Below are 227,897 nucleotides of genomic sequence, written 5' to 3'. Positions count from 1 at the left end.
GACCGCAAGCACCATGGCGGGCTGGACAAGGCGCTCTACGCCTACGCCGAGGAAGACGCCGCCTTCTGGGCGGACGAGCTGGGCAGGGACCTGCCGCCCGGCTTCTTCGGAGAGAACCTGCGCACCGAAGGCATCGACGTGAACGACGCCCGCATCGGCGAGGTGTGGCGTATCGGGGACACCGTCACGGCCGAGGTGACCATGCCGCGCACGCCGTGCCAGACCTTCGCGCGCTGGGTCGGTGGCGCCGACCAGCGCGGGTGGGTCAAGCGGTTCTCTGCCGAGCGTCGCCTCGGCCCGTACCTTCGTGTGCTCCGCAACGGCTTCGTCCAAGCCGGAGATCCCATCGAGGTGATCTCGCGGCCGAACGGCGCGCCGGGACTGCTCGACCAGTACCGCGACCCCGCGTAGGGGCCACGGGGCGGCCGCAGGTCAGGACTGGGACTTGCCGGCGGAGCCGAGCTGCTGCGTGGCCTGCACGACGCGTACCGCCATCGCCGACTCTGCGACCTTGCCCCACGCGCGCGGGTCGTAGGCCTTCTTGTTGCCCACCGAGCCGTCGACCTTGAGCACGCCGTCGTAGTTGCTGAACATGTAGCCGGCGACCGCGCGGGTGAACGCGTACTGCGTGTCCGTGTCGATGTTCATCTTGATCACGCCGTTGGCGACCGCTAGCGCGATCTCCTCGTCGGTCGATCCGCTGCCGCCGTGGAATACGAGATCCAGCGGCTTGGGGCCGGTGCCGAATTTCGCCGCGATCCCCTCCTGGATCTCGCCGAGCAGCTCCGGGCGGAGCTTGACGTTGCCGGGGGCGTAGACGCCGTGCACGTTGCCGAAGGTGAGCGCGGCGATCCACCGGCCCTGGTCGCCCAGACCGAGGGCTTCCACCGCCTTCGTGACGTCCGCGACCGTCGTGTACAGCGCCTCGTTGGAGCCTTCGTGCTGAACGCCGTCCTCCTCGCCGCCGACAACGCCGATCTCGACCTCGAGGATCGCGCGAATCGCCTTCATGCGGGGGAGGAGCTCCTTGGCGATCTCGACGTTCTCGGCCAGTGGCACCGCGGATCCGTCCCACATGTGCGACTGGAAGATCGGGTTGCCGCCGTCGGCGACGACCTTCTCGGACTCGGCGATCAGGGGCAGGACGAAGTCCTCCAGCGCCGGCTTGGGGCAGTGATCGGTGTGCAGTGCCACCGTGATCGGGTAGCTCTTGGCCGCCTCGTGAACGAATCGGGCGAATGCCAGTGCGCCGGTGGCGCGGGCCTTGACGGTGTGGCCGGCGAAGTAGTCCGCGCCACCCGTGGTCACCTGGATGATGCCGTCGGAGCCGGCTTCGGTCAGTCCCTGCAGGACCGCGTTCACGGTCTGCGAGCTCGAGACGTTGAACGCCGGGTAGGCGAATCCGCCGGCCTTCGCGCGGTCCAGCATCTGGGCGTACTGTTCTGGGGTGGCGACGGGCATGACAGCTCCTTGCTCGTGTGCGGGGGTACCCCGTCACTCTACCGAGCGGGTGTGCGCTGCTGGGGGGATGCGGCTCCGGCCGGAACCGCGGTCGCATGCCACCAGCGCAAGAAACGCGATTCCTTCACGCCGTCGGCGCCGACTCGCCCGGTCACGGGGCGGCCTGCTGGTTAGGCTGAGGACATGGTGAGCCTTACCGCCGACATGAGTCCGCTGCATCCCGACCGCAACCTCGCGCTGGAGCTGGTGCGCGCCACCGAGGCGGCCGCGATCCGCGCCGTGCCCTTCATCGGGCGGGGTGACAAACTGGCGGCCGACGGCGCCGCGGTCGACGCGATGCGCGCGTTCCTCACGACGGTGAACTTCGACGGCACGATCGTCATCGGCGAAGGCGAGAAGGACGAAGCGCCGATGCTCTTCAACGGCGAGAAAGTCGGCAACGGCCGCGGTCCGCAGTGCGACGTGGCGGTGGATCCCATCGACGGCACGTCCCTGACCGCCGCCGGCCGGCAGAACGCACTCTCGGTGATCGCCGTGTCCGACCGGGGCACGATGCTCGATGCCTCCACGGTGTTCTACATGGACAAGCTGGTCACCGGACCCGCCGGCGTGGGCGTGGTCGACATCCGCCTTCCGATCGGCGAGAACATCCGGCTGCTGTCCAAGGCGCTCGGCAAGCCCGTGGACGAGATGGTCGTGTCCGTGCTGAACCGACCACGCCACGAGCAGCTGATCGCCGACATCCGCGCGGCCGGCGCCGGCACCCGCCTGATGTCCGACGGCGACGTCGCAGGCGGCATCAACGCCGCCCGGCACAACGCCCGCACCGACATGTGCGTCGGCGTCGGCGGCAGCCCCGAGGGCATCGTCACGGCCTGCGCCATCAAGGCGCTCGGCGGGCACATCCAGGGGATCCTCTGGCCGCGCCACGACGACGAGAAGCAGAAGGGCGCCGACCACGGACTGAAGACCGACGGCTACGTGTACGAAGCGGACGAGCTCGTCACCGGCAGGAACACGATCTTCGTCGCCACCGGGGTCACCGACGGTCAGCTCGTCGCGGGCGTTCGCCGCGAGGGGGATTACGTCTACAGCGAAAGCGTGGTGCTGCGCGGCACCTCCGGCACTCTGCGCCGCATCGTCTCGGAGCACCTCACCTCGAAGTGGCTGTAACGCCGGCATCCCGGCGGCTGCCGGGAGTCCCCGCTCGCTGACCACCGCTGGCACGCCGCGGTGGCGTCCGCGGCGCATCGTGTGACGGATGGGTCTGCTGTGACCGTTGTGACGGATGTGACGTACTCGTGATCCTGGGACCGCGGAACTCTGGCAGAATCGAACAGGTGTGTCGATGAGGACGCGGTTGTGTACTCAGACACTAGGGAGTTGACGATGTCAGCACAGGTTGGCGGTCCCAAGCCCCAGACGGGCGCCATCGCCGTCGTAGCGAACGCCACCGATCCGGCCCGGCGGCCCGACGTACTCTTCCGCGTGCGTCGCGACGAGGACCATCAGGTCTCGGCGTGGTGGATGGTGGGCGCCTTCGTCGCCGTGTCCGCCGCGGCGATCGCGCTCCTGAGCTTCGTGCCCGGCGGCGCCTGAGCCGACTCAGTCCGCGAAGGGCGTGATGCGTTCGCGCACGTCGCCGAGGTCGGCACTGAGCTCAGCCGCAAGAAGCGACGCGTCGGATGCCGGCTCTCGAACGTCGTCGGGGGCCAGCGTGCCGTCCAGCAGCTCCGGCGCCCGCAGGCGCCGTGGTGACTTCTCGACCAGCGCCGGCACTGCCAGCCCGTCGAGTTTCGTCTGATCGATGCCGGGGAAGCGCCGCGCGGTGACCAGTACCCGCGATTCGAGCGAGCCCGCGAACCGGTTGTAACTGTCGACGGTCCGTTCGATGGCCCTGCGCAGGTCGTCGGCGTGCCCGGCGAGCTTGCCCAGCCGCTCGTACAGCTCGTTGCCGAGCACGAACAGCGCACGCGCCTCCTGCGACACGTCCTGCTGCGTCCAGGTGAAGGCGACCGTCTTCAGCACCGCCCACAGGTTCACCGGCGAAGCCAGCGCCACGCGTTTGCCGAACGCGTAGTCCAGCAGGGAGGGGTCCTCTTCCAGGGCGGCGGCCAGGAGGGACTCGCTCGGAACGAAGCACACCACGAACTCCGGGCTCGAGGCCAGGCCTGCCCAGTACGCCTTCTTCGCCAGCGCGTCCACGTGTCCGCGCAGCGCCTTGACGTGCTTGTCGAGCAGCGACTTGCGCCGCGCGGCTTCTGCGCCGACCGCGGTGAACGGGATCGCACTGGCCTCGAGATAGGCATCGAGCGGGACTTTGGCATCGACGGCGATCGCCTTGTCGCCCGGAAGCCGGATCACCATGTCGGGGCGGCCGGCACCGGCATCCGAGGTGATGGAGGTCTGGGTGTCGAAATCCACATAGCGGGTCAGGCCGGCAGCTTCGACCACGCGCCGCAGCTGCGTCTCGCCCCACACGCCGCGCGTGGTGCCGGAGCGCAGGGCGCTGGCCAGCGACTCGGTGGTGGCGCGCAGCGCTTCGTCGGACTGCTGCGCGCGCCGCAACTGCTCGGCCAGCGAACCGAACTGCGCGGAACGGTCGCGCTCGAGGTCATCGACCTTCGTCTGCATGGACTGCAGCGTCTCGTGCACCGGCGCCAGCGCCCGCAGCACCGCCTGCTCGCGACGTTCCCGCTCCTCCCGCGATGCCTGATCCGCGCGGGCCTGTGCGGCCAGCTCGCGATACAGGAGATGCTGGTGCTCCAGCTGCGCCTGCACGCCCTGCCGGGTGGCGTCGCTGGCGGCGAGCCGGGCGCGCAGGTCCGCGCTCGCGATCGCGGCACGTGCCGCGCCGCGCGCCCCGCCCGCGAACCAGCCGGCGAGCACACCTGCGGCGAGGCATCCGATCACGAGGACGGAGACGGTGAATGCATCCATCTGTCCAGAATGCCCTGGACATCCGACATCCCCCCGGTGCTAGCGTGACAAGCATGACTCCGCAGGAGCTTGAGAATCTGGCTCACCTGCGCCGTGCACGAGACCTGATCGACCGCGAGTACGCGCGACCGCTGGATGTGCCCACCATGGCGGCGAAGGCGCTGATGTCGCCCGCGCACTTCTCCCGACAGTTCCGCGCGGCATACGGAGAGACGCCGTACAGCTATCTGATGACCCGGCGCATCGAACGCGCCATGGCGCTGCTGCGGGGCGGCGCCAGCGTCACCGACGCGTGCATGGCCGTCGGCTGCACCTCGCTCGGCTCATTCAGCTCGCGCTTCGCCGAGATCGTCGGGATGAGCCCGTCGCAGTACCGCAGACGCGGGCACGACGCGGTGCGGGCCATGCCCTCGTGCGTGGCCAAGACCCGCACGCGACCGGATCGGCACGCATCGAGCAGAAACCAAGAAGTCCGTCGGCGCCGCGCGGCGTAGCGTCGCGGCATGACCATCGCACTCCAATTCACCAACGTCACCGTCAACGACGTCGATGAGGCCATCGGCTTCTATCGCGACGCCCTCGGACTCGACGTGCAGAACGACGTGTCCTCCGGAAACCATCGCTGGGTCACTCTCGGCACTCCGGCGCAGCCCGGACTGGGCATCGTCCTGTCCGATCCGCACGCCGGCCGATCCCAGGCCGACGGGGACGCGATGCAGGAGCTGCTCACCAAGGGTGTGCTGCCGATGCTCGTGTTCAGCACGGACGACCTCGACGCCACGTTCGAAAAGGTCCGCGCGTCCGGCGCCGAGGTGATGCAGGAGCCCATGGACATGGGCTGGGGGCAGCGGGACTGCGCGTTCCGCGATCCCTCCGGCAACATGGTCCGCATCGCCCAGGCCAGCAGCACCTGACGCTGGCGCCGTGCAGATCAGGCGACGGCGCCGACCAACGGGACCGTGGCTGCGGTCGGCTCGACCAGCGGCAGCTCCGGCTGAGGCGCAGCCGCTGCCGGCTCCGGCATGAAGATCCGCGACGTGCGCACTCCGGCCGCATCGGCCAGTGCGGTGATGTCCACCGCGCCGACGCGCCGGGCAGCGTCGATCATGATGTGCGCGCAGGCGAGCGCGTCCGCGGTCGCATCGTGATGCGCGAAGTCCAGGAACCCGGCCGCCGCGGCGACCGAGGGCAGGCGGTAGGAATCCAGCTCGTAGAGCTTGCGCGCCACCTGCAGGCTGCACACGTAGCGGTACGGCGGGTACGCGTCGCCGGTCGCCTCGCACGCACGGCGGAGCACCATCATGTCGAAGCCGGCATTGTGGGCGACCAGGACGTCCGCGCCGGCGAATGCGGCGAGATCGTCCAGTTGCTCGCTCCAGGTCTTCGCGCCCACGACATCCTCCGCGCGGAGGCCGTGGATGCGCGTGTTGAGCTCGAAGAACCGGTCGTGGCCCGGTGGCGGCTGGATCAGCCACCCGGCCGTGGCGACCACGACGCCGTCACGCACGCGGGCCAGACCCACAGCGCACGCGGAGGCATTGCTGGAGTTCGCCGTTTCGAAGTCGATTGCGGTGAAGTCCAGGGGCACGCATCCAGCGTCGCGGCGGGCGGGCGCCGGAGGCCGGAGGCGCGCCGCGGACCCCACGGATGCAGACCGCCGGTCGGTGCGCACGAGTTTCCGGTGGACCGGATTAGGGTTCTGGCATGGCCAGCAACGAAGAGATGTCGACCTGCTTCGGGTCCGCAGCCGGGACGTACGAAACCGGTCGCCCCGACTACCCGATCCAGGCAGTGGATTGGATGCTTCAGCCCGTCGTGGGCGGCGAGCGCAGCATCCGCGTCGCCGATGTCGGTGCCGGGACAGGCAAGCTGACGCGCTCGGTCGTCGAGCTGGGCGCAGAGGTCGTCGCCATCGACCCGGACCCGAAGATGCTCACGGTGCTCCGCGAGCACGTGCACGGCGTCCCGACCTTCGTCGGCACCGCCGAGAACCTGCCGGTGCCGGACGCGAGTCTGGACGCCGTGCTGCTCGGTCAGGCGTGGCACTGGGTCGACCCCGATGCCGGCGCAGCCGAAGCGGCGCGGGTGCTGCGCTCGGGAGGCGTGCTCGGACTGATCTGGAACATCCGCGACGACTCCGTGGACTGGGTGCGCCGCATGACCGCGATCATGCACGGAAGCCGCGCGGAGCAGATGCTCGGGCAGGGTGTTCCACCCGTGGCGGAGCCGTTCGGTGAGGTGGAGGACGCTCAGTGGCGGTGGTCGCGAGCGATGACCCGGGAGTCGCTGCTGGCGATGGCGCGCTCGCGGAGCTACCTCATCACCGCAGCGCCCGACGAGCGCGCCCGCGTCGAAGCCGGCCTGCACGAGCTGTTCGACGAGCTCGGTGCGGTCGGCGATGCGGTCGTGCAGCTGCCCTACGTCACGCGCGCGTACCGCGCGCTGCGGCCCTGAGACGGCGTTACGCTGACCGCCGCGTCGACCGGATTCGGACATCGGCGCGGGATTCGGACGGAGCCGGCGCGTAGATCCGAATCCGGGGCGCACATCCGAGCCCCGGCCGGGGCCGGCCCGGTCGGGGGCGGCCGGGGCGGCCCCCGACCGCCTCAACGTAGACTGGACTCCCGTGGCTCTCACTATCGGCATCGTCGGCCTGCCCAACGTCGGCAAGTCCACCCTGTTCAACGCGCTGACCAAGAACGACGTGCTCGCGGCGAACTATCCGTTCGCGACGATCGAGCCGAACATCGGAGTCGTGAGCCTTCCGGACCCGCGTCTGGACAAGCTGGCCGAAGTGTTCCACTCCGAGCGGATCCTGCCGGCGACGGTCTCGTTCGTCGACATCGCGGGCATCGTCCGCGGCGCCAGCGAGGGGGAGGGGCTGGGCAACCAGTTCCTCGCGAACATCCGCGAGGCCGACGCCATCGCGCAGGTCGTGCGCGGCTTCACCGACGACGACGTGGTGCACGTCGAGGGCGGCGTGAACCCCAAGAACGACCTGGAGACGATCAACGCCGAGCTGATGCTGGCCGACCTGCAGACGCTCGAGAAGGCGATTCCGCGGATCGAGAAAGAGGTCAAGGGAAAGAAGGCCGACCCCTCCGCGTTGGAGGCGGCCACGGCGGCCAAGGACGCGCTGGAACGCGGCATCCTGCTCTCCCACTCCGGGCTGGACCTGACGCCGATCAAAGAGCTGGGCCTGCTGACCGCCAAACCGTACATCTACGTCTTCAACGTGGATGAGGCAGTGCTGACGGATGCCGCGGCCAAAGCCGCGCTGGAGGCGCTGGTGGCTCCCGCCCACGCCGTGTTCCTGGACGCGAAGATCGAGTCCGAGCTGATCGACCTCGACCCCGAGGACGCGGCCGAACTGCTCGCCTCGACGGGCCAGGAGGAGTCCGGCCTGAACCAGCTGGCTCGCATCGGGTTCGACACCCTCGGGCTGCAGACCTACCTCACCGCCGGCCCGAAGGAGGCGCGGGCGTGGACCATCCCGAAGGGATCGAAGGCGCCGCAGGCGGCCGGGGTCATCCACACCGACTTCGAGAAGGGCTTCATCAAGGCCGAGGTCATCTCGTTCGACGATCTGATCGAATCCGGGTCCGTCCTCGAGGCCCGCGCTCGCGGCAAGGCCCGGCTGGAAGGCAAGGACTACGTGATGCAGGACGGCGACGTGGTCGAGTTCCGCTTCAACGTCTAGCGATCGCCCGCAGGTCCGCCGGCGTGGCATCGGTGGCGCCGCTGCCGGTCGGCCATCCCACGACCGGGTCCCCGGTCGTCCTCTCTGCAGAAGGAGCCCTCGCATGCCTGAGCACACCGGACCGTTCCGTGCGGATGCCCTGGCGCCCACCACGTACGCGCACGGGATCACTCTGCCCGCGGACGGTCGGATGATCCTGCTGGCGGGGATGTCCCCCCTGGATGCGAGCGGGGCCGTCGTGGCTCCGGGCGATGTGACCGAGCAGATGCGGGTCACTGTCCAGAACGCCAGGACCGTCCTGCGTCACGCCGGCGCTGATCTCGACGCGATCGTCCGCGCCCGCATCTACATCGCATCCGCCGAGCGAGCAGAGCTGTACGCCGCGTGGCAGGCGTTCACCGGCATCTTCGACGGCAGCGAGTTCCCGAGCACCCTGGTCGGGGTGACGGTGCTGGCCTACCCCGATCAGCTCGTCGAGGTCGAGTTCGACGCCATCGTCCCCCGGTAGCCCGCCGCCGATGTCCGGTGCAGGTTGGAGCGCTCACCCGAGCGGAACCGCGCCGCACGGGCGTCGGCCGCGCGCGGGCGACCGCACGGCGGGAGGCCCCGATGCGGCGTCGGGGCCCGGTGCGCGATAAGTTCGACGATGGTGTGCGCGAGTACCGAGCGCCACCGGAATGGAGATCCGCTGTGGCTGTGCTCGATGACCGTCTTGTTTCCGTATTCGATGAAGTCGTCGGCAGGAACCAGGGAGAGACGGAATTCCACCAGGCGGTACGCGAAGTGCTGGAGAGTCTCGGCCCCGTGGTGGCCAAGCATCCGGCCTACGCCGACTCCGAAGTGATCCGCCGGCTCTGCGAGCCCGAGCGCCAGATCATCTTCCGCGTGCCGTGGGTGGATGACAGCGGCCGCGCGCAGCTGAACCGCGGCTTCCGCGTCGAGTTCAATTCGGCTCTGGGCCCGTTCAAGGGCGGGCTGCGGTTCCACCCGACGGTGTACCTCGGGATCGTGAAGTTCCTCGGCTTCGAGCAGATCTTCAAGAACGCGCTCACCGCGCTGCCGATCGGCGGCGCGAAAGGGGGATCCGACTTCGATCCCAAGGGCCGTTCGGACGCCGAGGTCATGCGCTTCTGCCAGTCGTTCATGATGGAGCTGTACCGGCACCTCGGCGAGTACACCGACGTGCCCGCGGGCGACATCGGCGTGGGCGGCCGGGAGATCGGCTACCTGTTCGGGCAGTACAAGCGGATCACGAACCGCTACGAGTCCGGCGTCTTCACCGGCAAGGGCCTGACGTGGGGCGGCTCGCAGGTGCGCACCGAGGCCACCGGCTACGGTGTGGTGTTCTTCGTCGACGAGATGCTCCGGGCCCAGGGCGGTTCCTTCGAGGGCAAGAAGGTCGTCGTCTCCGGCTCCGGCAACGTCGCCATCTACGCGATCGAGAAGGTGCGCCAGCTCGGCGGAGTCGTGATCGCGTGCTCGGACTCGTCCGGATACGTCGTCGACGAGGACGGCATCGACCTGGAGCTGCTGAAGGAGATCAAGACCGAGCAGCGCGGACGCATCAGCGAGTACGCGGACCGGCGGAACCGCGCCGTGTTCAGCGCGACCGGATCGATCTGGGACGTGCCGTGCGACATCGCGCTGCCGTGCGCGACGCAGAACGAGCTGGACGAGTCCGGGGCGCTGACGCTGGCACGCAACGGCTGTCTCATCGTCGCCGAGGGCGCCAACATGCCCTCGACGCCCGCGGCGATCCGCGTGTTCGCGGAGTCGGGCATGCGCTTCGCTCCGGGCAAGGCCGCCAACGCGGGCGGCGTGGCCACCAGCGCGCTGGAGATGCAGCAGAACGCCTCCCGGGATTCCTGGACCTTCGAGTACACCGAGCGGCGCCTGGCCGAGATCATGCGGTCAATCCATGACCGGTGCCTGCACACCGCCGACGAGTACGGCAAGCCTGGCAACTACGTCGCCGGCGCGAACATCACCGGGTTCACCCGCGTGGCCGACGCGATGCTGGCCCTGGGCATCGTATAGCCGGTGCGCCTCACGTAACGTCGCTGGCATGGTGACGCGGCTGCTTCTCGTTTCGGACACCCACATCCCGGGGCGCGCCCGCGCGCTTCCGGCACCGGTGCGTGCTGCGGCGGACGCCGCCGACCTCGTCATCCATGCCGGGGACTGGGTCGCGGCATCCGTGCTGGACGATCTCTCGCAGCACGCCGAGGTGCTCGGCGTGTACGGGAACAACGACGGACCGGACGTGCGCGCGCGGCTGCCCGAGGTGGCGCGCCGAGACATCGAGGGCGTCCGCTTCGCCGTGATCCACGAGACCGGCGACGCGGTGCGGCGCCACGCGCGAACGGACGCCGCTTTCCCGGACGCCGACGTGCTGGTCTTCGGCCACAGCCACATCCCGTGGGATACGCAGACCCCGGGAGGACTCCGGCTGCTGAACCCCGGATCACCGACGGACCGCCGGCGGCAGCCCCGGTGCACGATGATGACCGCGCTGGTCGAGGACGCGAGGATCCGCGAGGTCCGGCTCGTCGAACTGTGATCCCCGCGCGGACCGGCTGATCGCCATCGAACCGGTCCGGCAGCGTGCGCCCTGGGCGAACGTCGCCGCGCGGCGGCCGGGCGGTGCTGGAATGGTCGCATGAACGAGGACGACGCGCTGGATGCCTACTCCGCCGCGGTGGTGCGCATCGCCGAGACGCTGCTGCCCTCCGTCGCGGCCGTCACGGTGCGCACCGCACGCGGGGAGGGCGCCGGCAGCGCCTCGGTGATCTCGACGGACTCGCATCTGCTGACCAGCGCGCACGTGGTCGCCGGCGCGGACCGCGCCGAGGTCGCGTTCGCGGACGGAACGGTGCTGTCCGCACGCGTCGTGGGCAGCGACCCGCTGTCCGACCTCGCCGTACTCCGCGCGGACGGCGATGTCCCGCCTCCGGTCCCGTGGGGTGACGCGTCGACACTTCGAGTGGGACAGCTCGTCGTGGCGCTCGGCAACCCGCTCGGCCTTGCCGGCAGTGTCACCGCGGGGATCGTCTCGGCACTCGGACGCTCGCTGCCGACCCGATCAGGGCGGGTGGTGGACGAGGTGATCCAGACCGATGCCTCGCTCAATCCCGGCAACAGCGGGGGCGTCCTGGCCGACAGCCGCGGGCGCATGGTCGGCGTCAGCACGGCGGTCGCCGGGATCGGCCTGGGGCTGGCCGTGCCCATCAACACCACCACGCGGGAGATCATCGACGCGCTCATCGCGCGCGGACGGGTCCGGCGCGCGTGGCTGGGTGTTGCCGGAGCGGAGATCACACTCAGTCCCGAGCTTGCCGCCCGCGTCGGCTCCCGCACCGGCATGCAGGTCGCCTCCGTCGTGGCGGGCAGTCCCGCTGCGGCGGCCGGGGCGCGACGCGGAGACATCGTCATCTCCGTCGGCGGCATTCCCGTCACGAGCGCGACCGGCATCCAGCGGCTCATGGTGGAGCACGCGATCGGTCGCCGCATCGAGATGACCGTCTGGCGCAACGGCGCCCTGGTCGACATCGTGGTGGAGCCGGAGGAGCTCCGCGTCTCCTGAGCGGTCCGGCCGCTAGGAGGCGTCGTGGTCGAAGGGCGCCTCGGCGGCGCCCGGTTCGCTGGAGAAGGTCATGGTGGTCTGCAGGTTGCGCGTGCGCCGTTGCAACTCCCGCACGACCTCGCGGTCGGCCTCTTCGGCGTGCGCGACCTCCTCTGCCTGGGTGAGGTAGAGCTGGCTGGCCGGGCCCAACAGGAATTCCGCGTTCTGCACCTGCCCGTCCGCGGCGACCACCGGAACGACGATCACGGCCGCGGTCTTCGCTTCCGCCAGGGCGCGCGCGTAGGCCACGAGTGCCTCGCCCACTTCGTCGGCGATCAGCACCCAGTCTCCCGTGTAGTGCAGACGCAGCATCCTCCCATCGTGAATGTCGGCGCACGCCCGGCCAAGGGGTTGTCATGTCGGGTGCGCAGGCATAACCTGCCGCCCGGGGCGGGCAGGCGTTGGCAACCGGGGCCGACCGCAGGTCCGAGCCCCGTGGAATCATGGGGCCATGCCCGAGTCGCCGGAGGTTCAGGAACTCGCGTCCTTCCTGCGCGCGCACACGGTCGGCCGCGTGATCCGCAGCGCCGACGTGCTGCTGCCCAAAGCACTGAAGACGCAGCGTCCCGCCCCGGCCGATCTCATCGGGCGCCGGGTCAGCGACGTGACCCGGCTCGGCAAGATGATCGATATCGCCACGGCGGACCCGGCCGGCGGCGAGCTGCACCTGGTCGTCCATTTCGGCCACGACGGATGGGTGCTCTGGCACGAGGTCGCCCCCGAGGGACTGAAACGCGCGGGGGATGCCACGCTGATGGCGCGTTTCCGGCTCGATGACGGGTCGGGATTCGACCTGACGGATGCCGGACAGTGGAAGTCGCTGACCCTGCACATCGTGCCGCGGGCGGCCGACGTGCCCGCGGTGGCCAAGCTCGGCATCGACCCGCTCTCGGGGTCCTTCGACCCCGCCGCGTTCGCGGCCGTCCTCTCCGGTCGCCGGAAGCAGATCAAGGCCCTCCTCCAGGATCAGACCGCCTTCGCCGGCATCGGCAACGCGTACTCGGACGAGATCCTGCACGCCGCCAAGATCTCACCGCTGACGCACGCGGCGACCCTGAGCGAAGACGAGGTGGCGCGGCTGGCCGCGCAGACCCGAAGCGTCCTGACCGGCGCGGTCGACGCGCGGCGGGGGACACCGCCATCGCAGCTGCGCGCCGCCAAGCATGCGGCGCTGCAGGTCCACCGCAAGACGGGTGCGATCTGCCCGGTCTGCGGGGACCGGATCCGGGAGTTCGCGTTCTCCGGGGCGGCCGCGCAGTACTGCCCCACGTGCCAGACGGGCGGCGTGGTGCTGTCGTGATGCGCCGCCGCAGCGGGGACGCGACTACGATGATGCCATGACGACTTCGCAGCAGCCCGCCCCCGTGACCCTCCAGCCCATCGCCGAGGAGAAGAACCTCCTCACGGTGGTCGAATCCAGCGGTTCCTGCTGCGGTGGTTCGGCCTGCGGTTCAGCCAACTGATCCGCGTCGAGCGGATTTGACCGCTCATCGCGTCGCCGGATCCACCCGCGGGAGCAACCCCTTCTGACACTCTGTAAGGGGAGGCGGCGATGAGCGACGAACTGGTGCTGGGAATGACCCCTCGGGTCTCCCGCATCCTCATGTCCGAAGAGGCCGTGTACGGGCTGATCCTCGTGTCCGGCATGATCGTGGTCAGCTACAACCTGACGGGCACCTCGCTCAGTGCGCTCGTGACGGTCGTGGTGACGGTGCTGGTGTTCTTCGCCGCGCACGTCTACGCCGGAACCCTCGCCCGCCTCGCCCTGACCGAGGGAAAAGCTGGCCTGCCGCAGAGCCTGCGCGCTGCGGCCCGTCACTCGCGGGGGATGCTGTTGATCTCGCTGGCGCCGATCGCGGTGCTGCTGCTGGGCGTGACCCGGGTCGTGGACGACGACCTGGCGGTCTGGACGGCTCTGGTGGTGGATACGGTCGCGCTCGGGGTGCTGGGTTGGCTGGCCGTGCTGAAGTGGACCTCGCGCTTCTGGGTCCGGGTCGTCAGCGCGCTCACCACCGCCGCGTTCGGGCTCGTCATCGTCGCGATGAAGGCCTTCATCCACCACTAGCGGTCGGGCGTGGCCGCGGCGCTCACCCGGGAACGGGGGACAGCAGCGCGCGCACCAACCGCGGGCTCAGGCCGGGTATCTCCTGCACCGGCACCGCGAGGGCGCGCAACGCGCGGCTGAGGTAGTTCCGAGCTGCCGCGGCGAGGGCGATGTCGACGATCTGGCGGTCGGTGAACCCGTACTCGCGGAGCACCCGCGAATCGTCGTCCGTCATGGACGCCGGATCCGTGGAGATCTTCTCGGCGAACCGCATCACCGCGACGTCGGACTCATCCAATCCGGCCGACTCGTAATCGAGGGCGACCCGTTCGAGCTGATCCTCATCGAGCGCGTCGGCGCGAAGTGCTTTGCGGCCGTGCGCGAGCAGGCAATGCGGCGAGGGGATGCCGCGGGCGGCCGCGAGGGTGACCAGCTCGTACGTGCGCACACCGATCGAAGGCACGATCGCCGCGATCAGCGCTTCGAACGCGGAATGGGCCTCGGGGTTCAGTGCCATCGCCTGGGTGACGCTGGAGACGAAGCCGTCCTCCCTGAGGTCTGCTTCGTACATCTCGGCGACGGTGCCGACAGCGCTGTCGGCGGGGGGCGGGTGAACGATCACGGCCGGGTTCCTTCCTCGCGCGCCGGCCGGTCGTGCCGGGGCAACGCTCAGCATGCCATGCGCGACACGCCGCTGACGAGATCCGTCCGCGACGTGCGCCCGGAAGAATCGGCGTGTCAGTGCATGGCGATCGGCGCGGAGATGCCGTCGACCGGCTTGCGGATGAGGAAGGCGCCCACGATCAGCGGCAGAGCCGCGATCGCGGCGATCGTGAACGCGGCCTGCGCTCCGGCCGCGCCGGCCGCCGCTTCGGACAGCCCGCGACCGATCGCGGTGTCGCGCACCCCGCTGAGGATCGTGATCATCAGCGCGATGCCGGCCGCGCCGCCCACCTGCTGCATCGTGCCGAGCACGGCGGACCCGTACGAGTAGAACCGCGGCTGCAGCGACGCCAGCGACGCGGTGAACAGCGGAGTCAGCGAAAGAGCCAGCCCGATGGACAGCACCGTCTGGGACACCGCGATCACCCAGATCGGAGTGAACTGATCGAAGCTCGTGAACGTCCACAGCATCGCGACGGCGATGAACGACCCCGGGATCAGCAGCACACGCGTACCCCACCGGTCGTAGACGCGGCCGATCAGCGGCCCCGCCAGCCCCATCGCCAGCGCCCCGGGCAGCAGGATCAGACCGGTCTCGAGCGCACTCACGCGCAGCACGGTCTGCAGGTACAGCGGTACGACGGTCAGCGTCCCGAAGAAGGACAGCGACAGCAGCAGCATCTGGGCGATGGACAGCGAGAAGTTCAGCGAGCGGAACACGCGCAGATCAAGCAGCGCGCGATCGGTGCGCTGCATCCGCAGCTGACGCCAGACGAACAGCGCGAGAGCCACCGCGCCCACGCTGAAGGAGACCACCAGCGTCGTCGTGGACAGGGCGTCGGCGGCGGCTGCGGCCGCGGCGCCACCGCCGTGGGCGGCCGGCCCGCCGATCTGGCTGAGACCGAACACCAGCCCGCCGAAGCCGAGCGCGGACAGGATGATCGACGGTACGTCGATCGCCACCCGCGTCGGCTCACCCAGGTTGTGGATCCAGCGCGCGCCGACGGCGAGTGCGATCAGCGCGATCGGCAACACGATGCCGAAGATCCAGCGCCAGCCGACCGTGTCCAGGAGCAGGCCGGACAGCGTCGGACCGATCGCGGGGGCCAGGGACATGACGACGCTGACGCGGCCCATCATCCTGCCCCGCGAGTGGGCGGGCACGAGCGTCATCAGGGTCGTCATCAGCAACGGCATCATGATGGCGGTGCCGGATGCCTGGACCACGCGCGCCACCAGCAGCAGCGGGAATCCGGGGGACACGAATGCAATCAGAGTGCCCAGGGAGAACAGGCCCATCGCGGTGACGAACACGGCGCGGGTGGTGAATCTCTGCAGGAGGAAGCCCGAGATCGGGATGACGACGGCCATCGTCAGCATGAACGCCGTGGTCAGCCACTGGGCCGCGACGGCGGTGATCCCCAGATCGGTGATCAGATGCGGGATGGCCACCCCCATCGTCATCTCGTTCAGGATCGCCACGAAGGCGGCCCCGAGCAGGAGCCAGATGATGCGGCTGTCAGCGCGGCTGAGGATCGCGCCCGGGGGCACCACGACGCTGTCGGTGCGGGGAGAGATGTCGGTGGCGGCCATAGGGCGTCTCCTCAGGGGATGGGCGTGCACGACAACATCCCGCAGGCGGTCACACGAAAAAGGACGAGCCCACACAGTAACGGCCACGTCGGGCGCGGCATTCCCGAATCGCGTGGAAATATTCGCGTATGGCCATGAGTCCAGTTCGCCGAGCGGTCCTGTTCCGGACGGGTGTCGCGATCGCGGTCGGCGCGATCGTCGTCGTCGCTGTGGGCCCCGTGCTCGGGTGGGCGGCGGGGCTGCTGGCCGGCTGGGCGGGCGCGGCCGCCACGAACGTCGCCTGGGTGTCGCTGCTGGTCTGGCCGATGGACGGTCCGCAGACCCGTGAGCATGCCACCGGCGAGGATCCGGGCAGATCGTTCGCACGGCTGGTCGCCCTGATCGGCAGCATCGCCAGCCTGGGCGCGGTGGTGGTCGTGCTGATCCAGACGCAGGACACATCGGAGCTGGAGTCGTACCTGCTCGCCGCCATCGCGGTGGTCAGCGTCGCGGCGTCCTGGGCCCTCATCCAATCCGATTACATGCTGCGGTATGCGCACCTGTACTACTCCGCTCCGGTCGGCGGAATCGACTTCAACCAGGAAGAGGACCCGTCGTACACCGATTTCGTCTACTTCTCCGTGGGCATCGGCATGGGCTACCAGGTCGGCGACAGCGCTGTGCGCACCAACGCGATCCGTCGGCTCGTGATCGCCCAGTCCCTGGTGGCGTACCTGTTCGGCGCGGTGATCATCGGCACGGTCGTCAACCTCGTCATCGACCTCGGGTGACCGCTCCGGTCGAGTCCCGGTGGCAGTGCCGTGGCGGACCGGCCGACTCCGCCCCCGCGTCGGCGTGCGTCATTAGGCTTGCAGGCGTGAGCATGGGCGGGCGGGGTGGTGGACCGGCGGTGGGATTCCGCCCGGTCGACATCGCGGCGCAGAAGAAGCTCAACGCCGAAGCGCCCCGCATCCCACATCTCGGCCGCCGCGTGATCGGCCTGTTCCGCCCGTATCGGATGCAGATCCTGCTGACCGGCGTGCTCGTGATCGCAGGCGCCGCGATCGCCGTGGTTCCGGCGCTGATCGTGCAGCGGATCTTCGACGACGCGCTCTTTCCGACGGACGGCAGCGGACCGAACCTGTCCCTGCTGCTGCGGCTGGTTCTGCTCATGGTCGGGCTGTTCGTGCTCTCTTCCGGACTCGGCGTGCTGCAGACCTGGTTCACCTCGACGGTCGGCAACCGCGTCACCGGGGATCTGCGCGTGAAGCTGTTCGAGCATCTGCAGGCCATGGAGCTGGGCTTTTTCACCCGCACCAAGACCGGGGTCATCCAATCCCGGCTGCAGAACGACGTGGGCGGCGTCTCGGGAGTGCTGACCAACACCGTCACCAGCATCCTCGGCAACGTCGTCACCGTGGCCGCGTCGCTGGTGGCGATGATCATCATCGATTGGCGGCTGACCATCATCGCGGTGGTGATGATGCCGGTCCTGGTGGTGGTCCAGCGGCGCGTCGGGCAGGTGCGCGCTCGCATCGCGGGCGAGACGCAGGAATCCCTCTCCGAGCTGACCGCGATCACCCAGGAGACGCTGAGCGTCTCGGGCATCCTGCTGTCGAAGTCCTTCAACCGCCAGCGGACCGAGTCCGCCCGCTATGGCGCCGAGAACGTCAATCAGGTGCGCCTGCAGGTGCGGCGGGCGATGAGCGGCCAGGGCTTCTTCGCCGTCGTCCAGGTGCTGATGGCCAGTGTCCCCGCGGTGATCTACCTCGTCTCCGGCTACCTGATCACCGGCGGAAGCGATGTCATCACGGCCGGGACGGTGGTCGCGTTCACGACCGTGCAGGCCCGCCTGCTCATGCCGCTGATGGGCCTCATGCGGGTGGCGCTGGATGTGCAGACATCCGGCGCGCTCTTCGCGCGCATCTTCGAGTACCTCGACCTGGTGCCGGCCATCAGCGACGCCCCGGATGCGATTCCGGTCGCGGCCGCCCCGGGTCCGATCGGCCGGATCGAGTTCCGTGACGTGGTCTTCCGCTACCCGGATGCCGGCCCGGACGCCCCACCCACCCTGCGCGGCATCTCGTTCACCGCAGAGCCCGGGCAGCACGTCGCGTTCGTCGGCCCGTCGGGGGCGGGCAAGACCACCGTCCTGTACCTGACGCCGCGGATGTACGAGGCATCCGGCGGCGCAGTCCTGTTCGCGGGTGAGGATGTGCGGCGGCTGACGCAGGAATCGATCATCGACCACGTCGGAATCGTCTCGCAGGAGACCTACCTCTTCCACGCCACGATCCGCGAGAACCTCCGCTACGCCAAGCCGGAGGCGACCCAGGCGGAACTGGAAGAGGCGTGCCGCGCTGCGAACATCCACCACATCATCTCCGGCTTCGAGGAGGGGTACGACACGATCGTGGGAGAGCGCGGCTATCGCCTGTCCGGCGGTGAGAAGCAGCGCATCGCGATCGCGCGCGTCCTGTTGAAGGATCCGCCCGTTCTTCTGCTCGACGAGGCCACATCGGCCTTGGACACGGTCTCGGAGCGCGTCGTTCAGGAGGCACTGGATGCCGCAGCCCGAGGCAGGACCACGCTGACGATCGCGCACCGCCTTTCCACGGTGATCGGCGCCGACGTGATCCACGTCGTCGACGCGGGTCGCATCGTGGAGTCCGGAACCCACTCCGGCCTGATCGCCGAGGGCGGGCTGTACGCAGATCTGGCCGCCCAGCAGCTCGCGGCGTCCCGGATCCTCGAGGAGGAAGCGACCGAGCCGCTCGGAACCTTGCCCACGCGGCGCGCGGACCGCGCCCCGGACGAGCCCGCTCGGGTCCCTCCGGATGATCCGCTGGCCGTGCTGGCCGGCTCGCTGTCGCTGACCGGACCGCTGCCGGTTCTGGCCGACGACCTGGCCGAAGACGAGCCCTGGCCGCGGCTCGGCGACCGCTAGCCGGGGCGGGCTACCACAGTCGCGCGGCGTCGACCACGGTGGCGGATGCCGCATCCAGGTCTGCGCGTGCGCTGCCGGCGCGGGCCCAGATCTCGCGGGTGAACGCGCCGAGCGCGCGGCGGTACGCGGCATCCGGGTGCGTGCGTGCGATCTGCGCCAACCGGGGGACATCCATGCGCAGAAGCTGTCCGAGCCGCGCCTGCGCGGCCAGCGGGTGGCCGGTGGACTCCAGGACGCGCAGTCCCGCATCCATCGCCGCGAGGCAGTCCCGCAGCACGTCCAGCTGAGCCTCGCGCTGGGTGATCGAGGACCCATCGGCCCGGACCCGCCAGTGCGCCACGACATCCGGGACGGTGTCGAAGCGGCGCGCCCGGGCGTACATCTGCTGCGCCACGATCTGATCCTCGTACAGGCGACCCTCGGGGAAGCGCAGGCCGGTCCGCTGCCAGAAGTCGGTGCGGCTCACCTTCGACCAGGCCACGATGTTGGCCGACGCCTCGGGGTGCTCGTCGATCGTCGTGCCGCGCCGCTCCGGGGCGCTGGAGGCGCGGACCCACGGCTGCACCTCACCCAGGCGGTACCCGCCGGTGTCGTCGGGTCGCAGCCGCACATAGGCGCCGAGAGCGAAGTCGCTGCCGCTCTGATCGAGCACGCCGAGCAGTCGCTGCAGTGCGTTCGGCGTGAACGTGTCATCTGCGTCGAGGAAGCCGAGGAAGGGCGTCTCGACCAGGTCCAGGCCGGTGTTGCGGGCGGCGCCCAGTCCGGCCCGCTGCTCGTGCCGCACGAACCGGAACCGCGGGTCGGCCGCCGCAGCGGCGGCGAACACCTCGGCGGTGGCATCCGTGGACGCATCGTCCACCAGGATCGCCGTCCAATCCGGCATGCTCTGCGCGCGCAGCGACGCCAGAGCATCGGCGGCGTACCGGGCGACGTCGTGGCCGGGCACGATGACGGTGACTGCGGCGGGGGTGCTCACCCGCCCGATTGTACGGCGAGGACGGATGCCGCAACCGCGTCCGCTACGGCATCCAGGGGCCGATCGAGGTGGTGGGGGAAGGTGAACCGCACCGCGGTCTGGGCCAGGTCCGGCGGCACGCCCATCGCCAGCAGGACGTGCGAGGGCTCGTCGCTGCCCGCCGCGCACGCCGAGCCGCTGGAGGAGACCACGCCGCGGCGCTCCAGCTCGAGCAGGACCGCCTCGCCGCTGGTGCCCGCGAACGTGAAGCTGGCCGTCCCGGGGAGACGGTGGACCGCGTCGCCGGTGAGACGTGCTGTCGGGACCCGGTCCAGCACGCGGGCGATGAACCGGTCCCGCAGGTCGCCGACGCGGGCGGATGCCGCCGCACGCTCCGCCTCGGCCAGCTCGAGGGCGGTGGCGAACCCCACGGCGCCGGCGACATCCTCGGTGCCGCTTCGGCGGCCGCGCTCCTGCCCGCCGCCGTGCATCAGCGGTTCCAGCGGCACGCGGGCGCGAATGGCCAGGACGCCGGTCCCCTTCGGCGCGCCGAGCTTGTGGCCGGCCAGCGAGACCGCGTCCACCCCCAGCTCGCCCGCATCCAGCGGCAGCCAACCGGCGGCCTGGACCGCGTCGATGTGGATCGGCGCGCGCACCCCGGTGGCGCGTACGGCCGCCGTCACGGCGACGATGTCCTGCACAGTGCCGGTTTCGTTGTTCGCATAGCCGAGGCTGACCAGGGCGGTGTCTTCGCGCACGGCGCCGGCGACGTCGGCGGGGGAGACCCGGCCGGACCGGTCAACCGGGACGTGCGTCACCTCGAACCCGTGGACGCGCGCCAGGTAGGCGGCCGACTCCAGGATCGATTCGTGCTCGACGGGAGTGGTGACCAGGTGTCTCGCGCCGCGGCCGCTCGCCGCGGCGATGGCGGCGCCCTTCACCACCAGGTTGTTGGACTCGGTGCCGCCGGAGGTGAAGATCACGTCGCCGGGGCGCATCCCCAGCACGCGGGCGACACGGGAGCGGGCATCCGCCAAGGCGTCGGCGGCGGCTTCGCCCACGGTGTGACGGCTCGACGGGTTTCCGAACCAGCGGGTCAGGAACGGCATCATCGCCTCGAGCACCTCGCGCCGGACGGGTGTCGTGGCCGCGTTGTCGAGATAGAGCATGCTCATGGTCGCCTCAGAAGATGCGGATGTCCAGGCCGAGGTCCAGAGCACGGGCGGAGTGGGTGAGCGCACCGACCGAGATGACATCCACGCCGGTCTCGGCGATCGCGCGCACCGTGTCCAGCGACACGCCCCCGGACGCTTCCACCGTCGCCCTGCCGGCGATCTGCTCGACGCCGCGGCGCAGGTCATCCAACGAGAAGTTGTCCAGCATGATCGTGCCGATGCCGGCGGCCAGGACGGGCTCGATCTGCTCGAGCCGGTCCACCTCCACCTCGACGTGGGTCGTGTGCGGAAGACGGGCGATCGCACCCTGCAGCGCGGCCGTCACCGACACGCCCTTGTTCGCCAGCACCGCGAGGTGGTTGTCCTTGGCCATGACGGCATCCGAGAGCGAGAAGCGGTGGTTGTGGCCGCCGCCGGCCGTGACCGCGTGCCGTTCGAAGGCGCGCAGTCCCGGTGTGGTCTTGCGGGTGTCGACGATGCGGGCACCCGTGTGGGCGACCTCGGCGACGTAGCGCGCCGTGAGCGTGGCGATCCCGGACATCCGCTGCACGAAGTTCAAGCCGATCCGCTCCGCGGTGAGCATGCCGCGGGCCGGTCCGGACACCACCGCCAGCACAGCGCCCGGGACGAAGGACGTCCCGTCCGCGACGTGCAGCTGCACGTCGATCGCAGGGTCGGTGAGGCGGAAAGCGGCGCGGAAGACGTCGGCGCCGCTGAAGACGCCGGCTTCGCGCGCGACCAGCTCGGCCCGGCCCGTCGCCGTGTCGGGAATGAGCATCTCGCTGGTCAGATCGCCCCACGGAGCGTCCTCTTCGAGCGCGCTGCCCACGACCCGGTCGATGGTGGTCCTGGTGAGCATCAGGCGCCCCTGCCGGCCAGCACGCCTGAGACCGACGACACCGCGGCGCGGTCCGGCCGCGGGAGGTCGTCACGGCGGAAGTGCGCGCCGAGCGAGTCGCGGCGGCGCAGCGCCGCGCGGACGAGTTCCTCGGCGACGAGCAGGAGGTTCTCGTCCTCGAACTCGGCCTCGGTGCGCCGGACGCGTGGGAGTGCGCGCCACGACGCGAGGACGGATCCGGCGTGCTCCAGCCCCGCGGCGTCACGGACGAGTCCGGCGTGCTCCCACATCAGCTCCTGCAGCGCGGCCCGGCTGAACCGGGGCACCGAGTCCGGCTCGAGGCCGGCGGAATCCGGACGTACCGGGTCCAGGTCGCGTGCGATGGCGGGTTGCGCGGGGCCGGTCCAGCGGCCGGAGACCGCGTCCGCCGCGATGGCGTCGCCGGCGCGTGCGCCGAAGACGGCGCCCTCCAGGAGGGAGTTGGAGGCGAGGCGGTTGGCGCCGTGCACTCCGGTCCGGGCCACCTCACCGACGGCGTAGAGACCGGGGATGCTGGTCCGTCCGGCCAGGTCGGTCCTCACGCCGCCCATCAGGTAGTGCGCGGCCGGGGTCACCGGGATCGGTTCGCGGGACCAGTCCAGGCCGCGGTCGCGAACGGCGCGGTCGATGGTCGGGAACCGGCGGGCGAGGAATTCGGCCAGCGCCTCCGGTGTCGGGCGCAGATGGGTGGCGTCCAGGAACACCGGGCGTCCGCCCTGGGCCTCCATCTGCCGTGCGATCGCCCGTGCGACGACATCGCGCGGTGCCAGTTCGCCGTCCGGGTGCGCATCGAACGCGAAGCGCCGCCCGGTCTCGTCGATCAGCGTCGCGCCCTCGCCGCGGACCGCCTCCGAGACGAGGAACGAGCCACCCGCGCCCGGTTCGGCATCGCCCGCTCGTGGTCCGGCCGCGGTGTTCGCGCCTTCCAGGACGGTCGGGTGGAACTGGAAGAACTCGAGGTCGGTGACATCCGCACCGGCGCGCAGCGCGGCCGCGATGCCGTCCGCGGTGGCGACGGCGGGGTTGGTGGTGTGCGCGTAAAGCTCACCGGCGCCGCCGGTGGCCAGCACGACCGCATCGGCGTGGATCCGCTCGCGGCGGCCGGCAGCTGTCGGTGCGGCATCCGAGCCTGCCGGCTCCCCGATCAGCAGGTCGACGCCGGTGATGCGCTCACCCTGCCGGACGAGGTCCACCAGGAACGCGTGCTCGAGGACCCGCACGCTGCTCGCACGCAGCCGTGCGACGAGCGCCTTCTCGATCGCGGTGCCGGTCGCGTCACCGCCGGAGTGCAGGATGCGCGGATAGGAGTGCGCGGCCTCGAGCCCCTTCACGAACGCGCCGTCCGCACCGCGGTCGAACGCGACGCCGAGGGCGATCAGTTCGCGGATGCGGGCCGGGCCCTCCTCGACGAGGACGCGCACCGCAGCCGGGTCGCCCAGGCCCGCTCCGGCGGTCAGCGTGTCCCGGAGGTGATCCTCGGCGCGGTCATCGTCGAACATCACGCCGGCGATGCCGCCCTGCGCGTACCGGGTGTTGGCGTGCTCGAGCACGTCCTTGGTCACCAGCGTGACGCGGCAGCCGTGCCCGAGCGCGTGCAGCGCGACGGTGAGGCCGGCGATGCCGCTGCCGACGACGATCGCGTGCACCGGCGCCGTCATGAGGCGTTCTCCCAGCCGGATGCCGCGGCGGCGGGCGGCTTGGCCGCCAGCATCCGCTCCAGCGCGATCCGGGCCGGACCGGCGACGTCCTGCGGCACGCTGATGCGGTTCAGGATCCGGCCGGCGACCAGGCCCTCGAGCACCCACGCCAGGTAGCCGGGGTGGATGCGGTACATGGTCGAGCAGGGGCACACCACCGGGTCCAGGCAGAAGATCGTGTGCTGCGGGTGGTCCGCCGCCAGACGCTGCACCAGGTTCACCTCGGTGCCGATCGCGAACGTCGTGGGCTCGCTCGCGCCCTCGATCGCCCGGCGGATGTAGTCGGTGGACCCGGATTCGTCTGCGGCGTCCACGACGGCCATCGGGCACTCCGGGTGCACGATCACACGCACGCCTGGGTGCTCCGCCCGCGCCTTGTCGATCTGGTCGACGGTGAACCGGCGATGCACCGAGCAGAAGCCGTGCCACAGGATCACGCGGGCCGCCGCCAGTTCGCCCGGCGTCGCACCGCCCAGCGGCTTGCGCGGGTTCCACATCGGCATGTGCTCGAGCGGCACGCCCATCGCCTTCGCGGTGTTGCGGCCCAGGTGCTGGTCCGGGAAGAACAGGACGCGGCGTCCACGCTCGAATGCCCACTCCAGCACGGTCTGCGCGTTCGAGGACGTGCAGACGATGCCGCCGTGGCGTCCCACGAATCCCTTGATCGCCGCGGAGGAATTCATGTACGTGACCGGGATCACCGGGACCCGGCCCGCGGCATCCGGGGCGTCCATGTCGCCGTAGATCTCCGCGAGCTGCTCCCAGCAGTCTTCGACCTGGTCGATGTCGGCCATGTCGGCCATCGAACAGCCCGCGGCGAGGTTCGGCAGGATGACGGCCTGCTCGGGCCTGGAGAGCAGGTCGGCGGTCTCGGCCATGAAATGCACGCCGCAGAAGACGATCGCCTCGGCCTCGGGGTGGGCCTTGGCGGCGTTGGCCAGCTGGAACGAGTCGCCGATGTAGTCGGCGTGCCGCACCACCTCTTCGCGCTGGTAGAAGTGGCCGAGGATCTTGACCCGGTCGCCGAGCGTGGCCTTCGCCGCCCGCACGCGCAGGTCCAGCTGCTCCGCCGACGCCTCGCGGTACTCCATCGGCAACTCGCCCTGACGGGGCGAGCCGGTCGGGATGACATCGCCCATCGAGGACCCGGGGCCGTATCCCGGCCGGGAGTCGAAGTTCCACGGCCCGGCGGCGAGCTCCGTCGTGCAGGTCTCGGTGGTCGATGCGCCCGTCACGATCGCCTGGATCGTGTGATCCACGGACGGGTCGGCCGAGCGAGGCTGGGGGATGAGGACTGGTGCGGACATCGCGGGCTCGTTTCGATCTGGACGGATTCAGTGGCGGACGACGAGAGGCCCGCGGTCTGCGAGTTCGACGTCCTGGTTGTAGCGGTACAGCCGCGCGGGGCGGTGGCTGCCGGTGCGGAAGCGGTCGGTGGGGATCAGCGTCCCGGAGTTCTCCACCTGGCGGCGGAAGTTCGCGGGGTCCAGGCGCCGACCCAGAATCGACTCGTAGACCTCGCGCAGTTCGGCGAGCGTGAACGCGTCGGCCAGCAGCCCATGCGCGATCCGGCTGTACCCCACCTTGTTGCGCAGCCGCCACAGGGCGTACTCGACGATCTCGTTGTGGTCGAAGGCCAGTCGCGGCAGCTCTGCCGCGTCGAACCAGGCGACGTTCTCGACGACATCGCTCGGGATCTCGTCCGGACGCACCAGCGCCCAGTAGACGATCGAGACGACCCGGGTGGGGGAGCGGTCGACCGCTCCGAAGGCGTACAGCTGCTCGAGGTAGCTGGGCGCGATCCGGGTCGTCTCGGCCAGGGTGCGGGATGCCGCGGCATCCAGACTCTCGGTCGGGTTCAGCCAGCCGCCGGGAAGAGCCCACAGACCCGCGTGCGGATCACGCGTGCGACGCACCAGCGGCAGGGCCACGGTGGAGCGGTCGTCGTGCGGGTCGCGGCGCAGCGTGAAGATCACCGTCGAGACCGCAACGCGGGTCACGTCCTCGGGCGCGGGGACGCCCTCCGGCGTGCCGGCACTCGCGGTTGTTTGTGTCATCATGACCATTACCTCGATTCGATCTTAGTGTCGTTCTGACCCGAAGGGCAAGAATCCGCGAGGTCGTGTCGCGCCCCGCCCGCACGGCGCCGAACGCCGCACGCGCGTTCGGACCCGGCCGGGCGTACCGGCGGCACCCAGACTCTGGAAATCTGCAGGAGCTACGCTGAACGCCCGGGTTGGCATGGCAGAGATGGGGAGAGCGTGCTCGTCATCGACATCGTGCTGATCGGGCTGCTCGTTCTCGCGCTGGTCGTCGGTCTGCAGCGCGGCTTGCTCGCCAGCCTGGGCGTCCTGATCGGCATCGTGCTGGGCGGCTTGGCGGCGTTCTGGCTCGTGCCGATCGTCAATGAGCTCTGGCCGTGGCCGACCACGCGGGTGGTGGCGGTGATCGCGCTGGTGCTGGTTCTGCTGGTAGCCGGGGCGACCGCGATCGGCGCGATCGGCGCCGCACTGCGACGCGGGGTCGACCGGACGCCGCTGCGGGCCGTCGACCGCCTGCTCGGCGGCGCGCTCGCGGTCCTCGCCGGAGCGTTGTCACTGAGCCTGATCGGCTCCAGCGTCGCGGCGACCGGGACGCCGGTGGTCTCGACCGCCCTGAAGTCTTCACAGGTGCTCCGGACGATCTCCTCAGTGACGCCCGCACCGGTGGCGGAGGCGCTGGCCCGAGTGCGCTCGGCGGTGATGGAGGACGCGCTCCCGCGGCTGGGAGAGCTGCTGGAACTGGACATCGAGCCCAGCGCTCCGCCGGTGGCGCTGGATGACCCGCTGCTGGCCGACGCCGCGGCATCCGTCGCGCGCGTGTCGGGCGTGGCGTTCGCCTGCGGCACCAGCGCTGCCGGGTCCGGCTTCGTCATCGCGCCGGACCGTGTGGTGACCAACGCCCACGTGGTCGCAGGCGTCCAGACCCCGATCGTCGAACTCCCGGGCGTCCCGGCGCGCGAGGGTCGGATCGTGTACTTCGACCCGATCGATGACCTCGCCGTGATCGCCGTCGATGGACTCGGCGCCTCCGCGCTGCCGGTGGTGCCACCGCTGAGCCCCGGAACGGCGGGCGTCATCCAGGGCTACCCGTTCGGCGGACCCTTCTCGATGGTGAACGCCGAAGTGATCTCCGCCGGGGCGGCGGAGGTGCCGGACATCTACGGCGAGTCGACCGCTCTGCGGGACATCTATGCCCTGGCGGCGCAGGTCAATCCCGGCAACTCGGGCGGCCCCCTGCTGACCGCCGACGGCGCGGTGGGCGGGGTGGTCTTCGCGCGGGCGGAGGCGGACTCGGACCGCGGCTACGCGATGACCACGGCTGAGCTCGAGCCCATCCTCGCCGGCGCCACCGGCTGGACGGATGCCGCTTCGTCGGGGCGCTGCATCGGCTGACCGCACGCACGCTGCGGACGCTATGCTGGCACGGCAAGTCAATACCGGCCAACAACCCGGACGGGAGAGCCTCGGCTGCACGTGCGCCGAGCACCGAAGGAGCAAGCCTCCCCGCCAATCTCTCAGGTATGCGTACCGCCCGGGCTCGGCCACTCTGGAAAGCGATCCTTCGGGGATCCGCCGACGGTGAAAGTCCCGGCATCCGCTCGACGCGGAGGGATGCCGAGGCGAAGCTCTCAGGCCCATGACAGAGGGGGAGTTCACAGGCGCCGATCGGCGTCTGCCCGCACGTGACCGGGAGAACTCATGACATCGCCCCGCTACACACCGCTTCGCGACCGGCACGAGTCGCTCGGAGCTTCGTTCACGGACTTCGGCGGCTGGGCGATGCCGGTGCGCTACTCGTCGGAGCTCGCCGAGCACCGTGCCGTGCGCACCGCCGCCGGATTGTTCGACATCTCGCACATGGCGGAGTTCTTCGTCTCCGGCCCCGGGGCGGGCGAGTACCTGGACTACGTCCTGGCCGGTCGCCTGTCCACCCTGCCGGTGGGCCGGGCGAAGTATTCGCTGCTGTTGTCCGAGCGCGGTGGGATCGTCGATGACCTGATCGTCTACCGCCTCGAGGAGGAGTCGTTCCTCGTCATCGCCAACGCCGGCAACCGCGACGCCGTCGCGGCGGCGCTCGCCGCGGCGGCGGTGGGGAGAGGGGTGACCGTGGTGGACGCGACTGATGACCACTGCCTGATCGCGGTGCAGGGCCCCGCTGCCCGGGCAGTGCTGGACGCGACGGTCGGACTGGCGCAATCGGCCTCCCCGCTCGATGACCTCACGTACTACGCCGCCACCTGGGCGAGTTTCGAGGGGCAGACCGTGCTGATCGCGCGCACCGGCTACACCGGCGAGGACGGGTACGAACTGCTCATCCCGAACGGGTCCGCCGCCGCACTCTGGGACGCTGTGCTGTCCGCCGGCGCGCCGTTCGGGCTGGTGCCGGCGGGGCTGGCCGCCCGCGACACGCTGCGCCTCGAAGCGGGCATGCCGCTGTACGGACATGAGCTGTCCCCAGACATCGTCCCGGCCCAGGTCGGGCTGGCCCGCGTCGTGGCCATCGACAAGGACGACTTCGTCGGCCGCACCGGACTGGCCGCCGTCGTCGCGGCGGATGCGCCCGTGCTGGTGGGGCTCGCCGCCGAGGGCAAGCGCGCCGGACGCGCCGGCTACGCGGTGCTGGATGCGGCCGGCACCGCGGTCGGCGAGGTCACCAGTGGCGCATTGAGCCCGACCCTCGGTCATCCCATCGCGATGGCTCTGGTCTCACCCGCGCATAGCAGCGCAGGCACCGAACTGTTCATCGACGTGCGCGGTACGCGCGTTCCCGCGACCGTGACCCCCCTGCCGTTCTACCGGCGCACTGCGTGACCCGCGCAGCGCGCTCCGTGATCCACCAGAGCACACCGGAGGAAGAAGTGACCGACCTCAACAGCCTCAAATACACCGCCGAGCACGAGTGGGTCGCCTTGGACGGCGATGTGGCCACCATCGGCATCACCGACTACGCCGCCGACAAACTCGGCGATGTCGTCTTCATCGACCTGCCCGGGGTCGACTCCGGCGTCTCGGCCGGCCAGGTCGTCGGCGAGATCGAGTCGACCAAGTCGGTCGGCGAGCTGTACGCACCCCTCACCGGCGCCGTCGTGGGTGTCAACCAGGCCGTCGTGGATGACCCGTCCATGGTCAACGCCGACCCGTACGGTGACGGATGGCTGATGAAGCTGAAAGTCGACAGCTCGGATGCGTCCGAGCTGCTCGATCGCGAAGCCTACGTCGCGCTGACCGGCGGCGACGCGTGAGTGCGACCTCTTCGGCGGGGCAGAGCACACGGCTCGACGGATTCTCCGCCCGTCACATCGGAACGGATGCCGCGGCCCAGGCGCGCATGCTGAGCGCACTGGGCTACGACACCGTCGACGCCCTCGTCCGGGATGCGGTGCCGGCATCCATCCAGGCGAGCTCGCGCACGACATCCGACATCCCGTCCGCCGCGACGGAGGCCGAGGCGCTGGAGGAGCTGCGCGAGATCGCGTCGATGAACCGGGTCGCCCGCCCCATGATCGGACTCGGCTACTACGACACCTTCACCCCGTCGGTGATCGCCCGGAACGTGCTGGAGAACCCCTCCTGGTACACCGCGTACACCCCGTATCAGCCCGAGATCTCGCAGGGCCGGCTGGAAGCGCTGATCAACTTCCAGACGATGGTCACAGACCTGACCGGCCTCGCGACGGCCAACGCCTCCATGCTCGACGAGCCGACCGCCGTCGTCGAGGGGATGCTGGTGGCCAGGCGCGCCTCCAAGTCGGCGTCGAACGTGTTCCTCGTCGACGCCGACGCGATGCCGCAGACCAAGGCGGTGCTCGAGCAACGCGCTGCGGCGCTCGGGATCCGAGTGCAGTACACCGCCTACGGTCCCGCTTCGTTGGACCGCGTGGAGGCGTTCGGCGCCTTCGTGCAGTACCCCGGCGCCTCGGGGCGGGTCTGGGATCCGGCCCAGGCCGCCGCCGCCGTGCACGCGCAGGGTGGGCTCGTGGTCATCGCGGCGGACCTGCTGGCGCTGACCCTGCTGCGCTCGCCGGGTTCGCTGGGTGCGGATGTCGCGGTGGGCACGACGCAGCGGTTCGGCGTGCCGTTGGGCTTCGGCGGTCCGCATGCCGGGTACATGGCGGTGCGCACCGGACTGGAGCGCCAGCTGCCCGGTCGACTCGTCGGCGTGTCCCAGGATGCCGCGGGCCATCCCGCCTATCGGCTGTCGCTGCAGACCCGTGAGCAGCACATCCGCCGCGAGAAGGCGACCTCGAACATCTGCACCGCACAGGTGCTGCTGGCCGTGATGGCCGCGATGTACGCCGTCTACCACGGTCCCGACGGACTTCGCGCGATCGCCACGGAGGTCGCCCAGAAGGCGCAGGCCCTCGCCGACCGGCTCCGCTCCTACGACCTGTCGCTGGTGTCCGACGCCTTCTTCGACACCATCCGGGTCGTGACGCCCGGACCCTCGCGGCATGTGATCGAGCGCGCCCGCTCCCGCGGCTACCAGCTGTTCTGGGTGAACGACGCGACCGTGGGCGTCTCGGTGGACGAGACCACCACCGCCGATGACCTCGCCGCCGTCGCCTGGGCCTTCGGGCTTCCCTCGGCGGAGGCGGACGGCGAGCGGAACGTGCCGTTCCACCACGCCACGCCGCTGTCCGGTGTCGCTGACGCGCTGCACCGCCGTGACGACTACCTGACGCACCCGGTGTTCACCACGCACCGCAGCGAGACGGCGATGATGCGCTACCTCAAGCAGCTCGCCGACCGGGACTACGCGCTGGATCGCGGCATGATCCCACTCGGCTCCTGCACGATGAAGCTGAATGCGGCCGCGGAGATGGCGGCGATCTCGTGGCCGGAGTTCTCCCGCGTGCACCCGTTCGCCCCGGAGGCGGACGTGCGCGGGTACCTCGCGATGATCGAGCAGCTCGAGCGATGGCTGGCGGAGGTCACCGGGTACGATGCCGTCTCGCTGCAGCCCAACGCCGGCTCGCAGGGAGAACTGGCCGGGCTGCTGGCGATCCGCGGCTACCACCGGGCGAACGACGAGCTCGGCCGCACGGTGTGCCTGATCCCCTCATCCGCGCACGGCACGAACGCGGCATCCGCGGTGCTGGCGGGGATGAAGGTCGTCGTGGTGGCATGCGACGACGACGGCAACGTCGACCTGGGCGATCTGCGTGCCAAGATCGCCCAGCACGAGGCCGAACTGGCGGCGCTGATGATCACCTACCCATCGACCCACGGCGTCTACGAGCAGGACGTGCTGCAGATCACCCAGGCCGTGCACGACGCGGGCGGCCAGGTGTACGTGGACGGCGCGAACCTGAACGCGCTGCTGGGGTACGCGCGCTTCGGCGACCTCGGCGGGGACGTGTCGCACCTGAATCTGCACAAGACGTTCGCGATCCCGCACGGCGGCGGCGGTCCGGGAGTGGGTCCGGTCGCCGCCAAGGCGCATCTGGCGCCGTTCCTGCCGGGGCACCCCTTCTCGCAGCGCGCGGACCACGCGGGCGGGGTGTTCCAGGGCGGCGCCGTGTCGGGCGCCCCCCACGGCTCTGCCGGCATCCTGCCGATCTCGTGGGCATACGTGCGGATGATGGGGATGGATGGTCTGCGAGACGCCACCGCCGCCGCTGTTCTGGCGGCGAACTACATCGCGACGCGGCTGAAGGGCCACTACCCGGTCCTCTACGCCGGAGAGAACGGTCTGGTCGCACACGAGTGCATCCTGGATCTGCGACCGCTGCGCGACGAGACCGGCGTCACCGTGGACGATGTCGCCAAGCGGCTGATCGACTACGGGTTCCACGCGCCGACGATGTCGTTCCCGGTTGCCGGGACGCTCATGGTGGAGCCGACCGAGTCCGAGGACCTCACCGAGATCGAACGGTTCATCGAGGCGATGATCGCCATCCGTGCCGAAGCCAGCGCCGTGGCGGCGGGGGAGTGGCCCACCGACGACAATCCCCTGGGCAACGCGCCGCACACCGCGGAGTCGGTGGTCGCGGCGGAGTGGACGCACCCGTACTCGCGCGAACTCGCCGTGTACCCGGTGCGTTCCCTGGTGCGCACCAAGTACTGGCCCCCCGTGCGGCGGATCGACCAGGCGTACGGTGACCGGAACCTGGTGTGCGCATGCCCGCCGGTGGAGGCGTTCGCCTAGCCGTCGGTCCCCGGCCTTTTGACCGCGAGACTGCAACCGCGCCTCGAGAGTGGGGGGAAACCCCTCAGTCTCGAGGCGGCGTTGCAGTCTCGCGGCCCTGCCGTCCGCGGCCGCCCAGGAGCGCGCTCAGTGCGAAGAGCTCGCGGGATGCCTCGGGATTGACCGGACGCAGCCCCGCATGTCGCAGCGCTCCGCGCAGCGGGGTCAGCCGCGCCACATCGGCCCAGCCCCAGTGGGCGATGCCCGACGCGTGATGGCCGAGTCGCCGATCGCGATCCTTCTCTTTGCGGATCGCCGTCACCGGCGCCTGGAGCGTTCCGTCGTATTTCACGTCGCCGTCCGCCTCGCCGATGACTCGGGCGGTCTCCCACCACATGTCGCAGCGATCGACCATGCCGGCGGTGACGAATTCGACCTGCAGCCGGGGTTCCTCGAATCCCAACCACTCGATCGCTGCCCGACTGACCGACTCGAGGGGAGTCTCTGCAAGCGCGCTCGCCCGATGCAGCACCCATCGCGCGACCCTCCGACCGCGGCTACTGATCCTGCACTCGTTGTGGGCGACGAGCGCCTCCACCGACAGCAGCGGGTCTCCGCGCAGGGCGGCATCGGACACGGCCAGGCCGACCGCACCGTTTCTCGAGCGGGCGATGTCGACGGCGGTGTCCAGCGGCGACGTAACCAGCAGCCCGCCCACGTCGACGACCGCGCGATCGCCCCGTGTCGTATGCAGCCGGATGCCGCCGCTCAAGCGCGACGTGGTGCCGGGCGTATCCAGTGCGTGGACCTCGAGCGGCTCGCCGAAGGTCGGCAGTCCCAGGATCGCGGCCGCTGACTCGTGGCTGAAGACGATGCCCGGATGGGTCATCGCCGCGGCATGGACGCGCGCCGCATAACGCTGCCACGGCGCGAGCGCGGCCCACAGCGATGCCGGCGCGACGATGCCCCGCCGAACCCGCACGAGACGGCCGCCTGCGATGTCGCGGTCCGCGTGCGCCACCTGCGATGAGCGGGTGAGCGGGATGGGCGAGGAGACCGCGACGAATGAAGAGGGGCTCGGATCGATGCTCAGCGTCATTCCGGCACTCTGACCGGCGCAGCGCGGGCGGCCGGGTCGTCAGGCGGATCCGGTGGACGCATCCTCTCCGGAGCCGTCTGTGGAGGAGCCGTGCTCGCTCCTTCGCCCCCCGCTGCCGCATTCCCCGAGACTGCAACAGCACCTCCAACGGGCGGGCGAACCTCGCTGTCTGGAGGCGCGGTTGCAGTCTCGCGGAAGAGAGAGCGCGGCTACCCGGACGGCGTGGGCGTCGGGGCGGGCGCGAAGACGCCGGGCCACAGCGCGGCGGCCAGGGGGTATCCCACGAACGCCACGACGTCCAGCAGCGTGTGGGCGATCACCAGGGGCATCACCCTGCCCCAGCGGCGGTAGCACCAGCCGAACACGACGCCGAGCACGAAGTTGCCGACGATCGCCCCGATGCCCTGGTACGCGTGATACGCGCCCCGCAGCGCGGCCGTGGTCAGGATGATCGTCCACCACGACCAGCCCACCCGCCTCAGCCGGTCGAACAGATACCCGATGAAGATGACCTCCTCGGTCAGCCCGGCCCGGAGCGCAGCCAGCACCAGCAGCGGGACCGTCCACCACGCCGCATCCAGGGGCGAGGCGACGACGGCGACGTTCAGCCCGAGGATGCGGGAGAGGACGTACAGTCCCAGTCCCGGCACTCCGATCACCGCGGCGAGCAGGATGCCGCGGCCCAGGTCCCCGCCGAACCGCGTGAAGTCCAGGCCGATGCGACGCAGCGCGTTGGTGCCCGGTTCCCAGAGCAGATAGACCACGAGGGCCACCAGCGCCAGCCCGAACACGATGGCCAGAAACTGGTACAGGACGTTCCAGAGGACCTCGGCATCCCGGTCGGGGTTGAGCTGGGTCTGCTGCTGCCCGATCGGGGTGGTGCGCAGCGATGCGCGCACCAGCGACAGCACCGAATACAGCGCCGATTGCCCCACCGTGACGGCCAGGACGATGCCGATCTCCCACCACAATCGGGCTCGGGATGCCGCGGCAGGAGCTTTCCTCTCATCTGGAGGGGTCTTCGGCGAGGTCACCTTGTCAGATTGTCACATCGGGCCCGCGTTGAGTTAAGGCTCTGTAACGTTTTCGCGTGAAGTTTTGACCATCCGATACCAGGTGCTTAGGGTTTCCCTATCCGCGCCCCGTCGTGCTTTGCCTCGACGTGGGCGCACAACCCTGCACAGGAGGAACAGTGAGAATGAAGCGCATCTCGGCAGCGGTGGCTCTCACCGCTGTCGGCGCATTGGTGATCTCGGGTTGCGCCGCCGATGGCGGCGGCGACAGCGGCGACGACTCCGGTCTCGTCGAAGGCTCGTCCATCACCGCCGCGTGGAACCAGGCTTTCTACTCGATGAACGGCAACACGTCGTTCGGCAACGCCACAGCCAACAACAACATCAACTACTTGGTGCTGGACGGCTTCAACTACTACAACAACACCCCGGAGCTCGTCCAGAACACCTCCTTCGGATCGTACGAGCTCGTCAGCGAAGACCCGCTGACCGTCACGTACACGGTCAACGAGGGTGTCAACTGGTCGGACGGGACGCCCATCGACGCGGCGGACCTGATGCTGTACTGGGCTGCCGAGTCGCGCGCGCTGGACACGCCGGACTTCGACCCCGCCGAGTTCACCGACCCCGACACGGGTGAGTTCACCGAGGCATTCCCGACCGACACCGTGTACTTCGACTCCGGTGCAACCCCGACATCCGGCCTCGGCCTGGTCTCGGAGACTCCCGAGGTCGGTGAGGACGGCCGCTCGGTCACCATCACCTACGACGAGCCGTTCGTCGACTGGGAGCTCACGTTCGCGACCATGGGCGAGATGCTGCCCGCGCACATCGTGGCGAAGAAGGCCCTCGGACTGGACGACAACGAGGAGGCCAAGACGGCCATCCTCGACGCCATCGAGAACGCCGACGACGCCGCCCTCGCGCCGATCTCGGCGTTCTGGAACTCCGGCTTCAACTTCACCGAGATGCCGGATGACCCCGAGCTGGTCACCGCCAGCGGCCCGTACATGATCAGCGACTACGTCGCCGACCAGTTCGTCACGCTGACGGCCAACCCGGAGTACAGCGGCGACAACACGGCCAACATCGAAGAGATCACGATCCGCTTCATCCCTGACCCGCTCGCCGCGGTCCAGGCGCTGGAGAACGGCGAGGTCGACGTCATCCAGCCGCAGGCGACCGCCGACATCACGACGGCGCTCGAAGGCATCGACGGCATCACCGTCGACACCAGCCTCGGCGGCACCTACGAGCACGTCGACCTGCAGTTCGACCAGGGCAAGAACCCGGAGAACATCTTCTCGAACCCCGCCGTGCGCGAGGCCTTCATGAAGACCATTCCCCGTCAGGAGATCGTCGACACCCTGATCGAGCCGATCATCGGCGACGCCGCCATCGTGCGGAACTCGCAGATCTTCGTCCCCGGCGCTGAAGGCTACGACGAGTCCGTCGCGGCCAACGGTTCCGAGGCATACGCCGACGTCGACATCGCGGGCGCTCAGGCGCTGCTCGCGCAGTCGGGCATCACCGACACGTCGGTGTGCATCCTCTACGCGTCGAACAACCCGCGTCGTGTCAACGAGTTCGCCCTGATCCAGGCTTCGGCCAACCAGGCGGGCTTCAACGTCACCGACTGTGGTTCGGAAGAGTGGGGCGGCCTGCTCGGCACGCCCGGCGCTTACGACGCCTCGCTGTTCGGATGGCAGTCCACGAGCCTCGGTGTCACCAACTCGCTCCCGACGTTCGAGACCGGCGGCATCAACAACCTCAACTTCTACTCCAGCCCGGCGGTCGACGAGCTCGTCGCACAGCTGAACGTCGAGTTCGACGAGCAGAAGAAGATCGACCTGCAGGTCGATCTGGACACCCAGCTCTGGTCGGACTTCTACGGAGTCACCATCTTCCAGTTCCCGGAGGTCACCGCGATCAGCGACCGCATCACCAACGTGACGTCGTCGATCCTGGCGCCGACGGTGTTCTGGAACGCATGGGACTGGGAAGTCACTGACGCCGGCGCTGAGGAGTAGGCCGCAGGCGACGCTCTCGGCGAGCTAGCTCGCCGCAGATCGGGTGGGGTGCAGGTCCCATGGGACCTGCACCCCGCCGCGTTAGACTCCTCTCAGTGGTAGAGCACGCGGACCAGCAGTACACGCTCTCCAACTGCTCGCGCTGATTCACCGATTGGCAGGCGGCCACACCATGGCTTCATTCATCATCCGGCGGTTGATCGCATCGATCTTCGTGCTCCTCGCCGCCACATTCCTGATGTACGTCCTCACGGCCTTCTCGGGAGATCCCCTAGAAGACCTGCGGCAGGGCAATGCGCCCAACAAAGCCGAGCTCATCGAGTCTCGCACCAAGCTTCTGAACCTCGACGTCCCGCCCCCGCTGCGCTACTTCCTGTGGCTCGGCGGCCTGTTCCGCGGCGACTTCGGGGTCAGCATCCAGAACCAGCCCGTCAACGCGATGCTGGGCAACGCGATCACGGCCACGCTGACGCTGGTCACCACGGCGACGATCGTCGCGATCGTGCTGGGCATCATCGTCGGTATCGTCTCAGCGCTGAGACAGTACAGCGGCTTCGATTACAGCGTCACCCTCATCTCCTTCCTGTTCTTCTCCCTGCCGATCTTCTGGGTCGCGGTGCTGCTCAAGCAGTACGGTGCGATCCAGGTGAACAACTGGCTCAGCGATCCGCGGATATCCGTTCCGGTGATCATCATCGGCTCGCTCGTGACCGGATTGCTCTGGATGTCGCTGATCGGCGGCAGATGGAAACGCCGCCTGATCGTCCTGGCGATCTCCGCGGTGGCGACCGGTATCGTGCTGACCTACCTGTCGGTCACCGAGTGGTTCGCGGACCCGAGCATCGGGATCATCGTCTACAGCGCGCTGGCGCTGGGCATCGCATTCGGGGTCACGGCGATCTCCACCGGGCTGCGCAACCGCAAGGCCGTGTACGCGTCACTGACCGTGGCGGTTCTGGGCATCGCGCTGTACTTCCCGATGATGAACTACATCCTCAACGGGATGACGCTGTGGTTCTTCCTGCTGCTGGTGGTGCTCACCATCGTCGTCTCGGCCGCGATCGGATGGTTCTTCGGCGCCCCCGACCGCGGTCCCGTGATGCGCACAGCCGCGATCGTCGGCTTCCTGGTCGCCGCCCTCGTCGCCCTGGACAAGTACATGTCGTACTGGCAGGCGTACTCGAACTCCAGCCGCATCCGGGGTCGGCCGATCGCCACGGTGGGCGCATCGACCCCCGGTCTGGGCGGCAACTTCTGGGTCCAGGGCATCGACCTGTACACGCACCTGCTGCTGCCGACCATCGCGATCGTCCTGATCTCGTTCGCCAGCTACACGCGGTATTCCCGCGCGAGCCTGCTCGAGGTGATGAACCAGGACTACATCCGCACGGCGCGGGCCAAGGGCCTCACCCAGCGCACCGTCATCGTGCGCCACGCGTTCCGCAACGCACTCATCCCCATCACGACGATCATCGCCTTCGACGTGGGTGCGATCGTCGGTGGTGCGGTCATCACCGAGACGGTCTTCGGCTGGACCGGCATGGGCCGGCTGTTCGTGGACGGACTGGCAGCTCACGACCCGAATCCGGTCATGGCGTTCTTCGTCGTGACCGGCACGCTGGCCGTCCTGTTCAACCTCATCGCGGACCTCGTCTACGCGGCCCTCGACCCGAGAATCAAGGTGGGCTAGATGAACACCACAGTCGCAAACGACCCCGGCTCGCAAGAGACCGAAGCCGTCGCGCAGATCTCCATCGAGCAGAAGGAGACCGAGGGCCTCAGTCAGGGTCAGATCGTCCGCCGCCGGTTCTTCCGCCACCGTGGTGCGCTGGTCTCGATGATCGTCCTCGCACTGATCATCGTCATGGCGTTCACCTCGGTCGGCGTGAACCTCTGGGGGCTGCGCATCACCGGCTGGTGGCAGTACTCGTGGGAGCAGATCCCGCCGAAGATCAACAACGGTGTCCCGACACTCAGCCTGTGGCCGCTGCAGCTGGGCGACCACCCCTTCGGCCAGGACGAGGTCGGTCGCGACATCTTCGCCGTCGTCATGCGCGGTGCGCAGCAGTCCATCATGGTGATGGTCATCGCCGGCGTGGTGGCCACGACGATCGGCGTGGTGATCGGTGCGCTGGCCGGGTACTACCGCAAGTGGACAGACTCGGTGCTGATGCGCTTCACCGACATCATCATCACGATCCCGCTCATCGTCATCGGATCGGTACTCGGAAACACGTTCGGAAGCCTCGGCGCGGCCGTGCTCGGCGTGGTCATCGGCATCTTCGCGTGGACGACCATGGCACGACTGGTCCGCGGCGAGTTCCTCTCACTGCGCGAACGCGAATTCGTCGACGCGGCGCGCGTTTCGGGTGCCCGCGACCGGCGGATCATCTTCCGCCACATCCTGCCCAACGCGGTCGGGGTCATCGTCGTCAACGCCACACTGCTGATGGCCGGCGCGATCCTGCTGGAGTCGGCGCTGAGCTACCTCGGCTTCGGAGTGCAGTCACCGGACACGTCGCTCGGAAAGATCGTCTCGGACAACCAGGCGGCCTTCTCCACCCGTCCATGGCTGTTCTGGTGGCCGGGCATCTTCATCATCGCGATCGCGCTGTGCGTCAACTTCATCGGCGACGGCCTGCGCGACGCGTTCGACCCGCGTCAGAAGAAGATGCCCAGCGAGCGAGCGATGGCGCGGGCCGGACGAGCGTCCGGTCCGATCGCACCGAACGGCAACGCCACTGCAGGCACGGATGCGGCGTCCGTGACCGTGGGCATGCAGACCGCCTTCACCGGAGACGTGGTCAACTTCAACGATCCGCGGCCGGAGGAACCCGGCGACGTCCAGCACAAGCCCCTCGATCCGGAGCGGTGACGGTGCCCCGGCTAGAGCAGCAGACCGATCAGCGTCGCAGCGGCCAGCGCCGCAGTGGTGATGATCGTCGCCCAGTGCCACGTCGCGGTCATCGCGTCCCGGTCGACGCCGTGCGCGAACGCTCCGGCGTCGCGCAGACCCTCCCAGCGCCCGCGGATCACCTGTGCCAGGTTGCCGGTGGGCGTCGTGATGGCGTCGGCGGGGCGCAGCGAGCCGTGCGCGCCGCGGGCGGACGCACCCACCCCGTCGAAGTCCTTGTGCGCCAGCCCCAGCGTGCGGTGGCGGCCGGGAGCCGGCGCCGCCCACACGCCGACGCGTCCGGCGACGGTGTGCAGCGTCAGGGCGTAGCGGGTGTCGATCGCGGTGATCGCCGGCCACGGCACGAAATGCGTGCGCAGCACGTTCACCACGGTGATGCCGTGCTCCTGGACGGTCAGGCTCGGACGCCAGAACAGCGCCCACGCCACGAACGCCACCAGGACGATCGGCCAGACGTAGCGGATTCCGTCCGCGGCATCCGTCCAGAACAGCACCACCGCCCCCAGGGCGCACACCAGCACGGTCACGGCGGCGAGGATTCGCCCGAACACCGGTCGGTAGACAACCTCTTGGAACGCCATGAGCTCAAGTTTCGCAGATGGGAAACCACCACATGACTGACATCACAGGCATCGGTGCCGAGATCGCGGCGTCGCACCGGGCCCTGCCCGAGAAGATCCTCCAGGTCGAGAACCTGGGCGTCGAATTCTGGGTCGAGGGCGAGTTCTATCCCGCCGCCATCGACATGAACTACACCGTGCGCCGCGGCGAGGTGCTGGCCATTGTCGGCGAGTCCGGCTCGGGCAAGAGCACCAGCTCGATGGCGCTGCTGGGCCTGCTGCCGGAGAACGCGCGCGTGACCGGTTCGATCAAGCTGCTCGATCGCGAGCTGCGCGGCGTCGACGACTCGACGCTGCGCGCGCTGCGGGGCAACGAGATCGCCGTGATCTTCCAGGAGCCGATGACCGCGCTGAACCCGGTGTACACGATCGGCTTCCAGATCGTGGAGGCGCTGCGCTCCCACAACGCGTCGCTGGCGCCCTACGAGGCGAAGGCGCGCGCAATCGAACTGCTCGGCCTGGTCGAGATGCCCAACCCGGTGCAGTCATTCGACAAATACCCGCATCAGCTCTCCGGGGGTCAGCGTCAGCGCGCGATGATCGCGCAGTCGATCTCGTGCGACCCTCTGCTGCTGATCGCCGACGAGCCCACCACGGCGCTGGATGTGACGGTGCAGGCGGAGATCCTGGACCTGCTGCGCAACCTCCACAAGCGCCTGGATTCCGCGATCATCCTGATCACCCACGACATGGGCGTGGTCGCAGACCTCGCCGATCGCATCCTGGTCATGAAGAGCGGCGAAGTGGTCGAATCCGGCACTGTCGATGAGATCTTCCACGCGCCGCAGCATCCGTACACGCAGCAGCTGCTGGCTGCCGTCCCGCACCTCGGTCTGGGCGTGCTGGAGGAAGCCGACGTCAGCGTCGCCGAACTGATCGTCGAGGACCCGGCCGTTCCGGTCATCGCGCAGATCCGCGAACGCGCGTCCGAGGCCGCCGAGGACGTGGACGCCCGGCCGCCGGTGCTCCTGTTCGAAGATGTCGCCATCGACTACCCGAAGCGTGGGCGCATCCCCGCCTTCCGCGCCGCCGAGCACATCAACCTCGAGATCCATGCGGGGGAGATCCTCGGTCTGGTGGGGGAGTCCGGATCGGGCAAGACCACCCTGGGACGCGCGGCGATCGGGCTGCTGCCGATCGCCGAAGGCAAGCTCACCGCCGTCGGCACGGACATCTCGAACGCGTCGCAGAAGGACCTCCGCGCGATCCGGCGCCGCACCGGCATCGTCTTCCAGGACCCGGCCTCCTCCCTGAACCCGCGGATGCCGATCGGACAGTCCATCGGCGAACCGCTGCTTCTGGCCGGGGAGGCCAAGGGCAAGGAGTTGGACAGGCGCGTGGAGACGCTCCTGGACCAGGTGGAACTGCCCCGGTCGTACCGCAACCGCTTCCCGCACGAGCTCTCCGGCGGTCAGCGTCAGCGCGTCGGCATCGCCCGCGCCCTCGCCCTCGCGCCGGAGCTGCTCGTCGCGGACGAGCCGACCTCCGCGCTGGACGTGTCGGTGCAGGCGCGGTTCCTGGAGCTCCTGCAGGAGATCCAGGGTCGTCTGCAGTTCGCGTGTCTGTTCATCAGCCACGACCTGGCCGTCGTCGACATCCTGGCTCACCGCATCGCCGTGATGCACCTGGGCAAACTCGTCGAGACGGGCACGCGCGATCAGATCCTGCGCGGCGCATCGGACCCGTACACGCAGCGCCTCATCGCCGCCGTGCCCGTGCCCGATCCGGAGGAGCAGCGGATCCGCCGGGAGGCGCGCGCCCTGCTTCTGGACGCGGAGAGCCGGGCCGGCTGAGCCGTTCGCGGAGCTGCACGGAGGGCGTCGCCGCACGGACGCGGCAGACGTTCAGGCGCCGACCGGTAGAATGTATCAGCCCGGTTCCGGGCGATTCCCCGTTCTGCAAGGATTCTTCATGGCGCGCGCCCTCCGTTCAGACCTCCGCAACGTAGCGATCGTCGCCCACGTCGACCACGGCAAGACGACGCTCGTGGACGCCATGCTGCGCCAGACCGGGTCGTTCGGATCGCACGAGCACATGGAAGAACGCGCCATGGACTCGAATGACCTCGAGCGCGAAAAGGGGATCACGATCCTCGCCAAGAACACCGCGATCACCTACAAGGGCGTGCACGCGACCGACGGTCCCGTCACCATCAACGTGATCGACACGCCCGGCCACGCGGACTTCGGCGGCGAAGTCGAACGCGGCCTTTCCATGGTCGACGGCGTCGTGCTGCTCGTGGACGCGAGTGAGGGCCCACTGCCGCAGACCCGGTTCGTGCTGCGCAAGGCCCTCGAGGCGAAGCTGCCCGTGATCCTGCTGGTGAACAAGACGGACCGCCCGGACGCGCGGATCGCCGAAGTCGAGGAGGAGAGCCACGACCTGCTGCTGGGGCTGGCCTCCGACCTGGTCGATGATGTGCCCGACCTGGACGTGGACGCCCTGCTGGACGTGCCGGTCGTGTACGCGAGCGGTCGCGCCGGTGCGGCATCCCGCAACCGTCCGGAGAACGGATCGCTGCCGGACAATGACGACCTGGAGCCGCTGTTCGAGGCGATCCTCGAGCACGTGCCCGCGCCGTCCTACGACGACGAGGCCCCCCTGCAGGCATGGGTGACCAACCTCGACTCCAGCCCGTTCCTCGGACGCCTCGCGCTGCTGCGCGTGTTCAACGGCACCCTCAAGAAGGGGCAGACCGTCGCCTGGGTCCGTGCCGACGGAACCACCAGCAGCGCCCGGATCACGGAACTGCTCAAGACGCGCGCTCTGGAGCGCTACCCGGCCGAAAGCGCCGGTCCCGGTGACATCGTGGCCATCGCCGGGTTCCCGGACATCACCATCGGCGAGACGATCGCCGACCCCGACGACGTGCGGCCGCTGCCGCAGATCCACGTCGACGAGCCGGCGATCTCGATGACGATCGGGACCAACACCTCGCCGCTGGCCGGAAAGGTCAAGGGTCACAAGCTGACTGCGCGCCTGGTCAAAGACCGTCTGGACCGCGAGCTGATCGGAAACGTCTCGCTCAAGGTCGTCGACATCGGCCGTCCCGACGCGTGGGAGGTCCAGGGCCGCGGTGAGCTGGCGCTGGCGATCCTGGTGGAGAACATGCGCCGCGAAGGCTTCGAACTGACCGTCGGCAAGCCGCAGGTGGTCACCAAGAAGATCGACGGCAAGGTGTACGAGCCCTTCGAGCACCTCACGATCGATGCTCCCGAGGAGTACCTCGGCGCGATCACCCAGCTGCTGGCCGCGCGCAAGGGCCGCATGGACAACATGACCAACCACGGCACCGGCTGGGTGCGCATGGAGTTCGTCGTCCCCTCGCGGGGCCTGATCGGCTTCCGCACCGAGTTCCTCACCACCACCCGCGGCACCGGCATCGCCAACGCGATCTCGCACGGCTACGAGCCGTGGGCCGGCCAGATCGTGACCCGGCAGAACGGCTCGATCGTCGCGGACCGCTCGGGTGTGGTGACGCCGTTCGCGATCATCGCGCTGCAGGAGCGCATGTCCTTCTTCGTGCAGCCCACCCAGGAGGTGTACGAGGGCATGGTGATCGGCGAGAACTCGCGCAACGACGACATGGACGTGAACATCACCAAGGAGAAGAAGCTGACGAACATGCGTCAGTCCACCTCCGACACGTTCGAGTCGATGACCCCCTCGCGCCAGCTCTCGCTCGAGGAGAGCCTCGAGTTCGCCCGCGAGGACGAGTGCGTCGAGGTCACTCCCGAGATCGTGCGCATCCGCAAGGTGAACCTCGACCAGACCGAACGCGCCCGCGCCACGTCGCGAATGAAGCGCCAGGACGCCAACGCCTGATCCGTCGCTGCCGTCGGGCCGCGGACTTCGCTGCGGCCCGACGGCGCCGGACGCACCGGTCGGTAGGCTCGACCGGGTGAGTTCCGAGCCCGCCACTGGGGATGCCGAGAGCCGGCGCGCGTGGCGTCAGGGCCTGAGCGTGGCTCTGGCCACCAGTGCATACGGGGTCTCGTTCGGGGCGCTGGCCGTCGCCGCCGGGCTCGATGTCTGGCAGACGTGCGTGCTCAGCCTGGTGATGTTCACGGGTGGTTCGCAGTTCGCCTTCGTCGGGGTCATCGCCGCCGGGGGACTGGCCGCCGCCCCCGCGGCGATCGCCTCGGCATCCCTCCTCGGCGTGCGCAACATCGCGTACGGCATGCGGATGTCGCCCGTGCTGGGCACCGGCTTCTGGCGCCGCGCGGCCGCCGCCCACTTCACGATCGACGAATCGACCGCCGTGTCGCTGGCACAGACCACGCGTCGCGCCCGCACCCTGGGCTTCTGGGTCACCGGGATCGGCATCTACGTCGGGTGGAACCTGTCCACGCTCGCCGGCGCCCTGCTCGGCGACGTGCTGGGGGATCCGCGCGCGTATGGCCTGGATGCCGCGGCCGCCGCCGCATTCCTGGCCCTGCTGTGGCCGCGGCTGCGGCACCGTCAGCCGATCGCGGTCGGCATCGCCGCGGCGGTCGTGGCGACCGTCCTCACGCCCGCCCTGATGCCCGGGGTGCCGGTGCTGGTGGCGGCCGCCGTCGCCGTCCTGGTGGGCTGGTTCAACTGGCTGGGTCTGGGCGTCGAACCGCCCGACGAGCCGGGGGATGTCGCGGAGCGGGAGGGTCTGCCGTGACGCTCTGGAACGCGGTGCTGCTGGCCTCGATCATCTGCGTCGCGCTGAAGACACTCGGCTACCTCATGCCGCAGCGGCTGCTGGAGGCGCCGCGGCCCGCGCGGATCGCGGACCTGCTGACCGTGGCGCTGCTGTCCGCCCTGGTCGCGGTGCAGACGCTCGGCGCCGGGCAGGCCGTCGTCGTGGACGCGCGGATCCCCGCCGTCCTGGTGGCCGCCGGCCTGCTGCTGGTCCGGGCCCCGTTCCTGGTGGTGGTCGTCGCGGCGGCGCTGGTCGCGGCCCTGCTGCGGCTCTGGGGGCTGGCCGCTTGACGGCGGCGAGCGACGAATGCCGTGTATCGGAACGTAAGCTTGCCCGCGTGAAGTCCGCCATCCCCCGCATCGCGACATGGGTCGTCGCCGTCGTCGTCGGCGCCGTGTACGGCCTGGCCGGGACGATCGCGCACGCGTACCGTCTGGGCTGGTTCCCGCTGGGCCTCGTGCTGGCGATCATCGGCAGCGCCGCCCTCCTGGCCGCGGTGCGGCTGCTGACCTCCGATCGTTGGGCGGGTCTGGCCGCAGGGGCCGGCATGATCGCGGCGACGCTGGTGTTCTCGGGTCGGGGTCCCGGCGGTTCGGTCATCGTGCCGCAGACGGACCTCGCGGTCATCTGGAGCATCGCGGTGCCGATCCTGGTGGCCGTCGCGGTGGCGTGGCCGAGCCGTCTGGCTGCGCCGGCGACCGACATGGCTGCCCGGTCGAATTAGACTGAACACGTGACGTATGTGATCGCTCTTCCGTGCGTGGATGTGAAAGACCGCGCCTGCATCGACGAATGCCCGGTCGACTGCATCTACGAGGGTGATCGGATGCTGTACATCCACCCCGACGAATGCGTGGACTGCGGCGCGTGCGAGCCGGTCTGCCCGGTCGAGGCGATCTACTACGAGGACGACCTGCCCGACGAGTGGCAGGACTACTACAAGGCGAACGTCGAATGGTTCGAGGACGTCGGCTCGCCCGGCGGTGCCGCCAAGGTCGGGGTCATCCACAAGGATCACCCGATCATCGACGCCCTTCCGCCGCAGGCTCCGTAGCGCCGTGGGCGTCGCGGACCTCGCCGATTACCCCTGGGATGCCGTCGCACCGTATGCGACGCGGGCACGCGCCCATCCCGACGGTCTGGTCGACCTCTCGATCGGGTCGCCGGTGGACCCCACTCCGCGCGTCATCGGCGCCGCGCTGTCCGCCGCGACGGACGCGCACGCCTATCCGCAGACCGTCGGTACGCCCGCCCTGCGGGAAGCCATCGTGGAGTGGTACGCGCGTCGCCGTGGCGTGCCGGGCCTGAGCCCGCAGAACGTGCTGCCCACGATCGGCTCCAAGGAGCTGGTGGCGCTCCTGCCGCTGCTGTTGGATCTCGGCCCCGGTGACGTCGTCGTGCACCCGCGTGCGGCCTACCCGACGTACGAGGTCGGCGCGCGCCTGGTGGGCGCCACGCCGATCGCGGCGGACGACCCGCAGTCCTGGCCGGACGGGACGCGGCTGGTCTGGCTCAACTCGCCCGGCAATCCGGACGGACGGGTGCTGGATGCCGACTCCCTGCGTGCTGCGGTGACGCGGGCGCGCGAGCTGGGCGCCGTCCTGGCCTCGGACGAGTGCTATGCCGAGTTGGGCTGGGAGGCGCCGTGGGACGCCGAGCCGATCCCGTCCGTGCTGGACCCCCGCGTGAGCGATGGTGACGTCCGCGGCATCCTGTCGGTGTACTCCCTGAGCAAGCAGTCGAATCTCGCCGGATACCGTGCGGCGTTCCTCGCCGGCGATCCGGAGATCGTCGCGCGGCTGACCACCGGACGCAAGCATCTCGGCCTGCTGCTGCCGGCGCCCGTGCAGACCGCCATGGTCGCGGCGCTCGGGGACGACCAGCACGTCGCGGAGCAGAAGGACCGCTACCGCGCCCGGCGGGCCACGCTCAAGCCCGCGCTCGAATCCGCCGGCTTCCGGATCGATTCCAGCGAGGCCGGACTCTATCTGTGGGCCACCGAGGGCCGGGACGCGTGGGACAGCCTCGGGCGCCTGGCCGAGCTGGGCATCCTCGCCGGGCCCGGCCACTTCTACGGCGAGCACTTCCCCCGCCACGTCCGCCTCTCGCTGACGGCCACCGACGAGCGGATCGCCGCGGCGGCCGCGCGTCTGGGTGCGCGGTGAACGGCGCTGAGGTTTCCTCCAGCCGAATCCGCCCGGCTTTGGCCGTGTCCGCAGTATGCCGACGGGGCCATTAGGCTGTAACGGCGCGGTGACGGTGCATCCCCTGTCATCGCGTCGGCCCTCGGACTCGCCCCACGGTGCGACCCGCAGGGCCCTCGAAACCCCCGGACCGACCAGGAATCGCGAGGAGGCGCCGTGAGCGACGCGGGCACCCAGCAGGACAAAGCCATCCTCACCATCGGTGATCGGACCGCCGAGTTCCCACTGCTTCACGGCACGAACGGGACGATGCCGAGCGTGGACGTGTCCACGTTCACACGGCAGACCGGCCACACGGCGCTGGATTACGGCTTCGTCAACACCGCCGCGACGAAATCCGCGATCACGTTCATCGACGGCGACCAGGGGATCCTCCGGTACCGGGGATATCCGATCGAGCAGCTGGCGCAGAACAGCACCTACCTCGAAGTCGCGTGGCTGCTCATCTACGGCGAGCTGCCCAGCGCCGACCAGCTCGGCGAGTTCGATGACCGGATCCGGCACCACACGCTTCTGCACGAGGACCTCAAGCGGTTCTTCTCGGCCCTTCCGCCGACCGCCCACCCCATGTCGATGCTGTCCTCGGCGACCTCGGCGCTGTCGACCTACTACGAGAACCAGTCCGACCCGAACAACCCCGAGCACATCGAGCTGAACACGATCCGGATGCTGGCGAAGATGCCCGTCATCGCGGCGTACGCGCACAAGAAGAGCATCGGCCAGGCATTCCTGTATCCGGACAACAACCTGAGCTTCGTCGACAACTTCCTGAAGCTGAACTTCGGGGTGCTCTCGGAGATCTACGACGTCGACCCGGTGATGTCCCGCGCGCTGGAGCGGCTGCTGATCCTGCACGAGGACCACGAGCAGAACGCCTCGACCTCGACCGTCCGGCTGGTCGGGTCGACCGGTGCCAACCAGTTCTCGTCGATCTCCGCCGGGATCAACGCGCTCTACGGCCCGCTGCACGGCGGCGCCAACGAAGCGGTGCTGGACATGCTCGCGCGCATCCGCGATTCCGGTGAGAGCGTGCAGCGCTTCGTCGAGCGGGTGAAGAACAAAGAAGAAGGCGTGAAGCTCATGGGCTTCGGGCATCGGGTGTACAAGAACTACGATCCCCGCGCGAAGCTCGTCAAGGAATCCGCGGACGAGGTCCTCCAGGCGCTCGGGGTCAGCGACCCGCTGCTGGATCTGGCCAAGGAGCTCGAAGAGCTCGCGCTCAGCGACGACTACTTCCGGGAGCGTCGGCTCTACCCGAACGTGGACTTCTACACCGGCGTGATCTACAAGGCCATGGGCTTCCCCACTCGGATGTTCACGGTGCTGTTCGCGATCGGCCGGCTTCCCGGCTGGCTCGCCCACTGGCGCGAGATGCAGACCGACCCGCAGACCAAGATCGGCCGTCCCCAGCAGCTGTACACCGGGGCGCCCGAGCGCGACTATCCCGGCGTGGGCTGATCGAATGCCGCGGCGGCTGGTGCGCCAGCCGTCGCCGCGCCTCCCGGAGGGCCGGCTGACGCTTCTGCAGGGCGCACCGGCCGGTGCCGCCCGGCAGCGGGGCGTCCGCGACTGATCAGTCGCCGCTGCCGCCGTTCTGTCCGTCCTCGGCTTCTTCGCGATCGGCGATCCTGGCGGCATCCTTCTCGCGCGCGCGCTTGCCCTTGGACGCGTCGATGCGTTCAGCGCGGTGGCGCTTCTCGACCTCTTTGGCGTAGTCCGGAACGTGCGAGGTGAAATCGCGCGGCGGACGTTCGTATCCGCCGGACGGCGGCCGCGGGGGGACGATCACATCCGCTCGCTCGACGACCTCGTAGGGCACCTGGGAGAGCAGGTGGGCGATCGTGTTGATCCGTCCTCGCCGCTTGTCCTCATTGTCGACCTCCCACCACTTCGCCTCCGGGATGTCGGTGTGCACGAACATGGTGTCCTTGGCGCGCGAGTAGTCCTCCCACTTGGTGATCGACAGGACGTCGTTGGGGCTGAGTTTCCAGCGCCGCATCGGGTCGCTCGCGCGGTCGCGGAAGCGGCGCTCCTGCTCGACATCGGAGACGCTGAACCAGTACTTGATGAGGATGATCCCGTCCTCAACCAGCATCCGTTCGAAGATCGGCGTCTGGTGCAGGAAGCGGTGGTACTCGGTGCTGGTGCAATAGCCCATGACGTGCTCGACGCCGGCCCGGTTGTACCAGGACCGGTCCATCAAGACGATCTCGCCCGCTGCGGGCAGGTGCGGCACGTAGCGCTGGAAGTACCAGCGGGTCTTGTCCCGCTCGCTGGGGGTCGGCAGCGCCACGATGCGGGTGACGCGCGGGTTGAGGTACTCCGAGACGCGTTTGATGGTGGAGCCCTTGCCCGCGGCATCCCTGCCCTCGAAGATGACCACGACGCGGGCGCCGTTCGCCTGCACCCACGCCTGCATGTCCACCAGCTTGGCCTGCAGCACCATCAGTTCGGCTTCGTACAGCTTCTTGCCCATGCGTGCGCTCACGAGAGTCCCTCGTCCCCTGCCGCGATCGATGCGCGGACGTTTTCGACCTTACGCGTGCAGCACGTCGTTGAGCGTGACGCCGGCACCCGCGCGGCGCACCGCCTCGATCGCGCCGGTGAGGGAGTTGCGTCGGAACAGAATGCCGCTGCGGCCGGACAGGTCGGCTCCCTTGGCGGTCGCCGGGCCGCCGTCGGCACGCGGCGGTTCATCGGCGAGCACGATCTTCGAGCCCGCCGTGACGTACAGTCCGGCCTCCACCACGCAGTCATCGCCCAGCGAGATCCCGACGCCCGCATTGGCACCGAGGAGGGTCCGCGCGCCGATCGAGACGCGGTGCGCGCCACCCCCGGAGAGGGTGCCCATGATGGACGCACCGCCGCCGATGTCGCTCCCGTCACCGACGACCACGCCCTGCGAGATCCGCCCCTCCACCATCGAGGAGCCCAGCGTGCCGGCGTTGAAATTGACGAAACCCTCGTGCATGACGGTGGTGCCCGGGGACAGGTAGGCGCCGAGGCGCACCCGCGCGGCATCCGCGATCCGGACTCCCGGAGGGCTGACGTAATCCAGCAGTCGCGGGAACTTGTCCAGCCCCTGCAGTTGGATGCCGTCGCGGGTGAGGAACGGTCGCAGACGCGCGGCGTCGTCGGGATGCATCGGGCCCGCGTTCGTCCACGCGACGATGGGCAGATGCGAGAAGATGCCGTCGAGGTTGACGGCGTTCGGCGTCACGAGACGGTGCGACAGAGCATGCAGACGCAGGTACGCGTCGGGGGTCGAGGCCGGGGGCTGGTCCAGGTCGACCTCGATCACGACGACGTCGACGTCGACGTCCCGGCGCGGGTCCGGCACCGCGTGGCGGTCCAGTTCGTCCGGCGGAATCGCCGGATCCATCCCGAGCGGAATCCGCCCGGCGGCCGGGGCCGGATACCACGTGTCCAGAACTGTGCCGTCCGCGGATGTCGTGGCCAGCCCGACACCCCATACCCACCGCTGATCGTCCATCCCTCCACGCTACCGGCCCGGCGCCGGGCCATCAGTAGACTCGAGGGATGCCGCCGCTCGATCTGTCCGCGACCTCTGTCGATATCACCAGGATGATCTGCGACATCCCGAGCGTCTCCGGTGACGAGGCGGCTCTGGCCGACCTGATCGACGCGGCGATGCGCGAGCTTGGGCACCTCGAGGTGTACCGCGATGGCGACACCATCGTCGCCCGCACGCAGCTGGGCCGTGCGCAGCGCGTGGTGATCGCCGGCCACATCGATACCGTGCCGATCAACCGGAACCTGCCCACACGGGACGTGGCGATCGACGGCGCACCCTTCGTGTGGGGGCGCGGAACGGTCGACATGAAGGCCGGTGTCGCGGTGCAGCTGAAGCTCGCCGCCGAGCTGACCGATCCCCGGGTCGACATCACCTGGATGTGGTACGACCACGAGGAGGTCGACGCGGATTTGAACGGCCTGACCCGCCTCGCCCGGACCCGACCGGATCTGTTCGCGGGCGACTTCGCGATCCTGGGCGAGCCGTCCGACGGGGCTGTGGAGGGCGGGTGCAACGGCAACATGCGGGTGATCGTGCGTACGCACGGCGTCCGCGCGCACAGCGCGCGCGCGTGGGTCGGTGAGAACGCGATCCACAGGGCCGCACCCGTGCTCGCCCGGCTGGCCGAGTACACGCCGCGGGATGTCCCCGTGGACGGCCTCGTGTACCGCGAGGGGCTCAACGCCGTCCGGATCAGCGGCGGTGTCGCCGGCAACGTCATCCCGGACCTGTGCGAGATCGAGGTGAACTACCGGTTCGCACCGAGCCGATCCGCCGCAGAGGCCGAAAGCCACGTGCGCGACGTCTTCGCCGGCTTCGAACTGGACGTGGTGGACGTCGCCGTGGGCGCCCGCCCCGGACTGGACGCGCCCCTCGCCCAGGAGTTCGTGGCTGCGGTGGGCGCCGAGGCGCGTCCCAAGTACGGGTGGACCGATGTCGCGCGGTTCTCCGCACTGGGCGTTCCGGCGGTCAACTACGGCCCGGGCGACCCGCTGCTGGCTCATCACGACGAGGAGAGAGTCTCCCACGCGCAGATCGAGGACGTGGAACGCGGACTGCGGGCGTGGTTGAGCGCCTCCTGACGCGCGCGGGTGCGCGCGGCTGGCCCACCCTGTCGGCGCCGCTGCGGATCGGCATCCTGTACCTGGCCGCGCGCGCGGTCACGACGGGCTTCCTGATCCTGGCCGCGTCCCTGGCCGGGCCCGGTTCACGGTTCGGACCGAATGCCACGATCGGCAGCTTTCTGCTCGGCTGGGATGCGCAGTGGTACTGGCTCATCGCGGTGAGTGGTTACCCGACCGAGCTCCCGCTGACCGAGTCCGGGGTGGTGTCCGAGAACCAGTGGGCATTCATGCCGGTGTACCCGTACCTCGCGCGCATCGTCGGTCTGCCGTTCGAGGCGCTGACGTGGACCGGTGCGCCGGGGTGGGGCGTGGGCGCGGTTTTCGTCTCGCTCGTCGCGGGCTATCTGGCCTGCCTGGTGCTGTACCGGATGCTGCGCATGCGCATCGATGCGACGGCCGCGACCTGGGCGGCGCTGTTCTTCGCGGCCGGGCCGCTGGCGGCGCTGTTTCATGTGGGGTATGCCGAGTCGCTGTTCCTGCTGTGGCTGTTCCTGTCCCTGTGGCTCGTGCAGCAGCGGCGTTTCGGCTGGCTGTACCTGCTCATTCCGTTGATGGGATTCACCCGGCCTGGTGTGCTCGCGTTCGCGCTGTTCCTCGGCCTGTACGGGATCTGGCGGTGGCTCCGGCGCCGGCACGACGCGCTGCCGAGGCGGCAGGTGGTGCATATCGTGGCGCTCGGGCTGCTGGCAGTCGTCGTCGGCTTCTCGTGGCAGGTCTTCGCCGCCATCGCGACCGGGCGGGCGGACGCGTACCTCGCCACCGAATTGGCGTGGCGACGCACCGCCGTCTCCGCGGAGGGCTTCATCCCCTTCGGCGGGTTCCTCGAGGGCACCGCCATGTGGTTCGGGCGGATCTGGAACCTGGGGGAGGCGACCGGCTACGTGGTGCTCGCGGCATCCGTTCTCGCCATCGCCGCGCTGCTGCTGTTCGAACCGCACGTCCGGCGGCTCGGCGTCGAGACCCGGCTGTGGACGGCCAGCTATCTGGTGTACCTGCTCGCGGTGTTCTTCCCGCAGTCCAGCATCTTCCGCCTTCTGGTCCCGGTCTCCCCGCTGTGGGGCGCGATCGCGCTGCCGCGTTCGACCGCGTACCGGGTGGCGGTGCTGGGCGCGTGCCTGGTGGGGCAGTGGTGGTGGATCTACAACATGTACGCGCTGGCGAATACGGCGTACTGGACCATTCCCTGAGTGGATTTCGCGGTCGGCCGAGAGGGTGGATTATCTCCTGCCGGGCGCGTCGGGATAAACTTGACACGCAGACCACGACGAAAGGGAGCCACGATGGCAGCCATGAAGCCGAGAACCGGAGACGGGCCGATGGAGGCCGTGAAGGAGGGTCGCCTGATCATCGTGCGCGTGCCGCTCGAGGGCGGGGGACGCCTCGTTGTCTCGGTGAACGACGCTGAGGCCAAGGAGCTCTACGACGTGCTCGGTGGCGTCGTCAACGTCGCCTGATCACACGTCAGACGCCGACGGCCGGTCCTGCGGACCGGCCGTTTCGCGTGCCCGCCGCGACGACGCGTCCGGTACGCGTCAGCCGGCCGGTCGGGTGGTCAGCTGCAGCAGTCCTTCGCCGACGATCGAGAGCGCCCCGATCACAGCCGGCGAGGCCTGCGTCTCGTGGATCAGGGAGCGGTAGGCGGCCGTCACCGCGTCGCGGCGCACCGGATCGCTGACCGCGCCGTTGCGCAGCACCCGCGGGACCAGCACGGTGCCGCCCGCTCGCACCAGGCGCAGGCCGTGCTCGACGTATTCGATGACGCCCTCGGGGTCGGCGTCGACCAGGACGATGTCGTATGAGGCTTCGTTCATGCGGGGCAGCACCTCGGCCGCACGTCCGGTGATGAAGCGTGCGCGGGCGGGCGGGATCTTCGCTTCTGCGAAGGCCTGCCGCGCAGCGCCCAGGTGCTCGGGCTCGCTGTCGATCGTCGTCAGCGTCGCCCTAGGCGAGCCGTAGAGCAGCCACAGCCCGGACACGCCGGCGCCGGTGCCGATCTCGACGATGTTCAGCGCCTGCGACGCTGCCGCCAGGACGGCGCACTGGGCGCCCACGGCGGCGCTGACCGGCGCGGCGCCGAGTTCCAGAGCATGTGCGCGGGCGCGCGTGATGTGCTCGGGTTCGATCGTCGCCTCATCGGCGAAGCGGTAGTTCGCGTCCTGCTCGCCCATCGGTGCTCCTTCCCGGTCAGCCTACGCGGCCACGTCGCGCCGGGCGCTCAGGCGCGGCGGTAACCTGAATGCATGTTCTTCGGGCTGACCATCGAGAAGCTCCTGCTGATCGGTGTGGTCGCGGGGCTGCTCATCGGCCCCGAACGGCTGCCGCGATATGCGGAGAACCTGACGCGGTTCGCCAAGCGCGCCAAGGAGTACGTCACGACGGCGAAGACACGCGTGAAGGACGAGATGGGCGCCGACTTCGACGACGTCGACTGGCGCACGCTCGATCCCCGCCAGTACGACCCGCGCCGGATCATCCGCGAGGCGCTGCTGGATGATGCGCCCGTCCCGACGGTGCGCGCCGCAAGCGCGGCGGCGGCCGTGACGTCGTCGAACCCGTTCACGAAATCCGGGCGGGCGACCGCACCGTTCAGCCACGACGACCCGCCGCCGTTCGACAACGAAGCGACCTGACCCGGTTCAGCCCGCACGCAGCGGCAGCGCGCGTCCGGACAGGCCGCGGGGAGCCGCGGCCAGGGTCTGCGCGAGCGCCTCGATCGCGGCAGCGGCGGGATCGGCGGGGTGGGCGAGGACCACAGGGGTCCCGGCATCGCCGTCCGCGCGCAGCAGCGTGCTGAGCGGAATCGAGGCGAGCAGCCGGACCGGCTCGGTGCCCTCGGACAGCGCGGCGGCCACTGCCGCGCCACCCCCGGATCCGAACAGCTCGAACGTCGTGCCGTCGGGCAGCACCATCCCGGACATGTTCTCCACCACACCGGTCACGCGCTGCCCGGTCTGACGTGCCACGATGCCGCTGCGGACAGCCACATCGGATGCCGCCGCCTGCGGCGTGGTCACCACGACCACCTCGGCGTTGGGCAGCAGCTGACCGACGGTGATCGCGATGTCGCCCGTGCCGGGCGGCATGTCCAGAAGGAGGACATCGAGATCGCCGAAGTAGACGTCGGTGAGGAACTGCTGCACGGTCCGGTGGAGCATCGGACCGCGCCATGCGACCGCCTCGACCGGAGCGTCGCCGTGGGTGCGGCGCAGGAACATGCCGATCGAGATCACCTTCACCCCGTACGCGACCGGCGGGAGCATCAGATCGTCGATGCGGGTGGGCTGGGCCACGTCCCCGTGCGCATCGACCAGTCCGAGCAGCGCCGGGATCGAGAAGCCGTGGACGTCGGCATCCACCAGTCCGACCGCCAGGCCGCGTCGGGCCAGGGCGACGGCGAGGTTCGCCGTGACGGTCGACTTTCCCACTCCGCCCTTGCCGCTGGTCACGGCGACCACGCGCGTGAGCGAGCCAGGACCGAACGGCATCTCGCGGGCGGGACGCCCGCCCCTGAGCCGCTCGGTCAGATCACGCCGCTCCGAAGGCGACATCACGCCGACCTCGAGCGAGACGCTCGTGACACCCGGCACGGAGGCCGCGGCGGCGCGCACGTCCGCCGAGATCCGATCGGCGGCAGGGCAGCCGACGATGGTCAGCACGATGCCGACGGATGCGACACCATCGGCCACGGCGATGTCGCGGACCATGTCCAGTTCGGCGATCGGGCGCCGCAGTTCGGGATCGATCACCGCGCCGACCGCACGCCGCACGGCATCGTCGGGGCTCACCGCTCGGCGCCACCCCTGGGCGCCGTCGCTCCACGGTCCTGCAGCTGCTCCAGCAGCGCCTTCAGCTCGGCACGCAGCACGTCTCGGGTGACCACGTCCTCGGAGACATCGGTGACCACCATGCGCAACGCGACCACCTCGCGCGCGAGGTACTCCGTGTCGGCGAGGTTGCGTTCGGCACGCTGACGGTCCTGCTCGATCTGAACACGGTCACGGTCATCCTGCCGGTTCTGCGCGAGCAGGATGAGCGGGGCCGCGTACGACGCCTGCAGGGAGAGGATCAGCGTCAGCAGCGTGAAGTTCGTCGCCCTCGGGTCGAACTGCAGTTCGACAGGCGCCAGGGAGTTCCACAGCAGCCACACGGTCACGAAGACGGTTATCCCGATGAGGAACCCGGAGGTTCCCATTCCCCGGGCGAACGCCTCGGAGAACCGGCCGAACCGGTCGCTGGAGGGCTGCGGGTTGCGACTCAGCATGCCGGAACGGCCGCGGGGCGCGTCGAGCGAGGGCTGCCGGAAACGTGCCATCAGCGTCGTCTCCCGGCCCGGGTGCTCCCGGCGGACGCCGCGGCCGGGGTCGTTCCGGCCGGCGCCGACGGGTGCTGCTCGTCGTCACCGCCCGCGGAGCGCCAGTCGTCCGGCAGCAGATAGTCCAGAACGTCGTCGACGCTGACCGCCCCCACCAGGCGCCGGGCCTTGTCGACCACGGGCAGCGACACCAGGTCGTAGCTGGCCAGCATGCGAGCCACCTCCGCGGCGGACGCCGTGGCCGGCACCGGGTCCAGGGTGTCGTCGATGATCGCACCCAGGCGCTCATGCGGGGGATAGCGGAGCATGCGCTGGAAGTGCACGGTGCCCAGCAGCCGGCCCGTGGGCGTCTCGTACGGCGGGAGGGTCACGAAGACGGCGGCGGCCAGGGCCGGGTGCAGCTCGTGCCGGCGGATCAGCGCCAGGGCCTCGGCCACGGTGGCGTCCGCGGACAGCACGATCGGCTCGCTCGTCATGAGCCCGCCGGCGGTGTCCGGCCCGTACTGCAGCAGTGCGCGCACGTCCTCGGCCTCTTCGGGCTCCATCAGGTCCAGAAGCTGCTCGGAACGGGCGTCCGGAAGCTGCCCGAGCAGGTCGGCCGCGTCATCGGGTTCCATCGCGTCGAGGATGTCCGCCGCGCGCTCGTCGCCCAGCCGCTCGAGAATATGCACCTGCTCGTCTTCGGGCATCTCCTCCAGGGCGTCGGCGAGCCGCTCGTCGGAGAGCTCCTCGGCGACCTCCAGCATGCGCTCGTCCGGAAGGTCCAGCAGCGTGTTGGCCAGGTCCGCGGGTTTCAGATCGGCGAACGAGGCGACCAGCTGCTCGGCCGACTGCGCTTCGCCCGGGTGGCCCTCGCGCACCTCGTTCCAGGTCGCGAACGTCGTCGGCCCCTTGGCGAAGGGGGAGGCGCTGGTGCGCGGGCGCCGCAGGAACAACTGACCCACGTCCCACTCGCCGAGCCGGTTGCGTTCGATCGCGACGTCCTCGATGACCGCCGTCCCGCTGCCGTCGGTGAGCGTCACGCGCCGGCCGAGCAGCTCGGCCATGACGCGCACCTCGCCGCCGCGCTGCTGGAAGCGTCGCACGTTGATCAGGCCGGTCGTGATGACCTGGCCGGTCGCGATGGAGGTCACCCGCCCGATCGAGACGAAGACGTGGCGGCGGCCGGGGATCTCCACGACCAGGCCCACCACCCGCGGCGGGTCGTCCTTGCGGTAGATGACGACCACGTCGCGCACCTTGCCGAGCCGGTCGCCGGCGGGGTCGAAGACGGAGCACCCCGACAGGCGTGCCACGAAGACCCTCTGCATGCTCACGCGCTCCAGCGTAGCCCGGTGTGCTGGAGAGGGCGGCAGGTGAAGCCGTGGGATGATGGGAGGGTGAGCATCAACGGGAGGTTCCCGCAGAGCCCTGACGACATCGGGCAGAGCATCGCGAGCTTCCCGACGTACGAGGCCGCCCAGAAGGCGGTCTCGACGCTGATCGCAGCGGAGGTGCCCGCGCGCGACATCGCGATCGTCGGACAGGACCTCCGTTCCGTCGAGCGGGTGACGGGTCGCCTGGGCTACGCCACCGCAGCGCGCTCCGGCGCCATGAACGGCGTGCTGCTGGGTCTGCTCTTCTCCGCCATCCTCGTGATCGGCACGCCCTCGGTGCCGATCCAGGCGTTCGTGGGAGTGCTCTTCGTCGGCATCGCGATCGGGATGCTGATGAGCCTCATCACGTACTCCTTCGTGCGGCGCCGCCGCGACTTCGCCTCCGTCATGCAGGTCATCGCGGAACACTACGAGGTCACCGTCGCCGCCGGCAGCGTGCAGCGGGCGCGCCAGGTGCTGGGCGGACAGGCGCCTCCCCGAGAACGGCCGCCGGTCGCCCCCGCTGCCGCGACACCACCCCCGATCCCGCCTCCCGCGCCGCCGCAGGGGGACGCCGCGGCCGAGCCGCCGCGGTACGGCGAGCGGGTCGCACCGGCCGCCGACGATCCGGCGGAACCGCGCGCTTCGGGCCGGCCCGGGCCGGACGAGCCGACACGGCCCGAAGACGGAGCCGCTGCCGACGAGGGCGGAGCGGATCCGCAGCCTTCGCGATGACGGCGGATGAGGCCGAGACGAGCTTCGCCGTTGCGCTTGCGTCCGGCCCGGTGCAGGTCGACGCGGCGTACGGCCGCCCCGACCGCGCGTGGGGGACCATCGTGATCGCCCACGGCGCGGGCGCCGGCTACGCGCATCCCTTCTTGGTCGGTTTCGCCCGCGCGATGCGGGCGGAAGGCCTTGCGACGCTCCGCTTCAACTTCCCCTACGTCCAGCTGGGGCGAAGGATGCCGGGGCCTGCCGCGCATTCGGTCCTCGCCTGGACGGCCGCGATGTCGGTGGCCACGGAGCGGGCGGACGGCGGCCCGGTCTGGGCATCGGGCAAGTCGTATGGGGGACGGATGGCCTCGATGGCTGCGGCAGAGGGCGTCATCCAGCCGGCGGGGCTGATCTATCTCGGCTATCCGCTGCATCCCCCGGGCGATCCGGCCAAGGCGCGCGTCGCGCACCTGCCGGCGGTGCCGCAGCCGCAGCTGTTCGTCGAGGGGACCAACGACCCGTTCGTCGACCCGCACGCGCAGCTGGAGGACGCGGTGGCCTCGTGCCGGAGCGCATCGATCGCGTGGATCGACGGCGGCGGCCACTCCTTCGAGGTCAAGGGACGCAAGCGCCCCGCCGATGAAATCGGCGCGGACCTGGCCGCACTGACAGCGAGCTGGATGCGCGGTTCGGTCGCGGGCTGAGCGAGCCGGGGCGGCTCAGCGCCCGGCGGCGTAGCCCTGCATGCCCCGGGGGTTCGCCGCCGCCCACACCACGCCGGTCGCGGCATCCCGCCCCACTGCGGACACCCGCCCGAGAGACCAGTCTCCGGCGCGCGTGACCGTGTGTCCGCGGCGTTCCAGGCCCGCGATGACCGGCTCGCCGATGCGGTCCTCCACCACGGCGCCCGCGGGATCCCACCCGCGAGGCCAGAAGGAGTCCACCAGTGCGGTGGTGTGCAGCGACGGCGCGTCGATCGCCTCCTGCGCGGAGTATCCGCCCGCGAGCATGCGCAGCAGCACCGGCACCTGCCATTGCTCCTGCTGGTCGCCGCCGGGCGTTCCGAGCGCCATGATCGGCTGACCCGCCCGCAGCACCAGCGTCGGGGTCAGCGTGGTCCGTGGCCGCGCGCCCGGCCGCAGGGCCGCCGGCGAAGACTCGTCCAGCCAGGTCATCTGCAGACGGGTGCCGAGGCAGAAGCCCAGCTCGGGGATGGTCGGGGATGACTGCAGCCACCCGCCGGAGGGTGTGACGGCGATCATGTTGCCCCAGCGGTCCACGACGTCGATGTGGCACGTGTCCCCACGGGTCTGGCCGGAGCGGTCGATCGTCGGCTCGCCCCCGCCGCTGGCTCCCTCCGCGGCGGCCGTCCGCAGCGGCGGACGGAAGGGCTCCCGACCCGGTATGCGCCCTGGGCGCCATTCGTGGGACGCGCTCTGCCCGATCTGCGCGCGGCGGACGCTCGCGTACTCCTCGGAAAGCAGCACGTCCAGCGGCACATCGCCGTCGCCGTAGTACGCGTCCCGGTCCGCCAGGGCGAGCTTGAGCGCCTCCAGCACGGCGTGCGCGCCCGCCTCTGTGGACGGGTCGGCCTCGGCATGCCCCTCGAGGATCCGCAGCGTCTGCAGCAGCGCCGGTCCCTGCGTCCACGCGCCCGCTTTGGCGATCGTGTGACCGCGGAACGGGATGCTGACCGGTGCTTCGTACCCCGCGTCGAACCGGGCGAAGTCGCTCGCCGTGATCACCCCGCGATGATCACGCCCGTCCGAGTGGCGGTGCGGGACCGCGAGGAACGCCGACGCCGCCTGGGCGACGCGCCCGCTCTTCCATTCCCCGCGGGCCGCGTCGATCCGCGCCGCGCGGCCGACCGGGCCCTCATCCCGGATCCCGCGACCGGCCGCCACGAGCGACTCCAGGACGTCGGCGTACGCGGGGTTGCGCACCATGGTCCCCGCCGGGGGAACGCGTCCCTCGGGCAGCCACAGCGCTGCCGATGACGGCCAATGCTCGCGGAACAGCGGTGCGACCCGGCCGATGGTCGCGCTGGCCTGCGCCAGCAGCGGATGACCGTCGCGGGCGTAGCCGATCGCGGCGGAGAGGACATCACCGAGCTCGCACGTCCCGTGGTCCCGCAGCAGCGTGAGCCAGGCGTCCACCGCTGCGGGCACCGCGGCCGCGAGGCCCCCTGCCCCCGGAACCAGGTCCAGTCCCTGCTCGCGGTAGTGCTCGATGCTCGCACCGGCCGGAGCCGGCCCCTGACCCATCAGCACGACGGGCGCGGCCGGGTCGGCGGCGGTCGCGAAGATGCCGACCAGGTCGCCACCCGGCCCGTTCAGGTGCGGCTCGACGACATGCAGGACGAAACCCCCGGCGACGACGGCATCGAACGCGTTGCCTCCGCGCTCGAGGACCGCCTGCGCGCTGGCGGTGGCCAGCCAATGGGTGGATGCCGTCATCCCGAACGTGCCCGTCAGCGTCGGGCGCGTGGTGAAGGCCGGCGGCGGGGTGAAGGTCACGGATTCAGGCGATCCACCCAGGCCTCGACCTCGTCGGCGGTGCGGGGGATCGCCGCGGAGAGGCTGACCGGTCCGTCCGGGGTCATGAAGATGTCGTCCTCGATGCGCACGCCGATGCCCCGGTACTCCTCGGGTACGGTCAGGTCGTCGATCTGGAAGTACAGTCCCGGCTCGATCGTGAAGACCATCCCCGGCTCGAGCGTGCCGCCCGCGTAGAGTTCCCGGCGCGCCTGTGCGCAGTCGTGCACGTCGATGCCGAGATGATGGCTGGTGCCGTGCACCATGTACCGCCGATGGTGGTGCCCGGTCTCGGGATCCAGCGACTGCGCGGCCGTCACCGGAAGCACCCCCCACTCCTCGAGGCGGTGGGCGATGACGTTCCAGGCCGCGGCGTTCAGGTCGCTGAACTTCGCGCCGGGTCGCGCCGCGGCGAAGGCCGCGTCCGCGGCGTCGAGGACCGCCTCGTACACTCGACGCTGGACCTGGCTGAACCGCCCGCTGACCGGGATCGTGCGCGTGATGTCGGCCGTGTACAGGCTGTCAACCTCGACGCCGGCGTCGACCAGGATCAGGTCGCCGGGTGCCACCTGACCGTCGTTGCGGGTCCAGTGCAGGTAGCACGCGTGCGGGCCGGCGGCGGCGATGGTGTCGTACCCCTCCCAGTTGCCGTCGCTGCGCGCACGCTGATGGAAAACGCCCTCCACGACGCGTTCGCCGCGGGGATGGTCGATGATCCGAGGCAGGTTCGCGACGATGTCGTCGAAGCCGTCCGCGGTGACGTCCACCGCCAGCTGCAGCTGGGCGAGCTCGTAGTCGTCCTTGTGCAGTCGCAGCTCGGAGACGAAGCGAGTGAGGTCGGCATCCTCGTCCAGGACGAGGTCCGTCTCCGTCGGCTGGAACGAGTCGATGTGCGCGGTCGCCACGCCCAGGTCCGAGGCGACTCCCGCCAGCGCGGGCCGCGGCCCGATCCAGAACTCGCCGATCGACGGGTTGGCGTAGAACTCCGGCGTCGCGCGGTCGGCCCGCTCGCGGAAGTACAGCGTGACGTCGTGGCCACGCTCGCCGGTCGGCTCGAAGACGAGCACCGAGTCCGGCACCGAGTCCGCGGCCCAGCCGGTCAGGTGCGAGAAGGCCGAGTGGGCGCGGAACGGGTAGTCCGTGTCGTTGCTGCGGACCTGGTACGGACCGGCCGGGATGACCAGCCGTCGGCCCGGGAAGGCCGCAGAGACCGCATCCCGCCGACGGGCGGCGTACGGCGCCTGCTCACGCGCGGGCGGCAGCAGCTCGGGGCGGTCGGCCCACCCGGTCGAGATCGTGTCGAGGAATCCCTGGCCGAATCCCTGCCGCCGGTTCACCGAGCTGTTCGCCGGGATCTCGGTCGGTGCGGCTTCGGGGGCCAGCTCGGTGCTGCCGATCGTGTCGCTGTCGCCTGAGGTGCTCATGGGACAAGTCTCGCACTGCGCACCGCAAAGCCATATGTGTGCAGAGGGGACCGGAGGGTCGGCGGTGCACGCACCGCTCCGAAGCGGGGTTTTCAGTCGACGGGCTCGAACTGCACGATCAAGGGTCGGTGATCGCTTCCGGAGCCGTCCATCGAGGTGAGCACGAGGGACCCGGTCGGCTTCCAATGGCTGGAGGCCATCACGTGGTCGATCGGGGCGCCGAGCATGGCGTTCATCTCGGCCGACCAGGTGCCGATCCCGCCGGTTCCGGTCTCGACGGCGCCGTCGTGGCAGCGTCCCAGCGTCCCGCCGTCGACCCCCAGGTTCGCCATGTGATCGATGGTGGCGTTGAAATCGCCCGCCATGATGACGTTCGCATCCGCGCACTGGTCCGCCAGCCACGTCAGGTCGTCGCGCCAGTGCTGCATGTAGCTCTGACGCGGGGCGACGGCGTGGGCGGCCACCACGATGGGTCCGTCGCCGGTGATCGGCATCGCCACGGCGCTGGGCACCGTCGAGGTGTTGCTCGTGCCGTCCTGCGAGGACTCGATCACCGAATAATCGCCCAGGTCCGGCGAGATCAGCAGCGTGGTGGATCGTGCATCCCATCCGTCCGTGCCGTACTCGGCGTGGTGCGCCCACATGCGATGGCCGAGATCGCGCATCGCCACCGCGACCTTCTCGCCGGTCTCGATGGTGGTCTCGGGCAGCGTGACGATGTCCGCGTCCATCGCCACGGCGATCTGCGCGACGGTCTCGGGCGCGGTCGCGGCCCCGGCGGTGTTCCACGTCATCACCCGGATGCTGCTTTCCGTCTTGGCGGGGAGCGTCTCGGTCCCGATGCCACGAGTCGCCACGACGGCCGCGTTCGCGAGCATCGCCACGGCGGCGATCACGGCGATCGCGGACGCGAACGCGCGCAGGGGACGCGCGATCGCGAAGAGAAGCGCAACCACCATCAGGACGGCGAAGGCCACCGCGAGCGGACCGCGGAACGAGATGATCTGCGCGATCGGAAAGACCTGCTCCAGCCGGAAGAACGCCGGCCACGTGAGTACGGCGGCCGCGATCGCGCAGATCACGGTCCCGAAAACCCCCAGCAGGCGAAGCACGCCGCGACTCTATGTCAGCAGTCTGGGAGATCGGTCCGGGGCTTCGGCGACAGCGTGCGTGGACCGGGCGCCGAAGGCTGCGCGATACGCTCGACGGATGCCGGACACACGTCGTTTCAGGGGGCCGAGCGACCTGCACCTGCATTCGGTGCACTCCGACGGCACCGAATCCGCCGCGCAGGTGATGGCAGCCGCGCACCGGCACGGCCTGCGCACGGCCGCGCTCACGGATCACGACACCACCTCGGGCTGGGCCGAGGCGGCCGAGGCCACGGCATCCCTGGGAATGACGTTCATCCCGGGGATGGAGCTGTCCGCGAGATATCAGTGGCGCAGTGTGCACGTGCTGGCATACCTGGTCGATCCCGACGACCCGAGCCTGCGGGAGATGACCGACCGGATCCGGCGATCGCGGCTGGAGCGGGCGCGGACGATGGCCGACCGGATCGGACGCGACTTCGATCTGCACTGGGGCGACATCCTCGCGCAGACCTCGGACGGTGCCACCGTCGGGCGACCGCACATCGCCGACGCCCTGGTCGCGAAGGGTCACGTGCGCGACCGCACCGAGGCGTTCTCCCGGATCCTGAGCCCTTCCGGCGACTACTACGTCGCGCTGTACGCGCCGGATCCGGTGCTGGCCGTGGAACTGGTCGTCGGCGCGGGCGGGGTGCCGATCATCGCGCACCCCGCCGGCCGGGCGGGGCTGCTGCCCATGCCCCTGCTGGAGCGGATGCTGGATGCCGGGCTGGCGGGATTCGAGCTGGGGCACCGCGAGAACCTCGAGGCCGGCATCCGCACCCTGCGTCGCATCTGCCAGAAGCTCGACCTGATCGTGACCGGCTCGAGCGACTACCACGGACTCGGCAAGCCGAACCAGCCCGGCGAGAACACGACCAGCGACGACATGGTGGCACGCATCATCGAGCGGGGCACGGGAACCGACCCGGTCTACCCCTGAGCAGGCGCGAACCCGTGGCGCGGGAGGGGGTCAGCTCAGCGCACGGGATTTGATGTGGTCGAATTCGTCCTGGGTGATCACGCCGGAATCCAGCAGCGTCTTGGCCTTGGCGATCTCCTCCGACGGGCTGGCACCCGCCACCGACCGGATGTACTCGTCCTGCGCGGAGCGCAGCTCCTTCGCCTCGGCGGCGCTGCGCTGGGCCATGCCTCTGCCGCGGACGATCAGGTAGATCAGCACGGAGAGGATGGGGAAGACGATCAGGAAGATGAACCACAGGGCCTTGGCCCACCCACTGAGCTTGTGGTCGCGGAACAGGTCCGCGATCACGGCGAACAGCGCGAAGAGGTAGGACACGAAGACAAAGGCCATCAGGAACCACCAGATGAGGTCCCAGAACGACCCCCAGAATCCCTGATACTCCACCGCGTCGAGGTATCTCATGGCTGCCCTTTCGTGAGCGACGGTTCCGGCGAGACTCGCCGTGCCGCTCACACTAGCGCGCACCGCTCAGCGCGTCACGGTCCCGGCGGGTGGACCGGGCGCGGCCACGATCGAAGCGGCAGATGCGCCGGCGATAGTGTGGATTCGCCTGAATCCTCCTGCTGCCGGCGCATCTGAACGATCAGCTGCGGCTGCCGCGGGTCACGCGCCGGCGACGGGTGCGCCGCCCCGGGATCCGCGACGACGGCGCCGACGGCGCGGCGCCGCGTTGCCGTCGTGGTGCTCCTTGCCGCCGCCGTCATGGGTCCCGGCGCCTTCCGCGGCATCCTGCGAGCCGTGGTCGGCGGGAACCTCGGGAGCGGCCGTCCGCTGCGCCGCGGCCTCGGTGCCGTTTCCGCCGGGCTCGTCGGCGCGGCGACGGCGGCGGCGCGGGGAGCCGTCGCGCTCCGCGGACCGGGCCGGCGCGGCATCCTGCGTCTTGATCGTCTGCGTCCTCGGGGCCGTGGTCAGGCGTCCCTTCGTGCCGGCCGGGATGTTGAGGTCGGCGTACAGGTGCGGGCTGGAGGAGTACGTCTCGATGGGTTCGGGCTGACCGAACTCGAGCGCCCGGTTGATCAGCGCCCACTTGTGCAGGTCGTCCCAGTCCACGAACGTGACCGCGATGCCGGTCTTCCCGGCGCGGCCGGTGCGACCGGCGCGGTGCAGGTAGGTCTTCTCGTCATCCGGAATGGTGTGGTTGATGACGTGGGTGACGTCATCGACGTCGATGCCGCGCGCGGCGACGTCGGTGGCGATCAGCACGTCCTTCTTGCCGGCCTTGAACGCGGCCATGGACCGCTCGCGCGCTTCCTGGCTCATGTCGCCGTGAACCGACGCCGTGTTGAAGCCGCGATCGCCGAGCTCGTCGGAGAGCCGCTGAGCGGCGCGCTTGGTGCGCGTGAACACGACGGTCTTGCCACGGCCTTCGGCCTGGAGGATGCGGGCGATGACCTCGTCCTTGTCCATCGAGTGTGCGCGGTAGACGAGGTGGTTGATGTTGGCCTGGGTGAGCCCCTCATCGGGGTCGGTGGCGCGGATGTGGATCGGGTTCGTCATGAACCGGCGGGCCAGAGCGACGATCGGTCCGGGCATCGTCGCCGAGAACAGCTGCGTGTGCCGGATGGCGGGCACCTTCTGGAAGATCTTCTCGATGTCGGGCAGGAAGCCCAGGTCGAGCATCTTGTCGGCCTCGTCCAGGACGACCTCGGTGGCATGCGACAGATCCAGCAGGCGCTGATTGTTCAGGTCGATCAGGCGTCCGGGGGTACCGACCACGATCTGCGCGCCGGCACGCAGCTGCTCGATCTGCCCCTCGTAGGCCTTGCCGCCGTAGATGGCCACGACGCTGGTCGAGCGGCCGGTGGTGAGCATGTCGATGTCTTCGTAGACCTGCACGCACAGTTCGCGCGTGGGGACCACGATCAGCGCCTTGACGCCGTGCTCGGGGTTCAGCCCCAGTCGCTGGACCACGGGGATGCCGAAGCCGAAGGTCTTGCCGGTGCCGGTCTTGGCCTGGCCGATGATGTCCTGGCCGGGCAGGCCGAGGGGGATGGTCTGCTCCTGAATGGGGAAGGCATCGACGATGCCGCGGGCGGCGAGCGTGTCTACGATGTCCTGGTCGACGCCGAGTTCGGCGAAGGTCGTCACGATGTGTGCCTGTCCGGCAGTGAGATGCTGCCTCGTGGGTGCCCTGGCGCTGTGCGATATCGCCGCGCGGGCGGGGTGGGATCCACGCCCTTTCTCTGCCACAGGCGCGGGGAGCCCCGATCCGAAACCGGGGACCCCTCCAGGATAACGGTTCGGGCTGGGAGTGGAGACATCCTCCTCCAGGATGTGGCGGCACCGCCGCCCTCCGCGTCACGACACGCCCCGCCTATGCTGAGGTCGTGGTGAAGTGGTTCTGGCAGCAGCGCCCGCAGGGACGAAAGCTCCAGCTGCGTTCGCGCGGTGACGCGAGCGATGCTCAACGCGTCGACTTCGAGGCGCTCGCGCCCGACATCGACACGTTCCTCGGCCAGGCCGCGTATCTGCAGCTGGGCTTCTTCGAAACCCTGTCGGAGCTGATCGCCTCCACCCCCGAGCTGGCGCAGAAGGAGTCGCTCTCCCGCGCCGCCGGTGCCGCGCTGCGCAAGCACGAGGAGCTGGTCGCGCTGATCCGCGAGCGCGGGGACGACCCCACCAGCCTGATGCTGCCGTTCCGCGAGCCGCTGGACGCCTTCCGCCGCGCGACGCACGGCGTGAGGTCGCAGGAGACCATGCTCTCGGTGCACATCACCGCGGGGATGCTGGACGACTTCTACCTCGCGCTCGCCTCCAGCTACGGCGATACCGGACGTCGCGTGGAGCGGATCCTCCGGGCCGATGACGACCGGGAGGCGATCGTGGACATCATCGGCGCGACGATCGCGAGCGACCCCGAGTGGAGGTCGCTGCTGGCGATGTGGGGGCGTCGACTGGTCGGCGACACCTTGCTCATCGCGCGCGCGGCCCTGCGGCCGAGCACGCTGCAGGTCGCAGACGAGCGCAAGGTCGAGCCGGTGTTCACCGAGCTGATGGGCGCGCACTCCAAGCGCATGGACGCCATGGGGCTGGCGGCCTAGACCGGCCACCTCCCGCTCCCCTCCGATGGTGCGCGGCAGACCGGGCCGCACTCAGCCGATCTTGAGACGGGCCCGCTCCTGGGCATCGTGCGCGGTGCGGGTACGCGCCAGGATCACGAGCGCCGGGTAGACCACGGCGATCGGAGCGAGGAACGCCGACAGCCACAGCCACGGGCTGTCCAGCCCCTGACCGGCCCACGTGAGGATCATCCAGAGCAACCCGGACATCAACGCGCCGAGTACCGGGGCCAGGACCACGCCGCGCGTGCCGCGCGCGGGCGCGAGGAAGTGCAGGGCGGCGCCGATCACGGCGCCGATGAGCAGGGCGAGGAGGATCTGCACGGACGGGCTGATGTCAGGCGACGAAGCCCACGCGACGGGACTCTTCGGTACCGAACTCGATGTACGCCAGGCTCGCCGTCGGGACGATGTAGCTGGTGCCCTTCGCATCCGTGAAGCTCACGTGGGTCGCGCCCGCGTCCAGTGCGCTGGTGACGGACTGCTTCACGTCCGCCACGGGCTCGTTGGTCTCGAAGTTGAGCTCACGGCCGGTGTTCGTGATGCCGATGCGGATCTCCACGGAAATACCTCCTGCGGCGGGATCGAGTCCCGGGGCCTCTGCGCCGGTACGCCCGGCGCGCATGGCAACTCTACGACACCGGTGGAAGGGCCCCGCCCGTCGGCTGCACGCTCTCGGCGAACGCCGGACCGGCGGCCCGGCAGCGGCCGCATGTCCGCACGTGGAGGTACCGTCGAAGCCATGGACTCCGCGGACGGCTCGGGCGTGGCACCCGTGCTCGACGGGCACCAGAGCGCCGTCATCGCGCTGCCGGCCGCGGCATCCGGCGTCGTCGTCGGCGCGCCGGGAAGCGGCAAGACCACCGCGCTGGTGGCACGTGTCGCGGCACTGGTCGCAGCCGGCGCGGACCCGGACGCGCTGGTCGTGCTCACCCCCTCCCGGCAGACGGCCACCGCCCTGCGTGATCGGCTCGCCCTCGCAGTGGGTCGTGCGACATCGGGTCCGATCGCGCGCTCCGTCGCCTCCTTCGCCTACCAGCTCGTGCGTGCGAGCGCAGTCGCGGCGGGTGAGGAGCCCCCGCAGCTGCTCACCGGCGGGGACGAGGACCAGCTGATCCAGGACCTGCTGGAGGGCGATGCGGAGGACGAGCGGGCCGGCGTCGGCCGCTGGCCGGACTGGCTGGGGCGCGAGGTCCGGTCCACCAAGGGTTTCCGCACCGAGGTGCGCACTTTCCTCGCCGAATGCACGACGCTCGGCATCGAGCCCGACCGGCTGCACGCGCTGGGGCAGACCCACTCGATCCCGGCGTGGCAGGCGATGGCATCCTTTTTCGCCGAGTACCTGCAGGTGCGCGCAGACATGCGCGGCGCGCACCGGGATGCAGCCGGGCTCGTGCGTGAGGCGGTGGGAGTGCTGCGCACCGGCGCGCCCGGCGCGGAGGTCATCGAACGCCTCGCAATGATCCTCGTCGACGACGCGCAGGAGCTGACGCTGGGCGGTGTCGAGCTGCTCGAGGCATGCCGGCAGCGCGGGATCGCGGTGCTGGCGTTCGGCGACCCGGATGTCGGCTCCGGAGCGTTCCGCGGCGCCACCCCGGAGAACTTCGCGCGCCTGGCGCGCAGTCTCGGCAGCGTCTCGGTGCTGGCTGCCGCGCACCGGGGGACCGGCTGGCAGAACGAGATCGTCCGCCAGGTGACGCAGCGCATCGGGGCGGTCGGTCTGGTCGCGCACCGCGTACGACCCTCCGCCGAGGGGGACGCCGTCGTCTCGGACGGCTCGGTGCGGGCTCTGACGCTGCGCTCGCCCGCCGAGGAGTTCGATGCGATCGCGCGGCTGCTGCGCGAGCGGCACGTCCATGACGGCATCCGGTGGTCCTCCTGCGCCGTGATCGCGCACGACACGAGGCAGGTCGCCGCCCTCGAGGCAGAGCTTGCGGCGCGGGAGGTGCCGACCCGCTCGAGCGGTCCAGGGCGCCCGCTCGGAACCCTGCCACCGGTGCGTGACCTGCTCCGGCTGATCGAACTCGCCGCCCGGGACGAGTGGACGTTCGAGGATGCCGCGGAGGCGCTGCTGAGCACGGGCGGCCGGCTGGACGCCATCGAACTGCGGCGGCTGCGATCGGCGCTGCGCCACGGCGAGCTCGCAGCCGGCGGCGAACGGTCCGGCCGCGAGCTGATCGTGTCGGCGATGCTGCAGCCGCTGGAGTTGGACCTGATCGACACCCGAGAGGCGCGACGGGCAGCCGTCGTGGCGCGGACGCTGGGAGTGCTTCGAGACGAACTGGCTCGCGGCGCCACCGCCCATGAGCTGCTGTGGACCGCGTGGGAGCGCAGCGGCCTGCAGCGCGCGTGGTCCGAGTCGGCCCGCGGGCACGGTCCGCTGGCGGATCAGGCCAACCGGGATCTGGATGCCGTGGTGGCACTGTTCCAGGCGGCGAAGCGCTTCGTCGAACGATCCCTGGACGCCGACCCGCGGGTGTTCGTCCGCGGCATCCTGGACAGCGACGTCGCCGAAGACCGTCTGGATGCTCCGGCCGGCGGCGAGGCGGTGCGCATCCTCACCCCTGCCGGGGCGCTGGGCACCGAGTTCGACACCGTCGTGGTGGCAGGCGTACAGGACGGCGTCTGGCCGAACACGCGGCTGCGCGGATCGTTGCTGGACACCTGGCGGTTGGCGGATGCCGCGACCAGGGCCGACGCGGGGGCCGCCTCCACCCTCGACCGACGACGCGCTGCGATGCACGACGAGCTGCGGCTGCTGGCCCGCGCTCTCTCGCGGGCCACCGATCGGGTGATCGTGACCGCGGTCGATGACGATGACACCGGTCCCAGTGTGTTCTTCGAGTTCCTGCCCGACCCGGAACGGCACGCCGTCGAGCATCCGCTGTCGCTGCGCGGCCTGGTCGCGCAGCACCGGCGTGCCCTGACCGACCCGTCCTCGCGGGCGAGGGGCGGCGAGCGCGCCGCGCGCGCAGCACAGCAGCTCGCTCTGCTGGCCGACGCGCTGGTCCCCGGCTCCGTACCGGGCGAGTGGTTCGGCGTCGCACCGCCCACCTCGACCGGCCCGCTGCGGGATCTGTCCCGCGAGGACGTGCGGGTCTCGCCGTCGCGGCTGCACACGCTCGAGGAATGCGAGCTGAACTGGGTGATCGGAGACCTGGGCGGCGACCCGGGCGGCGCGACCGCCGGGCTGGGCACCATCATCCACGCGGCGCTGGAGCACTCGGCGGGCTCGGACGAGGCCAGTCTGTGGGCCGAGGTCGAATCGCGCTGGGGCGAGCTGAGCTTCGAGGCGGAATGGCGCGACCGCGCGGAGCGAACCCGCGCGCGCGATCTGGTGCGACGGCTGCACCTGTATCTGCGACGGTTCGAGGACGCCGGCGGTGCGCTGATCGGCGCCGAACCGCACTTCGAGGTCGCGATCCCGCTGGATGACGCCGACGCGTTCGAGCACGGTGCGATCCTCTCCGGCTACATCGACCGGGTCGAGCTCACCCCGGAGGGAACGGTCGTGATCATGGATCTGAAGACCGGCAAGCGAGAACCGCAGACCGATCCCAAGGTCGTGGACAACCCGCAGCTGGGCGCGTACCAGCTTGCTTTCGAGTCCGGGGCCATCCCTGCCGCCGCCGGTCTGCCGGCCGGGGGAGCCAAGCTGCTTGTGCTGCGGCCGACGGCGTCGCGAGCGGACTACGCCACCCCGTGGCAGCCGCCGTTCGACGACGAACGCCGCGAGCTGTTCCTGGACCGGGTCCGGTCGGCGGTGGCGGTGATGCGGGGCACCACGTTCGCGGCACCGTACGAAGACCACTGCCGCGACGAGTTCTCGTACGGACTGTGCCGGATCCACACGATCGGCGCGGTGAGCGCATCGTGACGGCATCGCTTTCGGTGGCCACGCTCTCGGCGGAGGTCATCGCCGCAGCGCTGGGTCAGTTCCCCCCGACCGGCGAGCAGACCGAGGTGATCGAGGCGCCGCTGGAGCCCGCGCTCGTGGTCGCCGGGGCCGGAAGCGGCAAGACCGAGACCATGGCCGCCCGGGTGGTCTGGCTCGTGGCGAACCGGATCGTGCGCCGTGACGAGGTGTTGGGGCTGACCTTCACCCGCAAGGCCGCCGGCGAACTCGCGGAGCGGATCCAGCGCCGTCTGCAGCGGCTGGCCGAGTTCGAGCGCCGCGGACTTCTCGCTGCGCTTCCCGTCCTGCACGCCGAAGGCCGCCTGGACGTGTTCGGCGAGCTGGAACGCGGCGGCGGCGACGGCGTGAAGGCATCCTCGGCCCGCGCGGCGGCGATGGACGCGCTGGCTGCCGAGGTCGGCGCGGTCGGCGAGGCTCCCGACGACGACGCGCTCCTGCACCGTCCGACGGTCGCGACCTACAACAGCTTCGCCGATCAGATCGTCCGCGAGCACGCCGTCCGGATCGGCCGCGACCCGGAGGCGGTCATCCTCTCGGAGTCCGCGGCCTGGCTGCTCATGCGCCGGGTGGTCTTCGGCTCCGACGACCCGCGACTGGAGACCCGCGGCGAGGCGGTACGCAGCATCGTCGATGCGGCGTTGCGGATCGCACGGGACGGTGTCGACAACCTCGTCTCGTTCGAAGAGCTCGCCGCGTTCCCGGAGCGATTCGATGACGTGCTCGAGCGGCCCTCGGTCCGCAAAGGCACGGTCGTCTACAGCGATGTCGCCGACGCCGCGGAGAAGGTCGGCGCCCTCGGCCTGCTCGCGGACCTGGCCCGCGCCTACGCCGCCGAGAAGCGCCGGATCGGCGTGCTGGATTTCTCCGACCAGGTCGCCGGAGCACTGGAAGTGGTCCGCACGCACCCGGTCGTGGCCGAAGAGCTCCAGGAGCGCTTCCGCGTGGTCCTGCTGGACGAGTACCAGGACACCTCCGTCGTGCAGACCGACCTGCTGGCCGAGCTGTTCGCAGGTACCGCCGTGATGGCGGTCGGTGACCCGAACCAGGCCATCTACGGATGGCGCGGTGCCAGCGCCGGGAACCTGGGCGGCTTCGCCGGGTCGTTCTCGCCGGGGCGGGAGTGCGCACAGTTCTCGCTGCTGACGAGCTGGCGCAACAGCGCCGGCGTGCTGAGCGCCGCGAACGCGGTGCTCGCGCCGCTGGCCACTCGCGCCGCCGTCGTCGTGGAGGAGCTGCGCGCGCGTCCCGGCGCCCCGGCCGGTGCCGTCGACCTGGTCTTCGAAGCCGACCTGGACACCGAGGCGGACCGCGTCGCGGCGTGGTTTGCGCGGGTGCGGGACGAGCGCGCCGCGGCCGGCAGATCGAGCACCGGCGCGGTCCTTTTCCGCAGCAAGAAGCACATGGTGCGTTTCGGCGACGCCCTCGGCCGCCGCGGCATCCCGCATCGCATCCTGGGACTGGGCGGACTGCTGTCCACACCGGAAGTCGTCGACGTGGTGTGCGCCCTGCGCGTGCTGAGCGATCCTGCCGCCGGCTCCGCGTTGATCCGCCTGCTGGCCGGGCCGCGCTGGGCGATCGGGCTTCCCGACCTTCGTGAGCTCGCCGCGCTGGCCCGGCGCATCGCGCGGCACGACGCGGCGCTGCAGCCGCTGGCACCCGAGGTCGTGGAACGCATCCGCGGCAGCGCCGGGGACGACGAGGGCTCGCTGGTGGACGCGCTCGATTTCGTGCTGCGTCACAGGGCCGATCACGGCTGGCTGAGCGCATTCACTCCCGAGGCCAGGGAGCGGCTGCGCGAGGCGGGCGCGGTCTTCGCGGGCCTGCGCAGGGCGGTGGGGATGCCGATGCCCGACCTCGTGCGCCTGATCGAGCTGGAGCTGCGCCTGGATGTGGAACTGGCGGCGAACGAGTCGCGCGGACCGGCTCGGATCGCCTCGGCGCAGCTGCGCGCGTTCGTCGACGAGCTGCACGCGTTCCTGGCCGCCGACGAGTCGGGGTCGATCTCGAGTCTGCTGGCCTGGCTGGACCACGCGGAGCAGCTGGACGAGTTCGCGCCGCGGACCGAGCCGCCCGAGGACGATGTCGTGCAGCTGCTCACGATCCACGGCTCGAAGGGGCTGGAGTGGGATGCGGTGGCGGTGGTGCGTCTGGTCAAGGACGAGTTGCCGAGTGCGCCGCGGGACACGAAGGGGTGGCTCGGCTTCGGGGTCCTGCCGTACTCCTTCCGCGGCGATGCGCGGTGGCTGCCGGCGCTGCAGTGGGAACGGGACGCGGCACCGACGCAGCAGGACCTGAAGGCCGCGTTCGAGTCGTTCGTGGCGGCCAACCGCGCCCGACAGCTCGAGGAGGATCGCCGGCTGGCGTATGTCGCGGTCACCCGCGCCCGCGATCACCTGCTGCTGACCGGCGCGAGCTGGTCAGGGACCAAGCGGCCGCGCGAGCGCAGCGTGTTCCTGAACGAGATCGCGGCGGCGCTGCGCGTCGAACTGCCCGACGACGTCCCCGGCGAGAACCCGTACCTGGGGGAGCGACGCATGCTGCAGTGGCCGATCGACCCGCTGGGTGCACGGCGCGAGGTCGTCGAACGAGCGGCGGCGGCGGTCGAGGCGGCGATCGCCCGCCCTCGGGTCGCACCCGATCGCGACGTCGCGCTGCTGCTCGCGGAACGCGACGAGCGACAGCGTCCCCCCACCGAGAGTGCGCCGACACGCATCGCCGCGTCGCGCTACAAGGAGTTCGTGTCCGACTACGCCGGCACCGTCGGACGCATCGCGCGACCGCTGCCGGAGCGACCGTTCCGTCAGACCCGGCTGGGGACCCTCTTCCACGCCTGGGTGGAGCAGCGCTCGGGTCGCGTCGGCACGGCCGGGTCCCTCGACGACGCTCTGTGGGAACTGGACGAGGACGCACCGGATACGACCGCCTCCGCCGAGGATGCCGCCGTGCTCGCCACGCTGCAGGCGAACTTCGCCTCCTCCGAATGGGGAGCGCTGAGCCCGATCGAAGTCGAGACGGAGATCGATTTCACCGTCACGGACGAGCCGGGGATCGGCCTGGACGCACGACCGCACGTCATCATCTGCAAGCTGGATGCCGTCTACCGGCGCAGCGACCGGGGCGGGCGGATCGAGATCGTGGACTGGAAGACCGGCGCGCCGCCGCGGACCGACGCGGAGCGCGACGAGCGGATGCTGCAGCTGCAGCTGTATCGGCACGCCTACCACGCGATGCACGGTGTGCCTCTGGAGGAGATCGACGTGGCGCTGTACTACGTCGCCGCGGACCTGGTGCTGCGCGGCTGAGGCGCGCGCCCCGGTCAGTCCGAGAGCCACCGCCGCAGCGCCGCGTCGGAGGAGCGCTCCGCGTCCGCCTGCGCGTCGCCGGTCTCGGCGCCGGTCGTGCCGTTCGCCTGCGCGGCGGGCTGAGGCCGTTGCGCCCACATCGAGATGTCGACCGGCGCCGTGGAGACATCGTCGTGCTGTCTGCGCGGCGCGTTCGCGGGTGCAGCGTCAGCGTCCTCGCCTGGGCCGTCTCCGGCGATGTCGTCCTCGTCGGCGGAGAGCCACAGGGCCAACTCCTCCGGGTCGTATGCGTCCGTGTGCATCGAGGTGTCCACGGGAGTGGACTGGGCGTCGGGCACCCGGTCCAGAAGTGCGATCGCGTCATCGACGCCGAGCGCGGCATCCGGGACGATGTCATCGTCGCGCACTCCGGCAGCCAGCGACTCCAGGAGTGCGACCGCATCCTCCCGGATGTCCTCGCGCCCGGCTTCGGCTCCGTGCACCAGCCACTTGGCGAACTCGAGTTCGGCGTACAGCCGCGCCCGCTCACGCACCAGGGCGTCCGGCGCGCGCCCACTGTGGGAGACGTAGGCCAGGTAGACGTCCTCTGCGGCGGCGGGGGCGGAGGCCAGCCACTGCAGGTCCGTGGCGGGGTCACCGACCGACAGGCCGTGCCACTCGAGCACGCCGGTCACGACGGGCACGGCATCCTCATCCTCGAAGAGGAAGGATGCGGCACCGGCCCCGCCGAGCACGACCGCGGACTCGAAGCGCCACAATTCGTCGGTCTGGACGGCGCGGCGCCAGCGTTCGAGCAGCCGGTGGGGTGCCGATCGCGTCGACTCGACACGATCCAGCAGACGTGACACGTCCTCGCGCACCTGGGCGGGGGTGCGGAACGGGAGGCCCTCGGTGCGGACGATCGACAGCGGCAGGGCATGCAGTGCGGCCAGCGCCTCGCCGATCGAGCTGGCGGCGCCGCGGCCGGGTGGCAGGTGAGCGGCATCGACGCGGTAGCCGGGCAGGAAGTCCACGACCACCGCGCGGGCATCGCCCAGCGCGGTCTCGCCCAGCAGCTCCGGTGCGCGGAACGGGAGGAGCCCGCGCACGCCGGGGGTCAGGGCACGCAGGGCGCGTGCTTCGGCGGCGAGCTCGGGCGCCGCCTCGGCATCCACCGGAGCGCGCACCACGACGCGTCGCCCGTCGTCCAGTTCGGCGAGCGCGGAGTCGTAGCGTCCGGCTGCGCCCTCGGTGAGGATGCCGACCCCTACGACGCCGACCCGGGGCAGAGCCGAGGTGACCGACGCGGCTAGAGTGAGGGGTGAGCGTGCCATGTGCCCAGGGTAGGTCCGGGTGCGCTCTTGCGCCCCCGCGCCACGCCCGGCTTGTCGACCAGCGGCAGAGAGGTCTCGATGACTGCCCCCGACAGCACACGCTCCGCCCCGCTGGCACGCCCCGGATTCGATCGCGCGGCGCACGAGCGGGCGGACCCCGATCTGCTGGAATCGGCGCGCCTGGACGATGCGACTCGTGTGCTGGTGCTGAACGGCGACACCGCGCCGCTGGCCGCGCCGGACTCGCTGCACTGGGTCGCCCCCGCAGCGGTCCCCTCCGGTGCGGAGTGGGCGTTCCTGGGTCGGACCGCCACCGGGGCGGCGGCGCTGGTGGCCGTCTTCGCCCGCGGCGAAGAGGATCTTCTTGCGGCGCCGGCCGGCTGGGCGCCGCTGCGCGTGGTCGGCGGCTCGTTGACGGCCTCGGATGCCGGTGCCTTCGTCGAAGCGCTGAGCCTGGGTCGCTGGCTGTTGGAGGCTCCGTTCTGCCCGGCGTGCGGTGCGCGGACGCAGACGCGCAGCAGCGGCTGGTCGAGGCACTGCCCCTCATGCGGACGCGAGCACTTCCCTCGGACGGACCCGGCGGTGATCGTGGCGGTGACCAGCGCGACCCACCCGGATCGCCTCCTGCTCGGCTCGAACGCGCTGTGGGCGCAGAACCGGTTCTCGTGCTTCGCCGGTTTCGTCGAGGCGGGGGAGTCGCTCGAGTCGGCCGTGGTACGGGAGGTGCGGGAAGAGGCGGGAGTGGACCTGGTCGACGTGCAGTACCGCAGCTCGCAGGCCTGGCCCTACCCGCGTTCACTCATGCTGGGGTTCCTCGCGGTCGCCGCCGACGACGCCGCCGCCGAAGCGGACGGCGAGGAGATCCTCGCGGTGCGCTGGTTCGAGCGCGCAGAGATCGGCGCAAGCCTGCGGGGCGAGGGCGACCTGATCCTGCCCGGGTCCGCCTCGATCGCCCATCAGCTGATCAGCGAGTGGTACGCGAGCGCGCCGTGACCGATCCCGCACTCTCCGGTCTGGATGACCACCAGCTCGAGGCGGTCACCACCCTCCGCGGGCCAGTGGTCGTGCTCGCCGGCGCCGGCACCGGCAAGACGCGGGTGATCACGCATCGGATCGCGCACGGAGTGGACACCGGGGCGTATTCGCCTGGCCGGGTGATGGCGGTGACCTTCACGGCGAAGGCGGCGGGGGAGATGCGCGGACGGCTGCGTGCGCTGGGCGTGGAGGGCGTGTCGGCGCGGACCTTCCACGCCGCCGCACTGGCGCAGCTGAACTTCTTCTGGCCCACCGTCGCGCGGGACACGGCCCCCGGCATCGTGGACAACAAAGTGCGCCTGCTGGCACACGCCGCCGACGGCATGGGGATCTCGCCGGATGTCGCGACACTGCGCGACGTGGCGAGCGAGATCGAGTGGCGCAAGGTGACGATGCGCAGCATTGACCAGTACGCCGCCGCGCGCCCGAACGGGGTGGGCAGGCTGGAGGTCGGCCGGGTGGTCGAGCTGCAGCGTGCCTACGAGAAGGTGAAGGACCAGCGCCGCCAGCTCGACTTCGAGGACGTGCTGCTGGCCTGCGCGGGGATGCTGGAGGCCGAGCCGCACGTCGCGGCATCCGTGCACGAGCAGTATCGCCATTTCACGGTCGACGAGTTCCAGGACGTCTCGCCCCTGCAGTACCGCCTGCTCGAGCTGTGGCGGGGCGATCGTCGCGACATCTGCGTGGTCGGCGACGCCAGCCAGACGATCTACTCGTTCGCCGGCGCCGACGCGCGATACCTGCTCGATTTCGCGGATGCGCACGAGGACGCGCGAGTGGTGCGCCTGGAGCGGAACTACCGATCGGATTCGGCCATCCTCGCGGTCGCGAACGAACTCATGCGTGGCCGGCCGGGAGCGCTGGAGCTCACGGCGGCCGAAACCGGCACCGCGGACGTCGAGCCGCGGGAGACCCCGGTGGTCACGGCGTACGAGGACGACGTCGCGGAGGCCGCAGGGGTGGCGGCGCAGGTCGCCGCGCGGATCGCGGCGGGCGTCGATCCCCGCCGCATCGCGATCCTCTACCGGGCGCACTCCCAGTCGGCCGAGCTGGTGCGCGCCCTCGCGCGCCACGAGATCGCCACGAGCGTCCTGGGCGGTCGGAGATTCTTCGACATGCCGGAAGTGCGCCAGGCCGTCATGGCGCTGCGGGGGGCCTCGGTCGCGCCGTTGGAGACCGACTTCGTGGACGCCGTGCGTGACGTGCTGCGCTCGCTGGGTCTGACCAACGAACCGCCGCAGGCGGGAGGCGCGCTGCGCGATGCGTGGGAGGCGCGCGCGGCGCTGCTGCGCCTGGCGGAGGAGTCGCCTCCGGGGACGACCCTGCGCGGATTCACCGATGAACTGCAGGCACGGGCCAAGGCCCAGCACGAACCCGGGATGCGCACGGTCACGCTGGCGACTCTGCACGCGGCCAAGGGGCTGGAATGGGACCACGTCCATCTGCTCGGCTTCGCGGAAGGGCTGCTTCCGATCAGCTACGCCACCACCTTCGAGCAGGTCGACGAGGAGCGCCGGCTGGCGTACGTGGGCATCACGCGGGCCGGGCGAACGCTGTCGCTGTCCTGGTCGAGGGGAACGCGGGAACGGCAGCCGTCGCGGTTCCTCCGAGAGATCGGCAGCGGCACGCTGCGTGCGGGCGGTGCACGCGCATCGACCGGTGCAGCGAGTTCTCGCGCAAGGTCAGCGAGCGGCAGCGGATCCGCTGCGGGCTCCGCTCGGCCGCGCTGATCAGCCGTGCGGTGAGCAGGGCCGCCTCCACGGCCAGCGCCTCCGCCACCTCCGGTGGGCGCCGTCCGAGCAGCTGGGCGGCCAGGTGCGGCCACGCCGGATCCGCGTCCCGGCGGTGCGCTGCGATGCACGCCAGGCACGCGGTGCGTCCCGGGACGATGAACGGCCCGATCTCGGCACCGGAGCCGGAGAACACGAGCGGCACGTGCGGGACGTCCGCGCCCATGAGCGCGGCCGTCCGGCGCGGCTCGACCAGGTGATGCGCGAGCACGACCACGACGGCATCGGCCGGCACGGCTTCGTCGGGGGCGCCGAACCAGGTCATCCGCGTCACGTCGACCCCGGCGGATTCGAGCGCGCCCACCACGGCGTCCGCCATGCCGCCCCCGCCGTCCTGCGGTGCCTGCACGACGACCCGACGACCCGGCGACGGGGGCGCGAGCAGCGCCCGTCCGATGCTCCGCACGAACCCGGCAGCAGCGCCCTCGGGGGCGCCGAATGCGACCGCGACGGGATCCAGCACGGCCTCGGGGATGCCCCGCTCCAGCTCTCGGACCAGCCGCTGCTGCCAAGGTTCGGGGTCTTCGATCACCGCCACCGCGTCCAGGCCGAACTGCAGCGTGGTCGGCGTGCGCCACAGCGGAGGAAGGCCCGGATCCAGTCGCAGCATGCCCCGATTCTGGACCGCGCTCCACGAGCGGCCGCGTTGTCCACAGGTCCGCTCGGCGAAACCCGGTCACGCCGGCGCTGGGGAGGAGTCGGTGGCGCCCGGTGCCCGGTCAGACCGGGCGCGGGTCGTCCGGTCCGGCCGGGCCGTCCTCGTCGGAGGCCGCGGAACCCGCGTCCGAAGCATCCGCCCCGGAATCATCGGCTGCCCCGCCCTCGGCGGGCGCTTGGCCGATGTCCTCGCCGGCCAGCAGCTTCGCCAGCGCGTCATCCATCTCGTCCGGAGCCGGCTCCTCGCCCCGCGCCCGCGCCTCCAGCCGTGCCACCAGACCGGCGGGATCGTCGATGTCCTCCGCCGTCGGCATGAGGTCCGGGTAGTCCCACAGCGAATCCCGGCCCGCGACGCCGACAGCATCCGTCACCGCCCGCCACATCGCCGCAGCCTCGCGCATGCGCCGTGGGCGCAGCTCCAGGCCGACCAGCGAACTGAGCGCCTGCTCGGCCGGCCCGCCGACCGCCCGGCGGCGCCGGACCGCCTCGGCGATCCGGTCGGCGGAGGGAAGACGCGCGGTCGCCGCGTCGGTGACCACATCCACCCAGCCCTCGATCGTGGCGAGGAGGTTCTCCAGGCGCGTCAGCGCCGCGTTCTGCGCCTCGGAGCGCGTGGGCAGCAGCGCGCCGCTCTCCAGCGCGCGCCGCAGCTCCTCCGGCTCGGACGGGTTGAACCGCGAGGCGAGCTCCTCCAGCGCGTCGGTGTCGACGTGGATGCCGCGGGCGAAGTCGGTGATCTGCGCGATGACATGCAGCCGCAGCCAGCGGGCGTGGCGGAACAGGCGGGCGTGAGCCAGTTCGCGCGTGGCGATGTACAGCGCCAGCTGGTCGTCCGGGATCTCCAGATCGCGGCCGAAGTCGGCGAAGTTCTGAGGCAGGATCACCGCATCGCCGTCGGGCATGAGCGGGATGCCGACGTCGCCGCCGCTGACGACCTCCTTGGACAGGTTGCCCACGACCTGACCCAGCTGCGAGGCGAACAGCGATCCGCCGACGGTGCGCATGAGGCGGCCCGCGCCTTGGATGAGGCCCTGCATCTCCTCGGGAGCCTGATCGCGCAGCGCCTCGGTGAGAGCGTCGGCGATGCTCGTGGCGACCGGCTCAGCCAGCTCCTGCCACACCGGAAGCGTCGCCTCCACCCACCCGCCGCGCGTCAACGACCGGGGCGGGGTGGCCAGCTCCGAGATGGTGGTGGCCTCGCTCAACCACAGCGCGGCCAGTGCGAAGGCCTGGTCCAGGTCGGTTCGCTGACCGTCCGTGACGACCAGGCCGTCCTGGTTGGCGATGTGCAGCGCCTGTCGCTTGGCGAGATCCCACGAGATCCCCTCGTCGCCGCCGCCGGAGAAGGCACCCTGAAGGTGCCGCATCACCGTCTGCATCATCGCGGGGTCGATTCCCATGCCCGACAGCCGCGCAAGCTGCTCAGGATCGACCTGTCCGCCCGCGCCGCCGAACAGCTGCCGGATCAGCTCTTGGAACTGCTCCTCCGGGGTCTGGTCGTCCTCGGGATTGGAGTCTGGCACTTCAGCCGCCTTTCAGCCGGGTCATGAACTCGCGCTCTACGCTAGTCGCACGGATCATCGCACCACCCGGCACGGACCTTTCCGCCCTTACGCCGGTCGCGAACGACCAGGCAGAGAAAGGTCCACCCGCCGTGGCGCTGTTCGACGAGAACGTCACCATCACGCCCGCCCCCGTACGCCGCATGTCGCGGAACATGCTCGCGGGTGTCTGGGCGCTCGCCATCGCGCTCGCGGTGCTGCTGATTATCACGTTCCTGCCCACCTCGTACGTCATCCAGCGTCCCGGGCCGGTCTACAACACCCTCGGCACGGCATCGGCCGCAGACGGCACTCAGGTCCCGCTGATCTCGGTCGAGGGCGCGGAGACCTTCCCCACCGACGGTGCCCTGGACCTGCTGACCGTCCAGGTGGTCGGCAACCGTGATCGGACCCCCTCCTGGTTCGAATTGGCCACCGCCTGGTTCGATCCGAGCCGTGCCGTGCTGCCGATCGACGCGGTCTTCCCGCAGGACCAGACCACGCAGGAGCGCGAGGAGGAGAGCGCGGCGATGATGGTCGACTCGCAGCAGGACGCCACCGCCGCCGCCCTGACCGAACTGGGCTACGACGTCGATCCGCAGCTGAGCGTGTACTCGTTCACCCCGGACTCGGCATCCCAGGATGCCCTCGAGGAGGGCGATGTGATCCTCGAGGCCGACGGGATGCCGGTGACCGACGTCGACGAGTTGCGCGGGCTCGTCAACGAGGGCGAAGGAGCGCCGATCGAGCTCCGCATCGAACGGGACGGCCAGCAGCAGTCGGTGTCGATCACGCCGCGCCCGTCCGAGGTCGACGGTGAGACGGTCTGGCTGATCGGCGTCACGCTGACCACCGCCTACGACTTCCCGATCGACGTGACGATCCAGCTGAACAACGTCGGCGGCCCCAGCGCGGGCATGATGTTCGCGCTCGGCATCATCGACACTCTCACACCGGGCGAGCTCAACGGCGGAAAGACCGTCGCGGGCACCGGCACGATCACCGCGGACGGCGTCGTCGGCCCGATCGGGGGTATCCGCCAGAAGATGTGGGCGGCGGTCGATGCCGGTGCGCAGTGGTTCCTGGCGCCCGAAGCCAATTGCGAAGAGGTCGTCGGGCACGTTCCGGACGGCCTGCAGGTGTTCTCCGTCGCGGAGCTCGACGATGCGCTCGCCGTGCTGGACGCCGTGAGCGAGGACGGCGATGTCGCCGACCTGCCGACCTGCGGCGTCGGCTGAGCATGCTCATGCCGCCGGCCGGATTCTCCGGGAGTTCGCCCAGGGCGGACTCGACGGCCCCCCAGACCCGCGCACCTAGGATGGACCTGTGACCACGACCTCAGCGCCGGCCCCGGCCACGCCCTCTCGCTCCCGCCGGATCATCGCGATCTCCCTCGCCATCATCGCCGCCCTCGTCGTGGCCTTCTTCGTGTTCGCCAATCTGTACGCGGACTGGCAGTGGTACGCGCAGCTCGGCTTCGACTCCGTCCTGGTGACGCAGTGGACCGCCCGCGTGGTGATGTTCGTCATCGGGTTCATCGGCATGGCCGTCCCGGTATGGCTCGCCATCCAGCTCGCCTACCGCCTGCGCCCGGTGTACGCGCGGCTCAGCTCGCAGCTGGACCGCTACCAGGAGGTCGTCGAACCGCTGCGCCGCCTGGCGATGTGGGGCATCCCGATCTTCTTCGGGTTCTTCTCCGGCTTCGCGGCATCCGCGCAGTGGGAGACCACGTGGCTGTGGTTCAACGGCGTCGCCACGGACATGACCGACCCTCAGTTCAACCTGGACACGGGCTTCTACCTGTTCGCGATGCCGTTCTACAGCGCGCTGCTCGGGTTCGTCTCGGCGGTGCTCCTGGTGTGCCTGCTCGTGACCGCCCTCGTGTCCTACCTGTACGGGTCGGTGCGGATCGGCCAGCGTGAGCTTCGGATCTCCAAGGCGGCGCGCATCCAGCTCGCCGTGATCGCCGGGCTGTATCTCCTGGCTCAGGGAGCCAGTCTGTGGCTGGACCGTTACAAGACCCTCGTCGAGCCGGGCGATCGCATCACCGGTCCCGGGTACACCGGTGTGCATGCCGTCATCCCCGGGCAGACGATCCTCGCGGTCGTCGCCGTGATCGTCGCGATCCTGTTCTTCGTCACCGCGATCATCGGCCGCTGGCGGTACCCGCTGATCGCCACCGCGCTTTTGGTGGTCTCGGCGATCGTCGTCGGTGTCGGCTACCCGTGGGTGGTCAACACCTTCCAGGTGCGCCCGAACCAGCTGGCGCTGGAGCGGGAGTACTACCAGCGCGGCATCGACATGACGCAAGCCGCGTACGGCATCGATGGGCTCGAGAAGACCAACTTCGAAGCCGTCACCGACGTCGGACCCAATCAGCTGCGTGAAGACGCGGCCACCACCGCGCAGATCCGCATCATGGACCCCACCGTCATCAGCCCGACGGTGCGACAGCTCGAGCAGTTCCGCGGCTACTACCAGTTCGCCGACCCGCTCGATGTCGACCGCTACGAGATCGACGGCGTCTCCCAGGACACGGTCGTGTCCGTCCGCGAGCTGAACATGGACCAGCTCGGCGCCGCCGCGTCGTGGCAGAACACGTCGCTGGTCTACACGCACGGCTACGGTGTCGTCGCGGCCAAGGGCAACGACCGCACCACGGACGGCGACCCGGTCTTCCTCGAGCGCGGCATCCCGGCCGCCGGCTTCCTCTCCGATCAGGAGGACTTCGAGCCGCGGGTGTACTTCGGCGAGTACTCGCCGCCGTACTCGATCGTGGGCGCGCCCGAGGGCACCGACCCGGTCGAGCTGGACTACCCGTCCGGCGCGGACGGCGCGTCCGAGACGAAGACGACGTTCACCGGAGACGGCGGTCCGAGCATCGGCAGCGTCTTCAACCGGCTGATCTTCGCGCTGAAGTTCCAGTCGGAGCAGATCCTCTTCTCGGACTACGTCAACGAGGACTCGCAGATCCTCTACGATCGCGATCCGCGGGTGCGCGTCCAGAAAGCTGCACCGTACCTGACCCTCGACAGCGACCCGTACCCCAGCGTGGTCGACGGGCGCATCGTGTGGATCGTGGACGGCTACACCCTCAGCGCGAACTACCCGTACTCGACGACCGTGAGCCTCCAGCAGGCGATCTCGGACTCCAACACGACCGCGCAGCGGTTCGCGCTGGATGACATCAACTACATCCGCAACTCGGTCAAGGCCACCGTCGACGCATACGACGGCTCGGTCACGCTCTATGCCTGGGATGACGAAGACCCCCTGCTCCAGGCGTGGCAGAACGTGTACCCCTCCACGGTCAAGCCGATCAGCGAGATGTCGGGCGATCTGATGGCCCACGTGCGGTACCCGACGGACCTGTTCAAGGTGCAGCGTTACGCACTGGGCGTGTACCACGTCGATGACGCGCAGTCCTTCTACCAGCGCGACAACGCCTGGCAGACGCCGAACGACCCGCAGCTGGACACCGTTCTGCAGCCTCCGTACTACCTGACGATGCAGATGCCCGGCCAGGACGCTCCGACCTACTCGATGTTCACCAGCTTCATCCCGGCCTCGGAGGGGACCGCGTCACGCAACGTCCTGATGGGGTATCTCGCCGTCGATTCCAACGCGGGCAGCGAGACCGGCGTGAAGAACGCCGACTACGGCAAGCTCCGAATGCTGGTGGTCGACGCGGACACCACTGTGCCCGGTCCCGGCCAGGTGCAGAACACGTTCAACTCGGATCCGCTGATTTCCTCTCAGATCAACCTGCTCAAACAGGGACAGTCCGAGGTCATCAACGGCAACCTGCTGACCCTCCCCGTCGGCGGCGGGCTGCTGTACGTGCAGCCCGTGTTCGTCCAGGCCTCCAGCGGCACCCAGCTGCCGCAGCTGCAGAAGGTGCTGGTCGCCTTCGGCAACGAGGTGGCGTTCGAGGACACGCTCAACGAGGCGCTCGACGCACTGTTCGGCGGAGACTCCGGGGTCGACACCGGCGACGCGGATGTCACTCCGACACCCGGCCCGACGCCGACGCCGACGCCGACGCCCGGGGAGCCGACACCGGATCCGAGCGCACCCGCCACGCCGCCTGCGGACACCTACCAGGCTGCTCTGCAGGAGGCCCAGCAGGCCCTGCTGGACCGTCAGGCGGCGCTTCAGGCCGGTGACTGGGCGGCGTACGGGGCGGCCGATGAGCGGCTCACCACCGCCATCGAGCAGCTCATCGAGCTCGGCGACTAGCAGCGGCCGGCGCAGGTCACGCGGAAACGCACTCCTTCGGGGGTGCGTTTCCGCTTTTCGGGCGGGCACCATGCCGCCGGCCGAGCGGCTCAGTCGGTGAGCAGCCACACCCAGATCAGCAGCACCGTCACGGCGAAGCCTGCGATCTGGTTGAGCCACAGGAACCGCCGCCAGCCGGCCGTCGCCCGCTCGGCGGTCGCGTCGGTGATGCGCCGGAAGGGCCACACCGTGGCCAGGTACGGAACGGCCACCAGCGCCGCGAGCGGACCGGGCCACGGTGTGACGAGCATCACCACACCCGCGGCGAGATAGCAGGCCAGCGAGAACCAGACCGTCCATCGGGCGCCGCGGGCCGTTGCGATGGACGATATGCCTGCCTCGCGGTCGGCCACCACGTCCTGGACGGCGCCGAACGCGTGCGAAGCCACGCCCCACAGCGCGAATGCGACGATCACCGCAGTCAGCTGCCAGCTCGAGGTCGCCCCGGCGAGCACCAGCGCGTACACGGCGGGGGAGAAGAAGTGGATGCTGGAGGTCACCGAGTCCGCGAACGGCACCTCCTTCAGCCGGAGCGGCGGCGCACTGTAGAACACCACGAAGAACAGGCTCACGCCCAGGACCAGCCAGGACCAGGGATCGCCGACGAGCACCAGGAAGATCACGAACGGCAGGCAGGCCAGCACCGCCGCCCAGAGGGTGACGGCGTGCATGCGCCGGTCCAGGACCGCCCCGTGCGTGCCTCCTTTGCGCGGGTTGCGCAGGTCGGACTCGTAGTCGAACACGTCGTTGATCCCGTACATCGCGAGGTTGTAGGGCACGAGGAAGAACAGCGTGCCGACGACCAGCGTCACGTCGATCTCGCGCGTGGTCATCAGGTACGCCGCGGCGAACGGGTAGGCCGTGTTGATCCAGCTGACCGGACGTGAGGCGATGAACAGCTGCCGGATCACGGCGCCGGGCCGCAGCGCCTGCCGGTCGCTCATGCGGTCGCCTCGACCGGCGCCGGCCGGGTCAGGAGGGTGAGTACGGCGGGCACCAGGAACGCCGCGCAGAGGGGATAGGCGAAGTCCTCCACGGGCGCCAGTCCGATCCGCACGCCACTCAGGTGCTCCGGCGGGTAGGTGAAGAGCCCGACGGCGATCATCAGGTTGTCGAACACCGCAGTGAGGCACACCAGGACGAGGGCGGCGATGCCCGACGCACCCATCCGACGGGCGAACCACGGACGCCGGACAGTGGCGAGGGTCACGACCGCGGTGGCCAGGACGAACGGCACCACGATGAGCAGGTAGGTCACTCGCGCGTCCCCTCGAGGCTGCGCCGGTCTGCACTGAGCCGAGGCAGCCGTCGGGCCGCGGACCAGACCACGAGCGCCAGGTAGCACAGGAACGCCAGGAAGAACGGTTCCTCGACCGGCAGCTCGGGGGCCAGGTCGACTCCGAGCAGAAGCGGACTGTCACCTTTCACGAACACGCCGGTCGCGATCCCCACCGCGTCCCAGGCGAGGAAGAATGCCGTGCCGAGCAGCACCGCCACGGCGGTGCGCGCCGGCGAGTCCCAGGCGGCCAGACGCCACCGCGCGTCGAGCGCGGCGATGCCGGCGGCCGAGACGAGAATCGCGATCAGATAGACCCCGGGCACGTCACACCCTGGCCGGCTCGGGCAGGGGGCCGGGGGTGCGATCGCCGCGGAGGCGCTTGAGCACCAGCTCGGCTGAGATGAGGCACATCGGCAGTCCGATGCCGGGAAGCGCCGACCCGCCGGCGTACGACAGGCCGCGGACCTTGCGGGACGCGTTGCGGGGGCGGAACATCGCGCTCTGTCCCAGCGTGTGGGCCAGACCGAGCGCGTTCCCGCGCCAGGAGTGCAGATCGGCGGCGAAATCACCGGGGGCGATCGTGCGCCGCACCACGATCCGATCGGAGAGATCCGGGATGCCGCACCAGTCCGAGATCTGCTGGATCACGCGGTCCGCAGCCGTCTCGACTGCCGCGTCGCCGTCGCCGTCGATCCCGCCGCGACCGATGCCGGGGTCGGCGGGGATCGGCACCAGCACGAACAGGTTCTCGTGACCCGATGGGGCCACGTGCGGGTCGGTGGCGCTGGGGCGGCACACGTACAGCGAGGCGGGCGCCGGGATCCGGCTGGGCTCCTGGAAGATGTCGTCGAAGTTCGCCCGCCAGTCCTCCGCGAACAGGAGGGTGTGATGAGCCAGTTGCGGCAGCTCTCCGTCCACCCCCAACAGCACCAGGAGCGCGCCGGGGCTGGGGGTGCGTTTCGCCCACCACTTCTCGGGATAGCTCTGCAGGTGCGGGGGGAGAAGCGCCGTCTCGGTGTGATGCAGGTCGGCGGTCGAGACGACCAGCGACGCCGGGATGCCGCGACCGTCGGAGAGGCGGACGCCCGTGACCGCGGCATCCGTCGTGGTGATCTCGACAACCTCGCAGCCGGTGCGGATCGTCGCGCCGTTGGCGATCGCGAGCCGGCGCACGGCCGCGATCACCTCGGTGAATCCGCCGCGGGGGTACAGGACGCCGTCGTCGAGGTCGAGGTGGCTCATCAGGTGATACAGGCTCGGCACGCTGTAGGGCGAGCCGCCCAGGAAGACCGCCGGATAGCCGAGGATCTGGCGCAGCCGGGGGTCGGTGAACCGGCGCTCGACATGGCTGGCCAGCGAACGGGTGAGCAGGGGAGCGAGCCGGCCGGCCCGCCGCAGCAGCACGGGGTCGCGCAGACCCGCGGTGGTCTCATACGTGTCGTAGAGGAACCGCGATACGGACAGCTCGTAGGCGTCCGCGGCCGAGTCCAGGTAGGCATCGAGCTTGGCGCCGGCACCGGGCTCGATCCGCTCGAACAGGCCGGTCGCGGCATCCCGCCCGGACCGCACGTCCGTGGGCGGCAGCCGGTGCTGCGGCGACGGCTGGCTGTACACCCGGTAGGCCGGGTCGAGAGGCACCAGGTCCAGCTCCCGTTCGGCGGAGGTGCCCAGCAGGCGGAAGAAGTGGTCGAAGACCTCGGGCATGAGGTACCAGCTGGGTCCGGTGTCGAAACGGAAGCCCTCGTGCTCCCACGAGCCGGCGCGGCCGCCGGCCTCGTCCCGAGCTTCCAGGACGGTCACCTGCCATCCCTCTGCGCCGAGCAGCGCGGCCGTGGCGAGCCCCGCGATCCCGGCGCCGATCACGATGGCGGCGCCGCTGTCATCCTCGGGCATGTGCTGATCCTCCGTCGTCGATTCGCTCGTGGTCATGCTGGTGCTCGCGGGGTGCTCCGGCGCGGTGCGAAGCCGAGCCAGGCGCGGGCGGCGAGGGCCGCCTTCACGGGGTTGGGAACGCGCACACGCGCGCTGGATGCCGATTCCCGGCGCAGCCGGGCGGACAGCGACGCGAACAGGTCGTGGGCGGCGGTGACCGCGCGCCGGCAGTCGACGGGCAGGCGCGGGATCACCGCTGCCGCGGCGGCGAGGTCCGCGTCGATGCGATCCAGAATCTCGGCGCGGGTCGATGCGCCGGTTGACAGACCGAGGTAGTCGCGGCCGAGCGCGTCTTCGTCGTGATGCTGATCGCGCAGGAAGTTCACGTCCTGGAAGGCCGCACCGAGGCGCTGGGCGCCGTCGGTGAGGTCATCATCGGGGGCGGTGGGATGCCGCGCGCCGGCATTGACGAAGACCTGAAGGCACATCAGGCCGACCACCTCCGCCGACCCGTACACGTACTCGTGGTGAGAGGTCTCGTCGTGCCGGGTGGTGAGCAGATCGGTGCGCATCGAGCGGAAGAACGGCGCGATGAGGTCTTCGCCGATTCCGCACTCCCGCGCCGTGCGGGCGAACGCGTGTACGACCAGATTAGAGCTGAAGCCGCGTCCGATCGCCGCGACCGTCTCGGCCTCGAGTTCATCCAGCACTGCGCGCGCCGCGGTCGAATCCAATCCCGCCGCGGTGGCGGGTCCGTCTACGATCTCATCGGCGATCCGCACCAGCGCATAGACGTTGCGCACGTGCGGCCTGGGTCGCGGACCGAGCAGGCGCGCGGCCAGGCCGAACGATGTGGAGTAGGAGGAGATCACTGCGGCCGCGGCATCCTCGGCCGTTTTGTCGTACAGGGCCAGCCCGGTCGGCTTGTGACTCACGGAATGCGCTCCTGGACGCGGTCCGCGATGTCGCGCAGCAGTGTTCGGGCCGCGGGCGGAAACGCCGGAGCCTCCACGGCTGCGCGGACCTCGCCGAGCGTGTCCACGATCAGCGTGCGCACACTCCACCGGGCGCCGCTCTCCTCGAGCGCCAGCTGAGCCTCCCGGACGGCGATCGGTCCCGTGTAGGCCAGCGCCAGCGCGTCGTTCACCCGCGACCAGGATGGGCTCTGGCGCGCCAGCTCGATCAGCGGAGTGCGCTTTGACTCACGCAGATCACCGCCCTCGTCGCGCCCCGCCTGCTCGGCCGAGCCGAACGCGCCGATGAGGTCGTCCACGAGCTGGAAGGCGAGTCCGAGCCGACCGCCCTGGGTCTCCAGTGCGGCCAGCGCATCCGCCGGCGCCCCGGCCAGCAGGGCGCCGGCGCAGAGGGGGGCGCTGAACGAGTACACGGCGGTCTTGTTGAAGGTCGCGTCGAAGATGGCTTCCGCTTCGGCGTAGTCCGGCATCACGGCGTTCTCGACATCGGCGAGTTCGCCGGCGGCGGAGACGTACATCGCTTCGTCCAGCAGTGCGTACAAGCGGGCGCGGACGTCGGCGGACACGTCCGCGAGAGCCACCAGGCGGGACGCTTCGTGAAGCAGCAGGTCGCCGGCCAGGATCGCCGCGGCGTCCCCGACGAGCGCGGCATCGTCGGCATCGGCCCCTCGCGCCCGGGCGCGCGCGCGGAACTCGCCGGCGACGTTGGGGATGCCGCGACGCACCGTGTCGTGGTCGATGACGTCGTCGTGCACGACGAACGCCGTGTGCAGGAGTTCGAACGCCGCCGCGATGGAGCACAGCGCGGGGGACGCGGACGAGTCGCCGCCGAAGGCCGTGTACGAGGCAGCCACCAGCGCCGGCCGCGTGCGCTTGCCACCGGCCGTGGCGCGGCCGATCGCCTCTGCGAGCTGTTCGAATCCGTCGCCGAGGTCGGCCGCGCGCCGTCGCAGCCTGCTCAGCGAGCCATCGATCGCGTCGTCGATGGCCGCACGTGTGGCGGAGGAGATCATGACGCGCGTCGTCGGGGGAGCGCAGGTTCGGAGTCGAACAGGTGCAGCTGCTCCGCCTGAAGGACCAGCCACGGACTGAACGCCCACGGGGTCGCGGTCAGAGATGTGCCCAGATCGTGCGGGTCGACCCACTTGGCCTCACTGACCTCCAACGGGTTCAGGACCGGCTCGGTGCTCGTCCGGGCGATGTACACCGGACACACCTCGTGCTCGACGATGCCGCTCGCGTCGACGGCGCGGTAGCGGAACAGGGGCAGTGCCAGTTCGATGTCGGCGAGCGCGAGGCCCAGCTCGTACTCTGCGCGGCGATGCACGGCGGCGAGCACCGGCTCGGCGGGACGGGGATGCCCGCAGAACGAGTTGCTCCACACGCCCGGCCAGGTGGTCTTGTCGAGGGCTCGACGTGTCACCAGCACGTGCCCGGCGTCGTTCATCACGTGGCAGGAGAATGCGAGGTGCAAGGCGGTGTCGGTCCCGTGCACACTGCTCTTCGGAGCGGTGCCGATCGCTCGACCCTCCTCATCGAGAAGGACCACGTGGTCAGCATCGATCATGGACCCTCCTCATTTTCGCTAGTTTAGCTAGCGATAAGCTTTCCGCTGATGATACAAGGGGAGGGAGGGAGTGTCCACATGTCGCAGCCCCGGCCGGCTGAAGGATCGAACGACCGCGTCGTCACCGACGTCTTGCAGGGCGTCCGGGCGCTCAGTGACGCCATGGATCGCATGCACGGCGGGATGAAGGGCGACATGGAGATGAACTCCAGCGACCTCGCCGCCCTGCGCATGCTCATCGTCCGAGAAGGCCGCGGAGAGACGGTCAGTCCCCACGAGGTGGCGCGTCACCTGCGCATCTCCACCGCTTCCACCACCAAGCTCCTGGACCGCCTCGCCCGATCGGGTCACATCGAACGGCGACCCCACCCCAGCGACGGGCGTGCCCGGATCGTCGTTCTCACGGACGAATCGCGCAGCGCCTTCTTCCGCCATTTCGGCGAGCGACTCCGCGTGATGCGCGGGGTCGCCGAGAAGTACGACGCTGCCGAGCTGACGGTGATCGCCAGGTTCCTCGCCGAGCTCAGCGACGCCCTGGACCCGCGTTAGGCGCCGACACGGCATGCGCCGCTCGGCGGCGTCCGCCGGTTATCGGCCCTGACGCTTCTTGAACGGCTTCGGCTGGCCCTTGACGGCGGGGGTGCGCCCCTTGCCCTTCGACGCCTTGGCCTTGCCCCCGGCCGGGACGGCGGGCCTTTCCGCTGCCGGCGGTGCTGCAGCGATCCGGCTCTTGGCATCGGCCAGAAGACGAGCACCGGCCGGGGTCAGTCGAATCCGGCCCTGATCGCGGGTGAACAGGGCATGACCGACCTCGTGCTCCAGCTTCTCGATCGAGGAGTACAGCGAGGCGAGCGGAATATCGAGGGCCTGTGCTGCCCGAGGGAAGTGCAGTTCTTCGGCCGCCGCCACGAATCGTGAGAGCAGGGTGATGTTCACAGAAGCCTTTCGTCGTGCGGCGCCGCCGGCGCTGTGCGGCGCAGTCTCCTGCCCACAGTAGGCGCAGGGGATGCGAGGCCGCCCGATGCCCGCGCTCGCCGACCCCGGTGTGCTCAGGACGCGGTCCTTCTATGATGTCGGCGTGGAGACGCGCAAGGCCGATGTCGTCCAGGACATCCGGTTCGCCCGGTCGGCCGATGGGGTCGGCATCGCGTACGCCGTGCACGGATCCGGGCCGCCGCTGCTGATCGATGCCTGCTGGCTCAGCCACCTGCAGTTCGACTGGGAGAGCCCGGTGTGGCGCCATTACCTGGTCGAACTGGGCAGGATCGCGACCGTCATCCGCTACGACGAGCGTGGGCACGGGCTCTCGGACCGGGGAGTCACCGACCACAGCCTGGACGCCCGCGTCGCCGATCTGGAGGCCGTCGTCGCGGACGCGGGGCTCGACCGGTTCGCGCTCATGGCCATGGCGCAGGGTGGTCCGGTCGCGATCGAGTACGCCGCGCGGCATCCCGACCGCCTCACCCGCCTGGTGTTCTACGGCAGCTATTCGGGGGCGCAGGCAGCGGCGACTGCGGAGGAGCTGGAGCTGTTGGCGGCCTTCGAGGCGCTGATCCGGGTGGGATGGGCTCGGCCGACGTCCGAGTTCCGTCGGGTCTTCAGCAGCATGATGATCCCCGGTGGGACCGAGGATCAGATGCGGTGGCTCGACGACCTGCAGCGGCGGGCATGCGACACCGAGACAGCGGTCACCTCCCGCGCCCAGCGCCAGGTCACCGACTCGTCGTGGCGCCTGCCCGAACTGGATCTTCCCACCCTGGTCATCCACAGTCGAGGCGATCAGATGAACGAGTTCCATCATGCCCGGCACCTCGCGGCCGGCATTCGCGGTGCCCGTCTCGTCGGTCTGGACAGTCACAATCACATCGTGCTGGCCGACGAGCCCGCCTGGCCGGCTTTCCTGCACGAGATCACGGAATTCCTCGAGCCGGACCGGCGTGCGGCCACCGACGTCCGCCCCGACGACGTCGCGGCGCTGATCTCTCCGCGGGAGCTCGAGATACTGCGTCGTGCCGCAGCCGGGTACGACAACGATGCCATCGCCGCCGAGCTGTTCCTGTCCGTGCGCACCGTCGAGCGGCATCTGCAGAACGTGTACGCGAAGCTCGGGCTGAGCGGGCGCACAGCCCGCACTGCCGCGGTCGCACGACTTCTGTCCGCCACGTAGCGCGTACGCGCCGGCCGCCAGCCCGCCTGCGCCGGGGGGCGGATCCTGCGCGTCGGCGCCGATGCGCGCAACGACCCGGCATTCCTACCGTGGTGGCACCAACCACAACAGGAGGAATCAGATGTCGACCTCTACCAGCACCACCGGCACCGTGACGGGTACCCCCGAGGACAGGGCGCTCAAGGCCAAGCACGCCGCGATGTGGGCCAGTGGAAACTACCCCGTCGTCGTGGACGAGGTGGTCCGCCCCCTCGGCGGCATCCTTGTGGAAGCGGTCGATGTGCAGCCCGGCCAGCGCGTCCTGGACGTCGCTGCCGGCACCGGCACGTCCGCGATCCCGTCCGCTCGGCGCGGTGCCGCCGTCATCGCCACGGACCTGACTCCGGAGCTCCTCGCCGTCGGACGCGCCGCCGCCGAGACCGAAGGGATCGACCTGACCTGGCAGACCGCGGATGCCGAATCCCTCCCGTTCGGCGACGCCGAATTCGACGTCGTGCTCTCGAGCATCGGCGTGATGTTCGCACCGCACCACGAGCTCGCCACGGATGAACTGGTCCGGGTAACCCGCCCCGGCGGGCGGATCGGCATCCTGAGCTGGACGCCGAACGGCTTCGTGGGGCAGCTCTTCGCGACGATGAAGCCGTACGCGCCGCCGCCGCCGCCCGGCTCTTCGCCCGCTCCGCTGTGGGGGAGCGTCGAGCATGTCCGGATGCTTCTGGGCGACCGCGTCGAGGGCGTGGTTGCCCACCAGCAGGCGCTCCTGGTCGACCGGTTCGCCACGGGCGAGGAACTGCGTGACTTCTTCAAGGCCAATTACGGTCCGACGATCGCGGTGTACCGGTTCATCGCCGACGACCCCGAGAAGGTCGCCGCTCTCGACGCCGACATGGCGGCGCTCGGGGATCGGTTCTTCCGGGACGGTGTCATGCCGTGGGAGTACCTCATCGTCACCGCCACCCGTCGTTAGGACCACGGCAGCGATCGACCCCGCGCTCCCGGGCGCGGGGTCGATCGCTGTTGCGCCGTGGGCCCGGCCGGACCATCAGGGTTCGAGCGGATGACGCACCGGCTCCGTGATCGTGGCGGGGTCGGTCGCACGCGGTGCCACGGCGGGCATCGCCGGCTCCGGCCGCCGCACGCCGTGGACGACTCCGTAGACAGCGGCCTGGGTGCGCCGTTCCAGGCCGAGTTTCACGAGGAGTCCCGAGACGTAGTTCTTCACGGTCTTCTCTGCCAGGTCCAGAACGTGCGCGATCTGCTTGTTCGTCATCCCCTCGGTGATCAGCCGCAACACCTGGAGTTCACGGAGGGAGAGATCAGGATCCGCGCGGGCGGTCGCCGGCACCGCGGCGCGGGATGTCCCGGTCGCGCCGTCCGGCGCCAGGAGCAGCTGCTCACCGTCCGAGACCCGCACCAGTGCCTCCACGAAGCTGGACGGCGGCGCGCCCTTCAGGACGTACGCGGATGCTCCGGCCAGCGTGGCGGCGATGAGTGTGGCCCGCGCCGAGTCTGCGGTGAAGACGAGGCAGCGCGGCATCGGGCGCATCAAGCGCACCACCTGGCACAGTTCGATCCCGCTGCCATCCTGCAGATGGGCATCCAGAACCACCACATCGACCGCGGCGGCCGCGATGCGTGCCGGCGCCTGCAGCACCGACTTGCACTCGCCGACCACTCGGAACCCCGGTTGCGACTGGATCAGCGTCGTGATGCCCAGCCGCAGGATCTCACTCTCGTCGACGAGGAATACCCGGATCATCGCACTTCTCCAGCGCGGCCGGGCAGGTGGTTCTGTCATTCCGCCGCCGATTTCATCATGCGCCGCAGCGCTAGACCGCAATAGTGTCCAAAGTCCCGCCCGCCGAGGGCGGGCGCGACGCGCGCCGGCGCCCGAGGGCGACGCCGCGCATACGAAGCCGGGTCCCCTCCCCGCAAGCACCAACAGACGAGGAGGGAACCCGGCAGCGTTCTCAGTCCGAGTTCACCCCGCGAATGGGGAGGCGATACGTGCTGAGAGCTAGCCCGCGCGTGCCGGGTCGCGCCCGCTGACGCACGTGGGAAGTGGTGGCTCGACGCATCACTGCGAGGGTCCCGATCCTTCCGAAGCTGCGCCGCTTGCCGGCGCGGCCTTTCCCGCGCCGCCGATCTCGCCCTGCGCGGAGCCGATGCTGATCTTGCGCGGAGACGTCCCGCCGCTGAGCGGGACGGTGACCTTCAGCACGCCCTTCTCGAACGACGCGGAGATCTTGCCGTCTTCTGCCTGCTCCGGTAGCGCGATGCTGCGGTAGAAGCTGCTGCTGCTCTCGCGCAGCACGTAGTTCTTGCCCTTGTCCTCCTGCTTCTCGTGCCGCTCGGCCTGGATCACCAGAGCGCCGCGGTCCACGGTCACCGAGACGTCCTTCTCGTCGAAATTGGGCAGATGTGCCTCGACGACGAGCGCGTCGTCGCCTTCGGTGTACACGTCGGTGGTCGGAAGCTTGCCGCGGCTTCCCCTGAGGAAGGTGTCGTTCAACAGGTCGTGGCGCAGCACTTCCAGTCCCATGAACGGGTCGAATCGCACGAGATTGCGAGCCATGATCTTTCCTCTCATACAGCAGAACAGTGACGCATCCGAGCAGACGCCGGATGCGTATGGCCACCCTCTGCTACCGGCCGCACATAGGGGCAGTGCCATTGGTCCCGTGGACGCCGCACCCCGGACGCGCCGGCGCGCGTGCCGGTCCCCGTGCTCTCCGCGCGGGGACCTCTGGCCCTGGCGTCTGTCGTCGGATCGGTGTTCGGTGACAGAGTGCGGCGCAACCGGCCGTTCGCCGCCACGATCGGAATGCGCCGTGGAGACAGAGCGGGACAGCGTAGGTGAAGGCCCGCGGGATGACCGCACCGGCGCCGATGGGAGCGCACGGGGCGTTCTGACCGGAGCGCTGGCGAAGCTGCGGGAGCGCCGGAACCGGCCGTCGCTGCACGTGGCGTTGGATGAGGGGACCGGACCGGTCGTCGTCCTGGTGCACGGCATCGCGTCCTCCTCGGTGACATTCGAGAATGTCGTGCCGCTGATCCGCTCCACCCACCGTGTGGTGGCCATCGATCTGCTCGGGTTCGGGGGCTCGCCCGCTCCGGAGGGCTCGACGTTCACACTGGAAGAACACGTCGATTACCTGGAGCGGACGCTCCGGCGGCTTGAGCTGCGACGACCATTCGTGCTCGTGGGGCATTCGATGGGCGCATTGATCGCGGCACGGTACGGCGCGCGGCGCTCCACGCACCTATCCGGACTGGTGCTGGTGAGCCCGCCGATCTACCTGCCGCCGGATGTCGTCGGGGATCCGATCGACCGCGCCGCGATGAAGATCTACCGGCAGGTCTACGACTTCCTGCGGGGAAACCCGGCATTCACCATCCGCAATGCCGCCTTCGTGGCGCGTCTGTCGCCGATCAAGAACGCGCTCGTCGTGGATGAGACCAACTGGACGGCCTTCGTCCTCTCGCTGGAGAACTCGATCGAGTCCCAGACCGCGATCACGGACATCGCAGCCGTGGACACCGGCATCCAGGTCGTGTACGGGACGCTCGACCCGTTCCTCGTGCCGGGTGCACTGCGGATCGTGGAACGGATGCGCCACGTCGCGGTGCAGAAGATCGACGGCGGAGACCACCTCATCCGCAAGCGGATGGCGCGCGTCGTGGCCGCCGCGGTCGATTCACTCTCCCGCTGATCGCGGTCTAACCCGGCGGGCCCTTCACAGCGCGCTGTAGCAGCTCTGCAGCGATGAGTGCGGACACGTCGATGGGCTGAGTCGGGGGCAGGTGGATGTCACTGGGCGTGATCGGGCGTGCGCCGGCCGATGGCTGACGGTTCCAGGTGTAGTCGTTCATGTCGCTCCTTGTGGGTGCCGAAGGGGTGGGCGAAGTCGGCTGTGTGGCTGAGTGGTCGCACAGAGCCGACTCCACACGTCATCTGCGCCGCGTGCGCGCAGATGACGTCGCAGGCGGCCGGGCAACGGTCGTTGGGCGGGGTCAGCCGCGCAGTTGCGCTCCAACGAGCGGCGATCCGGCGGAGTCCGCGCCATGGACCCGACCGGGCGGCTCGCTGCGATGAGAGGGATGGATGCCGTGGAAGGTGTGCCCGTGAAGCGAGGACAAGGCCGCGGAGCAGAACCGGTAGCGATCCATCGGCTCTCCTTCCTGTTGAGCGGACGTCGACGCGTTTCGGCGTCGCCGCCGCGAAGTGCCGGCACCACCACATTCCGTCAGAACCCCGCGTCGGTGGAAGTGCCATTGGTCCTCCGGCGGGCCAGCCGGGCCGGGCCGGGCCGGGCCGACTCACGCTCAGCCGGCTGCGGCGGAGCGGGGCACGGCTGGGTGCGCGGCGACTAGTTTCGGCTGCGAGGAGCGGGGTTCTCGGCGTGGGTCATGCTGTAGATCGCCGCCTGCGTGCGGCGTTGCACATGCAGCTTCGCCAGGACCGCAGAGGTGTAGTTCTTGACGGTCTTCTCCGCCAGACCCAGCCGCTCGCCGATCTGGCGGTTGGTCATGCCGGCGGCGATCAGGCTCAGCACCTGTCTCTCGCGGAGGGTCAGATCGGGAACGATCTCGTTCTGATCGGCAACTGCCCCGCCGGCCCCGGCCGGCGTGCCCGGCATCCGGTCTCCGCGTGCCGCGTGACGGACCGCGTCGTGCACATCGCCGGCCACCGCGTCATCGAGCAGATAGCCGTCCGCGCCCGCGTCTATCGCGGTCCGTCGGGTGCGTTCGACGTCGGCATGGCCGAGGATCACTAACTGGACATCGTCACGTTCATCTCGCAGGGTCCGCACGGCTTCTACGGCTTCGGTGGGCGCGCCGGTCCCGTCGATGATGGCGACGTCGGGCTCGGCCCTCTCCACCTCGGGCACGCACGATTCGACGCCGGCTGATTCCCCGACGACGACGAGATCATCGGCGTCTTCCAGCACGGCCCGCAAGCCCCGTCGGACGATGTCCCGGTGATTGATGACGAACACTCTTACATCCGAGTCAGGGACGTCATTGTCGTCCGCTGAGCCGGCACGCGTCACCGCGTCATCACTCATTCCCGCCGCTCCAATCCGGGTGCGAATAGCTAAGCACGGACGACGCGGCAATCAAGAGTGATTTCGTCTCGCCCGCCATAACGGCGGGACTTTAGTCCCATGGGGTGCGCGGCTGCGCGCCCCGGCCGCCGGGCGCCGGCAGGGCGTACCGGACTCAGACCGAGCGTCGGGTCCGGAGCATGCCGACAGCCCACGACGCAAGAGCGAGCGGCTCAGCCTCTCAGCTGGGCGAGCAGTTCGAAATCGCCGGTCGTGCCGGAGAATTCCACGACGCGTCGGTTCGCGACGCGGTAGATCGCGAACTCCGCCACATTGGCGTGACGTCGTGTCGGCGGAATGCCTCGGAATGCGCCGAGATGCGTGCCGCTTGCGCGCAGATGCGCGGCGAGACGATCGTCCTCCACGATGAGCTGGATGCGGCGCCACCGCCAGTCGGGGAATGCGTGGAAGAGCTCGGCCATGTCCGAGATCCACGCTTCCGCCCCACCGGGCAGGTGCGCACGCCGAACCGAAGGATCGACCAACTCTCGGACGGCGTCCAGGTCATGCCGGTTGCATGCGTCGAGGTACTCGGCGTACCACTCGCGCATCTCCCAGGGCTCCACCCCTTCATTATCGGCGCCCCGCCGAGGCCGTCCGGGACCGTACGCCTCGGTGCAGCGGCTCACGGGCGCGGGACTGGCCGCGCCCGTGAGCCGGGCTCAGCCGAGGTCGACCGCGTGCACCTCACCCGCGCCGGGCAGGATGGCACCGACGCTGACGTACGCGGTCTTGCCGTGAACGGCCACACCATAGGGAGCGAGCAGCCCGGCAAGGACGGCGGGGTGCTCCTCGGCTCCCGGCACGACTTCGCGCAGCGAGCCGATCGGCGGCTCCTCGCTCAGCAGGCTGCCGTCGCTGAATTGCACGGCGTACAGCGTCTGGTGCTGCCAGACGAGGCTCGTCACGTTGCTCAGACCGGTTGCGTAGACCGTCGGCTGCTGACCGGGAACGACCCGCCAGATCCGGGACTCCCCGGCAGGGAAGGGGAATCCGAGCAGCTCTGAGACGTAGTACGCGCCGTCGGGGCCGGTGACCACCTGCGTCGGCACCGACTGGGCGGGAATCGGGTCCCCTCCCCACGGCGGAACGGCGAGCACCGGCGGGAGCACGGCGAGCGTCGTGTCGGGCAGGTTGCCACCCACGCTGATGACCGCGTTCGCTCCGGCATCCGCCACCGCCCAGCGCTTGCTGTTGACATCGACGAATCCGCTGGGGTTGGAATCGACCTCCCCGCCGTCGGGGTTGGCTGCCGCCTCGTAGGCGGTCACATCCGCTGCGACGCTCAGCGCCCCGCCGATACGGCCGGTCAGCACGGTGCCCAGCGCAGCACCGCCCGCTCCGAGGACGGCGCGCTTGTCGAGGTCGCCCCCCAAGCCCATCAGCACGGCGATGGTGTTGCCCCGCACGCTCACGGCGGAGGGGCCGGTGGCGCCAGAGCCATCCGGGCCGGCCAGAGAGGCCAGACCGGTGACGATCCGGGTCTGGGTGCCGCGCCGTATCTCGGTCACAGCGCCGGTGTCGCCCAGGCACTCGCTGGCGGTGGGGTCTTCGGGGTCGGGCACGCAGACCCCGTCGCCGCCCGTGCCCGCCTCGGCGACGTAGATCGCTCCACCGGCGCCGATGGAGAGCTGACGCGGATTGTCCAAGCCGGTTGCGACCACCCAGGACTGCGGCGTGTCGGCCGACGCCGCCGTCGCGCCGGCGGACGCGACCGAGATCGCGGCGGCGAACGCGGTCAGAAGCGCGACCGCGGCTCTGCGGTTCCTGCGCGCGGACGGATGACTCATGATGGACCCCCAGCACATTGCTCGACGAAAAGAAACGGGTGATTCTTGGCGAATAGCATCGTGGACTGGGGTATTGTCCGCAAGGGGGTCGCCGCGTGGGCGGGACGCGATCGCGCACCCGCCTTCGAGGAGGCGCTCATCCACGCGCGGTCAGAGGGTCGCATTACACTCCTGGCATGAGCAGGATCTTCCGGACCAGCTTCGCGGCGGTCTACCCCCTCTACGTGGCCAAAGCCGAGCGGAAGGGCCGTACCAAGGAGGAAGTCGACGAAGTCATCCGGTGGCTGACCGGCTTCGACGAAGCCGAGCTCAGCCGGCATCTGGCCGACGGCGCCACCGTCACGGAGTTCTTCGCCGACGCCCGGCTGAACCCCGATGCCTCGCTCATCACCGGCGTGGTCTGCGGTGTCCGGGTGCAGGACATCGAAGATCCGCTGATGCGGCAGATCCGGTATCTCGACAAGCTGGTCGACGAACTCGCGCGCGGCAAGGCGATGTACAAGGTTCTCCGCGCGCCCTGACGCGGACCGCTCAATCCTCGCTCGAGTGCAGACCCCGACGCACCGCGATCACCGTGTGTCAGGCGCCGGGCGTGGCAGGCTCAGACGGATCAGGGGCGGTAGCGGTAGTGGTCGGACACGGTGTTGATCCACGTCGCGAACTGTTCGGCTTCGCGGTCCTGGCCGGTCGCAACGGGCGCGAGCCAGACCTGCCCGGCCACCTGGACGAACAGGTACGTCGTGTCCGCCCGCACGGCACGGGGCAGCAGCCGGGGGGTGATCGGCCCGCCGGGGCCGAACAGGGTGCGCGTGGTCGCCGGCTTTCCGAGGAGCCCGCGTTTGAGCAGCAGCGCCCCTGTCTCGGCGGAGGCTCGCGCACCGGCCGCCGGCTCGCTCAGCGCCCCGAAGTGGAGCCAGCGGCCGTCGACCACGACTCCGGCGAACGATCGCTCCTGGCCGGTGAACCTGGCGGCATCCGTCCATCGCGTCCCGTTCCACCACCGCTGACGGCCGCGCCCGTCGTCGTACCAGCCCTCTTCTGCCGAACCGCTGATCGCGGGTCCTGCGTCGGCCCGCAGTTCGATGGCGGGTTCACTCAGGTCGACGTAGTGCGCGCTCCAGCGTGTGCCGTCCCACCAGCGCTGCTTTCCGCTGCCGTCGTCGTACCAGCCCGCTTCGGCTCCGCTCGCCATGCATCGAGGGTAGATGCCTGCCGCAGCCGTGGCCACCGCAGGTTCGGGCAGCCCGTGTTCCTCCGCCCTTGGCGCACGTCGGCACCACGTCCTACCGTGTGGGCATGGACGTGACTTCCTGGCTGCTTGACTCCGATCCTGTGCTGCGGTGGCAGGTCGAGCGCGACCTGCTCGACGCCCCGGCCGAGACCTGGCAGGCCACCCGTGCGCGCATCGCGACCGAGGGGCACGGTGCGGCCCTGCTGGCACATCAGGACCCGGACGGGCAATGGGCGGGCGGGGCGTTCTTCCCCGCGGACCGAAGCGACGACGAAGCCGGTCAGCCCTGGACGGCGACGACATGGACGCTGACGACGCTGCGCGAGTGGGGACTGGATGCCGCCGCCCTGGCCGGCACGGCCGAAAAGCTGGCCCGCAACTCCCGGTGGGAGTACGACGACTCGCCGTACTGGGACGGTGAGGTGGACGTGTGCATCAACGCCATGACGCTGGCCAACGGCGCCTGGCTCGGCGCGGATGTCGCCGGGCTGGCTCAATGGTTCCCCGATCATCAGCTCGCCGACGGCGGATGGAACTGCGATTGGGTGGACGGCTCCACCAGGTCCTCGTTCCACTCCACCATCAACGCCCTCGTCGCGCTGCTCGAGTATGAGCAGCGGACCGGCGGGACCGCGCAGCTGCGGGCGGCACGCAAGCGGGGAGAGGAGTACCTGCTGGAGCGGCGCCTGCGCTACCGGCTGACCACCGGCGAGGAGGTCGGCTCGTGGGCGAGCACGATCCTCTATCCCTTCCGCGCGCCGTTCACGGCGTTGAAGGCGGTCGACTACGTCACCCGTGCGGCGCGTCACGACCGCGAGCCGCTCGATCCGCGTGCGGCGGAGAGCCTCGAGCTCGTCCGATCACGGCGTCGGCGTGATGGCACGTGGCTGCAGGAGGACGACATCCCCGGCCGCATGTGGTTCCCGCTCGATGTGCCGCCGGGGCATCCGTCGAAAGTGGATCACGTTCCTCGCGCTGCGCGCTCTGGACGAGACGGCGACCGACCGTCTGCGCGCCGAGCCTTCCGGCGTAGCCTGAACGGATGCCATCCGACTCCGCCCCCCAGCGTGCCCGTGCGCAGCTCATCAGCGTCGCGAAGGCCGCCGCAGCCGGCCTGGGCGGAGCGGAGTTCGACGTGCTCTCCCGCGTACCGCTGGGGGAGAACCCGCGTCGTGCGGCGGTGCTGGTGCTGTTCGGCATCCTCGACTCGCTCTCCAGCGAGCACCAGGCGCAGTCCGACGCGCTCTCCCGCGATCTCGACCTGCTTCTGCTCTCGCGTGCGACGACGCTGCGATCGCACCCGGGGCAGGTGGCACTTCCCGGCGGCCGCGTGGATCCGGAGGATGACTCACCCATCGCCGCTGCCGTGCGCGAGGCTCGCGAGGAGACCGGGCTCGACCCGGCCGGGGTCGAGGTGCTCGGCACACTGGAGGATCTGCCGCTGGCGTACTCCCGGCATCTGGTGACTCCCGTGTTGGCGTGGTGGCGGCATCCGTCACCCGTGCACGCGGTGGACCACGCCGAGTCGGCCGATGTCTTCCGGGCACCCGTCGCCGACCTGGTCGACCCCGCGAACCGCGGCGTGACGGTCATCCGGCGCGACGGCCAGGAGTGGCGCGGACCCGGCTTCCTGGTGGGTCAGGGTGAGGACGCTCACCTCGTCTGGGGGTTCACCGGCATGCTGCTGGACGGGCTGTTCACTCGCCTGGGCTGGACCGAACCGTGGGATGACACGCGCGAGCTTGCGCTGGTCCTGCCCGACGAACCTGCCGCGGCCGGTGCAGCGCGGTCCTGATCCTCTTCTGGCCGGCGCGCAGCAGGAGCCTACGATGGGACACACGCGCCCATGAGGCAGGAGGGCCGATGATCCAGGTTCGCGTCGCCGGAGTCGCGCTCGACCCCACAGGCCAGCACGTCATCCTGCTCAAACCGCTGGACGAGATCGCCGGTGAGGGTCGCATCCTCCCGATCTGGATCGGTCAGATGGAAGCGACCTCCATCCTGGTCGCGGTCGAGGGGGCTGCGGTGCCGCGTCCCCTCGCCCATGACCTGATGCGATCGCTGCTGGACTCGCTGGACGCGTCGGTGACCGGGGTCGCGGTGACCCGCATCGAGGAGGGCACCTTCTACGCGGAGGTCACGCTCTCCAGCAGTCTGGGGCAGCGTGTCGTGGACGCTCGGCCATCGGATGCCGTTGCCCTGGCTTCGCGGGTCGGCGCGCCGATCTGGGTGGCCGACGCGGTCATGGATGATGCCGGCGTGCCGGACACGGTCACCGAGAGCGACATCGAAACCGAGCTCGAGGCGGAGCTGGAGAGCCAGCTGGAGAGCGGTGCCGAGACGGCGATCGAGGCCGAGCAGCGGCTCGACGAGTTCAAGCGATTTCTGGACGACGTCGATCCGGACGATTTCAAGGGCTGATGCCCTCGCGCACGGCAGCCGCCACATCCGCAGGCCGCCCCTGCCATGGGGCGCCGTGACCGGGCAGCACCCAGCCGGCCGCCACCGTCGCCAGGCGTCCGAGCGATTCCAGCGCGCGCGACGGTTCGTCGGTGAACGGCGCGGGCTGCATGCCCGTCCGTCCGGTCAGGACGTGCCGTGTCGTCAACGCGTCGCCGACGAAGAGCGCATCTGCGAACGGCACGTGCACGGCGATGCTGCCGGGGGAGTGACCAGGCAGCCCGATCACGACCGGCGCGCCGGGCAGCGGTAGGACCTCTCCGTCGTTCACCTCCACCACCTCGGTCAGGTAATGCGTCCGCATTCCGCCCTTGCGCAGCGCATAGGCGAAGAACCGCACCGTGGCGCCGAGGCGCATCGGCCCCATCGTCAGCTTCGGCTTGTCACCGCCCCGGGCGCGATCGGCGTCCGCGGCGTGCACGTAGACCGGAACGCCGTGCGCCTCGCGGAGCCGCTCGGCGAAACCGATGTGGTCGCTGTCTCCGTGCGTGAGCACGACGCCGCGGACCTCCTCGATGGACCTCCCCATCGCCGTCAACTCGGCCCGTAGGTTACGCCAGTGTCCCGGCAGGCCGGCGTCGATCAGCGTGATGCCCTCCGGTGCGTCGACCAGGTAGGCCGCGACGACGTCGTTGCCGATCCGGTGCAGGTGCGGTGCGAGTTGCATGCGTTCTCCTCGGTGGGTGCGGGTATTGATGGCTATGGTACATAGCTATGATAGCTTTGGTCAATAGCCATCGTCACCATCGTCTGGAGCCCGCTCATGCCTACGCCGGAACGCACATCGCTCGCCGAGATCGTGGCCGCGGGACGCAGCATCCTGGAATCGGCCGGTCCCGCCAAGCTCACGATGCATGCGGTCGCCGAGCAGGTGGGGGTCCGCGCGCCGTCGCTCTACAAGCGGGTGCGCGACCGCGACGCGCTGCTGACACTGGTGGCAGAGGAGACGGCGAACGACCTGGCGCGTCAGCTGGAGGCATCGGACGGCTCGATCGGGGGGCTGGCGCGCACGTACCGCTCGTTCGCGCACCGGTATCCGCAGGGATTCCGTCTGCTCTTCACCGCGGACGGCGCCGAGGCGGCGATGGCCCGTGCCGCCGTGCCGGTGCTTCGGGCCACCGGCGAACTCGTGGGGGCGGATGCCGCGCTCGATGCCGCGCGCCTGCTCACGGCGTGGGCGACCGGCTTCGTGAACATGGAGCTGTCGGGATCATTCCGGCTCGGGGGAGACGTGGAGCAGGCCTTCGCGTACGGACTCGAGCGGCTGACGGCAGCACTGGGGGCGCGCTGAACCGATGGCCGCAGCGCGAAATAATGCGGGCCACAGCAGCGTTCTGGTACTGTGAAACGTCACCCTCGTGGCTTCATTGCCATGCGTGCGTGACATTCGCAATCCAATCCACCCCGCTGAGGCCGCAGGCAGCTGTCTGCCCGTGCGTCCCAGCCCGATACCCAACCCAACAAGGACAACCCACTACATGACTATCGCAACGACCGCCCCGGCCACCAAGCAGGTCGCCATCAACGACATCGGATCTGCTGAGGACTTTCTGGCCGCGGTCGAACTGACTCTGAAGTTCTTCAACGACGGCGACCTCATCGAAGGAACCGTTGTGAAGATCGACCGCGACGAGGTCCTCCTCGACGTCGGGTACAAGACCGAGGGCGTCATCCCCTCGCGTGAGCTTTCCATCAAGCACGACGTCGACCCCAACGAGGTCGTCAAGGTCGGCGACACCGTCGAGGCGCTGGTTCTCCAGAAGGAGGACAAGGAAGGTCGCCTCATCCTGTCCAAGAAGCGCGCGCAGTACGAGCGTGCGTGGGGCGACGTCGAGAAGATCAAGGAGACTGACGGTGTCGTCACCGGCTCCGTGATCGAGGTCGTCAAGGGCGGGCTCATCGTCGACATCGGCCTGCGCGGCTTCCTGCCCGCCTCGCTGATCGAACTGCGCCGGGTCCGCGACCTGACGCCGTACCTCGGCCAGGAGATCGAGGCGAAGATCCTCGAGCTGGACAAGAACCGCAACAACGTGGTGCTGTCGCGTCGTGCACTGCTCGAGCAGACGCAGTCCGAGTCGCGCACGTCGTTCCTGAACAACCTGCACAAGGGCCAGGTCCGCAAGGGCACGGTCTCGTCCATCGTCAACTTCGGTGCGTTCGTCGACCTGGGTGGCGTGGACGGCCTGGTGCACGTCTCCGAGCTCTCCTGGAAGCACATCGAGCACGCCTCCGAGGTCGTCGAGGTGGGCCAGGAAGTCACCGTCGAGATCCTCGAGGTCGATCTGGACCGCGAGCGCGTCTCGCTGTCGCTGAAGGCGACGCAGGAGGACCCGTGGCAGGTCTTCGCCCGCACCCACGCGATCGGTCAGGTCACGCCGGGTAAGGTCACCAAGCTGGTCCCGTTCGGCGCGTTCGTTCGCGTCGCGGACGGCATCGAGGGCCTGGTGCACATCTCGGAGCTCTCCGGCAAGCACGTCGAGCTCGCGGAGCAGGTCGTCTCGGTCGGCGAAGAGGTCTTCGTCAAGGTCATCGACATCGACCTGGAGCGTCGTCGTATCTCGCTGTCGCTGAAGCAGGCGAACGAGTCGGTCGACCCCAACGGCACCGAGTTCGACCCGGCCCTGTACGGCATGGTCACCGAGTACGACGAGAACGGGGAGTACAAGTACCCCGAGGGATTCGACGTCGAGACTCAGGCGTGGAAGGAAGGCTCCGACGCCGAGCGCGAGAAGTGGGAGCTCGAGTACGCAGCCGCCCAGGCGCGCTGGGAGCAGCACAAGGCTGCCGTCGCCAAGGCCATCGAGGCCGAGGCCGCGGCTCCGACCGAGACCAGCTCCGCGTCGAGCTCGTTCGCGTCGGACAACGGCAACAGCGGCACCCTGGCCGACGACGAGGCGCTCGCCGCGCTCCGTGAGAAGCTCTCGGGTCGCTGATCCTCAGCAGTTGCACACAGCGAAGGCCGTCACCCCCGGGTGGCGGCCTTCGCCGTTGCCGCCGTGGTCGGCAAGCGGTGTCCGGCCTCCCGCGTAGCATGCGGACGTGCCCACCTGCTGCGTGATCGACGGCTGCCGCAGCCCCGCGCCGCCGGATGCCCCGCTCGATCTGTGCGAGCCTCACCTCGTCGTGGCGGCGGAATGGGCGAGCCGCGAACTCGGCGCCCCTGACCTCCTGCCGGCTCCGTGCCGTCTGTGCGGCTCGCGCCTCGGAGTCCGCTTCCCCTCCGGCTGGCTCTGCGCCGTGTGCGAGTGGACGCACGGCGAGCTGGTCGACGCCGAGCTGCCGCCGCCGCGCGTGGACGTGGTGTACTACCTCCGGTTCGAGGATCGGGTGAAGATCGGCACCAGCGGCAACCCGCGGCAACGGCTGGCCGCCATCCGCCATGACGACCTGCTCGGATTCGAGCGTGGCGACCGTCGCCTCGAGCATCGCCGACACGCGCAGTTCCTGGACGAACGATTCGATCGCACGGAGTGGTTCCGCCTGTCGGACCGGCTGCGCGCGCACATCGAGACGGTGCGATGTGGGGCGCAGGATCCCTGGGATCTCTACGCGCGATGGCTCAGCGAGGCTGCGGCGCTCCGGGGCTGACGCCGTTTCCGGGGCGCAGGGGCGGCGGCATCCGTTACCGTCGCGGTATGGCCGTTGCAACCCAGACCGTCCCGGAGGAGCCGGTGCCCCATCCGCGCGCCCGCCGCTTGACGTGGCTGCAGGAGGACTTCGTCGACCGCACCCGTGCCCGGGCTGCGACGCTGAACCAGCTCCTGCTGGGGTCGGTCGTCTTCGCGCTCGCCTTCATGATCGCGTTCGGGCCGTTCGCGGGCGATGTGGTGCTGTTCTTCACCGGGGTGGTCGTCATCGCCGTCGTCACCGGTGCGACGCTGGTGATCCCGTGGAACCGAGTGGCCCCCGGCTGGGTGGCACTGGTGCCGGCCGTGGACATCGTCGCCATCACGCTGATCCAGGTGTCGGCTCCGGGATCCGCGCTCGGACTGCTCTGGATCTTTCCGACCACGTGGCTGGCAGCCGGGTTCGGACTGTTCGGGCTGATCGCGGTGGTCGTGGCAGGGGTCGGCATCGCCGCGCTGCTGACGGCCCTGAACCAGCACTTCACGTATGCGACGCTGCTGCTGCCGCTGGTGCTGATCGCGGTGGCCACCACCAGCCACCTGTCCGCACGCCGCTCGGATGCCCAGCGGATGCTGCTGGCCAAGCAGTCGCACCTGCTGCGGCGGCTGCTGGAGCGCACCCGCCGACAAGAGCAGGAGCTGACGGAGGTGCTGGATGCCGTCGACTTCGGCGTGATCCGCATCGCGCCGGACGGCCAGGTCGCCGTGACGAACGAGGCACACGGCCGACTGCAGCAGATCGTCCTTCCGGTGGAGGACGCCGCCGGCGATGTCCCCGCGTTCCGCGACGACGGGCGCACCGCTCTGCCGCGGGAGGAGCTGCCGCTCGAGCGCGCGCTGCGCGGCGAGGCGTTCGACGGCCAGATCGTGTGGTTCGGCGGGGAGCCGGGGCCGCGGCAGGCGCTCAGCATCACCGCACGCCGCCTGACCGATTCGTCCGGGCAGGATGCCGGAGCCGTCCTGGTCTCGCGCGACGTGACCGCGGAGCTGAACGCACTGCGGGCCAGGGAGGACCTGGTCGCCTCGGTCTCGCACGAGCTGCGCACCCCGCTGACCTCGATACTGGGCTACCTGGACCTCGCCATCGAGGATCCGGAGCTTCCCGACCACGTGCGGTCGAACCTGGACATCGCCGAGCGCAACGCGGAACGCCTGCTGCGGATCATCGCCGACATCCTGGCGGCCTCGAGCACGTCCACGTCGGTCGCGGCGTCCCTCTCGCCCGTGCCCACGGACGCGCGCGACATCGTCCGGGCGTCGGCGGAGGCGCTGGCCCCGCGCGCGGCAGGCAGATCGATCACCATCGACACGAGCGGCCTGGAGGAGGCCATCCTCTGGGCCGATCCGCTGCGCATCCGCCAGGTCGTGGACAATCTCCTCTCCAACGCGATCACCTACAACCGCGAGGGCGGGACGGTCTTCCTCGGCACCACCGGCGACGGGGTCTCCAGCTGGATCCTGGTCCGCGACACGGGCACCGGCCTGACCGAGTCCGAGCGCGCCCGCCTGTTCCAGCGCTTCTACAAGGCTGGACCGTCGCGGCGTGCGGGCACCGGGCTGGGTCTTGCGATCAGCAGGGACATCGTGCGCGCGCACGGCGGCGAGCTCGGCCTGCACAGCGCGCCCGGCGTCGGTACGACCTTCATCGTCAAACTCCCCGCAACAGCCCCGGAAGGGACCCCCGCATGAACCTCGCCCTCGACCTCGCCAGCGTGCTGGTGATGAGCGCGCTGGTGGTCAACGTCAGTGGCCTCCTCTTCATCGTCGGCACGCTGCTGCGTCGCGATGAAGGCGCCGGGCGCCTCTGGGCCCTCGGCTTCCTCGCCGCGATGCTCACGACGCTGGCGTACCTCATCTGGGCTCGGTCTCCGGAGGCCTGGTGGGCCGTGGCCGTCGGGAACGGCGCCTTCGTGGCCGGCACCGGCTGCATGTGGCTCGGATGCCGTCGCTTCAACGATCACCGCACCGACTGGCCCGCGGTCGTGGTGGCCGCCACCAGCGTGGCCGCGGCCGGCTCGGTCTACGTGGCAGGCCCGGACGGAGGCGATTGGGCCGGGGCGCTGTGGATGTTCATCCCGCTGATGGTGCTCGCCGGCGCCGCGTCGTGGGAGTGCGTGCGCGGGGAACTGGGCTCCTCGCGCACCGCCTGGGCGCTGTCGGCGGTGTTCGGCGTCCAGTCGCTGTTCTTCCTCGGCAGGACGATCGTCTACTTCACATCCGGAGTGGACAGCGACCTGTTCCAGAATGCGTTCGGCACGGTGGCGGCCAGCTTCGTCACGGTGACCCTTTCCATCGTCGCGGTCGTCGCCACCTCCGTCCTGCGCGCCCCCCGCGCGCCGATGCGCGCTCACCTCCGCCCCCCCGGGTTCGGCACCCGTGACGGCATTCTGGCGCAGGACGTGTTCCTCGGCGCGCTGGAGGACCTCGCCGAGCGGGCTGGCCACCGGTCGGAACTGATCGGGGTCATCGCGGTGCGCATCGACGACCTCGAGCAGATCTCCACGGCCTTCGGCAGCGATGTGGCCCGCACCGTGACCGAGACCTGGCGCGCCGGTGTGCGCCGCCACGCGCCCTCGAACGCCTTCGTCGCCGAGGACGGGCCGGGTGGACTTCTGGTCGGAGGCCTGATGGAATCCCCCCGGGAAGCGCGCCGTCAAGCCGGGGCCATCTACCGCGGGCTGTTCGATGATCTGGGCGCCGTCGGCGCCGACGGCGCCCTGGGCGCGGTGATACCGGTCGTCGGGGTGGGCGTCGCGCTGAGCGACACGACCGGCTACGACCCGCAGGCGCTGTCCGCCGTCGCGCGCGGCGCGGCGCGGCGCGCCGCGACCAGCGTGGACACCTCGATCCTCGTCGGCGAGGCCGAGTAGGGCTCAGGCCGTCAGGCGGTAGCCGACTCCGCGGACCGTCTCGATCCAGCGGGGACTCGCGGGCGACTCGCCGAGCTTGCGACGCAGGTTCGCCACGTGCACCTCGATCGCGCGCGCATCGCTGTCGCTGAAGAACTCGGTGCCGGTGACCTGCTCGCCGCGCAGCATCGTGGCCAGGTCGGACTTGGCGCGCACGCGACGGCCGGAGCGCAGAAGCTCCGCGAGAATGTCGAACTCGCTGCGGGTGAGGTCCAGGCCTGTCCCCTCGAGCGTCACGACGCGGGTCTGCGGGTTCAGCCGCACGCCCTGGTGCTCCAGCCAGCCCACCGGGGAGGCGTCCACGTTGTCGGGGGCGGGGGAGGATCCGGTCGCGAGGTGGTGTCGCGGCCGCCGCAGCATCGCGTCGATCCGCGCGCGCAACTCACGGGGGCGGAACGGTTTGGCCACGTAGTCGTCCGCACCGGCTTCCAAGCCCTGCAGCGCATCGATCTCCTCGGTGCGCGCGCTGAGCATGACGATGTAGGTGGTGCTGATCGCGCGGATCCGCTTCGCCGTCTCGAAGCCGTCCATGCCGGGCATGTTGACGTCCAGGGTCGTCACCAGCGGCGAGTGCGTGCGGACCAGCGTCAGACCCTCCTCGCCGGTGGCACCCGCGTGCACGGCGAATCCTGCCTGCGACAGGACGGCAGACAGCAGCGACCGGATGTCTTCTTCATCCTCGATCACCACCGCGACGCGTGCTTCGTCCACTTTCGCACCCTCCGGCGCGGACGACTCGATGGCCGGCGCCTGAACGTCGGTAATGATATCCCAGAAGGCGGCCTGAAACTTCCTGTCCGGGTCGCTCATCACGGCGCCAGAGGAACGGTGTGGGATGGCGATCGCCCCCACGATCGCCATCCCGCCGTACCGAAACCAGATCCTGCACGTCGCAGCTGCGCTGCGTGACGCGGACGGACGGCGCGAGATCCAGGCGTCGCACGATCGCGTCCGCCTGTCATCGCATATCCTCCCCCAGAGGCCGTCCCAGGATCTGCTTCCTTCGGGTGCAACCGACGATACGCGGCCGGACTCAATTCCGGCTCAGGAGCTCCTCAGGACTCCCCAAAGTTCTGAGCATGGCATCCTCGATGCATGCCACTCGTCGCCCTCACCGGAGGCATCGCGTCCGGAAAGTCCACCATCGCACGGCACCTCGCCCAGCACGGAGCCGTGGTCGTGGACGCCGACCTGGTCGTGCGCAGCGTCCAAGAGCCCGGTTCCCCGGTGCTCGCGGCCATCTCCGGCGAGTTCGGCGAGGTGATGCTGCGCCCCGACGGCTCGCTCGACCGCGCTGCGCTGGGCGCGCGCGTCTTCGGCGACCCCGCCGCCGTCTCGCGGCTGAACGCGATCGTGCACCCCGCCGTGCGGGTCGAGTCGCAGCGGCAGTTCGCGGCCGCGTTCGCGGCCGACCCCGACGCAGTCGTCGTCTATGACGTGCCGCTGCTGGCCGAAGCGCGCCTGGGCGACCCGTGGGACCTGATCGTCGTGGCGCATGCGCCGGCCGACGTGCGCCGACGTCGCCTGGTGGAGCTGCGAGGGCTGTCCGAGCAGGAGGCCGCGGCCCGCATCGCATCGCAGGTCTCCGACAGGGAGCGGTTGGCGATCGCCGACGTCGTGATCGACACCGCCGGATCGCTCGAAGACACCGTGCGCCAGACCGACGAGCTCTGGATGAGGCTGTCTCAGCAGACCTCTCGCGAGTAGCCTGGAACCCGCAGCAACGGAGGTGCGCCATGGGCATTCTGTCGAGGTTCCGCAGACGCAGGAGCCCCTACACGGCGGTCAGCGAGGAAGAGCAGATCTCGCGCTACGTGTACCTGCTGAACACCCTTCCCGCGAGCGTCATCGAAAGCGCCCATGCCTCCGCGTTCGCCGACGTGCCGGTGGCACGTCGGCGCGAGATGTTCGAGCAGCTGCGCCCCTTCATGTCGGCGGCCGAGCAGAACGCTTCGCCGGAGGACCCCTCGATCCTGGCGAAGCTGGTCAGACGAGCCGAGGAACGGCGCATGGGCCACGCGGCAGCCGGCGGCGCACCGGATGCCGCGGCCGAGGACGCGGTCAGGGCCAGGACCGCGGTCGCCGATCGCAGGGAGTACGTCGACCCGCGTGAAGTGATGATGCAGACCGGTGTCATGGCCCTGGTCGCGTACCAGTTCGTCGGGGCGACGTCGGTGATGACGTACTTCACGGTCGGCGCCGGTTCGCTGATCCTCGGCGACCAGCCCGGCTGGCTGGGTGAGATGGTCAGTCCCGGCGCGGGGGGAATCGACGCAGCCGGGCACGGCGGATTCGACGGCGGCGGATACGGCGGCGGCTACGACGGCGGCGGCTACTCCGGCGGCTTCGACGCCGGAGGGTTCGGCGGCGGCTTCGACGGGGGCGGCGGCTTCGGCTGACGGCGAACGTCCGCCGTGATGTCCGAGGACGCGTTTAGCCTGGACTGATGCAGACGACACGATCCGTGCGGCCATTCGAGGTCGTCAGCGAATACGTCCCCTCGGGGGATCAGCCGCAGGCGATCGCCGAACTGACAGCCCGTATCAACGCGGGTGAGACGGACGTGGTGCTGCTCGGTGCCACCGGAACGGGCAAGTCGGCGACCACGGCCTGGCTCATCGAACAGGTGCAGCGACCCACCCTGGTGCTGGCGCACAACAAGACCCTCGCGGCCCAGCTGGCCAATGAGTTCCGCGACCTCATGCCCAACAACGCGGTGGAGTACTTCGTTTCGTACTACGACTACTACCAGCCCGAGGCGTACGTGCCGCAGACGGACACCTTCATCGAGAAGGACTCCTCGGTCAACGCCGAAGTCGAACGCCTGCGTCACTCGACCACGAACTCCCTGCTGAGCCGCCGGGACGTCGTGGTGGTCTCCACCGTCTCGTGCATCTACGGCCTCGGCGCGCCCGAGGAGTATCTGCGTGCGATGGTCGCGCTGCAGGTGGGGGAGCAGTACGACCGCGACGCCCTGATCCGCAAGTTCATCGCGATGCAGTACAACCGCAACGACGTCGACTTCTCCCGCGGCAACTTCCGTGTCCGCGGCGACACGATCGAGATCATCCCGGTGTACGAGGAGTATGCGATCCGAATCGAGCTCTTCGGCGACGAGATCGAAGCGCTGTACATGCTGCACCCGCTGACCGGCGACGTCGTGCAGAAGCTGGACTCCGTGCCGATCTTCCCGGCCTCGCACTATGTCGCCGGCACCGACACCGTGCAACGGGCGATCGGCACCATCGAAGCGGAGCTGGCCATCCGTCTGAAGGAGCTGGAGTCGCAGGGCAAGCTCCTCGAGGCGCAGCGCCTGCGCATGCGCACCACATTCGACCTCGAGATGCTCCAGCAGCTCGGATTCTGCTCCGGCATCGAGAACTACTCGCGCCATCTCGACGGACGCGCACCCGGCGAGGCGCCGCATTGCCTGCTGGACTTCTTCCCCGAGGACTTCCTCGTCGTGATCGACGAATCGCACGCCACCGTCCCGCAGATCGGGGCCATGTACGAAGGCGACGCCTCGCGCAAGCGCACGCTCGTCGAACACGGTTTCCGCCTGCCCAGTGCGATGGACAACCGGCCGCTGCGCTGGGACGAGTTCAAAAATCGCGTCGGTCAGACCGTGTACCTGTCGGCGACACCGGGCCGGTACGAGATGGGCATCGCCGACGGCGTGGTCGAGCAGATCATCCGCCCGACCGGGCTGGTCGATCCGCAGATCGTGGTCAAGCCGTCCAAGGGCCAGATCGACGATCTGCTCGAGGAGATCCGCGTGCGGGCCGAACGCGATGAGCGGGTGCTGGTCACGACGCTGACCAAGAAGATGGCCGAGGAGCTGACCGACTTCCTCAGCGAGCACGGAGTCCGGGTCCGCTATCTGCACTCCGACGTCGACACGCTGCGCCGCGTTGAGCTGCTGACCGAGCTGCGCGCCGGGGTGTACGACGTGCTGGTCGGGATCAATCTGCTCCGCGAGGGGCTGGACCTGCCGGAGGTCTCCCTCGTGGCGATCCTGGATGCCGACAAAGAGGGATTCCTCCGTTCCGGGACCTCGCTGATCCAGACCATCGGCCGGGCAGCTCGAAACGTCTCCGGCGAGGTGCACATGTACGCCGACACCATCACCGACTCGATGAAGGCCGCGATCGGAGAGACCGATCGGCGCCGCGAGAAGCAGGTCGCGTACAACCTCGAGCACGGCATCGATCCGACACCGCTGCGAAAGCGGATCGCCGACATCACCGAGGTGCTGGCCCGGGAGGGCGCCGACACCGCCGACATGCTCTCTCGGCGGCACGCCGCGATGTCCAAGTCCGGCAAGGGCAAGTCCCCGACGCCGCGCCTGCGCCGAGAGGGGATCGCCGCGGAGGGCGCCGATCAGCTCGAGGCCACGATCGCGGATCTGTCCAACCAGATGCTGGTCGCCGCCGGCGAACTGAAGTTCGAACTGGCGGCGCGTCTGCGCGACGAGGTGCAGGACATGAAGAAGGAGCTGCGCGCCATGGAGCGCGCCGGGCATGCGTGAGCGCGCCCGGCGGTCACGGGCAGTGCATCAGCGGCTTGGGACCGGATCGGTCGAACGTGTGGGCCGTCATCGGGTGACCGCACAGGGGGCACGCCCGGTCGGCCCGCTCGGCCACTGAGGGCGGCGGCGTCGTCTCGTACGGACCGACGGCTGCCGGGCCGGCCAGGCGGATGAGGTTCGTGTTGAACCACGCGTACCAGCCGCCGGCTTGGCGGACCCGCTGCCGGAGGGGCATCCTGTCGTCACTCATGTGATTAGTGTACTAACTATTCGTGTCGATATGATTCCCTCATGACCGAGAACATCCTGGCGCTGGAGAACCAGCTCTGCTTCGCCATCGTCACGGCCGCCCGCAACGTGGTGGCCCTGTATCGGCCGGTTCTCGAGCCGCTCGGGCTGACACACCCGCAGTATCTCGTCCTGCTGGCGCTGTGGGAGAAATCCCCGCGCTCGCTCGGCGAGCTGGCGGGGGAGCTGGCGATGGAACCGGCGACGCTGTCCCCGCTCATCAAGCGGCTGGAATCCCAAGGGCGGGTCACCCGCACCCGGCGCAGCGACGACGAGCGGGTCCTCGACATCGCCCTCACCCGGCAGGGCGAGGCGCTGCGCGAGGACGCGCTGCGGGTGCCACACCAGATCATGGCACGCGTGGGGATGGACGCCGCCGAGATCTCCGGCATCCGCGAGGCGCTGGTGCGTTTCGCCGGCCGTGCGCCCGTCGCAGCGGAACGCTGAGCGACCGCGAGCGGCCGGTTGCGGACGCAACGGTGAACTGTCGCCGAGCCCATTGGCAAGTCGCGGATCGGCTTCTAGGCTTTTTCGAGGTGCAGCGTGGCACCGACAACGCGCGCAGCCCCGGCGGTAATCGTCCCCCCATCGATCCGACCTCAGAGGATGTCCATGCGATCCCGGTCACAGTCCCTCTCCCGCACCGGCCGACGGCTCTCCGTCGCAGCTGCAGCCACGATCCTCGCGCTCGGCGCCGGTGCCCTCACCACCCCGGCAGCCCATGCCGCACCCATTGTCGTTCAGATCCTCGCCACCAACGACTTCCACGGTCGGATCCTCAACAACACGACCAACGGCGAAGCCGGAGCAGCGGTGCTGGCCGGTGCCGTCACGCAGCTGCGTGCGGAGAACCCGAATACCGTCTTCGCCGCGGCGGGTGACCTGATCGGCGCCTCCACGTTCGAATCCTTCATCCAGAGCGACAAACCGACGATCGACGCCCTCAACGGAGCGGGCCTGGACGTGTCGGCGGTGGGCAATCATGAACTGGATCAGGGCTACGCCGATCTGGTCGAGCGCGTGATGGCGCCGTACGACCCGACCACGAACCCCTACGGCGGCGCCGAGTGGGAGTACATCGCGGCGAACCTGAGGGTGAGATCCACCGGCGAACCGGCGGTCCCCCCCACGTGGATCCAGGAATTCGGCGACGTGTCGGTGGGCTTCGTCGGTGCCGTCACCGAGGAGCTGCGGGCTCTGGTCAGCCCCGGGGGAATCGCCGACATCGACGTCCTGCCGATCATCGAGTCCGTCAACACCGAAGCCGCGGCACTCGTCGCCGGCGGCGCGGACCTCGTCGTCATGCTGGTGCACGAGGGCGCCCCGACGACGGACTGCGCGACCATGGACGACACCGGCCCATGGGCCGACATCGTCAACAACGTCTCGGCCGACGTGGACGCGATCGTATCCGGCCACACCCACCTCGCGTACGACTGCTCGTTCCCGGTCGCGCAGTGGGCGAGCGAAGGACGTGCCGTCACGGACCGCCCGGTCGTCTCCGCCGGGCAGTATGGCACCAACCTCAACCAGCTCCAGTTCACCGTCGACGGCGCGACCGGTGCGGTCTCGGCGGTGTCCCAGGCGCTGCTGAAGCTGGAGGATCCGGTCGAGTCGCCGCGCTACCCGGCCGACACGGCCGTCGCGGGAATCGTGTCGCGGGCCGCGACGGAAGCCGACGCCCTGGGCGCGGTGGAGCTGGGCACGATCGGCGGACCCTTCAACCGTGCACAGGTGCTCAACGCGGAGGGCGCGCGCATCGAGAACCGCGGCGGCGAATCCACGCTGGGAAATCTGGTCGCGGAGGTGCAGCAGTGGGCGACCGAGGCGCCGGAGTCCGGTGCCTCCCAGATCGCGTTCATGAACCCGGGCGGCCTGCGCGCCGACATGACCGGAGTGGACCCCGGCGACGGATCGTATCCGCGGGTCGTCACGGTCCGTCAGGCGGCGGCGGTGCAATCCTTCGCGAACACCCTGGTCAACCTGCAGCTGACCGGGGCGCAGATCAAATCCGTGCTCGAGCAGCAGTGGCAGCGGGACGCCTTCAACAAGCTGCCCACGCGGCCCTTCCTGCGCTTGGGGGTCTCGGAGGGCTTCGAGTACACCTACACGCAGCAGACCGTGTCCGAGCAGGAGCTGGACAACCCGACCACTCCGGAGGACGAATCGCTGCGCGCCCCCTATTCGGCTCCGCAGGGCACCGTGACCGGAATGTGGCTGCACGGCGAGCCGATCGACCTGACCGCGAGCTACTCCGTGACGGTCAATTCCTTCCTCTCCACCGGCGGCGACAACTTCCGCGAGTTCGCGAACGGCACCGGCAAGAGGGATACGGGCAAGGTCGACCTGGCGGCGATGGTGGACTACATGGGCGCCTTCGCCGCATCGACGCCGCTTCCCGTCGACTACGCGCAGCACGCCGTGGAGGTCGCGTTCCCGCAGGACGCGCCGACTGCCTACGAGCTCGGATCCACGGTGGCCTTCGACGTCCGGTCGTGGTCGATGACCCATGCGACCGACGTGCGCGACTCCGAGCTGATCGTCTCGCTCGCCGACCGGGTGCTGGGCACGTTCCCCGTGGACTCGACGCCCGGCACGGCACCGTACGACGACTACGGGACGGCCTCGGTCGCTGTCGAGCTGCCGGCGGACGCCCCGGTTGGCGCGATCGCGCTGACCCTGACCGGCGCGGCGACCGGCACGTCGATCGAGGTTGCGCTCACCACGGTCGACCGTGCCGGCAGCATCACCATCGGCATCCCGAACAAGCTGTACGCGAAGCAGAACGCGGCCATCCAGTATCGGGTGCTGGTGCTCGCGGAGGGCGCGACACCGGTGACCGGGGAGGTCACGATCCGCGACGGCAGCGAGGTGATCGCCACGGCCACCCTCACCGCCCAGGACCACGGGACCGTCAAGGTGACGCTCCCGGCCCTCGGCCGGGGCGTGCACGCGCTGTCTGCGTCGTATGCCGGCAGCGACACGGTCAAGCCGTCCACCAGCGGAACCGTTCCGGTGATCATCCGGTAGCGGCGCATCTGGCAACAGCCCGTGAAGGCGGGGTCTCCGGCGCTGGTGTCGGAGGCCCCGCCTAGACTTGTGTGGTGCCCATCGTCCCTGTCGCCGCGCCCGGAAACTCCAGTGGAAAGCTGAGTGTTCGCGGTGCCCGCGTTCACAATCTCAAGAACGTGGACCTCGACATTCCACGCGATTCCCTCGTGGTGTTCACCGGGCTCAGCGGGTCGGGCAAGTCCAGCCTCGCGTTCGACACGATCTTCGCCGAAGGCCAGCGCCGCTACGTCGAATCGCTCAGCGCGTACGCACGTCAGTTCCTCGGGCAGGTGGACCGGCCCGATGTCGACTTCATCGAGGGACTGAGTCCCGCTGTCTCGATCGATCAGAAGTCGACCAACCGCAACCCGCGTTCGACGGTCGGCACGATCACCGAGATCCATGACTACATGCGCCTGCTGTGGGCGCGCATCGGGGTACCGCACTGTCCGGTGTGCGGTGAGGTCATCCAGCGTCAGACGGTGCAGCAGATCGCCGATCAGCTCGTGGAGCTGCCCGAGAAGACCCGCTACCAGATCGTCGCGCCGGTCGTGTCGCAGAAGAAGGGCGAGTTCGTCGACCTGTTCAAGGAGCTCTCGGCCAAGGGCTACGCGCGTGCGGTCGTCGACGGCGAGCTCATCCAGCTGGCCGAGCCGCCGGTGCTGAAGAAGAGCTACAAGCACGACATCGCCGTCGTCGTGGACCGGCTGGTCGCCGGCCCCGACATCCTCAGCCGGGTCACCGACTCGGTGGAGACGGCGCTGGGTCTGGCCGGCGGCATCATGCAGGTCAACTTCGTGGACGAGGAGGGCGATGCCGCGTGGCAGTCGTTCTCGGAGAAGCTCGCGTGCCCCAACGGGCACCCGCTGCAGCTGACCGAGATCGAGCCGCGCACCTTCTCGTTCAACGCGCCCTTCGGCGCCTGCCCGACGTGCTCCGGGCTCGGCACGCGCATGTCGGTCGACGTGGACCTCATGCTCGGCGACGACGAGCTGTCGATCCGCGAAGGCGTGATCATCCCGTGGACCACCCAGGGCAAGGGTCTGTTCCAGTACTACGAACGGCTGCTGGAGGGTCTGGCCGCGGATCTGAACTTCTCGCTGGACACCCCCTGGCGCGACCTGCGGCTTGACGTGCAGGAGGCGGTCCTGCGGGGCGAGAACTACAAGGTCACCGTCAAGTGGAAGAACCGGTACGGGCGTGAGATGCGCTACTCGTCCGGGTTCGAGGGCGTGGTGCCGTACATCGAGCGTCAGTACGTGCAGGCCGATTCGGACTCGCAGCGCCAGCGCTGGTCCGAGTACCTGCGCGAAGTGCCGTGCCTGTCCTGCAACGGCGACCGGCTCAAGCCCGAGGTCCTGGCCGTTCTCGTGCACGGGCACTCCATCGCGGATGCCTCGCGCCTGAGCCTCGGCGATGCGCAGGAGTACTTCGAGCAGCTGAAGCTCACCGACCGCGAGGCCAAGATCGCCGCGCAGGTGCTGCGGGAGATCCGCGCGCGCCTGAACTTCCTGCTGCAGGTCGGCTTGAACTATCTCAGCCTGAGCCGGTCGGCCGGCTCGCTCTCCGGCGGCGAGGCTCAGCGGATCCGCCTGGCGACGCAGATCGGCTCCGGACTGACCGGTGTGCTGTACGTCCTGGACGAGCCCTCCATCGGTCTGCACCAGCGCGATAACCGGCGGCTGATCGAGACGCTGCTGACTCTGCGCGACCTGGGCAACACGCTGATCGTCGTCGAGCACGACGAGGAGACCATCCACGCCGCCGACTGGGTGGTGGACATCGGCCCGCGGGCCGGCGTCGACGGCGGTCACGTCGTGCACTCGGGGCCGCTCGCCGACATGCTGAACGATCCTCGGTCCATCACCGGCGACTACCTGGCCGGCCGGCGATCCATCCCCACGCCGACCAAGCGCCGTCGCATCGACAAGAAGCGCATGGTGACGGTCGTCGGGGCGCGTGAGAACAACCTCCGCAACGTGACGGTCGACTTCCCGCTCGGCGTGATGACCGCCGTGACCGGCGTCAGCGGCTCGGGCAAGTCGTCGCTGGTGAACGGCATCCTGTACGAAGTGCTGGCCAGTCGCCTGAACGGTGCACGTCGCATCGCGGGCAAGCACACCCGGGTCACCGGCCTGGACAATCTCGACAAGGTCGTGCACGTCGACCAGGCGCCGATCGGCCGGACGCCCCGCTCGAACCCGGCGACCTATACGGGTGTGTTCGACCGGATCCGGACGCTGTTCAGCGAGACCCCGGAGGCGAAGGTGCGCGGCTACCAGCCGGGCCGCTTCAGCTTCAACGTCAAGGGCGGGCGCTGCGAGGCGTGCTCGGGCGACGGCACGATCAAGATCGAGATGAACTTCCTCCCCGACGTGTACGTGGACTGCGAGGTCTGCCATGGCAAGCGGTACAACCGCGACACCCTCTCGGTCCACTACAAGGGCAAGAACATCGCCGAGGTGCTCGAGATGCCGATCGAGGAGGCCGCCGGCTTCTTCGAGCCGATTCAGGCCATCCACCGGTACCTGAAGACCCTGGTCGACGTGGGGCTGGGCTATGTCCGCCTGGGGCAGTCGGCGACGACGCTCAGCGGTGGCGAGGCGCAGCGCGTCAAGCTCGCCACCGAGCTCCAGCGTCGCAGCAACGGGCGCAGCGTGTATGTGCTGGACGAGCCGACCACGGGCCTGCACTTCGAGGACGTGCAGCGTCTGCTCGAGGTGCTCAACGGTCTGGTCGACAAGGGCAACACGGTGATCGTGATCGAGCACAACCTGGACGTCATCAAATCTTCGGACTGGGTCATCGACCTGGGGCCGGAGGGTGGATCCGGCGGCGGCCAGGTCGTCGCAACCGGCACGCCCGAGCAGGTGGCGCAGGCGGAAGGCAGCTTCACGGGCGCCTTCCTGGCGGAGGTGCTCGGCATCACCGCGGTGCGCAAGGCCGGGTGAGCATGCCCGCATCCCGGCCCACCGTCGCGTACAAGCCGCGACCGGGCGAGATCCCCACGAACCCGGGTGTCTACCGATTCCGGGATGCCGCGGGCAGGGTCCTCTACGTCGGCAAGGCGAAGAACCTGCGTGCGCGCCTGTCGAACTACTTCGCGCCGCTGCGCACGCTGCATGAGCGCACGCGCCGGATGGTCACCAGCGCGGCGTCGGTCGAGTGGACCGTCGTGGACAGCGACGTGGACGCGCTGCAACTCGAGTACATGTGGATCAAGGAGTTCGATCCGCCGTTCAACGTCCGCTACCGCGACGACAAGTCCTACCCGTTCATGGCGATCACGCTGGCCGACGAGGCGCCGCGCGTGATCGTCACGCGCAATCGCCGCATCAAGGGCGCCAAGTACTTCGGCCCGTACCCGAAGGTGTGGGCGGTGCACGACACCATCGATCTGATGATCAAGGTCTTCCCGATCCGCACCTGCAGCGACGCGTCCTACAAGAAGGCGATGTCCAGCGGCCGCCCGTGCTTCCCGGGGCAGATCGGGCGATGCGGCGGCCCGTGTTCGATGAAGGTCACGATCGAGGAGCACCGGGCGATCGTCGAGGACTTCATCGCGTTCATGGGCGGCGGCGACCAGCGGTTCGCCAAGGAGCTGAACGCGCGCATGCGCGAGGCGTCCGCGGCGATGGACTACGAGGCCGCCGCGGTCTACCGCGACCGTCTCGCCGCGATCGACGCCGTGCTGTCCAAGAGCGCGCTGGTCCTGTCCGCGGACACCGACGCGGACCTGTTCGGCATCGCGGAGGACGAGCTGCACGCTGCCGTGCAGCAGTTCGTGATCCGCGGCGGTCGCGTGCGCGGGGTGCGGGCCACGACGGTCGAGAAGGAACTGGACATCTCCGGTGGAGAGCTGGTCGACCAGGTGCTGCAGCGGGCCTACGGCGATGCCGCACCCGCAGACATCCCGCGTCAGGTGCTCGTCCCCTCGCTCCCGGATGGCGCCGGCGAACTCGAGGCGTGGCTGCGCGAACGCCGCGGCAAGCGGGTCTCCATCCTCGTAGCCCAGCGTGGGCGCAAGGCCGACCTGCTCAAGACCGCGACTCTGAACGCCCAGCAGGCGCTGATGATCCACAAGACCAGGCGCACGAGCGACTACGTCGCCCGCACCCAGGCGCTCAGCGACCTGCAGGAGGCACTCGGCCTGGCCGAGGCACCCCTGCGCATCGAATGCTTCGATGTCTCGCACCTGAGCGGAACCAACGTGGTCGCGTCGATGGTCGTCTTCGAGGATGGGCTGCCGCGCAAGGACCAGTACCGCTCGTTCGGCGTCCCGGAGACCACCGACGACACCGATTCGCTCTACCAGGTGCTCACGCGCCGACTGGCCTACCTGGACCGGCCCGAGGAGCAGGCAGACGCGGACGAGGGCGGGCGGCGGCGACCGCGCTTCGCCTATCCGCCGCAGCTTCTCGTCGTGGACGGAGGAAAGCCTCAGGTCGAGGCCGCCGCCCGCGCACTGGCCGACGCCGGCCACGAGGAGATCGCCCTGTGCGGCATCGCGAAGAGGCTCGAAGAGGTCTGGATGCCGGGGGAGGACTACCCCGTGATCCTGCCGCGCACGAGCGAGGCGCTGTACCTGCTGCAGCGCCTTCGCGATGAGGCGCACCGCTTCGCGATCACGCACCAGCGCAGACGTCGCCGTCGCGACATCCAGAGCGTGCTGGCCGAGGTCCCCGGACTGGGCGAGGCGCGGATCAGGGCGCTGCTGCGGCACTTCGGCTCGGTGGCCGCGTTGAAGCGCGCGACACCGGAGGAGATCATGGAGCTGCCCGGCGTAGGGCCGAAGCTGGCGGCGGCGATCCATGCCCATCTCACAAGTGAGTAGGCTGAAGACGACGACGGGGGTGGGATGACCAACGCTGAGACCGGTGCTCTGGATGCCCCCGCCGAGGAGCACCGCCCGCCCGGTGAGGTGCTCATCGTCACCGGGATGTCCGGCGCAGGCCGTTCCACCGCCGCTGATGCCCTCGAGGACCTCGGCTGGTACGTGGTCGACAATCTGCCCCCGCAGATGCTGCGCCCGCTGCTGGAGCTGACCGAGCTCGCCGCCGGCGCGCTGCCGCGCGTCGCGGTGGTCGTCGACGTGCGCGGCCGCGATCTGTTCGTCGCGTTGCCGGAGATCACCCGGGCGCTGCGGGACGGGCGCCCGGTGCGGGTGATGTTCCTGGACGCCTCCGACGACGTGCTGGTCCGCCGATTCGAGGCGGTCCGCCGGCCGCACCCGCTGCAGGGTGACGGCACGGTCCTGGACGGCATCCGGCTGGAGCGCGATCGCCTCGCTGCCGTTCGCGAGAGCGCCGACGTGATCATCGACACCTCCGGGTTCAACATCCACCAGCTGGCCACACAGGTCATCGATCTGTTCTCCGCGGAGGGCGCCGCGCGCCACTCCGTGACGATCATGAGCTTCGGATTCAAATACGGGATGCCGCCGGACGCCGATCTGGTCGCCGACATGCGCTTCCTGCCGAACCCGTTCTGGAACGACGACCTGCGCGCGCTGACCGGAGAGAGCGATGAAGTCCGGGACTTCGTGCTCACCCAGGAGGGTGCAGCCGAGTTCATCGACGCGTACACCGCGGCCCTGCAGCCGGTCCTGGCGGGATACCAGCGGGAGAACAAGGGCCATTCCGTGATCGCCGTCGGCTGCACCGGCGGAAAGCACCGATCCGTCGCGGTGGCCAAGGAACTGGCCGCGCGGCTGTCCAGCGTGCCCGGCGTCGCGGTGCGGGTGAAGCACCGCGACCTGGGTCGTGAGTGAGCGGGGTCGCGAGTAGGCTTGACCCTCGTTCCAAACCCCCATCCGCATCATTGCCTGCGAGGAGATCCGTGTCGCTGACCGCTGACGTGAAGGCCGAACTGACGGCTGTGCGCGATCCGAGTCCCACGGCTCGAGTGGCCGAGCTGACCTCTCTCCTTCGCTTCTCCGGCGGGCTGCACTCGATCGCGAACCGGGTGGCCGTCGAGGCGGAGCTGGACTCGGACGTGCTCGCGCGGCGCGTCGCCCGCGACCTCGTCGAGCTGTACGGAGTACGACCCGAGCTGGTGCACGTGCAGGGGTCGGGCGCCCGCAACGGCAGCCACTACGCGGTGCGCGTGATCGACGGCGGCGAGACGCTTGCCCGTCAGACCGGCCTGCTGGACCAGCGCCGCCGTCCCGTGCGCGGACTGCCCAACAAGCTGACCACCGGATCGCGGTCGGACCTGGCCGCGATCTGGCGCGGCGCCTTTCTGGCAGCGGGGACACTGAGCGAACCGGGTCGTTCGGCCGCTCTGGAGATCACGTGCCCCGCGCCCGAGGCTGCGATGGCGCTCGTCGGCGCGGCACACCGTCTCGGCATCCCCGCGAAGGCTCGCGAAGTGCGCGGCGTGCCGCGCGTCGTGGTCCGTGAGGGTGAGGCGATCCGCGTCGCCCTGGCGCAGATGGGCGCCAGCCGCGCGTCCAGCGACTGGGACCAGATGCGTCAGCGCCGGGAGGTGCGGGCAGGCGTGAACCGGCTGGTCAACTTCGACGACGCGAACCTGCGCCGGTCCGCCCAGGCAGCGGTGGCCGCGTGCGCACGGGTCGAGCGCGCGCTGGAGATCCTCGGCGACGAAGTCCCCGAGCACCTGCGCGAGGCGGGGGAGCTGCGCCTGGCCCATCGCGACGCCAGCCTGGACGAACTGGGCCACCACGCCGACCCCCCGCTGACCAAGGACGCGGTAGCCGGACGGATCCGCCGCCTGCTGGCCATGGCGGACAAGAAGGCCGAGACCGACGGGATCCCCGACACCGAGGCGGCCGTTCCGGTAGGTGCCGAGGACTGAGCGCGCGGCGGTGCCGCGTTAGTAGGCTAGGGACGTCATTCCCGTTGCACCGAGAAGTATCGGGGCAGCGCCGATAGGAAGAAGAGAACATGGCGAACTACACGTTGCCCGACCTCCCCTACGACTACGCCGCTCTTGAGCCGCACATCAGTGCGACGATCATGCAGCTGCACCACGACAAGCATCATCAGGCGTACGTCACCGGCGCCAACACCGCACTCGAGCAGCTCGCCGAGGCCCGCCAGAGCGGCAACCTCGCGAACGTGAACAAGCTGCAGAAGGACCTCGCCTTCAACCTCGGCGGGCACACCAACCACTCCATCTTCTGGACCAACCTCTCCCCGGACGGCGGCGACAAGCCCACGGGTGAGCTCGAGGCGGCCATCGGCGACTTCTTCGGATCCTTCGACGCCTTCCAGGCGCAGTTCACGGCGGCCGCCCTCGGGGTCCAGGGATCAGGGTGGGCGGGCCTGTTCTGGGACTCGATCGGTCAGAACCTGATCATCCAGCAGTTCTTCGACCAGCAGGGTCAGATCGTGGCCGGCACCGTCCCGCTGCTGCTGCTGGATGTCTGGGAGCACGCCTACTACCTGGACTACAAGAACGTCCGTGCCGACTACGTGAAGGCGTTCTGGAACATCGCGAACTGGGCTGATGTCCAGTCCCGCTTCGCCGCAGCCCGCGAGAAGACCTCGGGCCTGCTGGTACTGTCATAGCGAATGGGCGTCCCGGCGGGGAACCCCCGCCGGGACGTCGCCGTCCCCCCACAACCGCATCAACGCGCTGTCGCGCACCACACATCTCAGGAGAATCTCCGTGGCTGTCAAGATCGGAATCAACGGCTTCGGCCGCATCGGACGCAACTACCTCCGCGCCGCACTCGCGCAGGGTGCCGACCTCGAAATCGTGGCGGTGAACGACCTCACCGACAACAAGACCCTCGCACACCTGCTGAAGTACGACTCCGTCAGTGGCCCCCTCGCCGAAGAGGTCTCCTACGACGAGGACTCGATCACGGTCGGCGGCAGGAAGATCAAGGTCTTCGAAGAGCGCGACCCGGCCAACCTCCCGTGGGGTGAGCTCGGCGTGGACATCGTCGTGGAGTCCACCGGCCGCTTCACCAAGGCCGAAGACGCGAAGAAGCACATCGCCGGCGGTGCCAAGAAGGTGCTGATCTCGGCACCGGCCACCGGCGACGACGTCACCATCGTGATGGGCGTGAACGAGGGCGAGTACGACCCCGCCGCGCACGCCATCATCTCCAATGCCTCGTGCACCACGAACTGCCTGGCGCCGCTCGCGCAGGTCTTCAACGACGCCTTCGGAATCGAGCGCGGGTTCATGATGACCGCGCATGCCTACACGGCCGACCAGAACCTGCAGGACGGCCCGCACAGCGACCTCCGCCGCGCGCGCGGTGCGGCGATCAACATCGTGCCCGCGTCGACCGGTGCGGCCAAGGCGATCGGACGGGTGCTGCCCGAGCTGAGCGGCAAGCTCAGCGGTTCGTCCTACCGCGTTCCGGTGCCCACCGGCTCGATCGTCGACCTGACGGTGGTCACGCCGACCGAGGGTCTCACCGTGGACCAGGTCAACGCCGCCTACCAGGCTGCCGCCGCCGAGGGACGTCTCGCCGGGTACCTCGAGTACACCGCGGACCCCATCGTCTCCAGCGACATCCAGGGCAACCCGCACTCGTCGATCTTCGACTCGGAGCTGACGAACGTCAGCGGCAACCTGGTCAAGGTCTCGGCGTGGTACGACAACGAGTGGGGCTACTCCAACCGTCTCGTCGACCTCACCGAGTACGTCGCCGAACGCCTCTAAGCGATCATGCCTCTGCGCACCCTCGACTCGCTGGGTTCGCTCGCCGGCAAGCGGGTCATCGTCCGCTGCGATCTCAACGTCCCCTTGAAGGACGGCGTGATCACGGACGATGGCCGCGTGCGGGCGTCGCTCCCCACTCTCAACGCGCTCATCCAGCAGGGTGCCCGCGTGGTGGTCTGCTCTCACCTCGGTCGTCCCGCCGGTGCCCCGGACGAGAAGTACAGTCTGGCCCCGGTCGCTCAGCGGCTGTCCGAGCTGCTCGGCTCGCCGGTCGCGTTCGCGCGGGACACGGTGGGGGAGTCGGCCTCCGACGCGGTCGCCGCGCTCGAAGACGGCGGCGTCGCGGTGATCGAGAACCTTCGATTCCACTCCGGTGAGACCTCCAAGGACGAGGCCGAGCGTCGCGCCTTCGCCGAGCAGCTCGCCCAGCTCGGCGACGTGCTCGTCTCCGACGGTTTCGGGGTCGTTCACCGCAAGCAGGCGAGCGTGTACGAGCTGGCGCAGATCCTGCCGTCCGCCGCCGGTCTGCTGATCGCCGCGGAGCTGGATGTCCTGGACCGCCTGACCGAGAACCCCGAGCGTCCGTACACCGTCGTGCTCGGCGGCTCCAAGGTCAGCGACAAGCTGGGCGTGATCTCGCACCTGCTTCCGCGGGTGGATCGGCTGCTGATCGGCGGGGGGATGCTGTTCACCTTCCTCGCCGCCCAGGGTCACCGTGTCGGCGCGAGCCTGCTCGAAGCCGACCAGCTGGACACCGTGCGTCAGTACGTCAAGACCGCGGAGGAGACCGGGGTCGAGATCGTCCTGCCCACCGACGTGGTCGTGGCGTCCAGTTTCAGCGCGGACGCCGAGCATGTGGTGACGGCGGCGGACCGGATCGAGGACACCCCGTTCGGCGCGTCCGGCCTCGGCCTGGACATCGGACCGGACACCGCGGCGCGCTTCGCCGAGGTCATCCGGGACAGCCGCACGGTGTTCTGGAACGGGCCGATGGGCGTCTTCGAGCTCGCACCGTTCGCGGCCGGCACGAAGGCGGTCGCTCAGGCCCTGACCGAAGTCCGCGGACTCAGCGTCGTGGGCGGCGGCGACTCGGCCGCAGCCGTGCGTCAGCTGGGCTTCCAGGACGATCAGTTCGGGCACATCTCGACGGGCGGCGGAGCAAGCCTGGAATTCCTCGAGGGCAAGAAGCTCCCCGGACTGGAGGTCCTCGGATGGCAGTAGACGATCCTGGTGCAACGGCTGCGACGCAGATCAGGCGCACCCCGTTCATCGCGGGCAACTGGAAGATGAATCTGGACCACCAGCAGGCGATCGCCTTCGTGCAGAAGCTGCACTGGTCTCTGAAAGAGGCAAAGCACGTCGAGGGCAGTGTCGAAGTGGGGATCTTCCCGCCGTTCACCGACCTGCGCACCGTTCAGACCCTGCTGGACGCGGACAAGATCCCATTCGCGCTGGGCGCGCAGGATCTGTCGACGAAGGACTCCGGTGCCTACACCGGCGAGGTGTCCGGAGCGTTCCTGGCCAAGCTGAACTGCGGATATGTCATCGTCGGGCACTCGGAGCGCCGCGAATACCACGATGAGTCCGATGAGGTCGTCGCGGCGAAGGTGCAGGCCGCGCTGCGCCACCGGCTGGTCCCGGTCATCTGCGTGGGCGAGACCTCTGAGGACCTGGAGAAGTTCGGCGCGAGCGCCGTTCCGGTCGGCCAGCTGGAGGTCGCGCTGGAAGGCGTGCCCGCGGATGCCGAGATCGTCGTGGCGTACGAGCCGGTCTGGGCCATCGGCTCCGGCCAGGCCGCCACCCCGGATCAGGCCCAGGAGGTCTGCGCGAAGCTGCGCGGCGTGATCTCCGCGAAGCTGGGGCCGGATGCCGCGCAGCGGACCCGCGTCCTGTACGGCGGATCGGTGAAGTCGACGAACATCGCGAGTTTCATGCGCGAGCCGGACGTCGACGGCGCGCTGGTGGGCGGGGCTAGTCTGGTCGTGGACGAGTTCGCGGCCATCGTCCGCTATCAGAAACACGTCGGCGTCTGACCGCGCTTATACTGGGGAATCGTGCGCCCGTCTCGGGCGCGGTGAAAGGCTTAGATCTGTGCAGATCCTAGAGTTCGTCCTGCAGGTGCTCCTGGGCATCACCAGCCTGCTGCTGACACTTCTCATCCTGCTCCACAAAGGACGCGGTGGAGGGCTGTCGGACATGTTCGGCGGCGGCATGACATCGGCGCTGGGCTCCTCGGGTCTGGCCGAACGGAACCTGAACCGGTTCACGGTCGTCCTGGCGCTGGCCTGGTTCGTCGCGATCGTGGCCCTCGGTCTCCTGACGAAGTTCCAGAGCGTCTGATGGCCAGCGGAGGAAATGCGATCCGCGGCACCCGCGTCGGTGCGGGTCCCATGGGTGAGCAGGATCACGGATTCCACGCCGAGCGCATCGCCATCTCCTATTGGGACGCCCTCGGCAACGAGACCGTCCGCTACTTCGCGGCCGGGATTCCCGAAGAGGAGATCCCGGACACGATCGACTCCCCGCACTCCGGCCTCCCGGCCGGGCGCGACAAGGAGAACCCGCCGGCGCTGGCCAAATCCGAGCCGTACAAGACGCACCTCGCGTACGTGAAGGAACGTCGTACCGAGGAAGAGGCCGAAGCGCTCCTGGATGACGCCCTCAAGCAGCTGCGGGAGCGCCGCGGCCTGGAATAGATCCCCGCGGACGGGATCTCGATACGGCGCTGGCGCGCCTACTCGATCTTGACCCGTCGCGCATCAACGCGGGCTTCGCTCGCATTGATCCGCGACGCGTCAATACTCCCGGTCGATCAGTTCGGGCGGAACCTGTGATGCCGCCGCCTGGTCGACGAAGAAGACCGTGCGCTTGCGGCCCTTGGCCCCGGCAACCGGGACGCTCGAGTAGCTGGCGCCGGCCAGCGCCAGACCGAGCGCGGAAGCCTTGTCGGCGCCCGAGAGCACCAGCCACACCCGCTTCGATCCGTTGATGACCGGTCGGGTCAGCGAAACGCGGTCCGGCGGGGGCTTCGGCGAATCGCGCACCGCCACGGTGACGCGATCGGTGATCAGGATCTCCGGTCGATCGGGGAAGAGCGAGGCGATGTGCCCGTCCGGCCCGACGCCCAGGAAGCAGATGTCGAACGACGGCCACGGAGTGCCGTCCTTCTGCGGATAGCGGGCGAGCTCCGCCGCATAGCGGTCGGCGGCTTCGTCCAGCTCCACCCCGTCATCGCTCGCCGCGACGGCGTGGATGTTCCCCGCCGGGATCTCCAATGAGTCCAGCAACGCCGCACGCGCCTGCCGCTCGTTCCGCTCCGCATCATCGCGCGCCAGGAACCGCTCGTCGCTCCACCAGAAGTGGACACCGGACCAATCGACCCTGCTCCGACGCGGGTGACGCATCGCGGCCATCAGCACCGCCGATCCCATCGACCCACCGGTGAGGCACACGTGGACGGGACGACTGTGGGCTGCGCGCTTGGCGAGACGGTGGATCAACCGTTCGGCGACGGACTCAGCGAGAGTGGCTGGATCGGGGCTGATCACAACCCGCTTCTCGGTGCCGAATTCAGCCATGGGTCTCCGTCGCCGGTTCCAGGAGTTCCAGTCCCTCGGTGATGACTTGACCATACAGGACGTCCGGATCCAGGCCGCGCAGCTCCTCGGCCAGGCATTCGCGCAGGCTCCGACGTGGGAAGGCCAGGTCATGGGTGGGCTGCCCCGGCTGCGTGAGGACCGCGAGCGCCGGGCTCGGACGCTCCAGGAGCGTGACACCGCTGGGGCGCTCCAGGCGCACGGACTTGATGCCACCGGGCCACTCGTCGTGCGAAAGGTACTCGTAGGTGACGTCCACATCCAGCTTGAGCCGCAGCCACGCGGCCAAGAGGGCGGTGGACGGGGAATCCCACGCGCCGCGGACCTCGACGGCCGTGACCGGTTCGTAGGGCGGCTGATCCAGCACCGCGGCGAGCTGTTCACGCCACCGCGTGATGCGGGTCCAGGCGAAATCGGTGCTTCCCGGCGCGTAGTTGGCACCCAGGGCGCCCAGCCATGCGGCCGGATCCTTCTGCGCCGAGGCATCCGTGATGCGACGCTGGGCGATGCGTCCGATCGGAGAGGTGGAGAGCACCTCCGGCGTCTCGGCGGGCCACCACGCCACCACGGGCGCGTCCGGCAGGAGCAGGCCGGTCAGGAGGCTGTCATGGTTGGATGCCACCGGTCCCTGCGCATTCAGGACGATGACCTCGCTGGCACCGGCGTCACCGCCGACGCGGATCTGGGCATCCAGGCGGGGCGCGTTGTTCTGATCGCCGAGCATGATGACGATGACGCGCATGGGATGCTCGCGTGACGCGTCGTTGGCCGCTTCGATGGCCTCTTCCTCGACGCCCTGGCGCGTGGCGATGATCAGCGTCAGCACGCGGCCCAGCGCCACGGCCCCGCCTTCTTCGCGCACGTTCACCAGCGCCTTGGAGATCTTGCTGACGGTCGTGTCGGGCAGGTCGATGATCATGGTCGCCTCCACGTGCGTCCGTCGCGGGCGAGCATGGCGTCGGCGGATGCCGGCCCCCAGGAGCCGGGTGGGTACTGCTCCAGCGGACCGCCCTCCTTCTCCCAGAAGTCCTCGATCGGGTCGAGGATCTTCCAGGACAGCTCGACTTCTTCATGACGTGGAAAGAGCGGGGGATCGCCGAGCAGGACGTCCAGGATGAGTCGTTCGTAGGCCTCGGGACTGGCCTCGGTGAATGCGTGACCGTAGCCGAAGTCCATCGTCACGTCGCGGACCTGGGCGCCCGCGCCGGGCACCTTGGAGCCGAAGCGGATCGTCACGCCCTCATCGGGCTGCACTCGGATCACCAGCGCGTTCTGGCCCAGCCCGGAGGTCTGCCCGCGCGAGAACAGCAGCTCCGGCGCACGCTTGAAGACCACCGCGATCTCGGTGACGCGCCGTCCGAGGCGCTTACCGGTGCGCAGGTAGAAGGGCACCCCCGCCCACCGGCGCGTGTTGATCTCCAGAGTGATGGCCGCGTAGGTCTCCGTGGTGGAGTCCGGCTGCATGCCGTCCTCTTCGAGGAAGCCGAGCACCTCCTCGCCGCCCTGCCAGCCGCCGGCGTACTGTCCGCGGGCGGTGGACGCGCCCAGATCCGGCGGCAGTGTCACCGCAGCGAGCACCTTCTCCTTCTCGGCGCGCAGATCCCGGGCGTCGAAGGAGATCGGCTCTTCCATCGCGGTCAGTGCGAGCAGCTGGAGGAGGTGGTTCTGGATGACGTCGCGGGCGGCCCCGATGCCGTCGTAGTACCCGGCGCGACCGCCCACCCCGATGTCCTCGGCCATGGTGATCTGAACGTGATCGACGTAGTTGCGGTTCCAGAGCGGTTCGTACAGCTCGTTCGCGAAGCGCAGCGCGAGGATGTTCTGAACCGTCTCCTTGCCGAGGTAGTGATCGATGCGGAAGATCGAATCCGCGGGGAAGGCCGACCGGAGCGCGTCGTTGAGCGAACGCGCGGAGGCGAGGTCATGGCCGAACGGCTTCTCGATGACGACCCGCCGCCACCGTTCGGGCTGATCGGCCGTGTCATCGACCAGACCGGAGTCCTTCAGCTGCTTGGCGACCTGCGGGAAGTCCTTCGGGGGGATCGAGAGATAGAACGCATGGTTGCCCATGGTGCCGCGTTCCAGATCGAGGTTCTCGACGGTCTCGCGCAGCCGGGCGAACGCGTTCGGGTCATCGAACTCGCCGGGGACGAATCGGATTCCCTGTGACAGCTGCTCCCAGGTCTCCTCCCGGAACTCCGTCCGGGAGTGATCCTTGACGGCTTCCTTCACGACCTGCGCGAAGTCCTGATCCTCCCAGTCCCGCCTCGCGAAGCCGACCAGGGCGAAGCCCGGCGGCAGCAGTCCGCGGTTGGCGAGGTCGTACACGGCCGGCATCAGCTTCTTGCGGGAGAGGTCGCCGGTCACGCCGAAGATCACCAGCGCGCTGGGGCCGGCGATGCGATTGAGGCGATGATCCTCCGCGTCGCGCAGCGGATTGTGATCGCGCGAGATCTCGACCGTCACTGCGCGGCCTCGAACAGCGTGAGCACCTCGGCCTGCGGGTCGGTGAGTGTCAGGGTGACGACCGGGCGGCCGTGCGCGGCGAGCACGTCCGCGTCGCCCGCCGCCTGCGCCTGGATCAGCTGTCCGAAGGTGAAGGGACGCCCCGGGATCTCCAGATCCACGTCGGTCTGCTCCAGGATCTGCAGGAAGACCCCGACTGCGGGGCCGCCCTTGTGGAACTGGCCGGTGGAGTGCAGGAACCGTGGTCCCCAGCCGAACGTGGTGGGACGACCGGAGTCGGCCGCGACCAATTCGCGCAGTCCGTGCAGCTGGGGCAGGCGCAGCCTGTCCACGTACGCCTGGACGGACACATACCCGTTCGCGGGCAGCCGTGCCCACAGGGCGTCCAGCACATCCGCGACCGTGCCGGAGGCGGCCAGTGCCGGATCGGACACCCGCACCTCGACGCCGTCGACCGCGAATGCGGGATCGGTGGCCTCCGGTCGCGCCTCCAGGAGCCCCCGGGTGGCGGTCTTGGCGGATTCGACATCGGGCTGATCGAACGGGTTGATGCCCAGCATCCGCCCGGCGATCGCGGTCGCGTACTCCCACACCACGAACTGTGCTCCGAGGGAGCCGCTGACCAGCACCTCGCCCTCGTGCCGCTCACGGAAGTGGAACTCGTTGGCCTCGTCCACGAAGCGGACGATCTGCATGTCCGGGGGCGTCTGCTCGGCCTCGGGCGATACCGGCAGCAGCACGACCGGCAGGATGCCCGTGCCCTCCTTGCCGGTGGACTCGGCGACGAGCTGCTCGATCCAGTCCGGCAGGCCGACGATGTGGGTGCCGTCGGTGATCAGGCCCAGCTTGTCGCGTCGCGGTTCGCCGCCGGCGATGGCCGCGGCCAGGACGAGCGCGGGATTGTCGGCGCTGTCGATCGCGACCTCGAGCAGCGAAGCCTCCGCCTCGTCGAGCAGTTCGGAGATGTCCGCACCGGCCAGTCCCGCGGGCACCAGTCCGAAGGCGGTCAGCGCCGAGTAGCGTCCGCCGACCGTCGGGTCCGCGTTGAACACGCGGTAGCCGTCGGCGCGGGCGGCCCGGTCCAGCGGCGAGTCGGGGTCCGTGACGACGACGATGCGCTCGAGCGGATCGATGCCGATGTCCCCGAACGCGGCTTCGAAGGCGCGCTTGGCGGAGTCGGTCTCAACGGTGGAGCCGGACTTGGAGGAGACCACCAGGGCGGTCTGCTGCAGACCGCCGGCCGCCGCGTCGCCATCGATCGCAGCCAGCACCTGGCTCGGCGCGGTCGAGTCCAGGATCACGAGCGGAACCCCGGAGGTCTGTGCGATCACTTCCGGCGCGAGCGAGGAGCCGCCCATGCCGGCGAGCACGATCCGGGTCACGCCCCGCGCGCGCAGCTCGGCGCGCAGCGCCTCGATCTCGGGGACGAGTGGCCGCGAGACGGAGACCGCCTGCACCCACCCCAGACGCCCGGATGCCTCGGCTTCGGCATCCGGACCCCACAGCGACGCGTCGCCGGCGGTGATGCCGGACGCGACGAGATCGGCGATCAGGCCTGGCAGCGTCTCGCGGACGACGGATTTGACATGCCCGGTGAGATGGATCTCAAAGCTCATGCGCCGGACTGCGCTGCCTCGAGAGCGGCCTTCACCGTGTCCTGGAGCTCGTGCCAGGAGGTGATGAACTTCTGCACGCCCTCGTCCTCGAGCACCTCGGTGACCTCGGCGAAGTCCACGCCGACGCCGGCGAGACGGTCGAAGACCTCGTGCGCGCCGGCATAGGCGCCGGTGACCGTGTCCCCGGCGATGACGCCGTGATCGAAGGTCGCCTCGAGGGTCTTCTCGGGCATCGTGTTCACCGTGCCGGGGGCCACCAGCTCGGTCACGTACAGCGTGTCCGGCAGCGCCGGATCCTTCACGCCCGTCGAGGCCCACAGCGGCCGCTGCACGTTGGCGCCGGCATCGACGAGGGCGCGGGCCCGGTCCGTGGCGAACTCGCGTTCGAACAGCTCGTACGCCAGGCGGGCGTTCGCGACGCCGGCGAGGCTCTTCAGACCCGCGGCTTCCTCGGTGCCGATCGCGGTCAGGCGCTTGTCGACTTCGGTGTCCACCCGTGAGACGAAGAAGGACGCCACCGAGTGGATGCCGGACAGGTCGTGCCCGGCCTGGCTGGCCTGTTCGAGGCCGGCCAGGTACGCGGCGATGACGTCGGCGTATCGCTCCAGGCTGAAGATCAGCGTGACGTTGACCGAGATCCCCGAGCCGATCGCCTCGGTGATCGCAGCCAGACCCGCTTTGGTCGCGGGGATCTTGATGTGGATGTTCGGGCGGTCGACCTTGGCCCACAGCTCCTTGGCCTGCGCAATGGTCGCGTCCGTGTCGTGCGCGAGGTCGGGGGAGACCTCGATCGAGACGCGACCGTCCACGCCGTGGGTCTCGTCGTAGACGTGCCGGAACACATCCGCGGCAGCGCGCACGTCGTCGGTGGTGATCTCGAAGATCGCCTCGTCCGCGGACGCGCCGCGGCCGGCGAGCACGCCGAGCTGACCGGTGTACGCCTCGCTGCCGGAGCCGATCGCGCCGGCGAAGATCGTCGGGTTCGTGGTGACCCCCGACACGTTGCGGGTGGCGATCAGGTCGGCGAGGTTCCCGCTGACGATCCGCTCACGGGACAGGTCATCCAGCCAGATGCTGACGCCCTCGGCCACGAGGTGTGCGGTGGGGGTGCTCATGAGTTCTCCTTCAGGGTCTCGCGTGCCGCCTCGACGACGGCCTCGGCGGTGACGCCGAACTTCTCGAACAGGGTTTTGTAATCCGCCGATGCGCCGAAGTGCTCGATCGAGACGCTTCGACCGCGGTCACCGACCAGCGCCCGCCACGGCAGCTTGATGCCCGCTTCGACCGACACGCGCGCCCGCACCGAAGACGGCAGCACGCTCTCGCGGTAGTCGGCGTCCTGTTCGTCGAACCACTCGAGCGACGGCGCGGAGACCACTCGCGCCTGCACGCCCTCGGCGGCCAGTGTCTCGCGGGCAGCGACGGCCAGCTGCACTTCGGAGCCGGTGGCGATGAGGATGACATCGGGGCTTCCGGCCGGTGCTTCGGCCAGGACGTAGGCGCCGCGCGCGGCACCGTCGGCCGAAGCCAGCGTGTCACCCGACGCCGCGCCCTGGCCGCGCTCGAACACGGGGATGTTCTGGCGGGTGAGGGCGATGCCGGCCGGCCCGGCGTGCCGGCGGAGCATCTCCAGCCAGACCACCGCGGTCTCTGCGGCGTCACCGGGGCGGACCACCGTGAAGTTCGGGATGGCGCGCAGCGCGGCCAGCTGCTCGATCGGCTGGTGGGTCGGGCCGTCTTCACCGAGGGCGACCGAATCGTGCGTCCAGACGAAGATGCTGGGAACGTTCATCAGCGCGGCCAGACGGACCGGCGGGCGCATGTAGTCGCTGAAGATGAGGAACGTGCCGCCGAAGGGACGGGTGGGACCGTGCAGGACGATCCCGTTGATGATCGCGCCCATCGCGTGTTCGCGGATGCCGAAGTGCAGCACGCGGCCGTAGGGGTCGCCGCTCCATTCGTGCGTGGACCATTCCTCGGGGATGAACGAGTTCGCGCCCTTGATGGTGGTGAGGTTCGACTCGGCAAGGTCTGCCGACCCGCCCCACAGCTCGGGTAGCTCCGCGGCCAGCGCGTTGATGACCGCGCCGGACGCGGCCCGCGTGGAGACGTCTTTTCCGGGCTCGAAGCTCGGCAGCGCCGCGGCGATGCCCTCGGGCAGTTCGCGGGCGTTCACGCGATCCCACAGCGCCTTGCGCTCGGGGTGCGCCGTCGCCCAGGCGTCGAAGCGCTCCTGCCACTCGGCGTGCGCCGTCGCGCCGCGCTCACCGAGAGCACGCGTGTGCGCGAGCACGTCCGCGGGCACGACGAAGCTCTCGTCGGGGTTCCAGCCGAGCACCTTCTTGGTCGCGGCCAGCTCGTCGGCGCCGAGGGCGGAGCCGTGGATCTTGCCGGTGTTCTGCTTGCCGGGCGAGGGCCAGCCGATGATGGTCTTCAGGATGATGATCGAGGGCTTGACGGTCTCGCTCTTCGCCGCCTCGAGCGCGGCGAACAGCTCCGCGGCGTCTTCGACGTACTGGCCGGTCTTCTTCCAGTCCACCGTCTGCACGTGCCAGCCGTATGCCTCATACCGCTTGGCGACGTCCTCGGTGAAGGCGACGTTCGTGTCGTCCTCGATGGAGATCTGGTTCGCGTCGTACAGCACGACCAGGTTGCCCAGCTCCTGGTGACCGGCGAGGGAGGACGCCTCGCTGGTGACGCCCTCCTGAAGGTCGCCGTCGCTGGCGATGACATAGATGAAGTGGTCGAAAGGGGACTCGCCGGCCGCCGCGTCCGGATCGAACAGGCCGCGCTCGTAGCGGGCGGCGTAGGCGAAGCCCACCGAAGAGGCCAGGCCCTGACCGAGCGGACCCGTCGTGATCTCGACGCCTTCGGTGTGGCCGTACTCGGGGTGTCCCGGGGTCTTCGACCCCCATGTCCGCAGTGACTTCAGGTCGTCCAGCTCGAGTCCGAAACCGCCCAGATAGAGTTGCACGTACTGTGTCAGCGACGAGTGACCCGCCGACAGAATAAACCGGTCCCGGCCGGGCCAGTGCACATCGGCCGGGTCGTGGTTCATCACCCGCTGGTACAGCAGGTACGCCGCAGGGGCGAGGCTCATCGCCGTCCCGGGGTGGCCGTTTCCCGCCTTCTCGACCGCGTCCGCCGCCAGCACGCGAGCGGTATCCACCGCGCGCCGATCGATTTCATCCCAACGCAGTTCTGACACCGGGCCGCCTTTCTCAGAAGAAGTGCACCCGAGTCCGCTGACCGCGCCGCAATCGGGAGCAGCAGCCGGCGCAGGGCGCGTGTTGTCTCAGCATAGCGAAGGGCCGGAAGCCAGCGGGCGCGAATGACATAGACTCGGAGGGCAGGTTCAGGCGGTCGAGCGGGGAGCGATGGACACCATGATGACGGCGGACGCGTCCGCCGTACGACCTCATTCGCTGGGCCGTACGATCCGGGCTTACGTCGCGCTGACCAAGCCGCGCGTGCTCGAGCTGCTCCTGGTCACGACGGTGCCGGTGATGATCCTCGCCCAGGGCGGGTTCCCCGACATCTGGCTCGTGCTGGCGACCGTGCTCGGCGGCTCGATGAGCGCGGGATCCGCGGCGGCGTTCAACATGTACCTGGACCGGGACATGGATGCCCACATGCAGCGGACGGCGAATCGCCCGCTGGTGACCGGCGAGGTCTCGCCGCGCGGCGCGCTGGTGTTCGCGTGGACCCTGGCTGCGACATCCACCGTGTGGCTCTGGTTCACCACGAACTGGCTCGCCGCCACCCTGTCGGCGGCGGCGATCTTCTTCTACGTCGTCATCTACACGATGATCCTCAAGCGCCGCACCGAGCAGAACATCGTGTGGGGCGGCATCGCCGGGTGCTTCCCGGTCGTCATCGGCTGGTCGGCGGTCACCGGATCGCTGACCTGGACGCCGATGATCCTGTTCGCCCTGGTGTTCCTGTGGACGCCGCCGCACTATTGGCCCCTGTCGATGAAGTACAAGGACCAGTACGAGGGCGTGGACGTGCCGATGCTCGGGGCGACGCGCTCCGGGTCGCAGGTCGGGCTTCAGGTGATCCTGTACGCGTGGGCGACCGTGGCGTGCTCGCTGCTGCTGATCCCGGTGGCGGGGATGGGGCTGGTCTACTCCGTCTCGGCGATCGTCTTCGGCGGCTGGTTCATCTACGAGTCGCACCGGCTGTACAGCCGTGCCGTGCGCGGGACCGAGCCCCGGCCGATGCGGGTGTTCCACGCCTCGATCACCTACCTCACCCTCCTGTTCGTCGCGATCGCGGTCGACCCGCTGCTTCCGTTCTGAGCCGGGCCGCTCAGGCCTGTTCGCCCTCTTTCGGGAACTGGGCGCGCAGCGCGGTCTCCTCCGCGTCGATCGCCTGCAGCGCGGCGACGATCGCCGGCTCCTGATAGCGCCCCTCGGCGCGGGCCTTCAGCACGGCGGCCCGTTCGGCATCCAGCATCGCGCGGCGGAGGCGGTATTTCGCCTCCAGCTGCGGGATGGACGCGTCCGGACCGTACGCGACGAGGGTCTCGCCGAGGAAGCCCGCGTCGGTGCGCAGGAGCGCGGCGACGTGCTTCTCCTCCTCGGGCAGCTCCTGGGCGTCCAGCAGATCGATTCCGGCCTGGCGGGCCTCGGCCATCAGCAGCCGCCGTTCGGCCAGCTCCTGCACCAGGCTGGGCTTCGGAAGGTTCAGGCGGCGGATGATCGCCGGTAGCGCGAGGCCCCCGAGCAGGCTCGCCACCACCACGACGAACGCGAGGAACTGCAGGTACTCCCGGCCCGGCGTCTCCTTCGGCAGCAGGAAGACGGCGGCCAGGGTGACGACCCCGCGCACGCCCGCCGAGGAGACCGCGACGCCGTTGCGCCAGGCCCAGCCCCGCTCGCGCAGCCGCCGCGGCCCCTTCCGGTACAGCAGCGTCGTGCCCATCACCCAGGCGAAGCGGGAGGCCACCAGGGCGGCCAGGATGCCGACGCAGATCCCGACGGTCGGCCAGAGGCCCGGGCCGGTGGCGATGGCGCCCTGCAGGATCCCCTGGAGATTGAGTCCGATGAACAGGAAGACGGTGTTCTCGAGCAGGAACTTGATCGTGCGCCAGTTGAGCCGCTCGGCGACCCGCGCTTCGGCCGAGGAGACGGACGGTGCCCGATAGCCCAGATACAGGCCGGCCAGGACCACGGCCAGGACTCCGGACCCGTGCAGGAATTCGCCCACCAGGAACGCCGCGAACGGTGTGACGAAGGTCAGACTGGTGTCCAGGACGGCCGAGTGCAACCGTGAACGCACGAACGTGACGGCCCAGCCCACGCCCAGACCCACCCCGGTCCCGACGACCACTGCGACGACGAACTCGAATCCGATCTCGGCCGGCGTGACGGAGCTGACGATCGCCGCGATGGACGCGTTCAGCGCGACCAGCGCGGTGGCGTCGTTGAGCAGGCTCTCGCCCTCCAGGATGGTGACCACGCGCCGCGGCAGTCCCAGGCGCCCGGCGATCGCGGTCACGGCAATCGCGTCGGTCGGTGCGACCACCGCCGCGAACGCGAACGCCGCCGCCAGGGTGATCGCCGGGACCAGGGCGTACGCGGCGAACCCGACGACCACCACCGTGAATGCGACCAATCCAACCGACAGGAGCAGGATGCTGTCCCGGCGCGCACGCACGTCTATCACGCTGGTGCGTATCGCCGCGGCGAACAGCAGCGGCGGGAGGATGCCGTAGAGGATCAGCTCGGGTTGGACCTCGACTTCCGGCACGCCCGGGATGAACGAGACCGCTCCTCCGACGACGACCAGGGCGACCGGGGCCGACCAGCCCAGCCGGCCGACGATGCCCGTGATCGCGACGGTCGTGAGGACGAACAGAACGATCCAGGTGATCGTTCCGACGGGGTCCACGGAGCCAGTATCGAGCAGAAGGGGCGGGAATGCGCGGATGTGCGCACTCCCGCCCCTTCGAGGTCTTCGGCTCAGCGCTGGGGCGCGGCCTCCGCGACGTGCTCGGACTCCGCTGCGGGGACGTCGTCGTGGGCATCGTCCTCTGCCGACCAGTCCAGCGCCTCGATGATCTCCACGTCGGTGGCGGGAACGAACGAGCGCACCACGGCGACGACGAGGGCGAGGGCGAGTCCGACGAGTCCGGTCGCGATCAGGATGCCGCCGACGATCGCCCACACCTGGCCGACGTAGACGTCGACCGGTGTCGCGGTGCCGGCGGTCAGAGCGGTGGACATCACGGCGAGCTTGTCGACGGTGAGCCATGCGCCGAGGACGCCGGTGGCGAGGGAGCCGACCAGCAGGATCCAGAACGGGATGCTGCGGACGAGGCTGGGGCGTGCAGTCATGCGGGAACTCCTTGGTTCGATGGGTGTCGGGGGTGTGCGCGGGACGATGGCGTGCGCCGCGGCATCCGCCCAGCCTGGTGCGGCCGGGCGAATCGCACGTGTGCGAATCCGATGAACCCGCTATGAGTCCTGACGGGAGGCAGCGGAAGCGGTTCCGACCGAGCCAGCGTACGCCGGCACATCGGCCGGAGCCTGGGCACTCGCCTTGAGATGCAGCACCACGGCGGTCATCGCCGCAACCAGCAGCACCGCGAGCACCATGTGGATGTTCACCAGCACGATGGGCAGACCGGCGCGTGCCTGCCACAGGCCCACCGCGGTCTGGGCCGCCTCGACCGCAAGCAGCAGACCTACCCACAGTCGCAGCCGCAGGTGCGGGGGAGTGCGACCGGCGCCGACCAGCAGCACGAGCGTGACCAAGAGCAGCGCGTAGGCCGGCCAGGAGTGCACGTGCTGCATGAACTCCGGATTCAGGCCGTTCCGCGCCGCGCCGCCGTCCCCGGCGTGCGGCCCCGATCCGGTCACGAGGATGCCCACGATCACCGTGACCGCCACCAGCAGGCTGGTCAGGTGCGCGGTCGCGGCATACCAGCCGGGGACGGCGCGCACACGGGGACCGGGCGCGGCGTAGACGCGCTGCACCAGGACGGTGGCGAGGCCGACGAGGATGACCGAGGCGAAGTAGTGCAATCCCACGACGTAGGGGTTGAGGTTGGTCAGCACGGTGATGCCGCCGATGATCGCCTGAAGGGGCACGTACAGGCCGATCGCCAGGGACAGCCAGAACAGATCGCGGCGCTCCCGGCGCATGCGGACCACGAACACGAACATGGTGACGGCCACGATCACGAGGATGAACGTCAGCATGCGGTTGCCGAATTCGATGACGCCGTGGATGCCCATCTCGGCGGTCGGCACGAGCGAATCGTCGGTGCAGCGCGGCCACGTCGGGCAGCCCAGCCCCGACCCGGTGAGCCGGACCAGGCCGCCGGTGCCGACGATGCCCACCTGCACGACCAGGCTCGCCCAGGCCGCCGTGATGACGCGACGGTCCACGCGGGCCGGCAGCCACGTCACGAATCGTCGCAGCAGTCCCCGGTCGGGGGTGGTCGTGGGGTCCGCGGCCATCGGGCCTCGCCTCCTGGGAATGCACTCCGACGTGGTCGGAGCGGGTCCCGGCCACCCGGCGCGGCGGCGGGACCCTGTAGAATCAAAGGGTCGGATGCTGGCGCGTCGCGCTCTGCATCACTGACAGTGTAGGCGCGCAGGACGGCGCCACTGATTGGGCCCACCAGCGGCATCCCTCGTCGGTACTCCACCGAGGGAGCAGGAATGCCGGGGCGGATGACACCGTTGCGGCCCGGAGGAGAGTGTGACGATGTCGGATGTCCTGATCGACCGACCCGAGCTGGCAAGCCTCGGGCAGTACGAGTTCGGCTGGCACGATGCCGATGCCGCCGGCGCGACTGCCCAGCGCGGTCTGAGCGAAGCCGTGGTCCGCGGAATCTCGACTCTCAAGAACGAGCCCGAGTGGATGCTCAAGACGCGGCTGAAGGGACTGGCGCTGTTCGAGCGCAAGCCCATGCCGACGTGGGGCGCCGATCTGAGCGAGATCGACTTCGACAACATCAAGTACTTCGTGCGCTCCACCGAGAAGCAGGCCGGCTCCTGGGAGGAGCTTCCCGAGGAGATCCGCAACACCTACGAGCGTCTCGGCATCCCCGAGGCCGAGCGTCAGCGCCTCGTCTCCGGCGTCGCAGCGCAGTACGAGTCCGAGGTCGTCTACCACCAGATCAACGAGCAGCTCGAGGCGCAGGGTGTCATCTTCATGGACACCGACACCGCGCTGCGCGAGCACCCGGAGTTCTTCGAGGAGTACTTCGGCACGGTGATTCCGGCCGGCGACAACAAGTTCGCTGCGCTGAACACGTCCGTGTGGTCCGGCGGGTCCTTCGTCTACGTGCCCCCCGGCGTGCACGTGGAGATCCCGCTGCAGGCCTACTTCCGGATCAACACCGAGAACATGGGCCAGTTCGAGCGCACCCTGATCATCGCCGACGAGGGATCGTACGTGCACTACATCGAAGGCTGCACGGCGCCGATCTACAAGAGCGATTCACTGCACTCCGCCGTCGTGGAGATCATCGTCAAGAAGAACGCCCGCGTGCGCTACACGACGATCCAGAACTGGTCGAACAACGTCTACAACCTGGTGACCAAGCGCGCGATCGCCCACGAGGGCGCGACGATGGAATGGATCGACGGCAATATCGGCTCGAAGGTCACGATGAAGTACCCGTCGATCTTCCTGGTCGGCGAGCACGCCAAGGGCGAGACCCTGTCCGTCGCCTTCGCGGGTCCCGGACAGCACCAGGACGCCGGCGCGAAGATGGTCCACATGGCGCCGTACACCCAGTCATCGATCGTGTCGAAATCCATCGCGCGCGGCGGCGGCCGAGCCGGATACCGCGGTGAAGTGCGGGTGGACGCCAACGCGCACCACTCGGCCAACACCGTCCGCTGCGACGCGCTCCTGGTCGATACGATCTCTCGCTCGGACACGTACCCCTCCATCGACATCCGCGTCGACGACGTGCAGCTCGGCCACGAGGCCACCGTGTCGAAGGTCAGTGAAGAGCAGCTGTTCTACCTGATGAGCCGCGGGATGCCGGAGGACGAGGCGATGGCCATGATCGTCCGCGGCTTCATCGAGCCGATCGCTCGCGAACTTCCCATGGAGTACGCCATGGAGCTCAACAAGCTCATCGAGATGGGCATGGAAGGCAGTGTCGGCTAGATGACGACCTCCACACAGGCACCCGCAACGGTGCCGGGTACTTCGGTGCCCGGCGCGAAGGGCCACACCGACGGGGCGTGGGCTCCGATTCAGACCCGCTCCGAGCGCGCGCGCTCCTACGATCCGGCCGACTTCGAGTTGCCCACCGGCCGCGAGGTGAACTGGAAGCACACCCCGATCGACCGCATCGCGCCGCTGCTGGAGGATGCCGCAGGCACGACCGGCGCGGTCAGCTTCGCCATCAGCGGTGCGGACGCGGTGGAGGTCGGGCCCAAGCGCGTCGGCGACTCGCCGCGCGGCGAGGTGTTCACCCCCGAGGACCGCCCGGCCGCGATCGCCTGGCAGCAGGCCACCGAGGCTACGCACCTGCGCATCCCGGCCGACATCGAACTGGTCGAGCCGGTCGTCGTGGACATCACCGGCAACGGCGCGGATGGCCGCAGCGCGCGGGCGCACGCCCACCTCATCATCGAAGCGGCCCCGAACGCGCGCGGTGTCGTGCTGCTCCGTCACCGCGGTGAAGCGCACTTCGCCGAGAACGTCGAGATCATCGTCCGCGACGGTGCACACCTGACGGTGATCACGGTGCAGGAGTGGTCCGATGCCTCCGTCCACGCGGCATCCCACCAGGCCCGGGTGGACCGCGACGCGACCCTGCGTCACATCGTGGTCAGCTTCGGCGGCGGACTCGTTCGGATCAACCCGAGCGTGGAGCTGGCCGGACCGGGCTCGCAGGGGCAGCTGTACGGACTGTCGTACTCAGACAGCGGACAGCACCTGGAGAGCCAGGTCTACCTCTTCCACAAGGGCAGGGACACACGCGGGGATGTCCTCTACAAGGGTGCCCTGCAGGGTGCCGGCGCCCGCAGCGTCTGGATCGGGGACGTGCTGATCGGACCGGACGCGGTGGGAACCGACTCGTACGAGGCGAACCGCAACCTGGTCCTCACCGACGGCGCGCGCGCCGAGTCCATCCCGAACCTCGAGATCGAGACGGGCGACATCCGCGGAGCCGGCCACGCCAGCGCCACGGGACGCTTCGACGACGAGCAGCTGTTCTACCTGCAGTCCCGCGGAATCAGCGAGCAGGAGGCCCGACGCCTGGTCGTGATCGGATTCCTCAGCGACATCGTGCAGCGCATCGGCATCCCCGCGCTGGAGACCGAGCTGCATGCCGCCATCGAACTGGAACTCCAGGAAGGAGCGCCCGAGTGAGCGCAACCCGTGTCTGCGCGCTGAGCGAGCTCGAGCAGGACTCCGCCATCCGCGTGGAGGTCGACGGCGTCGCGATCGCGGTGGTCCGCGACTCCAACGACGAGGTCCACGCGATCGGCGATGTCTGCACGCACGGCGACATCTCGCTCGCCGAGGGGTTCGTCGACGGTGACACGATCGAATGCTGGGCGCACGGCTCGGCCTTCTCGCTCCGCTCCGGAAAGCCCCTCAACCTCCCCGCGTACGAGCCCGTACCCGTGTATGCCGTGACGATCGAGGGAGACGATGTGCTCATCGATCCCGCCGTCCTCAAAGAGCTGTGAAGGAAGTCCCCATGTCAGTCCTCGAGATCCGCGACCTCCACGTGACGGTCGAGACGGATGCCGGAATAACGCCGATCCTGAACGGGGTGACCCTCGTCCTGCGCAAGGGCGAGACCCACGCCATCATGGGACCCAACGGATCGGGCAAGTCGACGCTCGCGTACACGATCGCCGGGCACCCGAAGTACACGGTCACGTCCGGCACGATCACCCTCGACGGCCAGGACGTCCTGGCGATGACGGTGGACGAGCGCGCCCGCGCAGGCCTCTTCCTGGCCATGCAGTACCCGGTCGAGATCCCCGGTGTGACCGTCACCAACTTCCTGCGCACCGCCAAGACCGCGATCGAGGGCGAAGCGCCGCCGATCCGGACGTGGACGAAGCAGGTCAAGGAGTCGATGAAGAACCTCCGCATGGACTCCAAGTTCGCGCAGCGCAACGTGAACGAGGGGTTCTCGGGTGGTGAGAAGAAGCGCCACGAGATCCTTCAGCTGGAGCTGCTCAAGCCGCAGTTCGCGGTACTCGACGAGACGGACTCCGGCCTGGACGTCGACGCGCTGAAGATCGTCTCCGAGGGCGTGAACCGTGCCAAGGAGGAGACCGGCCTGGGCGTCCTGCTGATCACCCACTACACGCGCATTCTGCGTTACATCCACCCGGACTTCGTGCACGTCATGATCGCCGGGCGGATCGTCGAGGAGGGCGGGCCCGAGCTCGCCGAGCGTCTCGAGGACGAAGGTTACGACCGATTCCTCGTCCCCGCACTCGAGCCCGTGACCGACGGCGAAGCGTAGGATCCTGCCATGACCGCGACGCTCGCGCCCGACAAGTACGACGAGGTCCAAGAGGCCCTCAAGGACGTCATGGACCCCGAGCTGGGGATCAACGTCGTCGACCTCGGCCTGATCTACGACTTGGGCTGGGACGACGAGAACGACGCCCTGGTGATCCATATGACGTTGACCAGCGCCGGATGCCCGCTCACCGACGTGCTCGAGGAGCAGACCGCTCAGGCGCTGGACGACGTCGTCGAACGGTTCCGCATCAACTGGGTGTGGATGCCGCCGTGGGGTCCGGAGCGCATCACCGACGACGGCCGCGACATGATGCGCGCCCTCGGCTTCGCGATCTGAGTGTCGCCGTCTGACGCTCGGGAACGCGGCATCCCGCAGCGTCGCTAGGCTCGATGGGTGAGCGCTCCCCCCCTCCAGGCCCTTCCCCTCGACCAGCTGCGCCGCCGTTCCAGCACGAAGTGGCGCAGCTATCCGCCCGAGGTGCTTCCGCTCTTCGTGGCGGAGACGGACTTCCCCCCCGCCCCGGCGATCACGCGGGCGCTGCGGCAGGCCGTCGATCTCGGTGACACCGGATATACCCCACCGGAGCCGGGCATCGCCGCCGCCTATGCCCAGTTCGCGCAGCGCCGGTTCGGCTGGAGCGTCGATCCCGCACAGGTGCGCACCACGTGCGACGTCATGATGGGGGTCGTCGAGATCCTGCGGCAGGTCACCGCGCCCGGTGACCGGGTGATCGTGACTCCGCCGGTGTACCCCCCGTTCTACGAATGCGTCCCCGAGGCGGGTGCCGTCGTCAAGCGGGTGCCGCTCGTGGACACCGGCACCGGCTGGGAGCTGGACCTCGTCGGGATCGAGGCATCCCTCGCCGCCGGCGCACGCGCCGTCCTGCTGTGCAACCCGCACAACCCGACGGGCACCGCGCACTCCCGCGCGAGCCTCGTCGCGCTGGCCGAGCTGGCTTCCGCATACGGCGCGAGCGTGGTCAGCGACGAGATCCACGCCCCGCTCGTGTACGCGCCGGCGGTGTTCACGCCGTTCCTGGATGCCTCGCCGACCGCCGCGCGCGTCGGATACGCCGTGGTCAGCGCGAGCAAGGCGTTCAACCTCGCCGGTCTGAAGTGCGCCCTGATGGTCACTGCGGGGGAGGAGCCCGCGGCGGTGGTGCGGTCCCTGCCGGATGAGGTGGAGTGGCGGACGGGACTGTTCGGCGCCATCGCCGGCGTCGCCGCGTTCAGCGAAGAGAGCGACGAATGGCTGGACGGGCTGCTGGCCGCGCTGGATGCCAACCGCCGGCTGCTGGCGGAGCTTCTCGCCGAGCACCTTCCGGGCGCCCGCTACCGGATCCCCGACGCCGGATTCCTGGCCTGGGTGGATCTGCGCTCGTTCGACTGGGGAGACAACCCCGCCGTGCGGATCCGACGGGAGGCGAAGGTGGCACTGCATCTCGGCCCGCTGTTCGGCGAGGAGGGCGCCGGGCATGTCCGGATCAACTTCGGCTGTTCGCCGGAGGTGCTGCGCGAGGCCGTCGAACGGATGGGGGCGCTGGTCTCCCCGTGAAAGATCCCGTCGAGCCGCTGTCGAGCATCTGGGGAACGCGCTACGTCTGGGTGACCCTCGGCGCTTCGGCACTGATCTTCCTCGCGGCGATGCAGGCTCTGGCCGTGACGACCGTGATGCCCGTCGTCAGCGCGGACCTCGAGGGCGACGCGCTGTACGCCGTCGCATTCGCCGGGACCCTGGCCACCAGCGTCATCGGCATGGTCGCGGTGGGCGCCTGGAGCGACAGGTTCGGTCCCCGTGCACCGCTGTATGCGGCGACGGCGCTGTTCGTCCTCGGGCTGGTGGTGGCCGGTCTCGCCCCGTCCATGCCGATCCTGGTGGTCGGCCGTCTGATCCAGGGTCTGGGAGCCGGGGGGCAGACTGTCGCGCTGTACGTGGTGGTGGCGCGCGTGTACCCGTCGCAGCTGCACGGTCGCGTCTTCGCGGCCTTCTCCGCGGCGTGGGTGGTGCCGTCGCTGATCGGGCCGTTCCTGGCCGGAGCGGTGACGGAGTATCTGCACTGGCGGTGGGTGTTCCTCGGGGTCGCCGCGCTGACCGTCCTGTCCTTCACGATGGTCGCACTCCGGCTGCACGGCATCGCGCTGGGCGTCGACGCGCCGGCGGCTGGTCGGATCGGGTTGCGCCTGGCGTGTGCGGTGGCGGTGGCGGCCGGCGCCCTGGCGCTGAGCCTGGCCGGCGGGTTCGGGCCGTGGTCGGCGGCGGCGGTGGCGGCATCCGTCATCGTCATCGCATCGGCGGCGCGACCTCTGCTGCCGCGGGGTGCGCTGCGCGCCGCCCGCGGACTGCCCAGTGTGGTCCTCATGCGCGGATTGATCGCCGGTGCCCTGTTCGGCGCGGAGATCTACGTGCCATACCTGCTCATCGACGAATACGACTTCTCGCCGACGTGGGCGGGTCTCGGGCTCACGGCGGCGGCCCTGGCCTGGGCGACCGCGGCGGATGTCCAAGGCCGGTTCGGCGATCGCATCGGGAACACCCGGATCGCGGTGATCGGGTGCGCGCAGCTGTTCACGTCGGTCGTGGTGGCCGCTGCCGTCGCCTGGGGGCACCTGCCTCCGGCGGTCCTCATCGTCGGCTGGGCGCTGGCCGGCAGCGGCATGGGGCTCATGTACCCGAGGCTGACGGTGTTGACCCTCGCGTACTCCGCGCCGCAGAACCAGGGCTTCAACTCCTCCGCTCTGTCCATCTCGGACTCGGTGGGTGCCGCGGTGACGATCGCCGTGATGGGTCTGGTCTTCACCGCTCTCGCGGGCACGGGCGCCGGCTTCCCGGCCGTCTTCGCGATCGCCGCGGTCCTGGCGCTGCTGGCGCTGGTTCCGGGTCTCCGGCTCGGACACGGCCACGAGAGCGTGCCCGCGGGGCGCAATGCGTGACGGACACGGGAACCGATTTGCCACTGGAGGAATGGTAAGGCTACCCTAACTGAGTGAGCTCATCCGTTGCCGTCGGCACGCGCCCCTCGTACCGCCCCTATGCCGCGACCGTGGCTGACGTGCACCGGCTTTCGCCGCACTTCGTCCGCGTCGTGTTCACCGGTCCGGACTTCGGCGTCTTCGGCACCGCGGGCCTGGACCAGCGCGTCAAGCTGATCCTGCCGCTGGCGGACGGCACTCTGAGCGACATCGGCCAGCACGACGAGGCTGTGATCGACGCCGGCGACTGGTACACGATGTGGCGGGAGCTGCCCGGTGACGCCCGCGGACCATTGCGTACGTACACGGTGCGGCGCATCGACCCCGGTCTGCGCGAACTGACGGTGGATTTCGTCGTGCATCACGATGCCGGCCCCGCCGGCGCATGGGCCGAGCGGGCTGCCCGCGGCCAGCAGGTCGTGATCGTGGGACCCGACCAGCGCAGCGAGGGGTTCCGCCTCGGACTGGACTGGCACCCCGGCACCGCCCGCCGCATCATGCTCGCCGGTGACGAGACGGCGGCGCCGGCGATCTGCTCCATCCTGGAGTCCCTCGACGAGTCGTACGACGTGGACGCGTTCATCGAGGTGCCCGCTGCGGCCGATCGTCAGTCGCTGGACCTTCCCGCCGGATTCCGGGTGACGTGGCTCGAGCGCGATGACCGGGGACACGGGGACGCGGTCACCCAGGCGGTCACCGCATGGAGTGCCTCGGCGGGCGACGTGCTGGCCAAGGCGGCGGCACCGCGACGACAGGAACTGGCTGACATCGACGTCGACCGCGACCTGCTGTGGGACAGTCCGGAGGACTCCGAGGGGGAGTTCTACGCGTGGATCGCGGGGGAGGCGGCGATGGTCAAGGCGCTGCGCCGTCACCTCGTGCAGGGCTGCGGCGTCGACCGCAAACGTGTCGCGTTCATGGGGTACTGGCGGCTCGGTCAATCCGAGCGACAGGAGTGACCGGCGCCCGCGAGCGTCGCGGGCGGATCGCGCTGCTCGTCACGATCGTGCTCCTGCTGGTCATGGTGGCAGCAAGCCTCATGATCGGGGCACGTGCCGTCGCACCCGCCGTGGTCGTGGATGCCTTGCTGCACCGCGACCTGTCGATCGCCGACCACAGCGTCATCCTCGATCAGCGGGTGCCTCGCACGGTCATCGGGGTGCTGGCTGGAGCCGCACTGGCGCTGGCCGGAACGCTGATGCAGGGGCTGACGCGCAATCCCCTCGCCGACCCCGGCCTGCTCGGCATCAACGCGGGCGCGTCCATCGCGGTGCTCGCGGCGATCACCATCTGGGGGATCACCGCCCCGTCGGGCTTCGTATGGTTCGCCTTCGCGGGGGCGGCGGTCGCCTCGGTGCTGGTCGCGCTCATCGGAACACGTGGCCCGGACGGGTCCAGTCCGGCCAAGCTCGCCCTGACCGGCGCCGCCGTGACCGCTGGGCTGACGGCGGTCAGCACCCTGATCCTCACCACCTCCATCACGGCCTTCGACGTGTTCCGCTACTGGCAGGTGGGCGGGCTGACCGTGCGCGGGCTGGACACCGTCGCCGTGGTCGCCGCACCCATCGCGATCGGAGCGATCATCGCGCTCAGCTCCGCGCGCGGACTGGACCTGATGGCCTTGGGAGAGGAGACCGCGACCGGACTGGGACAGAGCGTCGCGCGCACCCGCCTCCTCGGCATCGTCGCGACCGTCCTGCTGTGCGGTGGGGCGACATCGATCGCCGGTCCGATCGTGTTCCTGGGACTGCTCGTTCCGCACGCGCTGCGGCCGATCGTCGGCGGGGACTACCGATGGCTGCTGGCCGTCGCCGCGCCCGCCGGCGCGATCGTGCTGCTGGCCGCGGACATCCTGGGTCGCGTGATCGCCCCGCCCGGCGAGATCCAGGCCGGACTCGTGGTCGCCTTCGTCGGCGCTCCCGTCCTCATCTCACTCGTCCTGCGACGCCGGAGCGTGACGCTGTGACCGCGTCCGTCCTTCAGATCCGCGCCCGCGTGCGACGCCGTCGTGGCCTCGTCGTGTCCGCCGCGCTCCTGACGGTGCTGATCGTGACCGTCGTATCGCTCTCCGTGGGGGACTACCACATCGCCCCCGCCGATCTGTGGCGCACCCTCTGGGGCGGAGGAGACCGCGTGCAGACCTATGTCGTGTTCCAGGTGCGCGCCCCCCGGATCGCGATGGCGCTCCTGGTCGGCGCATCACTCGGAGCGGCCGGCGCGCTGCTTCAATCGCTGCTGCGAAACCCGCTGGCAAGCCCCGATCTGCTCGGGATCAGCGGTGGCGCCGGTGCGGCGGCGGTGTTCGCCATCCTGATCCTGGGGCTCAGCGGCCCGCTGCTGGCGGTCGCCGCGTTCGGGGGCGGACTGATCGTGGCCGCCTTCCTCCTGCTGGCCGGACAGCGGCGCGCCGACGGCGGCTACCGGCTCATCCTCGCCGGCGTGGGCGTCGCGTTCCTGTGCGTCGCGCTGATGAACTACATGATGGTCCGCGCCAAGGTCGAGCTCGCCCAGTCGGCGCTCATCTGGCTGACCGGCAGCCTCTCCTCGACGCCGTGGTGGAATGTCGCCACCGTGTTCGTCGTGGCGCTGCTGGCAACTCCTGCCGTCATCGCATGCGCCCGCTGGCTTCCGCTCACGCAGATGGGCGCGGCGACCGCCGCATCGCTCGGCGTGCGCACCGCCACGGTCCGCACAGCCGCGGTGCTGACGGCCGTCCTGCTCACTTCGGTGACGTGCGCCTTCGTGGGCCCGATCGCGTTCATCGCGTTGTGCGCACCGGCGATCGCGCGTCCTCTGCTGGGTCACGGCGCCGTGGGGATCGGGACGAGCGCCGCGGTCGGCGCCGCACTGCTCGGCGCGGCAGACCTCGTGGCGCAGTTCGCTCTGCCGGGGATGTCGGTGCCGGTGGGCGTCGTGACCGGCGCCATCGGCGCGGTGTTCCTGCTCTGGCTCCTGGCCACGTCGAAAGGACGACAGCTGTGACTCCCGCAGATCCACCTCGCCTGAGCGTACGCGGCCTGGCCGCCGGCTATCCGGGCCGCCGGGTGATCGAGGGCCTAGACCTCGACTTCGCCCCCGGACGGATGACCATGATCATCGGCGCCAACGCATGCGGGAAGTCGACGCTGCTGAGCGTGCTGGCCCGGGTCAATGCGCCCCTCGCGGGCCGCGTCGAGCTGGACGGCACCGACATCACGACGCTGCCCCGCCGTAGCTTCGCCCGCAGCGTCGGCCTCCTGCCCCAGCATCCCACCGCACCCGACGGGCTCACCGTCGCCGAGCTCGTCTCGCGCGGTCGGCATCCGCACCGCGGGGTGTTCCAGCGATGGAGCGCTGCCGACACCGCGCGCGTGGACGACGCCATGGCCAAGACCGGCGTGACCGCGCTGGCCGAGCGGCCCGTCGGCGACTTGTCCGGCGGTCAACGTCAGCGCGTGTGGATCGCCATGGCCCTCGCGCAGGAGCCGCGGATCCTCCTGCTGGACGAGCCCACCACATTCCTGGACCTCAGCCACCAGATCGAGGTCCTCGATCTGCTGCGCACCCTCAACCGCACCGATGGCACGACGATCGTCGTCGTGCTGCACGAGCTGAATCTCGCGGCGCGCTACGCCGATGACCTCGTCGTCATGTCCGACGGACGCGTCGTTGCGCACGGCGCTCCCGCCGATGTCCTCACTCGCGAGGTCGTTGCGCGGGCCTTCGACCTGGACGCCCTCGTCATCCCCGACCCGCTCACCTCAACCCCCCTCGTCATCCCGGTCCCCGGCGGCGCTCACGCCCCCGCGGACCAGGCGTGACGCGACCGAAAGGAAGATCCCGCATGTCCCGATCCCACACCCGCCTGCGCGCGCTCGTCACGCTCACGGTTGCCGGAGGCCTCCTCCTCACCGGCTGCGCCGGCACCGCCGGCACCGCCGAACCGGCGTCGACCGAATCCAGCGGTGCCGGCTCGTCGGCCGGCTTCCCGGTGACGTTCGAGCACATCTACGGAGAGACGGTCATCGAATCCGCCCCGGAACGCGTTGCCACCTGGGGCTGGGGCGCGACCGACGCCGTGCTCGCACTGGGCATCGTTCCGGTCGCGATCGCGTCGATGGACTACGGCGGAGGCGAGAACCGCATCACGCCGTGGGTGGAAGAGGCCATCGCGGACCTCGGCGGCGAGGAGCCCGTCATCCTCGACAACGCGACCTACGAGCTGTCGGTCGAGGAGCTGCTGGCGACCGAGCCCGATGTCCTGATCGCCTCGTACTCAGGACTGACGCAGGAGGAGTACGACGCGGTCACCGGAGCCGGTGTTCCGGTCGTCGCTCCCGAGGACGCACTGTGGTCCACCCCGTGGCGCGATGTGATCGCGGACACCGGGACAGCGCTGGGGCTGCAGGCTGAGGCCGATCAGCTGCTGGCCGACCTGGACGAGCAGGTCGCGGATGCCGCGGCCGAGCACCCGGAATTCGACGGGACGACCATCGCGTACGCCTCCGACGATGTCGACACGTTCTACCTCTACCTCCCCGCGGACCCGCGGGTGGAGATCCTCGAAGACCTCGGCTTCGTCACCGCCGAGTCCGTCACCGCCCTGGACGAGGGGGAGTCGACGTTCTACACGACGGTGAGCGCGGAGAACCTGGACCAGATCGACGCCGAGGTGATCTTCACGCAGGTGGACAGCGAGGACGCGCTGAACACGTTCCTCACCTCGGCGCGCACCACACTGATCCCGGCCGTCGCGGCCGGTGCGGTCGGGGCGATCGTCGGCGAGGAGAACGTCGCGGCGATCTCGCCGACCGCGCTGACCCTGCCGTGGATTCTTCCCCAGATGGTCGAGCAGCTCGCCGCCGCGACGACCACCGCGAAGGGCTGATCGGCTCGAGAACAGGCAAGCCCCGGCCGATCGGCCGGGGCTTGCCTTCAGCTGACGCTTCCGGCGGCAACGACGAACCCACGATGCAGCCCGGAGGTCAGCGCGAACAGGCGTCGCGAGGTGCCGGCGAGTGCGATCCCTGCACACCGGATCGGAGTTCTCGCCGGGGGAGTCCCGCGCAGGCGGTAGGATAGGAGGCTGGCCGTTCGGCCGCCCTCTCCTCTCCGAAAAGAAACGGACGTCTGCTGTGCTCGCCGTGCACGACCTCGAAATCCGCGTGGGAGCCCGCGTGCTGATGGCGGGCGTCTCCTTCCGCGTCAGCAACGGCGACAAGGTCGGCCTTGTCGGCCGCAACGGCGCAGGCAAGACGACCCTCACCAAGGTGCTGGCCGGCGATCTGCTGCCCGCGGCCGGACGCGTGGACCGGTCCGGTGAGCTGGGGTACCTGTCGCAGGATCCCCGCACCGGTGACCCGGAGATGCTCGCCCGAACCCGCATCCTCGATGCGCGCGGGCTCGGCACGATCGCCCTCGGCATGCACGAGGCGTCGCTTCTGATGGGGGACGAGAACGCGGACGTGTCCGCCAAGGCGATGAAGCGCTACAGCAGCCTCACCGAGAGGTTCGAGGCGCTGGGTGGATACACGGCCGAAGCCGAAGCGGCATCCATCGCGCACAACCTCTCCCTTCCGGACCGCATCCTGGAGCAGCCGCTGGGCACGCTGTCGGGCGGGCAGCGACGCCGGATCGAGCTGGCCCGCATCCTGTTCTCCGACGCGGACTCGATGATCCTGGACGAGCCGACGAACCACCTGGACGCCGACAGCGTCGTGTGGCTGCGCGATTTCCTGAAGAACTACAAGGGCGGGCTGATCGTGATCAGTCACGACGTGGAGCTCGTCGGCGAGACGGTGAACCGGGTGTTCTACCTGGACGCCAACCGCCAGGTCATCGACGTCTACAACATGAACTGGAAGAACTACCTGCGCCAGCGCGTCGCCGACGAGGAACGTCGCAAGAAGGAGCGCGTCAACGTCGAGAAGAAGGCGACGCAGCTGCAGTTGCAGGCGGCGCGGTTCGGCGCGAAGGCATCGAAGGCCGCCGCCGCTCACCAGATGGTCGCGCGCGCGGAGAAGATGCTCTCCGGCCTGGACGAGGTGCGCCAGGTCGAGCGTGTCGCCAAGCTCCGCTTCCCCAAGCCTGCGGCCTGCGGGAAGACGCCGCTGATGGCATCCGGGCTGTCGAAATCGTACGGATCCCTGGAGATCTTCACCGACGTCGACCTCGCGATCGACCGCGGTTCGAAGGTGGTCGTGCTGGGTTTGAACGGTGCGGGAAAGACCACGCTGCTGCGCATCCTCGCCGGCGTCGACAAACCGGACACCGGACAGCTCGAGCCCGGCCACGGGCTGAAGATCGGCTATTACGCGCAGGAGCACGAGAATCTGGACGTGTCCCGCTCCGTCCTGGAGAACATGATGTCGGCCGCTCCGGACATCTCGGCGACCGAGGCGCGCAAGGTGCTCGGTTCCTTCCTGTTCACCGGCGATGACGTGCTCAAGCCCGCCGGCGTGCTCTCCGGCGGCGAGAAGACCCGGCTGTCGCTGGCGACCCTGGTCGTCTCCAGCGCCAACATGCTGCTGCTGGATGAGCCGACCAACAACCTCGATCCCGCTTCACGCGAAGAGATCCTGGGAGCGCTCGCGCACTACGAGGGCGCCGTGGTCCTCGTCTCGCACGACGAGGGCGCGGTTGAGGCACTCAACCCGGAGCGGGTCCTGATCCTGCCGGACGGTGTCGAGGACCTGTGGAACAGGGACTACCAGGAGCTCATCTCACTGGCGTGACCTCTGCCGCGTCCAGGATCGAATCCTCGTCCTGCATGTCCCGATCGCGAGGTCGGCGCTCCTCGGCATCCTCACGCCGGTAGTGCCGCTCGGTGCGGATGATGTAGCCGATGAACACGAAGCCCATCACGGCGAACAGGATCCACTGGATCGCGTATGACAGATGCGGTCCGGGGTCCTCGGAGGGTACTTCCAGCGGGGTGGGCCGCGTCGCCGGTGCCGGATCCTCCGACTCGAGCACTCCGTAGGCGCTCAGCTCGAGGTCCTCGCCGACCGCGGGGTCGATGATCTCGGCCGCGGCGGGGGGATGGATGGTGGGCAGCTGCCCCTCCGGGGCGGAGCGTCCGGACGTGGGCAGCTGCTCGGCGGGCCGCATTCGGACGATGACCGTGACCTCGCCCTCGGGCGCCGCCGGAATCTCATCGGGGAGTGGCTGGGTCTCGCCGGGGCGTACCCAGCCGCGGTTCACGAGGAGCACCCGTCCGTCGGTCAGACGGAACGGCACCAGCACCTCGAACGCGGCGGTGCCGCCGTGCGGCCGGTTGCGGACCAGCAGCTGATCCTCGACGGCGTACCGGCCCTCCAGCAGCACCGGTCGCCATTCGTCCGGCGCCTGCAGCTCCCCACCCGGCGGGATGATCTCGGCGAGGGGCACCGGGGCGTCGTCGTAGTTCTGCTCGACCAGCGCCAGCTGCTGCGCACGGTCGGCGTTGCGTGTGAACTGCCAGTTCGCCAGGAAGGCGCACGCCAGCGCGAAGACGATCGCGACGGCGACGTATGCGGTCCACCTGACCGCGGCGGGCGCGGTTGCCCGGCTCACCGCGGACCTCCCGCGTCCGCCGGGTCCAGCGGTCGAACCTGGACCGGGAACTCGCGCGCGGCCAGGTAGTCCCGCAGATAGTCGCGGTGCTCGTCGCACGCCACCCACACCTTTCGACGATCGATCGCGTGGATCTTCGGGTTGCGCCATTCCACCCGCCAGCGGGCGGCGGCGCGGCATCCGGCGCGTGAGCAGTCCGAGGCGGGCACGTCGGCGCGCGGCTCCGGCGGGCCGCTCACGCCTGGCCGTCCGAGCTGTCCCGGGGGCGCTCCACCGCGCGGGTCTCCTCGATGCGCAGGACGGGTGCATCCTGGCCGGGGATGAAGGGAGCCGATGGGGTGGCCGGCAGCGCACGTTCCGGGTTCTCCGCCCCGGTTCGGCGCACGTTCGCGCCGACGTTGGCGAGCACCACCGCGATGTAGGGCAGGACGATCGCCGCGCCACCGAGGACCCACGTGTACCAGCCGTACGGCGTGATCACGACCATCAGGATGAAGCAGGCGATGCGGATGCCCATCAGCACCAGATACCGGGACGAACGCCGAGACTCGTCGTCGCGCGGTGCGCGCGGCAGCGACGTCGCAGATTGGGGCCTCGACGAACTCTTCACGGTCCTCCAAGAATACGCCGGGATGGGAGGCGCGGCGGTCGATCAGGGCACGGCTAGGCTGGCCGAGTCCATCGCGTCCAGCCCCCGGGAGAGCTTGCATGTCCGATCGCGTCGTTCTTGTCACAGGAGGCAATCGCGGCATCGGCCGCGCCATCGCCGAGCGCTTCGTCGCGGAGGGCTATCGGGTCGCTGTCACGGCGCGCTCCGGTGACGGTCCGATGGGCACCCTCACGGTCCGTGCGGACGTGACCGATGCCGCCGCCGTCGACGCCGCGTTCACCCAGATCGAGGCGCAGCTCGGGCCGGTGGAGATCGTCGTCGCGAACGCGGGGATCACCAAGGACACCCTCCTGCTGCGCATGACCGAGGAGGACTTCGACAGCGTCATCGCCACGAACCTGGGCGGAGCCTTCCGTGTCGTCAAGCGGGCGTCCAAGGGGATGCTGCGCGCCAAGTGGGGGCGCGTCATCCTCATCTCCAGCGTGGTGGGGCTGTACGGGTCGGCGGGCCAGATCAACTACGCCGCCTCCAAGAGCGCGCTGGTCGGCTTCGCCCGCTCCCTGACCAGGGAACTGGGCAGCCGCGGGATCACCGCCAATGTCGTGGCACCGGGCTTCATCGAGACCGACATGACGGCATCGCTGCCCGATGAGACCCAGGCCGAGTACAAGCGCAGCATCCCCGCCGGTCGGTTCGCCACCCCCGACGAGGTCGCCGGGGTGGTGACCTGGATCGCCTCCGACGACGCGGCGTACATCTCCGGCGCGGTCATCCCGGTCGACGGCGGACTGGGCATGGGCCACTGAGGGCGAGAGGTCAGGGCCCCGCGTCCGGCACCGCGGTGAGAATGGCCGCAGCCAGACGGTCCGGCATCGAGAACTGCGGCCAGTGCCCCGAACCCAGTTCGATGATCTCCAGTTCGTCCAGCGCGGTCAGCTCGGCTGCCCAGGCGGGTCCCGCTGCCATGTAGCCGCGGATCTCCTCCTCCGTCATCGCGCCGGTCAGCATGGTCGTCGGCACTCGCCGACGGCGTTCGTCGCGCAGCGACAGCGGGTCGCTGGGGACCCGCGCGGGGACCGACAGCATCCGCTCAGCGAGCGACGCGCGCACGCGTGCGTCCAGGTCGGCCACCTCGGCCTGCTCGAAGGTGTCCCAGCCCGGAAACGGCACCACTCCCGCCACCACCGGGAAATCCCAGATGGAGCTTCCCTCCCCGGGTGGGAAGGTGTCCACGTAGACGATCCGCGTCACCTTCTCCGGGCGGGCATCGGCGGCGCCGTACACGACGTTGCCGCCGCCGCTGTGCCCGACCAGCATCACCTTGCCGGGTGCGCGGTCGATCTCGGCCACGACGGCCGAGATCCAGTCCGCGATGCCGATCTCGGACGACTGCTCTGCGGGTTCTCCGACGCCGGGCATGGTCAGCGGGTGCACCCTATGGCCGGCCTGCTCGAGCGCGGGAGTCACCTCGTCCCACGAGGATGCATCGAGCCACAGACCGGGAACCAGGATGATGTGCATGCAGGGATGCTAACCAGCGCCGCCGACATCGTGCTGGGCGTCACGGCAGGACGGGGATCACTTCTCGCAGGTCCACGCGCTCGATGACCAGATCCGCCTGCGCACGGACGGCCGGCTTGGCGTTGAAGGCCAGTCCGAGCCCCGCCGCGGCCATCATGCGCAGGTCGTTGGCGCCGTCGCCGATGGCGATCGTCCGTGTCAAAGGGATGCCCGCTTCCGCCGCCCACTCGCGCAGCGCGGCGGCCTTGGCCTCGGCATCCACGATCTCGCCGTCCACGAATCCGGACAGCCCGCCATCCACCACACTCAGGCGATTGGCCCGCCAGACGTCCACGCCGAGAGCGGGCGCGACCGTGTCGAGGATCTCGTGGAAGCCGCCGGAGACCACACCGACCCGGCCGCCGCGCTGGTGCGCTGCGGCGATCAGCTCACGTACGCCCGGCGTCGGCTGGATCCGCGCCCGCACGTGAGCGAACGCGGTGACCGGAACGCCGGCCAGTGCGCGCACGCGCGAGCGGAGGCTGGAGGCGAAATCGACATCTCCGCGCATGGCCGCTTCGGTGGCCGCGGCGACCTCGGCGCCGCGGCCCGCCTCGTCGGCGAGGAGTTCGATCACCTCGTTGCGGATGAGCGTCGAGTCGGCGTCGAGCACGAGCAGGAAGCGGGTCTTCGGCGCAGGCATCCCTCCACGCTAGCGCCGCGGAATGCCGACGCCCGCCACCGGGCTAGGCGTCGACGTGGATGCCCTTGCCGACCACGGTGATGCCGGTGTCGGTGATCGTGAAGCCCCGATGGGCATCGCGCTCCCGGTCCACCCCCACCGTCGCACCGTCGGCCAGCACCACGTTCTTGTCCAGGATCGCGCGGTGGATGCGGGCGCCCTGACCCACGCGGACGTGGTCGAACAGGACGGAGTCGGTGATCGTCGAGCCGCCGGCGGCGAGCGTCCACGGGCCCACGACACTGCGTTCCAGATGCGTGCCGGACAGCACAGAGCCCAGTGAGACGATCGAGTCGATCGCGTTGCCGATGCGGCCCACCGAGTCGCGGACGAACTTCGCCGGCGGCGAGTTGACGGTCTGCGAGTGAATCGGCCACTGCGTGTTGTACAGGTTGAAGATCGGCAGCGTCGAGATGAGATCCATGTGTGCGTCGAAGAACGACTCGATGGTCCCCACGTCACGCCAGTAGTCCCGATCCCGATCGGTGGAGCCGGGCACGTCGTTCAGTTTCATGTCGTACACGCCCGACTCGCCGCGCGCGACGAAGTAGGGGATGATGTCGCCGCCCATGTCGTGATTGGAGGTCGGCACCTCGCCGTCGGCCTCGACTGCCTCGATCAGCGCGTCGGTGTCGAAGATGTAGTTGCCCATCGAGGCGAGGACCTCGTTGGGCGCGTCGGCCAGTCCCGTGGCGTCCTGCGGCTTCTCCAGGAATTGCCGGATCTTCGTCGGGTCGGACGGCTCGACATCGATCACACCGAACTGGTCGGCCATCGACAGGGGCTGGCGGATGCCGGCGACGGTGGCCCGCGCACCCGATGCGATGTGCGAATCGAGCATCTGGCGGAAGTCCATGCGGTAGACGTGATCGGCGCCGATCACGACCACGATGTCGGGCCTCTCGTCGTTGATCAGGTTCAGGCTCTGCAGGATGGCGTCGGCCGAGCCGGAGAACCACCGCTTGCCCAGGCGCTGCTGGGCCGGCACCGAGGTGACGTAGGAATCCAGCAGCGGCGACATCCGCCAGGTCTGGGAGATGTGCCGGTCGAGGCTGTGCGACTTGTACTGGGTGAGCACGACGAGCTGCCCCAGACCGGAGTTGATCAGGTTCGATATCGCGAAATCGATGAGCCGATACTGCCCGCCGAAGGGCACGGCGGGCTTGGCGCGGTCCGCGGTGAGGGGCATCAGGCGCTTTCCCTCGCCGCCCGCGAGGATGATCCCGAAAACCTTGGGCGCTGCATGCATGGCACCACCCTATGCCGCTCTTCCGCCCGCGTACTAGCGTGTTGACATGCGAGTCGACATCATCACCAGGGAGTATCCGCCAGAGGTCTACGGCGGGGCGGGGGTGCACGTCACCGAGCTCGTGAAGGCGCTGCGCGAGCGCATCGACGTGCAGGTGCGCGCGTTCGGCGCCCCCCGTCACGAAGAGGGAACCACCTCGTACGGTGTGCCCGCGGAACTGTCCACCGCGAACGGCGCGATCCAGACGCTCGGCACCGATCTGGAGATCGTCACGGATGTCGCCGGCGCCGACGTCGTGCACAGCCACACCTGGTACGCCAACTTCGCCGGCCATCTCGCCGCACTGCTGCACGGCATCCCGCACATCGTCACGGCGCACAGCCTGGAGCCGCTGCGCCCGTGGAAGGCCGAGCAGCTCGGCGGCGGCTACGCGGTGTCCAGCTACATCGAGAAGACGGCATACGAGGGCGCCGCGGCGATCGTCGCGGTTAGCGACGGCATGCGCAACGACATCCTGCGCAGCTATCCCACGCTCAATCCCGCCAAAGTCCGGGTGATCTACAACGGGATCGACGTCGATGCCTGGCATCCGGTCCAGGACCCCACTCTGCTGGCCGAGCTCGGGATCGATCCGGCCAAGCCGTCCGTCGTGTTCGTGGGACGGATCACCCGGCAGAAGGGGCTGCCATACCTTCTGCGCGCCGCCGAGCAGCTGCCGCCGGAGGTGCAGCTGGTGCTGTGCGCGGGTGCGCCCGACACGCCGCAGATCATGGCAGAGGTCCAGGAGCTCGTCCGCGGACTGCAGGAGAGCAGGAGCGGGGTGGTCTGGATCGACCGTCTGCTGCCGCGGCACGAGCTGTGCGCGGTGCTCACCGCGGCCACCACGTTCGTGTGCCCGTCGATCTACGAGCCGCTCGGGATCGTGAACCTGGAGGCGATGGCGTGCGGTGCGGCCGTGGTCGGAACGGCGACCGGCGGCATCCCCGAGGTCGTCCGCGACGGTGTCACGGGTCGGCTGGTGCCGATCGAGCAGGTCCAGGACGGGACCGGAACCCCGCTGCACCCCGACCAGTACGTCGATGACCTGGCGCGCGTGCTGACCGAAGTCGTCTCGGATCCGCAGCGTGCGGCCGCCTACGGCGCCGCCGGGCGCGAGCGGGCGGCGAACGATTTCAGCTGGGCATCGATCGCCGATGCCACGACCGCGCTCTACGCGGAGGTCAGCGGCAACCGCCGATAGGCTAAGGGCATGCCGCAGGTGCTCGAGTTCTCCGATGTCGTCGTACGCCGAAGCTCCCGGGACATCGTGGACCACCTGGACTGGTCCGTCGAAGACGACCAGCGGTGGGTGATCCTCGGACCCAACGGCGCAGGCAAGACGACCCTGCTGCAGCTGGCGGACACGCTGCTGCATCCCACCTCCGGTCGGGTGCGGATCCTCGGCGAGCAGCTCGGCCGCACCGACGTGTTCGAGCTGCGCCCCCGCATCGGATTCGCTTCCACCGCGATGGCCAAGCGCCTCCCGGCCGAAGAGACGGTCCTGAACGTCGTGCTCACCGCCGCGTACTCCGTGCTCGGTCGGTGGAACGAGGCGTACGAGGACATCGACGAACGCCGGGCCCTGCGCGTTCTTGCCGAGTGGCGGCTGGACGGTCTGGCCGATCGCACGTTCGGCACCCTCTCCGACGGCGAGCAGAAGCGGGTGCAGATCGCCCGCGCCATCATGACCGACCCCGAGCTGCTGCTTCTCGACGAGCCGGCCGCCAGCCTGGACCTGGGTGCGCGCGAGGAGCTGCTGACCCTGCTCAGCGGGTACGCGCAGGCCCCGACGACGCCGGCCATGGTCATGGTCACGCACCATGTCGAGGAGATCCCGATCGGATTCACGCACGTCCTGCTGCTGCGCGAAGGGCGCGCGGTCGCCGCCGGCCCACTGCAGGAGACCCTCACCGCCGAAACGCTCACCGAGGCGTTCGGCATCCCGATCGCCCTCACCGTCGACGGCGGCAGGTACGCCGCACGCGCCGCCGGAGAGCCCGATTCCGTCTCGGCGCCCGGAGCCTGATAGAATCGGTCCTTGGTGCACTCGCACCGCAGACTTTCCTCGGTTCCTGCGCACGTCGAAGGAACGCAACATCCTCAAGGACTCCGCATGAAGACTGACATCCACCCCGACTACCAGGCCGTCGTGTTCCGCGACCTCGGCTCGGGCGAGACGTTCCTGACCCGTTCGACGGTCACCTCCGACAAGAAGATCGAGCTCGACGGCGTCGAGTACCCGGTCATCGACGTCGAGATCTCGTCGGCATCGCACCCGTTCTACACGGGCAAGCAGCGCATCATGGACTCGGCCGGTCGCGTCGAGAAGTTCAACCAGCGCTTCAAGAACTTCGGCGGTTCCGGCAACTAGTCGGCAGACCGCACGCGAAAGGCCCCGCCTCGGCGGGGCCTTTCGCGTGCGACGTCAGCGCACCGGCCAGCGCCCGTCCACCCGGTCGTCCGGGTCGAGCCGACCGATGCGGATGAAGTAGTCGGTCAGACTCGCCGCCTGGGAGCGCGCCCACGCGATCTGAGCCGTGTGCAGCTCTTCGGCCCGCGCCGGCAGCAGCCCGGCGAAGCGGGCAGCGAGTGCCTGCGCGATCCGCCCGGCCGCGACGGCGTCGGCGGCGGCCTCGTGAGCGTCGTCCAACCGGACCGCGTAATGCGCGGCGACCACGGCGAGCGTGCGCTTTCCGCGCCGATACCTGTCGTAGGCCTTGTCGATGATGAGCGGGTCGATCACGGGTGCGGGACTGCGCAGCGGCGTGACGCCGTGCCGGAGCGCCTCGGAGGCCAGCAGCGAGAAGTCGAACGCGGCGTTGTACGCGACGATGGGGATCCCGGCATCCAGCAGGGAGCGCAGCGTGTCGGTGACCTGCTCGACCACGTCGCACGCCGGCGCGCCGACCTCGCGCGCGTGCTCGGTCGAGATGCCGTGCACGGCGGTCGCGGCGGCGGGGATGTCCACGCCGGGGTCGGCGAGCCAGTTCCGCGCCAGGATCACGGAGCCGTTCGCATCGAGCAGCCCGACGTGGGCGCTGACGATACGATCCTCGGCCACATCCACACCCGTGGTCTCCAGATCGAAGACGCCGATCACCCGCGTCCATGGCGGGGTCGTGCCCTGCGGCGACGCGGCATCCGCTTCGTGCGTTCGGTCCATGCCCACAACGGTATGCGTCGCCTCCGACATCAGCGCGGACCCCGCGGCGGGGCTCGTAGAATCGGAGCATGCCCGTCCCCAATCCGTACGCGACGCTCCTGGACGCCCTTCCCGTCGAGCGCCGGCATGCCGAAGTCCTCGGCGGCACCACCGCGTACTGGATCTACGGGCCGGCCGACGCAGACACCACGATCGTGGCGGTCCACGGATTCCGCGGCGAACACCACGGGCTCGAGCCGGTCGTGGCGCACCTGGACGGCGTGCGGGTCATCTCACCCGACCTCCCCGGGTTCGGCGAGACGCCGCCTCTGCCGGGCAGGCGCCACGACCTGTCCACGTACGCCGACTGGCTGCGCGAGTTCGTCCTCGCCGTGGCGCCGGGAGCGGTCATCCTCGGGCACTCGTTCGGATCGATCGTGGTGTCCGCGGCGGTCGCCGGCGGCATGCCGACGCCGCGCGTGATCCTGGTGAACCCCATCGGCGCGCCCGCGCTGGAAGGACCGCGTGGCGTGCTGACCCGCCTTGCGGTGTTCTACTACTGGGCCGGCGCGCGTCTGCCCAAGCCACTGGGCGACGCGCTGCTGCGCAACGCCGTGATCGTCCGCGTCATGAGCGTGTCGATGGCCAAGACGCGCGACCCCGGGCTGCGCCGCTTCATCCACGACCAGCACGACACGTACTTCTCGCGCTTCGCCGACCGCGACGCGCTGCACGACGCCTTCCTGGCTTCCGTCTCGCACGACGTGCGGCAGTTCGCGCCGGCGATCGCCCAGCCCACGCTCCTGGTCGCCGCACAGCGCGACGACATCACCCCGATCGAGGCGGAGCGGCACCTGGCGACGCTCTTCGCCGACGCCGAACTCGTCGAGATCGCGGACGTCGGGCATCTGGTGCACTACGAGACGCCGGCGGCCGCGGCCGCCGCGATCAGGAGCTTTCTCTCGCCTTCCGCTCCCGGTACGCGTTGACGTTCATCCGGTTGCCGCAGTTTCCGGTGTCGCAGTAGCGCTTGGAGCCGTTGCGCGAGTAGTCGATGTACACCGAGTCGCAGTCGTCCGCGGAGCACACGCGGACCCGGTCGTACTCGTCCGAGCGGATGACATCGACGAACGCCATCGCAGCCTCCACCAGGATCCGCGTCGCCAGCGGGGCATCGTCCGAGGTGGCGTGGATGTGCCAGTCGTAGTCGTCGTGGATGACCAGGCGCGGCAGCGCGCGGCCGTCGCGCAGCATCTCGTTCACCAGCGGCACGGCGCCGTCGCGGTCCACGTCCCACAGCCGCCGGAGGCGGGATCGGATGCCGCGGACGGCCGAGAGCTCCGCCTCGTCGCGGGCGATCGCGCCGGTGTACGGGTTCAGCGCGAGGTACGCCTCGAAGTCCTGCAGGGTGCGCAGCGTGTCCTCGCCGTCGTACCCCGGGAGTGTGTTCACCAGCTGGACGGCCGCCCTGAGCGACTGCTCGGTGTCACGAATGAACACCATATTGACTCCTGACAGTTTGAACGCGTAGTGTCACCAGTGTAAGCGCAGTTCACTCCTGACAGGGCGCCCCGACAGCCGGATCACACATGGCCGCTCACACCGCAGCAGTTCCCCTCCTCTCGCCGACGGCATCTCGCGCCGGCGCATCGGGCCTGCTGCTGGCGGTGGTCTCCGCCCTCGCCTTCTCCTCCAGTGGTCCGTTCATCAAGCCGCTTCTGGAGGAGGGCTGGTCTCTCGGCGCCGCACTCCTGGTGCGCATGGGCATCGCCGGGCTGATCCTCTCCCCGGCGCTCGTGCTGGCCGTCCGACGGCAGCCGCGGTTCCTGCGTCGCCACGGCAAGCTGATCCTCGGCTTCGGGCTGATGCCGGTGCTCGGCTGCCAGTTGTTCTTCTTCTCGGCGATGCAGCGGATGCCGGTGGCGGTGGCCCTGCTCATCCAATACCTGGCGCCGGTCCTGCTGGTGGCGTTCGTGTGGATGCGGACGCGGAGAGCACCCTCCGCGCTGGTGCTGTGGGGCTCGGCTGTCGCAATCGTCGGACTCGTGCTGGTCGTGGACGTCGGGGGTGCGCGCTTCGACCTGCTCGGCACGCTGTTCGCCCTGGCGGCTGCAGTGTGCGTGTGCGCGTACTTCGTCATCTCGGCGCGCGCGGGCGAGGACCTGCCGCCGCTCGCTCTGGCAGCCGGGGGCCTGTTGACCGGGGGAGTAATCATGGCGGTGCTGTGCGTCACGGGGATCATGCCGTTCACGGCGCCCGCCGTCTCCGTGGTCCTCGCCGGTCTCGAAGTGCCGTGGTTCGTGCCGCTGCTCTGGGTCGCTGCGCTGGCTACCACCCTGGGCTATGCGCTGGGGGTGATCGCCGTACCGCGGATCGGTTCCCGCGTGGCTTCGTTCGTGGGCCTGTCCGAAGTGCTGTTCGCGCTCGGGTTCGCGTGGCTGTTCCTCGCCGAGGTCCCCGCGCCGATCCAGTTCGCCGGCGGGGCTGCCATCCTGGTGGGCGTCGTGCTCGTCCGCCTCGACGCGCACCCGCGCGGCTCCCGGAGGGGTGCTGCTACGCTTCCCGCCGTGCCAGCGCCATGAGCGGCGTGACGCGGTAGCCGATCACCTCACCCATCACCAGAGAGGTCTCGGTGCGCTCGACGCCGTCGATCGCGAGGATGCGGGCATCCGTGTCGAACAGGTGCTCGGTGTCCCGGCACGCGACGCGGACGAGCAGGTCGACCTGACCGCTGAGGCCGTGCACCTGCACGATCTCGGGCACGTGGGCCAGATCCGCGGTGATCCGCGGGAGGTCAGCCTGGTGCACCATGACGCTGATGAAGGCCTCGATCGGGAAGCCGAGCGCGGTGGGGGAGATCGCTCTCTCGTAGGAGAGGAACACGCCGGAGCGCTCCAACCGCGCCATCCGCGCCTGCACGGTGTTGCGGGAGAGCCCGAGCCGCTCCGCAAGCGCGACCACGGTTGCGCGGGGGTCCGCGGCGAGGGCCGCGAGCAGCTCCAGGTCGACGTGATCGAGGGTGCTCATACTGTGAAACTTTACCACGCGGCACCGGGCTGCGTTTGGCAACATGCTCAGCAGACCTCTGGATGCTTGAGCTAGGTGCAAGATCGACGTAATCTCGGGCGCGTCGGCGACGAAGCCGGCGTTCCGCGACGGGCGGCCTCACGAGGGCCTCCCGCAACGAAGAGGGATGACGATGATGCACACCCTGACACCGACCGCCGAACCGGCGACGAACCTCGACGATATCGCCCGGCTGGTGGGTCCGGACGGCCGGCGCATTGCCCACCGCGACCTCGATCCGTGGGTCCAGGACATCGACGCCGCCGGCCTGCGGCGCCTGTACCGCGACATGGCCGTCGTCCGCCGCATCGACGCCGAGGGTGTCGCGTTGCAGCGGCAGGGCCAGCTGGGGCTGTGGGCTCCCTGTCAGGGGCAGGAGGCCACGCAGGTGGGCACCGCCCGTGCCTTCCGTCCCGACGACTTCGTCTTCCCCAGCTACCGCGAGATCGGCGTGAATTTCGTCCGCGGTGCGATCGCGTCGGATTTCGTGCTCGCCTGGCGCGGCGAGGCGCACTCCACGTTCAATCCCTACGACATCAACACCGCGACCCCGCAGATCATCATCGGCGCGCAGACCCTGCATGCCGTCGGCTACGCGATGGGCATCCGGTTCGACGGCACCGACCAGGTGGCCGGCGCGTACTTCGGGGACGGCGCGACCAGCCAGGGGGATGTGAACGAGGCGATGGTGTTCGCCTCGTCGTTCGGTGCGCCCGTCGTCTTCGTCTGCACCAACAACCAATGGGCGATCTCGGAGCCGGTCACCGTGCAGGCGAAGTTCCCACTCGCCGGCCGTGCCCCCGGTTTCGGCATCCCGAGCCTGCGTGTCGACGGCAATGACGTCCTCGCGTGCCTGGCGGCCATGCGATGGGCCGTCGAGCATGCCCGCACCGGCGGGGGACCGGCGTTCATCGAGGCCGTGACCTACCGCATGGGCCCGCACACCACCTCCGATGACCCCACCCGCTACCGCGACCCGCACGAGGTCGAGCGCTGGCGCCGACGCGATCCGCTGGCGCGCGTGGAGGCGCTGCTGCGGTCCGAGGACGAGTTCTCCGCGGAGTTCGCCCGCGAGGTCGCCGACGAATCCGACCGCTGGGGCGCGGACGTGCGGACGGCGTGCCTGTCGGCACGCACGCGGCCCGCGATCGAGGTCTTCGACGACGTGTACGCCGAACCGCACGCCGGCCTGGACCTGCAGCGCGCGCAGTTCGCCGCCTATCTGGACGGCTTCGCCGGTGAGGATGCTGCGGCCCAGGGGAGTGCGCGATGACTGAGCTGACCATGGCCAAGGCCATCAACGAGGGTCTGCGCCGCGCGATGGCGGACGACCCCAAAGTTCTCGTCATGGGCGAGGACATCGGCAAGCTCGGGGGCGTCTTCCGCGTGACCGACGGACTGCTCGACCAGTTCGGGGCAGCGCGGGTGATCGACACGCCCCTGGCCGAATCCGGGATCATGGGCACGGCCGTGGGTCTGGCCTTCCGGGGGTATCGCCCGGTCGTCGAGATCCAGTTCGACGGGTTCGTGTATCCCGCCTTCGACCAGATCGTCTGCCAGGTCGCGAAGCTGCACTACCGCACGCGCGGGAACGTGCAGATGCCGATCACCATCCGCATCCCGTGGGCGGGTGGCGTGGGTGCTGCCGAGCATCACTCGGAGTCGCCGGAGGCGTATTTCGTCCACACGTCCGGGCTGCGCGTGGTCGCCGTGGCCAACCCGCAGGACGCCCACCTGATGCTGCGACAGGCGATCGCATCGAACGACCCCGTGGTGTACTTCGAGCCCAAACGCCTCTACCACACCAAGGGCGAGGTCGACCTGGATCTGGACCTGGCCGATGCTGCGCCGATGGGTCTGGCCAGGGTGGCCCGCGAGGGCTCTGACGTCACGCTGCTCACCTACGGCGCCCAGGTCGCGACAGCGCTGGATGCGGCCATCGCCGCGGAGGACGACGGGATCTCGATCGAGGTCGTCGACCTGCGCTCGATCTCGCCGGTCGACTACCGCACCGTGTCCGCGTCGGTGCGCAAGACCGGACGCGTCGTCGTCACGCACGAGGCGGCCCGCGAAGCCGGAGTGGGTGCCGAATTGATCGCGAGCGTGACCGAGCACTGCTTCCCCTACCTCGAGTCGGCACCGGTCCGCGTGACCGGCCACGACATCCCGTACCCGCCGGCGAAGCTGGAAAAGCACCACCTGCCCGATCTGGATCGGATCCTGGATGCCGTCGACCGGGTCCTGGACCGACCGCACAGTCTCTCGGGGCCGGAGTGGAGTTCTGCTGAGGCGGACCACGCCGCGACCGTCGGCGGAGGCCTGCTCTGATGGCGACGGACTTCCACCTTCCCGACCTCGGTGAGGGCCTCCCCGAGGCGGAGCTGGTCCACTGGCTCGTCGCCGAGGGCGACACGGTGACGCTGAACCAGACGATCGCCGAGGTCGAGACGGCCAAGGCCGTCGTCGAGCTGCCCTCCCCGTACGCGGGAGTGGTGACAACGCTGCACGCGGCCGCGGGCGACGTGATCGAGGTCGGCTCCGTGCTGATCTCCTTCGACATCGCCGGCGCCGAGCCCGCGTCGGCGCAGGACCCGCCCGCGGAGGAGGCAGAACCGGTCCCGGAGCGGGCGCAGCCGAATCTGGTCGGCTACGGCGCGGCACCGCGCGGCGGCGGCCGCCCCCAGCGACGCGCCCGCCGCGGCGCTCGTCCGACCTCCGCGCCGGACACGGCCGTGCTCGACGCGGCTCCGCACGACGCGATCCACACCGAGCCCGCCGACGCCCTGCGGGAGCGTCCCCGCTGCACACCCCCGGTTCGCAAGCTCGCGAAGGAGCTGGGCGTGGATCTGGCGATGGTCCCGCCCAGCGGTGCCACCGGACTGATCACCCGCACGGATGTGGAGGCCTACGCGGCCGACCTGCAGGCCCGCGAATCCGCACCCGCCGTCCCGGTGCCGGTGGCATCATCGCGAACCTCGGACGCGGAACGGGTCACCCGGATCCCGATCCGCGGGGTGCGCAAGCACACCGCCGACGCGATGGTGCGCAGCGCGTTCACCGCGCCGCACGTCACGACATTCCACACCGTCGATGTGACGGCCACCAGCGAGCTCATCGCGTCGCTGCGCGCGGACCGGGGGCTGGCCGGTCATCGCATCGGCGTGATGGCGGTCGCGGCCAAGGCGGTCTGCCTCGCGCTGATGCGGCATCCGGAACTGAATTCCCGATGGGACGCCGACAGCGGCGAGATCCTCCAGCACCGCTACGTGAACCTCGGCATCGCCGCCGCCACATCGCGCGGCCTGGTCGTGCCCAACGTCCGTGACGCGGAGCAGATGACTCTGGTCGAGCTCGCGGATGCCATCGCAGGACTGGCGGAAACGGCGCGGGCGGGCAAGACGGCCCCCGCAGACATGAGCGGGGGCACGTTCTCGATGACGAATGTGGGCGTGTTCGGCGTCGATGCCGGCACGCCGATCCTCAACCCCGGCGAGGCCGGCATCCTCGCCATCGGTGCCGTCCGGCGCCAACCCTGGGAGTACCGCGGCGAGATCGCCCTGCGGGACGTGATGACGCTCAGTCTGTCCTTCGACCACCGGCTGGTCGACGGCGAGCAGGGTGCGCGCTTCCTGCGCGATGTCGCCGACATCCTGCGCGAACCGGGCCGGGCGATGCTCCTGCGATGACCGTCACGACGTGAGCGCGGACCGCGCCATCGACTCCAGGATGCCGCGCACCGTGTTCTCGGTCGGAGACGTGCGAAGCGCCCGCATGCTGTGCGGTGTGGAATTGATCAGCCCGAAACAGGCGTGCGCGCGCACGCGCAGGTCGCTCTCGGACCGGTCGGGGTGGATCTCGGCGAGGACCGCGGTCCACAGTTCGAGGTACTGCCGCTGCAGCCGGCGGACCGTGTGCCGGTCGTGCTCGCTCAGGCTGGCCAGGTCGCGGTCCTGGACGCGGATGACATCGGCGTCGGTGAGGGCGAAGTCGACGTGGAAGCGGATCAGACCGTCCAGCCGGGTCTCGGGGGTGTCGTGCGAGGCGATCACGTCTTGGCCGCCGCTGAGCAGCCGCTCGCTCACGCGGACCAGAATCGCTCCGAGCAGAGCCTGCTTGTTCGCGAAGTGCCGGTACACCGCCGGTCCGCTCACGCCCACCGCCGCGCCGAGTTCCTCGAGGCTCACTCCGCTGAAGCCGCGATCTGCGAACAGGCGTGCGGCCTCGTGCAGGATCGCCTCCTGGCGGTCGGCCTTCGCGCGACCACGCTCGGTGACACCGCTTGTCATTTCAGTTAATCCTCGCTAACCTGAATGCTCAGTTAGTGAACCCTAACCAATGGCATCCGGCCGGGACAACCGACGTGATGCGATCGTGACGTCGACGGAGATGACATGGCGGCAGCCGGATCGGCACTGCAGACCGCGGTCGTGCACGACGACGCCTTCGAGCGCACTCGTGCGGCGCAGGAGGCCCTCGCAGACGAGCTCAGGGCGCGCCTGGCGGTCGCGGCGCGGGGCGGGCCGGAGGCGTCGCGGGAGCGCCACCTCGCCCGCGGCAAGCTGCTGCCGCGCGACCGGGTGGATCGCCTCCTGGACGAGGGCAGTGCGTTCGTGGAGGTCGCGCCGCTCGCGGCGGAGGGGCTGTACGGGGGAGACGCGCCGGGAGCGGGTGTCATCGCCGGCATCGGGCTGGTCCACGGCCGGCAGGTGATGATCGTGTGCAACGACGCCACCGTCAAGGGCGGCACCTACTATCCGCTCACCGTCAAGAAGCACCTCCGCGCGCAGGAGATCGCCCGTGAGAATCGGCTCCCGTGCGTGTACCTCGTCGACTCCGGCGGTGCGTTCCTGCCGATGCAGGACGAGGTGTTCCCCGACCGGGACCACTTCGGCCGCATCTTCTTCAACCAGGCCAGGATGTCCGCCGAAGGCATCCCGCAGATCGCCGCCGTGCTCGGCTCGTGCACGGCCGGTGGCGCGTACGTTCCCGCGATGAGCGATGAGACCGTGATCGTCCGCAACCAGGGCACGATCTTCCTCGGCGGACCGCCGCTGGTCAAAGCCGCGATCGGCGAGATCGTGACGGCCGAGGAACTCGGCGGCGGCGAGCTGCACGCCACCCGGTCGGGTGTGGTCGATCACCTGGCCGAGAACGACGAGCACGCCCTGGAGATCGTCCGCGACATCATCGCGACGCTGCCCCCGCCGGCCGCACCGGCGTGGGAGGTCATCGCGACCGTGCCGCCGGCCGTCGACGCCGCCGACCTCTACGGGGTCGTGCCCGTCGACGTGAACCAGCCGTACGACGTCCGCGAGGTGATCGGCCGCCTCGTCGATGGCAGTGCGTTCGCCGAGTTCAAGCGCGCCTACGGCGAGACGCTGGTCACCGGCTTCGCCCGCATCCACGGACATCCCGTCGGGATCGTCGCCAACAACGGCGTGCTGTTCTCGGAATCCGCGCAGAAGGGCGCGCACTTCATCGAGCTGTGCGACCAGCGGGGCATTCCGCTGCTGTTCCTGCAGAACATCTCCGGCTTCATGGTGGGGCGCGATGCCGAGGCCGGCGGCATCGCGAAGGACGGAGCGAAGATGGTGACCGCGGTCGCCACGACGCGCGTGCCCAAGCTGACGGTCGTGATCGGCGGATCGTTCGGCGCCGGCAACTACTCGATGTGCGGTCGTGCCTACTCGCCCCGGTTCCTGTGGACCTGGCCGGCGAGCCGGATCTCGGTGATGGGCGGGACGCAGGCGGCGTCGGTGCTCTCCACCGTGAAGCGCGATCAGCTCGAGGCCCGCGGCGGCGCGTGGTCCGCTCAGGAGCAGGCGGATTTCGAAGCGCCGATCCGCACCCAGTACGAGCAGCAGGGCAACCCGTACTATGCGACCGCCCGGCTCTGGGACGATGGCGTCGTCGATCCGGCGGACACCCGCGACCTGCTCGGTCTCGCTCTGGACGTCGTCTCGCGAACTCCGCTCCCCGAACCCCGCTTCGGCGTCTTCCGGATGTGAGCGACGTGCCCGCTTCGGTTCTCGAGCCCGCCGAGATGTTCCACACGGTCCTGGTCGCAAACCGCGGCGAGATCGCCCGCCGCGTGATCAGGACCCTGCGCGCGCTCGGCATCCGCTCGGTCGCCGTCTACAGCGACCCCGATGCGGACGCTCCGCACGTGCGCGAGGCGGACGCGTCCTTCCGGGTGGGCCCGGCCGCCGCAGCCGAGTCCTACCTGGACGGCGGGGCGATCCTCGCGGCCGCGCGCGAATCCGGTGCGCAGGCGATCCACCCGGGCTACGGTTTCCTCTCCGAGAACGCCGCGTTCGCAGCCGACTGCGCCGCCGCGGGGATCGTGTTCATCGGCCCGGGACCGAAGGCGCTGGATGTGATGGGCGACAAGATCCGCTCCAAGGCGCACGTCGCCGCCAGCGGGGTGCCGATCGTCCCGGGCATCGATGCCCGCGAGCTGACCGACGCGGAGATCGCCGATGCCGCTGCCGACGTGGGCTACCCCCTGCTGATCAAGCCCTCCGCGGGCGGCGGCGGCAAGGGGATGCAGGTCGTGCGCGCTCCGGCGGAGCTGCCGGAGGCGCTCGCAACGGCGCGTCGGGTGGCCTCCGCGGCGTTCGGGGACGACACGCTGCTGCTGGAGCGGCTCATCGAGCGGCCCCGGCACATCGAGGTGCAGGTGATCGCGGATGCGCACGGGCGGGTGATCCACCTCGGCGAGCGGGAGTGCACCCTGCAGCGGCGCCACCAGAAGGTCGTCGAAGAGGCGCCGTCGCCGATCATCGACGAGCAGACACGGGCGAGTCTGGGCGTCGCCGCGTGTGCGGCCGCGGCAAGTGTGGACTACCGGGGGGCGGGAACGGTGGAGTTCCTGGTCGCCGCCGACCGCCCGCAGGACTTCTTCTTCATCGAGATGAACACGCGCCTGCAGGTGGAGCACCCGGTCACCGAACTGGTGACCGGACTGGACCTGGTCGAGCTGCAGCTGCGCGTCGCGGCGGGCGGACACCTCGGACTGGCCCAGCACGAGGTGCGGATGGACGGGCACGCGATCGAAGCGCGCGTGTACGCGGAGTCGCCCGCGCGGGGATTCCTGCCCGCCACCGGGACCGTGCTGGAATGGGCGCCGGCGCCGCAGGTGCGCACCGACTCGGCCGTCGAGACCGGCAGCGTGGTCACCGCGGATTACGATCCGATGATCGCGAAGGTGATCGCCCACGCTCCCGACCGGGCCGGCGCGCTCGCGCTGCTCGACCGGGCGCTGGCGCAGACGGTGCTGCTGGGCGTGGACACGAACGTCGCCTTCCTGCGCACCCTCCTCGCCGACGAAGCGGTGCGGGACGGCGACATGGACACCGGCCTGATCGACCGGATGCCGCCGTTCGCCGACCCGGAGCCCAGCGGCACCGCGCTGTGTGCGGCCGCCGCGGCGACCGCGCACGCCGCCGAGACGCCGGTGCCGCCGTCGCTCGGTCTCTGGCAGAGCGGCACGGGCTGGCGCGCCGGTGGCCCCGCGCTGCCGCGCCGCTGCCGCTTCGCAACCGAGGCGGGCGAGATCCTCGCGGCGGCGGCGGCCGCCGCGCTCCCGGACGCACGCGTCGCCGTGGACGGCGACGGCGCGGTCTGGGTGCACGCGGACGGTGTCACGTCGCGGCTGGAGCCGCTGAGCCGGCGCGCGGCGCTGGAGAGGCAGCTCAGGACCAGTGCCGGTCTGGCCGCGGCATCCTCGCCGGAGCTGCGTGCGCCGATGCCGGGAACCGTCGTGGCCGTGCACGTCACCGGCGGCACCCGGGTGCGCGCGGGCGAGCGGATCGTCACGATCGAGGCGATGAAGATGGAGCACCCGGTGATCGCTCCGCACGACGGGACCGCGTCCATTCAGGCCACGGTCGGCGACCAGGTGCACCGCGACCACGTGCTCGCCCGAGTCCTGCCCGACCCGGCCCAGCAGGAGAGGAACGACCCATGGACGACAACCTGAACGACGAGGAGCGCGAACTCGCCGCGCTGGTGCGCCAGTTCGCCGACGAGGTGGTGGCGCCGCGCTCGTATGAGGCCGATCGCACCCACACGCTGCCGCTGGAGGTGGTGGCCCAGATGGGCGAGCTGGGTCTGTTCGGCCTCCCGTTCCCCGAGGAGTTCGGAGGCCAGGGCGGCGACTATTTCGCCCTGTGCCTGGCCATCGAGGGGCTGGGGCGGGTCGACCAGTCGATCGCCATCACGCTGGAGGCCGGCGTCAGCCTCGGCGCCATGCCGGTCTTCCGCTTCGGCACCGACGCGCAGCGGCACGAGCTGCTCCCGGACCTGCTCGCCGGACGCGCTCTGGCCGGCTTCGGCCTGACCGAGCCCGAGGCGGGTTCGGATGCCGGCGCGACGCGCACCACAGCCCGGCTGGACGGGGACGAGTGGGTCATCAACGGCTCCAAGCAGTTCATCACCAACTCCGGCACGGACATCACGCGGTTCGTCACCGTGACGGCGGTGACGGGGGAGAGCGACGGCCGCAAGCAGATCTCCACGATCATCGTGCCCAACGGCACCCCCGGCTTCACCGTGGAGCCTGCCTACGACAAGGTCGGATGGCACGCCTCCGACACGCATCCGCTCACCTTCCAGGACGCACGCGTGCCTGCAGGCAATCTGCTGGGCGAACGAGGACGCGGTTTCGCGAACTTCCTGCACATCCTGGACGAGGGCCGCATCGCGATCGCCGCGCTCTCGACCGGCGCGGCCGAGGGATGCCTGGAAGCGGCGGTGGACTACGCCAAGAAGCGCACGGTGTTCGGTGAGCAGCTCTCGACGCGGCAGAGCATCCAGTTCATGCTCGCGCGGATGCAGCTGCGCGTTCACAACGCGCGTCTGGCCTGGCACCACGCGGCGCGCCTGCGCGATGCCGGCAGGCCGTTCAAGGTGGAGGCGGCGATCGCCAAGCTGACCGCGAGCGACGCGGCGATGGACAACGCCCGTGATGCCACGCAGATCTTCGGCGGCAACGGGTTCATGAACGAGTACCCGGTCGCGCGCCATTTTCGGGACTCGAAGATCCTCGAGATCGGCGAGGGCACCAGCGAGGTGCAGCTCCTGGTCATCTCACGGGCGCTCGGCCTGTGATCGGCGCCTCGGGTAGCGTGAGCGCCGTGAACGAGCCGGTATCGCCGCAGAGCGACCACATCCAGCGGGGACTGTACTTCGAGGAGCTCCAGATCGGCGCCCGCTACCACCATCGCCCGGGGCGCACCGCGACCGAAGCCGACAACGTGCTGTTCTCTGCGTTGACGATGAACACGCAGGCCCTGCACCTGGACGCTGCGTACTCGGCGACGCAGCCGTTCGGGCAGCGGCTGATGAACTCGATGTGGACTCTGGCGACCATGGTCGGGGCCTCGGTCGGCCAGATCACGCAGGGCACGCTGGTCGCCCAGCTCGGGATGACCGACGTCGCCTTTCCCGCACCGCTCGTGCACGGCGACACCCTGTACACCGAGACCGAGGTCCTGCAGAAGCGGCTCTCCGCCTCACGACCCGGCCAGGGGATCGTCACGATGCGCCACACCGGCCGCAATCAGGACGGCACGGTCGTCGCGACGGCCACCAGGATCGCGCTGATGTGGTGCCGGGACGCCGCGAACGCCGAGGAGGAGTCATGACCGTTCTGGACCACGGGCCCGCGCTGCTGTTCTGCCCTGCGGACCGGCCGGAGCGCTTCGAGAAGGCCCTGCAGCGTGCGGATGCGGTGATCCTGGACCTCGAGGACGCCGTCGCACCGGCGGCCAAGACCGCTGCCCGGGGCGCCCTGATCGAATCCGAACTCGATCCCGATCGGGTGATCGTCCGCATCAACCCGCCCGGGACCGACGCGTTCGTGGCGGACCTGGCGACCCTGTCCCAGACGGACTACCGCACCGTCATGATCGCGAAGGCCGAGGGGGTCACCCAGCTCAGAGCGATCGGTCGGCGGTTCACGATCATCGCGCTCTGCGAGACGGCACGCGGTGTGGTGGCCGCGGAGAAGCTCGCCGCACACGATCAGGTCGTCGCGCTCATGTGGGGAGCGGAGGATCTGGTCGCCAGCCTGGGCGGCACCTCCAGCCGAAAGCCCAACGGGCGCTACCGCGACGTGGCACGGGTCGCGCGCGCGCGGGTCCTGCTGGCAGCGGGCGCGCAGGGGAAGGCCGCGGTCGACGCGGTGCACCTGGATATCGCCGAGACCAAGCGGCTCACGATCGAAGCGGCCGACGCCGCGGCATCCGGCTTCGCCGCCACCGCCTGCATCCACCCGAGCCAGGTTCAGATCATCCGCGATGCGTACCGGCCCACCCCCGCCGCCCTCGCCTGGGCCCGCTCGGTGCTGGCTGCGGCCGAGACCGAGGGAGGCGTCTTCACCCATCGGGGCCGCATGGTCGACGAGCCGGTGCTGCGCCACGCCCGCGCCACGCTGCGGCGGGCGTAGCGCCCGCCGGAACTACGCCCTCGCGCCGGCGTAGGTGAGCAGGCTGAGGCGCTCCGGTTCGTACCGCATGGTGTGCGCGGAGCCGTTCGCCAGGCGCTCCCCGACCAGCGGCAGTTCGCCCCCGGTGGCATGGCGGATCAGCTCCCGGATGAGCGCACCGTGTGTCACCACGACCACGGATGCCGCGGCGGGCGCCGTCGCTCGGCGGGCGTCGCGCACGATCTCGTCCAGTGCGCGCAGTCCGCGCGCGCGCAGCTGAGGCCACGGCTCCGCGCCCGGGATCTCCGCGGCGTGCCAGTCGCCCCAGCGCGCCAGGAACTCGTCCGCGTCGACGCCTTCGGCTTCGCCGTACGCCCGCTCCCGCATCCCGGCGTAGGTGCGCGGTGCCGCCAGGCCGAGCTCATCCGCGATGATCTCGGCCGTCTCCCGCGCGCGCGACAGGTCGCTCGAGACCACGACGGGGCAGGCGGCGGCCGCGGACAGGTCGAGCTGGGCGCGCAGGGCGGCGGCGGCATCCCGCGCCTGAGCCCGGCCGGTCTCGTTCAGGGGGATGTCGGTCGATCCCTGGACACGCCGGGCACGGTTCCAGTCGGTCTCGCCGTGGCGGACGAGGGTCAGCAGAGTCACCGCTCGAGCCTATGCGCCCCGCTGGGCTGCCGGGGCGGGTAGCGCGTCGGCGAGCGCCTGGAGGACTTCGCTGGCCCCTGCATCGATCTTCACGGTCGCGCGCGCGTCGCCCCGCGTCTGACCGCGGTTGACGATCACGATGGGCAGCCGCCGCCGCCGGGCCCGTTCCAGCAGACGGATGCCGGAGTTGACCACGAGGGAGGAGCCGGCGATCACGAGGGCGTCGCTCGCGCGCACCAGCTGCTCGGCCTCGCGGAACTTCTCGGCCGGGATGAACTCGCCGAAGAAGACGACATCGGGCTTGAGCATGCCGCCGCACACCGTGCAGGCGGGAATGCGGAATCCTGTCGTGCTCTGCGGAAGCACGTCGCCGTCGGGTCCGAGGGGGACGTTCTCGGGGATCGTGATCCAGGGGTTGTCGGCCTCGACCCGCTGCGCCAGGTCACGACGGTCGAAGACCTGACCGCAGTGCGTGCAGAAGACCCGCCGCATCGTGCCGTGCAGCTCCACCACCCGGCGGCTCCCGGCGCGCAGGTGGAGGCCGTCGACGTTCTGGGTGATGACGCCGGTGGCGATGCCCTGCCTCTCCAGCGCCGCCAGGGCGGTGTGGCCGGGGTTCGGCGCGGCCGCAGAGAAGGCGCGCCACCCGAGGTGGCTGCCGACCCAGTACCTGCGGCGCGCGTCTTCGCTGGCCAGGAACTGCTCCACGCTCATCGGCGCGCGCACCGGCGCTCCCGTGCCCCGATAGTCGGGAATGCCGGAATCGGTCGATATGCCGGCGCCGGTGAGGACGGCCAATCTGCGTCCCGAGAGCGCGTTCACGGCGCGGTCGACCTCCTCGGCGGTCTGGGCATCCTGCTGGGCCACGGCCGTGATGCGATCACCCCCTCGAGTTCGAGCCTGTGCTCAGAGTGTAGGCGGCGCGGTTTTCCGGGATGTTACGTATCGGTCCGCACCTGGGAGAGTGGGAGGGCGGTCCGGCGTCACCGGTGGCGCGGATCGAGGGAGCACGGATGAAGGTCGTCGAGATTTCCGATGCGGCAGATGCCCGGCTGGCGGACTACCGCGACCTGACCGATGTTGCTCTGCGCCGGGTGCTCGAACCGGACGGGGGTCTGTACATCGCCGAGTCGGCCAAGGTGATCGGAAGGGCGCTGCGCGCGGGCCACCGTCCGCGCTCGGTGCTGGTCCAGCCGAAATGGCTGCCCGATGTCACGGTGCTCCTGGGCGAGGACGAGGCGACACCCGTGTACGTGGTCACCTCGGCGGTGGCCGAATCGCTCACCGGGTACGCCGTGCACCGCGGCGCCCTGGCGGCCATGCACCGGCCGCCGCTCGCGTCGGTCGCGGAGGTGGTGGCCGGGGCGCGCACCGTCGTGGTGCTGGATGACATCGTCGATCACACCAACGTGGGGGCGGCATTCCGCAGCGCCGCGGCCCTCGGCGCCGATGCCGTCCTGATCACTCCGCGCTGTGCGGACCCGCTGTACCGGCGCAGTGTCCGGGTGAGCATGGGGACCGTCTTCCAGGTGCCGTGGACCAGGCTGCCGGAATGGGGTCCCGCCCGCGACATCCTCAGCGACGCGGGATTCCATCTCGCTGCCCTGGCCCTGGCCGATGATGCCGTCGGGCTGGATGAGTTCGCCGCGCACCGCCCCGAACGGGTGGCGCTGATGCTCGGCTCCGAGGGCGACGGCCTCAGTCCCCGGGCGCTGCAGGCGGCCGACACGATCGTGACCATTCCGATGGGCGGCGGCGTGGATTCGCTGAACGTGGCTGCGGCCAGCGCCGTCGCGCTGTGGGCGTTGCGGGCGCCGCACCCGAACACGCGGTAGCCGCTGCGGACGCAGGCTAGCGCTGTTCGTCCGGCGGCGGGGGAGCCTCCTGGCCGGCGGGCGCGCTCCGCACCGGCAGCGGCGCGGGGCGCTTTGCGGTGATCGCATCCCCGGAGGATCGGTGGCGGACACGGCGCAGCACCCACGGCACGAAGTGCGTCCGCGCCCACACGAAATCCTCGGTGCGCGCGGCGCGCCACGTGCCGACAGGAAAAGGGTCCGGCTGCATCGGCTGCAGATCGTTGGGGACGTTCAGGGCGCGCAGCACCATGCGCGCCACCTCGTGGTGCCCGAGCGAGTTGTAGTGCAGCCGGTCGGGGTCGAAGAACCGCGGATCCTGAACCTCTTTGAGCGCCCACTGGTCGGCCACGATGCACTCGTACCGCTCGGCGATGGCACGGATGTTCTCGTTGTAGATCGCGATCTTTCCGCGGAAGGGCCGGAACACCGGCGTGAAGTTCGTATCGATGCCCGTGAACACCACGATGGTCGCGTTATCGCGACTGAGCCGGACGACGGCATCCTCGAACTGCGCGGCGATCTGGTCCGGATCGGTGCCCGGACGGATGACGTCGTTGCCACCGGCCGAGAACGTGATCAGGTCCGGGCGCAGCTCCAGCGTGGGGTCGATCTGATCGGCGATCTGCGCGATGAGCTTGCCGCGAACGGCGAGGTTCGCGTACGCGAAGTCGTCGACCTGCCGGGAGAGCACCTCGGCGACCCGGTCCGCCCAGCCGCGGTGTCCTCCCGGCAAGCCCGGCTCGGGGTCGCCGATGCCCTCCGTGAACGAGTCGCCGAGTGCGACGTATCGTCGCCACGGGTGAGGGCCGAGATTCGAGATCTCCGCAGTCGGCTCGTCGCTGGGGGGCATTGTTCTTCCTCGGGTCGGGACCGCTTCGAGGCTACCGTGCCCGCCCGACCCGCGCTGGGTTGTCGGGCTCCTCGTCTAAGGTGGTCAGTCGTTGTCCGCGTCGCGGACGGCAGCACGAGGAAAGGGCGCGGCATGGACAGCGACGCCCTCATCCAGACCCCACCGGTCCTTCCGATCGGTGGTGCGGCGGCCGAGCACCTGTCGCCGGCGTACCCGCAGCGCGCACCGTGGGGGACCGCTCAGCGCCTGCGCGCCTGGCAGGCCGAGGCGCTGGACCGATACTTCAGTCTGGACGGGCCGGACGGTGTCGGCTCCGGACCCCGGGACTTCCTCGCCGCCGCGACACCGGGCGCAGGCAAGACCACGTTCGCCCTCCGGCTGGCCAGTGAGCTGCTGCGCCGGGGCGTGATCGATCGCATCGTCGTGGTCGCTCCCACCGAGCACCTCAAGACGCAGTGGGCGGACGCCGCGGCCCGCGTCTCGATCCGGCTCGATCCGGCCTTCACGAACCGCCACTTCGCCCCGGCGCGCCAGTACCACGGGATCGCCGTGACCTACGCGCAGGTCGCGGTCAAAGCCTCTGTCCATCAGCGGGTCGTGATGGATGCCCGCACGCTGGTGATCCTGGACGAGGTGCACCACGGCGGAGATGCGCTCAGCTGGGGCGAGGCGCTGCGCGAAGCCTACGGCCGCGCCACCCGGCGGCTGCTGCTGTCCGGCACCCCGTTTCGCAGCGACACGGCTCCGATCCCGTTCGTGGAGTATCACCCGGACGAGCACGGCATCCGGCTCTCGCGCACCGACTACAGCTACGGCTACGGGCGGGCGCTCGCGGACGGAGTGGTGCGTCCCGTCATCTTCCTCGTCTACGCCGGGCAGATGCGCTGGCGCACCCGCACCGGCGACGAGATGGAGGCCCAGCTCGGACAGGACAACACCAAGGACATCACCGCGCAGGCCTGGCGCACCGCCCTGGATCCGGAGGGCGAGTGGATCCCCGCCGTCCTGCGCTCGGCCGATCGCAGGCTCACCGAGGTCCGTGAGCAGATTCCGGATGCCGGCGGCCTGGTGATCGCGACGGATCAGACGTCTGCGCGCGCGTACGCGGCTTTCCTGCGCGAGCTCACCGGGGAGGAGCCGTCCGTCGTGCTGTCCGACGAGTCAGAGGCATCGGCGCGCATCGAGACGTTCGCCGGCAGCACGACGCGGTGGATGGTGGCCGTCCGGATGGTCTCCGAGGGCGTGGACGTGCCTCGCCTGGCCGTCGGGGTGTACGCGACCTCCGCCTCCACGCCGCTGTTCTTCGCTCAGGCGGTCGGTCGTTTCGTGCGCGCCCGGCGGCGCGGCGAGACGGCGAGCATCTTCCTGCCGCACGTTCCGCAGCTGCTCGCCCTCGCCAACGAGCTGGAGCGGCAGCGCGACCACGCCCTGGATCGGGACACCGAGGGCGAGGACGAATGGGCGCTGGATGAGGACGCGATGGATGCCGCCGCGCGGGAGGAACCGGCATCCGACGCCCTGACCTATGAATTCACCTACCAGGCCCTCGGGTCGGTCGCGCACTTCGACCGGGTGCTGTACGACGGTCGCGAATTCGGCGAGCTGGCCGTACCGGGCACGCCCGAGGAGGAGGAGTTCCTCGGGCTGCCCGGGCTGCTCGAGCCGGAGCACGTGCACGAGCTGCTGCAGCAGCGGCAGGCGCGCCAGAGCAAGCACCGCCGCACCCGTGAGGCGCGCGAGGGACCGCCCGAGGCCGCAGCGCCGCCGCAGGCGCTGCACCGCACGCTCAAGGAGCAGCGGCAGCTGTTGAACAGCCTGGTGGGCGTGTACGCGCGCCAGACCGGCGACCCGCACGGAATCGTGCACGCCGAGCTGCGCCGCGTCTGCGGCGGCCCTGCGGTCAGCCACGCCACCGTGGCGCAGCTGCAGGCTCGGATCGACCTGCTCCGCGCTCGCGTGCACTCCTGAAGCCGACCCGGACGGTCCTCGTTCGGAGGCCCGAAATGCTGGCAATCGCTGCGCTGAGCTGAGGCCGGCGCACGGCGCTGGCTACCGTTGAACAGTCCCGCACCCCCGCCCGGAGGCTTCATTGACCGCGCCCGCAGAGCCCACGACCCGCGACCGGCGTCGCTGGGCCCAGTACCTCGTCGACGAACGCGCCGAGGCACAGGTGTACCGCGAGCTCGCGGCGCGGCGCGACGGCGAGGAGCGCGCGATCCTGACGGCGCTCGCCGACGCCGAGGGCCGCCACGAGGCGCACTGGCTGCGCCTGCTCGGCGGCGAGCCCGCACAGCTCCCGAGACCGGATGTGGGGACCCGACTGCTCGGCTGGATGGCCAGGCGGTTCGGGTCGATCTTCGTCCTGGCCCTCGCGCAGAATGCGGAGGGACGTTCGCCCTACGAGAGCGAGCCGTTCGCCACCTCCGCGATGGCCGCAGACGAGAAGGTCCACCACGAGGTGGTCCGCGGGCTGGCCGCGCGCGGACGCCGGCGACTGTCGGGCACGTTCCGGGCCGCCGTGTTCGGTGCGAACGACGGGCTGGTCTCCAATCTCGCACTGGTCTTGGGCATCGGAGCCACCGGTGTCGCCCCACAGGTGGTGCTGTTCACCGGCATCGCCGGTCTGCTGGCGGGCGCCCTGTCGATGGGCGCGGGCGAGTTCGTGTCCGTGCGTTCGCAGCGGGAGCTGCTGCAGGCCACCGAACCCAGCGACTATGCGGATGCCGCGCTGCCCAATCTGGATCTGGACGCGAACGAGCTGGCGCTGGTGTACCGGACGCGGGGGCTGTCGCCCGCCGAGGCTCTGGAGCGCGCCCGGCGGGTGGTCAGCGCCGCGCAGGACGGCACGACCCCGCGCGGCGGACCGCTGGACGTGCCGTCGGAGCACGACGTCGTCGGCGGGGCGTGGAATGCGGCCCTGTCGAGCTTCCTCTTCTTCGCGTCCGGTGCGGTGGTCCCGGTGCTGCCCTGGATGTTCGGGCTGTCCGGGCTGCCGGCGGTCCTGACCGCCCTCGTGCTGGTCGGTATCGCGCTCCTGGCGACCGGGGCGATGGTGGGGCTGCTCTCCGGCGGCCCTCCGCTGCGCCGCGCCCTGCGGCAGCTGCTGATCGGCTACGGCGCGGCAGCCGTCACGTACGCGCTCGGATGGCTGTTCGGGGTCTCGGTCGGGTGACCGCGGTTACGGCCTGGGGCTCCGGACGTGATAATGTCGATCTTCGGTTGGCGACAACCCAAACCCATGCGCGGGTGGCGGAATAGGTAGACGCGCTAGCTTGAGGTGCTAGTGCCCTTTAACGGGCGTGGGGGTTCAAGTCCCCCCTCGCGCACAGAACGACGAAGGCCCCCTTTCGAGGGGGCCTTCGTCGTTTCGGACGGCGATCCGTGTGCAGGGCCGGCCGGCGGCCAGCGGGTAGGTTAGTCCGCATGCCCAGCCCCGGTTCAGACCTCCCCGAGGTCGTGCGCATCGCCCGTGATCTGATCCGCTTCGACACGTCCAACTGGGGCGGCGGCAAGGCCGAGGGCGAGCGTGAGGCTGCCGAGTACGTCGGGGCGTACCTGGAGTCGCTGGGCCTGACCCCCGAGTACTACGAGCCCATCCCGCGCCGTACCAACGTGATGGCCCGCGTCCGGGGACGCAATCCGGACAAGCCCGCACTCGTGCTGCACGGGCACCTCGATGTCGTCCCGGCGATCGCCGAGGATTGGTCCGTGGATCCGTTTGCGGGCGAGATCCGCGATGGGATGCTGTGGGGCCGCGGGGCCGTGGACATGAAGGACATGGATGCGATGATCCTGACCTCGGTCGCGGAGATCCTCCGGGCCGGTGAGCGGCCCGAGCGCGACCTGATCCTGGTCTTCTTCGCGGACGAGGAGAACGGCGGGGTCGAGGGATCCCACCTGGTCGTGACCCAGCATCCGGAATGGTTCCACGGTGCGACCGAGGCCATCAGTGAGGTCGGCGGGTACTCCATCGCGGTCGGCGACCGGCGTGCTTACCTGCTGCAGGTCGGTGAGAAGGCGTTGATCTGGATCCGTCTGCGCGCCCGCGGCCGGGCCGGACACGGCAGCCGTGTCCACCCGGACAACGCCGTCACCCGCCTTGCGGAGGCGGTCGCGGCGCTCGGGCGCACCGAGTGGCCGGTCCAGCTGACCGCCACCAGCGAGCAGATGCTGGATGGGCTGAGGCAGCTCACCGGCGCCTCCGACCAGGATCCGGACAGCCTGGCGATGGCCACCGGGCCGGCTGAGGGATTCATCCGGTCCACGCTGCGGACGACGACGAACCCGACCGGGCTCACGGCCGGCTACAAGCACAACGTCATCCCCGACGTGGCCGAAGCGCTGATCGATGTGCGCACCCTCCCCGGGGGTGAAGAGGCCGCCCTGGCCGATATCAGGCGGATCGTGGGCGAGGACGTCGAGGTCGAGGTCGTGGTCCGCGACGTCGGGCTGGAGGTCCCGTTCGACGGTGCTCTGGTGCACGCGATGGTGGCGGCGCTCGGGCGCGCCGATCCGGGCGTGCCGGTGATCCCGTATCTGATGGGCGGCGGGACGGACAACAAAGCGCTGTCGATGCTGGGCATCGAAGGGTACGGCTTCGCGCCGCTGCGGCTGCCGGCCGATCTGGATTTCACCGGAATGTTCCACGGCGTGGACGAGCGCGTTCCGCTGGATGCGCTGATCTTCGGCCAGCGAGTGCTGACGGACCTGCTGCGCACGTACTGACCCGCACCTGACCTCACCGCAACGCTCCACTTGAGCACGAAAGGCGCGCCCATGCTTCTGGAGGCGATCATCCTCGGCCTGGTCCAGGGACTGACCGAGTTCCTGCCGATCTCATCGAGTGCGCACCTGCGCATCCTCGGCGAGTTCCTGCCCGGCGCACAGGACCCGGGGGCGGCGTTCACCGCGATCACGCAGATCGGCACGGAGGCGGCGGTCGTGCTGTTCTTCTGGCGTGACATCGTGCGGATCGTGACCCGGTGGTTCCAGGCGCTGCTGGGCAGGATTGCGCGCAACGATCCGGACGCGCGGATGGGCTGGCTCATCATCGTGGGCAGCATCCCGATCGTGGTGCTCGGTCTGCTCTTCCAGGATCAGATCGAGACCACCTTCCGCTCGCTCTGGCTGATCGCCGGGATGCTGATCTTCTTCGGCGTTCTGCTCGGGATCGCCGATCACGTGGGGGCGAAAAGGCGCCAGCTGAAGGACCTCACCGTCCCGCACGGCGTGATCTTCGGCTTCGCCCAGGCGCTGGCGCTGGTGCCCGGCGTCTCCCGCTCGGGCGGAACCATCACCGCCGGCCTGTTCCTGGGCTACGAGCGGGCCGCGGCCGCCCGTTACGCGTTCCTGCTGGCCATCCCGGCGGTCTTCGGCAGCGGGTTCTATCAGCTGTTCAAGAGCTGGGACGAGCCGGGGGTCTTCACCCTCGGCGAGACGGCGGTGGCGACGGTCGTCGCCTTCGCGGTGGCGCTCGGCGTGATCGCGTTCTTCATGCGCTGGATCTCCAAGCACAGCTTCCTGCCGTTCGTGCTCTACCGCGTCGCGCTGGGCTCGCTGCTGCTGGTGCTGCTCAGCGCCGGGGTCCTCCAGGCGTACTGAGGCAGACCCGCGCTAGCGGCGCGGGTCGTCGCGGCCGGGCTTGGCCGGCCCGTCGCCGCGGCGCCGCAGGTACTTCTCGAACTCCTGTGCGATCGCGTCGCCGGACGCCTCGGGGGAGTCCCAGGTGTCGCGGGTGCGCTCGAGCTGGCGGATGTACTCGGTCATCTCCTCGTCGTCTGCGGCGGCCGCGTCGATCGAGGCCTCCCAGGCGGCGGCGTCGGTCGCGAGGTCGCCGCGGGGCACCTGGGCCCCGGTGAGGTCCTCCAAGCGGTCCAGCAGCGCGAGGGTCGCCTTCGGCGAGGGCGTGTGCCCCGCGACGTAGTGCGGCACGCTGGCCCACAGGCTCGCGGCCGGAATACCCGCGGCATCGGCCGCATGCGAGAGCACGCTGAGAATTCCCACCGGCCCCTCGTACGTGCTGCGCTCCAGGTCGAGGCTGTTGCGGACGTGCTCGCTCTCGCTGCCGGCGAAGATCGAGATGGGCCTGGTGTGCGGCACGTCCGACATCATCGAGCCCAGCGCGACGAACCCGGTGATGTCCTCGCGCAGTGCGACGTCCACGAACTCGGTGGCGAACGCCTGCCAGGCCCGGGCGGGCTCCACGCCGGTCAGCAGCCACAGCTGGGTGCTCCGAGTCTGTTTGACCGGCTTGAGGATCGTCGCCTCCGGCCAGCGGATGACGCGGGTGCCGTCCGCGTCCATCGCGACCTGCGGGCGGGTGTACTGGTAGTCGAAGTACAGCTCCGGGTCGACGGAGAAGACCGGCTCGTATTCGCCGCTGTCGCGCAGGTGCGACACCGCGGCGGATGCTGCTTCGCCCGCGTCGTTCCACCCGTCGAAGGCGGCGACGAGCACCTTGCGTCCCAGTCCGTCCACACGACCTCCTTCCCCCGGCGATCCCGGGGTGCATCCAGGATAGGCTCCGCGGCCGGATGCCGGGCGGCCAACGCCTCGGCGTGCCCCCAGGTGGCCGGAGCGGGAACGGCCCGTCGTCGCCCCGCGACTACCATGGAGCAGTGAGCGATAGCACCTTGGCGGCGGTCCTGTGGGACATGGACGGGACGCTCGTGGACACCGAGCCCTACTGGATGGCGGCTGAGACGGTGCTCGTCGGCCAGTTCGGCGGCACATGGTCGCACGAGCAGGCGCTGCGGCTGGTCGGCCTGGGACTGGAGGATTCCGCGCGCATCTTCCAGGACGCGGGGGTGCAGATGGGCATCCACGCGATCGTCGACCATCTCACCGACGACGTCATGGGCCAGCTGGCCACGAAGGGCGTGCCGTTCCGCCCCGGTGCGCAGGAGCTGCTGGCCAGCCTCCGTGCGGCCGGCATCAGGACCGGGCTGGTCACGATGTCGTTGCGTCGCATGGCACAGACCGTCGTGGACCTGATGGACTCCCACGCCTTCGACGTGGTCATCGCCGGAGACGACTCCACCCGTCCCAAGCCCTTCCCCGACCCGTACCTCCAGGCCTGTGCCGCGCTCGGCGTCGACCCTCGCGACACCGTGGCGATCGAGGACTCGCCGAACGGACTGCGCTCCGCAGTGGCGTCCGGTGCCGCCGTGATCGGCGTGCCGCACATGGTCTCGATCACGGGCGCCGGCGCGCACGCGGTGTGGCCCACTCTTGCCGGGCGCACCGCCCAGGACGTCGCGCTGTTCCACGCCGGACACGTGCAATCCGCTTCCGAACACCGCCCAGGAGATGCACCATGACCGTCGACCGTCCGAGCGGCCCTTTCCGGATCGGCGACCGTGTGCAGCTGACCGGCCCCAAGGGCCGACTGCACACCGTGACCCTCCGCGAGGACGGCGAGCTGCACACCCACCACGGAGTGCTCCGGCACACCGCGCTGATCGGACAGCCGGACGGGTCCGTGGTCTCCAACAGCGCAGGACACGAGTACCTCGCGCTGCGCCCGCTGCTGCGGGACTTCGTGATGTCGATGCCGCGCGGCGCCGCCATCGTCTACCCCAAGGACGCCGCACAGATCATCGCCCAAGCGGATGTCTTCCCGGGCAGTGTCGTGGTCGAAGCCGGAGTGGGCTCGGGGGCGCTGTCGCTCTCGCTGCTGCGCGCGATCGGCGACGGCGGGCACCTGGTGTCGTTCGAACGTCGGTCCGAGTTCGCCGACGTCGCGCGCGCCAATGTCGAGACGTTCCTCGGACGGGTCCCGGCGAACTGGGACGTCGTCATCGGCGACCTCGTCGAGGAGCTGCCGAACGCGGTGGCCGCGGCATCCGTGGACCGTGTCGTGCTGGACATGCTGGCGCCCTGGGAATGCATCGACGTCGTGGCTGACGCGCTGACGCCGGGGGGAGTGGTGCTCTGCTACGTCGCGACGGCGACACAGCTGAGCCGCGTGGCGGAGTACATCCGGGCGACCGGGCTGTTCACCGAACCGGACGCCAACGAGACGATCGTGCGCGGCTGGCACGTCGAGGGCCTCGCCGTCCGCCCCGACCACCGGATGGTCGCGCACACCGGGTTCCTGATCTGGGCGCGCCGACTGGCACCCGGCGCGATCGCCCCGGAGCAGCGGCGCCGGGCATCGAAGTCCAGCTACGGCGATGAGGACGTGGAGCTGTGGACGCCTGGCGCGGTAGGGGACCGGGTGATCACGGACAAGAACCTCCGCAAGCGTGTGCGCGAGGCCGAACGCGCCGCCGACGGAGCGCGGCAGGCGGCATCCGGCGATCAGGACTGACCGAGTGCGCCCCTAGACTGTTCCGGTGCGCAAGATCTCCGCTTCCCTCGCGGTCCTCGGACTCCTCTCCGTCGGACTCGTCGGCTGTTCGCTGTTGCCGGGCGGGGACGCCTGCCCCCGGCCGACCGCCTCCGACTCGGCGGTGACCGACCTGATCACGGTGTCCGGTTCGACCGACGACGCGCCCGATGTCGACCTGTACCTTCCCTTCCACGCCTCGGCGGTGACGGTGCAGGACGAGGTCGTCGGAGAGGGCAATCGGATCACCACCGACTCCCAGCTGATCATGATCGACGTCAGCATCACCAGCGGAGCGACCGGCGAGCGGGTCGTCGAGACCGCGTACGACGGCGATCTGTCGCGTGTGTCCACGGTCTCGCAGTGGACCGAGGTCATCCCCGGCTTCGAGGATGCCCTGATCTGTGCGACCGAGGGCTCCCGGATCGTCGTCGCGCTCCCGCCGGGCAGCATTTCGGAGGCGACGGCCACCGGCCTGGAACTGGACCCCGAGGAGACCGCCGTCGCGGTGATCGACCTTCGCAAGGTGTATCTGGCCAAGGCGGACGGGGCGGACCAGTTCAACTTCAGCGCCGGGCTCCCCACGGTCGTGCGCGCTCCGGACGGCCGGCCTGGCGTGATCGTGCCGGACGCGGATCCGCCGGCCGACCTGGTCGTCCAGACGCTGAAGAAGGGGGACGGCGCCGTCGTCACCGGCGACGAGCCGGTGCGCGTGCACTACACCGGCCTGACCTGGGACGATCGCGCCGTCTTCGAGACGACCTGGGACGATTCGCCCCAATCGGTCACTCTGGACTCGATGATCCCCGGCTTCGCCGACGCCCTGCGCGGTCAGACCGTCGGCTCGCAGGTGCTCGTGGTCGTGCCGCCCGATCAGGGCTACGGCGATCGGGAGCAGGGAGCGATCCCGGCCGATTCCACCCTGATCTTCGTGGTGGACATTCTGGGGCTGGACCAGCCCGCCACACGCTGACGTCGCACCGGCCCGACGCTTAGGATAAGGCTCGTGCCCGCGAACGCTTCTACGAAGAATCCTCCTGAGGAGCGCCTCGTCAACCTCGTCGTCGCTCTTGTGGCGACCGAGCAGGGACTGACGAAGGACACCATCCTCACCTCCGTCTCCGGCTATCGGGAGCAGACCGAGGCCGGGGCGTCCAAAGACGCGCTCGAGAAGATGTTCGAGCGGGACAAGGAGGCCCTGCGCCGTCTCGGCGTTCCCATCGAGACGATCGGCGACTGGGCGGACCCCGACGATCTGCGCGAAGCCCGCTACCGCATCCCCACCGCCGAGTACGAGCTGCCCGAGGACATCGTGTTCACGCCGGCCGAGCTGGCGCTGCTGAACCTCGCCGGCGGCGTGTGGAGCGAAAGCTCGATGTCGGCGGACGCGCGCAGCGGGCTGCGGAAGATCCGCGCGCTCGGAATCGCGGTGGACGAGCCGATCATCGGCTACTCGCCGCGCATCAGCCTCCGCGAGCCGTCGTTCGCAGTCCTGCAGCAGGCGATCGAGCAATCACGCGTGGTGACGTTCGGGTACCTCAAGCCGGGCGAGTCCGCACCGCGCACTCGCCGCGTGCAGCCGCTGGCACTGGTGGACTACGAGGCGCGCTGGCATGTGTTCGGAGTCGACCTGGACGTCGGCGCGGACCGCACCTTCCTGCTCCGGCGCATCGTCGAGGATGTCGTCATCACCCGCGACACGTTCGACCCGGCGCTGCGGGAGGGGGCGGGGGAGCGCGCCCTTGCCGGCTTGAACGAGGTGGCCGCGCGCAGTCGCGCCCTCCTCGAGGTGAATCCCGGCACGGAGGCGGCGCTCCGGCTCAGCCGCAGGTCGCTTCCGGCGGATCAGGGGATCCTCGTGCCGTTCGTCGACATCCACGTGTTCGCGGACGAACTGGCCTCCTACGGACCCGAGGTCAGGGTCGTGCAGCCGGCTGAGCTGCGCGACCAGGTCCTCCGGCGGCTCGAAGCCACGCGCGCGATCCACGGAGGAGCAGCATGACCACCCGCAAGCCGCTGATCGCCACCGACCGGGCAGCGCTCATGCTGCAGCTGGTGCCGTACCTGATCGGCAAGGGCGAGGTCTCGATCGCCGAAGCGGCGGATGAGTTCGACGTGACCCCCGCTCAGATGCGGGCGATGGTGGAGACCCTGACCGTGATCGGGCTTCCCGGTGACGGCGGGTACTGGCAGATGGCGAACGACCTGTTCGACATCGACTGGGACCTCCTCGACGAGCGCGACATCATCGTCATCACCAACTCGGTCGGTCTGGAGCGCGCACCCAAGCTCACCGCCCGTGAGGCGGCGGCGCTGCTGACCGGTCTGCAGCTGGCGCGCGCCATTCCCGGCGTCGGGGACACCGAGCTGTTCGCTGGCCTGCTCGCCAAGCTGGCGCGCGGCGCGTCCAGCACTCCGGCCGACGTGATCCTTGCTCCTGCCCCCGTGGACGCGGTGCGCGATTCGGTCGCCGAGGCGTTGCAGCGCGGCGTGGCGGTCTCATTCACCTACAAGGCGCCGGATGCCGCACCCACCCCGCGCACGGTCGACCCGGTGAAGGTGCTCATCGCCACGGGGGAGTGGTATCTGCAGGGATGGTGCCACCTGCGACAGGCGATGCGCACGTTCCATCTGGACCGCGTCAGCGAGCTGGAGCTGACCGACATCCCGATCGAGCACGCCGCCGACCCGGTCCCGGGCTGGTTCGAAACCGGCACCGGCGAGATCGTCGCGCGCATCCGCTTTCCTGAGTCCGTGGCGCCGCTGCTCGGCGAGTACCTCGATCGGGCGGCCCTCGAGACCGTGGCCGGTGTCACGACGGCCACCATGCACATCGCCGACGAGCACAGTCTGCGCCGGCTCGCAGCGCGTCGTGCCGGAGCTGTCGAGATCCTGGAGCCGGAGTCCGCGCGCCGCGCGGCCGCGGCGTGGGCCGAAGCGGGCCTCGTGCAGTACCGTTGAGATGCCTCGTACTATCCCGCGACCGCGGCTCCGTCGCGCACTGCGGGATAGAATGAAGCGACGAACCGGAAGGACTCGACATGTTGCAAGGTCTCACAGGATGGCACTTCCTGATTATCCTCGCCGTCATCCTCCTGCTGTTCGGTGCCGCGAAGCTGCCCGCACTGGCCAAGAGCATGGGCCAGTCGGCTCGGGTGTTCAAGGGCGAGATGAAGGCCATGAAGGACGACGACCCGGCCGTTGGCAAGACGGAGTCGCTCGCCAGCCCCGCAAGCGAAGGGTCGGTCACGCAGACCACCGCTGACGCGAGCAGGGCTGCTGATAACAAGCCCTGACCTGCGCGTGGCCACCGCAGGACCGTCGCGCATCGCCGACTCCGGCGAACCCCGGCGTGAGAAGCGCATGTCGCTCGGACAGCACCTCGTCGAGCTCCGCAAACGGATCATCCTGGCGGCGCTGGCCCTGATCGTGGGCATGGTCGTCGCATTCTTCATCACGGATGCCGTGATCTATCTGATCACCGTTCCCATCCGCGAGATCGCTGAGACCGCGGGTGAAAGCGCGAAGGTGGAGTTGATGTTCAGCACCGTCACGTCCGCGTTCGATCTGCGTCTGCGCATCTCGTTCGCGATCGGGCTGCTCATCTCGGCGCCGGTGTGGCTGTGGCAGCTCTGGGCGTTCATCATGCCCGGGCTGACGCGCAAGGAGATCAGGTACACGATCGGCTTCGTCGCGGCCGCGGTCCCGCTGTTCTTCGCCGGATGCTACGTCGGTCTGCTGGTGATGCCGCACATCGTCGAGCTGATGGCCTCGTTCGTGCCCGACGGCGGCGCCTCGTTCTTCGACGCGTCGTACTACTACGACTTCGTGTTCAAACTGCTCATCGTCGTCGGCGTCTCCTTCGTCCTGCCGGTGTTCCTGGTCGCGCTCAACCTGGCCGGCGTGATGACCGGGCGCGCGATCCTGAAGGGCTGGCGCGTTGCGGTGCTGGTGGCCGTCGTCTTCGCCGCGATCGCCACTCCCGCCGCCGACGTGGTGAGCATGCTGCTGCTCGCAGGGATGCTGGTCGTGCTCTTCTTCGCCGCCGCAGCCGTCTCGATGCTGTTCGACCGGCGACGCACCAAGCGAGAGGCGAGCTTGCTGCCGCCCGAGGCCCTCGCGTGACGGAGCTGAGCCCCGCAGAGCGTTACGCACGCGCGGCCAAGGACCGTGACCACCCGATCACCGCGGAGTTCTCCGCCTCGCAGCGCTTCGAGCTGGACCCCTTTCAGATCGCCGGATGCCAGGCGCTGGAGGACGGCCGCAGCGTCCTGGTGGCGGCGCCGACCGGAGCAGGCAAGACGATCGTGGGGGAATTCGCGATCCACCTGGCGATGCGCGAGCCGGCCGTCGGCGGATTCGGGGACAAGGCGTTCTACACGACCCCGATCAAAGCGCTCTCCAATCAGAAGTTCCGCGAGCTGCAGGAGGTGTACGGCGCCGACGAGGTCGGACTGCTCACCGGCGACACCAACATCAACGGCAACGCCCGGATCGTGGTGATGACGACCGAAGTGCTGCGCAACATGCTGTATGCCGACTCCGGCGCGCTGCGGGGCCTGCGGTACGTCGTCATGGACGAGGTCCATTACCTCGCCGACCGGTTCCGCGGCGCCGTGTGGGAGGAGATCATCATCCACCTGCCCCCGGCCGTACGGCTCATCTCGCTCAGCGCGACGGTGTCCAACGCCGAGGAGTTCGGCGACTGGCTGGACACCGTGCGCGGGGACACCGAGGTGATCGTCTCCGAGATCCGGCCGGTGCCGCTGGAGCAGCACGTGCTGGTCCGCGGCGACCTGCTCCCACTCTTCGACGACCGCGCCGGGATCGCCACCGCGCAGGTGAACCAGGAGCTGATGCGCATCCGCTCGTTCAAGGGCCCGACGTTCGAGAACAATCGCCGCGCGTCCTCGATGCGCAGCGGCTCGGCCCAGAACAGCGGTCGGTACGAAGGCGGCGGCCGTCACCAGGGGGGCCGGCGCCCGGCCAAAGGCGGTCAGCGGCCCGTGCGCGCGGCCAACGTGCAGCGCATGGAACGGATCGACCGCCCCGATGTGGTCAAGCTCCTGCAGCGGGCGAACCTGCTGCCCGCCATCTTCTTCATCTTCAGCCGCGTCGGTTGCGACGCGGCGGTCCAGCAGGTGCGCCGGTCCGGCCTGCGACTGACCAGTCCGGAGGAGCGCGGCCAGATCCGTGCGATCGTGGAGGAGCGCACCCGTGCTCTTCTGGATGAGGACCTTGCCGTCCTGGGCTACTGGGAGTGGCTGGACAACCTGGAGCGCGGGATCGCCTCGCACCACGCCGGCCTGCTGCCGGCGTTCAAGGAGGTCGTCGAGGACCTGTTCCGTCGCAAGCTGGTCAAGGTGGTGTTCGCCACCGAGACCCTCGCGCTGGGCATCAACATGCCGGCCCGGACGGTCGTGCTGGAAAAGCTCGAGAAGTTCAACGGCGAAGCGCGCGTCGCGATCACATCGGGGGAGTACACACAGCTCACTGGCCGCGCGGGACGCCGCGGAATCGACGTGGAAGGCCACGCGGTCATCCAGTGGACCGAGGGCCTGGATCCCCAGCAGGTCGCTGCGCTGGCATCGCGACGCACGTACCCGCTCAACTCCAGCTTCCGCCCGACCTACAACATGGCCGTCAACCTGATCGACCAGTTCGGACGGGCACGGGCGCGCGAGATCCTGGAATCGTCTTTCGCGCAGTTCCAGGCGGACCGCGCGGTCGTCGGCCTCGCCCGCAAGGTGCGGGAGTCGGAGGAGACGCTGGCCGGCTACCAGAAGGCCATGACCTGCGATCGGGGCGACTTCACCGAGTACTCCGGCATCCGCAGGCAGCTGAGCGATCTGGAGGGGCTGAACCGCAAGGACGCCAACGCGTCACGCGCCGCGCGTGAAGCGCGTCAGCGCGAGATCGGGGACCTGCGCCGCCGCATGCAGCGCCACCCCTGTCATCAGTGCCCGGACCGGGAGCATCACGCGCGCTGGGCGGAGCGGTACTGGAAGCTCATGCGGTCGGTGGAGAAGATGCGGCAGCAGATCGACACCCGCACGGGCACGGTCGCGCGCATCTTCGACCGCGTGGTCGATGTGCTGACGGAGCTGGACTATGTGGAGGTGACCGGCGACGGCACGACGGTGCTGACTCCGGCGGGCAGCACCATGCGACGCATCTACGGCGAGCGCGACCTGCTGATCGCCGAATCGCTGCGCACCGGCATCTGGCGGGGCCTGGATGCCGCATCCCTGGCCACGCTGGCGTGCTGCCTGGTCTACGAGCCCCGCCGAGACGAATCCGGCCCCGGCGAGCGGGGACTGCCGCGCGGCGCGTTCCGCACCGCGCTGGCCGCGACGCAGGAGCTCTGGCAGCGCTTGGAAGACCTGGAACAGGACCATCACCTCCCCGGCACGGAGACCGTCGCGACCGGGCTCGCCGAGGCGATGTACTCGTGGGCCCGCGGGATGCCGCTTGATCGGGTGCTGATCGAGGCGGACATGGCCGCGGGGGACTTCGTGCGGTGGGCGAAGCAGACCATCGACCTGCTGGACCAGTTCTCCCTGGTCGCCGACGCCCCGCTGGCCACGACTGCGCGCAAAGCACTGGATGCCGTGCGCCGTGGCATCGTCGCATACAGCTCCGTCTGAGCCGTGCCCGTTTAGGGTTGTCTCGTGCAACTCGCCGCTGCCCCGCGCCCGCTGCTGCCCCTCTGGGCGGCGATCGCGACGTCGGTCGTGGGCGGATTGCTCCTGACCCTCGCCTTCCCGGCTCTGGCCTGGTGGCCCATGGCCTTCCCCGCTGTGGCGCTGGCGCTGCTGGGCATGATCGGGCGCAAAGTCTGGGCGTCGGCGCTGGTCGGCTTCGCCTTCGGCGCCGCGTTCTTCCTGGTCAACCTGCTCTTCACGATGCGCTACCTGGGCCCGGTGCCGTGGCTCGCCCTCGCGATGCTGGAGGCGGTGATCACCGCCGCCGGTGCCATCCCGATCACGCTGGCATACCGGTGGCTGCCCCGCGTGCTGCCCGGTCCGGCCGGACGTCTCATCGCGCTGCCGATGCTGGTGGCAGGGCTGTGGACCCTGCGCGAGCAGATCGTCGGGTCGTGGCCCTACGGCGGATTCCCCTGGGGCAGGATCGGGATCACGCAGGCCGGCAGCCCGCTGGCGCACCTCGCCTCCTGGGTGGGCGTGTCGGGGCTCAGCTTCGTGATGGTGCTGCTGTGCGCGGCCGCCATCGAATACGTGCGGGTGGGACGCTTCCGCAGCCCTGCGACGGTCCTTCCCACCGCGATCGTCGCCCTGCTGCTGATGCTCGTCCCGCAGTTCCCGACCGCGGCGGCAGGAACGCTGCGCGTGGGGGCGGTGCAGGGCAACGGACCCACCGGGTACTTCGACCAGCGCGCTCCCGGGGCTGTGCTTCGCGCGCAACTGCAAGCCACGGCTCCGCTCTTCGGAGAGGAGATGGACGTGCTGCTCTGGCCGGAGGGCGGGGTGGATTCCGATCCCATCACCAACCCGGAGACCGCAGACGTCCTGGATGCGCTTTCCGATCGCATCGACGCACCGCTGATCGTCGCGGCGGTGACCGCACGCGATGGCGAGTACTTCAACACGTCGATGCTGTGGCGGCCAGACGAAGGCGCCGTGCAGATCTACGACAAGCGGCATCCCGTGCCGTTCGGCGAGTACGTGCCGGACCGGGCGTTCTTCGAGCCGTTCGCACCCGACCTGATCGGACTCATCCAGCGCGAGTACACGCCCGGCACCGCGGCACCGTTCTTCGACCTGTCCGGCGTGGGTGTGGGGCTCGCGATCTGCTTCGACGTAATCTACGACGACGTGATCTGGGACGGCGCGCAGGCAGGCGCGGAGGTCTACATGTTCCAGACCAACAACGCCGATTTCCGCGGCACCGACGAGAACCTCCAGCAGCTGGCGTTCGCCCGCATGCGCGCCATTGAGACCGGCAGATCCGTGGTCAACCTCTCCACCGTGGGGACCAGCCAGGTGATCGCCCCTGACGGGGCGACCATCGACGGGCTCGCGGCCGATGAGGCCGGCCACATGCTCACGAAGGTCCCCCTGCGGACCGGTCTGACCCCCGCAGTGGTCGCGGGGGAGGCCATCAAGACCGTGATCGGCTGGGGGAGCCTGCTCGCGCTGATCGTCGCCGGCGTCCTCACGCGCCGGCCCGCACTCCGCCGCGGCAGAGCGGCCGGGGACGCGAAAACGCCGGCCCCCGCAGGGACCGGCGTTCCGGGTTGACGATCAGGCGCTGAGCTTGGTGGCGTCTTCGCCGGATCCGCGCCGGGCGCGGACGAAGGCGAGGCGCTCCTCGAGCAGCTCCTCAAGTTCAGGAATGCTGCGACGCTCCAGCAGCATGTCCCAGTGAGTGCGCGGGACCTTGTCCTCGCTGTGGTCGACGGTCGCGGTGCCCTCGCCGATGCGAAGCAGGGCCTCAGCGCCGCAGATGCGGCATTCCCAGGCCTCGGGGACCTCCGCGTCGACCGCGAAGGTCAGGGTGGTGTCACGTTTGCATGACGTGCACTGGTAAACGTGTTGTGCGCGTTCATGGAACACGACGCCCTCTTCGCTCTGTAAGCTCTGGGCGCCGAGTCGTATGCCGCGCAAGCTGCGGTCTGCCATTTTGTGGTCCTCTCGTCGCTGTATAGGTATAGCGCTGTGACCTGAGCGGATCATCCGAACCGCGCCCCTCCCAGCGTCATTCACAGACGATGCTCAGGGCAGGATGCTCAGGGGTGGGTGGGTGGGGGATTGTCGCCCTGGAGGACCTCCAGGGCGAGGTCTGCGCGGTCGGTGACGAGGCCGTCCACGCCCATCGAGACGAGCCTTCGCATGTCCCGGGGGTCGTTCACGGTCCACACGTGGACCTCGACGTGATGGCGGTGCGCCGCTGCGATCAGCCGCGGCGTGACGATGCGCCACGAGCGGTACCGCTCGGGCACCTGCAGCGCATCCACGTCCGCCAGAGCTCGCGCCACGAGCCCGGACGAGCGGGACGCCAGAGCGCTGAGCACGCGCCCGATCGTCGCGCTGCCGGCCGATGTGGCCGGTCGCGTGCCGGGTGCCGCCGACGTGGCCGCGGCCAGAGCGGTGCGCCGACGGACATCGGAGAAGCTGGCCAGAAGCACCCGGTCTGCGTACGGCGCCACGATCCGACCGACCTGTACCGCGGCATCCTTCGCCTTGACGTCGAGGTTGAAGCGCGTATCGGGAAAGGCGTCGAGCGCCTGCTCGAGCGTGATCATGCCCCCGCGGCCTTCCAGCAGCGAGTCGAGTTCAGCGCTGGTGACGTCGGCGATCCGGCGTCGGTCGCCGGCGACGCGGACCAGGTCGGCGTCGTGAAACAGCACGACCCTCCCGTCCGCGGTGAGATGACAGTCCGATTCGATGTACTCAGCTCCTGCTGCGTGCGCGGCCGCAATGGCCGCGAAAGAGTTCTCGACCACGCCGTCGGCCACGTCCGCCGCGGTCAGCAGACCGCGGTGGGCGAGCACCCGGGGTCGTGCGGCGCCCGCGAACCAGCCGTGCGTCACGACGAGGTGGGCCTGGCGGGTTCCTCTTCGGAGGTGGGCCGCTTGGCGGCGGCCTCGACGACGCTGCCGGCGAAGGCGGTGCTCATTCCCTTGAGCGCTTCGGTGAACTCGCTCGGGATGATCCAGAGCTTGCTGGACGCGCTGTCCGCGATCTTCGGAAGCGTCTGCAGGTACTGGTAGGCGAGCAGCTTGTCGTCCGGGTTGCCGAGGTGGATCGCGCTGAAGACGGTCTGGATCGCTTCGGCCTCGCCCTGCGCGCGCAGAACGGCCGCCTGCTTGTCGCCTTCGGCGCGCAGGATCTCCGCCTGCCGGGCACCTTCGGCGGTGAGGATGGCGGACTGCTTGGTGCCCTCGGCGGTCAGGATGAGAGCTCGCCGGTCACGTTCGGCGCGCATCTGCTTCTCCATCGAGTCCTGGATGCTCACCGGCGGGTCGATGGCCTTCAGCTCGACACGGCCGACGCGGATGCCCCACTTGCCGGTGGCTTCGTCCAGCACGATTCTCAGCTGACCGTTGATCTCGTCGCGGCTGGTGAGCGCCTCCTCCAGGTTGAGCCCACCGACCACGTTGCGCAGGGTGGTGGTGGTCAGCTGCTCGACAGCGCCCAGATAGTTGCGGATCTCGTAGGTCGCCGCGCGGGGGTCGGTCACCTGGAAGTAGATCACCGTGTCGATCGAGACGACCAGGTTGTCCTCGGTGATCACCGGCTGCGGCGGGAAGGACACCACCTGCTCGCGCATGTCGATGAGGGGACGGACGCGGTCGATGAACGGCACCAGGATGTTCAGGCCCGGCATCAGCGTCTTGTGATAGCGCCCGAGGCGCTCGACGACTCCGGCCGTGGCCTGCGGGATGATTCGGATCGAGCGGACGATGACGACCAGAACGAAGATGAATACCGCGATGGCCAGCAGCCAGCCGATGGCCGTCGGGATGAAGCTCTCGGGGGTCATGCGGTCGGTTCCTCTTCCTGGGGGCGGACGTACGCGGTGGCGCCGTCGATTCGGCTGACACGGATGACCGTGCCCGGCTCCAGCTCGGCTCCGCGGTCGGGGCGGGCGGTCCACGTGTCGCCGTTCGCGAGTTTCACCTGACCGCCGTGCGGTGTCACCGTCGAGAGCACCTGTCCGGACAGTCCCACCAGCGCGGCCACGTTGGTCGGTGTGGGATCCTCACCGCGGCGCAGGCGGCGCAGGAGCGGCGGCCGCAAAAGCAGCACCAGCACCGCCGCGACGACAGCGGCGATGATCACCTGCAGCCAGACTGGTGCGCCGATGAGGTCCGAACCCAGCCCCGCGATGCCGCCGATGCTGAGCATCAGGAAGGTGAAGTCGAGGGTCAGCATCTCGATCACGAGGAACACCAGGATCAGGACGAGCCACCCGATCCAGGCGAATTGTTCGATGGTCTGGATGAACTCCACGGCATGCCTCCCTGTCGCTCGAACCTATCATGCGGGCCTCCACTCCAGGCCGAACCGGGCCCGCCCGGCGGCGCCCCGATTGGTAGGGTCGAGGGGCGCCCGCGCACCGCGCGCGGAGGCCGCGGCATCCGCCCGATCAGCGCTTTCGCACCCTCCTGGAGTCTCCCGTGACCGACCCCCTCATCCCTCTCGCCCCCGGCTCACTGAGCGGGAAGACAGCACTCGTGACCGGCTCGTCGCGGGGAATCGGGGCCGACACGGCCCGCTATTTCGCGCAGGCCGGCGCGAATGTCGTCATCAACTACCGCAACAAGGCGCCCCGGGCGGAGAAGCTCGCTGCGCAGCTGCGCGAGTCGGGCGTCGAGGTTCTGGTGGTGGGCGCCGATCTCACGGATGCCGAGTCGGTGCAGGCGATGTTCTCCGAGGTGGAGCAGGCCTTCGGCTCCCTGGACATCCTCGTGCTGAATGCCTCCGGAGGCATGGAGTCCGGGATGGGGGAGGAGTACGCGCTCCGACTCAACCGGGACGCGCAGCTGCAGGTTCTGGACGCCGCGCTTCCGCTGCTCTCGGACGGGTCGCGGGTCGTGTTCGTCACGAGCCACCAGGCGCACTTCATCCGGACCACGCCCACCATGCCGGAGTACGTCCCGGTCGCCCTGTCCAAACGGGCGGGGGAAGACGCGCTGCGTGAGCGCATCCCCGAGCTGGAGGCCCGCGGGATCGGATTCGTCGTCGTCTCCGGCGACATGATCGAAGGAACCATCACCGCCACGCTGCTCGAACGGGCCAACCCCGGCGCGATCGCCTCGCGCCGGGAATCGGCCGGCAAGCTCTACAACGTCGGCGAGTTCGCGGCCGAGGTGGCCCATGCCGCGGTCGATCCGATCCCGCCGGCCAACACGCGCCTGGTCGGGGACACCACGTCGTTCGAGGGGGAGTGAGCATGGGACCCGCAGACATCGAGAAGCTCATGTCGGTCGGCCGGCCTGACCTCGCCCCGGACGGATCGTTCGCCGTCTTTGCGACATCGCGGCCCGATCTGACCGCCAACCGTGCCGTCGGCCAGCTGTGGCGCGTGGATCTGCCGGACGGCCAGGCACGCCGTCTCACGCGCGGCACCGCGGACCGGTCGCCACAGCTGTCCCCCGATGGGGCGCGGATCGCGTTCCTGCGCGGAGATGACCGAGGCAAGGCGCAGCTCCACGTGGTGGACGCCCGCGGCGGTGAGCCGGTGCAGGTGACGGCTGCCCCGCTCGGGGTGGACGCATTCGACTGGTCCGGCGACGGCGCCACCCTCGCCTTCTCCGCGCGCGTTCCCGAGCACGGTCGGTACGGGAGCGTCGACGGCCTGGAGTCCTCGGCCGAGGCGCCGCGTCGCATCACCGGGGTGCGCTGGCACTCCAACGGCCTGGGGTACCTCGCCGACCGGCCCGCGCAGCTGTTCGTCGTACCGGTCCCGGCCGTGGACGCCGAGCCCTTCTACGAACCCGCACCCGCCGCGCTGCCGGACGGCGCAGACAAGCCGGAGAAGAAGGTCATCCCCGCCGAGCCCGTTCAGCTCACGCACGGGGCGGCATCCCGGACCGGCGCAGTGTTCCGCGACGACGAGGTGCTGACGGTTCTGGACGAGATCGAATCGGACCACCGGGATCTTCGCTCGCGCCTGATCGCCGTGCGCGCCGACGGCTCGGGGGAGCGCGAGCTCATCGACCGGACCGCCGCGCTCTCGATCTCCGAGGTGGCCGTCGCCGAGGACGGGATGATCGCCGTGCTGGCCGCGGACGTGGGGGAGTCCGGAACGGACTTCGTCGCAGCCGCCACGTCGCTGTGGCTGCTCGAGCCGGACGGCCCACGTCGGCTGACGGATCCCGAGACGATCGACCTGGGTGAGGTGGGCAGCGTCATCAGCCCGGTGGGCGAGGACTTCCTCGTGCAGGACCGCACCCGCGGGCGCGTCCGTCTGCTGCGTGTGACCCGCGACGGCGTGAGCACAGAAGTGCTCGGCGGCGACGTCGAGGTCCTCGGATCCGCGGCCGCGGGGGAGCGGGTCGTGGCCGCCGTCGCGACCCCGGAGGCACTGGGGGAACTGCTGCTGGTGGAGGGCGGACACACCCGCGCGCTGACGTCCTTCGGCAACGCGGTGCCGGTCGTCACACCGCGCGAACTGACCATCACGGGCAGGGACGGCTATCCGATCCACGGCTGGGTCGCCCAGCCTGCGGGAGAAGGACCCTTCCCGGTTCTTCTGCAGATCCACGGGGGACCGTACGCCGCATACGGCATCCACCTCTTCGATGAGACGCAGGTGCTGGTGGATGCCGGTTACGCGGTCGTGTACTGCAACCCGCGGGGCTCAGCGGGCTATGGGAGCGAGCACGGCCGCAGCATCCGCGGGGCGATGGGCACCGTCGACTTCGCGGACGTCATCGACTTCCTGGACGGAGCCACAGCGCAGGACGCGCGGCTGGACCGCGAACGCGTCGGAATCATGGGCGGCTCGTACGGCGGCTACCTCACCGCCTGGGTGATCGCCCACGACCACCGCTTCGCGGGGGCCATCGTGGAGCGGGGTTTCCTGGACCCCGTCTCGTTCCAGGGGACCAGCGACATCGGCTCCTTCTTCGGAGACGAATACGTCGGAACCGAGGCGGACGCGATCGCCCGGCAGAGTCCGATGGCGGTGGTGGGCGAGGTGAGGACACCCACTCTCGTCCTGCACTCCGAACTGGACTTCCGCTGCCCGCTGGAACAGGCGACCAGGTACTACTCGGCGCTGAAACGACAGGGGACCGAGGCCGAGCTGCTGGTCTTCCCCGGGGAGGATCACGAGCTCACGCGCGCCGGCCAGCCGCGCCACCGCGTCGAGCGCTTCGAGGCGGTGCTGGACTGGTGGCGGCGGAAGCTGCCGGTCACCGATCGTCCCTGACGACTGAGACGACAGAGCGCCCCGGGATCCCGGGGCGCTCTGTCGTGATGCCGGACTAGATGTCCTTGCTGGCGAAGGTGAAGGCGCGAATGATCTGGATGACGCCGAGCACGATCAGGGAGATGCCCAGCAGCCACCACAGCACCAGGGCGCCCCAGATCGGGGAGAAGAACAGCACGATGCCGGCGATGATGCTGATGATCGCGAAGAAGACCGTCCAGCCCTTGGATGCGGCCATATCCAGCGTGGACAGCGCGACGATGCCCTCGACGATCCACATGATGCCGACGAGGAAGCCCAGGAACAGCGCGAGCCATGCCGTCGCTCCTCCCAGGTTCAGGAACGCGACGATACCGGCGATGACGAACAGCACGCCCAGGGCGATGTGGCCGACTCGCGACCAGCCGCCTCGGGTCTTCGAGAAGATCCCGAGGCCGGCGTATACCAGGCCGGCAGCGATCGCATAGATCGCGATGATCGCGGTGACGACCATCGCGGTCTTGTCCGGCCAGGCCAGGATGAGGATTCCGACGATCAGGGACAGGACGCCGCTGATGCCGAGGGCGGTGCGGATGCCGTTGACGAGCGATCTTTCCGGCGCGAATTCTGTGGACATGAGGCATCCCTTTCTGGGAGATTCCTGTGAGGTGCGGCTCAGCTTAGACCCGGCGGGTGAACTCGCGGCGTCCACGAACGCGGCGTGTCCGTATCGCAACCCGCAGATCCCGAGGGTCGATCAAGCGCGAATTCGGCCCGAGAGGATGGGCTCGACCGCCACGTCCGCACCGGAACGAGGCCGAGCGACCGATTGCCGATAATGCACATTATGTCAGCTCAAAGGAATGCAGCGGTGTTCCCCTATTCGATCTCACACCGCGACGGCCCCGCCGGCACGGTCCGGTCACCGCGCGAGGAATTCGGTGACGACGGGGCCGAGTGCATCAGCGTCGATGTCGTGGCTGCGACCGGCGAGCTCCCGATATGAACCGTGCGCAAGTCGGCGGCTGAGTTTCTCGGCGGCGTCGGTGAGGACAGACGGACTGTCTGATCCCGCCACCACCAGAGTGGGGATGCCGACTCTCCCGGGCAGGTCCGGGTCGGAGGCGAGAAGAAGAACCTCGTATTCCAGGGTCGGTGCGATCCGGACCAGCTCGGGCCAGAAGGGCGCGTGGCGGATCTGCGCGACCACCTCCGGCGGTATGCCGACGATGCGGATCTGGAAGAGTTCCACCGCGGCATCCGGCCGCCCCTCAGCGATGAGCGCCCGGATCTCCCCCGCGCTCCGGGTGAAGAAATCGCGGCTCCTGCCCGTCAGGGGGAAGGGCGGCTCGTACAGCGCAAGGCCGGTGATGGGAAGGCCGTGCTCGGCGGCGGCGAGAGCGAGGATCGCTCCGGACGAGTACCCGAACACGGCCGATTCTCCGCCCGCTGCAGCGATCAGCGCGGCGAGATCCTCGATCTCACGCTGGATCTCGTACGGCGCGGTGTCCCCGCTCTGTCCGCGTCCGCGTCGGTCGTAGTTGAAGACCATGAACCGCTGCGCGAGGTGCGCGGCCAGCGACGCACCGGCGGACCTGGTGTTGAAGGCGCCCAGGACGAGCACCAGCGGCGAACCGGATCCGGACTGGTCGAACCGGATCGATGTGCCGTCTGCCGACTGCACGGCACTCATCTGTCCTCCTCAGCTGGTGATGCGAGGGCGCGCGCATAGGCGTTGAAACGGTCCAGCGAACTGAGGAAACCCGCCCGCGCATCCTCCGTCATCGCATGTGGCGGGACGAGCGTCTGACGGATGTGGACGTTCGTGCGTCCGTCCCCTGTGTCGATGAACAGCGCGGTCGTGACCATGCCCGAATCGATGTCGGCCCACACCAGCCGTTCCGGTTCGGCCACCTCGCGGAAGACCGCGCGCATGCAGTAGGAGCTGCCGTCGGCGTCGTTGACCATCGTGGTCTCGAAGGCACCGCCCGGTCGGGCGTCGACGACGATGCCCTCCATCGGCGCGCTCGTCCCTCTCGGTCCCCAGAAATGCGTGAGGTGCTGCGGATCGATCATGCACCGGAACACCAATTCCCTGGGAGCATCGAAGGTGCGGGAGATGGTCACGTCGCCAGCGGATGCCGGACGCCGCGACTCAGCCGGAAGGCTGCTCATCGCGCGGCCTCTCCCCCGGCTTGCAGATCGCGAAGGTGCTCGTCGAGCTGATCGAACCGGTCCGACCACACCCGGCGACTCTCTTGGATCCAGCTCTCTGCCTCCGCGAGGGCGGAAACGTTCAGGCGACAAGGACGGAACTGAGCGCGTCGTGACCGGGTCACCAACCCGCACCGCTCCAGCACCTTGATGTGCTTGGAGACCGCCGGAAGAGACATCGCGAACGGCTCAGCCAGTTCGTTCACCGTCGCATCTCCTTCGCTCAGGCGGCCGATGATCGCCCGCCGGGTGGGGTCGGCGAGGGCCAGGAACGTTGCATCCAGGTGAGCGACGGACATACCGGTACTATACCCGCAGGTTAATTAACCCACAAGTAAAGTTGCGCATCCTCCCCCGCACAGCAATCAGGGGCAGACCCGGACCTGACGCCCTTCGAACCTGACGATGTCGCCGAGCTTCAGCTGGCGCCCGCGACGTCGATCGACCTCGCCGTTCACGCTCACGTAGCCGTCGATGATGGCCTCTTTCACGTCTCCACCGGAGTCGAGAATCCCCGCGAACTTCAGGAACTGCCCGAGGCGGATGACGTCGCCGCCGATCGGGACGTCTTCGATCGGTGCCGGTTTCGTCATCCCCGAATGGTAACCGACCTGGGGTCGGCGCGGATGCCGCTCCCCCGTCCGGCTCACTCGTTCAGGTGGTCGGGCCCGTGCTCCATCATCGGCGCACAGCGTCAGCGCGGTCCTACCTACGGTCTCGATGTGGACAGAAGCAGAATCGCCGCGGCGACGGCGGGCAACCATGCCACCACCGGGCACAGCTCGGCGGCCAGCAGCAACGCGGCGGTGGCGGATACCGCGCCGACCGGCAGCGCCACGACGGACAGCACGCGCAGTCCCTGCCCGTGCGCGCTGCGGACCGCGAGATCGTGCATCGTGGTGGTGAGCGTGCCGGTCACGTAGGTCGTGGTGACCCCCTCGATGTCGGAGAGTTTCTTGGCAGCCACCGTCTGCAGCGCCAGCGCCGCGGCGGACAGGCTGATCACGATGCAGCGCTCCACCATGCCGACGTCACCGCGCAGCGCCGCCCAGATCGCGACGACGAGGGTCTGCAGCACCAGCGAGGGCAGCACGAGACGCCGCAGCGTGTGCCGTTGCGTTACCGGCAGTGCGCCCGTCGGGACAGTGAGCCGAAAAGCCGCGTACAGCACGCCCACGAAAGAGACGATCGCGATGAGTGCCGTCACGAGGGTCTGCGCGAACTCGGGACGGCTGAACATGCCGATCAGCACCAGATTGCCGGTCATGTTCGCCGTGAAGATCCCGCCGAGAGCGAGGAACGCGAACGCGTCGGCAGCTCCGGCCGAGAAGGACAGCAGCACCAGCACCGCATGAACGCGCCGCACCCGCCGCGCATCCACCGAGGCGACGCGCTCCGTGGCCATATCCGTCGCTTCTCTCCTGATCCGCGGGTGGAGTGGTGCCGATCGATGGGGTGGCGCCAAAGTAGCAGGTCAGCCCTTGCCTCGCCACAGCGCCGCAGAGCCGAGCGGCGCCGATCACTGCCCGGTCGTCGTGTCCTCCAGCCAGGCGATCGTGCGGGTCAGCGCCTCCTGCGCTTCCGGCAGGTCCAGATGGAACTGGTACTCGTGGCCCAGCTGCGGCTCGTGCGGACCCGGCCCGAACAGCTCGGTCACCGGAACGCCACCGGATACGGCGAGAGCCCGGGGCGGAGGCGAAACGGCGCTCCGGCCCGGGCCCCCCGCGGCTCTCAGATGCTGCGGACTCAGATCGTATCGTCGGTGGAGCTGGTGGACTGACGGGTGACGCGCTCGTTCGCGGCCGGGTCGACCGCTGTGCGGGTCACCGTCTCGCTCGAGCGCTTGCGCATGAGCAGGATGATGCCGACGATGAAGACCAGCACCCCCGCGCCCATGAGGATGTACCCGATCAGATCGAGGTTGATCCATTCGAGTTCGACGTTCACGGCGAACGCGAGGATCGCTCCGATGACGAAGAGGACGACTCCTGCTCCGATGCTCATGGCACTTCCTTTCCGATGGACGCGGCGCGTCCCAGCGATAACACACTGGCCGAGGCGGTTCTCCCGCGGCAAGGGGTTGACACGGGTTACCCGGCCTGTCGGCTGTCCGCCGTCCCGGTTATCGTGGCGCCATGCCGCGCGTCGTCTACAACACCGCAACCACCCTCAACGGCTTCTTGGCGGACGATCAGGACTCGTTGTCCTGGCTGTTCGCGGTGTCCGGGGCGGCCGAGGCCGAGTCGGACTTCGCGGGATTCCTCGCCGGCGTCGGCGCGCTGGTGATGGGCTCGACGACGTACGAATGGATCCTGCGCCACGACGATCTGACCGAAAACCCGGAGAAGTGGGGACACCGTGACGTCGCCGCGTTCGTGCTCTCCACCCGGTCGCTGCCAGAGATACCCGGCGCCGACATCCGCTTCCGGGCGGGTGATGTCGGCGCGCTCTGGGATGAACTGTGCGCCGCCGCGGGCGAGCGGGATGTCTGGCTGGTCGGGGGCGGCGACCTGGTCGGTCAGTTCGCGGACGCCGGTCACCTCGACCAGATCCGGGTCTCGGTCGCACCCGTCACACTGACCTCCGGCAAGCCCTTGCTTCCCCGCCGCCTGGAGTCCGATCGGCTGACACTCGAATCCGCGCGCGCGTCCGGCCAGTTCGCGGAGCTCGTCTACTCGGTGCGCTCAGGAGCCTGACGGCTCGATCACGACGAAATCCGGATACTTCGCCACCCGGCCGTCGCCCGAGGAGGTGCCGGTGAGCCTGCGCTGCACCCACGGTCCGAGGTGCTCTCGATAGTAGGAGGAGCCGCGCATGCGCGCGCCCGGCGGCAGCGGGGGCAGCGACCACCACTCCGGTGGCGGCTCCATCCCCAGGGCGGTCAGCACGCGCGCGGCGACCCGGTGATGACCGCGGGAATTCATGTGCAGCCGATCCTCGGACCAGTAGGCGGGCGTGGACAGCTCGCGATCCGGCCAGTTGAAGGCACGGACGATATCCGGGCGATCGACGATGCGGGCACTGACCGCCTGGGAGAGGAGATCTCCGCGCCGCTGGATGAGCCTGCTCAGCGGCAGTTGCGCCGACGGATTCGCGCCGGACAGCAGCAGCAGCTGCACCCCCTCCTCGTCGCAGCGCTCGATCACCCGGCTGAACGCGTCCACGACGTGTGCGATGGAGGTGCGCGGCCGGATCATGTCGTTCCCGCCGCCGTTGAAGGACAGATGCGTCGGTCGCAGGGCGAGAGCCGGTTCCAGCTGTTCCGCGACGATCGGCCAGGCGAGCTTGCCGCGAATCGCCAGGTTGGCGTACTCGATCGGTGCCGCTGTGGCATCGGCCCAGCCCGCGGCGACCAGATCCGCCCAGCCTCGGACGTGACCGTCCGGGAGTTCGTCGCCGACTCCCTCGGTGAAGGAATCGCCGATGGCGACGTAGCGAACGGATGTCACTCCCCCAGCCTAGGCGCGCACGCAGTCCGATCCCGGCGGCCGCCGGCCGAGCAAGATCCTCACCGATCGTCCAGAGCGAGTCCCCGGCGGTCCACGAGGCCCCACGCGGCCCCCGCAGCGATCGCGAAGAAGGCCGCGAAGACCACGAACAGCAGCGGCGCACCACCCGACGCGAGCAGGACCGGCACGCTGAGCGGAGCGATGATGGACGCGATCCTGCCCACGCCGGCAGCCCATCCCGACCCCGTGCCACGCAGCGAGGTCGGGTACATCTCCGGCGTCACGGCGTACAGCGCTCCCCACGCACCGAGGTTGAAGAAGGACAGCGCCATCCCCGCGCCGATGACCATCGCCTCGCCCGTCGCAGTGCCGAACACCACGGCTGCCGCCGCCGATCCGATGAGGAACACGGACAGCGTCAGGCGGCGTCCCCACACTTCGATCAGCCATGCCGCCACCGCATATCCGGGCAGTTGCGCGAGCGTGATGATGAGCGTGAACCCGAAGGAGCGCACGAGGTCGTATCCCTGCGAGACGAGGATCGAGGGGATCCAGATGAAGGCCCCGTAATACGAGAAGTTGACGCAGAACCACACCACCCACAGACAGGCTGTGCGCAGACGGAACTCGCGCGCCCACAGGGCGGTCAGGCGCTCTCGCGAGGACAGCGCCGCCGGCGGCGGCTCATCGGGCTGCACGTCCAGGACGGCCGGTGGCGTCACACCCGCGGCCGTCTCGAACGAGCGGACGACGGCGTCGGCTTCGGCATGACGACCGCGGCGGGCCAGCCAGCGAGCGGACTCGGGCAAGCCCCAGCGCACGATGAGGGCGTACGCGGCCGGCAGCGCCCCGAACGCGAACGCCCAGCGCCAGCCGTCGTCCGAGCCCGGGATCACCAGGAAGCCGATCAGCGCCGCCGCCGTCCAGCCGACCGCCCAGAACGCTTCCAGGATGACGATCAGCCGACCGCGGATGCGGGCCGGCGCGAACTCGCTGACATAGGTGGAGGCGACCGGCAGCTCCGCACCGAGACCGAGACCGACCAGGAAGCGCAGGACCAGCAGCGCCGCAAGCCCGCCGACCAGGGCGCTGGCGCCCGTGGCGACGCCGTAGACCAGCAGCGTGACGGCGAACACCTGCCGGCGCCCGAACCGATCCGCCAGCAGACCGCCCAGGCTGGCACCGATCGCCATTCCGACGAATCCGATCGAGGCGATCCAGGCCGTCTCGCCGGGCTGCAGCTGCCATTGCACCGCCAACGCGGCGATCACGAAGGAGATGAGCCCGACATCCATCGCATCCAGTGCCCAGCCGACCCCGGAACCGGTCAGCACGCGCAGGTGCCGGCGGGTGAAGGGCAGCCGGTCGAGTCGCTCCGAGAGCGGGAAGGTCCGGGCGGGAGCATCCGTCATGCAGTCATGCTACGGATGCCGCGGCCTTCCCGTCACTGCTCAGGACAGCAGGTCGCGCACCAGCGGTCGCACGCGGGTGCCGTACAGCTCGATCGAGCGCATCATCTTCTCGTGCGAGAGGGTGCCGGTGGAGAACTTCATGTCGAACCGGGTGCTGCGCAGCGCCCGCACGGTGTCGGCGATCTTCCGTGCGACCGTCTCGGGTGAGCCCACGTACAGCGCCCCCTCCGGACCGACGTCGTGCTGGAAGCGCATCCGGCTGTACGGCGGCCATCCCCGTTCCCGGCCGATGGTGTTGTTCATCGACTCGAAGCCCTCGTAGGCCTCTTCCCACGCCTGCTGGTCCGTCTCGGCGATGTGGCCTGGAGAGTGCACTCCGATCGGGAGCCGATCGCGCCCGAAGGAGTCGAGCGAACGGTGGTACAGGTCCACGAACGGACGGAAGCGCGCGGCAGGCCCGCCGACGATCGCCAGCATCAGCCCGTATCCGTAGCGAGCCGCCCGGACGACGGACTCCGGAGTGCCGCCCACGCCGACCCAGGCCGTGAGGCCGTGCTCGGTCTTCGGGAAGACGTCCGCGGCGGTCAGCGGTGCCCGCATCGAACCCTGCCACGTCACCGGCTTCTCGGTGAGAAGCTGCGAGAACAAATCCAGCTTCTCCTCGAACAGCGCCTCGTAGTCGCGCAGGTCGTAGCCGAACAGGGGGAAGGATTCGATGAAGGATCCGCGTCCGAGGATCACCTCGGCGCGTCCGTGGGAGACGGCGTCGAGTGTGGCGAAGCGCTCGTATACGCGCACCGGATCGTCCGAGGACAGCACGGTCACCGCCGTCCCCAGGTGAATGCGCGTCGTGCGGGCGGCAGCGGCGGCAAGGACGATCTCAGGGCTGGAGATGGCGAACTCGGGTCGGTGATGCTCGCCCACTCCGAAGAACGCGAGGCCGACGTCGTCGGCGAGCACCGCCTGGTCCACGACGTTGCGGATCGTCTGCGCGTCGCTGAGCAACTCGCCGGACGCGTCCCGCGTCACGTCTCCGAACGTGTCCAGTCCCAGGTGGATTTCAGTCGGATCGACAAAGGTCATACCCCGCACGTCCTTTCCATTCGCATGCATAGGAACGCTGCCCCGCCGGCGCGCATTCCCATACCGTCCGGAGCGGGCGCGCGTAGGGTGTGCGCGTGAAGAGGTTCCACGATCGCGCGGATGCCGGCAGGCAGCTCGCGGCCGCGCTCGAGTCGGTGGCCGATCCGCGGGCGATCGTGTTCGGCATCCCCCGCGGCGGGGTGGTGGTGGCCGCCGAGGTCGCGCGGGTGTGCGGTCTTCCGCTTGCCGCCGCGGTCGTGCGCAAACTGGGCGCTCCCCACCAGGAGGAGTACGCCGTGGGGGCAATCGCCGACGGCGTGAGGATCCTCAATCCGGATGCCGTGCGCCATGGCGGTGTGACACCCGAGCAGCTCGCCTCGGTCGAGAAGTCGGAGCGCGTCGAGCTGGAACGCCGGACCGGATTGTTCGCGGCATCCCTCCCCTCCGTGAGCGGCAGGACCGCGATAGTGGTGGATGACGGGATCGCCACCGGAGCCACCGCGATGGCGGCATGCACGGCTCTGCGCGCGCACGGTCCCGCCCGGATCATCCTGGCGGTGCCGGTCGCGCCGGCCAGATGGCTCCCCGATCCCGACGTCGTGGACGACTTCATCTGCCTGCACCCGGTTCGGGACTTCTGGGCCGTGGGGCAGTTCTACACCGACTTCACCCAGACCGGCGACGGGGAGGTCGCGCGACTCCTGTCCCGCGACCTCCCCGCCCCAGAGTGAGCCGATTCAGCCGGACAGCGCTGAGCGGAGGGTGTCCAGGCCGACGCCACCCACGTCCAGGGCGCGCTTGTGGAACGTCTTGATGTCGAACGCGTCGCCCTGCGCCGCCTTGGCGTCGTCGCGGATCTGCTCCCAGATCCGCTGACCCACCTTGTAGGCGGGGGCTTGCCCCGGCCAGCCGAGATACCGGTTGACCTCGAATTGGACGAACTCATCCGACATGTTGACGTTGCGGCGCATGAACGCCAGTGCGTAGTCGGCATCCCACGTGCCTCGCCCGTCCGGGCGGGGCTTCTCGAGGTGGACACCGATGTCCAGAACCACCCTGGCGGCCCGCATGCGCTGCCCGTCCAGCATCCCGAGCCGGTCTGCCGGGTCCTCCAGATAGCCGAGTTGCTCCATCAGGCGTTCCGCGTACAGCGCCCAGCCTTCGGCATGGCCGGATGTTCCGGCCAGCAGGCGGCGCCACGAGTTCAGCTGCGACCGGTTGTACACGGCCTGCGCGATCTGCAGGTGGTGGCCTGGGACGCCCTCGTGGTAAACGGTGGTCAGCTCACGCCAGGTGTCGAACTCCTCGACGCCTTCCGGCACGGACCACCACATGCGTCCGGGCCGCGAGAAGTCGTCGGTGGGTCCGGTGTAGTAGATCCCGCCTTCCTTGGTGGGTGCGATCATGCACTCCAGCCGACGGATCGGCTCGGGGATGTCGAAGTGGGTCCTGCCCAGCTCGGCGATCGCCCGATCGCTGGTCTCCTGCATCCAGCGCTGGAGTTCCGCCGTGCCGTGCAGTTTGTGCGAGGCGTCCTCGTCGAGAAAGGCGACGGCTTCTTCGACGGACGCGCCGGAACGGATCTGATCGGCGATCGACTCCTGCTCGGCCACCATCCGGGCAAGCTCTTGGACGCCCCAGTCATAGGTCTCGTCCAGATCGATCGTCGCTCCCAGGAACCGCCGGGACTGAAGAGCGTACAGGTCTCGTCCGACGGCATCCTTGTCTGCGGCGACCGGGGCGAGCTCCGTGCCGAGGAACTCGGCCAGCCCGTCGTACGCCACGCGGGCGGCGTCGGCGTTTTCGGACAGTGCACGCGAGAGGGACGTGGGCAGCTGACCTTCCGCGGGGGCGGCTTCGCCGGCGAACGTGGCGAAGAACCCCCCGTCGTCGGTGTAGCGGGCGATCTGCGTGATGACCTCCACGACCTGGCGGCGGGCGGGGACGGTGCCCTGCGCGATCCCCTCGCGCAGCGTGGTGATGTAGCCCTGGATCGCGGCCGGCAGAGCCTTGAGGCGGGTGGCGACGACGGACCAGTCCTCCGCGGTGTCGGTGGGCATCAGGTCCAGGACGGAGCGGATGTCCTGCACCGGGGAGGCGATCACGTTCAGGTCGCGGAGATTCCACTTCGCTTCGTGCAGATCCAGCTCCAGGCGCAGCTCGCGGCTGAGGTCCTCCTTGGTGACGACATCGATGTCGTCCACCGCGGTGGCGGCATCGAGCGCGCTCAGGGTGCGGCGGGCGTCGGCGATCAGCCGCTCCGCGCCCTCGGGCGTGTAGTCGCCGTACCGGTCGTTGTACTCGGTGCGCCCGATGTACGTGGCCACCGTGGGCATCTGCTCGGCCAGAGTGTCGACCCAGGCATCGGCGATCGTGTCGATCGGCGTGGGGGTGCGTGGTGCATCTGTCATGCCTCCGAGCCTAGGCAAGGAGCAGCGGGCGACCAAGCGGACTAGTGACCCGCTTCGTTCCAGTCCGCCCCACGGCCGATCTGGACATCCAGCGGTACGGTCAGGCTGGCCGCGTCGCCCATGCGCTCGCGGACGATCCGCTCCGCGGCATCCCACTCCCCCGGGGCCACCTCGACGACGAGCTCGTCGTGGATCTGCATGAGCACGCGGGAGCGCAGCTGAGCGGCCGAGAATTCGTCGTGGATGTGGAACAGCGCGATCTTCATGATGTCCGCGGCGCTGCCCTGGATGGGCGCGTTCAGCGCGGCGCGCTCGGCGTTCTCGCGCAGCACCCGGTTGGGGCTGGACAGATCAGGGAACGGGCGACGGCGGCCGAAGATGGTCTCGGTGTACCCGTCGATCTTCGCCTGCTCCACGGACGAGCGCAGGTAGTCGCGTACCGCGCCGAACCGGTTGAAGTACTCCATCATCAGCTGCTTGGCCTCGGCCTGCTCGATCCGCAGCTGCTTGGACAGACCGAAGGCGGACAGGCCGTAGACCAGGCCGTATGACATCGCCTTCACCTTCGTGCGCATCGCCGGAGTGACGTCCTCGGGGCTGACCCCGAACACCCGTGCACCCACGAATCGGTGCAGGTCTTCCCCGGAATTGAACGCTTCGACCAGGCCGGGGTCCTCCGACAGGTGCGCCATGATGCGCATCTCGATCTGGGAGTAGTCCGCCGTCAGCAGCGTCTCGTACCCCTCGCCGACCTCGAAGGCGGCCCGGATGCGGCGGCTCTCCTCCGTGCGGACCGGGATGTTCTGCAGGTTCGGGTCGGTGCTGGAGAGCCGCCCGGTCTGGCTGCCGGTCTGCACGTAGGTCGTCCGGACGCGGTGATCGGGCCCGATGGCGCTGTCCAGCGATTCGATGATCTGCCGCAGCTTGGTCGCTTCGCGATGCTGCAGCAGCAGGTCCAGGAAGGGGTGCGGGTTGGACTCCTGCAGGTCCGCGAGCACCGCGGCATCCGTGGAGTAGCCGGTCTTCGTCTTGCGCGTCTTGGGCAGTTGCAGCTCCTCGAACAGGACCTCCTGCAGCTGCTTCGGAGAGCCGAGGTTGACCTCCCGGCCGATCGCGGCGTACGCGTCCAGCGCGATCGCGTCCGCGCGGCGGGTCAGATCGGCGGCGAAGTCGGAGAGCTTCGCGTGCGAGACGGCCACGCCGGCCAGTTCCATGTCGGCCAGTGTCAGCAGCGTCGGCAGCTCGATGTCGGCGAGTACAGCTTGCACGCCGGCCGGAAGCTCCACCCGCAGGGCGTCGGCGACACGCAGCGTGAACCAGGACAGCTGTCCGGGCGTTGCACCCTCGGTCTCGGGAACGAGCTGGGTCGGGTCGGCTTCCGGCAGCTTCTCGCCCAGGTAGCGGTCCACCAGATCCGACAGGGTCTTGTCGGGGAAGCTGGGGCGAAGCAGCCACCCCGCGATGGATGTGTCGAACGCGAGCCCGCCGATGCGGATGCCGACCCGGCGGAGCGCCTTGACCTGAGGCTTGGCGTCGCTGAGGACCTTGGGCGAGTCACCGGACAGCCACGGGCCGAGCTCGGCGGCGACGTCGGCCGTCCAATCGGCTTCGACGACCGCGTCCGCGGTGGCCAGCCCGACGCGACGTGGCAGTCCGCCCTCCAGGACGAGGGTCACGCCCACCTCGCCGGCGGCATCCGCAGCCCACGCCGCCAGCTCGGGTGCGGGCAGCTGCGCCGGGGCGGGCATGACGACCGGCGCCGGCGCCGTCGCGGTGCTCGTCGCCTCATCGATCCCGGCGGCGTCGAAGACGCGCGGGAGCAGGGTGCGGAACTCGAGGCGGGCGAAGATGTCGCGCACCGCCTGGGCGTCCATCGGCCGGGCAGCGAGTTCGGCGGGGGTGACCGGGAGCTCGACGTCGCGCAGCAGCCGGTTCAGCTGGCGATTGCGCCGCACGTCCTCGATGTGCTCGCGGAGGTTGTTGCCCACGACGCCGGTGACCTTGTCTGCGTTCTCGAGCAGCGCGTCGAGCGAGCCGTATTGCCCGAGCCACTTCACCGCCGTCTTCTCGCCGACCTTGGGCACACCGGGCAGGTTGTCGCTGGTCTCGCCGACCAGCGCCGCGATGTCCGGATACTGCTCCGGACGCACGCCGTAGCGCTCGATCACGGCTGCGGTGTCGTAGCGCTTCAGCTGGGAGACGCCCTGGACATTCGGGTACAGCAGCGTGATGTCGTCGTCGACGAGCTGGATGGTGTCGCGGTCTCCGGAGCACACCAGCACGTTGTAGCCCAGCTCCGCGCCCTGCGTGGCGAGCGTCGCCAGGATGTCATCGGCCTCGATGTCCTCCTTCTGCAGCACCGTGATGCTCATCGCGGCCAGGCAGTCCTGCAGGAGCGGGATCTGCCCCTTGAACTCGCTGGGCGTCTCGGAGCGGTTCGCCTTGTACTCGGGGTACTCGCGGGAGCGGAAGGACTGGCGGGACGTGTCGAACGCCACCGCCAGATGGGTGGGTCGTTCCGCCTTGATGAGGTTGATCAGCATCGCCAGGAACCCGTAGATCCCGTTCGTGTGCTGGCCGTCTTTGGTGGTGAAATTGTCGACGGGGAGTGCGAAGAACGCCCGGTATGCCAGCGAATGGCCGTCCACGATCAGGAAGGTAGGCTTTGCGGAGTCCGTCACCCTGACAGCCTAGTCAGGGCGGAGGACAGCAATCCGACGAGTGCCCGAAGGCGAGCGATGACCGACCAGCCTGTTGCAGACACCCAGCGATCGGCCCGGGCCGCCCAGCGTGGAATCGGAGCCCTGGCCCAGAAGATGGGCATGGAGTTCCTGGAATTCTCGGTCGATCGGTGCGTCGCGACGCTGCCGGTCGAAGGCAACACCCAGCCGATCGGCCTCATGCACGGCGGCGCGTACGTGGTCCTGGCGGAGTCGCTCGGATCGATGGCCGCGAACCTCCACGCTGGACCGGGCCGACTCGCGCTCGGCGTCGACATCAACGCGACCCACACGCGTTCCGCCGCGTCCGGGCTGGTCACCGGAGTGTGCACGCCCATCCATCTCGGTCGGAGCCTGACGGTGCACGAGATCGCCGTCAGCGACGATCAGGGACGACGGCTGTCCACCGTCCGGATCACCAACATGATCAAGAGCGCACCGCCGGTCTGATCTGCGCTGTCGCGGCGGGTCAGCCCTTCTTGGGCGCCAGCTGCTCGATGATCGCCTTGGCGACGTCCTGCATCGTCAGACGCCGATCCATCGACGCCTTCTGGATCCAGCGGAAGGCCTCGGGCTCGGACAGGCCCATCTTCTCGTTCAGCAGGCCCTTCGCGCGGTCCACGAGCTTGCGGGTCTCGAAGCGCTCAACCATGTCGGCGACTTCGGCCTCGAGCGTGATGATCTGTTCGTACCGGGCCAGCGCGATCTCGATGGCGGGCAGCAGGTCGTTCGGTGTGAACGGCTTGACCACGTAGGCCAGCGCGCCGGCTTCGCTGGCACGCTCGACCAGCTCCTTCTGGCTGAAGGCGGTCAGGAGGACGACGGGCGCGATGTGGTTCTTGCTGAGCTTCTCGGCGGCCGAGATGCCGTCCAGGTGCGGCATCTTCACGTCCATGATGACCAGGTCGGGTCGCAGCTCGGTGGCCAGCTGAACAGCCGTCTCACCGTCGCCGGCTTCGCCGACGACATCGAAGCCGTTGTCCCGAAGGATCTCGACGATGTCGAGCCGGATCAACGACTCGTCCTCCGCAACGACAACTCGTCGGGGCGTGGATGCCGGTGAACCGGTCGCCTGCTCTTCCTCAGTCACCCTTGAATCCTACGGTATGGTCGTTCGCGGACGTGCCGGAGCCGGTGTGGCGGAATGGCAGACGCGGAGCACTCAAAATGCTTTGTCCGAAAGGGCGTGTGGGTTCGAATCCCACCACCGGTACGTTGAAATGTCTACATTCTTGGCGAGATGCATGCGTCTCGCCAAGAATGTCCTCTCGCTACAGCGCTGTCTGTTGGTTGTTGTTGTCTTGTAGGGGCATCTCTGGGGATCACGCGGTCGCGCCCTCCCGCGTGGCCCGTCGAGGGATCAAGCAGTGGCGTACTCCCCCATGCGGTTAGTCGACGCGGCCCCGGTCGCATGTCCTCCCGATAGGAACACTCAAGGCAGAAGTTGGCCATCAGGTCGGAGCATCCGGCATCGCACTCGCGCTGCTGAGACTGAATGAGGCAAACCGTGCCCGCCTCGAAACGCGAGGGTTCCGCACCATCCGGCTCGCCGACGATCCTTTCCCCACGACGTCGTAACCCCCTGCGGGCGCGGCTCGACCGAGCGACGCCACTCCAGACCAGCTACACCCTGGGGATATCGCCGCCGCGGAGGGCAATTCGCATCCAGTGCGGCGAGAGTCGCTCGGTGCGCAGCACGGTCAGGTGCAGGAGTTCCTGCGCAACGGGCTTGACGAGTCGACTGGCAAGAGCCGTGAGCTCTCCCATCGGTGTGGCGGATTCCCCTGACCGTCAGCCCTTCACGGAAGGTCGTTGCAGGCACAGCGCATATACGCCAGCGCCGAACAGCAGCATCCCGAGTCCCAGCCAGAGCGCGTCAACGGGTGCGGCCCCTTGATCAAAGCCCGGTCAGGGATCCGCTCGCCCGACTCAGACAGTCGCGTTGACCGGCCGCTCAGTCATGAGGCGCGGTAGAGCCAGTGGCATGAGTCCTCCCGCAAATCTCCACCGCGACACAGGCTCACGCCGGCTGGCCCTGCTGCGCGACGCTCTCGCGTCACAAGACGGAAAGAACGCTGATAGCGGCGAGCACCACCCATGCCAGGTAGGCGAGAAGGCAGAACCTGTCGGGCCATCCGATTCGGATCTTTGGCGAGCCGCCTTGCCCGTGGGCGGGGGCAGCGGCGATGAGGAACCACACCAGTCCGGCCAACGGAACAACGGAACAGATCACCAACGTCCAGCCAAGCGCGGGCCCCACCCCGACCCCCGCGAGCAGCGCGGCAGGGGGAAAGCCGGCCAACAACACCACACCCAGCACCGTGTGCGCCCTGCCCACTGGCGTGGCATCAGCGCGCGGAGTCATGATCGGATCGGCGTCGATGAACGCGGCACCGAGCGCGCCGAGGGCCACGGCTGCGAGGCCGATCGCCCACGCGCCGCCGAACGGCCACAAGGCGACGCCCGTCGCCGAGAGGCCTATGGCCATCGTGACGAAGGCGAAGCGCATGACCCACCCGTGCCGCCCGAGGGAGTACTCGCTGATCATCCGCCAGGACGGGTCATACTCGGGCTCGAGTACGTGGAGGATCGCGATCAGCCCCACCGTGAACCCGCCGGCGACGAGCGCCACAGTGGCGGCGATCTCCGCGACGCTCACGTGTGCGCAGCCATACCACCAACAAGCATGGGCCTCCCCTGCGCGGCACTCTATCCCGTTGGTAGTGCGCGGGACGGGCCGAGCCACGTGGACCTCGCGTCGCGACGCGTGGTCAGACAAGATCGGCTTGTGCATGCCGCTCCTGCGGACGAAATTTCGGGCATGAATGCACTACTCATCGGATACGCGCGAGTCTCGACCTACGAACAGGACCTGACCGCGCAGCGCACCGCCCTCGAAAAGCTCGGAGTAGATGCCGAATACACCCACACCGACCACCAGAGCATGCTGTCGCTCTGGAGGGCGAGACTGAGGGCACCATCTAGAGCCCGCTTTCGTCGCCTGACGTCGGCGTCTGAAAGTATTCGTATGCGAGCCGACCCGCGTACCGGAATGAACTGTGACGCGTGATCGACTGAACGAGGGAGTCGTCGGGAACGCCAAGCTCGTGCAGCGAATTCAGCAGCACCAGCGCGGCCGTGACCTCCACGACGGCATTCAGCGCGTCGTTCGTGTGTGCTCCGACGCACGCGTGTGCGCCAGCTTGTTCCTCGCGTCTTTCGCCGCATCCGCCCACTTCTCGCGATCCGGAATGAGCGCGGCCGCGGGCGCGTCGATCCGCGAGCACAACTAGATCAGGCGTTCTCTTTGCGTTGGATCGTTCCGCGGAATGCGCATCCCGACCCACGCGCGAAGGCGCATTCGGTTACCCGTCTTCGGCCGGCTCGCGGAACGCGTCGTCCTCGTTCGCCTCGCTCGACGCGAGCCCCGGCACCGACCCAGGCCTCCCGATATGGCCAGGGGGCCCACGGTGGACGACGCGGCCAAGGTCACGCCGGCCTCCGAACTCACGATCACCGCCCGGATAGCCGGTGTGACGATCCGTGAACCTGTCCGAGTCGCCACCGTCGTCGACGAACGATGCGCGAGCGGGCTTCTCATATCGTCAGCCACGCGAGTTCTGCAGAAACGCTGTTGATAACGCGCTGATATCGACGAGTGGCAGAACGGACATCTTACGAACGGGCATGAGCCCGACAACACAGGGAGTTGACATGAGATCTACGACTTCGCGGATGGCCTGGCTGCTCGCACCCGTGCTCGTGACGATTTCTGTGGTCGGCCTGGCGGGTCCAGCGACGGGCGGTCAGGGGCGCGGCGAGACGGGCCCACCGGATGCATCGGTCGCGAATTGGGATGCCGTCGGCACACAGGCGTTCACGGCCGCCGCCCTGTCACCGGCCGAAGGACATACCATCTTCGCGTACGTGGCGATCGCTGTCTACGACTCGGTGATGGCAGTCGAGGGCGGGTACAAGCCGTTCCTCGTGGATGCCGATGCGCCCGACGGAGCCTCGGCGGAGGCGGCGGTGGCGGCGGCTGCGCGGGGCGTCCTCGACCATTACCTGCCGGATCAGTCTGCGTCGATCGTCGAGCCGGCTTACACCGCGGCCCTCGCCGCGATCCCGGACGGGACGGCGGAGAGCGACGGCGTGGCGATCGGTGCCGAGGTGGCGCGCGAACTGATCGCCTTGCGCGCGGACGACGGCTTCCGGGCTCCGGTGACGTACACGCCACCGGACCCGCCCGTTCCGGGGGCGTGGCTGCCGACAGCGCCGACGCCACCGGTCGGCCCATACCTCGGTCTCATGACGCCGTTCGCGCTCGCCTCGGCCGACCAATTCCGGCCGGCCGGTCCACCCGACCTCCGCGGCCGGCGGTGGGCGCGCGACTACAACGAAGTCAAAGAGATCGGTTCGAGCACCAGTACGACGCGAACCGCCGATCAGACCCTGGCGGCCAGGTTCTGGGCGGAACCGCCCGTCCAGCAGGCGCGTGGTTCGTTCCGCAATTTCGTGCTCGACCACGAGCTCGATGTGGTCGGTGCCGCACGCTTCATGGCGATGATCTCGGTGACCTACGCGGACGCGCTGATCGCCTGCTTTGACGCCAAGTACCACTTCGCTTTCTGGCGGCCGATCACGGCTATCCGAGCCGGCGACACCGACGGCAATGCCAGGACGGCAGGCGATCCGTCGTGGTCGACGCTCCTCCCGGCGACGCCGAACCACCCGGAGTACCCGAGCGCACACTCGTGCATCACGCCTGCCGCGGGGTGGGTGATCGCGAGATTCCTGCCCGCTTTGCGGATCGACTTCACGATCCCCAGCGTGACCGGGCTCGGCGATCGTACGTTCGCGCGCCCCGGCGACCTGACGTACGAGGTCAGCAACGCCCGCATTTGGGGCGGCATCCACTTCCGCTCTGCCGTAGACGACGGCGTCGGCATCAGCATGCGGGTGACGTTCTGGGTGCTCGCCCACCACTTCCACCAATCGCACCGCTAGACACCGGGTTCGCTGGCGCTGGCGAGGTGCGAGATTACGCGGCGCGACTCGGCGCCGTCAGAGATGCGCCGCCGGCGCGAACGGGCCGAGGGTGAAGCGTGTCGCGTGAGGGGCGCGGGTGCGCCGGGTCGATGTCCACATGGCGAGGTCGTTTCGTTCGATCGGTGCGCGACGGCTGCTCAGTCAGTGAAGAACACGCCGATATCAGTCGGATAGGGACGCTCGTCGACGCGCTATCACCTGTCTTGACGGATGTTGGCGTCGGGGTCACAGTGGCGTCATGGAGGTGCGCGTTCTGGGAGCGCTAACGCTCGACGACGGCCGGATTCCATTGGGTCGGCGGGATCGTGTGGTGATGGGTGCGCTCACGGTCCGGCTGGGCGCATCCTTGTCGGTCGATTCCCTCGCGGCGGCGCTCTGGGGCGACAGCCCGCCCCCGTCGTGGTCGCATATCGTTCCAGGGTGCATCATGCGGTTGCGCCGGCTTATCGCACCGGCCCAGATTGAAACCACCCCGCACGGGTATCGGCTGATCCCGGAGCACCTCGAGGTCGACGCCGAGCGGTTCGAGCTACTCGTCACGCGGGGCACCGAGCAGCTGGAGCTCGGTGAGCCGGAACGTGCGGCGCACAGGTTCGCGGAGGCGCTCGCACTGTGGCGGGGCGAACCATTCATCGAGCTTCTCGACTGGGAGCCGGCTCAGATTGCGTCCGGTCGCCTGGAGGAGATGCGTCTCGGTATCGAGGAGCTGCTTCTTGACGCACGGCTGCAGGCCGGGGAGATTCAGGAGGTCGCCGCGTCGGCGCGCGGCCGCGTCGCCGAGGCGCCGTTGCGCGAGCGGCGCTGGGTGATGCTTGGCGTGGCGCAGTACCGTCAGGGTCGGCAAGCCGAGGCGCTGGCCACCGTGCGCCGGGCCCGGGCGCTGCTCGCCGCGGAACTCGGACTTGACCCGTGCACGGAGCTCGCCGAGCTGGAGCAGGCGATCCTCACGCAGGATCCCTGCCTTGTTTCCGACCAGGTGTTCCGAGTCGCGAGCCCGGAGTGTCCGTACTTCGGCCTGCCCCCCGCGGGGGCGGGCGACGCCGAACGGTACTTCGGTCGCGAGCAGGAGCTGGCCGGCGCACTGCGAGCGCTCGACGAGCACGGTGTGCTGCTGGTGGCGGGCTCATCGGGCGTCGGCAAGTCCTCTTTCGTCAGGGCCGGAATCGGTGAGCAGTTCCTCGCGCGCGGCATCGAGGTCGCCATCGTGACGCCCGGGGAGCATCCCATCGACGCACTCCGCAAAGTCGGACTCCCGGCCGGAGAATCGCTACTCATCGTCGATCAATGCGAGCAGGCGTTCGCCGCGGACGACCCCGCCGAGGTAAGCGAGTTCTTTAGCTTCCTCTCGCGAATGGCATTCTGTGGGATGCTCGTCGTCGCGATCCGCGCCGACCGTCTCGGGGACCTCGCAGATCACGAAGGGTTCGCGCAGATCATCCAGTCCCACATGCTGATACTCACCGCGCTGAGTCCGGAAGGACTCCGGACCGTGATCGAAAAGCCCGCAGAGCAGGCCGGGCTCATCCTCGAGCCGGGCCTTGTCGAGATCCTCGTCCGCGACGCCAATGGGCGAACCCTTCCACTGCTGTCCCACGCCCTGCGTCAAGTGTGGTCGCGCCGTGAAGGGCGCGTTCTGACCGTCGACGGGTATCGGGCATCCGGTGAGATCGAGGATGCCGTCGCGAAGACCGCGGAAGAAGTGTTCGCCGCGCTCCCGCCGGACGGGGAGCGGCTGCTGCGCGACATCCTGCTCCGTCTAGTCGAGGCCTCGGCGGACGGCGCTGTGATATCTCGTCGGGTCGAGCGCACGCGGATTGCGATCGACGAGGCCCATTCGCAGATCGTCAATCGGCTGGTCGATGCGCGCCTGCTCACGACCGACGAGGAGTCGGTGCAGGTGTCGCACGAAGCACTCGCTCGGGAGTGGCCACGGCTCAAGGGCTGGCTTGCCGATGATGTCGAGGGCCAGCGCATCATGCGACACCTAAGTTCCACGGCCGCCGCCTGGGACGCGATGGGACGACCCGACAGCGAGATCTACCGTGGCGGCCGGCTCGCGACGGCCCAGCACTGGCGGGATGCCGTCGATCCCGCACTCACGGCGGTCGAGCGAGAGTTCCTCGATGCCTCCGCAGCCCATGAGACCGCAGGACTCGCGGGCTCGCAGGCGAAGCTGCAGAAGAAGCGACGGATGGTGCGCGGACTGTCCTGGGTATCCGCCGCCGCAGCCGCGCTCGCGATCGTCGTCACGGCAAGCCTCTCTTCGCGGGGTTCCAGCTCAGCCTCACAGACGAGCTCGCGACGCTCCGGGGGCGCGTCTCCGTGCTCGCACGCTGCTCCTCGCTGTGAAGGCCATCGAACTCAGGGACGAGACGCCCGCCTCAGAGGGTGATGACAGCATCGAAGGCAAAAAAGCAGAAGCTAATCGGCGCGGCGGTCGATCGCGAGGCCGACCGGATTGCCGAGGCGCTGATGAGTGCCTTTTCAGTAGCACCGCGAATAGCCCCGGTCAGAGACGGGCCGGGGCTCTCCTTGATCCTCGTCGGTTCGCGGCCCGCTGCTTAGGTTCCATCGATTTGTCAGGCCCCTGAGCCGTCGGGGTTCTTTCGAGTGCGGCCGCATCCGCCAGGACGCCATCGACCTGGACGGCCTAATCCATCTCGAGGCGAGTGCCCGGGTAGGGATCGCTCAGCGGGCGAATTTCGGTCGTCCTGACCGAATGTGCCCTTTGATGGGACGATCAATGGAGATTCGCCGCGCGCGTGCTTTGGCACGGTGCCTGTTGGTTCTGTCGGAATTGCTAGTGGCGGGGTAACTTGTCCGGCTAGACATCGGCTGAGCCCGGGGCCATACTTTCGGCCATGGGCGGAGGCGCCGGGCTGATACGGACGCCTGATCAGCGTCTGCGTGTGTTCGTCAGCTCAACCTTGCAGGAGTTGGCGCCGGAGCGTCGAGTGATTCGCGAGGTCATTGAACGTCTCGCGCTGTCACCAGTGATGTTCGAGCTCGGCGCTCGGCCTCACCCGCCACGGTCGCTGTATCGCGCCTACCTTGCGCAGTCCGACATCTTCATTGGCGTGTATTGGGAGTCATACGGCTGGGTCGCGCCGGGGGAAGAAGTCTCCGGCCTCGAGGATGAATACAACCTCGCCCCAGATGTTCCCATGCTCATTTACGTCAAACGCAGCGAGCAACGAAACGGTCGCTTGGAGTCTCTGCTCAGACGGATTCGAGAGGATGACCGCGCGTCGTACGTGGCCTTCGACGACGCCGGACAACTGGGCCGTTGCTGACCTCGGACCTTGCAACCCTCCTCGCGGAACGATTCGACGAGAGCAGTCGACGGCGATCGGTTCCCCCGCACGTCGTGGCCGGGGTGGCACTCTCCGAGATCTTGGACCCGCCCACGCCGCTGACACGACTGATTGGCCGCGAGCGGGACATCCAAGAGGCTGTGCGCCTGTTGACCACCGACGGGCGCAGGCTCGTCACGCTCACCGGTCCCGGCGGCATCGGGAAGACCCGCCTTGCCCTAGCCGCCGCCCGCGACCTCGAGACAAGCTTTCCGGACGGCATCGCTTTCGTAGACCTTGCGCCACTTAGAGATCCACGGCTTGTCATCTCGGCGATAGCGAATGCGCTCGGGATCAGGGACACCGGTGAGACGCCCTTGCGAGCGAAGGTGACGCAAGCGCTTCACCACCGTCAGGTATTGCTGCTGCTCGACAATGTGGAGCAGGTCGTCGATGCTGCCGCCGATCTGAGTGCTCTTCTCAACGCCAGTTCCGTCTCCATTCTTGCTACAAGCCGAGTCCTGCTTCGAATCGACGGCGAGCAGAGCGTTCCGCTGGCTCCGCTTGCATCTCCGGCGGCCGTTCAGCTCTTCCTCGAGCGCGCTCGCGCCGTGAAGCCAGAGTTCGAACTCACCGATGACAACGCGGCCGACGTCACCGCGATCGTCACGGCACTGGACAATGTGCCGCTGCCGCTGGAACTGGCGGCTGCCCGCTTACGTGTTCTTACGCCCAAAGTCCTCTTGGAACGGCTGGAGCGGGCGCTACCGCTACTAGTGGATGGCGCGAGAGACCGTCCCGAGCGTCAACGCACACTACGCGCCACGATTGACTGGAGCGCTCAGTTGCTGAGCGACCCAGAGCGGGACCTATTTCTCCGAATGTCAGTGTTTCGCAACGGCTTCTCGCTGGACGCGGCAGAGTGGATGTGCGAACGCTCGGATGCAGGAAGCGCGGTGGATCTGCTCGCTGGACTGGTCGAGAGCAGTCTGCTGCAAGAGCAGGACCGCGAGTCGCGGTCCTGGTTTTCGATGCTTGCGACCGTCCGCGAGTATGCGCGGGACGAACTCGAAAGTGCGGGCGACCTGCCGAAGTGTCGGCAGCGGCACGCTGAGTTCTTCTCGGCACTCGCTGCGCGTGCCGAGCCGCATCTCACCTCTGCTGGACAGAGCGCCTGGATCGCGAGACTGAACGACGAGTTCGAGGACATTCGCGCCGCGGCTGATTACTACCTCGCCGCCGGACAGCACGAGGCTTTTGCGGATCTCGTCTGGCCGCTCTACTGGTTCTTGTGGAGCACCGGACGCATGCGCGAAGCCGAAGCCTGGATAGCGCGGCTCACCGAGGTCGAGGATCAGCTGAGTGACCGCACTCGCTTTAGAGCCAAGATGTTCAACGCGGGGATGACAATCTTGGAGGGACCCGACCCGAGCCGCATTCCCGAACTCGAGGACTGCATCGCATATTTCCAGCGGGAGCATGACCTCCCTGGTGAATTTCTTTCGCAAATCGCCATCGGACTGCTCGAGCTGATGCGGGGTTCCTCCCGACTGGACATCGCCGACCGGCATCTCCAACGCGCCAGAGAGATAGCGGAGACACTCGAAAGCCCCTTCCTAACGTCGATGGCACTGCATATTGCGGGGCAAGTCTTCCTGGCGCGCGGGGACGCGCGCGGGGCAGTAGAGATCTTCGAGGCGAGCCTGCAGGCCGCAAAGGACAGCGGAGAGGTGCTCAGCGAATCGGCGGCGCTATTTCAGCTCGGCTGGGCAATGTTGCTGCAGGGTGAAAACGTCAGCGCCAGCGAATTCTTCGTTCAGCAGATGCGCATCTCGTCGACTGTCGGGCACCAGCAGGGAATTGCCAATGGGCTGGATGGCATGTTCGCAGTTGCCGTCGCCGTCGGCGATTTCGAACGTGCCGGCCGACTGCTGGGCGCGGCGGACGAAGTCCGCGAACGCAAGGGTCTGCTCCCTCCCGCGATGTTGCCGTACCACCAGCGGGTGCTCGCGCAGGTCGAAGGATCACCCGCCAGCGAGGAATTTCAGATCGCCCGCGAGGCCGGTCGCCACGTGGACCTCGTCGAGGTGATTGAGCAAGCACTTGTCTCAGATCGGAGCAGCAGTTGATTTTCCCCGTTCTGATGCTGTCGGGCAGTCAGGGGTATCGACGGTGAGGTACCTGCTCGCGATCTGGGATGGCGGCGGGGCGACGCCGCCGAACCTCGGCGTCGCGCGAATCCTGGTCGAACGCGGCCACGAGGTCGTTGTGTTCGGCGACGCGACGCTCGAGGCGGATGTTGTGGAAACGGGTGCGACCTACCGGACGTGGCCGACCGCACCGCAACGGCGGTCGACCAGGCTCGAGGACGATCTGCTGAAGGACTGGGAGTGCCGCACACCGCTCGGCGCTGCTCGACGGATTCTCGATCGCCTGATCGCCGGACCATCGACGCGCTTTGCCGCCGATGTAACGGCCGCTCTCGATGACGAACAGTTCGACGCGGTGCTCGCGGACGGAATGCTGTTGGGAGCGCTGATTGGTGCCGAGGCGCGCGGTATTCCGGCCGCCACTCTGGTCGGCAGCGTCTACCTGGCGCCGTCGCGTGTTCGGCCGCCGATGGGGCGCATACCACCGGCCCGTGGTGCGATAGGGCGCATGCGCGATCGCATCAGCTTCGCGCTGGTCAACTTGCTTTGGCACGGGGGTATTCGCAGTCTGAACGATGCACGGGCCGAGTACGGACTCGATCCGCTAGCTCACCTGTGGGACCAGTGGGACCGCGCGGACCGCGTACTCATGCTGACGGCGTCAGTGTTCGACGATCCCCCTCCGGACGCACCCAACGTGCGGTACGTCGGGCCCGTTCTCGAAGACATCCCGACCCAGGGCGCCCTCGAGTTACCACCCGGAGATAACCCGCTCATCGTCGTTGGTCTCTCAAGCTCGTACATGGAGCAGTCGGACCTCCTCCGCCGCATCGCCCAAGCGCTATCGCAAATGCCCGTCCGCGGGATCATCACCACTGGGCCGGCAGTCGATCCGTTCGACGTCCCCGCCGCGGACAATGTTCTCGTCGTCCGAGCCGCGGCCCACACCGAACTCATTCCGAAGGCAGACCTCGTCATCACCCATGCGGGTCACGGAACACTGGTCAAGGCGATCGCCGCGGGTGTCCCGGCGCTCTGCATTCCACTCGGCCGCGACCAACCCGACAACGCCGCCCGCGCAAAGCGCCACGGCGTCGCCGTCGTCCTGTCACCGCGTTCGGATGCCGCCACCATCACAAAAGCTATCCGTCAGATGTTGAGCGAGCCTTCATACCGAGCCGCAGCCGACGCGCTCGGCGCGCAGATCCGCGCGGAAATCGCATCGGGTGCTCTCCTCGCTGAACTGGAGAGCCTGCCCGCTGCGCACCATCTTCCGTAACGTCCGGTCGACCAAATCAGGCGGTGACTAATCGTCCCAAGCGGGATCCACATGCGCGACCGAAGCCGTTGCGCTGAGGGATCCGCCTGCGAGCACATGTTTCGGACGCCCGCTAATCACGGGGTCGGCGATCGAGTCCGCTACGCTGACGAAACTGCGCGAGAGTGATCGCGGTCCACCTCACGCAGGAGGCTCCCAATGCCCGAGACCGCAACAATTCTCGCGTGGACATTGCGCAACGAAATTCCGGTGCCCGAAGACATCGCGGCTCTGCTCGTTGAGGGCGAAGGAGTCGCGTCGTTCAAAACCTTTCGCGACTCCGCAACCTTCACCACCAAGCGACTCATCGTCCGCGATGCCCAGGGCATCACCGGCAAGAAGGTCGAAATCTACTCGCTCCCTTACAGCTCCATCAACATGTGGTCCTCCGAGAACGCGGGCCGAATGCTCGACTGCGACGCCGAAATTGAACTGTGGACGCGCGCAGGTCACATCAAGGTGAAGCTCATGAAGGGCGCCGACATCCGTCGCATCGACGGCCTCCTCGCGTGGGCAGTTCTGCAGCCTCACTAACCCGCAGACTCAGCTGAGAACGGAAGATCGCGGATTCACGCCGTCCGCAGATGATCCGCTTTGGCGCTGTTCCTCGCCCTCACCTACCCGCCAGAAGCGCGGTCGAGCTACGCGTTTGCGAGCTCCACTAGCAACGCACTGGCGCCGCCCACTCGCATTCGTGGGGAATCATTTCCTTCGCTCGACGTAGGTCTTCAGGGACTTCATCGTCCGCTCGCTTTCGGCACCCGCCATCCGCAGAAGGATCGGCTGAACCAGCCGAAGCGCCCCGTGGGTCGTCAGTTCTCCGACTCTGGTGAGGTGCGTGCTTGTCTCGGCGGCCTCCATGTCATACCGGATCAGCGCATCGAGGCGGCCGGACGGCTTGCGCTGGTGGAACTGCAGTACCTGATCGGGCAC

The 227,897-nt window shown here is 69.5% G+C and carries 216 protein-coding genes, 2 tRNA genes, 1 pseudogene and 2 riboswitches (2 of these 221 running past the window's edge); of the genes and pseudogenes, 128 read left to right on the top strand and 91 right to left on the bottom strand.

The genetic code is table 11. From position 1 onward, the window contains the following. A protein-coding gene (locus QNO12_RS10090; protein WP_257502379.1) for an MOSC domain-containing protein crosses the window boundary here: on the top strand, positions 1-411 show its 3' portion. It extends 138 nt beyond the left edge of the window; only the last 411 of its 549 coding nucleotides appear in the window; the start codon falls outside the window, past its left edge; it ends in the stop codon at positions 409-411. A 21-nt stretch (positions 412-432) separates the two neighbouring features. On the opposite strand, the gene fbaA is transcribed toward QNO12_RS10090, so the two are convergent. Next, complete coding sequence (gene fbaA, locus QNO12_RS10085) at positions 433-1,461, bottom strand: class II fructose-bisphosphate aldolase (protein WP_257502380.1); 1,029 nt, start codon at positions 1,459-1,461, stop codon at positions 433-435. A gap of 183 nt (positions 1,462-1,644) precedes the next feature. Here fbaA and glpX point away from each other — a divergent pair, with 183 nt between their 5' ends. After that, positions 1,645-2,634: a class II fructose-bisphosphatase gene (glpX, locus tag QNO12_RS10080; RefSeq protein WP_257502381.1), complete on the top strand. Its 990-nt coding sequence runs from the start codon at positions 1,645-1,647 to the stop codon at positions 2,632-2,634. A 216-nt stretch (positions 2,635-2,850) separates the two neighbouring features. Beyond that, positions 2,851-3,060 (top strand): UDP-N-acetylmuramyl pentapeptide phosphotransferase, encoded by a 210-nt coding sequence (locus QNO12_RS10075; RefSeq protein WP_257502382.1) that lies wholly within the window; start codon positions 2,851-2,853, stop codon positions 3,058-3,060. 6 nt (positions 3,061-3,066) lie between these two features. Here QNO12_RS10075 and QNO12_RS10070 read toward each other — a convergent pair whose 3' ends face one another. Continuing rightward, positions 3,067-4,401 (bottom strand): DNA recombination protein RmuC, encoded by a 1,335-nt coding sequence (locus QNO12_RS10070; RefSeq protein ID WP_257502383.1) that lies wholly within the window; start codon positions 4,399-4,401, stop codon positions 3,067-3,069. 53 nt (positions 4,402-4,454) lie between these two features. On the opposite strand from QNO12_RS10070, the gene QNO12_RS10065 reads away from it, so the two are divergent. Beyond that, positions 4,455-4,895, top strand: a complete 441-nt coding sequence (locus tag QNO12_RS10065) for a helix-turn-helix transcriptional regulator (RefSeq protein ID WP_257502384.1) — start codon at positions 4,455-4,457, stop codon at positions 4,893-4,895. A gap of 9 nt (positions 4,896-4,904) precedes the next feature. Beyond that, complete coding sequence (locus tag QNO12_RS10060; protein ID WP_257502385.1) at positions 4,905-5,315, top strand: VOC family protein; 411 nt, start codon at positions 4,905-4,907, stop codon at positions 5,313-5,315. Between the two features lie 17 nt (positions 5,316-5,332). Here the strand turns inward: QNO12_RS10060 and QNO12_RS10055 are convergent, their stop codons facing one another. Next, positions 5,333-5,989, bottom strand: coding sequence for a 3'-5' exonuclease (locus QNO12_RS10055; protein WP_257502386.1), 657 nt, complete (start codon positions 5,987-5,989; stop codon positions 5,333-5,335). 116 nt (positions 5,990-6,105) lie between these two features. Between QNO12_RS10055 and QNO12_RS10050 the strand changes: the two genes are divergently transcribed. The 6 genes from QNO12_RS10050 to QNO12_RS10025 all read left to right on the top strand — a co-directional run bounded on the left by QNO12_RS10050 (position 6,106) and on the right by QNO12_RS10025 (position 11,684). Continuing rightward, positions 6,106-6,855 carry a class I SAM-dependent methyltransferase gene (locus QNO12_RS10050; RefSeq protein WP_257502387.1) on the top strand — a complete coding sequence of 250 codons (750 nt, stop codon included), beginning with the start codon at positions 6,106-6,108 and terminating at the stop codon, positions 6,853-6,855. Positions 6,856-7,027: 172 nt separating this feature from the next. Continuing rightward, positions 7,028-8,101, top strand: coding sequence for a redox-regulated ATPase YchF (gene ychF / locus QNO12_RS10045; protein ID WP_257502388.1), 1,074 nt, complete (start codon positions 7,028-7,030; stop codon positions 8,099-8,101). Positions 8,102-8,204: 103 nt separating this feature from the next. Beyond that, on the top strand, positions 8,205-8,609 hold the full coding sequence (locus QNO12_RS10040; RefSeq protein ID WP_257502389.1) for a RidA family protein: 405 nt from the start codon (positions 8,205-8,207) through the stop codon (positions 8,607-8,609). Between the two features lie 182 nt (positions 8,610-8,791). Beyond that, complete coding sequence (gdhA, locus tag QNO12_RS10035; protein WP_257502390.1) at positions 8,792-10,138, top strand: NADP-specific glutamate dehydrogenase; 1,347 nt, start codon at positions 8,792-8,794, stop codon at positions 10,136-10,138. Between the two features lie 28 nt (positions 10,139-10,166). Beyond that, positions 10,167-10,661 carry a metallophosphoesterase family protein gene (locus QNO12_RS10030; protein WP_257502391.1) on the top strand — a complete coding sequence of 165 codons (495 nt, stop codon included), beginning with the start codon at positions 10,167-10,169 and terminating at the stop codon, positions 10,659-10,661. Positions 10,662-10,760: 99 nt separating this feature from the next. Next, a complete protein-coding gene (locus QNO12_RS10025) occupies positions 10,761-11,684 on the top strand; it encodes a S1C family serine protease (protein ID WP_257502392.1) in 924 nt (307 codons plus the stop codon). Positions 11,685-11,696: 12 nt separating this feature from the next. On the opposite strand, the gene QNO12_RS10020 is transcribed toward QNO12_RS10025, so the two are convergent. Beyond that, positions 11,697-12,035 carry a hypothetical protein gene (locus QNO12_RS10020; protein WP_257502393.1) on the bottom strand — a complete coding sequence of 113 codons (339 nt, stop codon included), beginning with the start codon at positions 12,033-12,035 and terminating at the stop codon, positions 11,697-11,699. Between the two features lie 139 nt (positions 12,036-12,174). Here QNO12_RS10020 and QNO12_RS10015 point away from each other — a divergent pair, with 139 nt between their 5' ends. The 3 genes from QNO12_RS10015 (at position 12,175) to QNO12_RS10005 (ending at position 13,788) form a co-directional block, all read left to right on the top strand. After that, positions 12,175-13,023 (top strand): Fpg/Nei family DNA glycosylase, encoded by an 849-nt coding sequence (locus QNO12_RS10015; protein ID WP_257502394.1) that lies wholly within the window; start codon positions 12,175-12,177, stop codon positions 13,021-13,023. Positions 13,024-13,060: 37 nt separating this feature from the next. Then, entirely contained in the window at positions 13,061-13,186 is a 126-nt protein-coding gene (locus QNO12_RS10010) for a hypothetical protein (protein WP_257502395.1), read from the top strand. 89 nt (positions 13,187-13,275) lie between these two features. Then, positions 13,276-13,788, top strand: a complete 513-nt coding sequence (locus QNO12_RS10005; RefSeq protein WP_257522820.1) for a hypothetical protein — start codon at positions 13,276-13,278, stop codon at positions 13,786-13,788. Positions 13,789-13,810: 22 nt separating this feature from the next. Here the strand turns inward: QNO12_RS10005 and QNO12_RS10000 are convergent, their stop codons facing one another. Next, the gene (locus tag QNO12_RS10000) at positions 13,811-14,389 is read right to left on the bottom strand and encodes a carboxymuconolactone decarboxylase family protein (RefSeq protein WP_257502396.1); all 579 of its coding nucleotides are present in this window, start codon (positions 14,387-14,389) and stop codon (positions 13,811-13,813) included. Positions 14,390-14,505: 116 nt separating this feature from the next. Continuing rightward, positions 14,506-16,023, bottom strand: coding sequence for a DHA2 family efflux MFS transporter permease subunit (locus QNO12_RS09995; protein ID WP_257502397.1), 1,518 nt, complete (start codon positions 16,021-16,023; stop codon positions 14,506-14,508). A 134-nt stretch (positions 16,024-16,157) separates the two neighbouring features. Between QNO12_RS09995 and QNO12_RS09990 the strand changes: the two genes are divergently transcribed. Further along, positions 16,158-16,793, top strand: coding sequence for a DUF1345 domain-containing protein (locus QNO12_RS09990; protein ID WP_257502398.1), 636 nt, complete (start codon positions 16,158-16,160; stop codon positions 16,791-16,793). Between the two features lie 92 nt (positions 16,794-16,885). Then, entirely contained in the window at positions 16,886-18,949 is a 2,064-nt protein-coding gene (locus QNO12_RS09985; protein ID WP_257502631.1) for an ABC transporter ATP-binding protein, read from the top strand. Between the two features lie 10 nt (positions 18,950-18,959). Here QNO12_RS09985 and QNO12_RS09980 read toward each other — a convergent pair whose 3' ends face one another. From QNO12_RS09980 to QNO12_RS09955, 6 genes are read right to left on the bottom strand one after another with little or no spacing between them, the layout of a single operon-like run. Then, complete coding sequence (locus QNO12_RS09980) at positions 18,960-19,925, bottom strand: glycosyltransferase family 2 protein (RefSeq protein WP_257502399.1); 966 nt, start codon at positions 19,923-19,925, stop codon at positions 18,960-18,962. Then, complete coding sequence (locus QNO12_RS09975; protein WP_257502632.1) at positions 19,922-21,073, bottom strand: cysteine desulfurase family protein; 1,152 nt, start codon at positions 21,071-21,073, stop codon at positions 19,922-19,924. The genes QNO12_RS09980 and QNO12_RS09975 overlap by 4 nt, the downstream gene beginning before the upstream one ends. A gap of 13 nt (positions 21,074-21,086) precedes the next feature. Continuing rightward, a complete protein-coding gene (nadC, locus tag QNO12_RS09970) occupies positions 21,087-21,938 on the bottom strand; it encodes a carboxylating nicotinate-nucleotide diphosphorylase (RefSeq protein ID WP_257502400.1) in 852 nt (283 codons plus the stop codon). Beyond that, complete coding sequence (gene nadB, locus QNO12_RS09965) at positions 21,938-23,614, bottom strand: L-aspartate oxidase (RefSeq protein ID WP_257502401.1); 1,677 nt, start codon at positions 23,612-23,614, stop codon at positions 21,938-21,940. The genes nadC and nadB overlap by 1 nt, the downstream gene beginning before the upstream one ends. Further along, complete coding sequence (gene nadA, locus QNO12_RS09960; RefSeq protein WP_257502402.1) at positions 23,611-24,960, bottom strand: quinolinate synthase NadA; 1,350 nt, start codon at positions 24,958-24,960, stop codon at positions 23,611-23,613. The genes nadB and nadA overlap by 4 nt, the downstream gene beginning before the upstream one ends. 27 nt (positions 24,961-24,987) lie before the next feature. Next, positions 24,988-25,713, bottom strand: coding sequence for an NUDIX hydrolase (locus QNO12_RS09955; protein ID WP_374761028.1), 726 nt, complete (start codon positions 25,711-25,713; stop codon positions 24,988-24,990). 201 nt (positions 25,714-25,914) lie between these two features. Between QNO12_RS09955 and QNO12_RS09950 the strand changes: the two genes are divergently transcribed. The 4 genes from QNO12_RS09950 (at position 25,915) to gcvP (ending at position 31,843) form a co-directional block, all read left to right on the top strand. Beyond that, on the top strand, positions 25,915-27,087 hold the full coding sequence (locus QNO12_RS09950; RefSeq protein ID WP_257502403.1) for a MarP family serine protease: 1,173 nt from the start codon (positions 25,915-25,917) through the stop codon (positions 27,085-27,087). Between the two features lie 51 nt (positions 27,088-27,138). Beyond that, positions 27,139-27,235: riboswitch (glycine riboswitch) on the top strand. Next, positions 27,236-27,348: riboswitch (glycine riboswitch) on the top strand. Positions 27,349-27,393: 45 nt separating this feature from the next. After that, the gene (gene gcvT, locus QNO12_RS09945) at positions 27,394-28,506 is read left to right on the top strand and encodes a glycine cleavage system aminomethyltransferase GcvT (RefSeq protein ID WP_257502404.1); all 1,113 of its coding nucleotides are present in this window, start codon (positions 27,394-27,396) and stop codon (positions 28,504-28,506) included. 47 nt (positions 28,507-28,553) lie between these two features. Then, on the top strand, positions 28,554-28,937 hold the full coding sequence (gene gcvH / locus QNO12_RS09940; RefSeq protein WP_257502634.1) for a glycine cleavage system protein GcvH: 384 nt from the start codon (positions 28,554-28,556) through the stop codon (positions 28,935-28,937). A gap of 86 nt (positions 28,938-29,023) precedes the next feature. Next, positions 29,024-31,843: an aminomethyl-transferring glycine dehydrogenase gene (gene gcvP / locus QNO12_RS09935; protein ID WP_374761031.1), complete on the top strand. Its 2,820-nt coding sequence runs from the start codon at positions 29,024-29,026 to the stop codon at positions 31,841-31,843. 64 nt (positions 31,844-31,907) lie between these two features. Here gcvP and QNO12_RS09930 read toward each other — a convergent pair whose 3' ends face one another. Together QNO12_RS09930 and QNO12_RS09925 are read right to left on the bottom strand one after the other, a co-directional pair. Further along, on the bottom strand, positions 31,908-32,921 hold the full coding sequence (locus QNO12_RS09930; protein WP_257502406.1) for a hypothetical protein: 1,014 nt from the start codon (positions 32,919-32,921) through the stop codon (positions 31,908-31,910). A 209-nt stretch (positions 32,922-33,130) separates the two neighbouring features. Then, positions 33,131-33,955 (bottom strand): CPBP family intramembrane glutamic endopeptidase, encoded by an 825-nt coding sequence (locus tag QNO12_RS09925; RefSeq protein WP_257502407.1) that lies wholly within the window; start codon positions 33,953-33,955, stop codon positions 33,131-33,133. Positions 33,956-34,119: 164 nt separating this feature from the next. Between QNO12_RS09925 and QNO12_RS09920 the strand changes: the two genes are divergently transcribed. The 3 genes from QNO12_RS09920 (at position 34,120) to QNO12_RS09910 (ending at position 38,839) form a co-directional block, all read left to right on the top strand. After that, a complete protein-coding gene (locus QNO12_RS09920) occupies positions 34,120-35,964 on the top strand; it encodes an ABC transporter family substrate-binding protein (RefSeq protein ID WP_257502408.1) in 1,845 nt (614 codons plus the stop codon). A 172-nt stretch (positions 35,965-36,136) separates the two neighbouring features. Beyond that, complete coding sequence (locus QNO12_RS09915; protein WP_257502409.1) at positions 36,137-37,654, top strand: ABC transporter permease; 1,518 nt, start codon at positions 36,137-36,139, stop codon at positions 37,652-37,654. After that, positions 37,655-38,839, top strand: a complete 1,185-nt coding sequence (locus tag QNO12_RS09910; protein WP_257502410.1) for an ABC transporter permease — start codon at positions 37,655-37,657, stop codon at positions 38,837-38,839. 11 nt (positions 38,840-38,850) lie between these two features. Here the strand turns inward: QNO12_RS09910 and QNO12_RS09905 are convergent, their stop codons facing one another. Continuing rightward, positions 38,851-39,459: a PH domain-containing protein gene (locus QNO12_RS09905; protein ID WP_257502411.1), complete on the bottom strand. Its 609-nt coding sequence runs from the start codon at positions 39,457-39,459 to the stop codon at positions 38,851-38,853. Positions 39,460-39,491: 32 nt separating this feature from the next. On the opposite strand from QNO12_RS09905, the gene QNO12_RS09900 reads away from it, so the two are divergent. From QNO12_RS09900 to QNO12_RS09865, 8 genes are all read left to right on the top strand, one after another. Next, complete coding sequence (locus tag QNO12_RS09900; RefSeq protein WP_257502412.1) at positions 39,492-41,291, top strand: dipeptide ABC transporter ATP-binding protein; 1,800 nt, start codon at positions 39,492-39,494, stop codon at positions 41,289-41,291. Positions 41,292-41,409: 118 nt separating this feature from the next. Beyond that, entirely contained in the window at positions 41,410-43,323 is a 1,914-nt protein-coding gene (gene typA, locus QNO12_RS09895) for a translational GTPase TypA (protein ID WP_257502413.1), read from the top strand. Positions 43,324-43,399: 76 nt separating this feature from the next. Next, complete coding sequence (locus QNO12_RS09890) at positions 43,400-44,149, top strand: AzlC family ABC transporter permease (protein WP_257502414.1); 750 nt, start codon at positions 43,400-43,402, stop codon at positions 44,147-44,149. After that, positions 44,146-44,460: an AzlD domain-containing protein gene (locus QNO12_RS09885; RefSeq protein ID WP_257502415.1), complete on the top strand. Its 315-nt coding sequence runs from the start codon at positions 44,146-44,148 to the stop codon at positions 44,458-44,460. The genes QNO12_RS09890 and QNO12_RS09885 overlap by 4 nt, the downstream gene beginning before the upstream one ends. Before the next feature lie 47 nt (positions 44,461-44,507). Continuing rightward, entirely contained in the window at positions 44,508-44,894 is a 387-nt protein-coding gene (locus tag QNO12_RS09880; protein WP_257502416.1) for a DUF6113 family protein, read from the top strand. Between the two features lie 9 nt (positions 44,895-44,903). Beyond that, positions 44,904-45,224 (top strand): ferredoxin, encoded by a 321-nt coding sequence (fdxA, locus tag QNO12_RS09875; protein WP_257502417.1) that lies wholly within the window; start codon positions 44,904-44,906, stop codon positions 45,222-45,224. A gap of 4 nt (positions 45,225-45,228) precedes the next feature. Next, a complete protein-coding gene (gene dapC / locus QNO12_RS09870) occupies positions 45,229-46,335 on the top strand; it encodes a succinyldiaminopimelate transaminase (protein ID WP_257502418.1) in 1,107 nt (368 codons plus the stop codon). 195 nt (positions 46,336-46,530) lie between these two features. Then, entirely contained in the window at positions 46,531-47,832 is a 1,302-nt protein-coding gene (locus QNO12_RS09865; protein WP_257502419.1) for a citrate synthase, read from the top strand. 115 nt (positions 47,833-47,947) lie between these two features. Here the strand turns inward: QNO12_RS09865 and ppk2 are convergent, their stop codons facing one another. Beyond that, positions 47,948-48,850 carry a polyphosphate kinase 2 gene (gene ppk2 / locus QNO12_RS09860; protein ID WP_257502635.1) on the bottom strand — a complete coding sequence of 301 codons (903 nt, stop codon included), beginning with the start codon at positions 48,848-48,850 and terminating at the stop codon, positions 47,948-47,950. Positions 48,851-48,910: 60 nt separating this feature from the next. Continuing rightward, the gene (gene dapD / locus QNO12_RS09855; protein ID WP_257502420.1) at positions 48,911-49,867 is read right to left on the bottom strand and encodes a 2,3,4,5-tetrahydropyridine-2,6-dicarboxylate N-succinyltransferase; all 957 of its coding nucleotides are present in this window, start codon (positions 49,865-49,867) and stop codon (positions 48,911-48,913) included. 47 nt (positions 49,868-49,914) lie between these two features. Between dapD and dapE the strand changes: the two genes are divergently transcribed. The 3 genes from dapE (at position 49,915) to QNO12_RS09840 (ending at position 52,487) form a co-directional block, all read left to right on the top strand. Beyond that, complete coding sequence (gene dapE, locus QNO12_RS09850) at positions 49,915-50,991, top strand: succinyl-diaminopimelate desuccinylase (protein WP_257502421.1); 1,077 nt, start codon at positions 49,915-49,917, stop codon at positions 50,989-50,991. Further along, entirely contained in the window at positions 50,973-52,220 is a 1,248-nt protein-coding gene (locus QNO12_RS09845) for a mannosyltransferase family protein (protein WP_257502422.1), read from the top strand. Before dapE ends, QNO12_RS09845 begins: the two co-directional genes overlap by 19 nt. 93 nt (positions 52,221-52,313) lie before the next feature. After that, a complete protein-coding gene (locus tag QNO12_RS09840) occupies positions 52,314-52,487 on the top strand; it encodes a DUF3117 domain-containing protein (RefSeq protein ID WP_257502423.1) in 174 nt (57 codons plus the stop codon). A gap of 78 nt (positions 52,488-52,565) precedes the next feature. On the opposite strand, the gene QNO12_RS09835 is transcribed toward QNO12_RS09840, so the two are convergent. Beyond that, positions 52,566-53,201: an O-methyltransferase gene (locus QNO12_RS09835; RefSeq protein ID WP_257502424.1), complete on the bottom strand. Its 636-nt coding sequence runs from the start codon at positions 53,199-53,201 to the stop codon at positions 52,566-52,568. Positions 53,202-53,273: 72 nt separating this feature from the next. Between QNO12_RS09835 and QNO12_RS09830 the strand changes: the two genes are divergently transcribed. Beyond that, complete coding sequence (locus QNO12_RS09830; RefSeq protein ID WP_257502425.1) at positions 53,274-53,663, top strand: twin-arginine translocase TatA/TatE family subunit; 390 nt, start codon at positions 53,274-53,276, stop codon at positions 53,661-53,663. Positions 53,664-53,669: 6 nt separating this feature from the next. Here QNO12_RS09830 and QNO12_RS09825 read toward each other — a convergent pair whose 3' ends face one another. From QNO12_RS09825 to QNO12_RS09815, 3 genes are read right to left on the bottom strand one after another with little or no spacing between them, the layout of a single operon-like run. Continuing rightward, the gene (locus QNO12_RS09825; RefSeq protein ID WP_257502426.1) at positions 53,670-54,818 is read right to left on the bottom strand and encodes an Mrp/NBP35 family ATP-binding protein; all 1,149 of its coding nucleotides are present in this window, start codon (positions 54,816-54,818) and stop codon (positions 53,670-53,672) included. Beyond that, positions 54,815-55,345 (bottom strand): DUF1003 domain-containing protein, encoded by a 531-nt coding sequence (locus QNO12_RS09820; protein WP_257502427.1) that lies wholly within the window; start codon positions 55,343-55,345, stop codon positions 54,815-54,817. Before QNO12_RS09820 ends, QNO12_RS09825 begins: the two co-directional genes overlap by 4 nt. Next, positions 55,345-56,661: a magnesium transporter MgtE N-terminal domain-containing protein gene (locus QNO12_RS09815; protein ID WP_257502428.1), complete on the bottom strand. Its 1,317-nt coding sequence runs from the start codon at positions 56,659-56,661 to the stop codon at positions 55,345-55,347. The genes QNO12_RS09820 and QNO12_RS09815 overlap by 1 nt, the downstream gene beginning before the upstream one ends. A gap of 63 nt (positions 56,662-56,724) precedes the next feature. Here QNO12_RS09815 and QNO12_RS09810 point away from each other — a divergent pair, with 63 nt between their 5' ends. Both QNO12_RS09810 and QNO12_RS09805 read left to right on the top strand, forming a co-directional pair. Continuing rightward, complete coding sequence (locus QNO12_RS09810) at positions 56,725-57,435, top strand: YflT domain-containing protein (RefSeq protein WP_257502429.1); 711 nt, start codon at positions 56,725-56,727, stop codon at positions 57,433-57,435. Further along, the gene (locus QNO12_RS09805) at positions 57,432-58,118 is read left to right on the top strand and encodes an alpha/beta hydrolase family protein (RefSeq protein ID WP_257502430.1); all 687 of its coding nucleotides are present in this window, start codon (positions 57,432-57,434) and stop codon (positions 58,116-58,118) included. Before QNO12_RS09810 ends, QNO12_RS09805 begins: the two co-directional genes overlap by 4 nt. Positions 58,119-58,133: 15 nt before the next feature. Here the strand turns inward: QNO12_RS09805 and QNO12_RS09800 are convergent, their stop codons facing one another. The 3 genes from QNO12_RS09800 to QNO12_RS09790 all read right to left on the bottom strand — a co-directional run bounded on the left by QNO12_RS09800 (position 58,134) and on the right by QNO12_RS09790 (position 62,484). Continuing rightward, complete coding sequence (locus QNO12_RS09800; protein ID WP_257502431.1) at positions 58,134-59,930, bottom strand: gamma-glutamyltransferase family protein; 1,797 nt, start codon at positions 59,928-59,930, stop codon at positions 58,134-58,136. Further along, positions 59,927-61,372, bottom strand: a complete 1,446-nt coding sequence (locus QNO12_RS09795) for an aminopeptidase P family protein (protein ID WP_257502432.1) — start codon at positions 61,370-61,372, stop codon at positions 59,927-59,929. The genes QNO12_RS09800 and QNO12_RS09795 overlap by 4 nt, the downstream gene beginning before the upstream one ends. Before the next feature lie 92 nt (positions 61,373-61,464). Beyond that, entirely contained in the window at positions 61,465-62,484 is a 1,020-nt protein-coding gene (locus tag QNO12_RS09790; protein WP_257502433.1) for an endonuclease/exonuclease/phosphatase family protein, read from the bottom strand. A 97-nt stretch (positions 62,485-62,581) separates the two neighbouring features. Here QNO12_RS09790 and QNO12_RS09785 point away from each other — a divergent pair, with 97 nt between their 5' ends. Next, positions 62,582-63,445, top strand: coding sequence for a PHP domain-containing protein (locus tag QNO12_RS09785; protein ID WP_257502434.1), 864 nt, complete (start codon positions 62,582-62,584; stop codon positions 63,443-63,445). A 30-nt stretch (positions 63,446-63,475) separates the two neighbouring features. Here the strand turns inward: QNO12_RS09785 and QNO12_RS09780 are convergent, their stop codons facing one another. After that, a complete protein-coding gene (locus tag QNO12_RS09780) occupies positions 63,476-63,889 on the bottom strand; it encodes an SHOCT domain-containing protein (RefSeq protein WP_257502435.1) in 414 nt (137 codons plus the stop codon). A 201-nt stretch (positions 63,890-64,090) separates the two neighbouring features. After that, entirely contained in the window at positions 64,091-65,575 is a 1,485-nt protein-coding gene (locus QNO12_RS09775) for a DEAD/DEAH box helicase (RefSeq protein ID WP_257502436.1), read from the bottom strand. Positions 65,576-65,814: 239 nt separating this feature from the next. Here QNO12_RS09775 and QNO12_RS09770 point away from each other — a divergent pair, with 239 nt between their 5' ends. Continuing rightward, positions 65,815-66,528: a ferritin-like fold-containing protein gene (locus tag QNO12_RS09770; protein WP_257502437.1), complete on the top strand. Its 714-nt coding sequence runs from the start codon at positions 65,815-65,817 to the stop codon at positions 66,526-66,528. A gap of 51 nt (positions 66,529-66,579) precedes the next feature. Here QNO12_RS09770 and QNO12_RS09765 read toward each other — a convergent pair whose 3' ends face one another. Together QNO12_RS09765 and QNO12_RS09760 are read right to left on the bottom strand one after the other, a co-directional pair. Next, complete coding sequence (locus QNO12_RS09765) at positions 66,580-66,870, bottom strand: hypothetical protein (protein WP_257502438.1); 291 nt, start codon at positions 66,868-66,870, stop codon at positions 66,580-66,582. Positions 66,871-66,883: 13 nt separating this feature from the next. Further along, the gene (locus tag QNO12_RS09760; protein WP_257502439.1) at positions 66,884-67,108 is read right to left on the bottom strand and encodes a DUF3107 domain-containing protein; all 225 of its coding nucleotides are present in this window, start codon (positions 67,106-67,108) and stop codon (positions 66,884-66,886) included. A gap of 180 nt (positions 67,109-67,288) precedes the next feature. Here QNO12_RS09760 and QNO12_RS09755 point away from each other — a divergent pair, with 180 nt between their 5' ends. Beyond that, positions 67,289-70,423, top strand: a complete 3,135-nt coding sequence (locus QNO12_RS09755; RefSeq protein WP_257502440.1) for a UrvD/REP family ATP-dependent DNA helicase — start codon at positions 67,289-67,291, stop codon at positions 70,421-70,423. After that, positions 70,420-73,764, top strand: coding sequence for an ATP-dependent helicase (locus QNO12_RS09750; RefSeq protein WP_257502441.1), 3,345 nt, complete (start codon positions 70,420-70,422; stop codon positions 73,762-73,764). The genes QNO12_RS09755 and QNO12_RS09750 overlap by 4 nt, the downstream gene beginning before the upstream one ends. 14 nt (positions 73,765-73,778) lie before the next feature. Here QNO12_RS09750 and QNO12_RS09745 read toward each other — a convergent pair whose 3' ends face one another. Continuing rightward, positions 73,779-75,077, bottom strand: coding sequence for a protein kinase family protein (locus QNO12_RS09745; protein ID WP_257502442.1), 1,299 nt, complete (start codon positions 75,075-75,077; stop codon positions 73,779-73,781). A 78-nt stretch (positions 75,078-75,155) separates the two neighbouring features. On the opposite strand from QNO12_RS09745, the gene nudC reads away from it, so the two are divergent. Together nudC and QNO12_RS09735 are read left to right on the top strand one after the other, a co-directional pair. Then, positions 75,156-76,070, top strand: coding sequence for an NAD(+) diphosphatase (gene nudC / locus QNO12_RS09740; protein ID WP_257502443.1), 915 nt, complete (start codon positions 75,156-75,158; stop codon positions 76,068-76,070). Continuing rightward, the gene (locus QNO12_RS09735; RefSeq protein ID WP_257502444.1) at positions 76,067-77,842 is read left to right on the top strand and encodes an ATP-dependent helicase; all 1,776 of its coding nucleotides are present in this window, start codon (positions 76,067-76,069) and stop codon (positions 77,840-77,842) included. Before nudC ends, QNO12_RS09735 begins: the two co-directional genes overlap by 4 nt. 779 nt (positions 77,843-78,621) lie before the next feature. Here QNO12_RS09735 and QNO12_RS09730 read toward each other — a convergent pair. Continuing rightward, positions 78,622-80,082: a zinc-dependent metalloprotease gene (locus tag QNO12_RS09730; RefSeq protein WP_257502445.1), complete on the bottom strand. Its 1,461-nt coding sequence runs from the start codon at positions 80,080-80,082 to the stop codon at positions 78,622-78,624. A gap of 131 nt (positions 80,083-80,213) precedes the next feature. On the opposite strand from QNO12_RS09730, the gene QNO12_RS09725 reads away from it, so the two are divergent. Both QNO12_RS09725 and QNO12_RS09720 read left to right on the top strand, forming a co-directional pair. Beyond that, on the top strand, positions 80,214-81,338 hold the full coding sequence (locus QNO12_RS09725) for a YlbL family protein (RefSeq protein WP_257502446.1): 1,125 nt from the start codon (positions 80,214-80,216) through the stop codon (positions 81,336-81,338). Positions 81,339-81,426: 88 nt separating this feature from the next. Next, complete coding sequence (locus QNO12_RS09720; protein WP_257502447.1) at positions 81,427-84,339, top strand: UPF0182 family membrane protein; 2,913 nt, start codon at positions 81,427-81,429, stop codon at positions 84,337-84,339. An 89-nt stretch (positions 84,340-84,428) separates the two neighbouring features. On the opposite strand, the gene QNO12_RS09715 is transcribed toward QNO12_RS09720, so the two are convergent. The 7 genes from QNO12_RS09715 to idi are packed head-to-tail and all read right to left on the bottom strand — an operon-like array spanning position 84,429 to position 90,070. After that, a complete protein-coding gene (locus QNO12_RS09715; RefSeq protein WP_257502448.1) occupies positions 84,429-85,322 on the bottom strand; it encodes a prenyltransferase in 894 nt (297 codons plus the stop codon). Further along, a complete protein-coding gene (locus QNO12_RS09710; protein WP_257502449.1) occupies positions 85,319-85,636 on the bottom strand; it encodes a lycopene cyclase domain-containing protein in 318 nt (105 codons plus the stop codon). Before QNO12_RS09710 ends, QNO12_RS09715 begins: the two co-directional genes overlap by 4 nt. Next, positions 85,633-85,980 (bottom strand): lycopene cyclase domain-containing protein, encoded by a 348-nt coding sequence (locus tag QNO12_RS09705; RefSeq protein ID WP_257502450.1) that lies wholly within the window; start codon positions 85,978-85,980, stop codon positions 85,633-85,635. The genes QNO12_RS09710 and QNO12_RS09705 overlap by 4 nt, the downstream gene beginning before the upstream one ends. Position 85,981: 1 nt before the next feature. Then, a complete protein-coding gene (gene crtI / locus QNO12_RS09700) occupies positions 85,982-87,550 on the bottom strand; it encodes a phytoene desaturase family protein (protein ID WP_257502451.1) in 1,569 nt (522 codons plus the stop codon). Between the two features lie 32 nt (positions 87,551-87,582). Continuing rightward, entirely contained in the window at positions 87,583-88,464 is an 882-nt protein-coding gene (locus tag QNO12_RS09695) for a phytoene/squalene synthase family protein (RefSeq protein ID WP_257502452.1), read from the bottom strand. Further along, positions 88,461-89,516 (bottom strand): polyprenyl synthetase family protein, encoded by a 1,056-nt coding sequence (locus QNO12_RS09690; protein WP_257502453.1) that lies wholly within the window; start codon positions 89,514-89,516, stop codon positions 88,461-88,463. Before QNO12_RS09690 ends, QNO12_RS09695 begins: the two co-directional genes overlap by 4 nt. Beyond that, a complete protein-coding gene (gene idi, locus QNO12_RS09685) occupies positions 89,513-90,070 on the bottom strand; it encodes an isopentenyl-diphosphate Delta-isomerase (RefSeq protein ID WP_257502454.1) in 558 nt (185 codons plus the stop codon). Before idi ends, QNO12_RS09690 begins: the two co-directional genes overlap by 4 nt. Before the next feature lie 78 nt (positions 90,071-90,148). On the opposite strand from idi, the gene QNO12_RS09680 reads away from it, so the two are divergent. Then, positions 90,149-90,619, top strand: a complete 471-nt coding sequence (locus QNO12_RS09680) for a MarR family winged helix-turn-helix transcriptional regulator (protein WP_257502455.1) — start codon at positions 90,149-90,151, stop codon at positions 90,617-90,619. Between the two features lie 39 nt (positions 90,620-90,658). Here QNO12_RS09680 and QNO12_RS09675 read toward each other — a convergent pair whose 3' ends face one another. After that, entirely contained in the window at positions 90,659-91,006 is a 348-nt protein-coding gene (locus QNO12_RS09675) for a LysR family transcriptional regulator (protein ID WP_257502456.1), read from the bottom strand. A 142-nt stretch (positions 91,007-91,148) separates the two neighbouring features. Between QNO12_RS09675 and QNO12_RS09670 the strand changes: the two genes are divergently transcribed. Both QNO12_RS09670 and QNO12_RS09665 read left to right on the top strand, forming a co-directional pair. Further along, the gene (locus QNO12_RS09670) at positions 91,149-92,237 is read left to right on the top strand and encodes an alpha/beta fold hydrolase (RefSeq protein WP_257502457.1); all 1,089 of its coding nucleotides are present in this window, start codon (positions 91,149-91,151) and stop codon (positions 92,235-92,237) included. A gap of 121 nt (positions 92,238-92,358) precedes the next feature. Next, on the top strand, positions 92,359-93,204 hold the full coding sequence (locus tag QNO12_RS09665; RefSeq protein WP_257502458.1) for a class I SAM-dependent methyltransferase: 846 nt from the start codon (positions 92,359-92,361) through the stop codon (positions 93,202-93,204). A 75-nt stretch (positions 93,205-93,279) separates the two neighbouring features. On the opposite strand, the gene QNO12_RS09660 is transcribed toward QNO12_RS09665, so the two are convergent. Both QNO12_RS09660 and QNO12_RS09655 read right to left on the bottom strand, forming a co-directional pair. Further along, entirely contained in the window at positions 93,280-93,996 is a 717-nt protein-coding gene (locus tag QNO12_RS09660) for a LuxR C-terminal-related transcriptional regulator (RefSeq protein WP_257502459.1), read from the bottom strand. Positions 93,997-94,314: 318 nt separating this feature from the next. Then, positions 94,315-94,812 (bottom strand): Hsp20/alpha crystallin family protein, encoded by a 498-nt coding sequence (locus QNO12_RS09655; RefSeq protein WP_257502460.1) that lies wholly within the window; start codon positions 94,810-94,812, stop codon positions 94,315-94,317. 256 nt (positions 94,813-95,068) lie between these two features. Here QNO12_RS09655 and QNO12_RS09650 point away from each other — a divergent pair, with 256 nt between their 5' ends. Continuing rightward, positions 95,069-95,950, top strand: coding sequence for an alpha/beta fold hydrolase (locus QNO12_RS09650; protein WP_257502461.1), 882 nt, complete (start codon positions 95,069-95,071; stop codon positions 95,948-95,950). Positions 95,951-95,957: 7 nt separating this feature from the next. On the opposite strand, the gene QNO12_RS09645 is transcribed toward QNO12_RS09650, so the two are convergent. The 4 genes from QNO12_RS09645 to QNO12_RS09630 all read right to left on the bottom strand — a co-directional run bounded on the left by QNO12_RS09645 (position 95,958) and on the right by QNO12_RS09630 (position 99,135). Beyond that, positions 95,958-96,110 carry a hypothetical protein gene (locus QNO12_RS09645; RefSeq protein WP_257502462.1) on the bottom strand — a complete coding sequence of 51 codons (153 nt, stop codon included), beginning with the start codon at positions 96,108-96,110 and terminating at the stop codon, positions 95,958-95,960. Positions 96,111-96,607: 497 nt separating this feature from the next. Beyond that, positions 96,608-97,306, bottom strand: coding sequence for a LuxR C-terminal-related transcriptional regulator (locus QNO12_RS09640; protein ID WP_257502463.1), 699 nt, complete (start codon positions 97,304-97,306; stop codon positions 96,608-96,610). 212 nt (positions 97,307-97,518) lie between these two features. Beyond that, a complete protein-coding gene (locus tag QNO12_RS09635; protein ID WP_257502464.1) occupies positions 97,519-97,911 on the bottom strand; it encodes an ester cyclase in 393 nt (130 codons plus the stop codon). A gap of 96 nt (positions 97,912-98,007) precedes the next feature. Next, entirely contained in the window at positions 98,008-99,135 is a 1,128-nt protein-coding gene (locus tag QNO12_RS09630) for a ScyD/ScyE family protein (protein WP_257502465.1), read from the bottom strand. A gap of 176 nt (positions 99,136-99,311) precedes the next feature. Between QNO12_RS09630 and QNO12_RS09625 the strand changes: the two genes are divergently transcribed. After that, a complete protein-coding gene (locus tag QNO12_RS09625) occupies positions 99,312-99,656 on the top strand; it encodes a DUF2200 domain-containing protein (protein ID WP_257502467.1) in 345 nt (114 codons plus the stop codon). Between the two features lie 89 nt (positions 99,657-99,745). Here QNO12_RS09625 and QNO12_RS09620 read toward each other — a convergent pair whose 3' ends face one another. After that, positions 99,746-100,327 carry a DUF2510 domain-containing protein gene (locus QNO12_RS09620; protein WP_257502468.1) on the bottom strand — a complete coding sequence of 194 codons (582 nt, stop codon included), beginning with the start codon at positions 100,325-100,327 and terminating at the stop codon, positions 99,746-99,748. Between the two features lie 104 nt (positions 100,328-100,431). On the opposite strand from QNO12_RS09620, the pseudogene QNO12_RS09615 reads away from it, so the two are divergent. The 3 genes and pseudogenes from QNO12_RS09615 (at position 100,432) to QNO12_RS09605 (ending at position 102,787) form a co-directional block, all read left to right on the top strand. Next, positions 100,432-101,404: pseudogene (locus QNO12_RS09615) on the top strand (squalene cyclase). A 4-nt stretch (positions 101,405-101,408) separates the two neighbouring features. Next, the gene (locus QNO12_RS09610) at positions 101,409-102,161 is read left to right on the top strand and encodes an NUDIX hydrolase (RefSeq protein WP_257502469.1); all 753 of its coding nucleotides are present in this window, start codon (positions 101,409-101,411) and stop codon (positions 102,159-102,161) included. Positions 102,162-102,229: 68 nt separating this feature from the next. Beyond that, positions 102,230-102,787 (top strand): bifunctional nuclease family protein, encoded by a 558-nt coding sequence (locus tag QNO12_RS09605; protein ID WP_257502470.1) that lies wholly within the window; start codon positions 102,230-102,232, stop codon positions 102,785-102,787. Here QNO12_RS09605 and QNO12_RS09600 read toward each other — a convergent pair. Continuing rightward, a complete protein-coding gene (locus tag QNO12_RS09600) occupies positions 102,777-103,493 on the bottom strand; it encodes an MBL fold metallo-hydrolase (RefSeq protein WP_257502471.1) in 717 nt (238 codons plus the stop codon). The two genes, QNO12_RS09605 and QNO12_RS09600, sit on opposite strands and share 11 nt — an antisense overlap. A 96-nt stretch (positions 103,494-103,589) precedes the next feature. Between QNO12_RS09600 and QNO12_RS09595 the strand changes: the two genes are divergently transcribed. The 5 genes from QNO12_RS09595 (at position 103,590) to QNO12_RS09575 (ending at position 109,322) form a co-directional block, all read left to right on the top strand. Beyond that, positions 103,590-104,117, top strand: coding sequence for a TetR/AcrR family transcriptional regulator (locus QNO12_RS09595; protein ID WP_257502472.1), 528 nt, complete (start codon positions 103,590-103,592; stop codon positions 104,115-104,117). 187 nt (positions 104,118-104,304) lie between these two features. After that, positions 104,305-105,759, top strand: a complete 1,455-nt coding sequence (rpsA, locus tag QNO12_RS09590; protein ID WP_257502473.1) for a 30S ribosomal protein S1 — start codon at positions 104,305-104,307, stop codon at positions 105,757-105,759. A gap of 106 nt (positions 105,760-105,865) precedes the next feature. After that, the gene (locus tag QNO12_RS09585) at positions 105,866-106,414 is read left to right on the top strand and encodes a GIY-YIG nuclease family protein (RefSeq protein ID WP_257502474.1); all 549 of its coding nucleotides are present in this window, start codon (positions 105,866-105,868) and stop codon (positions 106,412-106,414) included. Between the two features lie 47 nt (positions 106,415-106,461). Further along, complete coding sequence (locus QNO12_RS09580; protein ID WP_257502475.1) at positions 106,462-108,141, top strand: sensor histidine kinase; 1,680 nt, start codon at positions 106,462-106,464, stop codon at positions 108,139-108,141. Next, positions 108,138-109,322, top strand: a complete 1,185-nt coding sequence (locus QNO12_RS09575; protein ID WP_257502476.1) for a hypothetical protein — start codon at positions 108,138-108,140, stop codon at positions 109,320-109,322. The genes QNO12_RS09580 and QNO12_RS09575 overlap by 4 nt, the downstream gene beginning before the upstream one ends. 3 nt (positions 109,323-109,325) lie before the next feature. Here QNO12_RS09575 and QNO12_RS09570 read toward each other — a convergent pair whose 3' ends face one another. After that, positions 109,326-110,072, bottom strand: coding sequence for a response regulator transcription factor (locus QNO12_RS09570; RefSeq protein ID WP_257502477.1), 747 nt, complete (start codon positions 110,070-110,072; stop codon positions 109,326-109,328). A 384-nt stretch (positions 110,073-110,456) separates the two neighbouring features. On the opposite strand from QNO12_RS09570, the gene coaE reads away from it, so the two are divergent. The 3 genes from coaE to uvrB are packed head-to-tail and all read left to right on the top strand — an operon-like array spanning position 110,457 to position 113,889. Beyond that, complete coding sequence (coaE, locus tag QNO12_RS09565) at positions 110,457-111,068, top strand: dephospho-CoA kinase (protein WP_257502478.1); 612 nt, start codon at positions 110,457-110,459, stop codon at positions 111,066-111,068. Between the two features lie 29 nt (positions 111,069-111,097). Next, a complete protein-coding gene (locus QNO12_RS09560; RefSeq protein ID WP_257502479.1) occupies positions 111,098-111,760 on the top strand; it encodes a hypothetical protein in 663 nt (220 codons plus the stop codon). 47 nt (positions 111,761-111,807) lie between these two features. Then, a complete protein-coding gene (gene uvrB / locus QNO12_RS09555) occupies positions 111,808-113,889 on the top strand; it encodes an excinuclease ABC subunit UvrB (protein ID WP_257502480.1) in 2,082 nt (693 codons plus the stop codon). A gap of 13 nt (positions 113,890-113,902) precedes the next feature. Here uvrB and QNO12_RS09550 read toward each other — a convergent pair whose 3' ends face one another. Continuing rightward, on the bottom strand, positions 113,903-114,139 hold the full coding sequence (locus QNO12_RS09550; protein WP_257502481.1) for a hypothetical protein: 237 nt from the start codon (positions 114,137-114,139) through the stop codon (positions 113,903-113,905). Between the two features lie 41 nt (positions 114,140-114,180). On the opposite strand from QNO12_RS09550, the gene QNO12_RS09545 reads away from it, so the two are divergent. The 12 genes from QNO12_RS09545 to QNO12_RS09490 all read left to right on the top strand — a co-directional run bounded on the left by QNO12_RS09545 (position 114,181) and on the right by QNO12_RS09490 (position 128,567). After that, positions 114,181-114,624, top strand: a complete 444-nt coding sequence (locus QNO12_RS09545; protein WP_257502482.1) for a MarR family winged helix-turn-helix transcriptional regulator — start codon at positions 114,181-114,183, stop codon at positions 114,622-114,624. Positions 114,625-114,789: 165 nt separating this feature from the next. After that, complete coding sequence (locus tag QNO12_RS09540; protein ID WP_257502483.1) at positions 114,790-117,207, top strand: 5'-nucleotidase C-terminal domain-containing protein; 2,418 nt, start codon at positions 114,790-114,792, stop codon at positions 117,205-117,207. A 74-nt stretch (positions 117,208-117,281) separates the two neighbouring features. Then, positions 117,282-120,179 carry an excinuclease ABC subunit UvrA gene (gene uvrA / locus QNO12_RS09535; RefSeq protein WP_257502484.1) on the top strand — a complete coding sequence of 966 codons (2,898 nt, stop codon included), beginning with the start codon at positions 117,282-117,284 and terminating at the stop codon, positions 120,177-120,179. 2 nt (positions 120,180-120,181) lie between these two features. Further along, entirely contained in the window at positions 120,182-122,062 is a 1,881-nt protein-coding gene (uvrC, locus tag QNO12_RS09530) for an excinuclease ABC subunit UvrC (protein ID WP_257502485.1), read from the top strand. Positions 122,063-122,086: 24 nt separating this feature from the next. Then, complete coding sequence (rapZ, locus tag QNO12_RS09525) at positions 122,087-122,998, top strand: RNase adapter RapZ (RefSeq protein ID WP_257502486.1); 912 nt, start codon at positions 122,087-122,089, stop codon at positions 122,996-122,998. A 68-nt stretch (positions 122,999-123,066) separates the two neighbouring features. Next, entirely contained in the window at positions 123,067-124,044 is a 978-nt protein-coding gene (gene whiA, locus QNO12_RS09520) for a DNA-binding protein WhiA (protein ID WP_257502487.1), read from the top strand. Between the two features lie 89 nt (positions 124,045-124,133). Then, positions 124,134-124,760, top strand: a complete 627-nt coding sequence (locus tag QNO12_RS09515) for a superoxide dismutase (protein ID WP_257502488.1) — start codon at positions 124,134-124,136, stop codon at positions 124,758-124,760. Positions 124,761-124,860: 100 nt separating this feature from the next. After that, positions 124,861-125,871 (top strand): type I glyceraldehyde-3-phosphate dehydrogenase, encoded by a 1,011-nt coding sequence (gene gap, locus QNO12_RS09510; RefSeq protein ID WP_257502489.1) that lies wholly within the window; start codon positions 124,861-124,863, stop codon positions 125,869-125,871. Positions 125,872-125,877: 6 nt separating this feature from the next. Beyond that, positions 125,878-127,092: a phosphoglycerate kinase gene (locus tag QNO12_RS09505; protein ID WP_257502490.1), complete on the top strand. Its 1,215-nt coding sequence runs from the start codon at positions 125,878-125,880 to the stop codon at positions 127,090-127,092. Beyond that, positions 127,083-127,904, top strand: coding sequence for a triose-phosphate isomerase (gene tpiA, locus QNO12_RS09500; RefSeq protein ID WP_257502491.1), 822 nt, complete (start codon positions 127,083-127,085; stop codon positions 127,902-127,904). Before QNO12_RS09505 ends, tpiA begins: the two co-directional genes overlap by 10 nt. A 58-nt stretch (positions 127,905-127,962) precedes the next feature. Next, positions 127,963-128,211, top strand: coding sequence for a preprotein translocase subunit SecG (gene secG, locus QNO12_RS09495; RefSeq protein WP_257502492.1), 249 nt, complete (start codon positions 127,963-127,965; stop codon positions 128,209-128,211). Then, a complete protein-coding gene (locus QNO12_RS09490; protein ID WP_257502493.1) occupies positions 128,211-128,567 on the top strand; it encodes an RNA polymerase-binding protein RbpA in 357 nt (118 codons plus the stop codon). Before secG ends, QNO12_RS09490 begins: the two co-directional genes overlap by 1 nt. A gap of 99 nt (positions 128,568-128,666) precedes the next feature. Here the strand turns inward: QNO12_RS09490 and pgl are convergent, their stop codons facing one another. From pgl to tkt, 6 genes are read right to left on the bottom strand one after another with little or no spacing between them, the layout of a single operon-like run. Continuing rightward, positions 128,667-129,449, bottom strand: coding sequence for a 6-phosphogluconolactonase (gene pgl / locus QNO12_RS09485; protein ID WP_257502494.1), 783 nt, complete (start codon positions 129,447-129,449; stop codon positions 128,667-128,669). After that, the gene (locus QNO12_RS09480) at positions 129,442-130,386 is read right to left on the bottom strand and encodes a glucose-6-phosphate dehydrogenase assembly protein OpcA (protein WP_257502495.1); all 945 of its coding nucleotides are present in this window, start codon (positions 130,384-130,386) and stop codon (positions 129,442-129,444) included. The genes pgl and QNO12_RS09480 overlap by 8 nt, the downstream gene beginning before the upstream one ends. Next, positions 130,383-131,933 (bottom strand): glucose-6-phosphate dehydrogenase, encoded by a 1,551-nt coding sequence (gene zwf / locus QNO12_RS09475; RefSeq protein ID WP_257502496.1) that lies wholly within the window; start codon positions 131,931-131,933, stop codon positions 130,383-130,385. The genes QNO12_RS09480 and zwf overlap by 4 nt, the downstream gene beginning before the upstream one ends. Next, positions 131,930-133,549, bottom strand: coding sequence for a phosphoglucose isomerase-related protein (locus QNO12_RS09470; protein WP_257502497.1), 1,620 nt, complete (start codon positions 133,547-133,549; stop codon positions 131,930-131,932). The genes zwf and QNO12_RS09470 overlap by 4 nt, the downstream gene beginning before the upstream one ends. Continuing rightward, entirely contained in the window at positions 133,546-134,664 is a 1,119-nt protein-coding gene (gene tal / locus QNO12_RS09465; RefSeq protein WP_257502498.1) for a transaldolase, read from the bottom strand. Before tal ends, QNO12_RS09470 begins: the two co-directional genes overlap by 4 nt. Beyond that, a complete protein-coding gene (tkt, locus tag QNO12_RS09460) occupies positions 134,661-136,757 on the bottom strand; it encodes a transketolase (protein WP_257502499.1) in 2,097 nt (698 codons plus the stop codon). The genes tal and tkt overlap by 4 nt, the downstream gene beginning before the upstream one ends. 178 nt (positions 136,758-136,935) lie before the next feature. Here tkt and QNO12_RS09455 point away from each other — a divergent pair, with 178 nt between their 5' ends. Then, a complete protein-coding gene (locus QNO12_RS09455; RefSeq protein ID WP_257502636.1) occupies positions 136,936-137,850 on the top strand; it encodes a heme o synthase in 915 nt (304 codons plus the stop codon). Positions 137,851-137,860: 10 nt separating this feature from the next. Here the strand turns inward: QNO12_RS09455 and QNO12_RS09450 are convergent, their stop codons facing one another. The 3 genes from QNO12_RS09450 to QNO12_RS09440 all read right to left on the bottom strand — a co-directional run bounded on the left by QNO12_RS09450 (position 137,861) and on the right by QNO12_RS09440 (position 141,018). Further along, on the bottom strand, positions 137,861-139,444 hold the full coding sequence (locus QNO12_RS09450; protein WP_257502500.1) for a Na+/H+ antiporter: 1,584 nt from the start codon (positions 139,442-139,444) through the stop codon (positions 137,861-137,863). 71 nt (positions 139,445-139,515) lie between these two features. Next, entirely contained in the window at positions 139,516-139,890 is a 375-nt protein-coding gene (locus tag QNO12_RS09445; RefSeq protein WP_257502501.1) for a dinucleotide-utilizing enzyme, read from the bottom strand. A gap of 120 nt (positions 139,891-140,010) precedes the next feature. Continuing rightward, complete coding sequence (locus tag QNO12_RS09440; RefSeq protein WP_257502502.1) at positions 140,011-141,018, bottom strand: COX15/CtaA family protein; 1,008 nt, start codon at positions 141,016-141,018, stop codon at positions 140,011-140,013. Between the two features lie 250 nt (positions 141,019-141,268). Between QNO12_RS09440 and sufB the strand changes: the two genes are divergently transcribed. The 13 genes from sufB (at position 141,269) to QNO12_RS09375 (ending at position 154,704) form a co-directional block, all read left to right on the top strand. After that, positions 141,269-142,687 (top strand): Fe-S cluster assembly protein SufB, encoded by a 1,419-nt coding sequence (gene sufB / locus QNO12_RS09435; RefSeq protein ID WP_257502503.1) that lies wholly within the window; start codon positions 141,269-141,271, stop codon positions 142,685-142,687. After that, positions 142,688-143,902, top strand: coding sequence for a Fe-S cluster assembly protein SufD (gene sufD / locus QNO12_RS09430; RefSeq protein WP_257502504.1), 1,215 nt, complete (start codon positions 142,688-142,690; stop codon positions 143,900-143,902). It begins immediately after the preceding gene. After that, on the top strand, positions 143,899-144,225 hold the full coding sequence (locus tag QNO12_RS09425) for a non-heme iron oxygenase ferredoxin subunit (RefSeq protein WP_257502505.1): 327 nt from the start codon (positions 143,899-143,901) through the stop codon (positions 144,223-144,225). The genes sufD and QNO12_RS09425 overlap by 4 nt, the downstream gene beginning before the upstream one ends. Positions 144,226-144,236: 11 nt before the next feature. Beyond that, positions 144,237-145,019, top strand: coding sequence for a Fe-S cluster assembly ATPase SufC (gene sufC, locus QNO12_RS09420; RefSeq protein WP_257502506.1), 783 nt, complete (start codon positions 144,237-144,239; stop codon positions 145,017-145,019). A gap of 9 nt (positions 145,020-145,028) precedes the next feature. Next, a complete protein-coding gene (locus QNO12_RS09415; protein ID WP_257502507.1) occupies positions 145,029-145,358 on the top strand; it encodes a metal-sulfur cluster assembly factor in 330 nt (109 codons plus the stop codon). A 57-nt stretch (positions 145,359-145,415) separates the two neighbouring features. Next, positions 145,416-146,576, top strand: coding sequence for a MalY/PatB family protein (locus QNO12_RS09410; RefSeq protein WP_257502508.1), 1,161 nt, complete (start codon positions 145,416-145,418; stop codon positions 146,574-146,576). Beyond that, positions 146,573-147,952, top strand: coding sequence for an MFS transporter (locus QNO12_RS09405; protein ID WP_257502509.1), 1,380 nt, complete (start codon positions 146,573-146,575; stop codon positions 147,950-147,952). Before QNO12_RS09410 ends, QNO12_RS09405 begins: the two co-directional genes overlap by 4 nt. A gap of 53 nt (positions 147,953-148,005) precedes the next feature. Next, a complete protein-coding gene (locus QNO12_RS09400; RefSeq protein WP_257502510.1) occupies positions 148,006-148,950 on the top strand; it encodes a siderophore-interacting protein in 945 nt (314 codons plus the stop codon). Further along, positions 148,947-149,957: a FecCD family ABC transporter permease gene (locus QNO12_RS09395; protein WP_257502511.1), complete on the top strand. Its 1,011-nt coding sequence runs from the start codon at positions 148,947-148,949 to the stop codon at positions 149,955-149,957. The genes QNO12_RS09400 and QNO12_RS09395 overlap by 4 nt, the downstream gene beginning before the upstream one ends. After that, positions 149,954-150,973: a FecCD family ABC transporter permease gene (locus QNO12_RS09390; protein ID WP_257502512.1), complete on the top strand. Its 1,020-nt coding sequence runs from the start codon at positions 149,954-149,956 to the stop codon at positions 150,971-150,973. The genes QNO12_RS09395 and QNO12_RS09390 overlap by 4 nt, the downstream gene beginning before the upstream one ends. Further along, positions 150,970-151,791 (top strand): ABC transporter ATP-binding protein, encoded by an 822-nt coding sequence (locus QNO12_RS09385; RefSeq protein WP_257502513.1) that lies wholly within the window; start codon positions 150,970-150,972, stop codon positions 151,789-151,791. The genes QNO12_RS09390 and QNO12_RS09385 overlap by 4 nt, the downstream gene beginning before the upstream one ends. A 23-nt stretch (positions 151,792-151,814) precedes the next feature. Then, positions 151,815-152,858, top strand: a complete 1,044-nt coding sequence (locus QNO12_RS09380) for an ABC transporter substrate-binding protein (RefSeq protein WP_257502514.1) — start codon at positions 151,815-151,817, stop codon at positions 152,856-152,858. Between the two features lie 247 nt (positions 152,859-153,105). Further along, positions 153,106-154,704, top strand: a complete 1,599-nt coding sequence (locus tag QNO12_RS09375; RefSeq protein WP_257502515.1) for an ABC-F family ATP-binding cassette domain-containing protein — start codon at positions 153,106-153,108, stop codon at positions 154,702-154,704. Here QNO12_RS09375 and QNO12_RS09370 read toward each other — a convergent pair. From QNO12_RS09370 to QNO12_RS09360, 3 genes are read right to left on the bottom strand one after another with little or no spacing between them, the layout of a single operon-like run. Beyond that, entirely contained in the window at positions 154,688-155,524 is an 837-nt protein-coding gene (locus QNO12_RS09370; protein ID WP_257502516.1) for an SURF1 family cytochrome oxidase biogenesis protein, read from the bottom strand. The genes QNO12_RS09375 and QNO12_RS09370 overlap by 17 nt on opposite strands. Next, on the bottom strand, positions 155,521-155,763 hold the full coding sequence (locus QNO12_RS09365) for a hypothetical protein (RefSeq protein WP_257502517.1): 243 nt from the start codon (positions 155,761-155,763) through the stop codon (positions 155,521-155,523). Before QNO12_RS09365 ends, QNO12_RS09370 begins: the two co-directional genes overlap by 4 nt. Then, the gene (locus QNO12_RS09360; protein WP_374761032.1) at positions 155,760-156,047 is read right to left on the bottom strand and encodes a DUF3099 domain-containing protein; all 288 of its coding nucleotides are present in this window, start codon (positions 156,045-156,047) and stop codon (positions 155,760-155,762) included. The genes QNO12_RS09365 and QNO12_RS09360 overlap by 4 nt, the downstream gene beginning before the upstream one ends. 185 nt (positions 156,048-156,232) lie before the next feature. Here QNO12_RS09360 and fabG point away from each other — a divergent pair, with 185 nt between their 5' ends. Then, entirely contained in the window at positions 156,233-156,940 is a 708-nt protein-coding gene (fabG, locus tag QNO12_RS09355) for a 3-oxoacyl-ACP reductase FabG (protein WP_257502519.1), read from the top strand. 10 nt (positions 156,941-156,950) lie between these two features. Here the strand turns inward: fabG and QNO12_RS09350 are convergent, their stop codons facing one another. From QNO12_RS09350 to QNO12_RS09340, 3 genes are read right to left on the bottom strand one after another with little or no spacing between them, the layout of a single operon-like run. Further along, complete coding sequence (locus QNO12_RS09350; RefSeq protein WP_257502520.1) at positions 156,951-157,655, bottom strand: alpha/beta fold hydrolase; 705 nt, start codon at positions 157,653-157,655, stop codon at positions 156,951-156,953. Between the two features lie 40 nt (positions 157,656-157,695). Beyond that, positions 157,696-158,337 (bottom strand): phosphoserine phosphatase SerB, encoded by a 642-nt coding sequence (serB, locus tag QNO12_RS09345; protein WP_257502521.1) that lies wholly within the window; start codon positions 158,335-158,337, stop codon positions 157,696-157,698. A gap of 43 nt (positions 158,338-158,380) precedes the next feature. Continuing rightward, positions 158,381-159,625, bottom strand: a complete 1,245-nt coding sequence (locus tag QNO12_RS09340; protein WP_257502522.1) for a glucose-1-phosphate adenylyltransferase — start codon at positions 159,623-159,625, stop codon at positions 158,381-158,383. Between the two features lie 46 nt (positions 159,626-159,671). Here QNO12_RS09340 and glgA point away from each other — a divergent pair, with 46 nt between their 5' ends. From glgA to QNO12_RS09325, 3 genes are all read left to right on the top strand, one after another. Then, entirely contained in the window at positions 159,672-160,865 is a 1,194-nt protein-coding gene (gene glgA / locus QNO12_RS09335) for a glycogen synthase (protein WP_257502523.1), read from the top strand. 9 nt (positions 160,866-160,874) lie between these two features. Beyond that, entirely contained in the window at positions 160,875-161,690 is an 816-nt protein-coding gene (locus tag QNO12_RS09330) for an ABC transporter ATP-binding protein (protein WP_257502524.1), read from the top strand. A gap of 87 nt (positions 161,691-161,777) precedes the next feature. Beyond that, entirely contained in the window at positions 161,778-162,035 is a 258-nt protein-coding gene (locus QNO12_RS09325; RefSeq protein WP_257502525.1) for a type B 50S ribosomal protein L31, read from the top strand. A 54-nt stretch (positions 162,036-162,089) separates the two neighbouring features. On the opposite strand, the gene QNO12_RS09320 is transcribed toward QNO12_RS09325, so the two are convergent. Further along, positions 162,090-162,827 carry an exonuclease domain-containing protein gene (locus QNO12_RS09320; RefSeq protein ID WP_257502526.1) on the bottom strand — a complete coding sequence of 246 codons (738 nt, stop codon included), beginning with the start codon at positions 162,825-162,827 and terminating at the stop codon, positions 162,090-162,092. A 68-nt stretch (positions 162,828-162,895) separates the two neighbouring features. Between QNO12_RS09320 and QNO12_RS09315 the strand changes: the two genes are divergently transcribed. After that, positions 162,896-163,795, top strand: a complete 900-nt coding sequence (locus QNO12_RS09315) for an alpha/beta fold hydrolase (protein ID WP_257502527.1) — start codon at positions 162,896-162,898, stop codon at positions 163,793-163,795. On the opposite strand, the gene QNO12_RS09310 is transcribed toward QNO12_RS09315, so the two are convergent. Beyond that, complete coding sequence (locus QNO12_RS09310) at positions 163,755-164,309, bottom strand: CGNR zinc finger domain-containing protein (protein ID WP_257502528.1); 555 nt, start codon at positions 164,307-164,309, stop codon at positions 163,755-163,757. The genes QNO12_RS09315 and QNO12_RS09310 overlap by 41 nt on opposite strands. Positions 164,310-164,395: 86 nt before the next feature. On the opposite strand from QNO12_RS09310, the gene QNO12_RS09305 reads away from it, so the two are divergent. Continuing rightward, entirely contained in the window at positions 164,396-165,388 is a 993-nt protein-coding gene (locus tag QNO12_RS09305; protein WP_257502529.1) for an EamA family transporter, read from the top strand. Here QNO12_RS09305 and QNO12_RS09300 read toward each other — a convergent pair. Next, on the bottom strand, positions 165,360-165,833 hold the full coding sequence (locus tag QNO12_RS09300) for an Lrp/AsnC family transcriptional regulator (protein WP_257502530.1): 474 nt from the start codon (positions 165,831-165,833) through the stop codon (positions 165,360-165,362). The genes QNO12_RS09305 and QNO12_RS09300 overlap by 29 nt on opposite strands. Positions 165,834-165,999: 166 nt before the next feature. On the opposite strand from QNO12_RS09300, the gene QNO12_RS09295 reads away from it, so the two are divergent. Genes QNO12_RS09295 through QNO12_RS09285 form a run of 3 tightly spaced genes read left to right on the top strand, consistent with a single transcriptional unit; the run spans position 166,000 to position 169,558 of the window. After that, positions 166,000-167,145: a thiamine pyrophosphate-dependent dehydrogenase E1 component subunit alpha gene (locus QNO12_RS09295; RefSeq protein WP_257502531.1), complete on the top strand. Its 1,146-nt coding sequence runs from the start codon at positions 166,000-166,002 to the stop codon at positions 167,143-167,145. Further along, entirely contained in the window at positions 167,142-168,200 is a 1,059-nt protein-coding gene (locus QNO12_RS09290; protein ID WP_257502532.1) for an alpha-ketoacid dehydrogenase subunit beta, read from the top strand. The genes QNO12_RS09295 and QNO12_RS09290 overlap by 4 nt, the downstream gene beginning before the upstream one ends. Next, positions 168,200-169,558, top strand: a complete 1,359-nt coding sequence (locus tag QNO12_RS09285; protein WP_257502533.1) for a dihydrolipoamide acetyltransferase family protein — start codon at positions 168,200-168,202, stop codon at positions 169,556-169,558. Before QNO12_RS09290 ends, QNO12_RS09285 begins: the two co-directional genes overlap by 1 nt. Positions 169,559-169,561: 3 nt before the next feature. Here the strand turns inward: QNO12_RS09285 and QNO12_RS09280 are convergent, their stop codons facing one another. Next, positions 169,562-170,158, bottom strand: a complete 597-nt coding sequence (locus QNO12_RS09280) for an SACE_7040 family transcriptional regulator (protein ID WP_257502534.1) — start codon at positions 170,156-170,158, stop codon at positions 169,562-169,564. A 105-nt stretch (positions 170,159-170,263) separates the two neighbouring features. On the opposite strand from QNO12_RS09280, the gene QNO12_RS09275 reads away from it, so the two are divergent. Genes QNO12_RS09275 through QNO12_RS09255 form a run of 5 tightly spaced genes read left to right on the top strand, consistent with a single transcriptional unit; the run spans position 170,264 to position 176,322 of the window. Beyond that, complete coding sequence (locus tag QNO12_RS09275; protein WP_257502535.1) at positions 170,264-171,880, top strand: carboxyl transferase domain-containing protein; 1,617 nt, start codon at positions 170,264-170,266, stop codon at positions 171,878-171,880. Between the two features lie 35 nt (positions 171,881-171,915). Beyond that, positions 171,916-173,853, top strand: a complete 1,938-nt coding sequence (locus QNO12_RS09270) for an acetyl/propionyl/methylcrotonyl-CoA carboxylase subunit alpha (protein ID WP_257502637.1) — start codon at positions 171,916-171,918, stop codon at positions 173,851-173,853. Continuing rightward, entirely contained in the window at positions 173,838-174,983 is a 1,146-nt protein-coding gene (locus QNO12_RS09265) for an acyl-CoA dehydrogenase family protein (protein ID WP_257502536.1), read from the top strand. Before QNO12_RS09270 ends, QNO12_RS09265 begins: the two co-directional genes overlap by 16 nt. Before the next feature lie 26 nt (positions 174,984-175,009). Beyond that, entirely contained in the window at positions 175,010-175,519 is a 510-nt protein-coding gene (locus QNO12_RS09260; protein WP_257502537.1) for a MaoC family dehydratase, read from the top strand. Next, the gene (locus tag QNO12_RS09255; RefSeq protein WP_257502538.1) at positions 175,516-176,322 is read left to right on the top strand and encodes an HpcH/HpaI aldolase/citrate lyase family protein; all 807 of its coding nucleotides are present in this window, start codon (positions 175,516-175,518) and stop codon (positions 176,320-176,322) included. Before QNO12_RS09260 ends, QNO12_RS09255 begins: the two co-directional genes overlap by 4 nt. Before the next feature lie 12 nt (positions 176,323-176,334). Here QNO12_RS09255 and QNO12_RS09250 read toward each other — a convergent pair whose 3' ends face one another. Together QNO12_RS09250 and QNO12_RS09245 are read right to left on the bottom strand one after the other, a co-directional pair. After that, positions 176,335-176,949: a histidine phosphatase family protein gene (locus QNO12_RS09250; RefSeq protein ID WP_257502539.1), complete on the bottom strand. Its 615-nt coding sequence runs from the start codon at positions 176,947-176,949 to the stop codon at positions 176,335-176,337. Positions 176,950-176,958: 9 nt separating this feature from the next. After that, a complete protein-coding gene (locus QNO12_RS09245) occupies positions 176,959-177,816 on the bottom strand; it encodes a Sir2 family NAD-dependent protein deacetylase (RefSeq protein ID WP_374761029.1) in 858 nt (285 codons plus the stop codon). A gap of 146 nt (positions 177,817-177,962) precedes the next feature. On the opposite strand from QNO12_RS09245, the gene QNO12_RS09240 reads away from it, so the two are divergent. Further along, positions 177,963-178,784 (top strand): TrmH family RNA methyltransferase, encoded by an 822-nt coding sequence (locus QNO12_RS09240; RefSeq protein ID WP_257502540.1) that lies wholly within the window; start codon positions 177,963-177,965, stop codon positions 178,782-178,784. Between the two features lie 16 nt (positions 178,785-178,800). Here QNO12_RS09240 and QNO12_RS09235 read toward each other — a convergent pair whose 3' ends face one another. Beyond that, positions 178,801-179,655, bottom strand: coding sequence for an SGNH/GDSL hydrolase family protein (locus QNO12_RS09235; protein ID WP_257502541.1), 855 nt, complete (start codon positions 179,653-179,655; stop codon positions 178,801-178,803). A 132-nt stretch (positions 179,656-179,787) separates the two neighbouring features. On the opposite strand from QNO12_RS09235, the gene QNO12_RS09230 reads away from it, so the two are divergent. The 5 genes from QNO12_RS09230 (at position 179,788) to QNO12_RS09210 (ending at position 185,256) form a co-directional block, all read left to right on the top strand. Beyond that, positions 179,788-181,623 carry a DEAD/DEAH box helicase gene (locus QNO12_RS09230; RefSeq protein ID WP_257502542.1) on the top strand — a complete coding sequence of 612 codons (1,836 nt, stop codon included), beginning with the start codon at positions 179,788-179,790 and terminating at the stop codon, positions 181,621-181,623. A gap of 121 nt (positions 181,624-181,744) precedes the next feature. Beyond that, entirely contained in the window at positions 181,745-182,827 is a 1,083-nt protein-coding gene (locus tag QNO12_RS09225) for a VIT1/CCC1 transporter family protein (RefSeq protein ID WP_257502543.1), read from the top strand. A gap of 68 nt (positions 182,828-182,895) precedes the next feature. Next, positions 182,896-182,981: transfer RNA gene (locus QNO12_RS09220), tRNA-Leu, on the top strand. Positions 182,982-183,078: 97 nt separating this feature from the next. Next, entirely contained in the window at positions 183,079-184,380 is a 1,302-nt protein-coding gene (locus QNO12_RS09215; RefSeq protein WP_257502544.1) for a M20/M25/M40 family metallo-hydrolase, read from the top strand. A gap of 51 nt (positions 184,381-184,431) precedes the next feature. Next, positions 184,432-185,256, top strand: coding sequence for an undecaprenyl-diphosphate phosphatase (locus QNO12_RS09210; protein WP_257502639.1), 825 nt, complete (start codon positions 184,432-184,434; stop codon positions 185,254-185,256). Between the two features lie 12 nt (positions 185,257-185,268). Here the strand turns inward: QNO12_RS09210 and QNO12_RS09205 are convergent, their stop codons facing one another. After that, a complete protein-coding gene (locus QNO12_RS09205) occupies positions 185,269-186,132 on the bottom strand; it encodes a PAC2 family protein (protein WP_257502545.1) in 864 nt (287 codons plus the stop codon). A 140-nt stretch (positions 186,133-186,272) separates the two neighbouring features. On the opposite strand from QNO12_RS09205, the gene QNO12_RS09200 reads away from it, so the two are divergent. The 9 genes from QNO12_RS09200 (at position 186,273) to lnt (ending at position 196,245) form a co-directional block, all read left to right on the top strand. After that, positions 186,273-186,974: an HAD family hydrolase gene (locus QNO12_RS09200; RefSeq protein WP_257502546.1), complete on the top strand. Its 702-nt coding sequence runs from the start codon at positions 186,273-186,275 to the stop codon at positions 186,972-186,974. After that, positions 186,971-187,966 (top strand): tRNA (adenine-N1)-methyltransferase, encoded by a 996-nt coding sequence (locus tag QNO12_RS09195; RefSeq protein ID WP_257502547.1) that lies wholly within the window; start codon positions 186,971-186,973, stop codon positions 187,964-187,966. The genes QNO12_RS09200 and QNO12_RS09195 overlap by 4 nt, the downstream gene beginning before the upstream one ends. 25 nt (positions 187,967-187,991) lie before the next feature. Beyond that, positions 187,992-188,957, top strand: a complete 966-nt coding sequence (locus QNO12_RS09190; protein WP_257502548.1) for an FKBP-type peptidyl-prolyl cis-trans isomerase — start codon at positions 187,992-187,994, stop codon at positions 188,955-188,957. A gap of 33 nt (positions 188,958-188,990) precedes the next feature. Next, on the top strand, positions 188,991-189,986 hold the full coding sequence (locus tag QNO12_RS09185; protein ID WP_257502549.1) for a helix-turn-helix transcriptional regulator: 996 nt from the start codon (positions 188,991-188,993) through the stop codon (positions 189,984-189,986). Further along, positions 189,983-190,945, top strand: coding sequence for a helix-turn-helix transcriptional regulator (locus QNO12_RS09180; RefSeq protein ID WP_257502550.1), 963 nt, complete (start codon positions 189,983-189,985; stop codon positions 190,943-190,945). The genes QNO12_RS09185 and QNO12_RS09180 overlap by 4 nt, the downstream gene beginning before the upstream one ends. A gap of 80 nt (positions 190,946-191,025) precedes the next feature. Next, positions 191,026-191,280, top strand: coding sequence for a twin-arginine translocase TatA/TatE family subunit (gene tatA, locus QNO12_RS09175; RefSeq protein WP_257502551.1), 255 nt, complete (start codon positions 191,026-191,028; stop codon positions 191,278-191,280). A 67-nt stretch (positions 191,281-191,347) separates the two neighbouring features. After that, positions 191,348-192,109 (top strand): twin-arginine translocase subunit TatC, encoded by a 762-nt coding sequence (gene tatC / locus QNO12_RS09170; RefSeq protein ID WP_257502640.1) that lies wholly within the window; start codon positions 191,348-191,350, stop codon positions 192,107-192,109. Next, positions 192,106-194,631 carry a DEAD/DEAH box helicase gene (locus QNO12_RS09165; protein WP_257502552.1) on the top strand — a complete coding sequence of 842 codons (2,526 nt, stop codon included), beginning with the start codon at positions 192,106-192,108 and terminating at the stop codon, positions 194,629-194,631. Before tatC ends, QNO12_RS09165 begins: the two co-directional genes overlap by 4 nt. A gap of 24 nt (positions 194,632-194,655) precedes the next feature. Next, entirely contained in the window at positions 194,656-196,245 is a 1,590-nt protein-coding gene (gene lnt / locus QNO12_RS09160) for an apolipoprotein N-acyltransferase (protein WP_257502553.1), read from the top strand. 3 nt (positions 196,246-196,248) lie between these two features. Here the strand turns inward: lnt and QNO12_RS09155 are convergent, their stop codons facing one another. The 4 genes from QNO12_RS09155 to QNO12_RS09140 all read right to left on the bottom strand — a co-directional run bounded on the left by QNO12_RS09155 (position 196,249) and on the right by QNO12_RS09140 (position 198,960). Further along, complete coding sequence (locus tag QNO12_RS09155; protein ID WP_257502554.1) at positions 196,249-196,626, bottom strand: RNA polymerase-binding protein RbpA; 378 nt, start codon at positions 196,624-196,626, stop codon at positions 196,249-196,251. Between the two features lie 107 nt (positions 196,627-196,733). Next, positions 196,734-197,537 (bottom strand): glycerophosphodiester phosphodiesterase family protein, encoded by an 804-nt coding sequence (locus QNO12_RS09150; RefSeq protein WP_257502555.1) that lies wholly within the window; start codon positions 197,535-197,537, stop codon positions 196,734-196,736. Continuing rightward, positions 197,534-198,490 (bottom strand): SPFH domain-containing protein, encoded by a 957-nt coding sequence (locus tag QNO12_RS09145; RefSeq protein WP_257502556.1) that lies wholly within the window; start codon positions 198,488-198,490, stop codon positions 197,534-197,536. The genes QNO12_RS09150 and QNO12_RS09145 overlap by 4 nt, the downstream gene beginning before the upstream one ends. Beyond that, complete coding sequence (locus tag QNO12_RS09140; protein WP_257502557.1) at positions 198,487-198,960, bottom strand: NfeD family protein; 474 nt, start codon at positions 198,958-198,960, stop codon at positions 198,487-198,489. Before QNO12_RS09140 ends, QNO12_RS09145 begins: the two co-directional genes overlap by 4 nt. A gap of 167 nt (positions 198,961-199,127) precedes the next feature. Between QNO12_RS09140 and QNO12_RS09135 the strand changes: the two genes are divergently transcribed. Further along, a complete protein-coding gene (locus QNO12_RS09135; protein ID WP_257502558.1) occupies positions 199,128-199,901 on the top strand; it encodes an SDR family oxidoreductase in 774 nt (257 codons plus the stop codon). Between the two features lie 2 nt (positions 199,902-199,903). Further along, on the top strand, positions 199,904-201,886 hold the full coding sequence (locus tag QNO12_RS09130) for a S9 family peptidase (protein ID WP_257502559.1): 1,983 nt from the start codon (positions 199,904-199,906) through the stop codon (positions 201,884-201,886). Positions 201,887-201,941: 55 nt separating this feature from the next. Here the strand turns inward: QNO12_RS09130 and QNO12_RS09125 are convergent, their stop codons facing one another. From QNO12_RS09125 to QNO12_RS09090, 8 genes are all read right to left on the bottom strand, one after another. Further along, positions 201,942-202,502: an HdeD family acid-resistance protein gene (locus tag QNO12_RS09125; RefSeq protein ID WP_257502560.1), complete on the bottom strand. Its 561-nt coding sequence runs from the start codon at positions 202,500-202,502 to the stop codon at positions 201,942-201,944. Positions 202,503-202,787: 285 nt separating this feature from the next. Next, a complete protein-coding gene (locus QNO12_RS09120) occupies positions 202,788-203,558 on the bottom strand; it encodes an alpha/beta fold hydrolase (protein ID WP_257502561.1) in 771 nt (256 codons plus the stop codon). After that, positions 203,555-204,040, bottom strand: a complete 486-nt coding sequence (locus QNO12_RS09115) for an SRPBCC family protein (protein ID WP_257502562.1) — start codon at positions 204,038-204,040, stop codon at positions 203,555-203,557. Before QNO12_RS09115 ends, QNO12_RS09120 begins: the two co-directional genes overlap by 4 nt. Continuing rightward, positions 204,037-204,378 carry an ArsR/SmtB family transcription factor gene (locus tag QNO12_RS09110; protein ID WP_257502563.1) on the bottom strand — a complete coding sequence of 114 codons (342 nt, stop codon included), beginning with the start codon at positions 204,376-204,378 and terminating at the stop codon, positions 204,037-204,039. Before QNO12_RS09110 ends, QNO12_RS09115 begins: the two co-directional genes overlap by 4 nt. Positions 204,379-204,444: 66 nt before the next feature. Further along, a complete protein-coding gene (locus QNO12_RS09105) occupies positions 204,445-204,672 on the bottom strand; it encodes an RNA-binding S4 domain-containing protein (RefSeq protein ID WP_257502564.1) in 228 nt (75 codons plus the stop codon). Positions 204,673-204,788: 116 nt separating this feature from the next. After that, positions 204,789-205,484, bottom strand: a complete 696-nt coding sequence (locus QNO12_RS09100) for a DUF1275 family protein (protein ID WP_257502565.1) — start codon at positions 205,482-205,484, stop codon at positions 204,789-204,791. A gap of 114 nt (positions 205,485-205,598) precedes the next feature. Then, on the bottom strand, positions 205,599-205,736 hold the full coding sequence (locus QNO12_RS09095; RefSeq protein ID WP_257502566.1) for a hypothetical protein: 138 nt from the start codon (positions 205,734-205,736) through the stop codon (positions 205,599-205,601). 89 nt (positions 205,737-205,825) lie between these two features. Continuing rightward, on the bottom strand, positions 205,826-206,083 hold the full coding sequence (locus tag QNO12_RS09090) for a DUF6458 family protein (protein ID WP_257502567.1): 258 nt from the start codon (positions 206,081-206,083) through the stop codon (positions 205,826-205,828). A gap of 131 nt (positions 206,084-206,214) precedes the next feature. Here QNO12_RS09090 and QNO12_RS09085 point away from each other — a divergent pair, with 131 nt between their 5' ends. Then, a complete protein-coding gene (locus QNO12_RS09085; RefSeq protein WP_257502568.1) occupies positions 206,215-206,775 on the top strand; it encodes a dihydrofolate reductase family protein in 561 nt (186 codons plus the stop codon). On the opposite strand, the gene QNO12_RS09080 is transcribed toward QNO12_RS09085, so the two are convergent. The 3 genes from QNO12_RS09080 to QNO12_RS09070 are packed head-to-tail and all read right to left on the bottom strand — an operon-like array spanning position 206,764 to position 210,023. Further along, positions 206,764-207,528 (bottom strand): SGNH/GDSL hydrolase family protein, encoded by a 765-nt coding sequence (locus QNO12_RS09080; RefSeq protein ID WP_257502570.1) that lies wholly within the window; start codon positions 207,526-207,528, stop codon positions 206,764-206,766. The genes QNO12_RS09085 and QNO12_RS09080 overlap by 12 nt on opposite strands. A 59-nt stretch (positions 207,529-207,587) precedes the next feature. After that, on the bottom strand, positions 207,588-208,940 hold the full coding sequence (locus QNO12_RS09075) for an MFS transporter (protein ID WP_257502571.1): 1,353 nt from the start codon (positions 208,938-208,940) through the stop codon (positions 207,588-207,590). 39 nt (positions 208,941-208,979) lie between these two features. Next, the gene (locus tag QNO12_RS09070; RefSeq protein WP_257502572.1) at positions 208,980-210,023 is read right to left on the bottom strand and encodes an LLM class flavin-dependent oxidoreductase; all 1,044 of its coding nucleotides are present in this window, start codon (positions 210,021-210,023) and stop codon (positions 208,980-208,982) included. A 95-nt stretch (positions 210,024-210,118) separates the two neighbouring features. On the opposite strand from QNO12_RS09070, the gene QNO12_RS09065 reads away from it, so the two are divergent. Next, positions 210,119-210,754, top strand: a complete 636-nt coding sequence (locus tag QNO12_RS09065; protein ID WP_257502573.1) for a phosphoribosyltransferase — start codon at positions 210,119-210,121, stop codon at positions 210,752-210,754. 6 nt (positions 210,755-210,760) lie between these two features. Here QNO12_RS09065 and QNO12_RS09060 read toward each other — a convergent pair whose 3' ends face one another. Continuing rightward, entirely contained in the window at positions 210,761-212,434 is a 1,674-nt protein-coding gene (locus QNO12_RS09060; RefSeq protein ID WP_257502574.1) for a DUF885 domain-containing protein, read from the bottom strand. A 41-nt stretch (positions 212,435-212,475) separates the two neighbouring features. Then, the gene (polA, locus tag QNO12_RS09055; protein WP_257502575.1) at positions 212,476-215,115 is read right to left on the bottom strand and encodes a DNA polymerase I; all 2,640 of its coding nucleotides are present in this window, start codon (positions 215,113-215,115) and stop codon (positions 212,476-212,478) included. Positions 215,116-215,172: 57 nt separating this feature from the next. On the opposite strand from polA, the gene QNO12_RS09050 reads away from it, so the two are divergent. Next, the gene (locus QNO12_RS09050; protein WP_257502576.1) at positions 215,173-215,604 is read left to right on the top strand and encodes a PaaI family thioesterase; all 432 of its coding nucleotides are present in this window, start codon (positions 215,173-215,175) and stop codon (positions 215,602-215,604) included. Between the two features lie 19 nt (positions 215,605-215,623). Here QNO12_RS09050 and QNO12_RS09045 read toward each other — a convergent pair whose 3' ends face one another. Next, complete coding sequence (locus QNO12_RS09045) at positions 215,624-216,244, bottom strand: ANTAR domain-containing response regulator (RefSeq protein WP_257502577.1); 621 nt, start codon at positions 216,242-216,244, stop codon at positions 215,624-215,626. Positions 216,245-216,284: 40 nt separating this feature from the next. Here QNO12_RS09045 and QNO12_RS09040 point away from each other — a divergent pair. Further along, a tRNA-Leu gene (locus tag QNO12_RS09040) sits at positions 216,285-216,367 on the top strand. An 843-nt stretch (positions 216,368-217,210) separates the two neighbouring features. On the opposite strand, the gene QNO12_RS09035 is transcribed toward QNO12_RS09040, so the two are convergent. Next, positions 217,211-217,813 carry a DUF998 domain-containing protein gene (locus QNO12_RS09035; protein WP_257502578.1) on the bottom strand — a complete coding sequence of 201 codons (603 nt, stop codon included), beginning with the start codon at positions 217,811-217,813 and terminating at the stop codon, positions 217,211-217,213. An 884-nt stretch (positions 217,814-218,697) separates the two neighbouring features. On the opposite strand from QNO12_RS09035, the gene QNO12_RS09025 reads away from it, so the two are divergent. The 6 genes from QNO12_RS09025 to QNO12_RS09000 all read left to right on the top strand — a co-directional run bounded on the left by QNO12_RS09025 (position 218,698) and on the right by QNO12_RS09000 (position 227,498). Beyond that, complete coding sequence (locus QNO12_RS09025; RefSeq protein ID WP_285177856.1) at positions 218,698-220,161, top strand: vanadium-dependent haloperoxidase; 1,464 nt, start codon at positions 218,698-218,700, stop codon at positions 220,159-220,161. Between the two features lie 355 nt (positions 220,162-220,516). Beyond that, the gene (locus QNO12_RS09020) at positions 220,517-222,595 is read left to right on the top strand and encodes an AfsR/SARP family transcriptional regulator (protein WP_285177855.1); all 2,079 of its coding nucleotides are present in this window, start codon (positions 220,517-220,519) and stop codon (positions 222,593-222,595) included. A 469-nt stretch (positions 222,596-223,064) separates the two neighbouring features. Then, positions 223,065-223,496, top strand: a complete 432-nt coding sequence (locus QNO12_RS09015) for a DUF4062 domain-containing protein (protein ID WP_257502581.1) — start codon at positions 223,065-223,067, stop codon at positions 223,494-223,496. An 83-nt stretch (positions 223,497-223,579) separates the two neighbouring features. After that, a complete protein-coding gene (locus QNO12_RS09010) occupies positions 223,580-225,625 on the top strand; it encodes an ATP-binding protein (RefSeq protein ID WP_285177854.1) in 2,046 nt (681 codons plus the stop codon). Positions 225,626-225,668: 43 nt separating this feature from the next. Next, positions 225,669-226,925 (top strand): glycosyltransferase, encoded by a 1,257-nt coding sequence (locus QNO12_RS09005; protein ID WP_257502583.1) that lies wholly within the window; start codon positions 225,669-225,671, stop codon positions 226,923-226,925. Between the two features lie 198 nt (positions 226,926-227,123). Continuing rightward, positions 227,124-227,498 carry a PH domain-containing protein gene (locus QNO12_RS09000; protein ID WP_257502584.1) on the top strand — a complete coding sequence of 125 codons (375 nt, stop codon included), beginning with the start codon at positions 227,124-227,126 and terminating at the stop codon, positions 227,496-227,498. Positions 227,499-227,666: 168 nt separating this feature from the next. Here QNO12_RS09000 and QNO12_RS08995 read toward each other — a convergent pair whose 3' ends face one another. Next, positions 227,667-227,897 carry the 3' portion of an SRPBCC family protein gene (locus QNO12_RS08995; protein WP_257502585.1) on the bottom strand. It continues 207 nt past the right edge of the window, so 231 of the gene's 438 nt are visible here — the last part of the coding sequence; its start codon lies beyond the right edge, outside the window — the gene reads right to left on this strand; the stop codon is at positions 227,667-227,669.

Source organism: Microbacterium sp. zg-B185 (assembly GCF_030246885.1).
GTDB lineage: Bacteria > Actinomycetota > Actinomycetes > Actinomycetales > Microbacteriaceae > Microbacterium.
This window is presented reverse-complemented; position numbering and strand designations above follow the sequence as displayed.

Bases quoted from the DNA above. Each gene is read 5' to 3' on its own strand.
- QNO12_RS09120 (WP_257502561.1), bottom strand. From the start codon at position 203,558: ATGAGTGCCGTGCAGTCGGCAGACGGCACATCGATCCGGTTCGACCAG.
- QNO12_RS09630 (WP_257502465.1), bottom strand. From the start codon at position 99,135: ATGAGTCATCCGTCCGCGCGCAGGAACCGCAGAGCCGCGGTCGCGCTT.
- QNO12_RS09745 (WP_257502442.1), bottom strand. From the start codon at position 75,077: ATGGCACGCTCACCCCTCACTCTAGCCGCGTCGGTCACCTCGGCTCTG.
- QNO12_RS09380 (WP_257502514.1), top strand. From the start codon at position 151,815: ATGTCCCGATCCCACACCCGCCTGCGCGCGCTCGTCACGCTCACGGTT.
- QNO12_RS09180 (WP_257502550.1), top strand. From the start codon at position 189,983: ATGACCACCCGCAAGCCGCTGATCGCCACCGACCGGGCAGCGCTCATG.
- QNO12_RS09115 (WP_257502562.1), bottom strand. From the start codon at position 204,040: ATGAGCAGCCTTCCGGCTGAGTCGCGGCGTCCGGCATCCGCTGGCGAC.
- coaE (WP_257502478.1), top strand. From the start codon at position 110,457: ATGCCACTCGTCGCCCTCACCGGAGGCATCGCGTCCGGAAAGTCCACC.
- QNO12_RS09580 (WP_257502475.1), top strand. From the start codon at position 106,462: ATGGCCGTTGCAACCCAGACCGTCCCGGAGGAGCCGGTGCCCCATCCG.
- QNO12_RS10050 (WP_257502387.1), top strand. From the start codon at position 6,106: ATGGCCAGCAACGAAGAGATGTCGACCTGCTTCGGGTCCGCAGCCGGG.
- QNO12_RS09240 (WP_257502540.1), top strand. From the start codon at position 177,963: ATGAAGGTCGTCGAGATTTCCGATGCGGCAGATGCCCGGCTGGCGGAC.
- QNO12_RS09195 (WP_257502547.1), top strand. From the start codon at position 186,971: ATGACCGTCGACCGTCCGAGCGGCCCTTTCCGGATCGGCGACCGTGTG.
- serB (WP_257502521.1), bottom strand. From the start codon at position 158,337: ATGCCTGCGCCGAAGACCCGCTTCCTGCTCGTGCTCGACGCCGACTCG.
- QNO12_RS09285 (WP_257502533.1), top strand. From the start codon at position 168,200: ATGGCGACGGACTTCCACCTTCCCGACCTCGGTGAGGGCCTCCCCGAG.
- QNO12_RS09910 (WP_257502410.1), top strand. From the start codon at position 37,655: ATGAACACCACAGTCGCAAACGACCCCGGCTCGCAAGAGACCGAAGCC.
- sufC (WP_257502506.1), top strand. From the start codon at position 144,237: ATGTCAGTCCTCGAGATCCGCGACCTCCACGTGACGGTCGAGACGGAT.
- QNO12_RS09550 (WP_257502481.1), bottom strand. From the start codon at position 114,139: ATGAGTGACGACAGGATGCCCCTCCGGCAGCGGGTCCGCCAAGCCGGC.
- nadC (WP_257502400.1), bottom strand. From the start codon at position 21,938: ATGCTCACCAGGACCACCATCGACCGGGTCGTGGGCAGCGCGCTCGAA.
- QNO12_RS09070 (WP_257502572.1), bottom strand. From the start codon at position 210,023: ATGACCTTTGTCGATCCGACTGAAATCCACCTGGGACTGGACACGTTC.
- QNO12_RS09995 (WP_257502397.1), bottom strand. From the start codon at position 16,023: ATGGCCGCCACCGACATCTCTCCCCGCACCGACAGCGTCGTGGTGCCC.
- QNO12_RS09505 (WP_257502490.1), top strand. From the start codon at position 125,878: ATGCCTCTGCGCACCCTCGACTCGCTGGGTTCGCTCGCCGGCAAGCGG.
- tatC (WP_257502640.1), top strand. From the start codon at position 191,348: ATGTCGCTCGGACAGCACCTCGTCGAGCTCCGCAAACGGATCATCCTG.
- QNO12_RS09265 (WP_257502536.1), top strand. From the start codon at position 173,838: ATGGACGACAACCTGAACGACGAGGAGCGCGAACTCGCCGCGCTGGTG.
- rpsA (WP_257502473.1), top strand. From the start codon at position 104,305: ATGACTATCGCAACGACCGCCCCGGCCACCAAGCAGGTCGCCATCAAC.
- QNO12_RS09780 (WP_257502435.1), bottom strand. From the start codon at position 63,889: ATGAGATACCTCGACGCGGTGGAGTATCAGGGATTCTGGGGGTCGTTC.
- QNO12_RS09075 (WP_257502571.1), bottom strand. From the start codon at position 208,940: ATGACGGATGCTCCCGCCCGGACCTTCCCGCTCTCGGAGCGACTCGAC.
- QNO12_RS09415 (WP_257502507.1), top strand. From the start codon at position 145,029: ATGACCGCGACGCTCGCGCCCGACAAGTACGACGAGGTCCAAGAGGCC.
- QNO12_RS09645 (WP_257502462.1), bottom strand. From the start codon at position 96,110: ATGAACGACTACACCTGGAACCGTCAGCCATCGGCCGGCGCACGCCCG.
- QNO12_RS09660 (WP_257502459.1), bottom strand. From the start codon at position 93,996: ATGATCCGGGTATTCCTCGTCGACGAGAGTGAGATCCTGCGGCTGGGC.
- QNO12_RS09600 (WP_257502471.1), bottom strand. From the start codon at position 103,493: ATGCAACTCGCACCGCACCTGCACCGGATCGGCAACGACGTCGTCGCG.
- ppk2 (WP_257502635.1), bottom strand. From the start codon at position 48,850: ATGGGCAAGAAGCTGTACGAAGCCGAACTGATGGTGCTGCAGGCCAAG.
- QNO12_RS09625 (WP_257502467.1), top strand. From the start codon at position 99,312: ATGAGCAGGATCTTCCGGACCAGCTTCGCGGCGGTCTACCCCCTCTAC.
- QNO12_RS09715 (WP_257502448.1), bottom strand. From the start codon at position 85,322: ATGAGCGACCGGCAGGCGCTGCGGCCCGGCGCCGTGATCCGGCAGCTG.
- QNO12_RS09620 (WP_257502468.1), bottom strand. From the start codon at position 100,327: ATGGCGAGCGGAGCCGAAGCGGGCTGGTACGACGACGGCAGCGGAAAG.
- QNO12_RS10005 (WP_257522820.1), top strand. From the start codon at position 13,276: ATGAGCGACGAACTGGTGCTGGGAATGACCCCTCGGGTCTCCCGCATC.
- idi (WP_257502454.1), bottom strand. From the start codon at position 90,070: ATGATCGATGCTGACCACGTGGTCCTTCTCGATGAGGAGGGTCGAGCG.
- QNO12_RS09665 (WP_257502458.1), top strand. From the start codon at position 92,359: ATGTCGACCTCTACCAGCACCACCGGCACCGTGACGGGTACCCCCGAG.
- QNO12_RS09100 (WP_257502565.1), bottom strand. From the start codon at position 205,484: ATGGCCACGGAGCGCGTCGCCTCGGTGGATGCGCGGCGGGTGCGGCGC.
- gcvP (WP_374761031.1), top strand. From the start codon at position 29,024: ATGCTGAGCGCACTGGGCTACGACACCGTCGACGCCCTCGTCCGGGAT.
- pgl (WP_257502494.1), bottom strand. From the start codon at position 129,449: ATGGCTGAATTCGGCACCGAGAAGCGGGTTGTGATCAGCCCCGATCCA.
- QNO12_RS09015 (WP_257502581.1), top strand. From the start codon at position 223,065: ATGGGCGGAGGCGCCGGGCTGATACGGACGCCTGATCAGCGTCTGCGT.
- QNO12_RS10030 (WP_257502391.1), top strand. From the start codon at position 10,167: ATGGTGACGCGGCTGCTTCTCGTTTCGGACACCCACATCCCGGGGCGC.
- sufD (WP_257502504.1), top strand. From the start codon at position 142,688: ATGACGACCTCCACACAGGCACCCGCAACGGTGCCGGGTACTTCGGTG.
- QNO12_RS09610 (WP_257502469.1), top strand. From the start codon at position 101,409: ATGCCATCCGACTCCGCCCCCCAGCGTGCCCGTGCGCAGCTCATCAGC.
- QNO12_RS09795 (WP_257502432.1), bottom strand. From the start codon at position 61,372: ATGAGCACCTCAGGCGACAGCGACACGATCGGCAGCACCGAGCTGGCC.
- dapD (WP_257502420.1), bottom strand. From the start codon at position 49,867: ATGGACGATCAGCGGTGGGTATGGGGTGTCGGGCTGGCCACGACATCC.
- QNO12_RS09310 (WP_257502528.1), bottom strand. From the start codon at position 164,309: ATGGTGTTCATTCGTGACACCGAGCAGTCGCTCAGGGCGGCCGTCCAG.
- QNO12_RS09235 (WP_257502541.1), bottom strand. From the start codon at position 179,655: ATGCCCCCCAGCGACGAGCCGACTGCGGAGATCTCGAATCTCGGCCCT.
- QNO12_RS09305 (WP_257502529.1), top strand. From the start codon at position 164,396: ATGGCCGCTCACACCGCAGCAGTTCCCCTCCTCTCGCCGACGGCATCT.
- QNO12_RS10010 (WP_257502395.1), top strand. From the start codon at position 13,061: ATGACGACTTCGCAGCAGCCCGCCCCCGTGACCCTCCAGCCCATCGCC.
- QNO12_RS10025 (WP_257502392.1), top strand. From the start codon at position 10,761: ATGAACGAGGACGACGCGCTGGATGCCTACTCCGCCGCGGTGGTGCGC.
- dapE (WP_257502421.1), top strand. From the start codon at position 49,915: ATGCCGCCGCTCGATCTGTCCGCGACCTCTGTCGATATCACCAGGATG.
- QNO12_RS09900 (WP_257502412.1), top strand. From the start codon at position 39,492: ATGACTGACATCACAGGCATCGGTGCCGAGATCGCGGCGTCGCACCGG.
- QNO12_RS09280 (WP_257502534.1), bottom strand. From the start codon at position 170,158: ATGACAAGCGGTGTCACCGAGCGTGGTCGCGCGAAGGCCGACCGCCAG.
- QNO12_RS09050 (WP_257502576.1), top strand. From the start codon at position 215,173: ATGACCGACCAGCCTGTTGCAGACACCCAGCGATCGGCCCGGGCCGCC.
- QNO12_RS09985 (WP_257502631.1), top strand. From the start codon at position 16,886: ATGGGCGGGCGGGGTGGTGGACCGGCGGTGGGATTCCGCCCGGTCGAC.
- QNO12_RS09315 (WP_257502527.1), top strand. From the start codon at position 162,896: ATGCCCGTCCCCAATCCGTACGCGACGCTCCTGGACGCCCTTCCCGTC.
- QNO12_RS09560 (WP_257502479.1), top strand. From the start codon at position 111,098: ATGGGCATTCTGTCGAGGTTCCGCAGACGCAGGAGCCCCTACACGGCG.
- QNO12_RS09440 (WP_257502502.1), bottom strand. From the start codon at position 141,018: ATGGCCGCGGACCCCACGACCACCCCCGACCGGGGACTGCTGCGACGA.
- QNO12_RS09640 (WP_257502463.1), bottom strand. From the start codon at position 97,306: ATGAGTGATGACGCGGTGACGCGTGCCGGCTCAGCGGACGACAATGAC.
- QNO12_RS09490 (WP_257502493.1), top strand. From the start codon at position 128,211: ATGGCCAGCGGAGGAAATGCGATCCGCGGCACCCGCGTCGGTGCGGGT.
- QNO12_RS09445 (WP_257502501.1), bottom strand. From the start codon at position 139,890: ATGACTGCACGCCCCAGCCTCGTCCGCAGCATCCCGTTCTGGATCCTG.
- QNO12_RS09255 (WP_257502538.1), top strand. From the start codon at position 175,516: ATGACCGTTCTGGACCACGGGCCCGCGCTGCTGTTCTGCCCTGCGGAC.
- QNO12_RS09340 (WP_257502522.1), bottom strand. From the start codon at position 159,625: ATGCATGCAGCGCCCAAGGTTTTCGGGATCATCCTCGCGGGCGGCGAG.
- QNO12_RS09920 (WP_257502408.1), top strand. From the start codon at position 34,120: ATGAAGCGCATCTCGGCAGCGGTGGCTCTCACCGCTGTCGGCGCATTG.
- uvrB (WP_257502480.1), top strand. From the start codon at position 111,808: ATGCAGACGACACGATCCGTGCGGCCATTCGAGGTCGTCAGCGAATAC.
- QNO12_RS09130 (WP_257502559.1), top strand. From the start codon at position 199,904: ATGGGACCCGCAGACATCGAGAAGCTCATGTCGGTCGGCCGGCCTGAC.
- QNO12_RS09320 (WP_257502526.1), bottom strand. From the start codon at position 162,827: ATGGACCGAACGCACGAAGCGGATGCCGCGTCGCCGCAGGGCACGACC.
- QNO12_RS09000 (WP_257502584.1), top strand. From the start codon at position 227,124: ATGCCCGAGACCGCAACAATTCTCGCGTGGACATTGCGCAACGAAATT.
- QNO12_RS09905 (WP_257502411.1), bottom strand. From the start codon at position 39,459: ATGGCGTTCCAAGAGGTTGTCTACCGACCGGTGTTCGGGCGAATCCTC.
- QNO12_RS10020 (WP_257502393.1), bottom strand. From the start codon at position 12,035: ATGCTGCGTCTGCACTACACGGGAGACTGGGTGCTGATCGCCGACGAA.
- QNO12_RS09295 (WP_257502531.1), top strand. From the start codon at position 166,000: ATGACGATGATGCACACCCTGACACCGACCGCCGAACCGGCGACGAAC.
- fabG (WP_257502519.1), top strand. From the start codon at position 156,233: ATGTCCGATCGCGTCGTTCTTGTCACAGGAGGCAATCGCGGCATCGGC.
- QNO12_RS09125 (WP_257502560.1), bottom strand. From the start codon at position 202,502: ATGTCCACAGAATTCGCGCCGGAAAGATCGCTCGTCAACGGCATCCGC.
- QNO12_RS09540 (WP_257502483.1), top strand. From the start codon at position 114,790: ATGCGATCCCGGTCACAGTCCCTCTCCCGCACCGGCCGACGGCTCTCC.
- QNO12_RS09575 (WP_257502476.1), top strand. From the start codon at position 108,138: ATGAACCTCGCCCTCGACCTCGCCAGCGTGCTGGTGATGAGCGCGCTG.
- tal (WP_257502498.1), bottom strand. From the start codon at position 134,664: ATGAGCACCCCCACCGCACACCTCGTGGCCGAGGGCGTCAGCATCTGG.
- QNO12_RS09990 (WP_257502398.1), top strand. From the start codon at position 16,158: ATGAGTCCAGTTCGCCGAGCGGTCCTGTTCCGGACGGGTGTCGCGATC.
- nudC (WP_257502443.1), top strand. From the start codon at position 75,156: ATGACTGCCCCCGACAGCACACGCTCCGCCCCGCTGGCACGCCCCGGA.
- QNO12_RS09930 (WP_257502406.1), bottom strand. From the start codon at position 32,921: ATGACGCTGAGCATCGATCCGAGCCCCTCTTCATTCGTCGCGGTCTCC.
- QNO12_RS09835 (WP_257502424.1), bottom strand. From the start codon at position 53,201: ATGGGCGAGCAGGACGCGAACTACCGCTTCGCCGATGAGGCGACGATC.
- QNO12_RS09820 (WP_257502427.1), bottom strand. From the start codon at position 55,345: ATGGCACGTTTCCGGCAGCCCTCGCTCGACGCGCCCCGCGGCCGTTCC.
- QNO12_RS09605 (WP_257502470.1), top strand. From the start codon at position 102,230: ATGATCCAGGTTCGCGTCGCCGGAGTCGCGCTCGACCCCACAGGCCAG.
- QNO12_RS09655 (WP_257502460.1), bottom strand. From the start codon at position 94,812: ATGGCTCGCAATCTCGTGCGATTCGACCCGTTCATGGGACTGGAAGTG.
- QNO12_RS10070 (WP_257502383.1), bottom strand. From the start codon at position 4,401: ATGGATGCATTCACCGTCTCCGTCCTCGTGATCGGATGCCTCGCCGCA.
- QNO12_RS09085 (WP_257502568.1), top strand. From the start codon at position 206,215: ATGCCGCGCGTCGTCTACAACACCGCAACCACCCTCAACGGCTTCTTG.
- QNO12_RS09975 (WP_257502632.1), bottom strand. From the start codon at position 21,073: ATGCTCTATCTCGACAACGCGGCCACGACACCCGTCCGGCGCGAGGTG.
- QNO12_RS09155 (WP_257502554.1), bottom strand. From the start codon at position 196,626: ATGGCAGACCGCAGCTTGCGCGGCATACGACTCGGCGCCCAGAGCTTA.
- QNO12_RS09470 (WP_257502497.1), bottom strand. From the start codon at position 133,549: ATGAGCTTTGAGATCCATCTCACCGGGCATGTCAAATCCGTCGTCCGC.
- QNO12_RS09105 (WP_257502564.1), bottom strand. From the start codon at position 204,672: ATGACGAAACCGGCACCGATCGAAGACGTCCCGATCGGCGGCGACGTC.
- QNO12_RS09595 (WP_257502472.1), top strand. From the start codon at position 103,590: ATGCCTACGCCGGAACGCACATCGCTCGCCGAGATCGTGGCCGCGGGA.
- QNO12_RS09455 (WP_257502636.1), top strand. From the start codon at position 136,936: ATGATGACGGCGGACGCGTCCGCCGTACGACCTCATTCGCTGGGCCGT.
- QNO12_RS09330 (WP_257502524.1), top strand. From the start codon at position 160,875: ATGCCGCAGGTGCTCGAGTTCTCCGATGTCGTCGTACGCCGAAGCTCC.
- QNO12_RS09300 (WP_257502530.1), bottom strand. From the start codon at position 165,833: ATGAGCACCCTCGATCACGTCGACCTGGAGCTGCTCGCGGCCCTCGCC.
- QNO12_RS09915 (WP_257502409.1), top strand. From the start codon at position 36,137: ATGGCTTCATTCATCATCCGGCGGTTGATCGCATCGATCTTCGTGCTC.
- QNO12_RS10040 (WP_257502389.1), top strand. From the start codon at position 8,205: ATGCCTGAGCACACCGGACCGTTCCGTGCGGATGCCCTGGCGCCCACC.
- QNO12_RS10075 (WP_257502382.1), top strand. From the start codon at position 2,851: ATGTCAGCACAGGTTGGCGGTCCCAAGCCCCAGACGGGCGCCATCGCC.
- QNO12_RS09110 (WP_257502563.1), bottom strand. From the start codon at position 204,378: ATGTCCGTCGCTCACCTGGATGCAACGTTCCTGGCCCTCGCCGACCCC.
- nadA (WP_257502402.1), bottom strand. From the start codon at position 24,960: ATGTCCGCACCAGTCCTCATCCCCCAGCCTCGCTCGGCCGACCCGTCC.
- typA (WP_257502413.1), top strand. From the start codon at position 41,410: ATGGCGCGCGCCCTCCGTTCAGACCTCCGCAACGTAGCGATCGTCGCC.
- QNO12_RS09145 (WP_257502556.1), bottom strand. From the start codon at position 198,490: ATGACCCCCGAGAGCTTCATCCCGACGGCCATCGGCTGGCTGCTGGCC.
- QNO12_RS09325 (WP_257502525.1), top strand. From the start codon at position 161,778: ATGAAGACTGACATCCACCCCGACTACCAGGCCGTCGTGTTCCGCGAC.
- QNO12_RS09230 (WP_257502542.1), top strand. From the start codon at position 179,788: ATGGACAGCGACGCCCTCATCCAGACCCCACCGGTCCTTCCGATCGGT.
- gcvT (WP_257502404.1), top strand. From the start codon at position 27,394: ATGACATCGCCCCGCTACACACCGCTTCGCGACCGGCACGAGTCGCTC.
- QNO12_RS09480 (WP_257502495.1), bottom strand. From the start codon at position 130,386: ATGATCATCGACCTGCCCGACACGACCGTCAGCAAGATCTCCAAGGCG.
- QNO12_RS09955 (WP_374761028.1), bottom strand. From the start codon at position 25,713: ATGATGACACAAACAACCGCGAGTGCCGGCACGCCGGAGGGCGTCCCC.
- nadB (WP_257502401.1), bottom strand. From the start codon at position 23,614: ATGACGGCGCCGGTGCACGCGATCGTCGTCGGCAGCGGCATCGCCGGC.
- glpX (WP_257502381.1), top strand. From the start codon at position 1,645: ATGGTGAGCCTTACCGCCGACATGAGTCCGCTGCATCCCGACCGCAAC.
- QNO12_RS09680 (WP_257502455.1), top strand. From the start codon at position 90,149: ATGTCGCAGCCCCGGCCGGCTGAAGGATCGAACGACCGCGTCGTCACC.
- QNO12_RS09210 (WP_257502639.1), top strand. From the start codon at position 184,432: ATGCTTCTGGAGGCGATCATCCTCGGCCTGGTCCAGGGACTGACCGAG.
- QNO12_RS09545 (WP_257502482.1), top strand. From the start codon at position 114,181: ATGACCGAGAACATCCTGGCGCTGGAGAACCAGCTCTGCTTCGCCATC.
- rapZ (WP_257502486.1), top strand. From the start codon at position 122,087: ATGACCAACGCTGAGACCGGTGCTCTGGATGCCCCCGCCGAGGAGCAC.
- tatA (WP_257502551.1), top strand. From the start codon at position 191,026: ATGTTGCAAGGTCTCACAGGATGGCACTTCCTGATTATCCTCGCCGTC.
- QNO12_RS10015 (WP_257502394.1), top strand. From the start codon at position 12,175: ATGCCCGAGTCGCCGGAGGTTCAGGAACTCGCGTCCTTCCTGCGCGCG.
- QNO12_RS10065 (WP_257502384.1), top strand. From the start codon at position 4,455: ATGACTCCGCAGGAGCTTGAGAATCTGGCTCACCTGCGCCGTGCACGA.
- QNO12_RS09690 (WP_257502453.1), bottom strand. From the start codon at position 89,516: ATGATCTCCTCCGCCACACGTGCGGCCATCGACGACGCGATCGATGGC.
- tpiA (WP_257502491.1), top strand. From the start codon at position 127,083: ATGGCAGTAGACGATCCTGGTGCAACGGCTGCGACGCAGATCAGGCGC.
- QNO12_RS09275 (WP_257502535.1), top strand. From the start codon at position 170,264: ATGGCGGCAGCCGGATCGGCACTGCAGACCGCGGTCGTGCACGACGAC.
- QNO12_RS09515 (WP_257502488.1), top strand. From the start codon at position 124,134: ATGGCGAACTACACGTTGCCCGACCTCCCCTACGACTACGCCGCTCTT.
- QNO12_RS09215 (WP_257502544.1), top strand. From the start codon at position 183,079: ATGCCCAGCCCCGGTTCAGACCTCCCCGAGGTCGTGCGCATCGCCCGT.
- QNO12_RS09090 (WP_257502567.1), bottom strand. From the start codon at position 206,083: ATGAGCATCGGAGCAGGAGTCGTCCTCTTCGTCATCGGAGCGATCCTC.
- crtI (WP_257502451.1), bottom strand. From the start codon at position 87,550: ATGCCCGAGGATGACAGCGGCGCCGCCATCGTGATCGGCGCCGGGATC.
- glgA (WP_257502523.1), top strand. From the start codon at position 159,672: ATGCGAGTCGACATCATCACCAGGGAGTATCCGCCAGAGGTCTACGGC.
- QNO12_RS09270 (WP_257502637.1), top strand. From the start codon at position 171,916: ATGTTCCACACGGTCCTGGTCGCAAACCGCGGCGAGATCGCCCGCCGC.
- QNO12_RS09060 (WP_257502574.1), bottom strand. From the start codon at position 212,434: ATGACAGATGCACCACGCACCCCCACGCCGATCGACACGATCGCCGAT.
- uvrC (WP_257502485.1), top strand. From the start codon at position 120,182: ATGCCCGCATCCCGGCCCACCGTCGCGTACAAGCCGCGACCGGGCGAG.
- QNO12_RS10060 (WP_257502385.1), top strand. From the start codon at position 4,905: ATGACCATCGCACTCCAATTCACCAACGTCACCGTCAACGACGTCGAT.
- sufB (WP_257502503.1), top strand. From the start codon at position 141,269: ATGTCGGATGTCCTGATCGACCGACCCGAGCTGGCAAGCCTCGGGCAG.
- QNO12_RS09755 (WP_257502440.1), top strand. From the start codon at position 67,289: ATGGACTCCGCGGACGGCTCGGGCGTGGCACCCGTGCTCGACGGGCAC.
- QNO12_RS09785 (WP_257502434.1), top strand. From the start codon at position 62,582: ATGCCGGACACACGTCGTTTCAGGGGGCCGAGCGACCTGCACCTGCAT.
- QNO12_RS09840 (WP_257502423.1), top strand. From the start codon at position 52,314: ATGGCAGCCATGAAGCCGAGAACCGGAGACGGGCCGATGGAGGCCGTG.
- QNO12_RS09020 (WP_285177855.1), top strand. From the start codon at position 220,517: ATGGGTGCGCTCACGGTCCGGCTGGGCGCATCCTTGTCGGTCGATTCC.
- QNO12_RS09290 (WP_257502532.1), top strand. From the start codon at position 167,142: ATGACTGAGCTGACCATGGCCAAGGCCATCAACGAGGGTCTGCGCCGC.
- QNO12_RS09830 (WP_257502425.1), top strand. From the start codon at position 53,274: ATGTTCTTCGGGCTGACCATCGAGAAGCTCCTGCTGATCGGTGTGGTC.
- QNO12_RS09350 (WP_257502520.1), bottom strand. From the start codon at position 157,655: ATGCACATCATCCTGGTTCCCGGTCTGTGGCTCGATGCATCCTCGTGG.
- QNO12_RS09805 (WP_257502430.1), top strand. From the start codon at position 57,432: ATGACGGCGGATGAGGCCGAGACGAGCTTCGCCGTTGCGCTTGCGTCC.
- fbaA (WP_257502380.1), bottom strand. From the start codon at position 1,461: ATGCCCGTCGCCACCCCAGAACAGTACGCCCAGATGCTGGACCGCGCG.